197 protein-coding genes, 1 pseudogene and 1 riboswitch (2 of these 199 only partly in view) are annotated in these 227594 nt (G+C 69.0%); of the genes and pseudogenes, 91 read left to right on the top strand and 107 right to left on the bottom strand.

Features of this window, described 5'->3' with window-relative positions:
* The 6 genes from BLV92_RS19305 to BLV92_RS19280 all read left to right on the top strand — a co-directional run.
* Positions 1-178: the end of a cysteine hydrolase family protein gene (locus tag BLV92_RS19305; RefSeq protein ID WP_244283852.1), read on the top strand. 635 nt of this gene lie to the left of the window's left edge; the window shows 178 of its 813 coding nt (coding positions 636-813); its start codon lies beyond the left edge, outside the window; the stop codon is at positions 176-178.
* 2 nt (positions 179-180) lie between these two features.
* Positions 181-1353 (top strand): amidase, encoded by a 1173-nt coding sequence (locus BLV92_RS19300; protein WP_090547904.1) that lies wholly within the window; start codon positions 181-183, stop codon positions 1351-1353.
* 11 nt (positions 1354-1364) lie between these two features.
* Positions 1365-1571 carry a DUF4089 domain-containing protein gene (locus BLV92_RS19295; RefSeq protein WP_090547902.1) on the top strand — a complete coding sequence of 69 codons (207 nt, stop codon included), beginning with the start codon at positions 1365-1367 and terminating at the stop codon, positions 1569-1571.
* Complete coding sequence (locus BLV92_RS19290; protein WP_090547900.1) at positions 1568-2986, top strand: AtzE family amidohydrolase; 1419 nt, start codon at positions 1568-1570, stop codon at positions 2984-2986. The genes BLV92_RS19295 and BLV92_RS19290 overlap by 4 nt, the downstream gene beginning before the upstream one ends.
* Positions 2983-3366, top strand: a complete 384-nt coding sequence (hpxZ, locus tag BLV92_RS19285) for an oxalurate catabolism protein HpxZ (RefSeq protein WP_090547899.1) — start codon at positions 2983-2985, stop codon at positions 3364-3366. Before BLV92_RS19290 ends, hpxZ begins: the two co-directional genes overlap by 4 nt.
* A 201-nt stretch (positions 3367-3567) precedes the next feature.
* The gene (locus BLV92_RS19280) at positions 3568-4017 is read left to right on the top strand and encodes a CBS domain-containing protein (RefSeq protein WP_090547896.1); all 450 of its coding nucleotides are present in this window, start codon (positions 3568-3570) and stop codon (positions 4015-4017) included.
* Between the two features lie 55 nt (positions 4018-4072).
* On the opposite strand, the gene BLV92_RS19275 is transcribed toward BLV92_RS19280, so the two are convergent.
* Positions 4073-4897 carry an NAD(P)H-dependent oxidoreductase gene (locus tag BLV92_RS19275; RefSeq protein ID WP_090547895.1) on the bottom strand — a complete coding sequence of 275 codons (825 nt, stop codon included), beginning with the start codon at positions 4895-4897 and terminating at the stop codon, positions 4073-4075.
* Between the two features lie 86 nt (positions 4898-4983).
* Between BLV92_RS19275 and BLV92_RS19270 the strand changes: the two genes are divergently transcribed.
* Entirely contained in the window at positions 4984-5877 is an 894-nt protein-coding gene (locus tag BLV92_RS19270) for a LysR family transcriptional regulator (RefSeq protein ID WP_090547893.1), read from the top strand.
* A 35-nt stretch (positions 5878-5912) separates the two neighbouring features.
* On the opposite strand, the gene BLV92_RS19265 is transcribed toward BLV92_RS19270, so the two are convergent.
* Positions 5913-6401 carry a CPBP family glutamic-type intramembrane protease gene (locus BLV92_RS19265; protein ID WP_090547891.1) on the bottom strand — a complete coding sequence of 163 codons (489 nt, stop codon included), beginning with the start codon at positions 6399-6401 and terminating at the stop codon, positions 5913-5915.
* 87 nt (positions 6402-6488) lie between these two features.
* On the bottom strand, positions 6489-8051 hold the full coding sequence (locus BLV92_RS19260; protein WP_090547889.1) for a methyl-accepting chemotaxis protein: 1563 nt from the start codon (positions 8049-8051) through the stop codon (positions 6489-6491).
* Positions 8052-8498: 447 nt separating this feature from the next.
* Here BLV92_RS19260 and BLV92_RS19255 point away from each other — a divergent pair, with 447 nt between their 5' ends.
* Positions 8499-9452, top strand: coding sequence for an IclR family transcriptional regulator (locus BLV92_RS19255; RefSeq protein WP_090547888.1), 954 nt, complete (start codon positions 8499-8501; stop codon positions 9450-9452).
* Positions 9453-9536: 84 nt separating this feature from the next.
* On the opposite strand, the gene BLV92_RS19250 is transcribed toward BLV92_RS19255, so the two are convergent.
* Complete coding sequence (locus BLV92_RS19250) at positions 9537-10610, bottom strand: porin (protein WP_090547885.1); 1074 nt, start codon at positions 10608-10610, stop codon at positions 9537-9539.
* Between the two features lie 437 nt (positions 10611-11047).
* On the opposite strand from BLV92_RS19250, the gene BLV92_RS19245 reads away from it, so the two are divergent.
* The 14 genes from BLV92_RS19245 (at position 11048) to BLV92_RS19180 (ending at position 24480) form a co-directional block, all read left to right on the top strand.
* On the top strand, positions 11048-11362 hold the full coding sequence (locus tag BLV92_RS19245; RefSeq protein WP_090547884.1) for a non-heme iron oxygenase ferredoxin subunit: 315 nt from the start codon (positions 11048-11050) through the stop codon (positions 11360-11362).
* Positions 11359-11676, top strand: coding sequence for a recombinase-like helix-turn-helix domain-containing protein (locus BLV92_RS19240; protein WP_090547882.1), 318 nt, complete (start codon positions 11359-11361; stop codon positions 11674-11676). The genes BLV92_RS19245 and BLV92_RS19240 overlap by 4 nt, the downstream gene beginning before the upstream one ends.
* 93 nt (positions 11677-11769) lie before the next feature.
* Positions 11770-12858, top strand: a complete 1089-nt coding sequence (locus BLV92_RS19235) for an aromatic ring-hydroxylating dioxygenase subunit alpha (RefSeq protein ID WP_090547881.1) — start codon at positions 11770-11772, stop codon at positions 12856-12858.
* Complete coding sequence (locus tag BLV92_RS19230; RefSeq protein WP_090547879.1) at positions 12851-13618, top strand: SDR family oxidoreductase; 768 nt, start codon at positions 12851-12853, stop codon at positions 13616-13618. Before BLV92_RS19235 ends, BLV92_RS19230 begins: the two co-directional genes overlap by 8 nt.
* 26 nt (positions 13619-13644) lie before the next feature.
* Positions 13645-14172 (top strand): cupin domain-containing protein, encoded by a 528-nt coding sequence (locus BLV92_RS19225; RefSeq protein ID WP_090547878.1) that lies wholly within the window; start codon positions 13645-13647, stop codon positions 14170-14172.
* A 35-nt stretch (positions 14173-14207) separates the two neighbouring features.
* Positions 14208-15125: an alpha/beta fold hydrolase gene (locus BLV92_RS19220; protein ID WP_090547876.1), complete on the top strand. Its 918-nt coding sequence runs from the start codon at positions 14208-14210 to the stop codon at positions 15123-15125.
* The gene (locus BLV92_RS19215) at positions 15122-15982 is read left to right on the top strand and encodes an IclR family transcriptional regulator (RefSeq protein WP_090547875.1); all 861 of its coding nucleotides are present in this window, start codon (positions 15122-15124) and stop codon (positions 15980-15982) included. Before BLV92_RS19220 ends, BLV92_RS19215 begins: the two co-directional genes overlap by 4 nt.
* Positions 15982-16791: an SDR family oxidoreductase gene (locus tag BLV92_RS19210; RefSeq protein ID WP_090547873.1), complete on the top strand. Its 810-nt coding sequence runs from the start codon at positions 15982-15984 to the stop codon at positions 16789-16791. The genes BLV92_RS19215 and BLV92_RS19210 overlap by 1 nt, the downstream gene beginning before the upstream one ends.
* Positions 16784-18442 (top strand): thiamine pyrophosphate-binding protein, encoded by a 1659-nt coding sequence (locus BLV92_RS19205; RefSeq protein ID WP_090547872.1) that lies wholly within the window; start codon positions 16784-16786, stop codon positions 18440-18442. Before BLV92_RS19210 ends, BLV92_RS19205 begins: the two co-directional genes overlap by 8 nt.
* Complete coding sequence (locus BLV92_RS19200) at positions 18435-19262, top strand: aspartate dehydrogenase (protein WP_090547870.1); 828 nt, start codon at positions 18435-18437, stop codon at positions 19260-19262. The genes BLV92_RS19205 and BLV92_RS19200 overlap by 8 nt, the downstream gene beginning before the upstream one ends.
* Positions 19263-19317: 55 nt before the next feature.
* Positions 19318-20811 carry an aldehyde dehydrogenase gene (locus BLV92_RS19195; RefSeq protein WP_090547868.1) on the top strand — a complete coding sequence of 498 codons (1494 nt, stop codon included), beginning with the start codon at positions 19318-19320 and terminating at the stop codon, positions 20809-20811.
* Between the two features lie 25 nt (positions 20812-20836).
* Positions 20837-21799 carry a VOC family protein gene (locus BLV92_RS19190; protein ID WP_090547866.1) on the top strand — a complete coding sequence of 321 codons (963 nt, stop codon included), beginning with the start codon at positions 20837-20839 and terminating at the stop codon, positions 21797-21799.
* Positions 21796-23043: an NAD(P)/FAD-dependent oxidoreductase gene (locus BLV92_RS19185; protein WP_090547865.1), complete on the top strand. Its 1248-nt coding sequence runs from the start codon at positions 21796-21798 to the stop codon at positions 23041-23043. Before BLV92_RS19190 ends, BLV92_RS19185 begins: the two co-directional genes overlap by 4 nt.
* Positions 23044-23076: 33 nt before the next feature.
* A complete protein-coding gene (locus tag BLV92_RS19180; protein ID WP_090547863.1) occupies positions 23077-24480 on the top strand; it encodes an MFS transporter in 1404 nt (467 codons plus the stop codon).
* Between the two features lie 76 nt (positions 24481-24556).
* Here the strand turns inward: BLV92_RS19180 and BLV92_RS19175 are convergent, their stop codons facing one another.
* The 3 genes from BLV92_RS19175 to BLV92_RS19165 form a co-directional block, all read right to left on the bottom strand.
* Complete coding sequence (locus tag BLV92_RS19175) at positions 24557-25681, bottom strand: porin (protein WP_090547862.1); 1125 nt, start codon at positions 25679-25681, stop codon at positions 24557-24559.
* A gap of 123 nt (positions 25682-25804) precedes the next feature.
* Positions 25805-27004, bottom strand: coding sequence for a M20 aminoacylase family protein (locus BLV92_RS19170; protein ID WP_244283851.1), 1200 nt, complete (start codon positions 27002-27004; stop codon positions 25805-25807).
* A 14-nt stretch (positions 27005-27018) separates the two neighbouring features.
* Complete coding sequence (locus BLV92_RS19165) at positions 27019-28341, bottom strand: MFS transporter (protein WP_090547859.1); 1323 nt, start codon at positions 28339-28341, stop codon at positions 27019-27021.
* A 172-nt stretch (positions 28342-28513) separates the two neighbouring features.
* Here BLV92_RS19165 and BLV92_RS19160 point away from each other — a divergent pair, with 172 nt between their 5' ends.
* Both BLV92_RS19160 and BLV92_RS19155 read left to right on the top strand, forming a co-directional pair.
* Entirely contained in the window at positions 28514-29467 is a 954-nt protein-coding gene (locus tag BLV92_RS19160; protein WP_167627120.1) for a LysR family transcriptional regulator, read from the top strand.
* A gap of 77 nt (positions 29468-29544) precedes the next feature.
* A riboswitch (glycine riboswitch) is annotated at positions 29545-29635 on the top strand.
* Positions 29636-29805: 170 nt separating this feature from the next.
* Positions 29806-31029, top strand: a complete 1224-nt coding sequence (locus BLV92_RS19155) for a D-amino acid dehydrogenase (protein WP_090547856.1) — start codon at positions 29806-29808, stop codon at positions 31027-31029.
* A gap of 30 nt (positions 31030-31059) precedes the next feature.
* Here BLV92_RS19155 and BLV92_RS19150 read toward each other — a convergent pair whose 3' ends face one another.
* Positions 31060-31995 (bottom strand): LysR substrate-binding domain-containing protein, encoded by a 936-nt coding sequence (locus tag BLV92_RS19150; protein WP_090551211.1) that lies wholly within the window; start codon positions 31993-31995, stop codon positions 31060-31062.
* Between the two features lie 338 nt (positions 31996-32333).
* Here BLV92_RS19150 and BLV92_RS19145 point away from each other — a divergent pair, with 338 nt between their 5' ends.
* The 3 genes from BLV92_RS19145 to BLV92_RS19135 all read left to right on the top strand — a co-directional run bounded on the left by BLV92_RS19145 (position 32334) and on the right by BLV92_RS19135 (position 36535).
* Entirely contained in the window at positions 32334-33641 is a 1308-nt protein-coding gene (locus BLV92_RS19145; protein WP_090547854.1) for an MFS transporter, read from the top strand.
* A gap of 92 nt (positions 33642-33733) precedes the next feature.
* Positions 33734-35203: an amidase gene (locus BLV92_RS19140; protein ID WP_090547853.1), complete on the top strand. Its 1470-nt coding sequence runs from the start codon at positions 33734-33736 to the stop codon at positions 35201-35203.
* A gap of 132 nt (positions 35204-35335) precedes the next feature.
* On the top strand, positions 35336-36535 hold the full coding sequence (locus BLV92_RS19135; protein WP_090551208.1) for a porin: 1200 nt from the start codon (positions 35336-35338) through the stop codon (positions 36533-36535).
* A 10-nt stretch (positions 36536-36545) separates the two neighbouring features.
* Here BLV92_RS19135 and BLV92_RS19130 read toward each other — a convergent pair whose 3' ends face one another.
* Together BLV92_RS19130 and dinB are read right to left on the bottom strand one after the other, a co-directional pair.
* Positions 36546-38018: an MFS transporter gene (locus BLV92_RS19130; RefSeq protein WP_090547851.1), complete on the bottom strand. Its 1473-nt coding sequence runs from the start codon at positions 38016-38018 to the stop codon at positions 36546-36548.
* A gap of 122 nt (positions 38019-38140) precedes the next feature.
* Complete coding sequence (dinB, locus tag BLV92_RS19125) at positions 38141-39334, bottom strand: DNA polymerase IV (RefSeq protein WP_090547850.1); 1194 nt, start codon at positions 39332-39334, stop codon at positions 38141-38143.
* 503 nt (positions 39335-39837) lie between these two features.
* On the opposite strand from dinB, the gene BLV92_RS19120 reads away from it, so the two are divergent.
* The 4 genes from BLV92_RS19120 to BLV92_RS19105 all read left to right on the top strand — a co-directional run bounded on the left by BLV92_RS19120 (position 39838) and on the right by BLV92_RS19105 (position 45359).
* Positions 39838-41472 (top strand): L-lactate permease, encoded by a 1635-nt coding sequence (locus BLV92_RS19120; RefSeq protein ID WP_090547848.1) that lies wholly within the window; start codon positions 39838-39840, stop codon positions 41470-41472.
* A 12-nt stretch (positions 41473-41484) separates the two neighbouring features.
* On the top strand, positions 41485-41703 hold the full coding sequence (locus tag BLV92_RS19115; protein WP_090547846.1) for an EmrB/QacA subfamily drug resistance transporter: 219 nt from the start codon (positions 41485-41487) through the stop codon (positions 41701-41703).
* 100 nt (positions 41704-41803) lie between these two features.
* Positions 41804-43465, top strand: a complete 1662-nt coding sequence (ggt, locus tag BLV92_RS19110; protein WP_090547845.1) for a gamma-glutamyltransferase — start codon at positions 41804-41806, stop codon at positions 43463-43465.
* 94 nt (positions 43466-43559) lie between these two features.
* Positions 43560-45359, top strand: coding sequence for an SLC13 family permease (locus BLV92_RS19105; RefSeq protein ID WP_243843792.1), 1800 nt, complete (start codon positions 43560-43562; stop codon positions 45357-45359).
* Between the two features lie 24 nt (positions 45360-45383).
* Here the strand turns inward: BLV92_RS19105 and BLV92_RS19100 are convergent, their stop codons facing one another.
* The 10 genes from BLV92_RS19100 to bcsB all read right to left on the bottom strand — a co-directional run bounded on the left by BLV92_RS19100 (position 45384) and on the right by bcsB (position 62219).
* On the bottom strand, positions 45384-47171 hold the full coding sequence (locus BLV92_RS19100; RefSeq protein ID WP_090547842.1) for a GGDEF domain-containing protein: 1788 nt from the start codon (positions 47169-47171) through the stop codon (positions 45384-45386).
* Between the two features lie 111 nt (positions 47172-47282).
* Positions 47283-47477, bottom strand: a complete 195-nt coding sequence (locus BLV92_RS19095) for a hypothetical protein (protein WP_090547840.1) — start codon at positions 47475-47477, stop codon at positions 47283-47285.
* Entirely contained in the window at positions 47477-49060 is a 1584-nt protein-coding gene (gene bcsG, locus BLV92_RS19090; RefSeq protein WP_090547839.1) for a cellulose biosynthesis protein BcsG, read from the bottom strand. Before bcsG ends, BLV92_RS19095 begins: the two co-directional genes overlap by 1 nt.
* 37 nt (positions 49061-49097) lie before the next feature.
* Positions 49098-51668 (bottom strand): UDP-forming cellulose synthase catalytic subunit, encoded by a 2571-nt coding sequence (gene bcsA / locus BLV92_RS19085; RefSeq protein WP_244283849.1) that lies wholly within the window; start codon positions 51666-51668, stop codon positions 49098-49100.
* Entirely contained in the window at positions 51665-52459 is a 795-nt protein-coding gene (bcsQ, locus tag BLV92_RS19080) for a cellulose biosynthesis protein BcsQ (protein ID WP_090547835.1), read from the bottom strand. The genes bcsA and bcsQ overlap by 4 nt, the downstream gene beginning before the upstream one ends.
* A complete protein-coding gene (locus BLV92_RS19075; RefSeq protein WP_090547833.1) occupies positions 52456-52668 on the bottom strand; it encodes a hypothetical protein in 213 nt (70 codons plus the stop codon). Before BLV92_RS19075 ends, bcsQ begins: the two co-directional genes overlap by 4 nt.
* A 6-nt stretch (positions 52669-52674) precedes the next feature.
* Positions 52675-54531 carry a cellulose biosynthesis protein BcsE gene (gene bcsE / locus BLV92_RS19070; RefSeq protein ID WP_090547831.1) on the bottom strand — a complete coding sequence of 619 codons (1857 nt, stop codon included), beginning with the start codon at positions 54529-54531 and terminating at the stop codon, positions 52675-52677.
* Between the two features lie 103 nt (positions 54532-54634).
* Positions 54635-58579, bottom strand: coding sequence for a cellulose synthase subunit BcsC-related outer membrane protein (locus tag BLV92_RS19065; protein WP_090551205.1), 3945 nt, complete (start codon positions 58577-58579; stop codon positions 54635-54637).
* Positions 58561-59880, bottom strand: coding sequence for a cellulose synthase complex periplasmic endoglucanase BcsZ (gene bcsZ, locus BLV92_RS19060; RefSeq protein WP_090547829.1), 1320 nt, complete (start codon positions 59878-59880; stop codon positions 58561-58563). Before bcsZ ends, BLV92_RS19065 begins: the two co-directional genes overlap by 19 nt.
* Before the next feature lie 2 nt (positions 59881-59882).
* Positions 59883-62219: a cellulose biosynthesis cyclic di-GMP-binding regulatory protein BcsB gene (gene bcsB / locus BLV92_RS19055; protein WP_090547828.1), complete on the bottom strand. Its 2337-nt coding sequence runs from the start codon at positions 62217-62219 to the stop codon at positions 59883-59885.
* A gap of 410 nt (positions 62220-62629) precedes the next feature.
* Here bcsB and BLV92_RS19050 point away from each other — a divergent pair, with 410 nt between their 5' ends.
* Positions 62630-64675, top strand: coding sequence for an EAL domain-containing protein (locus BLV92_RS19050; RefSeq protein WP_143040699.1), 2046 nt, complete (start codon positions 62630-62632; stop codon positions 64673-64675).
* Positions 64676-64714: 39 nt separating this feature from the next.
* Here BLV92_RS19050 and BLV92_RS19045 read toward each other — a convergent pair whose 3' ends face one another.
* On the bottom strand, positions 64715-64993 hold the full coding sequence (locus tag BLV92_RS19045) for a hypothetical protein (protein WP_090547825.1): 279 nt from the start codon (positions 64991-64993) through the stop codon (positions 64715-64717).
* Between the two features lie 228 nt (positions 64994-65221).
* On the opposite strand from BLV92_RS19045, the gene BLV92_RS19040 reads away from it, so the two are divergent.
* Positions 65222-66850, top strand: coding sequence for an EAL domain-containing protein (locus BLV92_RS19040; RefSeq protein WP_166676558.1), 1629 nt, complete (start codon positions 65222-65224; stop codon positions 66848-66850).
* A gap of 244 nt (positions 66851-67094) precedes the next feature.
* Here the strand turns inward: BLV92_RS19040 and gntR are convergent, their stop codons facing one another.
* Positions 67095-68174, bottom strand: coding sequence for an HTH-type transcriptional regulator GntR (gntR, locus tag BLV92_RS19035; protein WP_090547822.1), 1080 nt, complete (start codon positions 68172-68174; stop codon positions 67095-67097).
* Positions 68175-68343: 169 nt separating this feature from the next.
* On the opposite strand from gntR, the gene BLV92_RS19030 reads away from it, so the two are divergent.
* A complete protein-coding gene (locus tag BLV92_RS19030) occupies positions 68344-69651 on the top strand; it encodes an ABC transporter substrate-binding protein (protein WP_090547820.1) in 1308 nt (435 codons plus the stop codon).
* Between the two features lie 283 nt (positions 69652-69934).
* Positions 69935-70285, top strand: a complete 351-nt coding sequence (locus BLV92_RS19025) for a winged helix-turn-helix transcriptional regulator (RefSeq protein WP_090547819.1) — start codon at positions 69935-69937, stop codon at positions 70283-70285.
* Here the strand turns inward: BLV92_RS19025 and BLV92_RS19020 are convergent.
* The gene (locus tag BLV92_RS19020) at positions 70282-71259 is read right to left on the bottom strand and encodes an AraC family transcriptional regulator (RefSeq protein WP_090547817.1); all 978 of its coding nucleotides are present in this window, start codon (positions 71257-71259) and stop codon (positions 70282-70284) included. The two genes, BLV92_RS19025 and BLV92_RS19020, sit on opposite strands and share 4 nt — an antisense overlap.
* Positions 71260-71408: 149 nt before the next feature.
* Here BLV92_RS19020 and BLV92_RS19015 point away from each other — a divergent pair, with 149 nt between their 5' ends.
* On the top strand, positions 71409-72254 hold the full coding sequence (locus BLV92_RS19015) for an SDR family oxidoreductase (protein ID WP_090547816.1): 846 nt from the start codon (positions 71409-71411) through the stop codon (positions 72252-72254).
* Positions 72255-72429: 175 nt separating this feature from the next.
* Here BLV92_RS19015 and hmuQ read toward each other — a convergent pair whose 3' ends face one another.
* The 4 genes from hmuQ to BLV92_RS18995 all read right to left on the bottom strand — a co-directional run bounded on the left by hmuQ (position 72430) and on the right by BLV92_RS18995 (position 76509).
* Positions 72430-72744, bottom strand: coding sequence for a heme-degrading protein HmuQ (hmuQ, locus tag BLV92_RS19010; RefSeq protein WP_090547814.1), 315 nt, complete (start codon positions 72742-72744; stop codon positions 72430-72432).
* Positions 72745-72896: 152 nt separating this feature from the next.
* The gene (locus BLV92_RS19005) at positions 72897-74045 is read right to left on the bottom strand and encodes a porin (protein WP_090551203.1); all 1149 of its coding nucleotides are present in this window, start codon (positions 74043-74045) and stop codon (positions 72897-72899) included.
* Between the two features lie 218 nt (positions 74046-74263).
* Positions 74264-74431: a hypothetical protein gene (locus BLV92_RS32145; RefSeq protein WP_167627119.1), complete on the bottom strand. Its 168-nt coding sequence runs from the start codon at positions 74429-74431 to the stop codon at positions 74264-74266.
* Positions 74432-74787: 356 nt separating this feature from the next.
* Positions 74788-76509, bottom strand: coding sequence for a sensor domain-containing diguanylate cyclase (locus tag BLV92_RS18995; protein ID WP_208862125.1), 1722 nt, complete (start codon positions 76507-76509; stop codon positions 74788-74790).
* Positions 76510-76848: 339 nt separating this feature from the next.
* Between BLV92_RS18995 and BLV92_RS18990 the strand changes: the two genes are divergently transcribed.
* Positions 76849-77214 (top strand): RcnB family protein, encoded by a 366-nt coding sequence (locus tag BLV92_RS18990; RefSeq protein WP_090547810.1) that lies wholly within the window; start codon positions 76849-76851, stop codon positions 77212-77214.
* Positions 77215-77427: 213 nt separating this feature from the next.
* Here the strand turns inward: BLV92_RS18990 and BLV92_RS18985 are convergent, their stop codons facing one another.
* The 3 genes from BLV92_RS18985 to BLV92_RS18975 all read right to left on the bottom strand — a co-directional run bounded on the left by BLV92_RS18985 (position 77428) and on the right by BLV92_RS18975 (position 79025).
* Positions 77428-77625 (bottom strand): ribbon-helix-helix protein, CopG family, encoded by a 198-nt coding sequence (locus BLV92_RS18985; protein WP_090547808.1) that lies wholly within the window; start codon positions 77623-77625, stop codon positions 77428-77430.
* A 109-nt stretch (positions 77626-77734) separates the two neighbouring features.
* A complete protein-coding gene (locus BLV92_RS18980; RefSeq protein ID WP_243843789.1) occupies positions 77735-78508 on the bottom strand; it encodes a fused MFS/spermidine synthase in 774 nt (257 codons plus the stop codon).
* A gap of 70 nt (positions 78509-78578) precedes the next feature.
* Positions 78579-79025, bottom strand: coding sequence for a hypothetical protein (locus BLV92_RS18975; protein WP_090547807.1), 447 nt, complete (start codon positions 79023-79025; stop codon positions 78579-78581).
* A 503-nt stretch (positions 79026-79528) separates the two neighbouring features.
* On the opposite strand from BLV92_RS18975, the gene hyfB reads away from it, so the two are divergent.
* Genes hyfB through BLV92_RS18945 form a run of 6 tightly spaced genes read left to right on the top strand, consistent with a single transcriptional unit; the run spans position 79529 to position 86663 of the window.
* The gene (gene hyfB, locus BLV92_RS18970; protein WP_090547805.1) at positions 79529-81538 is read left to right on the top strand and encodes a hydrogenase 4 subunit B; all 2010 of its coding nucleotides are present in this window, start codon (positions 79529-79531) and stop codon (positions 81536-81538) included.
* Positions 81535-82485: a respiratory chain complex I subunit 1 family protein gene (locus tag BLV92_RS18965; protein ID WP_090547804.1), complete on the top strand. Its 951-nt coding sequence runs from the start codon at positions 81535-81537 to the stop codon at positions 82483-82485. Before hyfB ends, BLV92_RS18965 begins: the two co-directional genes overlap by 4 nt.
* Positions 82486-83145 carry a formate hydrogenlyase gene (locus BLV92_RS18960; RefSeq protein ID WP_090547802.1) on the top strand — a complete coding sequence of 220 codons (660 nt, stop codon included), beginning with the start codon at positions 82486-82488 and terminating at the stop codon, positions 83143-83145.
* The gene (locus BLV92_RS18955) at positions 83138-84601 is read left to right on the top strand and encodes a hydrogenase 4 subunit F (RefSeq protein WP_090547801.1); all 1464 of its coding nucleotides are present in this window, start codon (positions 83138-83140) and stop codon (positions 84599-84601) included. Before BLV92_RS18960 ends, BLV92_RS18955 begins: the two co-directional genes overlap by 8 nt.
* A complete protein-coding gene (locus BLV92_RS18950; RefSeq protein ID WP_090551198.1) occupies positions 84601-86148 on the top strand; it encodes a hydrogenase large subunit in 1548 nt (515 codons plus the stop codon). Before BLV92_RS18955 ends, BLV92_RS18950 begins: the two co-directional genes overlap by 1 nt.
* Positions 86148-86663: an NADH-quinone oxidoreductase subunit B family protein gene (locus BLV92_RS18945; RefSeq protein WP_090547799.1), complete on the top strand. Its 516-nt coding sequence runs from the start codon at positions 86148-86150 to the stop codon at positions 86661-86663. Before BLV92_RS18950 ends, BLV92_RS18945 begins: the two co-directional genes overlap by 1 nt.
* Positions 86664-86749: 86 nt before the next feature.
* Here the strand turns inward: BLV92_RS18945 and BLV92_RS18940 are convergent, their stop codons facing one another.
* Entirely contained in the window at positions 86750-87904 is a 1155-nt protein-coding gene (locus tag BLV92_RS18940) for a branched-chain amino acid ABC transporter substrate-binding protein (RefSeq protein WP_090547798.1), read from the bottom strand.
* Positions 87905-88201: 297 nt separating this feature from the next.
* Here BLV92_RS18940 and BLV92_RS18935 point away from each other — a divergent pair, with 297 nt between their 5' ends.
* The 3 genes from BLV92_RS18935 to BLV92_RS18925 all read left to right on the top strand — a co-directional run bounded on the left by BLV92_RS18935 (position 88202) and on the right by BLV92_RS18925 (position 91743).
* A complete protein-coding gene (locus tag BLV92_RS18935; protein ID WP_090547796.1) occupies positions 88202-89287 on the top strand; it encodes a GlxA family transcriptional regulator in 1086 nt (361 codons plus the stop codon).
* 165 nt (positions 89288-89452) lie between these two features.
* Complete coding sequence (locus BLV92_RS18930) at positions 89453-90700, top strand: D-amino acid dehydrogenase (RefSeq protein ID WP_090551195.1); 1248 nt, start codon at positions 89453-89455, stop codon at positions 90698-90700.
* Between the two features lie 50 nt (positions 90701-90750).
* The gene (locus BLV92_RS18925; protein WP_090547795.1) at positions 90751-91743 is read left to right on the top strand and encodes an asparaginase; all 993 of its coding nucleotides are present in this window, start codon (positions 90751-90753) and stop codon (positions 91741-91743) included.
* Positions 91744-91779: 36 nt separating this feature from the next.
* On the opposite strand, the gene BLV92_RS18920 is transcribed toward BLV92_RS18925, so the two are convergent.
* Complete coding sequence (locus BLV92_RS18920) at positions 91780-93186, bottom strand: aminotransferase class I/II-fold pyridoxal phosphate-dependent enzyme (protein WP_090547793.1); 1407 nt, start codon at positions 93184-93186, stop codon at positions 91780-91782.
* Between the two features lie 275 nt (positions 93187-93461).
* Between BLV92_RS18920 and BLV92_RS18915 the strand changes: the two genes are divergently transcribed.
* The 8 genes from BLV92_RS18915 (at position 93462) to BLV92_RS18880 (ending at position 102982) form a co-directional block, all read left to right on the top strand.
* On the top strand, positions 93462-93878 hold the full coding sequence (locus BLV92_RS18915; protein ID WP_090547792.1) for an OsmC family protein: 417 nt from the start codon (positions 93462-93464) through the stop codon (positions 93876-93878).
* Positions 93879-93914: 36 nt separating this feature from the next.
* Complete coding sequence (locus tag BLV92_RS18910) at positions 93915-95216, top strand: NtaA/DmoA family FMN-dependent monooxygenase (protein ID WP_090547790.1); 1302 nt, start codon at positions 93915-93917, stop codon at positions 95214-95216.
* A gap of 77 nt (positions 95217-95293) precedes the next feature.
* Positions 95294-96562, top strand: a complete 1269-nt coding sequence (locus BLV92_RS18905) for an MFS transporter (protein WP_090547789.1) — start codon at positions 95294-95296, stop codon at positions 96560-96562.
* Between the two features lie 76 nt (positions 96563-96638).
* Entirely contained in the window at positions 96639-97817 is a 1179-nt protein-coding gene (locus BLV92_RS18900) for an LLM class flavin-dependent oxidoreductase (RefSeq protein ID WP_090547787.1), read from the top strand.
* Between the two features lie 100 nt (positions 97818-97917).
* A complete protein-coding gene (locus BLV92_RS18895) occupies positions 97918-98997 on the top strand; it encodes a porin (RefSeq protein WP_090547785.1) in 1080 nt (359 codons plus the stop codon).
* A 21-nt stretch (positions 98998-99018) separates the two neighbouring features.
* Positions 99019-99891 (top strand): aspartate dehydrogenase, encoded by an 873-nt coding sequence (locus tag BLV92_RS18890; RefSeq protein ID WP_090547784.1) that lies wholly within the window; start codon positions 99019-99021, stop codon positions 99889-99891.
* Between the two features lie 249 nt (positions 99892-100140).
* Positions 100141-101130, top strand: a complete 990-nt coding sequence (locus BLV92_RS18885) for a porin (RefSeq protein ID WP_090551193.1) — start codon at positions 100141-100143, stop codon at positions 101128-101130.
* Positions 101131-101395: 265 nt separating this feature from the next.
* On the top strand, positions 101396-102982 hold the full coding sequence (locus BLV92_RS18880; protein ID WP_090547782.1) for a phospholipase D family protein: 1587 nt from the start codon (positions 101396-101398) through the stop codon (positions 102980-102982).
* A gap of 83 nt (positions 102983-103065) precedes the next feature.
* Here the strand turns inward: BLV92_RS18880 and BLV92_RS18875 are convergent, their stop codons facing one another.
* From BLV92_RS18875 to BLV92_RS18855, 5 genes are all read right to left on the bottom strand, one after another.
* Positions 103066-105207: an NHL repeat-containing protein gene (locus BLV92_RS18875; RefSeq protein ID WP_090551190.1), complete on the bottom strand. Its 2142-nt coding sequence runs from the start codon at positions 105205-105207 to the stop codon at positions 103066-103068.
* A gap of 211 nt (positions 105208-105418) precedes the next feature.
* Positions 105419-106417 carry an aliphatic sulfonate ABC transporter substrate-binding protein gene (locus BLV92_RS18870; protein ID WP_090547781.1) on the bottom strand — a complete coding sequence of 333 codons (999 nt, stop codon included), beginning with the start codon at positions 106415-106417 and terminating at the stop codon, positions 105419-105421.
* A 133-nt stretch (positions 106418-106550) separates the two neighbouring features.
* Entirely contained in the window at positions 106551-107648 is a 1098-nt protein-coding gene (locus BLV92_RS18865; protein ID WP_090547779.1) for an LLM class flavin-dependent oxidoreductase, read from the bottom strand.
* Between the two features lie 37 nt (positions 107649-107685).
* The gene (locus BLV92_RS18860; protein ID WP_090547777.1) at positions 107686-108888 is read right to left on the bottom strand and encodes an acyl-CoA dehydrogenase family protein; all 1203 of its coding nucleotides are present in this window, start codon (positions 108886-108888) and stop codon (positions 107686-107688) included.
* 31 nt (positions 108889-108919) lie between these two features.
* The gene (locus BLV92_RS18855) at positions 108920-109852 is read right to left on the bottom strand and encodes an ABC transporter substrate-binding protein (RefSeq protein ID WP_090547775.1); all 933 of its coding nucleotides are present in this window, start codon (positions 109850-109852) and stop codon (positions 108920-108922) included.
* Between the two features lie 220 nt (positions 109853-110072).
* Between BLV92_RS18855 and BLV92_RS18850 the strand changes: the two genes are divergently transcribed.
* Positions 110073-110984 carry a LysR family transcriptional regulator gene (locus tag BLV92_RS18850; RefSeq protein WP_090547774.1) on the top strand — a complete coding sequence of 304 codons (912 nt, stop codon included), beginning with the start codon at positions 110073-110075 and terminating at the stop codon, positions 110982-110984.
* Positions 110985-111038: 54 nt separating this feature from the next.
* On the opposite strand, the gene BLV92_RS18845 is transcribed toward BLV92_RS18850, so the two are convergent.
* The 4 genes from BLV92_RS18845 to BLV92_RS18830 are packed head-to-tail and all read right to left on the bottom strand — an operon-like array spanning position 111039 to position 115173.
* The gene (locus BLV92_RS18845; protein WP_090547772.1) at positions 111039-112655 is read right to left on the bottom strand and encodes a rhodanese-related sulfurtransferase; all 1617 of its coding nucleotides are present in this window, start codon (positions 112653-112655) and stop codon (positions 111039-111041) included.
* Entirely contained in the window at positions 112652-113245 is a 594-nt protein-coding gene (locus BLV92_RS18840) for a cysteine dioxygenase family protein (RefSeq protein ID WP_090547770.1), read from the bottom strand. The genes BLV92_RS18845 and BLV92_RS18840 overlap by 4 nt, the downstream gene beginning before the upstream one ends.
* Positions 113245-114057: a class II aldolase/adducin family protein gene (locus BLV92_RS18835; protein ID WP_090547769.1), complete on the bottom strand. Its 813-nt coding sequence runs from the start codon at positions 114055-114057 to the stop codon at positions 113245-113247. Before BLV92_RS18835 ends, BLV92_RS18840 begins: the two co-directional genes overlap by 1 nt.
* A gap of 39 nt (positions 114058-114096) precedes the next feature.
* Positions 114097-115173 carry an LLM class flavin-dependent oxidoreductase gene (locus BLV92_RS18830; protein WP_090547767.1) on the bottom strand — a complete coding sequence of 359 codons (1077 nt, stop codon included), beginning with the start codon at positions 115171-115173 and terminating at the stop codon, positions 114097-114099.
* 193 nt (positions 115174-115366) lie between these two features.
* Here BLV92_RS18830 and BLV92_RS18825 point away from each other — a divergent pair, with 193 nt between their 5' ends.
* The 4 genes from BLV92_RS18825 to cqsA all read left to right on the top strand — a co-directional run bounded on the left by BLV92_RS18825 (position 115367) and on the right by cqsA (position 120387).
* Positions 115367-115642, top strand: coding sequence for a hypothetical protein (locus tag BLV92_RS18825; protein ID WP_090547766.1), 276 nt, complete (start codon positions 115367-115369; stop codon positions 115640-115642).
* Between the two features lie 114 nt (positions 115643-115756).
* Complete coding sequence (locus BLV92_RS18820) at positions 115757-117205, top strand: flavin-containing monooxygenase (protein ID WP_090547764.1); 1449 nt, start codon at positions 115757-115759, stop codon at positions 117203-117205.
* Positions 117206-117567: 362 nt separating this feature from the next.
* Positions 117568-118683, top strand: coding sequence for a GGDEF domain-containing protein (locus BLV92_RS18815; RefSeq protein ID WP_244283848.1), 1116 nt, complete (start codon positions 117568-117570; stop codon positions 118681-118683).
* A gap of 417 nt (positions 118684-119100) precedes the next feature.
* Complete coding sequence (gene cqsA / locus BLV92_RS18810; RefSeq protein WP_090547761.1) at positions 119101-120387, top strand: alpha-hydroxyketone-type quorum-sensing autoinducer synthase; 1287 nt, start codon at positions 119101-119103, stop codon at positions 120385-120387.
* Positions 120388-120412: 25 nt separating this feature from the next.
* Here cqsA and BLV92_RS18805 read toward each other — a convergent pair whose 3' ends face one another.
* Positions 120413-121441 (bottom strand): response regulator, encoded by a 1029-nt coding sequence (locus BLV92_RS18805; protein ID WP_090547760.1) that lies wholly within the window; start codon positions 121439-121441, stop codon positions 120413-120415.
* A complete protein-coding gene (locus BLV92_RS18800) occupies positions 121438-122781 on the bottom strand; it encodes a sensor histidine kinase (protein WP_244283847.1) in 1344 nt (447 codons plus the stop codon). The genes BLV92_RS18805 and BLV92_RS18800 overlap by 4 nt, the downstream gene beginning before the upstream one ends.
* A gap of 348 nt (positions 122782-123129) precedes the next feature.
* On the opposite strand from BLV92_RS18800, the gene BLV92_RS18795 reads away from it, so the two are divergent.
* The gene (locus tag BLV92_RS18795) at positions 123130-124053 is read left to right on the top strand and encodes a LysR substrate-binding domain-containing protein (protein WP_090547758.1); all 924 of its coding nucleotides are present in this window, start codon (positions 123130-123132) and stop codon (positions 124051-124053) included.
* Positions 124054-124172: 119 nt separating this feature from the next.
* Positions 124173-125438, top strand: a complete 1266-nt coding sequence (locus BLV92_RS18790; RefSeq protein ID WP_090551185.1) for an MFS transporter — start codon at positions 124173-124175, stop codon at positions 125436-125438.
* 103 nt (positions 125439-125541) lie between these two features.
* Here the strand turns inward: BLV92_RS18790 and BLV92_RS18785 are convergent, their stop codons facing one another.
* Together BLV92_RS18785 and BLV92_RS18780 are read right to left on the bottom strand one after the other, a co-directional pair.
* Complete coding sequence (locus tag BLV92_RS18785; RefSeq protein WP_090547756.1) at positions 125542-126372, bottom strand: alpha/beta fold hydrolase; 831 nt, start codon at positions 126370-126372, stop codon at positions 125542-125544.
* A gap of 258 nt (positions 126373-126630) precedes the next feature.
* Positions 126631-126939 (bottom strand): EthD family reductase, encoded by a 309-nt coding sequence (locus tag BLV92_RS18780; protein WP_090547754.1) that lies wholly within the window; start codon positions 126937-126939, stop codon positions 126631-126633.
* A gap of 196 nt (positions 126940-127135) precedes the next feature.
* Here BLV92_RS18780 and BLV92_RS18775 point away from each other — a divergent pair, with 196 nt between their 5' ends.
* Positions 127136-128023, top strand: coding sequence for a TauD/TfdA dioxygenase family protein (locus BLV92_RS18775; protein ID WP_090547753.1), 888 nt, complete (start codon positions 127136-127138; stop codon positions 128021-128023).
* Positions 128024-128243: 220 nt separating this feature from the next.
* Positions 128244-129467, top strand: a complete 1224-nt coding sequence (locus BLV92_RS18770; protein ID WP_090547751.1) for an L-dopachrome tautomerase-related protein — start codon at positions 128244-128246, stop codon at positions 129465-129467.
* 133 nt (positions 129468-129600) lie between these two features.
* Here the strand turns inward: BLV92_RS18770 and BLV92_RS18765 are convergent, their stop codons facing one another.
* The 5 genes from BLV92_RS18765 to BLV92_RS18745 form a co-directional block, all read right to left on the bottom strand.
* Positions 129601-130503 (bottom strand): ketopantoate reductase family protein, encoded by a 903-nt coding sequence (locus BLV92_RS18765; RefSeq protein ID WP_090547750.1) that lies wholly within the window; start codon positions 130501-130503, stop codon positions 129601-129603.
* Between the two features lie 189 nt (positions 130504-130692).
* Positions 130693-131550, bottom strand: a complete 858-nt coding sequence (locus tag BLV92_RS18760) for an NADPH-dependent oxidoreductase (RefSeq protein WP_090547748.1) — start codon at positions 131548-131550, stop codon at positions 130693-130695.
* 120 nt (positions 131551-131670) lie between these two features.
* Positions 131671-132630, bottom strand: a complete 960-nt coding sequence (locus tag BLV92_RS18755; RefSeq protein ID WP_090547747.1) for an aliphatic sulfonate ABC transporter substrate-binding protein — start codon at positions 132628-132630, stop codon at positions 131671-131673.
* Positions 132631-132764: 134 nt separating this feature from the next.
* On the bottom strand, positions 132765-133826 hold the full coding sequence (locus BLV92_RS18750) for an LLM class flavin-dependent oxidoreductase (RefSeq protein WP_090551182.1): 1062 nt from the start codon (positions 133824-133826) through the stop codon (positions 132765-132767).
* Between the two features lie 282 nt (positions 133827-134108).
* Positions 134109-134966 (bottom strand): oxidoreductase, encoded by an 858-nt coding sequence (locus BLV92_RS18745; RefSeq protein WP_090547745.1) that lies wholly within the window; start codon positions 134964-134966, stop codon positions 134109-134111.
* 937 nt (positions 134967-135903) lie between these two features.
* On the opposite strand from BLV92_RS18745, the pseudogene BLV92_RS33105 reads away from it, so the two are divergent.
* Positions 135904-136020: pseudogene (locus tag BLV92_RS33105) on the top strand (ESPR domain-containing protein); the annotation flags it as partial.
* 465 nt (positions 136021-136485) lie between these two features.
* Here BLV92_RS33105 and BLV92_RS32625 read toward each other — a convergent pair.
* Positions 136486-136785, bottom strand: coding sequence for a hypothetical protein (locus BLV92_RS32625; protein ID WP_243843786.1), 300 nt, complete (start codon positions 136783-136785; stop codon positions 136486-136488).
* A 270-nt stretch (positions 136786-137055) separates the two neighbouring features.
* Between BLV92_RS32625 and BLV92_RS32140 the strand changes: the two genes are divergently transcribed.
* The gene (locus BLV92_RS32140) at positions 137056-148080 is read left to right on the top strand and encodes an autotransporter-associated beta strand repeat-containing protein (protein ID WP_244283846.1); all 11025 of its coding nucleotides are present in this window, start codon (positions 137056-137058) and stop codon (positions 148078-148080) included.
* Between the two features lie 344 nt (positions 148081-148424).
* On the opposite strand, the gene BLV92_RS18650 is transcribed toward BLV92_RS32140, so the two are convergent.
* The 6 genes from BLV92_RS18650 to pqqA (BLV92_RS18625) all read right to left on the bottom strand — a co-directional run bounded on the left by BLV92_RS18650 (position 148425) and on the right by pqqA (BLV92_RS18625) (position 151979).
* Positions 148425-148727: a hypothetical protein gene (locus BLV92_RS18650; protein WP_090547743.1), complete on the bottom strand. Its 303-nt coding sequence runs from the start codon at positions 148725-148727 to the stop codon at positions 148425-148427.
* Positions 148724-148966, bottom strand: coding sequence for a hypothetical protein (locus tag BLV92_RS18645; RefSeq protein WP_090547742.1), 243 nt, complete (start codon positions 148964-148966; stop codon positions 148724-148726). Before BLV92_RS18645 ends, BLV92_RS18650 begins: the two co-directional genes overlap by 4 nt.
* Positions 148963-149274: a type VI secretion system tube protein TssD gene (gene tssD, locus BLV92_RS18640; protein ID WP_244283845.1), complete on the bottom strand. Its 312-nt coding sequence runs from the start codon at positions 149272-149274 to the stop codon at positions 148963-148965. Before tssD ends, BLV92_RS18645 begins: the two co-directional genes overlap by 4 nt.
* Positions 149275-149642: 368 nt before the next feature.
* Positions 149643-150275, bottom strand: a complete 633-nt coding sequence (locus tag BLV92_RS18635; protein ID WP_090551169.1) for a hypothetical protein — start codon at positions 150273-150275, stop codon at positions 149643-149645.
* Between the two features lie 18 nt (positions 150276-150293).
* Positions 150294-151688, bottom strand: a complete 1395-nt coding sequence (locus tag BLV92_RS18630; protein WP_090547740.1) for a selenium-binding family protein — start codon at positions 151686-151688, stop codon at positions 150294-150296.
* Positions 151689-151904: 216 nt separating this feature from the next.
* Entirely contained in the window at positions 151905-151979 is a 75-nt protein-coding gene (gene pqqA, locus BLV92_RS18625; RefSeq protein ID WP_090551166.1) for a pyrroloquinoline quinone precursor peptide PqqA, read from the bottom strand.
* 488 nt (positions 151980-152467) lie between these two features.
* Here pqqA (BLV92_RS18625) and BLV92_RS18620 point away from each other — a divergent pair, with 488 nt between their 5' ends.
* Genes BLV92_RS18620 through BLV92_RS18610 form a run of 3 tightly spaced genes read left to right on the top strand, consistent with a single transcriptional unit; the run spans position 152468 to position 155474 of the window.
* Positions 152468-154150: a pyrroloquinoline quinone-dependent dehydrogenase gene (locus BLV92_RS18620; protein WP_243843817.1), complete on the top strand. Its 1683-nt coding sequence runs from the start codon at positions 152468-152470 to the stop codon at positions 154148-154150.
* Positions 154147-154755: a c-type cytochrome gene (locus BLV92_RS18615; protein WP_090547737.1), complete on the top strand. Its 609-nt coding sequence runs from the start codon at positions 154147-154149 to the stop codon at positions 154753-154755. The genes BLV92_RS18620 and BLV92_RS18615 overlap by 4 nt, the downstream gene beginning before the upstream one ends.
* Positions 154756-154805: 50 nt before the next feature.
* Positions 154806-155474, top strand: a complete 669-nt coding sequence (locus BLV92_RS18610; protein ID WP_090547735.1) for an ankyrin repeat domain-containing protein — start codon at positions 154806-154808, stop codon at positions 155472-155474.
* A gap of 16 nt (positions 155475-155490) precedes the next feature.
* Here BLV92_RS18610 and BLV92_RS18605 read toward each other — a convergent pair whose 3' ends face one another.
* Genes BLV92_RS18605 through BLV92_RS18595 form a run of 3 tightly spaced genes read right to left on the bottom strand, consistent with a single transcriptional unit; the run spans position 155491 to position 157553 of the window.
* Complete coding sequence (locus BLV92_RS18605) at positions 155491-155928, bottom strand: ExbD/TolR family protein (protein WP_090547734.1); 438 nt, start codon at positions 155926-155928, stop codon at positions 155491-155493.
* Complete coding sequence (locus BLV92_RS18600) at positions 155919-156734, bottom strand: MotA/TolQ/ExbB proton channel family protein (RefSeq protein ID WP_090547732.1); 816 nt, start codon at positions 156732-156734, stop codon at positions 155919-155921. Before BLV92_RS18600 ends, BLV92_RS18605 begins: the two co-directional genes overlap by 10 nt.
* 36 nt (positions 156735-156770) lie before the next feature.
* Positions 156771-157553, bottom strand: coding sequence for an energy transducer TonB (locus BLV92_RS18595; RefSeq protein WP_167627117.1), 783 nt, complete (start codon positions 157551-157553; stop codon positions 156771-156773).
* A gap of 189 nt (positions 157554-157742) precedes the next feature.
* On the opposite strand from BLV92_RS18595, the gene BLV92_RS18590 reads away from it, so the two are divergent.
* Complete coding sequence (locus BLV92_RS18590) at positions 157743-158873, top strand: YVTN family beta-propeller repeat protein (protein ID WP_090547729.1); 1131 nt, start codon at positions 157743-157745, stop codon at positions 158871-158873.
* A 300-nt stretch (positions 158874-159173) separates the two neighbouring features.
* A complete protein-coding gene (locus BLV92_RS18585) occupies positions 159174-159647 on the top strand; it encodes a hypothetical protein (RefSeq protein ID WP_090547728.1) in 474 nt (157 codons plus the stop codon).
* A 67-nt stretch (positions 159648-159714) separates the two neighbouring features.
* Here BLV92_RS18585 and BLV92_RS18580 read toward each other — a convergent pair whose 3' ends face one another.
* On the bottom strand, positions 159715-162060 hold the full coding sequence (locus BLV92_RS18580; RefSeq protein ID WP_090547726.1) for a TonB-dependent receptor: 2346 nt from the start codon (positions 162058-162060) through the stop codon (positions 159715-159717).
* A gap of 246 nt (positions 162061-162306) precedes the next feature.
* Here BLV92_RS18580 and BLV92_RS18575 point away from each other — a divergent pair, with 246 nt between their 5' ends.
* Positions 162307-163350 carry a histidine kinase gene (locus tag BLV92_RS18575; RefSeq protein ID WP_090547725.1) on the top strand — a complete coding sequence of 348 codons (1044 nt, stop codon included), beginning with the start codon at positions 162307-162309 and terminating at the stop codon, positions 163348-163350.
* Here the strand turns inward: BLV92_RS18575 and BLV92_RS18570 are convergent.
* The 12 genes from BLV92_RS18570 to BLV92_RS18515 all read right to left on the bottom strand — a co-directional run bounded on the left by BLV92_RS18570 (position 163314) and on the right by BLV92_RS18515 (position 175373).
* Complete coding sequence (locus BLV92_RS18570) at positions 163314-163982, bottom strand: response regulator (protein ID WP_373681811.1); 669 nt, start codon at positions 163980-163982, stop codon at positions 163314-163316. The genes BLV92_RS18575 and BLV92_RS18570 overlap by 37 nt on opposite strands.
* Entirely contained in the window at positions 163979-165169 is a 1191-nt protein-coding gene (pqqE, locus tag BLV92_RS18565; protein ID WP_090547723.1) for a pyrroloquinoline quinone biosynthesis protein PqqE, read from the bottom strand. Before pqqE ends, BLV92_RS18570 begins: the two co-directional genes overlap by 4 nt.
* A 6-nt stretch (positions 165170-165175) precedes the next feature.
* The gene (gene pqqD, locus BLV92_RS18560) at positions 165176-165463 is read right to left on the bottom strand and encodes a pyrroloquinoline quinone biosynthesis peptide chaperone PqqD (protein WP_090547721.1); all 288 of its coding nucleotides are present in this window, start codon (positions 165461-165463) and stop codon (positions 165176-165178) included.
* Positions 165460-166200, bottom strand: a complete 741-nt coding sequence (pqqC, locus tag BLV92_RS18555) for a pyrroloquinoline-quinone synthase PqqC (RefSeq protein ID WP_090547720.1) — start codon at positions 166198-166200, stop codon at positions 165460-165462. Before pqqC ends, pqqD begins: the two co-directional genes overlap by 4 nt.
* A 112-nt stretch (positions 166201-166312) precedes the next feature.
* Positions 166313-167233 carry a pyrroloquinoline quinone biosynthesis protein PqqB gene (gene pqqB / locus BLV92_RS18550; protein ID WP_090547718.1) on the bottom strand — a complete coding sequence of 307 codons (921 nt, stop codon included), beginning with the start codon at positions 167231-167233 and terminating at the stop codon, positions 166313-166315.
* The gene (locus BLV92_RS18545; protein WP_090551161.1) at positions 167230-168198 is read right to left on the bottom strand and encodes an alpha/beta fold hydrolase; all 969 of its coding nucleotides are present in this window, start codon (positions 168196-168198) and stop codon (positions 167230-167232) included. Before BLV92_RS18545 ends, pqqB begins: the two co-directional genes overlap by 4 nt.
* Before the next feature lie 305 nt (positions 168199-168503).
* A complete protein-coding gene (locus BLV92_RS18540) occupies positions 168504-169070 on the bottom strand; it encodes a cytochrome b (RefSeq protein ID WP_090547717.1) in 567 nt (188 codons plus the stop codon).
* A gap of 167 nt (positions 169071-169237) precedes the next feature.
* The gene (locus BLV92_RS18535; RefSeq protein WP_090547715.1) at positions 169238-170068 is read right to left on the bottom strand and encodes a formylmethanofuran dehydrogenase subunit C; all 831 of its coding nucleotides are present in this window, start codon (positions 170066-170068) and stop codon (positions 169238-169240) included.
* Positions 170065-171036: a formylmethanofuran--tetrahydromethanopterin N-formyltransferase gene (fhcD, locus tag BLV92_RS18530; RefSeq protein ID WP_090547713.1), complete on the bottom strand. Its 972-nt coding sequence runs from the start codon at positions 171034-171036 to the stop codon at positions 170065-170067. The genes BLV92_RS18535 and fhcD overlap by 4 nt, the downstream gene beginning before the upstream one ends.
* On the bottom strand, positions 171033-172760 hold the full coding sequence (locus tag BLV92_RS18525) for a formylmethanofuran dehydrogenase subunit A (protein WP_090547712.1): 1728 nt from the start codon (positions 172758-172760) through the stop codon (positions 171033-171035). The genes fhcD and BLV92_RS18525 overlap by 4 nt, the downstream gene beginning before the upstream one ends.
* Positions 172757-174187 carry a molybdopterin-binding domain-containing protein gene (locus tag BLV92_RS18520; RefSeq protein ID WP_090547710.1) on the bottom strand — a complete coding sequence of 477 codons (1431 nt, stop codon included), beginning with the start codon at positions 174185-174187 and terminating at the stop codon, positions 172757-172759. The genes BLV92_RS18525 and BLV92_RS18520 overlap by 4 nt, the downstream gene beginning before the upstream one ends.
* A 352-nt stretch (positions 174188-174539) precedes the next feature.
* On the bottom strand, positions 174540-175373 hold the full coding sequence (locus tag BLV92_RS18515) for a HisA/HisF-related TIM barrel protein (protein ID WP_090547708.1): 834 nt from the start codon (positions 175371-175373) through the stop codon (positions 174540-174542).
* Between the two features lie 14 nt (positions 175374-175387).
* On the opposite strand from BLV92_RS18515, the gene BLV92_RS18510 reads away from it, so the two are divergent.
* The 3 genes from BLV92_RS18510 to BLV92_RS18500 all read left to right on the top strand — a co-directional run bounded on the left by BLV92_RS18510 (position 175388) and on the right by BLV92_RS18500 (position 178285).
* Positions 175388-176458, top strand: a complete 1071-nt coding sequence (locus BLV92_RS18510) for an ATP-grasp domain-containing protein (protein WP_090547707.1) — start codon at positions 175388-175390, stop codon at positions 176456-176458.
* A 14-nt stretch (positions 176459-176472) separates the two neighbouring features.
* Positions 176473-177561 (top strand): hydantoinase/oxoprolinase family protein, encoded by a 1089-nt coding sequence (locus BLV92_RS18505; RefSeq protein WP_244283935.1) that lies wholly within the window; start codon positions 176473-176475, stop codon positions 177559-177561.
* 106 nt (positions 177562-177667) lie between these two features.
* Complete coding sequence (locus tag BLV92_RS18500) at positions 177668-178285, top strand: amino acid kinase family protein (protein WP_090547704.1); 618 nt, start codon at positions 177668-177670, stop codon at positions 178283-178285.
* Between the two features lie 33 nt (positions 178286-178318).
* Here the strand turns inward: BLV92_RS18500 and BLV92_RS18495 are convergent, their stop codons facing one another.
* The 3 genes from BLV92_RS18495 to pqqA (BLV92_RS18485) form a co-directional block, all read right to left on the bottom strand.
* Positions 178319-179074, bottom strand: coding sequence for a (5-formylfuran-3-yl)methyl phosphate synthase (locus tag BLV92_RS18495; RefSeq protein WP_090547702.1), 756 nt, complete (start codon positions 179072-179074; stop codon positions 178319-178321).
* Positions 179071-179688 (bottom strand): DUF447 domain-containing protein, encoded by a 618-nt coding sequence (locus tag BLV92_RS18490; RefSeq protein WP_090547701.1) that lies wholly within the window; start codon positions 179686-179688, stop codon positions 179071-179073. The genes BLV92_RS18495 and BLV92_RS18490 overlap by 4 nt, the downstream gene beginning before the upstream one ends.
* A 113-nt stretch (positions 179689-179801) precedes the next feature.
* The gene (gene pqqA, locus BLV92_RS18485) at positions 179802-179876 is read right to left on the bottom strand and encodes a pyrroloquinoline quinone precursor peptide PqqA (RefSeq protein ID WP_013342881.1); all 75 of its coding nucleotides are present in this window, start codon (positions 179874-179876) and stop codon (positions 179802-179804) included.
* A gap of 476 nt (positions 179877-180352) precedes the next feature.
* On the opposite strand from pqqA (BLV92_RS18485), the gene BLV92_RS18480 reads away from it, so the two are divergent.
* The 8 genes from BLV92_RS18480 (at position 180353) to BLV92_RS18445 (ending at position 189199) form a co-directional block, all read left to right on the top strand.
* Entirely contained in the window at positions 180353-181861 is a 1509-nt protein-coding gene (locus BLV92_RS18480) for a form I ribulose bisphosphate carboxylase large subunit (protein ID WP_090547699.1), read from the top strand.
* Between the two features lie 80 nt (positions 181862-181941).
* Entirely contained in the window at positions 181942-182370 is a 429-nt protein-coding gene (locus tag BLV92_RS18475; RefSeq protein ID WP_090551158.1) for a ribulose bisphosphate carboxylase small subunit, read from the top strand.
* Between the two features lie 25 nt (positions 182371-182395).
* On the top strand, positions 182396-183409 hold the full coding sequence (gene cbbX, locus BLV92_RS18470; protein ID WP_090547698.1) for a CbbX protein: 1014 nt from the start codon (positions 182396-182398) through the stop codon (positions 183407-183409).
* Positions 183410-183419: 10 nt separating this feature from the next.
* Positions 183420-184514, top strand: a complete 1095-nt coding sequence (locus BLV92_RS18465; RefSeq protein WP_090547696.1) for a class 1 fructose-bisphosphatase — start codon at positions 183420-183422, stop codon at positions 184512-184514.
* A 46-nt stretch (positions 184515-184560) separates the two neighbouring features.
* Positions 184561-185433, top strand: coding sequence for a phosphoribulokinase (locus BLV92_RS18460; protein ID WP_090547694.1), 873 nt, complete (start codon positions 184561-184563; stop codon positions 185431-185433).
* A 119-nt stretch (positions 185434-185552) separates the two neighbouring features.
* Complete coding sequence (gene tkt, locus BLV92_RS18455; RefSeq protein ID WP_090551156.1) at positions 185553-187559, top strand: transketolase; 2007 nt, start codon at positions 185553-185555, stop codon at positions 187557-187559.
* A gap of 45 nt (positions 187560-187604) precedes the next feature.
* Entirely contained in the window at positions 187605-188642 is a 1038-nt protein-coding gene (gene fba, locus BLV92_RS18450; RefSeq protein ID WP_090551153.1) for a class II fructose-bisphosphate aldolase, read from the top strand.
* Between the two features lie 11 nt (positions 188643-188653).
* Positions 188654-189199, top strand: coding sequence for a thioredoxin family protein (locus BLV92_RS18445; RefSeq protein WP_090547693.1), 546 nt, complete (start codon positions 188654-188656; stop codon positions 189197-189199).
* 35 nt (positions 189200-189234) lie between these two features.
* On the opposite strand, the gene BLV92_RS18440 is transcribed toward BLV92_RS18445, so the two are convergent.
* From BLV92_RS18440 to BLV92_RS18420, 5 genes are all read right to left on the bottom strand, one after another.
* Entirely contained in the window at positions 189235-190575 is a 1341-nt protein-coding gene (locus BLV92_RS18440; RefSeq protein WP_090547691.1) for a type II toxin-antitoxin system HipA family toxin, read from the bottom strand.
* Entirely contained in the window at positions 190569-191027 is a 459-nt protein-coding gene (locus BLV92_RS18435) for a helix-turn-helix transcriptional regulator (protein ID WP_090547690.1), read from the bottom strand. Before BLV92_RS18435 ends, BLV92_RS18440 begins: the two co-directional genes overlap by 7 nt.
* Before the next feature lie 221 nt (positions 191028-191248).
* Positions 191249-192637, bottom strand: a complete 1389-nt coding sequence (locus tag BLV92_RS18430) for a DUF6513 domain-containing protein (RefSeq protein ID WP_090547688.1) — start codon at positions 192635-192637, stop codon at positions 191249-191251.
* Complete coding sequence (locus tag BLV92_RS18425; protein ID WP_090547687.1) at positions 192616-193212, bottom strand: flavoprotein; 597 nt, start codon at positions 193210-193212, stop codon at positions 192616-192618. Before BLV92_RS18425 ends, BLV92_RS18430 begins: the two co-directional genes overlap by 22 nt.
* The gene (locus tag BLV92_RS18420) at positions 193209-195263 is read right to left on the bottom strand and encodes a sigma-54-dependent Fis family transcriptional regulator (protein ID WP_090547685.1); all 2055 of its coding nucleotides are present in this window, start codon (positions 195261-195263) and stop codon (positions 193209-193211) included. Before BLV92_RS18420 ends, BLV92_RS18425 begins: the two co-directional genes overlap by 4 nt.
* A 348-nt stretch (positions 195264-195611) precedes the next feature.
* Here BLV92_RS18420 and BLV92_RS18415 point away from each other — a divergent pair, with 348 nt between their 5' ends.
* Positions 195612-196124, top strand: coding sequence for a dihydroneopterin aldolase (locus BLV92_RS18415; protein WP_090547684.1), 513 nt, complete (start codon positions 195612-195614; stop codon positions 196122-196124).
* A gap of 105 nt (positions 196125-196229) precedes the next feature.
* On the opposite strand, the gene BLV92_RS18410 is transcribed toward BLV92_RS18415, so the two are convergent.
* From BLV92_RS18410 to BLV92_RS18370, 9 genes are all read right to left on the bottom strand, one after another.
* Complete coding sequence (locus BLV92_RS18410) at positions 196230-196637, bottom strand: hypothetical protein (protein WP_090547682.1); 408 nt, start codon at positions 196635-196637, stop codon at positions 196230-196232.
* 130 nt (positions 196638-196767) lie between these two features.
* Complete coding sequence (fae, locus tag BLV92_RS18405) at positions 196768-197277, bottom strand: formaldehyde-activating enzyme (RefSeq protein ID WP_090547680.1); 510 nt, start codon at positions 197275-197277, stop codon at positions 196768-196770.
* Between the two features lie 90 nt (positions 197278-197367).
* Positions 197368-198327 (bottom strand): triphosphoribosyl-dephospho-CoA synthase, encoded by a 960-nt coding sequence (locus tag BLV92_RS18400; protein ID WP_090547679.1) that lies wholly within the window; start codon positions 198325-198327, stop codon positions 197368-197370.
* A gap of 4 nt (positions 198328-198331) precedes the next feature.
* Entirely contained in the window at positions 198332-199315 is a 984-nt protein-coding gene (locus BLV92_RS18395; RefSeq protein WP_090547677.1) for an ATP-grasp domain-containing protein, read from the bottom strand.
* On the bottom strand, positions 199312-200343 hold the full coding sequence (gene mch / locus BLV92_RS18390) for a methenyltetrahydromethanopterin cyclohydrolase (protein WP_090547675.1): 1032 nt from the start codon (positions 200341-200343) through the stop codon (positions 199312-199314). Before mch ends, BLV92_RS18395 begins: the two co-directional genes overlap by 4 nt.
* Positions 200327-201544: an ATP-grasp domain-containing protein gene (locus BLV92_RS18385; RefSeq protein WP_090547673.1), complete on the bottom strand. Its 1218-nt coding sequence runs from the start codon at positions 201542-201544 to the stop codon at positions 200327-200329. Before BLV92_RS18385 ends, mch begins: the two co-directional genes overlap by 17 nt.
* Positions 201545-201572: 28 nt before the next feature.
* Complete coding sequence (locus tag BLV92_RS18380) at positions 201573-202499, bottom strand: NAD(P)-dependent methylenetetrahydromethanopterin dehydrogenase (protein ID WP_090547671.1); 927 nt, start codon at positions 202497-202499, stop codon at positions 201573-201575.
* A 103-nt stretch (positions 202500-202602) separates the two neighbouring features.
* Complete coding sequence (locus BLV92_RS18375; RefSeq protein WP_090547669.1) at positions 202603-203640, bottom strand: beta-ribofuranosylaminobenzene 5'-phosphate synthase family protein; 1038 nt, start codon at positions 203638-203640, stop codon at positions 202603-202605.
* A gap of 400 nt (positions 203641-204040) precedes the next feature.
* Complete coding sequence (locus tag BLV92_RS18370; protein WP_090547668.1) at positions 204041-204433, bottom strand: 4a-hydroxytetrahydrobiopterin dehydratase; 393 nt, start codon at positions 204431-204433, stop codon at positions 204041-204043.
* A 564-nt stretch (positions 204434-204997) separates the two neighbouring features.
* Here BLV92_RS18370 and BLV92_RS18365 point away from each other — a divergent pair.
* From BLV92_RS18365 to BLV92_RS18340, 6 genes are all read left to right on the top strand, one after another.
* On the top strand, positions 204998-206809 hold the full coding sequence (locus BLV92_RS18365) for a methanol/ethanol family PQQ-dependent dehydrogenase (protein WP_090547666.1): 1812 nt from the start codon (positions 204998-205000) through the stop codon (positions 206807-206809).
* 181 nt (positions 206810-206990) lie between these two features.
* Positions 206991-207413, top strand: coding sequence for a c-type cytochrome (locus BLV92_RS18360; RefSeq protein ID WP_090547664.1), 423 nt, complete (start codon positions 206991-206993; stop codon positions 207411-207413).
* A 40-nt stretch (positions 207414-207453) separates the two neighbouring features.
* A complete protein-coding gene (locus BLV92_RS18355; RefSeq protein ID WP_090547662.1) occupies positions 207454-208362 on the top strand; it encodes a quinoprotein dehydrogenase-associated putative ABC transporter substrate-binding protein in 909 nt (302 codons plus the stop codon).
* Complete coding sequence (locus BLV92_RS18350) at positions 208359-209138, top strand: hypothetical protein (RefSeq protein ID WP_243842373.1); 780 nt, start codon at positions 208359-208361, stop codon at positions 209136-209138. Before BLV92_RS18355 ends, BLV92_RS18350 begins: the two co-directional genes overlap by 4 nt.
* A 66-nt stretch (positions 209139-209204) precedes the next feature.
* Positions 209205-209510, top strand: coding sequence for a carboxymuconolactone decarboxylase family protein (locus BLV92_RS18345; protein ID WP_373681815.1), 306 nt, complete (start codon positions 209205-209207; stop codon positions 209508-209510).
* Positions 209511-209608: 98 nt separating this feature from the next.
* Positions 209609-210574, top strand: a complete 966-nt coding sequence (locus BLV92_RS18340) for a LysR family transcriptional regulator (protein ID WP_090547661.1) — start codon at positions 209609-209611, stop codon at positions 210572-210574.
* Here the strand turns inward: BLV92_RS18340 and BLV92_RS18335 are convergent.
* From BLV92_RS18335 to BLV92_RS18310, 6 genes are all read right to left on the bottom strand, one after another.
* Positions 210508-211527, bottom strand: a complete 1020-nt coding sequence (locus BLV92_RS18335) for a VWA domain-containing protein (RefSeq protein ID WP_177197933.1) — start codon at positions 211525-211527, stop codon at positions 210508-210510. The genes BLV92_RS18340 and BLV92_RS18335 overlap by 67 nt on opposite strands.
* On the bottom strand, positions 211524-212090 hold the full coding sequence (locus tag BLV92_RS18330; protein WP_090547659.1) for a hypothetical protein: 567 nt from the start codon (positions 212088-212090) through the stop codon (positions 211524-211526). The genes BLV92_RS18335 and BLV92_RS18330 overlap by 4 nt, the downstream gene beginning before the upstream one ends.
* Positions 212087-213073, bottom strand: coding sequence for a vWA domain-containing protein (locus BLV92_RS18325; RefSeq protein ID WP_090547658.1), 987 nt, complete (start codon positions 213071-213073; stop codon positions 212087-212089). The genes BLV92_RS18330 and BLV92_RS18325 overlap by 4 nt, the downstream gene beginning before the upstream one ends.
* Complete coding sequence (locus BLV92_RS18320) at positions 213070-214053, bottom strand: hypothetical protein (protein WP_090547657.1); 984 nt, start codon at positions 214051-214053, stop codon at positions 213070-213072. The genes BLV92_RS18325 and BLV92_RS18320 overlap by 4 nt, the downstream gene beginning before the upstream one ends.
* A 197-nt stretch (positions 214054-214250) precedes the next feature.
* On the bottom strand, positions 214251-215117 hold the full coding sequence (locus tag BLV92_RS18315; protein WP_090547656.1) for a DUF58 domain-containing protein: 867 nt from the start codon (positions 215115-215117) through the stop codon (positions 214251-214253).
* A 22-nt stretch (positions 215118-215139) separates the two neighbouring features.
* Entirely contained in the window at positions 215140-216159 is a 1020-nt protein-coding gene (locus tag BLV92_RS18310) for an AAA family ATPase (RefSeq protein WP_090547654.1), read from the bottom strand.
* A 389-nt stretch (positions 216160-216548) separates the two neighbouring features.
* Here BLV92_RS18310 and BLV92_RS18305 point away from each other — a divergent pair, with 389 nt between their 5' ends.
* Positions 216549-216863 carry a DUF4148 domain-containing protein gene (locus BLV92_RS18305; protein WP_090547653.1) on the top strand — a complete coding sequence of 105 codons (315 nt, stop codon included), beginning with the start codon at positions 216549-216551 and terminating at the stop codon, positions 216861-216863.
* Positions 216864-216994: 131 nt separating this feature from the next.
* Here BLV92_RS18305 and BLV92_RS18300 read toward each other — a convergent pair whose 3' ends face one another.
* Positions 216995-217567 carry a TetR/AcrR family transcriptional regulator gene (locus tag BLV92_RS18300; RefSeq protein WP_090547651.1) on the bottom strand — a complete coding sequence of 191 codons (573 nt, stop codon included), beginning with the start codon at positions 217565-217567 and terminating at the stop codon, positions 216995-216997.
* Positions 217568-217695: 128 nt separating this feature from the next.
* Between BLV92_RS18300 and BLV92_RS18295 the strand changes: the two genes are divergently transcribed.
* Positions 217696-218484: an SDR family NAD(P)-dependent oxidoreductase gene (locus BLV92_RS18295; protein ID WP_090547650.1), complete on the top strand. Its 789-nt coding sequence runs from the start codon at positions 217696-217698 to the stop codon at positions 218482-218484.
* 26 nt (positions 218485-218510) lie between these two features.
* On the opposite strand, the gene BLV92_RS18290 is transcribed toward BLV92_RS18295, so the two are convergent.
* The 10 genes from BLV92_RS18290 to BLV92_RS18245 form a co-directional block, all read right to left on the bottom strand.
* The gene (locus tag BLV92_RS18290) at positions 218511-219161 is read right to left on the bottom strand and encodes a glycosyltransferase family 2 protein (protein ID WP_090547648.1); all 651 of its coding nucleotides are present in this window, start codon (positions 219159-219161) and stop codon (positions 218511-218513) included.
* The gene (locus tag BLV92_RS18285; RefSeq protein ID WP_090547646.1) at positions 219158-219778 is read right to left on the bottom strand and encodes an SAM-dependent methyltransferase; all 621 of its coding nucleotides are present in this window, start codon (positions 219776-219778) and stop codon (positions 219158-219160) included. The genes BLV92_RS18290 and BLV92_RS18285 overlap by 4 nt, the downstream gene beginning before the upstream one ends.
* Entirely contained in the window at positions 219766-220830 is a 1065-nt protein-coding gene (locus BLV92_RS18280; protein WP_090547644.1) for an acyl-CoA dehydrogenase family protein, read from the bottom strand. The genes BLV92_RS18285 and BLV92_RS18280 overlap by 13 nt, the downstream gene beginning before the upstream one ends.
* Before the next feature lie 303 nt (positions 220831-221133).
* A complete protein-coding gene (locus BLV92_RS18275; RefSeq protein ID WP_090547642.1) occupies positions 221134-222591 on the bottom strand; it encodes an efflux transporter outer membrane subunit in 1458 nt (485 codons plus the stop codon).
* Positions 222588-223571, bottom strand: coding sequence for an efflux RND transporter periplasmic adaptor subunit (locus BLV92_RS18270; protein ID WP_090547640.1), 984 nt, complete (start codon positions 223569-223571; stop codon positions 222588-222590). Before BLV92_RS18270 ends, BLV92_RS18275 begins: the two co-directional genes overlap by 4 nt.
* Positions 223568-223777, bottom strand: a complete 210-nt coding sequence (locus BLV92_RS18265) for a DUF1656 domain-containing protein (protein ID WP_090547638.1) — start codon at positions 223775-223777, stop codon at positions 223568-223570. The genes BLV92_RS18270 and BLV92_RS18265 overlap by 4 nt, the downstream gene beginning before the upstream one ends.
* 52 nt (positions 223778-223829) lie before the next feature.
* The gene (locus tag BLV92_RS18260; protein ID WP_090547637.1) at positions 223830-225956 is read right to left on the bottom strand and encodes an FUSC family protein; all 2127 of its coding nucleotides are present in this window, start codon (positions 225954-225956) and stop codon (positions 223830-223832) included.
* Between the two features lie 9 nt (positions 225957-225965).
* Positions 225966-226430 carry a MarR family winged helix-turn-helix transcriptional regulator gene (locus tag BLV92_RS18255; RefSeq protein WP_090547635.1) on the bottom strand — a complete coding sequence of 155 codons (465 nt, stop codon included), beginning with the start codon at positions 226428-226430 and terminating at the stop codon, positions 225966-225968.
* A gap of 153 nt (positions 226431-226583) precedes the next feature.
* Positions 226584-227285: an HAD family hydrolase gene (locus BLV92_RS18250; protein WP_090547634.1), complete on the bottom strand. Its 702-nt coding sequence runs from the start codon at positions 227283-227285 to the stop codon at positions 226584-226586.
* Positions 227286-227407: 122 nt separating this feature from the next.
* Positions 227408-227594: the end of an alkaline phosphatase family protein gene (locus BLV92_RS18245; protein WP_090547632.1), read on the bottom strand. The gene runs 1937 nt beyond the window's last position; the window shows 187 of its 2124 coding nt (coding positions 1938-2124); the start codon falls outside the window, past its right edge; the stop codon is at positions 227408-227410.

Here is a 227594-nt window from a genome sequence, read left to right as displayed (position 1 = left end):
GCTGACCGACGCGAACTTCCTCGGCTACGGCTGCGTGATGCTGACCGACTGCTGCGCGACGTCGTCGCCGGATTTCTGCACCGAGGCGACCGTGTGGAACGTGAAGAAATGCTTCGGCTTCGTCGCGGACTCGCTGCAACTGGCGGGCGCGCTCGAAGCCGGCGGCGCGGGAGCATGACGATGGACGCCTTCGTTCCCGGCCCGCGTCTGCGCATCGCGGCGACCGGCAGCGGGCCGCTCGACGGCCTGCGCTTCGCGGTGAAGGACCTGATCGACACGGCGGGCGTCGTGACGGGCGGCGGCAATCCGGACTGGCTCGCGACGCACGAACCGGCCGCGCGGCACGCGCCGTGCGTCGCGGCGCTGCTCGCGGCGGGCGCGTCGGTGGACGGCCGCACGATCACCGACGAACTCGCGTACAGCCTCGAAGGCGCGAACGATCACTACGGCACGCCCGCGAATCCGCGCTGGCCGCATGCGCTGCCGGGCGGATCGTCGAGCGGGTCCGCGAGCGCCGTTGCGAGCGGCGCGGTCGATTTCGCGCTCGGCACCGACACCGGCGGTTCGGTGCGCGTGCCGGCCGCGTTCTGCGGACTGTGGGGCATCCGGCCGACGCACGACGCGGTCAGCATCGACGGCGTGCTGCCGTTCGCACCGTGCTTCGATACGGTCGGCTGGTTCGCGCGGTCCGGCGAGATGCTCGCGCGCGTCGCCGACGTGCTGCTCGCGGATCAGGCGCAGACGCCGGTGCCGGCGCGGATCGTGCGCTGCGCGGAAGCGTTCGCCGCGCGCGCCGCGAACGAACCCGACGACGCGGCGCGGCTCGACGAGCGCGCGCAGCGCATCGGCGCGACCGATGCGATCGCCGTGTTCGACGGCGATGCGGCCGGCTGGCTGCACACGTATCAGCAGTTGCAGGACGATGCGATCCGCGCGTCGCTCGGCGCATGGATCGCGGTCACGTCGCCGCGTTTCGGCGCGTCGATCGCGTCGCGTTTCGCGCGGCTCGCGACGCTCGACGACGCGCAGGTCGCGCGGGCGCGCGCGCGGCGCATCGACATCGCACGCCATCTCGACGCGCTGGTTGCCGGCGCGGTGATCGCGCTGCCGACCGTGCCGCGCGCGCTGCTCGACCGCGCCGCGCCGGCCGCGCAGCTCGACGCGTTTTACCGCGACGCGCTGACGATGGACAGCATCGCCGCGCTCGCGGGTCTGCCGCAGGTGACGGTGCCGCTCGCGGACGATCTCGACCGGCCGCTCGCGTTGTCGCTGATCGGCCCGCGCGGCAGCGACCGCGCGCTGATCGCGCTCGCGCGCCGGCTGTCCGGTTCGGCGTCTTCTTCGATCGAATGAAAGGAATCCCCATGTCCGACGATCATGCTTCGCCGCACGATTCGGCCGCATTGGCCGCGTATGTCGACGCCGCGTTGACGCTTCACGTTCCCGGCCTCGCGCCGGACGCCGCCGCGCGCGTGCACGAACAGTTCGCGCGGGTCGCGGCGATTGCCGCGCCGGTGCTCGCGTTTGCGCTGCACGCGGACGACGAGCCCGCCCCGGTGTACCGGCCATGACCGCGCGCCGTTTTCCTTCCGGCGCGCTCGACCTCGCCCGTGCGTATGCACAACACGCGTTCAGCGCGCGCGAACTGGTCGAACACACGCTCGCGCGAATCGCGGCCGACGACGGCCGCATCAACGCGTTCACGACGGTCACCGCCGAACGCGCGCTCGCGGAGGCCGCGTCGCTCGACGCGCGGCGCGCGAGCGGCGCACCGCTGCCGCCGCTCGCGGGCGTGCCGTTCGCGGCGAAGAACCTGTTCGACATCGAACAGGTGACGACGACGGCCGGCTCGCGCGTGCTCGCGGACGATCCGCCGGCGCAGGCCGATGCGTTCCTCGTGCGGCGTCTGCGCGAGCAGGGCGCGATCCTGATCGGCGCGCTGAACATGGACGAGTTCGCGTATGGCTTCACGACCGAGAACCATCACGCGGGGCCGTGCCGCAATCCGCACGATACGACGCGCACCGCCGGCGGATCGTCGGGCGGCAGCGCGGCGGCGGTCGCGGCGGACTTCGTGCCGCTCGCGCTCGGCTCCGACACGAACGGTTCGGTGCGCGTGCCCGCGTCGTGCTGCGGCGTGTTCGGCGTGAAGCCGACGTACGGGCGGCTGTCGCGTTCGGGCACGTTCCCGTTCGTCGCGAGCCTCGATCATCTCGGCGCGTTCGCGCGCAGCGTCGACGATCTCGCGGCCGTGTACGACGCGTTGCAGGGCCGCGATCCGGACGACCCGGCGCAGACGCCGCGCGAAGCGGAGCCGGTCGGCGCAGGCCGGATTGCGGCACTGCGCGTCGCGCGGCTCGGCGGTTATTTCGACGAACACGCGGGCGATGACGCGCGCGGCGTCGCGCTCGAAGCGGCGAATGCGCTCGGCGCGCGCGAGACCGTCGAATACCCGGACGCGGCGGTCGCGCGCGGCGCGGCGTTCCTGATTACCGCCTCCGAAGGCGGCCAGTTGCATCTGCCGACGCTGCGCACGCGCTACGACGACCACGAGCCGTTGTCGCGCGACCGGCTGATCGCAGGCGCGCTGCTGCCGGCCGCGTGGCTGCTGCACGCGCAGCGCGCACGGGCCGTGCTGCGGCGGCGCGTGCTCGAACTGTTCGAACGTCACGACGTGCTGATCGCGCCGGCGACGCCGGTGGTCGCGCCGCCGATCGGCGCGGCGTGGATGGACGTGAACGGCCAGCGTCTGCCGGTGCGCCCGAACCTCGGGCTGCTCACGCAGCCGGTGTCGTGCCTCGGGCTGCCGGTCGTCGCGGTGCCGCTGCGGACCGCTTCCGGTTTGCCGCTCGCGGTGCAGTTGATCGCCGCGCCATGGCGCGAGGATCTTGCGTTCGAAGCAGCGCGGCGGCTCGAAGCGGCGGGGCTGGCTTACGTACCTGCGTTTTCCGGCGCGACGCCGCCGGTCGAAGGAGCCGAACGATGATGGAGGTGAACCGCCCGGATGTGCTGGCCGAAGTGAACGCGGCGTTCGACGCCTACGAACAGGCGCTCGTGACGAACGACGTCGCGATGCTCGACATGCTGTTCCTCGATTCGCCGGATACGCTGCGCTACGGCGCGACCGAGAACCTGTACGGTTACGACGCGATTCGCGCGTTCCGCGCCGCGCGTCCGTCGAAGGGGCTCGCGCGGACCGTGACCGCGCGCGTCGTGACGACGTACGGCACGTCGTTCGCGGTCGCGAACATCGAGTTTCGCCGCGACGGCGATGCGCGCATCGGCCGGCAGAGCCAGACGTGGCTGAAGACCGACGCGGGCTGGCGGGTGGTCGCCGCGCACGTGAGCTGGATGGAGACGAAGTAGCCGCGCGCGCCGTTTCTTCGCGACACGGTTCGATGTCATACTGTGCGGCGTTCGCCGCCGATGTCTGGATGCACAGCGTCGGCACGACTGACAGGACGGCTCCGGGACGGGGACGACGGGCGACGAAGGCGCGGGCCGGCGCGGCGCGCGTCGAGCGTCGGCCGACGCCCGGAGCGGCACACGATTCGAGCGGAGCGGAGAGTGAAAGTAGAAGATGTGATGACGAAACGGCTCGTCACCGTCGGGTTCGACGACAGCCTGACGACGGTGAAGGAGATTTTCGAAGAAGCCGGGTTTCACCACTTGCTGGTCGTCGACGAGGGCGAGTTGCAGGGCGTCGTGTCGGACCGCGACATGCTGCGCGCGCTGAGTCCGTTCATCGGCAGCAACGTCGAGACCGCGCGCGATGCGGGCACGCTGAACCGGCGCGTGCATCAGGTGATGTCGCGCCGGCCGTGGACGCTGCGCCCGGACGCGGACCTGGCCGATGCGATCCGGCTGTTCCTCGATCATCCGATCTCGTGCATTCCGGTCGTCAACGACGAGAACCGGCCGGTCGGCATCGTCAGTTGGCGCGACATCCTGAAGACGCTGGTCCCGAACGACGGCGAGACGCCGCCGGCCGCGGACGGAGCGTCCGACGCGGCGTGATCGCCGCGCGCGGCGTGCGTGATGTGGGCCGCTGAGGAAGCCGGCCCCTTAGCGGCTATAGCCGGTTGTGCTCCGCGTCCCTGTCGGCGCGTTCATCGCGCGAGCCCTTGACGTGCGCGGCGAAGCCCGCTTGACCCGGCGCGACGTCGGCTTTTAGCGTGAGCGCCGGAATTTCATAGTCGCCGCCGTTCTGCGGACGGAACGCGATCGGCGGCGTCGTCGCCAGCGTGTCGAGGCGCTGCCCGAGCGCGTCGCGGATGCGTGCATAGCGCGCTTCGTCGATCCGGCTCGTCCGGTACACGACGAACGGCGGCAGCACGTCGAAGCCGGGGTAATACAGGATGCCGTGCTGGATCGGGAACAGCAGGTCGTCGATCGGCCCGTTGATGCCGCGCGCGCCGTAATGCGATTCCCAGCCGCCCGCCGTGACCATCAGCATCGCGCGCTTGCCGGCCAGCGAACCCTCGCCGTAGCGGTCGCCCCAGCGCGCGTCCGAATGCTCGCCGACGCCGTACGCGAAGCCGCATGCGTACACGCGCTCGACCCAGCCCTTCAGGATCGCGGGCATCGAAAACCACCACAGCGGAAACTGCAGGATCACCGCATCGGCCCAGCGCAGCTTGCCCTGCTCCAGTGCGATGTCCGCGCTCTGCGTGCCGTTCTCGAACGCGCGCCTCGATTCGGCCGACACGTCGAAACGCGCGCCGCGCACGGGCTCCGTGCTGTCGTTCGCATCGACCGTCGCCTTCCATTGCATCGCATACAGGTCCGATACCCGGACCTCGTGTCCCGCCTGCTGCAAACGCCCGATCGCGAAGTCCCGCAGCGCGCCGTTCAGCGACTGCGGTTCCGGATGCGCGTAGACGATGAGCACCTTCATCTGTCGAATCTCCGTGGCCGAAAGCGGTCAGCATAGGTTCGCGTCGGGTATATTGGAAATGAATTTCCAGAATTTCAGGTATTGCAATGATTAATCTCGGACGGCTCGACCTGAACCTGCTGCTGACGCTCGACGTGCTGCTGGCGGAGCACAACGTGACGCGCGCCGCGCAGCGGCTGAACCTGTCGCAGCCGACGGTCAGCGTGCAGCTCGCGCGGCTGCGCGAGATTTTCGGCGATCCGCTGCTGCTGCCGGGGCCGCGCGGCATGCGGCCGACCGCGCGCGCGGACGAACTGCGCGAGCCGCTGCGCCGCGCGCTCGATGCGCTGGAGCAGGCGGTGTCTCCGTCGCAGGCATTCGAGCCGTCGGCCGCGACGCACACGTGGCGCGTCGCCGCGACCGACTACGGCGAATCGACGATCGTGCTGCCCGCGTTGAACGCACTGCGCGATGCGGCGCCCGGCGCGCGGCTCGCGGTGGTCGAGATGGTGCCGTCGCGGATCGCGAAGCAGGCGGAGCAGGGCGGCATCGACCTCGTGTTCCATACGGGAGAAGGCTCGCCGGCCGGGCTGCATCGGCGCGTGCTGTTCACCGAGCGTTATGTGCTGGCCGGACGCGCCGGGCATCCGCGCCTGAAGCGCCGGCCGACGCTCGCGCAGTTCTGCGCGCTCGATCACGTGATCGTGTCGCCGGACGGCGCGGGTTTTTACGGCGTGACCGACGAGGCGCTCGCGGAACGGGGCGTGACGCGGCGTGTCGTGCTGTCCGTGCCGCACTTCCTGTTCGTGCTGTCGGTCGTCGCGAGCACCGATCTCGTCGCGATGGTGCCGTCGCGGCTCGCGCTCAATCATGCGGCGCTGCGCGTGGTCGAGCCGCCGGTCGAGGTGCCGGGCTACGAGATGGCGATGCTGTGGCACGAACGCGTGCATCGCGATCCCGCGCATAAATGGCTGCGCGGGTTGATCGCGGATTCGGTGTGAGCGGAGCGGCGCGTCGGCGTCGAACGGCTACCCGCTCACGCGACGAAGATGAAATACAGCGCGGCGATGCCGTTGTGCATCGCATGGACCGACGCGGTCAGCACGAACGGCCGGCCGCCGCGTTCGTCCTCGATCACGAACACGGCCGCGAGCACGAGTCCGACCCATGCCATCATCAGCATGTAGAACAGGCTGTACGTATGCGCGATGCCGAACAGCGCCGCCGAGGCGAACATCGCGACGCCGGCGCGGCAGCCGAACCGGCGCAGCAGCCGGATGCACGCCCATTGAGTCAGCGCGGTCTCGACGAGCGGCGCGACGATCACGCCGACCAGCAACATTGCGGCGATGCCTTTCTTTTCGAGTTGCGGGCCGCCGGCCGCGAAGTGCGGATCGACCAGCGCGACGAGCGACGCGGGAATGACCGTCGCATACGTGAGCAGCAGCGCAACGGCCATCAGCGGCAGCGGCGCGAGCGCGTTCGCGCGGGCCTTGAGCGACAGGGAGTGCTGGCGCGGCGTCATGCGTGTTGAGCGTCCGGAAATGTCGTCGCATCATTCTCGACGATTGCGGGCCGCGTGCAAACCGCGCTGCTGAATTCAACCCGCTGTTCAGCCCACCGCGAGTGCCGTGTGCCCGACCTTGAACGCGGCGGTCAGCGCGCTCAGCGACTGCGCCTGCTTGGCCAGCGACGTCGCGGCGGCCGCGCTTTCCTCGACGAGCGCCGCGTTCTGCTGCGTGACCTCGTCCATTTGCGTGACCGCGAGCCCGACCTGTTCGATGCCCTGGCGCTGTTCGCGCGACGCGTTAGCGATCTCGCCGACGATCGTCGCGACCCGCGCGATCGCCGCCTCGATTTCGTGCATCGCGCCGCCGGCCTCGGTGACGAGCCCCGCGCCGCTTTCGACGCGGCCGGTCGATTCCGCGATCAGCGCGCCGATCTCCTTCGCGGCCGACGCCGAGCGCTGCGCGAGGCTGCGCACCTCGCCGGCGACGACCGCGAAGCCGCGCCCTTCGTCGCCGGCGCGCGCGGCCTCGACTGCCGCGTTCAGCGCCAGGATGTTGGTCTGGAATGCGATGCTTTCGATCGCGCCGATGATGTCCGTCATTTTCGACGAGCCCGCATGGATCGCGCGCATCGTGTCGACCATCCGGCTCACCGCGTCGCGTCCGCGCGCGGCCACGTCCGACGCGCCGTGCGCGAGTTCGCTCGCCTGCTGCGCGTTGGTCGCGTTGACCTGCACGGTCGCGATCAACTGCTGCATTGCGGACGCGGTTTCTTCGAGCGCCGCCGCCTGTTCCTCGGTGCGCTGCGACAGGTCGAGATTGCCGGCCGCGATCTGCTGCGTCGTGGTCGCCATCGCGTGCGAGCCGCTGTGCACCGTCTGCACGGTTGCGCGCAGACGGTCCTGCATCGCGGCCAGGCTGTGCAGCAGCATTCCCATTTCGTCGTCGTTGCGGACGGCCACGCGCGTCGTCAGGTCACCGGCGGCGATCGCATCGAACTGGCCCATCGCGTCGCGCAGCGGCGTCATGATCGCGCGGCGCAGCGAACGCCAGCTAAGGAACGCGACGACCAGTGCGAGCGCGATGCTCGCCGCGCAGGTCGCGAGCAGCGCATGGAACAGCGCGGCCGAATGATCGTTGGACGAACGCGCCTGCTGATCCAGGTAACGTTCGACGGCGCTCTGGCTCGCGTTCATCGCGGTGTACAGCGCGATCAGATGCTGCGCGCGGGTCTCGTCCATCCAGCCGGTGTCGCCCGCGCGGATCGCTTCGATCAGGCGGTCGATGCCGTCGCGGAACACCGCGCTCCGCTTCGCGTCGAGGTCGTCGGTCAGCGCCTGCAATTCGGGCGTTTTCGGCAGCCCGCGAAACTCGGCCCACCAGCGGTCGGATTCGGCGAACAGGCTCTTCGCGCGGTCCAGCTGCATGCCGAGCTGCGGCGAATGCGGATTCGCCATCGCCCAGTCGAGCCCGAAGCGCGCGCGCGACATCGCGGTGCCGGACTTGCCGAGCGCGACCGCCGACGCGAAGTGCACCGCATACGCGTCGTGCTGCGCGCGGTTCGTTTCGGCCATGCCGAAGATGCCGATGGCGCCCGTCGCCAGCAGCAGGACGCCGAGCGTCGCAATCGTGATCGCGATCCGCAGGTTGATCGTCAGGGTTTTCATGGTCTCAGGAAGGCCGCCCGCCTTGGTGTTGTTGTTCCATACATAAAACGACGTATCGTGTATGGAAAGTATAACGGCGTAAATGCGTGAAAAGTTAATGGTTGTGCGCGGGCGCGGCTGCGAGAAATTCGCGGCGAGGGAGGGGAGGAGAGCGCAACGCCGCCGCGTGCCCTTGCTTGACCCGCGGCGCGAGCGTCGCGCGTTCGGCCTGCCGCGTGCAAGGCATCTTCTGCATCAGCGAGCGGATCGGGTGGCGGACAGTGTGCGGCGACACGCTGGTCTGCGCGCATGGCGATCGTCGTGTGGAAGGGGCGCATGGCGGTTATGCAGTGGTTGTCGCGGCAACGGCAGCGGAGCGGCGAGCGTTGAATGATCGGCGGGCGGGACCCGGCGACGCTTCGCGCTATCATGCTGACCTGTAACCGATCAGTCAGACGATAGCCGGCAATGGCAAAAGACAAGAAAACAGGCACCGGGCGAGGGACCGCCCCGCCGCGCGGCGAAACGCTGCCCGACGACGACACCGCTGCATCCGCTGCCGCGGACCCGGCCGACGCGCTCGAAGAAGGCGGCGCGTCGTCCACCTATCTGGTGCCGGGCCTCGAACGCGGGTTGCGCATCCTCGCGGAATTCTCCGCGCGCGAACCCGTGCTCGGCGCGCCGGAACTGTCGAAGCGCATCGGCATTCCACGCACGACCACGTTCCGCCTGTTGCAGACGCTCGAAGCCCTCGGTTTCCTCGAACGCGCGAACGGCGACCGGCATTTCCGGCTCGGCGTCGCGGTGCTGCGGCTCGGCTTCGAATACCTGAGTTCGCTCGAACTCACCGACTTCGGCACGCCGGTGCTCGAACGGCTGCGCGACGCGACCGGCCTCAGCACGCATCTGCTGATCCGCGACGAGCGTGACGTCGTGTTCGTCGCGAAGGCGCAGACGCACGATCCGATGTTCAGTTCGGTGAAGGTGCACGTCGGCACGCGCCTGCCCGCTCATGCAACGGTGCATGGCCAGGTGCTGATGGGCGACATGACGCTCGCGGACCTGAAGGCGCTGTATGCGGGGCAGCCGCTCGAACGCTTCACCGACCGCACGCCGGACACCGTCGAGGACCTGTATGCGCGCGTGCGCGAAAGCGCGGCGCAGGGGTATGCGATCAGCGAGGCGTCGTTCGAGCGGGGCATTTCGGTGGTCAGCGCGCCGGTGCGCGACCAGTCCGGCAGGATCGTCGCCGCGATCACGGCGACGGTGCCGCGCTCCGATATCGGCGACGACGAACGCGTGCCGCTGATCGCCGCCGTCTGCGGCGCGGCGATCGACCTGTCGGCGCGGCTCAACTATCGCCCGCACGCCGACGACCCGACCGCCGCGCACGCGCGCAACAAGCCGGTCGCCGCGGGCTGAAGCGCGGTCTTCCTCTTCGTTCGACGTAGCGGCGGCCATGCACGTGGAGCGTGACCGCCGCGCGCTACGTCAGTCACATCATCATCAGAACGAGTGATGGATGCCGGTCAGCACGATCGTCTGATTGCGCCCGCTCGACACGCCCGCCGTGAAGAACGCCGCCTGCGCATCCGAGTTCGCGTGCTGGTACAGCGCGTTCACGTACACCTGCGTCGATTTCGACAGCGCGTAGATGTCGCCGATCATGAACTGCGTCCAGCGGCGGCCGGACAGCGTCGAGGTCGCCGCGCCGCCGACCACGCTGTTGGCCGGCGTGAACTGGTAGTTCGCGCCCGCGTCGTAGCTCTGGAACGTGTCCGAGTAGCCATTCGACTGCAGCTTCGTGCGCGTATAGAGGCCGTGCACGAGCAGATTGCCGAACTGGTACGACGCGCCCGCGCCCATGTTCTCGACCTTGTCCGCGATGTACGTCGCGCCCGGCTGGCCCTGGAACGTGTTGATGCCGGTCGTCGAGATCGACACCGACCGGTCGTGCTCGTTCGACCACGTCGCGCCGGCCTTGAGCGGCCCGTTCGCATAGCTGACCGCGAAACCCATCGTGCGGCCGGTCGAGAAGTTCGTCGTGTTGCCGAAGCCCATCATCGCGCCGAACGACAGCCCGTACCAGCTCGGTGACTTGTACTTCATCGAGTTGTCGTACGGCGCCACGCCGGTATCGGCCAGCTGGTCGATGTTGCCGGGATGGAACGCATACCAGCTTGCGCCCAGATACGCGGTGCTCAACGGGCCGAGCACGTCGAACGCGAACGGCGTCTGATGGCCGAGCGTCAGCGTGCCGAACTGGTCGGAACTCAGGCCGACGTACGCCTGGCGGTTGAACAGCGTGTTCGCTTTCGCGAGCGCGCCAGTGTTCGTGTAGAAGCCGTTTTCGAGCTGGAACACCGCTTTCAGGCCGCCGCCCAGATCCTCGACGCCCTTCAGGCCCCAGCGGTCCGGCTGCATGTTGCCCTGTTCCAGCATCCACTTCGAACTGCCGCCGACGTTGCTGATGTAGGCGACACCCGCGTCGAGGCTCCCGTATAACGTGACACTGCTTTGTGCCCATGCGCCCGACGTGGCGCAGATCCCGGCGAGGCCGGCGGCGATGACGTGTTTCAACTCTGGACTCCTGATCGTGTGACAAGTGGCCCGCCGGCTGCGCAGGCTCCCCAACCTTTCTTTTACGGCTGTCGCGCGTCGTGCTGCTTGCATCGATCGCCCGTTGCCGTTATGTTCCATATATGGGCAGTTGTGCTGCCTATGGAAAGTATAGAGACTCACGATGCGCGTCAAAAAGTTTTTTTCGTTGGCCGCGAAACGTGCATCGAAGCCGGGTTAGTTCGGTTTGACCGGCTCGAAAGCCTTATGAAATGGGCGTTTGGTGAATTGGAGGGAATCCGGCCGCAACGTCGATCTGTCGCTTTCACGCTGCATGCCAGGTGTTTACCCCAGTGGGCTCGTATTTATTTTTTTCCAACGAAAAACGGCTCCTATAATAACCATACATAAACCAATGTTCCTTATATGGAACGAAGGTGATCGGGAGAAGGTGAGAAATGGCTGAAGAATGGCGCTGCGCCGGTCATGCCGGCGACCTGTCCGAAGACGCGCCGATCGAGTTCAAGCTCGACGGCGCCGAGATCGGCATCTATCGGGTGGGCGACGAGATCTATGCGCTCGAAAACGTCTGCCCTCATGCGTACGCGCTGCTGACGCAGGGCTTCATCGACGGCGACACCGTCGAATGTCCGCTGCACGAAGCCGTGTTTCATATTCCGACCGGCAAGTGCCTGAAAGAGCCCGGCGGCCGCGACCTGAAGCAGTACGCGGTGCGCCTCGCCGGCGAGGAAATCCAGATCAAGGTCGAATGACCGAGCGAGAGGTGACCGTGAATTTCAATCCGTATCTGAAGCCGTGGCTCGCGCCGCAACCGAACAACGTCGCCGGCAAGGGCGTAATCGAGAAGCCGGGCGACGTCGGGAACATGATCTGGCAGACGCGCAAGGCCGAGCCGACGCAATACGAAAACGACTTCGGCGACGCGCTCGAAAAGGTGTTCGACGCGGGCGCGGTGGAGCTGGGCGAAGTGGTCGACGGTCTGAACCGCATCGGCTTTCGCACGCCCGAAGGCTCGCCGTGGAACGCGGAGCGTCTCGCCGCCGAGTTCCGTCTGTTATCCGAATGAACTGACCGGCGCGCGCGTAACGCGCCGGCCCGCGTTGGCGGGCGGCCCGCGCGAAGAACCCGTCTCCCCGAATACGTACCCGGAGTCTGTTCAATGACATCCCCCACACCCGAAACCGCCGGCGCGGCCGATCCGATCCGGACTTACCTCGACCGCGGCCTGCGCAACTACTGGTATCCGGTCGCGCCGAGCTGGCAGGTCAGCAACGCGCCGATCGGCATCACGCGCCTCGGCGACCAGATCGTGCTGTGGCGCGATCAGCAAGGTCATGTACACGCGCTCGAAGACCGCTGCCCGCATCGCGGCGCGCGTCTGTCGCTCGGCTGGAATCTCGGCGACCGCGTCGCGTGCTGGTATCACGGCATCGAAGTGGACGGCGGCGGCACCGTGAAGAACGTGCCGGCCGTGGCCGCGTGTCCGCTCGAAGGGCAGAAGTGCGTGAAGTCGTACCCGGTCGAGGAACGCGCGGGCGCGATCTTCCTGTGGTTCGGCGACGACGCGCACAAGGAGCCGGCGCCGCTCGTGCTGCCCGAGGAACTGGCGAGCGATGAATACTCGCATTTCCTCTGCATGTCGAACTGGAAGTGCAATTACCAGTACGCGATCGACAACGTCATGGACCCGATGCACGGCGCGTATCTGCACGCGACGTCGCATTCGATGGCCGAAGGCGACAAGCAGGCCGACATGCGCGTGCGCAAGACCGACACCGGCCTCGTATTCGAAAAGACCGGCCAGCGCGACGTGAACTTCGACTGGGTCGAACTCGGTGAAACCGGCTGCCTGTGGATGCGTCTCGCGATTCCGTACCGCAGGAAGTTCGGTCCGGGCGGCAACTTCGGGATCATCGGCTTCGCGGTGCCGGTCGACGGCGACCACTGCCAGGTCTATTTCTGGCGCACCCGCAAGGTCACGGGCTGGCAGCGCGACGCATGGCGCTTCCTGTACCGCAACCGCCTCGAAGGGCTGCACTGGGCGGTGCTCGAACAGGACCGCTACGTCCTCGAAAGCATGGCGCCGAACGCGCGCGATCACGAGTTCCTGTATCAGCACGACGTCGGCATGACGCGCGTGCGCCGGATGTTGCGCCAGCGCGCGCAGCAGCATTTCGCGGACCTCGATGCGTGGCGCGCGCAGCAGGACGCGGCCGCACAGCCCGCCGCGGAGCAGCGCCATGCGTGAGGTCGCCACGGTCGCCCTGAACGGTCGGCGCGTGGTCGTGACCGGCGGCGCGCGCGGGCTCGGCGCGTCGTTCGTCGCGGCGCTCGCGGAAGCGGGCGCGCGCGTCGTGTTCGGCGACCTGCTGCACGACGACGGCGAGGCGCTTGCGAATTCGCTGCGCGCGGCGGGCCACGACGTGTCGTACCGGCCGCTCGATCTCGCGCAGCCGGCCAGCGTGGCGTCGTTTGTCGATGCGGCAGCGGCCGCGCTCGGCGGCCTCGACGGCCTCGTCAACAACGCGGCGATCACGAACTCGGGCGGCCAGTCCGCGACCGAGCTGACCCCCGCGACGTGGGACGCGGTGATGACCGTGAACGTGCGCGGCACGTGGCTCGCGAGCACGGCGGCGCTGCCGCATCTGCGCGAGTCGGGCCGTGGCGCGATCGTGAACATCGCGTCGGACACCGCCCTGTGGGGCGCGCCGAAGCTGCTCGCGTACGTCGCGAGCAAGGGCGCGATGATCGCGATGACGCATTCGCTCGCGCGCGAGTTCGGCGAGCACGGCGTGACGGTCAACGCGATCGCGCCGGGGCTGACCGAAGTGGAAGCGACCGCGTACGTGCCGCAGGCGCGTCACGACTACTACCGCGAAGGGCGCGCGCTGCAACGCGCGCAGGTGCCGGCCGACGTGACCGGACCCGTGTTGTTCCTGCTTTCCGATGCCGCCCGTTTCGTGACCGGGCAACTGCTGCCGGTGAACGGCGGTTTTGTGATGAATTGATTCAGTCCAATCGAAAGGAGAAATCGATGGCCGATGCAGATATCGAGCGCAAGTCGTGGGACCAGCCCGCGGACGCCAGCTTCAAGCAGTGGATGGAAAGCCGCGTCGCGCGTCTGTCGACGCGCCGCTACGACTGGGACGCGCTGAAGTTCCAGGCGGACTACGACCCGAAGTATCGCCGCGCGCAGATGCGCTACGTCGGCACCGGCGGCACCGGCGTCGCGAAGGATGTGAACACCGTGCCGGCCGGCGGCTTCACGTTCTCGACGATGGTGATTCCGGCCGGCAACGTCGGCCCGAGCCACATCCATAGGGATGTCGAAGAAATCTTCTTCGTGCTGCGCGGCAAGATGAAGGTGATCTGCGAGCGCGACGGCGAGACGTGGGAAGCGGTGCTCGGCGAACGCGACCTGATCTCGGTGCCGCCCGGCGTGTACCGCACGGAGATCAACATCGGCGAAGAGGACGCGCTGATGTGCGTGATGCTCGGCTCGCCGAAGCCGATCACGCCGACCTATCCGCCGGATTCGCCGCTCGCGAATCTCAAGCGCTGATTCGCGCGATGAAAAACGCACCCGTCGACGCAGCCATGCTTTCTTCCGCCGCCACTCCCGATGCCGTCGCCGCTTCGCTCGAAGCGCGGCTCGCGTGTTTTCCCGCGCGCCGCGTCGAAGTGGGCGCGCGCGCGGTCGGGTATCGCGAAGCTGCCGGCGCGAAGGACGAAGCCGGGCTGCCGCTCGTGCTGCTGCACGGCATCGGCTCCGGCGCGGCGTCGTGGGTGCAGCAACTCGAAACGCTCGGCGCGGCGCGCCGCGTGCTCGCATGGGATGCGCCGGGCTACGGCGAATCGACGCCGGTTGCCGCCGGGTCGCCGCTGGCTTCGGACTATGCGGACGTGCTGCGCGCGTGGCTCGATGCGCTCGACGTCGAGCGTTGCGTGCTGGTCGGCCATTCGCTCGGCGCGATTGTCGCGGGCGCGTTCGCGGCGGCCAACGCGGCGCGCGTCGCCGGCCTGCTGCTGATCTCGCCGGCGGGCGGTTACGGCGCGGCGTCGCCGGATGTGCGCGCATCGAAGCGCGACGCGCGCCTCGCGATGCTCGCGGACCTGGGTCCTGCCGGGCTGGCCGAAAAGCGCAGCGCGAACATGCTGTCCGCGCACGCGGGCGACGCGGCGCGCGCATGGGTGCGCTGGAACATGGCGCGCATCGTGCCGGCCGGTTACGCGCAGGCGACGCATCTGCTCGCGAACGCGGACCTCGCAACCGATCTCGCGGCGTTCGACGGCCGCGTCGCGGTGGCGGTCGGCGAACAGGACAGCATCACGCCGCCCGCCGCGTGCGAGCGGCTTGCGGATGCGGCGCGCACGCCGCTGCGGATCGTGCCGCGCGCGGGCCACGCGGGTTACGTCGAAGCGCCCGCCGCCTACGACGCATTGATCGGCGCGTTCTTCCTCGACGTCGAACAGCAGCGGGAAAACAGCGTGAAGAACAACGGAGTTCCTGAATGACCCCAGACATTGCAGACCGTCCGCACGACGCGGACGACGACCGGAGCGACGCGGGTTATCGCGTGCCCGGTCTCGAACGCGGTCTGCGCATCCTGACCGAGTTCTCGCCGCGCGAGCCGATGCTCGGCGCGCCCGAACTGTCGCGGCGGCTCGGCATTCCGCGCACGACGGTGTTCCGTCTGCTGCAAACGCTCGAAGCGCTCGGTTTCCTCGAACGCGCGGACGGCGACCGCAACTACCGGCTCGGCGTCGCGGTGCTGCGGCTCGGCTTCGAATACCTGAGTTCGCTCGAACTGACCGACCTCGGCCTGCCGGTGATCGAATCGCTGCGCGACGACACGGGCCTCACGAGCCACATCGTGATCCGCGACGGCCGCGACGTGGTGTTCGTCGCGAAGGCGCAGAGCCATGCGCCGATCTTCAGTTCGGTGAAGGTGAACGTCGGCACGCGGCTGCCCGCGCACGCGACCACCCATGGCCAGGTGCTGATGGGCGACTTCACGCTCGAAGAACTGCGCGGGCTGTATCCGGAGCCGAAGCTCGAACGCTTCACGCAGCACACGCCGGAAACCGTCGAGGCGCTGTACGAGCGCGTGCGCGAGGACGCGGAGCGCGGCTTCGCGATCAGCGAGTCGTCGTTCGAGCGCGGCATTTCGGTCGTGTCCGCGCCGGTGCGCAACGACACGGGCCGCATCGCGGCGGTCATCACGACGACGATTCCGCGCTCCGCGATCGACGCGTCGCTGCTCGACAGCGGCCTCGTCGGCAAGGTGCGGCGCGCGGCCGACGAACTGTCGAAGCGTCTCAACTACCGGCCGCCCGCGCGCAGCCCGTACATGAAGGCATTGGGGATCTGATGATTCGAATCGACTTGACCGGGCAGGTCGCGGTGGTGACGGGCGGTTCGTCCGGCATCGGGCTCGCGACCGCCGAACTCTTTTTACGCGCGGGCGCATCGGTCGCGATCTGCGGCCGCGACCGCGAGCGTCTCGCGCGCGCCGAACAGGGCCTGCGCGAACGCCACGCGGATGCGCCGCTCTTCGCGATGCCGTGCGACGTGCTCGACGCGGACGCGGTGAACGCGTTCGCGCAGCAGGTGCAGCAGCGCTTCGGCCGCACCGACATGCTGGTGAACAACGCGGGCCAGGGCCGCGTGTCCACGTTCGCGGACACGACCGACGACGCGTGGCGCGACGAACTGGACCTGAAGTACTTCAGCATCATCCGCCCGACCCGCGCGTTCCTGCCGATGCTGCGCGAGGCGGCCGCGGCCGGCGGCAACGCGTCGATCGTCTGCGTGAATTCGCTGCTCGCGTTGCAGCCGGAGCCGCACATGGTCGCGACGTCGTCCGCGCGCGCGGGCGTGCTGAGTCTCGTCAAGTCGCTCGCGGGCGAGTTCGCGCCGGAGCGCATCCGCGTGAACTCGATCCTGATCGGCCTCGTCGAGTCCGGCCAGTGGCGTCGCCGCTACGAAGCGGGCGCGCAGCCGGGCCAGAGCTGGGAAGACTGGACCGCCGAACTCGCGCGCAAGAAACACATTCCGCTTGGCCGCCTCGGTCGTCCCGACGAAGCAGCACAGGCGCTCTTTTATCTGGCCACGGCCCTGTCGTCCTATACGACGGGCAGTCACATCGATGTTTCCGGAGGCGTTGCACGACATGTCTAAACAAACCACCGTCGGGGAGCTGATTGCTGCCTTTCTCGAACAATGCGGCGTGCGGACGGCGTTCGGCGTGATCTCGATTCACAACATGCCGATCCTCGACGCGATCGGCCGGCGCGGCAACATCCGCTACGTCGGCGCGCGCGGCGAAGCCGGCGCGGTCAACATGGCGGACGGCCTCGCGCGCGTGTCGGGCGGGCTCGGCGTCGCGTTCACGAGCACCGGCACCGCCGCGGGCAACGCGGCCGGCGCGATGGTCGAGGCGCTGACCGCCGGCACCGCGCTGCTGCACGTGACCGGGCAGATCGAAACCGACTATCTGGACCAGGACCTCGCGTATATCCACGAAGCGCCGGACCAGTTGACGATGCTGTCGTCGATCTCGAAGGCCGCGTTCCGCGTGCGTTCGGTGGATACGGCGCTCGCGACCGTGCGCGAAGCGGTGCGCGTCGCGCTGACCGCGCCGAGCGGTCCGGTCAGCGTCGAGATTCCGATCGACATCCAGGCCGCGCTGACCGACTGGCCGCACGACATGGCCGCGCCGCACGTCACGACGCTCACGCACGACGAAACGCGCGTCGCGCAACTGGCCGACGCGCTCGCGAGCGCGAAGCGTCCGCTGCTGTGGCTCGGCGGCGGCACGCGCCACGCGACCCAGGCCGTCGAGCGGCTGGTGGCGCTGGGCTTCGGCGTGGTGACTAGCGTGCAAGGCCGCGGCGTGCTGCCAGAGGACCATCCGGCGACGCTCGGCGCGTTCAACGTGCATCCGGCCGTCGAGGGCTTCTATCGCACCTGCGACGCGATGCTGGTGGTCGGCTCGCGGCTGCGCGGCAACGAAACGCTGAAGTACAAGCTCGCGCTGCCGCAGCCGCTGTATCGCGTCGATGCGGACGCGCTCGCGGACAACCGAGGCTATCGCAACGAGCTGTTCGTGCACGGCGACGCGGCGGCGGTGCTCGACGCGCTCGCGACGCGTCTCGAAGGCCGCCTGAAAGTGGACCCGGCGTTTGCCGGCGACCTGGCGGCCGCGCGCGAAACGGCGGTCGCGGACACCGCGAAGGGGCTCGGCCCGTACCGGCAGCTGGTCGAGTCGCTGCAACGCGCGGTCGGCCGCGACTACAACTGGGTGCGCGACGTGACGATCTCGAACAGCACGTGGGGCAACCGGCTGCTGAAGATCTTCACGCCGCGCGCGGGCGTGCATGCGCTCGGCGGCGGCATCGGCCAGGGGATGCAGATGGCGATCGGCGCGGCGCTCGCGGGCGCGGCCGCGAAGACCGTGTGCCTCGTCGGCGACGGCGGCCTGATGGTGAACGTCGGCGAACTCGCGACCGCGGTGCAGGAAAACGCGAACGTGATGATCGTGCTGATGAACGACAAGTGCTACGGCGTGATCCGCAACATCCAGGACGCGCAGTACGGCGGCCGCCGTTATTACGTCGATCTGCACCAGCCGGACTTCGCGCAGTTCTGCGCGAGCCTCGGCCTCGCGCACTACCGGCTGTCGTCGCTCGATCAGGCCGACGCCATCATCCGCGAAGGGCTCGCGAAGAACGGCCCGGTGCTGGTCGAAGTGGACATGACCGCCGTCGGCAGCTTCGCGACCGCGTTCGCGGGGCCGCCGGTCAAGAAAGAGGAGCCGCAACATGCGTGACGCCCATCGTCCGTACGTGGCCGGCATCGACGTCGCGATGATCGGCTTCGGCGCGATCGGCCAGGCCGTCTATCGCGCGGTCGCCGCCGATCCGCACGTGCACGTGTCGCACGTGATCGTGCCCGAGCATCACGCGGCGTCGGTGCGCGGCGCGGTCGGGCCGTCGGTCGAGGTCGTGTCGTCGGTCGATGCGCTGTCGACGCGCCCGCAGTTCGCGCTCGAATGCGCGGGCCACGCGGCGCTGGTCGATCACGTGGTGCCGCTGCTGAAGGCCGGCACCGACTGCGCGGTCGCGTCGATCGGCGCGCTGTCCGATCTCGGCCTGCTCGACCGGCTGTCGGTCGCGGCGGACGAGGGCGACGCGACGCTGACGCTGCTGTCCGGCGCGATCGGCGGCATCGACGCGCTGTCCGCCGCGAAACTCGGCGGCCTCGACGAAGTGCTGTACACGGGCCGCAAGCCGCCGGTCGGCTGGCTCGGCACGCCGGCCGAGGACGTGTGCGACCTGCGCGCGCTCGATGTCGAGCGCGTGATCTTCGAGGGCAGCGCGCGCGACGCGGCGCGGCTCTATCCGAAGAACGCGAACGTCGCGGCGACGATCGCGCTCGCGGGCCTCGGCCTCGACCAGACGTCGGTGCGCCTGATCGCCGATCCGGCGGTCACGCGCAACGTGCACCGGATCGTCGCGCGCGGCGCGTTCGGCGAGATGTCGCTGGAGATGTGCGGCAAGCCGCTGCCCGACAACCCGAAGACGTCGGCATTGACTGCCTATAGCGCGATTCGTGCGCTGCGCAACCGCGCGGCGCGCTGTGTGATTTGACGCGACCCGCACGCGCGCAGCGATGCGGCGCGACTGGTCCGATGGAGCTTGTGACATGACCCCTTTCGATTCCCGTCTCGTGCCGGACGGCGACATCTTCGTCGGCGGCGAATGGCGTCGCGGCCGCGCGGCGACCTATGCGAGCGTGTACCCGGCGGACCAGTCGGTGAACATGGAAATTTCGACTGCGAACGCGGACGACGCGAACGACGCCGTCGAAGCGGCCGACGCCGCGTGGCGCCGCGCGGACTGGGCGGGGCTGAAGCCGCATCAGCGCGCGCTCGTGCTGTACCGGATCGCCGACCTGATTACCGCGCGCCACGAGGCGCTCGCGCAACTGCAACGCCGCGACAACGGCAAGCCGATCGGCGAGACGCGCGTGCTGGTCGCGAGCGCGGCGAACACGTTCCGCTATTTCGCCGCGTGCCTCGAAACGCTCGACGAAGAACTGACGCCGTCGCGCGGCGACTACCTGACGATGAGCGTGCACGAGCCGATTGGCGTCGTCGCGGCGATCACGCCGTGGAATTCGCCGATCGCCTCCGACGCGCAGAAACTCGCGCCCGCGCTCGCGGCCGGCAACGCGGTCGTGCTGAAGCCGGCCGAAGTGACGCCGCTCGTGTCGCTCGCGCTCGCGCGCATTTGCGAGGAAGCGGGCGTGCCGAAGGGCGTCGTCAGCGTGCTGCCCGGCAAGGGCTCGGTGATCGGCGACGCGCTGGTGCGCCATCCGCGCGTGCGCAAGGTGTCGTTCACCGGCGGCACCGACGTGGGCCGCGGCATCGCGCGGATCGCGGCCGAGAAGCTGATGCCCGTGTCGCTCGAACTGGGCGGCAAGTCGCCGACCATCGTGTTCGACGACGCGGACCTCGACCATGCGGTGAACGGCGTGCTGTACGGCATCTTCAGTTCGTCGGGCGAGGCGTGCATCGCGGGCTCGCGGCTGTTCGTGCAGCGTTCGCTCTATGACGAATTCATGCGCCGGCTGGCCGACGGCGCGCGCCGGCTGCGCGTCGGCGACCCGACGCGCGACGACACGCAGATGGGGCCGCTCATCAGCGGCAAGCATCGCGAGTCGGTCGAGCGTTACGTCGCGCTCGGGCTCGAAGAGGGCGGCCGGCTGCTGTGCGGCGGCGAGCGCCCGACCGGCGACGGCCGCGAAAACGGCTTCTTTTATCTGCCGACGATCCTCGAAGGACTGGCGAACGGCGCGCGCATCTGCCAGGAGGAAATCTTCGGGCCGGTGCTGGTCGCGATGCCGTTCGACGACGAGGCGTCGCTGATCGCGCAGGCGAACGACAGCGTGTTCGGCCTCGCGGCCGGCATCTGGACGCGCGACTACAAGCGCGCGTGGCGCGTGGCCCGCGCGCTCGAAGCGGGCACCGTATGGATCAACACGTACAAGCTGTTTTCGATCTCGACGCCGTTCTCCGGCTGGAAGGACAGCGGGATCGGCCGCGAGAAGGGCCGCCTCGGCATCCGCGAGTACATGCAGCAGAAGAGCCTCTACTGGGGCTTGAACGACGCCCCGCTGCCGTGGGCGAATGTCTGACGGCGGCGCACAGGAGAAAGAGGCCATGACGATACTCGGCATTGAACAGATCACGTATGGCGTGGCGGACCTCGGCGAATGCCGGCGGTTCTTCGCGGACTGGGGCTTGAAGGAAGTCGCGCACGACGAAACGCGCGCGCGTTTCGAGACGCTGAACGGCTGCACGGTGCTCGTCGTCGATGCGAACGACGCGTCGCTGCCGCCCCCGTTCGAGGACGGGCCGACGCTGCGCGAAGTCACGTGGGGCGTCGCGACGCGCGCCGAACTGGACGCGCTGCGCGGCCGTCTCGCGGACCAGCCGGGTTATTACGCGACCGACGACGCAATCGGCTGCATCGATCCGGCCGGGATGGCGATCCGCGTCGAGGTCACGCGCCGCCGCGCGCTGGACCTGCACGGCTCGCCGTCGAACGTGTGGGGGCAGACGCTGCGCGTCGATCAGCCGTCGCCGGTGTACGAGCGCGCGGAGCCGGTCGAGGTCGGGCACGTGGTGTTCTTCACGAACCGCCTCGCGGAGCAGGAGCGGTTCTATCACGAGCGGCTCGGCTTCGAGACGTCGGACCGTTATCCGGGGCGCGGCGCGTTCATGCGCTGCGCGCCGCACGGCGGCCACCACGACATCTTCCTGCTCGCGCTGCCGGATGGAAAGCGCGGCCTCAACCACGTCGCGTTCACCGTGCGCGACATTCACGAAGTGTTCGGCGGCGGGCTGCACATCAGCCGCTGCGGCTGGGCCACGCAACTCGGGCCGGGCCGGCATCCGGTGTCGTCCGCGTACTTCTGGTACTTCCGGAACCCGGCCGGCGGGCTGATCGAATACTACGCGGACGAGGACGTGCTGACGCCCGACTGGCAGCCGCGCGAATTCGAACCCGGCCCGACCGTCTTCGCGGAATGGGCGATCGACGGCGGCCTCGACGGCAACACGCGGCGGCAGAAGAATGCTCAGGCTCCCGAAGGAAAGTTCATGACGGAGCGTAAGTCGTGAGCGCGCCGCAGGCATCGGCGTCCGTTGCCGCGCCGCGCACCGTCGTCGTGATCGGCGGCGGCCAGGCGGCCGGCTGGGTCGTGAAGACGCTGCGCAAGGAAGGCTTCGACGGCCGCCTCGTGATGATCGCGGACGAAGCCCATCTGCCGTACGAGCGCCCGCCGCTGTCGAAGGCGGTGCTCGCGGGCGAAGCGGATATCGACACGGTGCGGATCGTGAAGCCCGACGAATTCGCGGGCCTTGATGTCGAAGCGTGGCAACCGGACTGCGCGACGTCGATCGACCGCGCGGCGCGCATCGTGCGCACGCGCTCGGGCCGCGAGGTCGAATACGACCGGCTGGTGATCGCGACCGGCGGCGCGGCGCGCCGCTTGCCGGATGCGCTTGTCAGAACGCGGCACGTCACCTGTCTGCGCACGCTCGACGAAGCCGTGGCGCTCGGCGAGAGGCTGCGCGGCAGCCGCCGCGTGCTCGTGATCGGCGGCGGCTGGATCGGCCTCGAAGTCGCGGCGACCGCGCGCAAGCTCGGCGTCGAAGCGACCGTGGTCGAAGGCGCGCCGCGACTGTGCGCGCGTTCGCTGCCGCCGGTCGTGTCGCAGTTCCTGCTCGACCTGCATCGTTCGCACGGCGTGGACGTGCGCGTCGGCGCGGCGCTCGCGTCGATCGAGGACCACCCGGACGACCCGCAACGCGTGCGCGCGACGCTCGCGGACGGCTCCGTGCTCGACGCGGACTTCGCGGTCGCCGGCATCGGCCTCGCGCCGCACACGGCGCTCGCCGAGGCGGCGGGGCTGCCGGTCGCGGACGGCATCGTCGTCGACGAATACGGCGCGACGGCCGACCCGAACGTGTTCGCGTGCGGCGACGTCGCGAACCATCCGAACGCGTGGCTCGGCCGCCGCGTGCGGCTCGAATCGTGGGCGAACGCGCAGAACCAGGCGATCGCGGCCGCGAAGGCGCTGCTCGGCAAGGCCGAGCCGTATGCGGACATTCCATGGTTCTGGTCCGATCAGTACGACGTGAACCTCCAGATCCTCGGCGACCTGCCGACGGATGCGGACCTCGCGGTGCGCGGCAGTCTCGCCGATAAACGCGCGACGCTGTTCTGCGTGAAGGACGGCGCGCTGCGCGGCGCGATCGCGATCAACGCCGCGCGCGACCTGAAGCTCGCGCGCAAATGGATGCAGCAGGGGCGGCCGGTCGATCTCGCGACACTGACCGACGCCAGCAAGGCTCTCGCGTAACTCCCCCCCTTTTTGACGGCAGAGACACCAGGCATGAGAACCATCGACAACATCATCGAACATCGAGGCGGGGCGGGTGTCAGCGGACCTGTCACCCGGGGCTCCATCATCGCGCGGCTCGAACGGATGCCGACCAACGCGATGCAGATTCGCGCGCGCGTGCTGATCGGGCTCGCGACGTTCTTCGACGGCTTCGACGTGATCGCGATCGCGGCGACGCTGCCGATCCTGATCCAGAAGTGGCATTTGACGCCGTGGGAAATCGGCTTCCTGATCGCCTCGGGATCGGTCGGCCAGTTGTTCGGCGCGTTCCTGTTCCCGTGGCTCGCGGAGCGTCATGGCCGCGTGCGCGCGATTGCGTGGAGTTCGGGGATCATCGGCGTGACGAGCATTCTGTGCGGGTTCGCGCCGACCTTCGCGGCGTTCGCCGCGCTGCGCGTCGTGCAGGGTTTCGGTCTCGGCGGCGAACTGCCGGTCGCGGCCACGTACATCAACGAGATCAGCCGCGCGCATGGGCGAGGCCGCTTCGTGCTGCTGTACGAGATCGTGTTCCCGATCGGGCTGCTCGCGTCGAACGCGCTCGGCGCGTGGGTCGTGCCGCGTTTCGGCTGGGAGGCGATGTACTTCATCGGCGGGCTGCCGCTGGTGCTGTTCTTCGTGCTGCGCCGTCTCGTGCCGGAATCGCCGCGCTGGCTCGCGGAACGCGAGCGCCTCGGCGACGCCGACAACGCGATGACCGTGTTCGAGCGTTCCGCGAAGGGGCCGCTCGCGCCGGTCGCGCACGCGGCGGAATTCGACGAACTGGCGAACCGCCATCCGAAGCGCCGGATGAAGGACCTGTTCGGCCCCGCGTATCTGAAGCGCACGCTCGCGGTCGCGATGCTGTGGATCACCTGCGGCTTCATCCAGTACGGGCTGTCCACGTGGCTGCCGACGATCTATCGCACCCTCTATCACGCACCGCTGCAACTCGCGCTGAACCTCGCGGTGGCCGCGTCGGTGCTCGGCGTCGTCGGGTCGCTCGTATGCGCGCTGCTGGTGGACAAGGTCGGGCGCAAGCCGATCATCAACGTGTCGTTCGTGCTGTGTGCCGTGTCGCTCGCGCTGGCCGGCGTGTGCCATGCGATGTCGGTGTACGTGGTCGCGACGTTCAGCGCGTTCGCGCTCGGCTTCCTCGCGAGCGGTTTCATCACGGCTTACGTGTACACGCCGGAACTGTATCCGACCAGCATCCGCGCGCTCGGCTGCGGCGTCGGCGGCGCATGGCTGAAAGTGGCCGCGATCTTCGCGCCGGCGATCGTCTCGAAGACGATGGTCGGCGGCAATCTCGACGTCGCGTTCTACATCCTCGCGGCGGTGCCGTTCGCGGCGGCGATCGTCGTGCATTTCCTCGGCATCGAGACGAAGGGGAAGGTGCTGGAACAGCTCGAAGCTTGATCCGTTCTGGTCTCGGACTGAAAAAAGGCGTGCCGTGCGGCACGCCTTTTTTTCGCCCGCTTGCCGCCGGGCGCGATCAGAAGTTGTGATACACGCCGAGCGCGAAGTCCGTCACCGACGCGCCCTTCGCGGGCAGCGGCCCGCTGCCGTACAGGTCGTTCGTCATCTGCGAGTTCGCCGCGTTCTTGATGACCGACACGCGCGCATACAGCGCGGTGCGCTTCGACAGGAAATAGTCGTCGCCGATCTGGAGGCCGACCGCATGGTTCGCGGTCTGCGTGACGTCGCGATAGACGAGCGAGCCGCGGAACATGTGCGCGCCGAAGCGCGCGAGCGAGCCGAGCGAATACTCGCGCGCGACGAAGTCCTGCGCATAGCGCGGGTCGAACAGCTGCCACGACGCGGACACCGCATAACGGCCCATGTCGTAGATCATCGCCGCGCCGAACGAGTCGGTGCGCGTCGTGGTGTCGGTGCACGCGCCGGCCGACGGATCGCACCACGTCTGGTTGAACGATGCCGACACATAGAGCGGTCCGTTCGCATAGGTGAGCGCGCCGCCGCGGTTCTGCGCGGCCGGCCCTTCGGACTGGTCGCCCTTGAATGCGTACAGCAATTGCGCGGTGAAACCCGCGAGGCTCGGGCTCGTATAGACGGCCGCGTTGCTCACGCGCGCCTCGACCGTCGAGGCGCCACGGCCGAGGTCGGACACGCTGCCGAAGTAGGTCCACGGCGACAGCTTCGACACGCCGAAGAACGGATCGACGAACAGTTGCAGCCCGACGCCGAACTGCTTGCCGAGGTCGATTCCGCCCCAGTCCTTCGACGCGATGCCGACATACGCGGCGCGGTTGAACATCGTGTTCGGCGCGCCGAACGTGCCGTCGTTCGCGTTGAAGCCGTTTTCGAGCCGGAAATGGACGGACAGCCGGGGCGTCAGTTCCTCGCGGCCGTAGATGCCGATTTTCGACGTCCACGCGCCGCCGCTCAACAGGCGCGTCGCGGTCTGCCCGCCGGCGTTGTAGTGGTCGATGTATTCGTCGACCGTGCCGTAGATCGACACCAGATTGCCGGACACCGAGCCATAACCCGGACCGAACGCCGGCATCAGCGAAGAGAACACCGAATCCGCATGGCAAAGGCTGGGCGCGAGCGCAAGCAGCCCGGCCGCAGCGGCTGCAGCCTTGATCGTCTTTTTCATCGTGTGTGTAGTGGTAGGCGCCGTTGGGCGGCGCTCGATTCGAGTGGAAGGGGACAACGACTGCGGGGAGCCGCAGCGGCTACGCCCGGCCGGACGCGCGCTGCGAGCGGTGAACGGCGGTGATTACTTCAAATACGTTTCGACGAGCCGGACCCAGTAGCTCGCGCCGAGGCTGATGATCCGGTCGTTGAAGTCGTAGTTCGGGTTGTGGCACATGCAGCCGCCCCACTGGCCGACGCCGTTGCCGAGCATCACGTAACAGCCCGGCACCGACTGCGCCATCCATGCGAAGTCCTCGCTGCCCATCACGCCGCGCGTGTCGGTCAGCACGTGGTCGTCGCCGACGAGCGCCGCCGCGACGCCGCGCGCGAGCGCGGTCGGCCCTTCCGCGTTCAGCACGACCGGCACCAGATGCGTGTAGTCGATCGACGCCTCGACGCCGAACGTCTGCGCCTGCGACGCGACGATCTCGCGCACGCGCGTCTCGATCCGCTCGCGGACCTCGGGGGTCGTCGAGCGCATGTTCAGCAGCAGTTGCGCGCGCTCCGGAATCACGTTGTGCGTCGCGCCCGCCTGGATGCCGCCGACGCTGACCACGCCGACGTCGCGCGCCGCGAGATTGCGCGACACGATCGTCTGCAACGCCATCACGATCGCGCTTGCGGCGACGATCGGGTCGCGCGTCAGCTCGGGCATCGCGCCGTGGCCGCCGACCCCCTTCAGCGTGACGGTCGCGACGTCGGATGCGGCCGTCACGCTGCCTTCCTTCACGACGAACTGGCCGACCGGCACGCCGGGCGCGTTGTGCAGCGCGTACACCGCGTCGCACGGAAAGCGTTCGAACAGGCCGTCCTCGATCATCCGGCGCGCGCCGCTCAGGTTTTCCTCGTCGGGCTGGAAGATCAGGTTCAGCGTGCCGTCGAACGACGCATGGCGCGCGAGATGCTTCGCGGCCGCGAGCAGGATCGCCGTGTGGCCGTCGTGGCCGCACGCGTGCATCCGGCCCGGCACGCGGCTCGCATACGGCAGGTCGGTCGTCTCGACGATCGGCAGCGCGTCCATGTCCGCGCGGATGCCGATCGCGCGGGCGCCGCCGCCGCGCTTCAGGCGTCCGACGACGCCATGGCCGCCGATGCCGGTATGCACGTCGTAACCCCAGTCGCGCAGCAGGCCGGCGACGAACGTTGCGGTGTCGGCGACGTCCGCGCCGAGTTCCGGGTTCGCGTGGATGCGGCGGCGGATGTCGATGAACGTGTCCTGTTCGGCGACCACTTCCGGCACGAGCCGGTCTTCGTGGAAGCCTTTTTCGAGCACGAACGGCATGGATGACTCTCCTTTCATTGGCCAGGGTGAAGCGTTGCGGGGGAGGCGGCGCGCTGTTCGCGCAGCGCGAGCAGCGCGCACAGCGAGATCGCGCTGCACGCGACCATGTACCAGGCGGGCGACATCGGATTGCCGGTCGCGCTGATGAGCCACGTGACGATGAACTGCGCGAAGCCGCCGAAGATCGACACGCCGACGCTATAGACGACGCTGAGGCCGGTGGCGCGCACGCGCTTCGGGAACGCTTCGAGGATCAGCAGGAAACCCGGTCCGGCGATGATCGCGAGGCACGACACGAGCAGCGCGACGATCGCGAGCGCGACGCCGAGATTCGCGGTGTGGTTGAGCAGCCAGAACGCGGGGAACACCAGCAGTCCGCCCGTCAGCGTGGCGCCGAACACGACCGGCTTGCGGCGCTTCAGCCGGTCCGCGAGCAGCCCGGACAGCGGCGCGACGACGAAGAGCGTCGCGCCCGACACGCAGCCCGAGAGGAACGCGGTCGCCGACGGCATGTGCAGCACCTTGATGAGATAGGTCGGCATGTAGAACACCGCGATGTACATCGTCGCGGTGCTGCCGACGATCATCAGGATGCCGGTCAGCAGTTCACGCCGGTGCGAGCGCAGCGCCTCGCTGAACGCGCTGGTTTCGCGCGCCTCGTCGGTGTGCGTCTCGTGCAGCGAGCGGCGGATGTACAGCCCGACCGGACCGATCAGCAGTCCGCACAGGAACGGCACGCGCCAGCCCCAGCTTTCGAGCGCGGCCGGCGTCAGCAGATGCGCCAGCGCGAAGCCGCTCAAGGCGCCGGCGAGCGCGGCCGCGCCCTGGCTCGCGACCTGCCAGCTCACGAGGAAACCGCGCGTCGTCGCGACGCCGGACTCCATCAGCAGCGTCGTCGACGCGCCGATCTCGCCGCCGGCCGAGAAGCCTTGCAGCAGCCGCCCGGCGACCACCAGCACCGGCGCGAGCACGCCGATCGACGCATACGGCGGCGCGAGCCCGATCAGCGCGGTGCCGGCGGCCATCACGACGATCGTCAGCGTCATCGCGGCCTTGCGGCCCGCGCGGTCCGCGTAGTTGCCGATCACGACGCCGCCGATCGGCCGCACCACGAAGCCGATGCCGAACGTCGCGACCGCCATCAGCAGCGAGCCGAACGGCGAATGCGACGGAAAGAACTGCTTGCCGATGATCACAGCGAAGAAGCTGTAGATCGTGAAGTCGAACATCTCCAGCCCGTTGCCGAGCGACGTCGCCGCGATGAGCATGAAGCGCGACGCGTGACCGCCGCGCGCGGGGACCGACGACCCGATGGCCGGGTTGTGCAGATTTGCCATGACTGCTCCGTTCGTGAAGTCTCACGCCGCCGGGGCGACGACGTGTCCGAACAGTAAGAGCGCCAATTTCACGGAACAAATCGTTTGTTTTTATTCCAATAACTTTTTTTTATCCCGCAGAATCGTGGCCGGGCGCGACGCATGGCACCCGCATTATGGAGCGGATCGGGCAATGAAGTTTCACCAGCTGAAGGCGTTGATCGCGGTGGCCGAGGGCGGCAGCATCCACGAGGCGTCGCGCGACCTGCACGTGACCCAGCCGGCGATCAGCAAGGCGCTCGCGGATCTCGAAGCGGAACTCGGCGCGCCGCTGCTGGTGCGCTCCGCGAAGGGCGCGCAGCTCACGCACTACGGGCAGAGCCTGATTCGCCACGCGCGCGCGATCGACCAGGAACTGCGCCACGCGCACGAGGACATCGCGACGCTGCTGGGGGTCGCGCGCGGCACCGTCAGCGTCGGCGTGACGCCGGTGACGGCGACCGGCCCGTTCGCGGAGGCGCTGCGCCGCTTCATGCTCGCGCATCCGCAGGTCACCGTGAACGTGCGCGAGATGCGGCCCACGCTGATCCACGAAGGGCTGGCGGACGGCACCGTCGATTTCGGCCTCGTGTCGCGGATCGGGCCGCCGGTCGAGCCGCGTTTTCACTGGGAGGAGCTTTACACGGTGCCGACCACGCTCGCGGTGCGCACCGGGCATCCGTTGCGCGGGCCGAAGTCGCTCGCGGTGCTCGCGGAATCCGGCTGGCTGAGCTGGGACGCGCTCGACGACGCGTCCAGCCTCGTCGGCTCGCTGTTCAGCAGCCACGGCGTAGAGCCGCCGAAGAGCGTGCTGCGCTGCACGTCCACCGTGCTGTACGTCGAGATGGCGACGACCACGGACCTCATCAGCCTGTGGTCCGAACTGCCGTTCCACATTCCCGAGTACAACGCGAAGCTGCGCCGCCTCGCGCTCAAGGAGCCGCTGCCGGACATGACGGTCGGGCTCGTGTGCCGCGACCTGAAGCTCGCGACGTCGGTCGCGTCGACGTTCATCGACTTGATCCGCGAATGCAGCGCGAACATCGGCGGACTGTACCGGCGCGCGGGCGCGGTGCCGCGTTTGCGCGGCGCGGGTCCCTCGCGGTGACGACGCCTGACCGTTGCATTCGCGTCGCCGGGGATTGCCAAACGCTTTTTGCGCCGGTATGGTTCGCGGTGTTCCACGAACGCAGCAGGGGAGAGACCGTCGCAACGTGACGGCGCCGACGGAGCAACCGCCCCGGAAACTCTCAGGCAAAAGGACCGTGCTGCCGGAACATCTGGAGAGCGGCGCGCGACGCGCGCCCACCGAAGGGGAGCGGGACGCCGCGCGCGAAACCATGCGCGGCGCGAACGCGAAACTCTCAGGTACATGGACAGATGGGGCATCGGCGCCGGCCGTCACCACGGCGCGGCCGGCGATGCTCAACACCACTGGACCATGTCATGCCACGAATCGCCATTCTCGGCGCCGGGATCACCGGCGTCACCACTGCGTACGCGCTCGTTCAGCGCGGTTATCGCGTCACCGTGTTCGAACGCCACCGTTATGCGGCGATGGAAACGTCGTTTGCGAACGGCGGCCAGCTATCGGCGAGCAACGCCGAAGTGTGGAACAGCCGCGCGACCGTGCTGAAGGGGCTGCGCTGGATGTTCACGCGCGACGCGCCGCTGCTGATGAACCCGCGGCCCGGCTGGCACAAATACTCGTGGATCGGCGAGTTCCTGCGGCAGATTCCGCACTATCGCTCGAACACGATCGAGACGGTGCGGCTCGCCATCGCCGCGCGCGAGCACCTGTTCGGGATTGCCGAGCGCGAGCGGATCGACTTCGACCTGGAGCGGCGCGGCATCCTGCATTTTTATGCGACGCGCGGCGAATTCGAGTCGGCGCTGAAGGTCAACGAACTGCTGCGCGACGGCGGTCTCGACCGAAGTCCGGTCACGCCCGACGAGATCCGCGCGCTGGAGCCCGCGCTGCAAGGCCGGTTTCATGGCGGTTTTTATACGCCGTCCGATTCGACCGGCGACATCCACAAGTTCACGCGCGGCCTCGCGCGCGCGTGTGAAGCGCATGGCGTGACGTTCCGCTACGACACGTCGGTGGAATCGATCGGCGCCGACGCGGACGGCCGGCCGCTGATCGTCGCCCAATGCGGCGGCGAGCGCGATGCGGATGCGTTCGACGGCGTCGTCGTTTGCGCGGGCGTCGGCAGCCGCGCGTTCGCCGCGATGGTCGGCGACCACGTGAACGTCTATCCGGTGAAGGGTTATTCGATCACCGTGTCGCTCGACGACGCGGCGAGCCGCGAGGCCGCGCCATGGGTGAGCCTGCTCGACGACAGCGCGAAGATCGTTACGAGCCGGCTCGGCGCGGACCGCTTCCGCGTGGCCGGCACCGCCGAACTGAACGGCTTCAATCGCGACATCCGCGCGGATCGCGTCGAACCGCTCGTGAACTGGACGCGCCGTCATTTCCCGGGCATGTCGACCGCGCGCGTGGTGCCGTGGGCGGGGTTGCGGCCGATGCTGCCCAGCATGTTGCCGAAGGTCGGACGCGGCAGGCGGCGCGGCGTGTTTTATAACACCGGGCATGGGCATCTCGGGTGGACGTTGTCCGCCGCGACGGCGGAGAGTGTGGCGGAGGTGGTCGCGGGCGCGGGGGTTTAGGGCTTGTTTTGCCGGGCGCGCCGGCTGCCGCTAGCGCGCGGCGGCGACGTGCGGTTCCGTGAAGTCGAACGGCGGCGCGGATGCGACGGCATCCGCAAAGCAGTCGATCAGGTAATCGCACGCGGCGGTGTTCAGCGCGTCGCGCCGCGAAATGATGCCGACCGCGACGCGCGGCAGCGGCTCTCGCACCGGCACCGCGACGACGCGCTCGCGAAACCAGTCGGATTCGAGAAAGCTCTTCGGGCAGCACGACAGCAGATCGCTGCCGTACGACAGCGCGAAGCTCGCGCTGAACGAACTGCATTCGACGACGACGCGCGGCGCGCCGAACCCGCGTTCGAGGAAGTAGTCCTGCAACACGCGCCCGATGCTCTCGGGCGTCGTGTTCAGCATCCAGTCCGCGTCCTGAAGGTCTTCGATGGACTGCGCGTCCGCAAGCGGATGCCCCCTTCTCGCGGACACGATCAGCTCCGCTTCGAGCAGCCGGCGAAACTGGAATTCGCCCGCGACCTTCGTTTCGTCGACGATCGCGATCGCGAAGTCGAGCGTGCCGTCGCGCAGGCCCGCGAGCGCCGAACTGAGGAACCCTTCCTGCACCGCGAGCCGCGTGTTCGCCATCCGCAGCCGGAACGTGTGGATCGCGCGCGCAAGGTACTTCAGCGACACGAGCGGCGTGACCGCGCACGACACCGCGCCGCCGTCGAGGCCGGCCAGCTGGAGCACGTCTTCGCGGGCATGCTGCATTTCCGCGAGAATCAGCTTCGCGCGCGCGTAGATCGCGTGGCCGAAACTCGTGAGTTGCGCGCCGCGCGCGCTGCGCACGACGAGCGGCACGCCGAGGTCCTGTTCGAGTTCGCGGATCGCCTTCGTCAGCGCCGGCTGCGACAGGTACACCGTGCGCGCGGCGGCGCGCAGGCTGCCGTGCTCCGCGATCGCGACGAGCGCGCGTAGCTGGTGATGTTTCAAGGACGTGGCCGGCGAGAGGATGGAACGGAAGACCCGCGCGCAACGCGCGGGAAGCGTGACGACATGCGGCCGATCGTACACCGCGAGAAAAAATTCCGGCAATGAGGCGTCGTCCGGATGCGCGTCGCGACCGGTATCGGTTTTGTACCGGTTCGGTCTCCGTGGGATGTCCGCTTCGATAACCCGCCGTTATCACGATAAGAAAAAGCAAATCGGCGCGGCGTTTTTGTCTCCCTAGACTGGGCCTGTCGTCACGATCGTCAGGCTCTCGAAGCCGGCGAAGCCGCGCACGCCCCCCCGTTTTCAACGAACGATTCACTTCCGACAGGATGCCGCCCATGAAGTCACCGTCACTCGCGTCCGCGGCCAGCCGCTCTCGCGCCTCGCGCAGTTCGCCGCTCCCGACGCGCGGCCTCATCGTCGCGACGACGATCGGCAACGGCTTCGAGTTCTTCGATCTGACCGTCTACAGCTTCTTCGCCGTGCTGCTCGGCAAGCTGTTTTTTCCGCTCGCGTCCACCCAGCAGCAACTGCTGCTGTCGGTCGGCACGTTCGGCGTCGGTTTCGTCGCGCGGCCGCTCGGCGGCGTCCTGTTCGGCGTGCTCGCGGACCGGTTCGGCCGCGTGGCCGCGATGAACGTCACGCTGCTGACGATGGCGGCCGGCACCGGGCTGATCGGCGTGACGCCGACCTACGCGCAGATCGGCATCGCCGCGCCGCTGATCGTGCTCGCGGCGCGGCTGCTGCAAGGGTTTTCCGCCGGCGGCGAAGTCGGCGTCGCGACCGCGCTGCTGGCGGAGCGGGCGGAGCCGGAGCGGCGCGGTTTCGTCACGAGCTGGCAGTTCGCGAGCCAGGGCGCGGCGGCGCTCGCGGGGTCGCTGGTCGGCTTCCTGCTGTCGCATTTTCTCGATCGCGCGGCGCTCGAAAGCTGGGGCTGGCGCGTGCCGTTTCTCGCGGGCGTGCTGATCGCGCCGCTCGGGCTGTATCTGCGCGCGCGCATCGGCGAGGAGCCGGCCGCGGGCGGTGACCGCGCGCCAGGCGGCGTGCTGCGCACCGTGTTCCGCCGCGACGGACGGCTGGTGCTGCTCGCGTTCCTGCTCGTGATCGGCGGCACGTCCGCGCATTTCATCGTGCTGTACTACATGTCCACCTATGCGATCAAGGTGCTGCATCTGCCGATGGATAGCGCGCTGTGGTGCGGCATTCTCGCGGGTGCGGTAATGCTCGTGATGTCGCCGCTCGGCGGCGCGTGGTCCGATCGCTTCGGCCGCAAGCGCGTGACGTTCATATCGCGCGCGCTGCTCACGCTGTCGATCCTGCCGGGTTTTTACCTGATCGGGCATGTGCCGGGCGTCGCGACGCTGTACGCGGTGGTCTGCGTGCTCGCCGCGCTGCATTCGATCAATGCGGGCGCGAACGGCACGCTGCTGCCGGAGATGTTTCCGCGCAGCACCCGCGCAACCGGGCTGTCGATCGCGTATGCGGCGGGCGTGTCGATCTTCGGCGGCTTCGCGCAGTTCATCGTCACGTGGCTGATCGCGGTGACCGGCGACCCGGTCGCGCCCGCATGGTACGTGATCGCGTGCGGCGTGCTTTCGCTTTTCGCGCTCGCGTTCGTCACGGACCGCACGCGCGACGCCATCTGAACGCGGGCCATGCACATGAGCCGGGCTCCGGGCCGGACCTGAGAGATCGATTTGCACTACAACGTTGAATGAAACAGGAACGAGAGGTTGCCATGTCAGACCGCGTTTTTCCCGCATCGGCCGCTTCGAAGCCGGCCGTATCCGATGGGCTGTGCGATGCGTCCGCGCTCACGCTGCTGGAGATGCAGCGCCGCCGCGAAGTCAGCGCGGCCGAGATTCTCGACGCGCATCTGCGCCGCATCCACGAGGTCAATCCGCAGGTGAACGCGCTCGTCACGCTGGCCGACGAGGCGGCGCTGCGCCGTCGCGCGGACGACATCGACAGCCAGTGGGCGTGCGGCGTGTGGCAGGGCGCGCTGCATGGGCTGCCGGTGTCGCAGAAGGACCTGACTGCGACGCGCGGCGTGCGCACGACCTTCGGCTCGAAGCTCTTCGAGCAGCACGTGCCGGCGCACGACGCGCTGATCGTGCGCCGCTGCGATGCGGCCGGCGCGCTGATGATCGGCAAGTCGAACACGCCGGAATTCGGCTCGGGCTCGCATACGTTCAACGAAGTGTTCGGCGCGACGCGCAATCCGTGGGACCTGGACAAGTCCGCGGGCGGCAGCAGCGGCGGCGCGGCCGCGTCGGTCGCGTGCGGGATGAATCCGCTCGCGTGCGGCAGCGACATGGGCGGCTCGCTGCGCAATCCGGCCGCGTGGAACGGCATCGTGGGGCTGCGTCCGTCGCCGGGCCGCGTGCCGCGCGCGCCCGACGCGAACGGCTGGGCGACGCTCGGCGTGGACGGTCCGATGGCCCGCAACGTCGCCGACGCCGCGCTGCTGCTCGGCGCGATCGCCGGGCCGTGCGGCGAGACGCCGACCGAGATCGCGGAGCCGGGCGCGCTGTTCGCCGGTTCGCTGCAGCGCGATTTTCGCGGCACGCGGGTCGCGTTTTCGTCGCGGCTCGCGGGCATCGCGGTGGACCCGGAGATCGAGCGCGCGGTGCACGCGCAGGCGCGCGTGTTCGACGCGCTCGGCTGCGAAGTGGTGTTCGCGGACCCCGACCTCGCGGACGCGGAGCACGTGTTCCGGATCGAGCGCGCGTGGATGATCGGCTCGCTCGTGCAGCGCCTCGGCGACGACGCGCAGGCGCAGCTGAAGCCGGAGATTCACGACGAATGCCGGCTGTTCCGTTCGCTGAGCGCGGCGGACCTCGGCACGATGTTCGAGCGCAAGACCGCGCTGTTCCAGACGATGCGCCGCTTCATGGCCGAGCATCCGTTCTACGTGCTGCCCGCGACGCAGATGCTGCCGTTCGACGCCGATCTGCGCTGGCCGGCGTCGTTCATGGGCGAAGCGTACACGACGTACATCGACTGGATGCGGATCTGCTGGTATCTGTCGTCCACCGAATCGCCGGTGCTCGCGGTGCCGTGCGGTTTCAGCGAGTCCGGGCTGCCGATCGGCATGCAGATCGCCGGCCGCTATCGCGACGACTGGGGCGTGCTGCAACTCGGCCACGCGTACGAAACGGCGGCCGCGCACCGGATGCCGCGTCCGCCCGTCATCGGCGGCGTCTAGCCGCCGTCCTTTCCCGCAGCACTGAACGCGCGCCGGCCCGGCAACGGGCCGGCCCGTCAGGCAACGCGTGCAGGCCCGCGGGGACGCGGTTTGCCCGCGTTCCGCGCAATCTCAACCTGGGTGTCGGACAACATGAATAAAACGCTTCTCGCTGTCGTCGCGGCCGGGGTGCCCGCGATCGCTTCCGCACAAAGTTCGGTCACGCTGTACGGCATCATCGACGAAGGGATCAGCTACACGAGCAACGTCGCGACCGCGAATCCGGACGGCAGCGTGTCCGGCCACAGCGCGATCCGCCTGATGAGCGGCGTGATGCAGCAGAGCCGCTGGGGCCTGCGCGGCGTCGAGGATCTCGGCGGCGGACTGAAGACGGTGTTCGTGCTCGAAAACGGCTTCGACGCGAGCACCGGCAAGCTCGCGCAGGGCGGCCTGCTGTTCGGCAAGAAGGCGTATGTCGGGCTGTCCGGGCCGTTCGGCGTCGTGACGGTCGGGCGGCAATACGACACGAACGTCGACATCCTCGGACCGTTCGAGGTCGGCGACCAGTGGGGCGGCTACATGGCCGCGCATCCGGGCGATCTCGACAACTTCAACAACACGAACTCGACCAACAACGCGATCAAGTTCACGAGCAACCCGTATCGCGGCTTCACCGTCGCCGCGATGCTCGGCCTCGGCGGCGTCGCCGGCGACTTCGCGCGCAATCGCATCTGGTCGGCGTCGGCGGCTTACGTGAACGGGCCGTTCGCACTCGGCATCGGTTATCTGTCGGTCGCGAATCCGAACACGTCGTTTTTCGGCAGCACCGGCAGTCCCGCGCCGACGCTCGGCGGGATCCCGGGCAGCAACATGGCGTCGCCGGTTTATGCGGGTTTCGCGTCCGCGCGGACGATGACCGTGATCGGCGCGGGCGCGGCGTGGACCGTCGGGGCGGCCACGCTCGGCGCGACGTGGTCGAACACGCGCTTCCGCGATCTTGGCGATGCGGCGTCCGGGCCGAATCCGCAGGGCCTCGCCGGCACCGCGCTGCTGAACAACGCGGAGGTCAACTTCCGCTACCAGTTCACGCCGGCGCTGCTGTGGGGCGCGGCTTACGACTACACGAACGGCGCATCGGTCGGCGGCCGCGACGGCGCGACGTATCACCAGGTCGCGACCGGCGTCGATTACCTGCTGTCGAAACGCACCGACGTCTATCTGATCGGCGTGTACCAGCAGGCGTCCGGCACGGATTCGACCGGCCACGCGGCGGTTGCCGCGATCAACGGGCCGTCGGCTTCCGCGAACGGCAGGCAGGCCGTCGTGCGCGTCGGCATGCGGCACCGGTTCTGATCGCGCCTGTTCAGCGATCGTCGGACACCGCGGACAACGGTGTCGCGACGTGCTCCAGCGGCTTGCGCTCCGCATCGACGCCCCAGATCGCGGCGATCACCGCCGCGCCGATCATCAACGCGGAACCGACCAGGTAACCGGTGAACACTTCGCCGCGCTGATGCGTGTCGATCAGCCGGCCGAAGAACGCCGGCCCCGCGATGCCGCCGAGCGCGGTGCCGAACGCGTAGAACACCGCGATCGCGAGCGCGCGGATTTCGAGCGGGAACGATTCGCTGACGGTCAGATACGCGGAACTGGCCGCCGCCGACGCGAAGAAGAAGATCACCATCCACGACACCGTCTGCGTGGTCACGTCGAGCAGGCCGTGCGCGAACAGATAACCGCTGACGGTCAGCAGGATGCCGGACAGCGCATACGTGGCCGCGATCATGACGCGGCGGCCGATCACGTCGAACAGGCGGCCGAGCACCAGCGGCCCGAGAAAGTTGCCGAGCGCGAACGGCAGCAGATACTGGCCGACGCGGTCGCCCGGCACGCCGTAGAAGTCGGTCAGCACGAGCGCATAGGTGAAGAAGATCGCGTTGTAGAAGAACGCCTGCGCGGTCATCAGCGACAGCCCGACGAACGCGCGGCGGCGATGCACGCCGAACAGCGTGCGGAACACGTCGGCGAGCGGCGTGCGATGCCGTGCGCGCAGGCGCAGCGCGTGCGTTGGCCGGTCGTCGAACGTGTGGCCGGCGTCGCGAAAACGCGTCTCGATCTGCTCGACGATCGCGCGCGCGTCGTCGTGCTCGCCGTGCGTGAGCAGCCAGCGCGGGCTTTCGGGCACCCACGCGCGCATCGGCAGGATCACGAGCGCGAGCGCCGCGCCGATCAGGAAGCATACGCGCCAGCCCCAGTCCGGCGGCAGCAGGCCCGGATCGAGCAGCACCAGCGAGCCGGCCGCGCCGGCGCCCGCGCCGACCCAGAACGTGCCGTTGATGCCGAGGTCGGTCCAGCCGCGCACGCGTGCGGGCGTGAACTCCTGGATGGTCGAGTTGATGGCCGCGTATTCGCCGCCGATGCCCGCGCCGGTCACGAAGCGGAACGCGACGAAGCTAGCGAAGTTCCATGACAGCGCGGTGGCCGCGGTCGCGAGCAGATAGACGGTCAGCGTGATGAAGAACAGCTTGCGGCGTCCGAGCCGGTCGGTGAGCCAGCCGAAACCGAGCGCGCCGAGCACCGCGCCGGCGATGTAGCCGCTGCCGGCAAGCCCGACTTCGGCGTTCGTCAGATGCAGCACGGGGCTCGCCTTCAGCGCGCTCGCCACGGCGCCCGCGAGCGTCACTTCGAGGCCGTCGAGCAGCCACGTGACGCCGAGCGCGACGACGATCAGCACGTGAAAGCGGCCCCATGGCAGGCGGTCGAGGCGCGACGGCAGGTCGGTTTCGACGACGCCGGCGGACGGCGCGGTGTCGGTGGCGGCGGTCGATTGCGGCATCGGCGCTCCGGGAGCGAAGTGAACAAGCGGGTGCGGTAGCAAGGCGCGTACCGCGGTTCGCGGGTTTACGCCTCGCTTATGCAGCGGCCACGCACGCTCAGTAACGCGCGGCGAAAACCGCGTCACGCATGCGGTTCCGACGCATCCTCTGCGGGGTCGCCGCCCGGCGCGGCGAACAGGTCCGGCTGGAACGGCTCGACCGCCGCCGGCTGCGCGCCGGCCAGCGTCAGCGCGCTGACGCGCACGCCGAGCAGCCGCAGCCTGCGTGTCAGCGGCACGCGCTTCAGGCATTCGGTCGCCGCGCGGCGGATCGCGGCGGCGTCGGCGGTTGCCGCCGGAATCGTCAGGTCGCGCGTGACCGTCTCGAACGTGTCGAAGCGCAGCTTGATGCCGACGGTGCGGCCGACATAACCCTTGCGTTGCAGGTCTTCCGCGACGCGCACGCACAGCCGCGTGAACGTCTCGGACAGCAGCGGCCGGTCGTCGCGCGGATGCAGGTCGCGTTCGAAGGTCGTCTCGCGGCTCATCGACTTCGGCTCCGACGACACGACGACCGGCCGGTCGTCGATCCCGTGCGCGACCTCCTTCAGCCATGTCGCGTAGCGCAGCCCGAAATGCGTTTGCAGGAATTCCGGCGCGGCGCGCGCGAGGTCGCCGATCGTGTCGATGCCGAGCGACGTCAGCTTCTCGCTCGCCTTCGGCCCGATCCCGTTGACCTTGCGCGCGGGCAGCGGCCAGATGCGCGATTCGATGTCGGCCGGCGTCAGGATCGTCAGGCCGTCCGGCTTGTCGAGTTCGGAGCCGATCTTCGCGAGCAGCTTGTTTGGCGCGATGCAGATCGAGCAGGTGAGGCCCGTCGCGTCGCGCACCGCCTGCCTGATCGCCGCGCCGACCTCGCGCGGCTCGCCCGGCACGTCGGTCAGGTCGATGTAGATTTCGTCGATGCCGCGGTCCTGGATCTGCGTCGTGAACGTCGCGACCGCCGCCTTGAAGAGCCGCGAATAGTGGCGGTACGAGTCGAAGTCGGTCGGCAGCAGAACCGCGTCCGGTGCGAGCTGCGCGGCCTTCATCATTCCCATCGCGGAGAACACGCCGAACGCGCGCGCCTCGTAGGTGGACGTCGTGACGACGCCGCGTCCCACATAGTCGCGCAGCCGCTGGAAGCGGCGCGTGCCGTCGGGCAGCGTTTCCGGCGTCGCGTTGCGGCCGCCGCCGATCACGACCGGCTGACCGCGCAATTCCGGATAACGCAGCAGCTCGACCGACGCGTAAAACGCGTCCATGTCGAGATGGGCGATGCGGCGGGACTGAAGCATGAATGCGAAGGCGTGCGGGTTGAGGTCGGGCGGCTTGCGTGGGCGGGATCGTCCGCACGCGTAATGGTAACGCGTCGGCGATTTCCGTTCCTGGCGCACGGGTAATGGGGCGCGGGAATTTATTTCGGCATCCAGCAGATTTCATTCCATGTCGGCCACATCGGATCATCGAAATTCGTTCGAATAAGAATGCCGGCTGGGTCGTTCGGGATTGATTGCGCGCGCATCGTCAATGCGAAAAGACTCCCGATCTAGGCCGGCTGGAGGCCGGAATCCGCCATGTTAAATAACATGGTTTTGAATAAAGGTTGAGTGGCAGGTTGAGTAGCGGGTTGAGTAGCGCGAAACAATAAGTGCTAATTCAATCGAATTCCGAATCGGGTGAAATTGCTTTAAGGATTTTCGCCTTGCGGCATTAAAAAAAGAAGCTATGATCCCTTCACCGATCCGGAAAAACAGATCTCCCAGCATAAGACGGCAATCAACTGCATCGAGGGAGCGACATGGGCGAGACAAGCGTTCCGATTGATCTGCTTCATTGGATCCTGGCAACCCTTTCGATCATTGCGTTGCTGGTTTTTCTCGTGCCGCTTCGCTGGCGGGCGCCGGAAGCGGGGCCGGGGGCGATGTTCGTCGCCGGCGTGATTGCGTTATTCGCATTCCGCACGCCGGTCACGACATTGACGGTCGCCAGTGCGAAAGGCGTATGGGACGCGATATTCATTCTCTACGTGATGTGGCCCGCGCTGCTGCTTTATCAGATTACCAAGCAGGCCGGCGGATACGACGCGCTTCGACAGGGCATCTCGCGTTTCAGCCGCAACGAACTGTTCATCATCGTCGGGCTCGGCTGGGTGTTCTCGTCGTTCCTGCAAGGCATCGCCGGTTTCGGCGCGCCGATCGCGGTCGTCGCGCCGCTGCTGCTCGCGATGGGCGTGAGGCCCGTGTATGCGGCGACCATCTCGATCATCGCGCACGCATGGGCGCGCTTCTTCGGCACGCTGGGCGTGGGCTGGCTCGCGACGTTGCAGGTGGCCGACGTGCAGGACGTGACCCGCGCCGCGTTCGAATCGTCGCTGCTGCTGCTCATTCCGACCTACCTCGGCGGTTTGCTGATCGTGTGGCTGTACGGGCGCTGGGCCGCGGTGCGCCACGCGTGGCCGCTGGTGCTGATTCTCGGCACGATCCTCGGCTTCGGCCAGCTGCTGTTCGCATTCCTGAGCCCGGAACTCTCGACGTTCCTCGCCGCCGCCGTCGCGATGGTCGCGCTGTATCCGCTGTCGCGCTGGCGTCGTTTCAGCGAGCCGGTGCCGGTCGACGAGGTTCCGGACCGCCCCGCGATGGACGACACGGCGGTGCGCGCGCAGACGGACGCGGAAGAGCCGGTGATGAGCATCGGCATGGCGTTCCTGCCGTACGTCGTGTTGACGGTGGTGACGCTCGGCATCCTGCTGATCGATCCGCTCAATAACGCGCTGCGGCAATTCCGGATCGGCCTGCCGTTTCCGGAGGTGACGACCGGCTTCGGCGTGACCAATGCTGCGGTCGCACGTTATGCGCCGTTCTCGCCGTTGACCCATCCGGGGACGATGCTGCTGATCGCGTCGGTCGTCGTGTGGATCGTGTATCGCGCGAAGGGGTATTACGGCGCGTGGGGAGCGCGGCATGGCACGGAAAATCTCGGCCGCGCGCTGATCGTGGACGGCGTGCCCGCGTCGGTGCCGGTGATCGCGTTCCTCGTGACGAGCCGCGTGCTCGATCACAGCGGCCAGACCCAGGTGCTCGCGCACGGCATCGCGGACGCGTCGCCGCCGCTCGTGTATGCGGGCATCGCGAGCATGATCGGCGCGCTCGGCGCGTTCATGACGTCGAGCAGCACCGCGTCGAACGTGCTGTTCGGCGGCCTGCAAAGCGACGTCGCGCAACTGCACGCGCTGCCGACCGAGGCGATCGTCGCCGCGCAGGCCGCCGGCAGCGCGTACGGCAACGCGATCGGCCCCGCGAACATCGTGCTCGGCACCAGCATCACCGGCATCAAGGGGCAGGAAGGCGCGGTGATGAGGCTGGCCATACCGTGGACGATCATCGTCGCGATCCTGACCGGGATCGGCACGATCGCTCTTGTGATGCTCGCGTGAGAGGTGACTCGCATGGACAAGCTCGTGGCGGAAACCCTGGCGCTGATCCTGATGTTCGCGGCGTTCCCGCTCACCAGCAAGGGCGCGACGGCCGGCAACATGGTGCTGTTGAGCGTCGGGCTGTTGTGCGTGATCGTCGGCGGCGCGTTGCCGATCGTCACGCGGTTCATGGATCACTCCAACGACAAGGTGCGGGACGCGGGCGTCGAGTTCGACGACCGGGCTTCGTGACCGGGCCGTCGGCGCCGGCCGCCGCGTCGCCGCCGGACATCGCCGGCTTCGGGCGCGCGGCGCGGACGGACGTGATGGACGAACAGCAGGGGATCTCACCATGAGTCATCCGAATGGCCCTCGCACCGGCCGGCCGCCCACGCGCGCGCCGCACGGCATGGTCGCGACGCCGCATTATCTCGCGAGCCAGGCCGGCGTGGAGATGCTTCAGCGCGGCGGCACGGCGGTCGATGCCGCGATCGCCGCGAATGCGGTGCTGTGCGTCGCGTATCCGCACATGGCGGGACTCGGCGGCGACGGCTTCTGGCTGATCGCGGACGGCGCGGGCGAGCGGATTCACGCGATCAACGCGAGCGGACCGGCCGCGCAACTCGCGACGCCCGCGCGCTACCGGACCCGCGCGGGCGCCGATGAAATCGCCGCACGCGGGCCACAAAGCGCGCTGACGGTGCCGGGCGCCATCGACGGCTGGCGTCTCGCGCACGAACGCTTCGGGCGCGTGGCGTGGGCGGACCTGTTCGCGCCCGCGATCGGCTACGCGCGCGACGGCGTGCCGGTCAGCCGCTCGCTCGCGGACTGGACCGCGCAGGACGTGCCGATCCTCACGCGGCATCCGGAGACGGCCGCGATCTTTCTGCCGGGCGGCCGCGTGCCGGCCGACGGCGACCGGCTCGTGCAGGCCGCGCTGGCGCGCTCGCTGCAACAGATCGCCGAGCGCGGCGCGCGCGGCGGCTTCTATGACGGCGACCTGGCCGCGCGCATCTGCGCCGCGATCGGTCCGGCCGGCTCGCCGTTGCAAGCCGGCGACTTTGCCGCGTATCGCGCGGAATGGGTCGAGCCGATCAGCACGACGTATCGCGGCTATACGATCCACGAATTGCCGCCGAACACGCAGGGCTTCACGCCGTTGCAGGTCCTGAACCTCATCGAGGGTTACGACGTCGTCGCGTGGGGCGACGGCAGCGCGGACTACTACCATCATCTGGCCGAGGCGGTGAAGATCGCGTTCGCGGATCGCGAGGAGTGGCTGACCGATCCGCGTTTCGTCGCGATTCCCGTGGACCAGCTGATCTCGAAGGCGTACTGCGACGAGCGCCGCAAGCTGCTGGACCCGGCGCGCGCGATGGACATCGCGACGGTGCCGGCCGGCATCCCCTATACGTACCCGCACGAACGCCGCGCGCCGGACGGCGACACCTGCTACTTCTGCGCGGCCGATCGCGACGGCATGGTCGTGTCGCTGATCCAGTCGATCTATCACGATTTCGGCAGCGCGGTGATCGGCGGCGACACCGGCATCATCATGCAGAATCGCGGCGCGTTTTTCTCGCTGGACGAGCATCACCCGAACTGCCTTCAGCCGGGCAAGCGGACCTTCCATACGCTGATCCCCGCGCTGATGACGCGCGACGGCCGGCCGTGCCTCGCGTTCGGCTCGATGGGCGGCGAGGGGCAGCCGCAGACGCAGGCGGCGATGGTGACGCGGATCGTCGACTTCGGCTACGACGTGCAGCAGGCGATCGAAGCGCCGCGCTGGCTGATGGGGCGCACGTGGGGCACCAGATCGCGCAACCTGTCGCTGGAGGGGCGCATCTCCGACGAAGTCGTGCGCGAGCTGAAGCGCCGCGGCCAGCCGGTCCAGATGGTCACCGACTGGAACGACAACATGGGTCACGCGCACGCGATTCTCGTCGACCGGGAGCAGGGGTTCTACGAGGGCGGCGCCGACCCGCGCGGCGACGGGGCCGCGCTCGGCTACTGATCGTCCGGCTGCGGCGCGCATCGACGAGGACGTGCCCGCGTGATCGCGGGCACGCGGCGGCACCATCGCATGAAGGGCAGAACCAATGAACCCCATGGTCACGACCTTGCTGATCCTCGTCGCCACGATGGCGCTGTTCATCTGGAACAGATGGCCGGCGGCGGTCGTGGCGGTCATGTCGCTGCTCGCGCTGTACCTGACCGGCGTGCTGACGATGCACGAGGCGCTGGGCGGTTTCGGCGACCCGCTGATCGTGTTCATCGCGGCGCTGCTCGGCATCGGCATCGGCCTCGAAACCACCGGCGTCGGCACGTGGGCCGGACAGTGGCTGATCCACCATGCCGGCAAGAGCCGGCTGCGGCTGATCGCGTCGCTGCTGATCCTGTCGGCCGTCACGACCGCGCTGATCGGCATGAACGGCGCGGTCGTCGCGATGCTGCCGATCGCGGTGATCGTCTGCGTGCAGACGCGCATCATGCCTTCGCAACTGATGATGCCGGTGTCGATCGCGTGCCTGACCGGCGCGAAGCTGACGCTGCTCGGCAGCCCGGTGAACGTGATCGCGGCGAGCGCGGCCGACGCGGCCGGCGGCGCGCCGATCCGGTTCTTCGAATGGTCGATCGTCGGCCTGCCGCTCCTCGCCGGGTCGCTCGTCATCATTCTGCTGTTCGGACCGCGGCTGCTGCCGAAGCGCAATTCGGGATCGCTGCCCGCCGATTTCAGCCGGCACGCGCATACGCTCGTCGAGCAATACCGGATCGCGGACGGCGTGCACCGGCTGCGCGTGCGCGCCAGTTCGCCGCTGATCGGCAAGCTGCCCGGCGACATCGACGTGACGCCGTACCCGGGTCTCAGCGTGCTCGGCCTGCTCGACGATCAGGATACGGAACTGATCGGCACGGCCGTAGCCGAAGGCCATCACCTGCTGGTGCGCGGCGACGCGGACAGTGTCGGACGGCTCGCGGGCGACCTGCATCTGGCGATCCGCGAGCCGTTCGCCGAATCGCAGACGATCACGAACGCGCTGTTCAATCGTTCTTCGGGCCTGGCCGAAGTCGTGATCCCGCCGCGTTCGGCGCTCGTCGGGCAGACGGTGTTTCCGGGCATGGCGACGCACGAAGGCGATCTGATCGTGCTCGCCGTGCAGCGCGGCGGCAACGACGTGGCCGGGCCGGCGACGCAGTTGCGGGTGGGCGACCATCTGCTGTTTCGCGGCACGTGGGAAGCATTGGACAAGCATTTCTCCGACCCGCAGATGCTGATGGTCGACGCGCCGCAGATGATCCGCCGGCAGACCGTCGCGTTGAGCCGCGGCGCGCGCGAGGCGATCGTCATCCTGCTCGTGCTGGTGGTGCTGCTCGCGACCAACGCGGTGCCGGCTGCGGTCGCGACGCTGATCTGCGTGACGGCGATGGTGCTGACGCGCGTGATTACGCTGAACCAGCTTTACAGCATCGACTGGAACACCTGCGTGCTGGTCGGCGGGATGATTCCGCTGGCGACGGCGATGTCGAAAACCGGGCTCGCGAACCTGCTGGGCGAATACGTGATTCAGGTGGTGGGCGCGGGCGGTCCGCGCGCGCTGATGGCGGGACTCTTTCTCGTCGCCGCCGCGCTCACGCAGGTGATCTCCAACAACTCGGCCGCGCTGGTGATGGTGCCGATCGCGGTCGCGACGGCGAAGGAACTGGGCGTGTCGGCGACGCCGCTCCTGATCGCCGTCGCGCTCGGCGCGGGCGCGGCTCACCTGACGCCGATGAGCACGCCGGTGAACCTCGTCACGTATGGACCGGGCGCGTACCAGTTCGGCGACTACTGGAAGCTCGGCGCGCTGATCGTGCTGTGGTCGATGACGGTGGTTGTCGTCATTGCGCCGCTGTACTGGTCGTTCTAGCATTGCGGCGCGCGGGAGGGGCTGTCACGTCGCGGCGGGCTCGTCCGCGACGACGCGGTTCCTTCCGTCGGTTTTCGCGCGATACAGCAGCGCGTCCGCGCGCGCGATCAGCGCCGCGATGTCCGGCGCCGCATCGCGCGCGGACACCGCGACGCCGAAACTCGCGGTCATCGTGAACGGCGTGCCGTCGGTCGCGCGCAGCGTGACGTTCGACAGCTTCTCGCGGAACCGCTCGACGGTCTGCAACGCCTCCGCGTAACCCTGGGTGTCGAGCAGCACCGCGAACTCCTCGCCGCCGATGCGCGCGACGATGTCGTCGCGCCGCCACGTCTCGCGGCACAGGTTGCCGATGGTCTTCAGCGCGAGGTCGCCGGTCGGATGCCCGTAGGTGTCGTTGATCCGCTTGAAGTGGTCGATGTCGAAGGCGATCAGCGTGACGAACGATTCGGTGCCGCGCGCGATCGAGCTGAGCACGCGCGCGCGGCCCTCGAACGCGCGGCGGTTCATCAGGCCGGTCAGCGCGTCGGTTTCCGCCATCGTCTTCAGTTCGTCGATCAGCGCGTTGCGCTCCTGTTCGAGCCGCATCCGTTCGCGGCTGTTCGAGCGCAGCACCTGCACCGCGTCGAACAGCGACTGCACGTCGCCGCGATACGCGTGCGACTGCACGGCCGCCGTCAGGTCGCCGCCCGCGATCGCGACGATCGCGCGGGTCGCGTCGTTGAACGGCGCGATCACGTAGCGGCGGAACAGCCAGAACAGCGCGAACTGCAGCGACGCGAGCACGACGCCCGCGACGGCGATCGCGACGCAGCGCGCGAGCATCGCGCTGCGATGGCGCAGCAGCGCCGCCTCCGCGCGCGCGAGCATCTCGTCGCGGAAGTCGACGATCGGGCGCATCGTCGGCACGTAGGTCGCGGCGAACTGCGCGGTGGTCGGCAGCGGCGAACCGGGGCCGCCGGTCAGCGCGCGCACGGTCGCGATGTAGTCGAGGCCGAGCCTGAAGTACTGCTCGTTTACCTGCACGAACGCGCCGCGCGTGAGCGCCGGGTTCGTCGCCGCGAGCGATTCGATCGCGAAGCGCAACTGCTGCATGCGGCCATACGAGCGTTCGACGTTCAACTGCTCGGCCTGGGTCAGCGGCCGGTGCGTCGCGAGCGCGCTCGTGAAGCGCGAGCCGAGCAGCCCGGCCTCGTCGCGCATCGTCGCCGCGAGGCGCGCCATCTGCAGGAAGTCGAGTGCGCCGGTGGTGCTGTCCACGATCGCGAGCTGGCTCGCGTCGATGATGCGGCGGAACTGCCGGACCACGGCGACCATCCGCGCGACCGCGTCGTTCAGCGCGGCGTCGGTGCGCGCGGGGCCGGGCAGCTTCAGCAACCGGTCCACGTCGTTGCGCGCCGACGTCAGGTCGTTGACGAGGCGCGCGAGCCCGAGCCGCTCGCTTTCGCACCAGCCGCACGACGGCGTGTCGAGCCGGGTCCGCAGCCGCGCGATTGCCGCGTCGGTGTCGCGGCGCGCGGCGGCGAGCGGCGCAGGCGCGCCGTCCGGCAGCGCATCGTCGCTGCCGAGCGCGGCGTTCATCGGCCCGCGTTCGGCCGACACCTTCTCCATTGCGACCAGCGTCGCGCGAAACGTGCCGAACGACGCGACCGCGTCGTTCGCGTCGGCGTACGCGTCCCACTCGTACCAGACGAGCGCGGCGGTCAGCACGAGGAACAGGCAGCCGATCAGGATCGCCGCGGCGCTGAAGCGCGGATTGACCGGCGTGGCCGGCGGCGGATGACGCGGCTCCGCGACGGGGGCGTTGGCTCGCATGGGTTCAGCGGACGGTCGGCGGCCGCATGGCAAACATTGCGCGCGAACGGCGGCGTCCGCCGCTCGCCGCGCGTCGCGGCACGCGGCGGCGGCGGATCGACACAGCCGCCGTCATCCGCGCCTGCCGGCGTCGGGATCGACGCCGAGCACCGCCGCGAGCACCGGCCAGCGCCGCGCCGCGTTGCGCCACGCGTCGTCGGCCTGGCGGTCGAAGTAGCGTTTCGGATCGACGCCGTCGACGAAGTTCGCGAGATTGTCGATGTCGTTCGAGCCGGCCGGCTCGCGCTGCGGGGTTCGCTGCGGCATCACTTGCCCTCCACCCAGACGCCGTCCGACGTGTGGATCACGTAGCCGTTCGTCGTCGTCAGCGTGAGCGTCGATTCGTTCTCGCCGACCATCCGCGTTTGCGGCAGGTTCTGCGCGTATTGCGCGAGCGGCGGCGCGTTCGGCGCGAACGGGTTGTTCGCGACGAGGTTCGACAGCAGCTGCGCGAGCGCGAGGAAGCTGGTCGGCGTATCGATGCTGACCGTCGTGTGCGCCGCGCCCGCCGCCGGTTTCGGCATCCCGACCAGCGTGACGCCGACCGGCAGGTGGATGATCCGCGGCGTCGGGATCTCGCGCATCCCGGCGATCTGGTTCGGGTCGCCGCGCAGCGCCGCGCCGTGCTCGGGCACGAACACGAGCACCGCCTTGCGGCCGGACTGCTGCACGAGGTCGGTCAGGCGGTCGATGTCGTTGAGCAGCGTCTTCAGGCGCAGCGGGAACGACTGCAGGCTGTTCATGTTGTTGCCCGGAATCCGGTTGCCGTCGTGCAGCGTCACCGTGTTGTAGTACAGCGCGACCGGCCCGCCGCCGGCCGCGACGCGCTGCTGATACCAGCGCGACAGCACGTCGTAGTCGCCGACCAGCGGCGAGTTGTCGAACTCGCGCATCGCGACCGGCAGTCCGTCGTTCGGCAGCAGCTTCACGCCCGGCACGCCGATCTCGCGCTCGACGATGCCCCGGAAGTCGTCGAACTGGCCGTTGTGGTTCAGCAGCGCCTGCGGCGCGAAACCGAGCTGCGCGAGGTCCGCGAACAGATGGCATTGCGCGGGCGCGGCGCTGTACAGGTCGCGGTGCGATTCCTGCCCGCAGGTCGCGCGCAGCACGCGGATCGCGGCCGGGCCGCTGTAGCTCGCCGCGCCGCTGAAGTTCGTGAACACGTAGTCGAAGCGCGAGAACAGCGGATTGGTGCGCTGGTTCGCGACGTCGAGGTCGTCCCACGACAGCGAGCACACGTGGATCATGATGATGTCGTACTGCGCGTCGGCGGGCGCGGGTTTCGGCGGCGTGAACGCGACCGTGCGCTGGGCCTCGGCGCTCCGGAACGACGTGATCTGGCTGTCGTAGCTGCCGCCGGTGCTGCTCCCGGCCGCGCCGGCGCCCGGATTGCCGCCGGCCGTCGCGACCGTCGCGGACGCGCCCGCGTGCGCCGCGAGCACCCCGAAGCCCTGCCACAGCGGCATCGCGATCAGCGCGATCAGCACGAACGTCGTGATGCGCACCCAGCGGCTGATCAGGAAGTACAGCACCAGCACGAATACGACGACGTACACGGTGGACATCGGCACCACGCGGCCGATCAGTTCGAGCATGTAGCGCGGCGTGAACGAGCCGAGCGCGGGCAGTTGCTCGATCACGCGGCCGATCGGCGGCACGTTCGCCTCGTGATAGAGCAGCGTCACGCCGACGACGACGGCGAGCACGCGCCGCGCGATCCGCGCCCAGCGGTTGCGGATCGGCACGAGCAGCGCGAGCGCGAACAGCAGGTTCATCCACCAGACGGGCTGCAGCTTGCCGACGCTGAACAGGTACAGCTTCGCGGCGAAATACAGGTTCCAGAATCCCATGATGCGCGATGCCTCCGGCCTCGGCGGCCTGTTCGGCCTATTGCGGGCGCGGCTTGCGCCGCGTGAAGAACTGTTCGAGCGCGTCCATGCACGCATCGATCAGGCGCAGATACCCCTGGTAGCCCATCGCGATCACTTCGCGCAGGCCGTGCAGCGGCGCGTCGGCGGCCGGCGTCTCTTCCCAGTTGAGCCATGCGTCCGCGCGGCCGAACGTGCACTGGATCAGCTCGCGTTCGCGCTCGGGCGTCAGTTCGAGCCGCACGCCGAGCCGCCGGTCGCTGACGCGCGCGACGACGCCCGGAAAGTGATGCTCGTTCACGCCGCGCGTCAGGCACACGCCGATCCGCTCGCCGGCCGCGAGCCGCGCGCGCGCGGGCAGGATGAGCCCGAGCCCGCCGACCGAATAGTTCTCGGTCGAGCACGCGAGCGTGCGGCCGTCCGGCAGCAGCAGCGTCGCCGGCACGGACAGCGGAATGCGATGCGACACGCGCACCTGGCGCGCCTCCTGCGCGACGCCGACCGCCGCGCCGAGCACGATCAGGTTGATCGTCCCCCACGCCATGTTCATCAGCACCGTCGCCGGCTCGGCGCTGTGCAGGAACACGATCCGGAACACGCCCGCGAGCATCGCGGCCACGTTGACGCCGAGCAGCACGAGGTACGGCTTCGAGATCGTCCAGTCCAGATAGTCGTCGTAGATCTGGCCGCCTTTCGCCGTCACGTTGAACTTGCCGAGCTTCGGGTTGATGAGCGCCATCGTCGTCGGCAGCACGATGTACCACGCGAGCACCGACTCGTAGACCTCGGCCCAGAACGAATGCCGGTACTGCCCCTGGATGCGCGAGTTCGCGAGGTTCGACAGGAACAGGTAAGGCAGCACGTACGCGAGGATGATGACGGCCTGCGTGTTGATCATGTGCAGCCCGAAGAACAGGTACGCGCCCGGCATCAGCAGGAACACGATGCGCGGGATGCCGTAGAAGAAGTGCAGCATCGCGTTGCTGTAGCAGATGCGCTGGAACAGCGTGAGCCCGCGGCCGGTCCACGGGTTGTCCACCCGGAAGATCTGCGCCATCCCGCGCGCCCAGCGGATGCGCTGGCCGATGTGGCCGGACAGGCTCTCGGTCGCGAGGCCGGCGGCCTGCACGGTGCGCAGGTACGCGGAGTTGTAGCCGCGCCGGTGCAGCCGCAGCGACGTGTGGCAGTCCTCGGTGACGGTCTCGACCGCGATGCCGCCGATCTCCTCCAGCGGCCCGCGCCGGATCACCGCGCACGAGCCGCAGAAGAACGTCGCGTTCCAGAAGTCGTTGCCGTCCTGGATCAACCCGTAGAACAGGCTGCCTTCGTTCGGCACGCGGTGGAACGTGTCGAAGTTGCGCTCGAACGGATCGGGCGAGAAGAAGTGGTGCGGCGTCTGCACGACCGCGCACTTCGGGTCCGCGATGAACTGGCCCATCGTCGTCTGCAAAAACGAGCGCACCGGAATGTGGTCGCAGTCGAAGATCGCGATGAACTCGCCGCTCGTGACCGTCAGCGCGTGATTGATGTTGCCGGCCTTCGCGTGCGTGTGCTCGTCGCGCACGATGTAGCCGACGCCGGCTTCCTCGGCGAACTTGCGGAATTCCTCGCGCGTGCCGTCGTCGAGCAGATAGACGTTCAGCTTGTCGTGCGGCCAGTCGATGCCGGTGGCCGCGTACACGGTCGGCTGCACGACCGACAGCGGCTCGTTGTAGGTGGGGATGTACACGTCCACGGTCGGCCACGTCGACCTGTCCCCGGGAAGCGGATACGGCTTGCGGTTCAGCGGCCACGCGGTCTGCATGTAGCCGAGCAGCAGCACGATCCACGTGTAAAGCTCGGCCGCGAACAGCACGTAGCCGACCACCGCTTCGAGCGGGTCCGGCAGATGCAGCGTCTGGGTGGTGCGCCACCACACGTAGCGGCCCGCCATCAGCATCGACAGCATCACGATCAGCAGCGTCGCGAGGCGGCCCGGCGCGCGGCGCACCAGCAGCACGGTCAGCATCACGAGCGCGAACAGCCGGAACTGCTCGCCGAGCGACATCGGCGTCGTGCAGATCACCACGCCGATCACGAACGCCATCGCGAGGACCACGTGGCGCAGATACGGCACGCGGTCGGCGGCGGCCGCGCCGGTTTCGAGCCGGCGGTTCGTCGCGTCCCAGTCGAACGCGGGCAGGCGGCTCGCGAGCGCGGTCCATGCCCGCCCGGCGACGCGCGCGAGCGGCGTGAACAGGAGGGCGAACCATTTGAACAGCACCGCGTGGCGGCGGCGCGTGCGCTCGCGGCGGCGATGCACCTTGCGCAGATCGGCGGCGAGCCGGCGCCGGCGCACCCGCGTGCGGAAGAAGAGCCGCCAGATCCACACGGACAGCCGCCGGTCGCTGCCGATGCCGAGCTGCGACGCGATGTGCCGGCCGAGGAAGTTGAGCCAGATGAGCGGCACGTCGCGCCGGCCCGCGCGCGGCGGCATGAAGAAGCAGCGCACGAACCACACGCCGCCGCGCGCGTCGGGCGCGACCCCGAGCGATTCGCCGGTCATACGCCGCAGCGCGGTCAGGCCACCGCGCAGGTAGTCGCCGATCATCGCACCTCCTCCGCGCCGTTTGCCCAGCGCGACAGCCATGCAGCGAGTCCGTGCAGGTCGTGCGCGGTGCGCGAGCCGGGCGCGCTCGCGCAGAAGTTCTCGCTGCGCGCGAGCGCCTCCGGTACGCCCGCGTCCGCGTGGATCTGATACGGCAGCATCGCGTTGCCGAGCGTCGCGCGCAGCAGCGCGAGCACGTCGATGTGCAGTTCGCGCGCGGGCATCACCGCGTTCGCGACGTACGCGCACGGCTTGCCCGCGAGCGCCGCGCGAAAGCGCGGCAGCGTCGCGCAGATGGCCGGCGCGGGCGGCAGCACCGCGAGCACCAGGTCGGCGGCGTCGATCGCCTGGCTGGTCTCGATCGACGGCCACGTCGGCGTGTCGATCAGCGCGATCGCGTCGGGCGGCAGCTCCACGCGCGCGAGCAGGCCGCGCAGCCATGCGGGGTCCGCCGCGAGGCGGGTGGATTCGACGCCGTTCGGCGCGCCGGGCGCGTCCGGCGCGGTGCTTGCGGCGCCGGCGTCGCCGATGCCATTCGCGCCGCCCCACGGCACGACCAGCACGTCGTCGTCGCTTTGCAGCGCGGCGTCCGTCGTGTCGGCGCCGTGCAGGTACGACACGAGCCCCGCGCGCGCGGGTTCGCGCAGCCCGAAATGCAGCGCGAGCACGTTGCGCGGATCGCATTCGACCGCGAGCGCCGCGTGCTTTCGTCCGACCAGCAGGCCCGCGAGCGCCGCGGTGAGCGTCGTGCGGCCCGCGCCGCCGACCGTGGACACGACCGCAACCGTTTTCATCGGCTGTCCGCCTTGCCGTAGTGGCGCACGCCGCGGATCACGACGGCGCTCAGTTGCGGCGGCAGCCGGATCGTGTGACGCCGCTCGGGCAGCGTGAAGCGCGGCACGAAGCCCGGCAGGAACCGTTGCAGCCGGAAGCGCCACACGATCCACGCGAACGGCGCGGCCAGGATCACGCCCCAGACGAAATAACCGAAAAAGATCTGCATGTCAGTCTATCCCAGCGCCTTGAACGGCAGCGAAGCCGGTTTCGGGAGCGCGCGCGGCGCGGTCGCGTCGCGCAGCGCGGCGGCTGCCGCTGCCGCCTCGGCCTTGCGCTGCGCGGCGGCCGTGGTGGTCTCGGCGGGCTCCGGCGCCTTGATCGACGGCGTGCGGTTGCGCACGTCGGCGGCGGACGCGGTCGTGAACGGTTCGGTCGTAGCCGGCGCGGCGGCCGTCGCCGTATCGGCCGGCATCGGCGCGGCCGGTTCGTCGGCGGGGCGATGCTGCGCGAGCCAGCTGGTGTAGTCGAGCGGCGGCTCGTCGGTCATCTCGCGCTCCAGCGTGTCGAGCATCGCGTTGATCGAATCGTAGTCGCCGCAGCGCAACTCGCCGCTGAACAGGTCGCCGGCCGGCAGCCGGAACACACGCTGGAACACCGTCGTCACTTCCGCGAGCCGGCACGCGAAGAAGAACGTGTAGATGCTGTCGCCGCATGCGGTGCAGAGGTCGCCCGCGCGGCGCATCTGGCATGCCTGCAACGCGTCGACGTGCGCGACCTCGGCGAGGAGCGGCAGCCGCAGCAGCACGTTCGGCAGATGGATCGCGCGCGCGCGGTCGACCGCCTCGCGCACCAGTTCGATGAAGCGCGGCGTGCTCACGTAGCCCATCTCCGAGCTGTGCAGCACCGCGGACAGCGCGGACATGTAGTCGGCCGGCAGCGGCCGCGAGAACAACTGGCCCTGGATGTCGTCGATCATCCCTTCGACGCGCGAGATCGGCGTGCCGAGCGGAATCACCAGATTCACGCCGAGATTGCGCATTACCGACTCGTAGCGCATCGCGACGTTGTCCTCGCGCACCGCGATCTTCAGCGCCTGGCCGGAGCGGCGGCGCAGCGTGTACACCTGTTCCGCGAGCTTTTCCAGTTGCGTCGCGCCGCCGTAACCGAGCAGCACCGTCGCCGCGACCGCGTGCTCGGCGGCGGCCACGGCCGCGTCGTTGTCGTCGAGCACCTGCCAGTGCGCGGGAATCACGCGCTCGCGCACGACCGCGTCGCGCGAGACCAGCACGCGGTTCTCGTCCGGCGCGAGCAGGCCCGCGGTCGCGGTCGCGCCGGGCGTGTCGCCGGCGACGATCAGCCGGTAGTCGTCCGGCGAGAAGCGCAGCGGCAGCACCACGCTGCTCGCGGCCGCCGCTTCGCGGCCGCGCCAGAACGCGACTTCCCACGTGTACTGGCCGCTTTCCTGCAGCAGTTGCGCGGCGCCCGCGAAACGCGCGTGGAATTCGGTCAGCGCGGGTTCCGGCGCGGCGGCGGCGTCGCCGGACTCGGGGGACGGCACCGCGAGCGTCAGCAGCACGCCGTAGCCGCGCTGCGCGCACCAGCTCGCGAGCTGCGCGCCCTGGCGCGCGAGCGCCTTCGCGTCGTGCCACGCGAAGAACGTGTCCGGGCCTTCGATCAGGAATTCGCTCGCGGGCTCGGCGCACTGCTGTGCGAGCGCGTTCAGCGCCTCGATCAGCACTTCCGCGCCGTCGCGGTCGGGCAGCGGCGCGACCGTGCAGATGTTCGCCTTCGCGTGCACCGCGCCGGGCATGTCGATGTCGACGCCGTTCGCCCGCAGCAGGTCGGCGATCGCGCCGCTGTCGCGCGACGACAGCACGTTGACCGGTCCTTTCAGCGCGGCGGCGGCGGTTTTCCAGAACAGCGCGTCGCGCGCGGGCGACGCGCCGGCATAAACGACGTACACGCGTCCGGACGACAGCGCCGCGAGCGCGGGCGGCAACCCTTCGATGACGAGCGACGGGCGCGCGTGCATGCGGCCGAGCAGCGTCGGACGCGGCGCGCGGTCGGGAGCGCGGTTCGCGGCGTTCATCCCGGCACCCCGGTCAGGAGGAGGCGGCGCGGCCCGGCCGGGTGGCGTGGGACGCGGGCGGCGTGGGGTTCGTGCGGGCAGAGGGCTTGTCGGTCCATGATCGTCAATAGTCCGAATAGCGGCGCACCGGCGTCGGCGGGAACGGCACCGGGCCGTGCTGCGAATTGAAGAAGTAGCGCAGCCACACCATCGCGACGTTCGGCGCGTAGTCGCGCGAGCGGTCGATCTGCAACCGCCCGCCGACGATCCAGTGCGGCGTGATCCGGTATTCGGCCGCCGCGAGCACCGTGTAGCTGAAGCCGCCGCCCGAGCCGCCGCCGCCGAAGAACGGCGAGCCGAGCCGCGCGGCGGACAACTGCTGTTCGGCCGCGTCCTGAAGCGCCGCACTGGTTGGATAGTAGGGCGATTCGTCCTCGCGCGTGAAGGACATCCCGACCGAACCGCCCAGTTCCCACGACAGCTTCCGGTAACGGCCGGTCCAGTCGATCGGGATGCTGACCGACGTATAGCTCTGCGGGCTGTAGTAGCCGCCGTTGCCGAACGTGTAGAAGTGCTCGTTGCGCTGGTACTTCCAGAAGTTGCCGATCAGGCCGGTCGACACGCGCTGGTTCGGGGTCTGGTACACCGGGTAGTCGAAGCCGCCGCGCACCCGGAACTCGCGGTTGTCCTGAACGTTGTCGCCGGTCAGCACGCCGATGCCGACGCTCGCGAACACGCTGCCTTTCCAGACGTCCTGCGCGCCGCGCACGGTGATGCTGTTGCGGACCACGCCGCCCCATTTCTGGCCGGTCACCGGATCGACGCCGCCCGCATACGACACGAGGCTGCTCGTCATCGGCCGCCGCGACGCGTCGAACGACAGCGACGCGTTCGGGAAATCGTGCCGGTACTGGAAGCCGCCGAGCACGCTCGCGATCGGAAAACCGAGCGGCGTGGAGCCGACGTCCGCGCGCCAGCTGTCGTTCGCGCCGCTGAACTCGTAGCCGGCCGCGAGCGCGACGCCGGTCGCGTCCTTGCGCATGGGTCCGAGGCCCGCGTTGCCGAGCGCGGCGATCTTGCCGTACTGGTACGCGTCGTCGAAGCTGCCGCCCGGCAGCGTGCCGGCGTTCAGATACACCGAGTCCGCGTGGAAGAAATAGTGGCCGCTGTAGCCATTCGGAATCCGCACGTACAGCGGCACCTCCGTCGAGTTCAGCCGCGAGATGCCGGCGTCGCCGGTCAGGTTCGACTGCACGACCTCGGTCGCGATCTGCGGCTGGCGGCGGTCGTTCAACTGCTGCATCGCGCGGCCGACCGACGTGAGGCCGTCCACGCCGGGCTGAGCGCCTTCCGCGCGTTCCTGCGCGCCCGCCTCGCGATACAGCGCGGCCGCTTCGTCGTAATGACCGCGCGACTGCTCGATGCGGCCCGACTGCGCGGTCAGGTCCGAGCGCTGCGGATAACGTTCGCGCAACGGATCGACGACGGCCGCCGCGTCGTCCTCGCGACCTTCGGCCGTGAAGCGCCGCGCGATCGACAGCCGGGTGTCGATGTCGTCGTCGGGCGCGTCCTCCAGCACCTCGCGCACCAGCGCGGTCGCCTTCGCGCGCTGGCCCATCCGCTCGTACATCCGCGCGAGCGTGAGGCGCGCTTCGGCGTCGTCGGGCTGCGCCGCGAGCACCTGTTGCGCGTCGCGAATGCCGGCCCGGTAGTTGCCGGCGGTCTCGTCGATGTCGGCCTGCGCGAGCAGCCAGCGGCGGTCCGCGTGCTGGGTGGCCGGCACCGCCGCGAGCGTGCGCCGCGCGCCGCGCACGTCGCCTTCGTCCAGTTGCCGGTCGACCTGGCGCAGCGACAGCCGCAGCGCCTGGTCGTCGAAGCTCGCGCGCTGTTCGTCGGTGACGCCGGGCAGCGTGCGCGACTCCGCGAGCCAGCCGGCCAGCGCGTCGTCGCGATTCGCGGCCGCGAGCAGTTCGCCGTAGCGCAGCCGCACGCCGATCGCCGGATCGTCCGGATGCGCGTCGAGCCAGTTCTTCACGAGCGCGAGCCCATGGTCCGCGTCGCCGAGCGCGATCCATTCCCGGCCGATCGTCGCGAGCATCTGCGGGTCGCCCTGCGCGTCGGCCTCGGCCTGCGTGAGCAGCGCGCGCGCTTCGTCCTCGCGGCCCTGCGCGACCAGCATCCGCGCATCGCGCACCTGGCGCTGCGCGGCGATGTTGCCGGCGAGTTCGCGCATCGACGGCGTGCGCGCGTCCGGCGGAATCTGCGCGATCTGCCCGTTCGCGGCGTCGATGTCGTCGAGCGAATAGTTGAAGTACAGCGCGCTCGCGTAATGCATCTCCGGCGACGGCGCGGTCTTCAGCCCGTCCTCCATCACCGCGCGGCCGAGCGCCGGCAGGCGCAGGCTGCTGTACAGGCGCGCGAGCGAGTAGCGCAGCCACGGGTCGTCCGGCGTCAGGCGCACCGCGTCTTCGAGTTTCGCGAGCGCCGCGCTGTTGTTCTTCTCCGCGATCGACTGCTCGGCCTGCAACGACAGCACCTCGGCGCGCATCTTCGCCAGTTGCGTCTGCGAACCGGCGACGCGCGGCGCGACGCCCGCGATCAGCGGATCGATTTCGGCGTCGCGATGCGTCGCGCGCAGGATCGTCACGAGGTCGCGCAGCGCGTCGATGTCCGGTTTCGGGCCGGTCGCGAGCGGCCGCGCGACCGCCTCGGCCTCGGGCCACTTCTGCTGCGCGATCAGCGCGGCGGTCAGCGCGTGCGCCGCGTACACGTTGGCCGGGTCGAGCTTCAGCGCGTCGCGCGCGAGCGTTTCGCCCTCGGCCGGCTTGCCCTGGCTGTTCGCCGTGTTCGCCTTCGCGATGGTCCCCCACAGCGTCGCGGTCGCGATCAGGCCGCGCCACTTGCCCGCGTCGCCGGGGTCGAGCGCGAGCGCGCGCTCGAACAGCGCGCGCGCTTCGTCGTGGCGGCCCTCGCGCATCCGCGCGAGACCCTGTTCGCCGATCTTTTCGCCCTGTGCGGCGCGCGCGCGGGCCGCGCGCTGCTCGGGCGTCTCGATGGCGGGCGCGCCGCCGCCGCCGCCGCTCTGCGCGAGCCGCGCCGCGGTCTGTTCGTTGATGCCGCTCTTCTCGTACTCGGCGACGACGCTTTGCGCCTGCGGGTCGCCCGGCACTTCCTGCAAATAACGCTTCCACCAGATGTAGTACTGCGGGTCGCCGCGCTGCGCATAGGTGAGCGTGCGGTGCCACAGGTCGAGCGCGGCGGTGCGGTTGCTCTCCGGCTGCTGGTACACGCTGTACAGCAGGGTCAGCCCTTCGACGCGCGTGCGCCAGTTGTCGGTCAGCAGGTCCGCGAGGATCAGTTGCAGGCTCAGGTCGTTCGGGTTCTGGCGGAGGCGCGCGTGCAGGTCGTCGAGCGCGCGCGCGCGGCCGGCCGGCGTGCCGGACAGGATCTTGTAGTAGAAGCCGGCGAGGTCGCCCTGCGGCGCGCCGCGCGGAAAAAGCTGCTGCAGCCGCTGCGCCGCCTCTTCGTTCTTGCCGGCCGTCGACAGCATCCGGATCGTCGCGACGTCGACCTTGCCGGTCGTCGCGACGCGGTACGCGTCCGCGAGATTCTGCGTCGCCGGATGGTTCGGCGCGATCTGGCGCAACTGCTGGAGGATCTTGTTCGCAGCGTCCGGCTGGTTCGACTTCAGTTCGACCTCGCCCAGCAGCGCGAGCGCCTCCGGCTGCTGCGGCGAGATCAGCAGCGCCTTCTGCACGAGGCCGCGCGCCATGTCGGGACGGTTCTTGTCCTCCCACGTGCGCGCGGCGGCGAGCAGTTGCGCGACCTGCGGATTCATCGGCGCGGACGGAGGCGTCGGTGCGGACGGCGCGGGTTTCGCGGCGGCCGCGCCCGGCGTCGGCGAGGCAGCGGGCTTCGGCGCGGGTTGAGCGCCTTGCGCGTACGCGTCGCCGGCCGCTGCGAAACCCACGGCGGCGACGGCGGCGGCCAGCGCGGCCGCGCGTTGCGAAACCCGCGGCGGCCGCTTCGGCGCGAACGCCGCGCGGACGGTCAGCGGAGCGCGGGGCATGAGGACGTCCATGCGGGCACGAGACGGCCGCCCGCGTCGAAGCGATAGAGCCCGTCCTGATAACCGAGCCCGAACAGCGCGAGCACGCTGCTGTAGTAGCCGAGCGGGGCGTCCTTCGCGAGCGAGCGGGTGCGCGCGGCCTGCGCGTTCGCGGCGTCGGCGCGGCCGAGCGCGGCGAGATACGGCGCGACCGCCGCCGAAAAACCCGCGTTGCCCGCGTTCGGGCCGGGCGTCGCCGTCTGCGTGTCGATCCGTTCGGGCGGATAACCGTGCGCGGCCACGTAGTCGGCGAGCGGCACGAACGTGCGCAGCGTCTGCGCGCGCAACGGCTCGGCGGGATCGAGCATCCCGGCCCACAGGTACACGCGGATCGCGTTGTACGCGCTTTCCGCGCGCGTCTGCGCGTCCGGCGCGAAACCGCGGCCCGCGCGGAACTCGACCCAGTCCGGCGAGAAGCCGCGCGGCGCGGTCTCGTTCACGAGCCGCGCGGAGGTGCCGAGCAGCGCCTTCCATTCGGGCTGGTCCGGCAGCGCGCCGGTCATCCCGCGCATCAGTTGCAGCGGCACATAGCTCGGGTTCAGCCGCCATACGCCGGGCGCGGTCTGGAAGCCGGTCGAACCCGGCAGCACGGTGCGGCCGAGGCCCGGCAGCGACGCGGTTTCCTCGCGCACGATGTGGCGCGCGAGCACCGTGCCGAGCGCCGTATAGCGCCGCTCGCGCCACAGGCGTCCCGCTTCGAGCAGCGCATACGCGATCCACAGGTCGGCGTCGCTGGCGGGGTTCTGGTCGAGCACGCCCCACGCGTCGCCCGCGCGCGCGGCGCTCGCGGACGGCGCGGATGCGCTCGCGTTTGCAGAGGCGCTTGCCGGTCCATTCGCCGGAGCGTTCGCCGGAGCGTTCGCCGGAGCGTTGGCTGGCGCGTTCGCCGCCGCCGCGCCGGATGCCGCCTGGCCCGGCGCGCGCCGGCCCCACAGCCACGCGGGCAGATGGGTGGTCAGATCGCCGGCCGCGAGGTTCTTCTCGGTCCAGCCGAGCACCTTGTCGAACGTCGCGCGGTCGTTCGCGACGAGCGCGAAGAAGAGCGCGTAGCTCTGGCCTTCGGAGGTCGTGATCTGGTCCGGCGAACTCGCGTCGATCACGCGGCCGTCGCCGCTCATCGTCGAACGCTTGAACGTCGTCCAGTCCGGCCAGTTGCACGCGCTCGCGGCGGACGCGCTCGCGGACCACGCGGCGAGCGCCGCGAACGCGAACGCGCCGGCCGTCAGCCGCCACGCGGAGCACCACGAACGGGGGGCGCGCATGGTCAGTTTCCGGTGCGCCGCACCGCGAGCCGGGACAGCGCCCAGAACACCGTCAGCGCGACCACGAGCCCCGCGAGTATGCCGGCGATCGCGAGCAGCGCCGGGTAGTGCGAGATGAACACCCAGAACCGCGCATACCACGGCAGGTCGCCGACCAGATAGAGGTCGCCGACGCGCAGGCTGTCGATCTGCCGGTCGCGAAACACGGCGAGGTCGCCGCGCACCTGCGACACGCGGCTGTCGTCCTGTAGCGCGTCGAGCACGCCGCCGAGCTGCGCGGACGACGTCGCGACGACCGCGACCACGCTGCGCCCGCTTTCGAGCGGCGACTCGAAGCCGATCAGCGCGGCGAGCGGCCCGGACGGGGCGATGCTCGCGCGGCCCAGCGGCGTGGTCGGGTTGTCGCGGCTGTCCGCGAGCAGGCCGGTCCACGCGCCGCCGTTGCGCTGGTCGCGCAGGCTCAGTTCGGTGCCGCCGTGGCCGATCAGCATCGGCAGCGACTTGCCCCACTTCGCGAGCAGGTCGCCGGCCGAGCCGGTGCCGATCACGAGCAGGTCGCGCCCGCCCGCCGCCGCGACCTTCGCGGCCGGCACGACGTCGACGCGCAGCGCCGGCAGCCCGGTCCATTCGCCGATGCGGCCGAGCAGCGTCAGCATCGTCGCGAGGTCCTGCGGGTTCGGCGCGTCGGGCATCACGACCGCGGTGTCGGACAGGTCGGCCATCCGCGAGAACGGGTAGCCGCTGGTCGCGAAGTACGACAGGTTCGGCAGCGCGGTGTAGTGCGCGAAGCCGCTGAAGTCGATCGACGAATCGGGATCGACCGACGCGCGCGCGACGTCGGTGGCCGACGACGCGCACAGCCCGGTTTTCTGCGAGTCCATGTGGAACAGGAACTGGAACTGGTTGTTCGCGGCGACGCGGAACACCGGCACGCCGACCTGATCGACGCTGTTCGCCTCGATGCTCGACAGCAGCGGAACGTTGAGCCGGAAACGATCGGACGACGCGCGCTGCGGCCGCAGCCGCTCGGAGCGGACCAACTGGTCGTTGATGCTGACGTTCAGGATCGAGTCGTTGTAGGTGGACGGCGCGGTGTAGCGGTAGTGGACGTCGAGCGGCACGCTCTGGTGAGCCCACGCGTACAGGTCCGGCGGCACCCGCAGGTTCACGCGGATCAGCGGCGGGCTGTAGCCGGACACCTGAAGCTGCTGCGGATCGGTGACGAGTTCGCGGAACTGGATCGGGCGATCGACCGGCGCCCAGTTCGGCGCGTCGTACGGACGGCGCCTCGGCCCGAGATCGACGGACTTGATCGTCGCGAGGTTGCCGGCCATTCCGGCGCGGCCGAGCACGAGCGCCTCGGCCGCGGTCTCCAGCTCCTTCTGGTCGCGGCCGGCGACCACCAGCAGCTTGCGGCCCGACTGCGGCGGCGCGGCCGGGTTGTCGATCACGGCGACCGTCGGCCCCTTGATCTCCGGCAGCGTGACGCCGGGCGGCGTCGCGCCGGGCATCGCGAGCACGACCGCGTGCGAGTCGGCGGGCAGCGCGGTCGCGGCCGTGAAGCGCGCGTGCCGGTAGTCCGCGAGCGAGCCGAACCACGACGCGACGATGCCCGCCGCGCGCAGCGTCTGCGGCTGCGAACTCTGCGGCAGCACGAACGCCAGGTTCAGGAGCCGGTTGTCGTGGCGGTCGAAGAACGGCGCGGGCAGCAGCGCGAGGCTGTCGGGCAGCGCGACGCTCGCGGTCGTCAGCGCGAGCGACGTGGTCGGGCTGATGTCGGTCCACAGCGACGAGTGGTACGGGTCCTCGCACTGGTCCGTCGTGTAGTGCGCGATCATCTGCACGGTGATGCGGTTGTAGTCGACGAACAGGCGCGGGTCGAGGTCGATCGTTCGGGACACCTGCTTGCCGGCGCCGTCCTTGTCGAGCGGCAGCGTCGTGATGAGTTCGCCGTTCAGCAGCACGCGCAGATGCGAAAGCGGAAAGATCAGCGCCGGCGAATACGCGTAGTCGAGTTTCAGCCTCGCGGCGGTCACCACCTCGTCGGTGCGCACGTCGACGCTCATCGCGCCGTTCGGGTCCGGGCCGCGCAGCGGCAGCGGGCCGTAGACGCCCATCTCGTTCAGCGTCAGCACGCGCGTGCGGGTCGGGCCGGACGGCGGCGCGACGGGCGGTTCGGCGGGCAGGGCTTCGGGCGGCGAGCCGGGCGTGGGAGCCGGCGCGGCGGTGGCCGCAGTGGGAGAGGGTGCGCCGGCGGGCGCCGCCTGCGCGGCGAGATTGGCGACGATAAGCAGGCCGGCGACGAACGCGGCCAGACCAGGACGAAACGATACTCGCATCGAAAGCCCTTATGTCTTTTCGCGAGCGCCGGTGCATGTGCACGGACGACCCGCGATACATCGGTTGGCACGACGCGCGCCGCGCAACGGCCACGCGTTTGCACTGCTTGTCGGTTATGCGGGTACAGCGGGGACGTTTGCGGACTTCTCTACGGGTCGGCGGCTGGCGTTGATTGTCTTGATCGTCAGTCGTCTAACCTTTGGCTGTCAGCATATCAAAAAAACAAAACGCAAGATCGTTTCGTTAACCGATGTTTTATGGTGATTCGTTATGCATGCTTTTGCCGTTCCGCGCGCCGGATGCGGTGATACAGTTAGGCGTCGACGCGGACGTCGGCGCTCCGAAAGAAACAGCCCATGCACCACGCATCGGCCACGACCGCACGCACTGACATGCTGGAGGGACCGCGGTGACTTCCCTGATCGAAGCGTTGAGCGCCAGCGCCGGGGCGGCGGTGGAGGACTTCTACGGCAAGCTCTCGCGGCTGCCGAAGTCGCGCGTGATCCTGGAAATGCTGGACGAATCCGAGCTTCAGCATCTGAAATCGCGGCAGATACAGAATCTGCTGTCGCTCGCGGAACCCGGCCTCAAATCGTCCGACCACATCGAAACCGCGCTGCGGGTCGGACGCATTCACGCGATCGTCGGGCTCGACAAGGAAGAACTGGTGCAGAGCCGCGGCATCCTTGCCGCGTCGGTGTACCGGCGCATCGGACAGGACGTCGACAATCGCGCGATGTCGCTGTTCACGCGCCGGCTGAACGACGACCTCACGTGGCAGTTGAAGGCGTATCAGAAGATCGAGGATGCGCAGCAGTCCGCACTGCTCGAAATCACGAAGCTCACGTGGGAGTGCGCGAGTTACGCGGACCTGATCCATGGCGTGATCGAGATCCTGTCGAAACACGAGGAGGTGGCCGCGTGTTCGATCGGGCGTCCTGACGACGACGGCGTGTTCCACTTCGAAGCCGCTGCCGAAGGCAACGTTCAGGAGTATCTGGCCGAACTGCTCGCGTCGCCGGACACCCAGATCGTCGTCGACGCGGACGATCCGAAAGGGCAGGGGCCGGTCGGCCGCGCGTGGCGCAGCGGCCGCATCGAACGCGTGATCAACTACCGGACCCATCCGGAGACCGCGCCGTGGCGGCGGGCGGCGCTGGCCCGCGGGCTGCGCTCGTGCGCGGCGGTGCCGCTGCGCGCGCCCGGCGAATCCCCCGTCGCGGTGCTGCTGCTGCACAGCAAGCTGCCGGGCGGTTTCGTCGGCGTGCATCAGACCGCATTTCTCGACATGCTCCAGACGCTGCTCGGCTGCGCGATCGCGCGGCTCGGCGGCACGCACGGCATCCGCGAGGCGATTCCGATCGGCGACCGCCAGCATCTGGCCGCGCTCGTGCGTTCGGATGCGCTGCTCACGTACTATCAGCCGCTGCTCGACCCGCACAGCGGCGCGGTGACGAAGGTCGAGGGGCTCGCGCGGATCGCGGACGGCGACTCCCTGCTGACGCCCGGCCAGTTCCTGCCCGCGCTCGTGCTCGACGATCTGCTCGCGATGTACGTGCGCGGGCTGGAGCGCGCGCTGGCCGATCGCGCGGCGTGGCTCGCAGACGGACTCGAACTCGGCCTGTCGTTCAATCTGCCGCCCGCCGGCCTGAGCGACATCCGCTATTTCGACGCGACCTGCTCGGCGCTCGAACGCCACGGTTTTCCGCCGACCCAGTTGACGCTCGAAGTGCTGGAAACCGAGGATTTGTCGCTGAGCCACGGCGAGCACGCAATCCTGTCGAGGTTCAAGGCGCTCGGCGTGATGCTCGCGCAGGACGACCTCGGCTCGGGGCACAGCGGGCTTGCGCGTCTGCGGCAGATGCCGTTCGACTGGATCAAGATCGACCGCGACATGGTGAAGATGCACGGCGACGACGCGATCGACGTGCTGCGTTTCGTCTATCAGCTGGTGCGGCTCGGCCACGCGATGGGCAAGCGGGTGGTCGCGGAAGGGATCGAGTCGACGGAACTGCTCGACGCGCTCGCGACGCTCGGCGTCGATCTGGTGCAGGGTTTCGCGGTCGCGAGGCCGATGCCGGCCGCCGAAGTCGTGCCGTGGATGCGCGAGCATGCGCGGCTGCACGGCATGTCGAACGGCGCCGCGCTGCCGCAGCTCGCGAAGCTGCTCGTATGGGAAGAACGCCTGATGCTGAATCTCGACACGCCGAAAACCGCCGAGGCGATCACGCGCGCGGTCGATGCGCTGGCCGGCGACACGCGGCGCGACGACGGCGATGGCTCGCTGGTCCGCTCGCTGATCGATTTCGACGGACTGTTTCCGGACGATCGCAAACGCGAGCGCGTGTTGCACGAGATGATCGACGCGGCGCTGCATGGCGGACCGCACAGCGCCGCGTACGAGTCCGCGCACCGGCGCGTCGTCGCCGCGATCACGAAACCGCGCCGCGCGTGAGCGCGATGCGTCCCGCATCGGCGCGGCGGCGGTCCCGGCTCAACTGCGTTGCGCGGACGCGACCTTCAGGCTCGGCGGCGCGGTGCGCGCGGCCTCGACCTGGTCGTTGCGCAGGTCGGACACCTTCTCGATGCCGCTCTTCAGCACTTCCTCGCAGAACGTGATGCGCGACCGGTAATACGCCGCGTGCATCTGCGCGTCGAGCACCCGCTGCTCGGCCTGGAACAGCGCCATTCGCAACTCGTTGAGCGCGCGTTCCGCATGTTTCTCCGGGGTCGGCGTATGGCGCGACGCCCAGTTCGCTATCCACTGGAGCATGGCGAAGCCCTCCTGTCGTATCGGTTTTTTGCCGCGATGAGACTTGCACGCCGCTGCCCTGCCGGCAGCGGGCTCGACCGTGTTGCCGCGCCAGACTAGCAAAATTCTGTCAGAGGCAGTGTCAAAGAGTGTCAGAGTCTGCGGCGCACGCGGCGCTGCACGGCAATGGCGTCGACCCGACGGGCGCGGTACAGTCGATCCCAACGCATCCACCACGCGGAGGGTGTCTTGCCCGATTCGATCGTGACGACCGGCCGCCCGTGGGCCGACCGCGTGGTGCTGGCGATTGCGGCGCTGGTGCCGCTGGTGCTGTGCGCGGCGCTCAGCTGGCACGAGGCCGGGCGCCGGCAATACCGCGAGGCCGATCTGGCCGCCCGCTTCATCGAAAACCAGGTCGGCTTCATCGTGACCGAGGCGCGGGCGGCCGCGCGCGAACTCGCGCCGCTGACCGGCCAGCCGTGCGCGCAGCTGATGCCCGACCTGATGCGCCGCGCGGCGGTCGTGCCGTACCTGCGCTCGCTGAACGTGATCGAGCACGACCGCATCGCGTGTTCGTCGGCGCTCGGCACGCAGTCGTCGCCGCTCGCGTCGTTCGGCGGCGCGCCCGACCACGCGCCGGAGCGCGCGTGGACCCGGCTCATCACGAGCACGCCGATGGTGCCGCACCGGCCCGCGCTGCTGGTCGGCGAACCCGCGCCCGGCGGACGCACGGTGCTGGCGATCGTCGACGACCGTTATCTGCTCGATCTGCTGCACGCGGTCGCGCCGCCGGACATTTTCCAGCAGGTCGCGCTGCGCGTCGGCGACGGGCTGAGCTTCGGCCAGACGCCGCAGACGTCGGACGGAGGGGCCAGCCGGCTTTTGATCGACAGCCGGGTCGAAATGGCCGGCACGCCGGTGGAACTGCGCATCTACGGGCTGCGCGAGCGCAGGGTTCGCGTGTGGATCGAACTGCTGCAACGGTTCATGCCGTTCGCGCTGCTGCTGTCCGGCGTGCTGGCGTGGCTGGGCGTGCGCGTGCAGAAGAGCCGCGGTTCGCTGCGCGAGCAGTTGCTGGCCGCGATCCGCACGAACCAGTTCCACGTCGAATACCAGCCGCTGTACGGCGTGCCGGAGCGGCGCTGCCACGGGGTCGAGGCGCTGCTGCGCTGGAACCGGCCCGGCATCGGGCCGGTGAGCCCCGACGCGTTCATCGAGGCCGCCGAGGAAACGCACGTGATCGTGCCGCTCACGCTGCATCTGCTGAAGCTGATCGCGCGGGACGTCCGCACGTGGAATACGCCGCCCGGCTTCCATCTCGGGATCAACTTCGCGGCCGAGCACCTGTCGGGCGACCGTTTTCTCGACGACCTGCGGCCGTTCCTCGCCGATATCTCGGTCTGCCGCCTGCAACTGGTGCTGGAGATCACCGAGCGCAGCCTGATGCGGAACACGCAGCAGGCGCGCTACAACCTCGACACGCTGCGCGCGCAGGGCGCGAAGGTCGCGATCGACGACTTCGGCACCGGCTACTGTTCGCTGTCGTATCTGGAGAAGTTTCCGTTCGACCTGATGAAGGTGGATCGCGGCTTCGTGATGACGATCGATCCGCAGCATGGCGAGGCGATCGTGCTCGACGCGATCATCAGCCTCGCGCACCGGCTGAAGGCGCAGGTGGTCGCGGAAGGCGTCGATCAGCCGATCCAGTTCGGGTATCTGCGCGCGCGCGGCGTGTCGTTCATGCAGGGGTATCTGTACGCGAAGCCGATGCCGTCCGACGAGTTCGTCGCGTGGCACGCGGCGTTCGGGCAGCGGCCGTATGCGGGCGGCGACGAAGCGGCGCCCGGCGTGGCCGACAACACGATCGCGACCGGATAGCGCGCGAACGGTCGCGTGAAGCGGCCGTGCGCCTGACCGGACAGGCGGATGAACGCGCGGTTCGCGAGAACTGGATCGGCGCGACCGGCAGCGCATCGACGATGCCGTATAGCGTCTGGAGCGAGTAGTCGAACAACGCTTTCGGCAAGACGGCGCGGGGTTCGGGCGTCGGGCAGCCGGTGCCCCTGTTGCGACGCTCGAACACGATGGCGAATGCTCAGGACAGCCGGATTTTCGCGCTGCCTTATGTGCTCTCTCGCGCCACCAGCTCGAAGCCGAGATCGACGCGGCGGGTGTCGGGCGCGTCGCCGTCGAGGATGCGCAGCAGCAGGCTTGCCGCATCGAAGCCGACCTGGTAGCGCGGCGTCGCGACCGTCGTGATCGACGGCGTCGAGCACGCGGCGAACGGCAGATCGTTGAAACCCGCGATCGCGAGTTCGCGCGGCACCGCGATGCCCGCGCGCTGGCATTCGAACAGCGCGCCGAGCGCGAGGTCGTCGTTGCAGCAGAACACTGCATCGCAGTCCGGTGTGTTCGCGAGCAGTTCCGCGAGCAGCCGCGAACCGAGCGCGACGCTCGACGGCTCCTTCGTCAGCACTTCGACATCGTCGCGCAGACCCGCCGCGCTCAACGCGCGCCGGAAGCCCGCGCGCCGCTGCATCGTGCGCGGATCGAGCTGCGCGGCGATGAAGCCCGGACGCCGGTAGCCGCGTTCGAGCAGGTGCGCGCCGACCGCGAACCCCGCGCTGCGCTGCGAGAACCCGACCGACCATTCGTTCTGCGCGGCGAGATCGAACATGTGCACGAGCGGCACGCCGGCCGCCGCGAGCCGGGTGCGGACCGCGCGCGAGCCGTCGATGCCGGCGACCAGAAAACCGGCCGGCGCGTGCGACAGGTACGCGCCGAGCAGTTCCGCCTGTTGCGCCGGCGCATAACCGGTGTTGCCGATCAGCAGTTGATAACCGGCCGCGCCGATGCAGTCCTGTGCGCCCGCCAGCGTCTCGACGAACACCGCATTCGACAGCGACGGCACCAGCACGCCGATCAGCTTCGAGCGCGCGGACGCGAGCGTGCGCGCGGCCTGGTTCGGGATGTAGCCGAGTTGTTCGATCGCGGCGTCGATGCGTGCGCGCGCATCGGGCAGCACGCGCGACGGGTCTTTCAACGCGCGCGACACCGTCATCGTGCTGACCTGCGCGATCCGCGCGACGTCGGCGAGCGTCACGCGTCCGCCGGACCGCCGGCGCGCGGGTTGCGCGGCGGAAGCCGTGCGCGGGTCGCGTGCGCGCGATGGGGAGGGAGCCTGGGTCGTTTTGCGGGCCATACGCGCAAGTATCGCCGTGTGCGATCGCGATGGAAAGGGCCGGCACGTGCAGGGTTGTTCCTGGTGGGGACGCCGATTTGTTAGCGCTAACATCCACGCACCGGAAATTCGCGTCTGCTGTTCGGCCGCGCGATCCGCCCACGATACGATCCGATACGAGGAGACTACGATGCCCGCCGCCCGCCCCGATTCGCCGACCCGCCGCCGCGCGCCGCTTGCCGCATCGACCTCCGTATCGACCCTGTCGACCGTGCTGGCAGCCGCCGCGCTGTCGTTCGCGACGGCCGCGCACGCGGCGCAGGTCGAGGTGCTGCATTACTGGACGTCGGGCGGCGAGGCGAAGTCCGCGCAGGTGCTGAAGCAGATGCTCGAAAAGAAGGGCGACACGTGGGTCGATTTCGCGGTCGCGGGCGGGGGCGGCGGCAACGCGATGACCGCGCTGAAGACGCGCGTGGTCGCCGGCAATCCGCCGGCTGCCGCGCAGATCAAGGGGCCGGCCATCCACGAGTGGGGCGACGAAGGCGTGCTGATGCCGATCGACGACGTCGCGAAGCAGGACGGCTGGGACCGCGTGCTGCCGCCGGAGATCGCGGCGATCATGAAGTACAACGGGCAATACGTCGGCGCGCCGGTGAACGTGCATCGCGTGAACTGGCTGTGGATCAACGCGGACGCGCTGAAGAAGGTGAACGCGCAACCGCCCGCGACGTGGGACGACTTCTTCAGGGTCGCGGACGCATTGAAGAAGGCCGGCATCACGCCGGTCGCGATCGGCGGGCAGCCGTGGCAGGAGGCGGAGACGTTCGAGACGGTCGCGCTCGGCGTCGGCGGCGCGGCGTTCTACAAGAAGGCGTTCGTGCAGCTCGACGACGCGACGCTGAAGGGGCCGACGATGGTGAAGGCGCTCGAAACGTTCCGCCGGCTGCGCACGTACGCCGACGCGAGCCAGACCGGCCGCGACTGGAACATGGCGACCGCGATGGTGATCAACGGCCAGGCCGCGATGCAGTTCATGGGCGACTGGGCGAAGGGCGAGTTCACGGTCGCGAACAAGGTGCCGGGCAAGGATTATCTGTGCGTGGCCGCGCCGGGCTCGCAGAACGCGTACACGTTCAACGTGGACAGCTTCGTGTTCTTCAAGGTGAAGACGCCGGGCGTGGACAAGGGGCAAAAGGACATGGCCGGCCTGCTGATGAGCCCCGCGTTCCAGCAGACGTTCAACCTGAACAAGGGCTCGATTCCGGTGCGCCAGGATCTCGACCTGTCGAAGTTCGACGCGTGCGCGAAGAAGTCGTCGGCGGACTTCAAGGCGGCGGGCGCGGCTGGCGCGCTGGTGCCGTCGTGGGCGCACGACATGGTCGTGAGCCCGGCCGTCGAAGGCGCGTTCTACGACGTGATCGGCAAATACTGGAGCGACGAAAGCATGACCGCGCAGCAGGCGGCGAACCGGCTCGCGGCCGCGGCGAAGACGCAGTGACGGATTGCGCGGCGCGCGCCCGTTCAACGGCCCCACGCCCGCGTCCTTCAGGTTCTTCGTCCCCATCGCGGTTTCGCCGCGGATGCGCCGGCTCAATTCGTCCAGTGTGCACGGCCTCACGGTGATTCCGCGCGCCGCCGCAGACGGCTGCATGTCCGGCGCGGCGCGGATTGCCGTATGCTTCGGGTCCGGACGGTTCGCCGTGCGCGAGGTCAGGGTCAAGGTCAGGGCCACGACCCGGCGGCGCGGCGTCCGTGCGAACGCACGCTTGGGGAATGCATCGATGACGGAGAGGACTTATACGCCCGCCACCGCGGCCAGCGGGGTGCAGGCGGCGCTGCGGCTGCTCGACGGACGCTGGAAGCTGGAGATCCTGTTTCATCTGTTCGACGGCAAGGTTCAGCGTTTCTCCACGCTGGAGCGGCTGATTCCGGGTATCTCGCAGAAGATGCTCGCGCAGCAGTTGCGGCAGCTCGAAGCCGACGGGCTGATCGTGCGCACCGTGTACAACCAGGTGCCGCCGAAAGTCGAATATCACCTGACCGGATGGGGACAGGCGCTGTGCCCGGCGCTCGACGCGCTGCTTACGTGGGCCGAGCGCAAGGACGCGCCGCCGTCCGCTCCGGATGCCTAACCGCTTCGCTCGATCGGCGCGTACGCGTCGTCCGCCTCCCGCAGCGTTTCCACCGACGCCTGCGCGCGAAACGCCGACGGCGCACAGCCGACGATCCGCTTGAACGCGTTGCTGAACGCGCTTTCCGACCCATAACCGAGCGACCGCGCGAGCACGTTGACCGGCGTGCGTTCGTCGCGCAGCGCGCGCTGCGCGATGCGCATTCTCCAGCCGGCCAGATACGCGAGCGGCGCGACGCCGGCCACCGACTTGAAGTAGGCGGCGAACGTCGCGCGCGACATCGCGCACGCGCTCGCCAGTTCGCCCAGTTGCCATGCGCGGGCCGGCTCGCCGTGCATCAGCCGCAACGCGGGGCCGATGCGCCGGTCGCCGATCGCGCGCAGCCACCCGGCGGGCCACGCGTCGCTGGTGTCGAAGTGCGCGCGCAGGATCTGGATGAACATCAGATGCGCCAGTTGCGCGGACGCCGCATCGGAGCCGGGCAGCGCGCTTTCGCGCTCGCGGACCAGTTGTTCGAGCAGCCAGCGCAGCGGCGCGGCCTGCCGCGACGTGCCGCGCACGTGGATCAGCGGCGGCAGCGCGTCGAGCAGCATCCGGTTGCCTTCCGCGCCGAGCTCGACCTTGCCGCCGATCATGCGGAACGTGTCGTCGTCGTGGGTGATGTCGCCATGGCGGATCACCGCGCCGGCGCTGCGGTCGAGCAGGTCGGCCAGCCCGGCGCGCGGCGCCGCGAGATCGCTGCCGAGCACGTGCGCGCGCGGCGCGCGCAGCAGGAACGTGTCGCCGGCCTCGATGCCGGTCGGCGCGTCGTCGCCGTCGAACAGCAGCGACGCGCGGCCGCGCATGACGCCCCAGAACTTGAGCGTGCCGGTCGGCGGAAAGTCGATGGCCCACGCGCCGCCCGCGATCAGTTCGCCGGAAACGACGGATCGCGCGCGCATCAGGCTCAGGAAGTCGGAAAACGGATCGGCCATGGTGGCTGGATTTTCGCGCAATAAACACCGACTTTCAATTATTCAAAGTCTGCCGGCCGCCGTTTAAGCTGCGTCCACTGTCCGGTTTCGCGCGGCGCGCGGAACGGACGGCCTTCGCAACCGGATGCACTTTGAAAGAGGAATGCAGCATGGCGCAACGCACGTGGCTCATCACCGGCGTCAACCGCGGTTTCGGCCGCCATCTCACCGAACAGTTGCTCGCGCGCGGCGACCGCGTCGCTGGCACGGTCCGCGACCTGCACGCGGCCGACGACCTGCGCGCGGCCGCGCCGCGCGACGCGCTGTGGCTCGCGCAGCTCGACGTCACGGATACGGACGCGGTCCGCCGCGTCGTCGATCGCGCGTTCGCCGAACTCGGAACGATCGACGTGATCGTCAGCAATGCGGGTTACGGGCTCTTCGGCGCGGCCGAGGAACTGACCGACGCGCAGATCCGCCAGCAGATCGACACGAACCTGCTCGGCTCGATCCAGTTCATCCGCGCGGCGCTGCCTCATCTGCGGCGTCAGCAGCGCGGGCGCATCGTCCAGTTCTCGACGGTCGGCGGGCAGGCCGCGTTTGCCGGCGGCTCGCTGTATCACGCGACGAAGTGGGGGATCGAGGGATTCGTCGATGCGCTGGCGCAGGAGGTCGCGGTGTTCGGGATCGGCTGTACGCTGGTCGAGCCGGGCGGCGCGCGCACGGACTTTCGTTATCGCAGTTCGCAACTGTCGCCGAAGCTCGACGCGTACGACGCATCGCCCGCGCGCGCGGTGCACCGGATCGTCGAGGAACGGACCAGTGTGCCGCCCGGCGATCCGGCGAAGATGGCGCGGATCATCATCGACAGCGCGGACCAGGAACCCGCGCCGCGCCGGCTCGCGCTCGGCAGCGACGCATACGGCGCGATGCACCGGCAGTTGAGCGAGCGGCTCGCGGCGCTCGAAGCGCAGAAGGCGCTGGCGTTGTCGACCGATGGTCCGGCGCACGCGTAGCGGGGGGCGTGCGGCGGCGCGCGTTGCGATCGGGGGGCGTCGTGGTCAGTCCGTCGGGCGGCGGCTGTTGTCGCCAGTCGGTCGCGAACCGGCCGACCGATGCGGAGCAGGCGTCGATGGTCGCGTGATCCGCGGCGCGGGCTCCGGTTGACGTCACGCGCGACGGCGGCGCGGATTACTTCACCGTTTGCAGCACCTCGAAGCCCTCGAACTCCGGATGCCCGAGATACAGCGAGCGCGACTCGTGGCCCGCGTTGCGATGCGCGGCGCGGAACGCTTCCGACTGCGTCCAGCCTTCGAACGCGGCGTGGTTCGCCCAGATCGTATGGCTCGCGTAGAGCACGTGATCGTCGCGTTCCGGGCCTTTCAGCAGATGGAATTCGACGAAACCGGGAACCTCGCGCAGATGCGTGTCGCGGGTGGTCCACAGTTCTTCGAACGCGGCTTCCGAACCCCGCGCGACCTTGAAACGGTTCATGGCGATGAACATGCTTGCGGCTCCATTGGCGGAAAGAGGCGGGCGAACCGTGACGCTCATGGTTCGCGGCGGCGTCGGCCAGTATACGCGCTGCCGCTCAAGCCGCCAGGACGACGGACCGGCCGGCGGTCGTCACGCAAGCGCGCGACCGCCGGCCCGCGTCGTCAGAACCGCTGCTGAAGCCCGAGCATCAACCCGAGTTGCGACATGCCCGCGCCCGGCGTCGTTCCCGCGCCGCCCTGGCTCAACGTGTACGCGGCGTGCGCGCTGTTCGACAGCCAGCCGCCCTGCGCATAGACGGACGTGCGCTTCGAAAACTGGTACGTGGTGCGCAGCGCGACCAGCGTGCCGCGCGCGTCCTGCACGCGGTTGATCATCCGGTACACGCCGCCGTCCACCGTCAGCGCGGGCGTCGCGAGCCACGACGCGCTCAGGTAGTACAGATTCGACGTGACGTCCGGCACGGTCGGCAGTTCCGTTTCGACGTGGCGGCCGAGCCAGCCGCCGCCGATCTTCACCGGGCCGAGTTGCGCGTAGCCGTTCGCCTGGATGCGCGAGTCGGTGTCCGCCGAACTCGTCAGCGCAAGCGGCGCGACGCCGTCGAACAGGTTCGCCGCCGCGCCGGGGCCGCCGCGCTGCTGGTCGTACGACGCGACGACGCCGAAGCCGGCCGGCGCATCGTAGCGAAGCATCGCGGACCATTGCCGGCACGCGCGCGCGTCGCCGGGCAGCGAGCCCGCGCACGTGCCCTGGCCCGGCGAGTTGCCGGTGCCGGCCGAGTCGCGGCCGAACGACCACGTCGCGCCCGCGGTCACGCCTTGCCACGTGCCTTTCCATGCGACCGTGTTGTCGCTGCGGCCGTTCGGGATGTAGCTGTCGAACGAGCCGACGCCACCGTAGATGTCCGGCCCGAGCAGGTCGGAGTCCTGGACCGCCCAGAACGCCATCGTGTATTGCCGGCCGAACGACAGCGTGCCGAACGGCCCCTGCAGCCCGACCCACGCCTGGCGGCCGAACAGCCGGCCGCCCTGGCCCATGTCGCCGCCGCGCACGTTGAAGCCGCTTTCGAGCACGAACACGGTCGCGAGGCCGCCGCCGAGGTCTTCCTTGCCGCGCATCCCCCACCGCGACGGCAGCGAGCCGGTGATGCCCGGCATCCTCACGACGCTGTCGCCGTGCGCGTTCGCGTGATTCACGTATTCGATGCCGGTGTCGAGCAGGCCGTACAGCGTTACGCTGCTCTGCGCGAAACTGCCGGTGCTTGCGGTCATGCCGAGGAGCGCCGCGAGCGCGGCGCCGGTGTGCTTGTTCATCGTGTGCTCCAAACCTGGATCGCGCATCGAAGGCGCGGGATTTTGTGGTTGCTGTGTTTTCGCAGCGCGTGCGGCTGCGTTTACCGTCCGGCTGTCAGGCCGGCTGGTTCGTCGGGCGACGAGGTCCGCGTTGCCGCGGGCTCGCGCTTCAGTTCGGGGTGGTCCGCGTCATCGGACGAACGGGAGGCCGTTCGGCGCGCACGGGCGACGGAATGCGTCTATGTGGGGTCCTCGATGCCGTCGCGGTTGTCCGCGTCGAGCGCGCGCGGCGGCCGGAGGTTCGATGCAGGGAGAGCGTGCTGCGAGGTTCCGGGCGGCGCGAAGCGCGCGCGGGCGATCCGTTCGCGTGGCGCGGCGCGGGTGTCGTGATGGGCATCCGCCGGCATGTCGGTCTCCTTGTCCGGCCCGTTCCGCACAGGGCGGGCCGCGTTGTTCGATTGAGGTGTCCGCGTTTATAGCCCGCGTGTCATGCCCTGTAAAATGACGAATTCATCTCGGCTATACGGTTACGGATATACCTGCCAGGACGCGTTCGAGCCGGCGGCGCAATGCCGTGTTTCGTTCCTGATGGTTCGCTGGCCCGTGTTGCAAACAGGCGACTCGGCGTTGCGGAGACCGTCGATTGGGTGTGTGCGCAACTGGAGGATGGCAGCGCGCGTCGCCGCACAGGACGAATGCATGCCGGGACGACGAAGGATGGGATGAAGAACGGCTTGCGGCGGCGCTGCCGCTGTTCTGTTGGCTACTGCGACTCGATCCGGTTGCGCCCGTTCTTCTTCGCGCGATACAGCGCGAGATCGCTGCGTGACAGCGCGGCCCCCGCATCCGCATCGACGCCGGTGATCTCCGTCACGCCGATGCTGACGGTCAGCCGGATGTGGTCGTCGTCGATCACGAGCGGATGGCCGGCGATCTGCAGCCGGATGCGCTGCGCGACCGCGAGCGCGCCTTCGAGATCCACCGACCCGAGCAGCACCGCGAACTCCTCGCCGCCGATGCGGCCCGCGACGTCGTCCGCGCGCAGATGCGAGCGCAGCACGTCCGCGAAGTGGCGCAGCGCCTGGTCGCCGACCGCGTGTCCCCAGTGATCGTTGATCGACTTGAAGTGATCGAGGTCGCACATCATCACGGCCGACGCCGGCGCGCCGTTGCGGCGCAGGCTCGCGAGCCGCGCTTCGAGTTGCGCCATGAAGTGGCGGCGGTTCGGCAGCCGCGTGAGGCTGTCGATCGTCGCGAACTCGTGCAGTTCCGCTTCGATCCGCTTGCGCTCGGTCGCGTCGGTGATGAAGCCGTGCCATAACGTGCTGCCGTCCGCGAGCCGTTGCGGTTTCGCGTCGCCCTGACGCCAGCGCAGCCCCTGCTGGGGCAACTGCACGCGGTATTCGAGGTGCCACGGCGAAAGCCGCTCGGCCGACGTTTGCAGCGACGCGCGATACACCTCGAAGTCGTCCGGATGGATCAGCGCGTCGATGCACGCGGAACTGGTCGCGACCTGGTCGGGCGTCAGCTCGTAGATTTCGGCGATGCCGGCGCTCGCGTACGAGAAGAACGAATGGCCGTCCGGCCGCAGCCGGCACTGGAACACGAGGCCCGGCACCTCGTTGGTCAGGCTCGTGATCAGCGACACCGTTTCGCGCAGCGTCTCGGACATCGCGCGCATCGACGTGACGTCGGTGCTCGTGCCGATCATCCGCAGCGCGTTGCCGGCTTCGTCGCGGCTCACCACCTTGCCGCGGCTGCAGATCCATTTGTAGCTGCCGTCCTTGCAGCGAATGCGGTGCTCGACTTCGTAGTTCGGCGTGAGGCCTTCGAAGTGCGCGTGCATCGTCGCCTTCACGTATGCGACGTCGTCCGGATGCAGCCGCACGTAGCTGTCTTCGATCCGGTCCGACACTTCGTCGTCCGCGTAGCCGAGCATCGCTTTCCAGCCGCTCGAATAGTGGATTTCGCCGGTCACGACGTTGCGGTCCCACACGCCGGTGCCGCTGCCGGCGATCGCGAGCGAAAGCAGCCGTTCGCGGGCGCGCAGTTCGGCGGCCTCCGCGCGCTGCGTCGCGTCGATGGCCGGTTTGGCGGCGAGCGCGGCCGCGACGCGCGCGAAGTCGTCGAGGCTCGCGCGGTCTTCAGCGGTCAGTTCGCGCGGTTCGCGGCCGAGCAGGCACAGGCTGCCGACCGTCTGCCCGTCCGGCGCGCGCAGCGGCCACACGGCGGCGAAGCGGAACGGCAGCGTGGAGGCGGTCGGCAGCAGGTCGCCGACCAGCGCGCGCGCCGCGAGCGTGTCGGTGACGACGAGCGGCTCGCTCGTGTCGCGCGCATCGATCGCGCGGCGCAGTTCGTCGAGCGCGTCGCGCAGCGGCACGTCGATGCCCGCGCCGATCCAGCGTTCGTCCGGCGCGCCCGGCATCACGCACGCGGCGTCGACGCCGAAGTACCGCGCCGCGAGCCGCATCAGGCTGTCCAGCAACGCGTCCGCCGCGGGCACGGCCGGTGCGGCGTGCGATACGGTGTCTGCTGCTTCGGCTGATGTTGGCGGGGCAAGCATACAGGCGCTCAGGACGGGGCGGTCGAGCGGCTAGTATAAACAGAACTTTTTCTGGCTGACGATGGGGTTTCATGACGATCGCACGACATTTACACCCTGATCTGAACGCGGAATCGGCGTTTCCCGCGTCCGTATTGAACACTTCTTGACAATGTCAGCGTTCCGTCACCGCGATGGCGTTGTTATAGTGTCGCGCGGTTAAGACGTATCGCAGGGGCCTGTTCCTTCCTTTTTCACTTCCTGTATGAGAGGCGCTCACAGATGAAATCAAAAGCCATCGCGTCGTTCGTCATCGCTTCGCTGCTCGGCACGTCCGCGGCAGTCGCGTTCGCGCAGCCGCACGGTCCCGACCGTCGCGACTCGCATGGCGGTCCGCAACACCGGCCGACGCCGGTGCACGAGGCCGCGTTCGGCCGGCCGGGCGGTCCGATCCCGCACAACGACTGGCATCGCGGCGAGCGGCTGCCGGCCGAATATCGCGACCGCAACTACGTGGTCGACGACTGGCATGCGCACGGTCTGTCGGCGCCGCCGCGCGGTTATCACTGGGTCGGCGTGAACGGCGACTACGTGCTGGCGGCGGTTGCGACCGGCGTGATCACGAGCATTCTCATGTCCGGTCACTAAGACGGGACGCGTCTGCCGCGTGCGTGCGCGGCAGACGCTCTTTCGTCCGGCATTCGGTATTCAGCCTGGGCTGATGCGGCTCGCGTTCGTCGCGCACGGGTGCCGGACGAAAGAGCGATGGGATTGGATCGAGCAGAGCAGCCTGAGCGGCCAGAAATGCGGTGCGCGCCGTGCGAGAACGCCGGCAGCGCGAGGTCGCCGGTGCGGGGCGCTTCAGGGCGCCTTGCGACGCGCGCGCGTGCCGACGGTGCTTTTGGTCTTGTACGTGACGCCGTGATGTTCGAGGTAGTCGCGAATCAGTTGCCGCACGACCTGCGATGGCGTCAGGTCCTGGGCGGCGCACAGTTCCTCGAACGCTGCTTTTTTAACAGGATCGATCAGAATCGTGAGGCGGGCGCTTTTGGTTTCCATGACGCGTGCGATGAGTCGGATATGTTAATCGGATTATAATACATCGCGCGCGTTGCGGGGCATGATCGGCGTCACGGCGCTCGTCTTGCGTTCTCTGCCTGCGCGCCGTTCAGCAGCGCTCCGCTTCCCGATAGAAATCCCAGTCGAACTGTCTGCCGCGCTCGATGCGCGTCGCGGCCGCGTACAGGTTGATCGGATGCACGTATTGCAGCAGCCGCGCGCGTTCCAGCAGGTCGCCGAACGGCGGCAGCTGTTCGCCGCCTTTCCATGCGAACACGGTCACGTTGTAGTCGCTGCCTTCCGACGGCGCGACCGCGATCGATCGCCCGAACACCCGCGCGAGCGAGCGCAGATAACGATGGAAGTCCGGCTCGTCGGTCACGAGGTTCGCGACCAGCATGCCGTCGTCGCTAAGCCGGCGACGGCACGCTTCATAGAACGCGCGGCTCGCGAGGTTGGCCGGCACGCCGTCCGCGTCGAAACCGTCGATCAGCATCACGTCGGGCCGCTGGTCCCGGCGCGCGACGTAGTCGGCGCCGTCCGCGCAGATCACGCTGAAGCGCGCGTCGTCGCGCGGCAAGTGGAACTGGTCGCGCAGCGCGATCACTTCCGGATTGATCTCGACCGCCGCGATCGTCGTGTTCGGCAGGTGCCGGTAGCAATACTTCGCGAGCGATCCGCCGCCGAGCCCGATCAGCGAAATGCGGCGCGGGCTGGGGCGGAACAGCAGGAAACCCATCATCGTCCGCGTGTAGCCGAGCGCGAGCGCGTCCGGGTCGTGCCGCAGCATCGTGCTCTGCACGCCGCGCGCATCGAAATAGAGCGACACCACCTGATCGTTCTCGACGATCTGCGGCGTATCCAGTTTTTTCTTCTTCGGCATGATCGGTGGGGAGCGTCGCACCTCGGTTGACGCGCGGGGAATGGCTTCGTGGCGGCCGGCGGTCATCCGGTCAGTGCATCGCGCGTTCCGCGATGTCTTCGAGACGGGCGCGCAGCGTGGCTTCCCATGCGGGGCTGTCGAGCGCGATGTCGGCCGAATCGAGCGGCTGCATCTGGCCGTCGAAATGGAACATCCGCAGCGACCGCGGGCCGGGCGGCTTCGCGAAGAACCGGCCGCCGTCGTCGAGCAGCAGGCTCGGCCGGCTTTTGAAGCGCGCGGCGAGCACGGAAGTCGCGTCCTGCACGCGGCGCGCGGACGCCTTCTGATAGACGAACACGACGTTCACGCCGCATTCCTCCAGCCGCGCGCAGACGCCGGCGAACAGATACAGCATCTGGAACCCGCGTTCGCCCGTCTTGCCGACGCAGACGACCGCCAGCCCGTGCGGACCCGCGACGTCCCGCAGCCGCGGGCGCGTATGGTCGTGGGACAGCAGCGGTACGTCGATGTCGATCACTCGGGGGCTCGCTTCAGGCTTCGGGACCGTGGACCGGGTTCGGTCAGCAGTATCGTGGTTCGTTACCATCAAAGGGTAAGGGTATGGTAACACCATTATCATCAAATGCGCTGAGGCCGCAGAAGGGCCGGCGATATGCGAAGCGCGCCGGCTCATTCCACCATGCAGACTATCAGCGCGAGCGTACGCCTGCACGCGCCGGTCGTCGCCGGTTCGTTGCGCGGACCGCAAAACCCGTGACAAACGTCGTATGCCGCATGCAGCAAAGATGATAACGGTGTTACCATGCCGTGCTAACAAGATGCACTTAACGGTGCCATCTTTTCCCGGATGGGAGAGATCAGGAAAACATGAGACTGTCAGCCGATCACGATCAGGCGGCGCCGGCCACGCGCGCGCCGCGGCACGCGTATGCAGCCCGCCGCCGGGCCGCCGCGCGAAAGTGCAACGGTTACGCCGCCCGCAACGGGCGGGCCGGCTGAACGGATCGGGGACCGCGCCAGATGGAACATTTCCCGGTCATCGACGGCGTGCTGCTGGTGGTTGCCGGCTGGCTCGCGCTCGGCGTGCTTGGTCTCGCCGCGCTGCGCCGCACGCGTGCGGTCGCGCATGCGCTGTTTCCGGCCGGCGCCGCGCTCGGCTTGCTGCTGTGCGCGCTCGGCCTCGCCGGCGTGTTCGCGGGCGAACAGGAAGTCGTGCTGCCGCTCGGCCTGCCGAACCTGCCGATGCATTTCCGGCTCGACAGCCTGTCCGGCTTCTTCCTCGCCGTGCTCGGGATGGTGAGCGCCGGCGTCGGCGCGTTCTCGGCCGGCTACTTCCGCCGTGGCGAGGGTACGCCGCCGGGCCTGTTGTGCTTCGAGTATCACGTGTGCGTCGCGAGTCTCGCGCTCGTGCTGCTCGCGAACGACGCCTACAGCTTCATGGTCGCATGGGAAGTGGTCACGCTGTCCGCGAGTTTCCTCGTGATGACGAACCACCGGATCGCGGAGATCCGCCGCGCGGCCGCGCTGTATTTCCTGATCTCGCACGTCGGCGCGCTCGCGCTGCTGCTGTGTTTCGGCCTGTTGCAGGCGAACACCGGCGACTACACGTTCGCCAATATGCGCGTCCAGCATCTCGACGTGCTGTCCGCATCCGCTGCGTTCCTGCTCGCGCTGTTCGGCTTCGGCGCGAAGGCGGGCATCTTCCCGCTGCACGTATGGCTGCCCGAGGCGCACCCGGCCGCGCCGTCGCCGGTGTCCGCGCTGATGAGCGGCTTCGTGCTGAAGGTCGGCCTGTACGGCGTATTGCGCACGGTGTTCGATCTGCTGCATTTACAGATTGCGTGGTGGGGCGTCGTGCTGCTCGTGCTCGGCCTCTGTTCCGCGCTGCTCGGCGTCGTGTTCAGCGCGATCCAGACTGACATGAAGCGGCTGCTCGCCTATTCGTCGATCGACAACATCGGGCTGATGTTCGTGAGCCTCGGGCTCGCGATCCTGTTCCGCGCCTATGGGATGAGCACGCTCGCCGCGCTGTCGCTGACCGCGCTGCTGTACCAGATCGCGAGTCACGCGGCGTTCAAGACGCTGCTGTTCCTCGGCACCGGCTCGGTGCTGCATGCGACCGGCGAGCGCAACCTCGGCCATCTCGGCGGCCTGATCCGCACGATGAAGTGGACCGCGTGGACCGCGCTGGTCGGCGCGTTCGCGAGCGCGGGGCTGCCGCCGCTCGGCGGCTTCGTGTCGGAGTGGCTGCTGTTGCAGAGCTTCCTGTTCACGCCGCATTTGCCGGACACGTTCCTGAACATGGTCGTGCCGATCATCGCCGCGCTGATCGCGCTGGTCGCCGCGCTCGGCGGCTACACGATGGTCAAGTTCTACGGGATCGTGTTCCTCGGCCAGCCGCGCGAAGCGAAGCTCGCCGACGCGCACGACGCGAGCCCGTGGGAGCGCGTCGGCTTCGTCTGGCTCGTCGTCGTCTGCGTGCTGCTCGGGCTGCTGCCGGTGCAGTTCGTCGCGGTGCTCGACCGCGTGACGCACCTGCTCGCCGGCGCGGGCATCGGCGCGACGGTCGCGCAGCACGGCTGGCTGCTGCTCGCGCCGACGAGCGCCGACCGCGCGAGCTACATGCCCGCGATCTTCCTCGCGTTTTTCGTCGGCTGCTGCGGGCTCGCGTGGGTCGTCGTGCGGCGCTTCTATCACGGCCGGCTGCGCCGCGCGGCGCCGTGGGCCTGCGGCCATCCGTTCGTGACCGCGCGGATGCAGGACACGGCCGAGGGTTTCGGCCAGCCGATCCGCGAAGTGTTCACGCCGCTGTTCCGCATCGAGCGCGAACTGCCGTCGCCGTTCGACGCGCATCCGGTCTATCGCGTGACCGTCACCGACCGCGTGTGGACGCTGCTGTACGAACCGGTCGGGCGCGCGGTGAAGCGTGTCGCCGCGCTCGCGGGTCTGTTGCAGACCGGCCGCATCGCGGTCTATCTGATGTACAGCTTTGTCGTGCTGATCGTGCTTCTGCTGCTGGTGAGACGATGATTACGTGGTCCGGGCTGCTCTCGCAAGGGCTGGAAATTCTCGTCGCGCTCGCGGCCGCGCCGCTGTTGACCGGCTGGATCAACATCTGCCGCGCGCGCTTGCAGAAGCGCCGCGCGCCGAGTCTCTGGCAGCCGTACCGGATGCTGCACAAGCTGTTCAACAAGGAGTCGGTCGTCGCGGAGCACGCGAGCCCGATCTTCCGCGCGGCGCCATACGTCGTGTGGGGCGCGATGACGCTCGCCTGCGCGATCGTGCCGACGTTGTCCACCGACCTGCCGCTGTCGCCGGCCGCCGACGCGATCGCGCTGGTCGGCCTGTTCGCGCTCGCGCGCGTGACGATCTCGCTTGCCGCGATGGACATCGGCACCGCGTTCGGCACGCTCGGCGCGCGGCGCGAAATGCTGGTCGGGTTCCTCGCGGAGCCGGCGCTGCTGATGGTGCTGTTCTCCGCGTCGCTCATCACGCAGTCGACGCTGCTGACCAGCATCGTCGAGACGATCAGTCATAGCGAATTCGCGATCTATCCGAGCCTCGCGTTCGCGGGCATCGCGTTCACGATGGTGTCGCTCGCGGAAAACGCGCGGCTGCCGGTCGACAACCCGACCACGCACCTCGAACTGACGATGATCCACGAAGCGCTGATCCTCGAATACTCGGGCCGCCATCTCGCGCTGATGGAGTGGGCCGCGAGCCTGAAGCTGCTCGCGTATTCGTGCATCGGCCTCGCGCTGTTCGTGCCGTGGGGGATCGCGGAGGCGGGCAATCCGCTCGCGCTGCTGTTCGCGATTCCGGCGCTGTTCGTGAAGCTCGCGATCGGCGGCGCGGCGCTCGCGTTCGTCGAAACCGCGAACGCGAAGATGCGCGTGTTCCGGGTCCCCGAGTTTCTTGCCACCGCGTTCCTGCTCGCGGTGATCGGCATGCTCGTCCACTTCCTGCTGGGGGCGTGAATGCACGGCTTCGCGACGCAGATCATCAACTTCCTCGCGGCGATCCTGCTGCTGCTGTCGTTCGCGATGCTGAGCCAGCGCCGCGTGCTGTCGCTGCTGCATCTGTACACGCTGCAAGGGCTCGCGCTCGTGTCCGCGAACCTCGTGCTCGGTTACGTGACGAGCGACACGCACCTGTACGTGTCCGCGTTCCTCACGCTGGTGCTGAAGGTCGCGCTGATCCCGTGGATTCTGTACAAGGTGGTGCTGCGGCTGAACGTGCGCACCGACGTCGAATCGCTGCTGAACATCCCCGCGACGCTGCTGGTCGGCATCGTGCTCGTGATCGTCGCGTTCAACGTCGCGTCGCCGGTGAGCCAGCTCGCGTCGTCGGTCGCGCGCGGCACGCTCGGCATCGCGCTCGCGTGCGTGCTGCTGTCGTTCATGATGATGATTACGCGCGCGAAGGCGATTCCGCAGGTGATCGGCTTCCTGTCGATGGAAAACGGGCTGTTCTTCGCGGCGGCCGCCGCGACCAACGGGATGCCGATGATCGTCGAACTCGGCATCGGCCTCGACGTGCTGGTCGGCATCCTGATTCTCGGCGTGTTCATGTTCCAGATCCGCGAGCAGTTCGACAGCCTCGACATCCACCACCTCGAAAAACTCAAAGATGACTGACGCCGCGCTGCTGCTGATCGTTTGCGGTTGCCCGCTCGTCGCGGGCGGCGTGCTCGCGCTCGTCGGCCAGCATCGCGGCGCGTCGCGCGTGAACGTCGCGTTCAGCTTCGTCACGTTCGCGGCGACGCTGCTGCTCGCGCAGCGCACCGTCGCGCACGGGCCGGCGTTCATGTTCGACAAGCTGTTCTTCGTCGATCCGCTGAACGTGTTCCTCGTCGCGCTCACCGCGTTCGTCGGCTGGACCACATCGATGTTCTCGCAGCCGTACATGCGCATCGAGCGCGACCGCGGCCGGATGACCCCGGCGCGGATGCGCCTTTATCACAGCATGTATCAGCTGTTCGTGTTCGCGATGCTGCTCGCGCTGCTGACGAACAACATGGGCATCCTGTGGGTCGCGATGGAGGCGGCGACGCTCGCGACCGTGCTGCTGGTCAGCGTCTATCGCACCGCCGCGAGCCTCGAAGCAGCGTGGAAGTATTTCATCCTGTGCGGCGTCGGCATCGCGCAGGCGCTGTTCGGCACGATCCTGCTGTATCTCGCCGCGAGCCGGCATCTGGCGGGCGGCGACGCACTGCTGTGGAGCAGCCTGAACGAAGTGCGCGGCGGCCTCGATCCGACCATCGTGTCGCTTGCGTTCGTGTTCCTGCTGATCGGCTACGGCACGAAGGTCGGCCTCGTGCCGATGCACAACTGGCTGCCGGACGCGCACGCGGAAGGCCCGACGCCGATCTCGGCGGTGCTGTCCGGGCTGCTGCTGAACGTCGCGCTGTACGCGGTGCTGCGCTGCAAGGTGCTCGCGGACGGCGCGTTGCAGAACGGCCTGCCGGGCCGGCTGCTGGTCGGCTTCGGGCTGATCTCGGTGCTCGTCGCGACCTTTTCGCTGTTCCGGCAGAAGGACGTGAAGCGGTTGTTCTCGTATTCGTCGATCGAGCACATGGGGCTGATGACGTTCGCGTTCGGCCTCGGCGGCCCGATCGCGACGTTCGCGGGGCTGCTGCACATGACCGTGCATTCGCTGGTGAAGTCCGCGATCTTCTTCGCGGTCGGCCATGCGGTGCAGAAGACCCATACGCAGGCCATCGACGACATTCGCGGGCTGCTGCGCGTGAGCCCGACGGTCGGCTGGGGAATGATGCTCGGCGCGCTCGCGATCGTCGGGATACCGCCGTTCGGCGTGTTCGCGAGCGAGTTCCTGATCCTGACCACCGCGATGGCGCGCCTGCCGTGGGCGACGCCGCTGCTGCTGCTCGCGCTCGCGGTTGCGTTCGCGGCGATCTTCACGCGCGTGCAGCACATGGTGTTCGGCGACACGACCGCAACGAAGCTCGAACATTCGCCGGCGCTGCTGCCGGTGTTCGTCCATCTCGGGCTCGGGCTGATGCTCGGCCTCTATATTCCGCCGTGGCTTGCGACGTGGTACCGGCAGGCGGCGGCGATGATCGCGGGGGGATGATGCGAAGCGACGCACTCGAACTGGCCGGTGTCGTGCCGCTCGCGGGCGCGGCGGCGCGTTTCGCGGCGGTCGATGCCGATGCGTGGCTGCGCGTCGCGGCGGCCGCGCGCGAAGCGGGCGCGCGGCTCGTATCGCTGTGGGGCGACGAGGCGGCGGCGGGCGCGGTCGGCGGATTCGGTGTATCGGCCGCCTATGCGTTCGACGACGGGCTGCTGTGGGTCCGCGTCGCGGCCGACGCAGAACGCGGTTATCCGGACCTGTCCGCGACCTTTGCATGCGCGACGCGGATGCAGCGCGCGGTTCACGATCTGCTCGGCCTGCACGCGCGCGGCGCGGACGATACGCGGCCGTGGCTGAATCACGGCAACTGGCCGGCCGATTATCATCCGCTGCAAAAGCGCGTGTCCGGCACCGAGCGGTTCGAATCGAACGAGGCCGATTATCCGTTCGTGCAGGTGGCCGGCGACGGCGTGCACGAGATCGCGGTCGGACCGATCCATGCGGGCATCATCGAGCCGGGGCATTTCCGCTTCTCGGTGGTCGGCGAAAAGGTGCTGCGGCTCGAAGAGAGGCTCGGTTATCTGCATCGCGGCATCGAGCGGCTGTTCGAGCGCACGCCGCTGCTGGAAGGCCATCGGCTCGCGGGCCGCATCGCCGGCGACACCACCGTCGCGTTCGCGTGGGCATATTGCATGGCGGTCGAGAGCGCGCGGCGCATCGACGTGCCGCGCCGCGCGTCGTGGCTGCGCGCGCTGCTGCTGGAGCGCGAGCGCGTCGCGAATCATCTCGGCGACCTGGGCGCGCTCGGCAACGACGCGGGTTTCGCATTCGGCCTCGCGCAGTTCTCGCGGCTGAAGGAGGACTGGTTGCGGCTCAACGATCGCGTGTTCGGCCATCGCTACGCGAAGGATGTGATCGTGCCGGGCGGCGTCGCGGTGGACGCCGACGCGGACGCGCTCGCCGCGATCGCGCAACAGTGCGACGCGATCGAAGCGGGCGTGCGCGCGATCCAGCGCGTGTACGACGACCAGTCGGGCTTGCAGGACCGCTTCGCGAATGCGGGCGTATTACGCGCGCCGGTCGTCGAGCACTTCAGCGTATGCGGGCTCGCCGCGCGCGCGAGCGGCCGCGCGATCGACGTGCGCGTCGATTGTCCGTTTGCGCCGTACGACGAACTCGCGGTGCGGCGCGTGCTGGAAACGCGCGGCGACGTCGCCGCGCGCGTCGCGGTGCGTTTCGGGGAAGTCTACGAATCGTTGCGCCTGATCCGCGCGCTCGCGGCCGGCTTGCCCGGCGGCGGCATCGTCGCGCGCGTCGAGGCGGACGGTCCGGCGGCGCGCGGCATCGGCTGGGTCGAAGGCTGGCGCGGCGACGTGCTGGTCGCGCTGGAGACGGGCGAGGGCAACACGATCGCGCGCTGCCATGCGCACGATCCGTCGTGGCAGAACTGGCCCGCGCTCGAACACGCGATCATCGGCAACATCGTTCCGGACTTTCCGCTGATCAACAAGTCGTTCAATCTGAACTACGCGGGACACGACCTGTAATGTGGCAACTTCTGAAGCAGATCGCGACGACCGGCACGCCCGACGAGCCGGCGCCCGCGCCCGCCGACGAATGGCGCGCGGAAGGCGAGCGCATCCAGCAGGAGATCCTCGACGTGCTGGGCCGCGCGCTCACGATCCGGCAGATCGACGCCGGGTCGTGCAACGGCTGCGAACTGGAAATCCATGCGCTGAACAACCCGTACTACAACATCGAGGGGCTGGGCATCCGCTTCGTCGCGAGTCCGCGCCATGCGGACCTGCTGCTGATTACCGGGCCGCTCGCGCTGAACATGCGCGAAGCGGTGAGGCAGGCCTACGACGCGACGCCCGCGCCGAAGCTCGTCGTCGCGGCCGGCGAGTGCGCCTGCACCGGCGGGATCTTTCGCGACGGTTATGCGGTGTGCGGCGGGGTGTCCGATCTGCTGCCGGTCGATGTGTCGATACCGGGGTGTCCGCCGTCGCCGGCCGATCTGCTGCGCGGGATTCTGGCGGCGGTGAGGAATCAACGCAACTGAGCGGCGCAATTGAGCGACGCAGCATGTAGCGGGGCGCGCGACGCGACCCTGCACGGGCCGCGTCGCGACGCATGCAACCGCCGCGTCTACTTCTCGACGACGCTCAACAGCGTCTGCTTGCCGCCGACGTACTTGTACAGCGAGATCACGCCGTGCCGCAGATCGCCCTTCGCGTCGAACTGCGTTTCGCCGAGCACGCCATGATGGTCGGTGGCGGGCATCGCGGCGAGGATCTTGTCCGGCTCGGTCGATTGCGCGCGCTTCATTGCATCGACGATGATGCCGACCGCGTCGTACGCGAACGGCGAATTCAGCACCGGCGCGTAACCGAACCGCTTCTTGTAGCGCTCGACGAACGCGGGGCCGTCCGGCATCTTCAGCAGCGGCGCGCCGGCGATCGAGCAGACCACGTCGTCGGCCGCGTCGCCCGCGAGTTTCGCGAGGTCGTCCGCGCACAGTCCGTCGCCGGCCAGCACCTTCACCGCGATCCCGAGTTGCTTAGCCTGCTTCGCGAACGGGCCGCCGGTGCCGTCGAGGCCGCCGTACATGATCGCGTCCGGCTTCTCGCCCTTGATCTTCGTGAGGATCGCGCGGAAGTCCACGGCCTTGTCGTTGGTCGCGTCGTGCGACAGCACCGTGATGCCGTCCGCCTTCGCCTGCTTCTCGAATTCGACCGCGAGCCCCTGGCCGTAAGCGGTCGAATCGTCGACGATCGCGACCGTGTGGATCTTCATCGTATTCGCCGCGTAGTCGGCGAGCGTCGGGCCTTGCTGCGCATCGGTCGCGACCACGCGATACGCGGTCTTGAAGCCCTGCTGCGTGTACGCGGGGTTGGTCGCGGACGGCGACACCTGCACGATGCCCGCGTCGCTGTAGATCTTCGACGCCGGAATGGTCGAGCCCGACTGCATGTGCCCGACCACCGCCGCGACCTTGTCGTCCACCAGCTTCTGCGCGACCTGGGTGGCCTGGCGCGGGTCGCCCGCGTCGTCCTGCGCGTCGAACACCAGCGTGATCTTCTTGCCGCCGATCGTGAGGCCGGCCTGGTTGATCTCCTCGATCGCGAGGCGCGCGCCGTTTTCGGTGTCCTTGCCGAGATACGACGCCGGCCCGGTGACCGGCGCGGCCTCGCCGATCTTCACCGTGTCGTCCGCGCGGGCGACGCCCGCGTGCGCGGCGGCCAGTGCCGCGAATATGCCGACCGTCGCGAGTTCGCGACCCAACGCAGTGCTCTTGCTCATGCTTCACCCGAAAGTAGTTGTGGTTGACCGGAGCGGGCGGCTGCCGCCGCTGCCGTTGCCGCGTGGAGGGCGCCGGCCGCCGGCCCTCGTGAGGCGGCGGCCGGCGTCCCCGTCGTGCGAGACCGCTCGCGCGCCGCGGGGCGGTGTCGTCCGTTGGCGATGTGAATGTATGCAGCCACAAAGCGCGGGCATTGAACCGATCTGCCGGAAAACAGAAGAATTGCGACAGCGCGGCGGCGCGCGCCGCGCGTTTATCGGCGCCGTATAATCCGCGCACATCCGCTGACGGGGCCGCGCATGCCGACCATCGAAGAATCCACGCTCGCGGCCGGGGCCGCCACGCACGACCTGGTCGAGCAGCTCGACGCGCTGCCGTCGGCGTCGCCCGCGCGCCGCAGCCGCTCCGGCGCGGAACTGAGCGTCGGCATTCTGCTGTGGCCGCGGTTTCCGCTGCTGTCGCTCGCGGGCCTGTGCGACGCGCTGCGCCACGCGGCGGATCGCGGCGACCAGAGCCGCCAGCTGCGCTGCCTGTGGACCGTCGTCGGCGCGCCCGGCGAAGCGGTCGAGGCAAGCTGCGGGATTCCGGTGCCGGTGCAGTCCGCGTTTGCCGACCCGGCGCAGTTCGACTATCTGGTCGTGATCGGCGGGCTGCTGCCGCATCTCGATCACGCGGACCGCCGTTACTGGGACTATCTGCAACAGGCGGCCGGCGCGGGCGTGCCGCTCGTCGGCCTGTGCACCGGCAGCTTCGTGCTGGCGCGCGCGGGACTGATGGACGACCGCGTCGCGTGCGTGCACAGCTTTCATCTGGACGACTATCGACGCCTGTTCCCCGCGCTGCGCGTCGTCACGCACGCGGATTATCTGATCGACGGCGACCGCATCACGTGCGCGGGCGGCATTTCGGTCGTCGAACTGTCCACGCGGCTCATCAGCCTGCACTGCGGCCCCGATCGCGCGTCGAAGGTGATCCACCAGATGACGGTGAGCCGCCAGCGCGGCGGGTCGTTCGTCGAGCGGCGCGCGGCGCTCGGGTATCCGTCGGTCGAGGACGCGACCGTCCGCCATGCGGTGCTGCTGATGGAAGAGAACCTCGAAGCGCCGCTGAACATCGCGGCGATCGCGAAGATGATCGGCACCAGCGTGCGCCATCTCGAACGCACGTTCATGGCCGAGATGAACACGTCGCCGAACGAGTTCTACCGGCGGATGCGGCTGCGCTACGCGCGCTGGATGCTCGTCAACACCACGCGCAAGATCACCGACATCGCCTACGAATGCGGGTTCGCGGATTCCGCGCATTTCATCCGCGTGTTCCGCGAGTCGTACGGCGTGACGCCGGGCAAGCTGCGCGCGTCGCGAGGGGCCGCCGCCGCCGAGTGAGCGCGCCGCCTGTCGCGGTCGTTGTTGTCGCGTTTCTTCTACTTTCCGGCAGAACCATGCAATGGCGGCGCGCGCCGCGCGCGTACAGTCAGCGCGTCGGTTCTGTCGCCCGCGTCGCGGGCGGCGAGCCGCGTGGCGAACCATACGGGAAAGCGGGGCAGCGGGATGCGGATATTGATCGTCGGCGCGGGCGTGATCGGCCTGTCGAGCGCGTATTGCCTGAATCGGGCGGGCCACGACGTGACGGTCGTCGATCGCCACGCGGACGTCGCAGCGGAAACGAGCTTCGGCAACGGCGGCCAGCTGTCGTATAGCTACGTCGCGCCGCTCGCGGGGCCGGGCGTCGTGTCGAAGCTGCCCGGCTGGCTCGTGCGCGGCGATGCGCCGGTGCGCTTCCGGCCGCGGCTCGACGCGCGGCAGTGGCGCTGGTGCATCGCGTTCCTTCGTGCCTGCACGCGCCGGCGCAGCGATCTGACGACGCGTGAACTGCTGTCGCTGTCGTTCCTGAGCCGCACGCTGATGCACGAACTGATCGCCGCCGAACCGCAGCTCGATTTCGACTTCACGCGCTCGGGCAAGCTCGTGCTGCATCGCGACGCCGCCGCGATGCACGGCGCGCTCCGGCAACTCGAATTCCAGCGCACGCTCGGCTGCGAGCAATATGCGCTCGATGCCGACGCGTGCGTCGCGCTCGAACCGGCATTGGCCGACGTGCGTCCGCAACTCGCGGGCGGCATTCATACGCCGGGCGAGGACACCGCCGATTGTCGCCGCTTCTGCGCCGGCCTCGAAGGGCTGCTGCGCGCGCGCGGCGTGCGGTTCGTGATGGAAACCGGGATCGACCGATTGAACGTGTCGGCGGACGGGCATGTGTTCGCGTTGCACGACGGCGCGCCGCTCGACGCGGATCATCTGGTCGTCGCATCGGGCGCGGCGTGCGCGTCGCTGCTGAAGCCGCTCGGCATCCATGTGCCGGTCTATCCGCTGAAGGGCTACAGCCTCACGTTCGACCTGCAGCCGGGCGTGCGCGCGCCTCATGTGAGCGTGACCGATTTCGGCCGTAAGGTCGTGTATGCGCGGCTTGGGTCGCGGTTGCGCGTGGCCGGCATCGCGGACCTCGAAGGCGATTCGCTCGCGCCCGATCCGCGGCGGATCGCGACGCTGCGCGCGGAAACCGCCGCGCTGTTCCCGGACGTCGGCTCGGGCGCGGCGGTCGAGTGGACCGGGCTGCGCCCGGCGACGCCGCGCGGCACGCCGATCGTCGGCCCGACCCGCTTCCGCAACCTGTGGCTGAACGTCGGCCATGGCGCGCTCGGCTTCACGCTCGCGATGGGGGCGGCCGCGCTGCTCGCGGAACGGCTCGCGGGCGGCCGCCATTCGGCGCTGCACGACACGTTCGCGCCGGCCGGCTGAGCGCGCCGCGAACCTCGCGTCAACCCTGAACGAATCGCAATCGAACCCGCATGACAGCAAAGCCCAATCTCGTCGTGATCGGCACCGGCGGCACGATCGCGGGCCGCGGCAACGCGGCGGTCAACACGTCCGCGTACCAGTGCTCGGTGCTCGGCATCGACGAAGTGCTCGCGTCGATCCCGCACGCCGACGCGCTCGCGAACCTGCGCGCGGAGCAGTTGCTGCAAACCGGCTCGGAGAACTTCGGCAACGCGCATCTGCTCGTGATCGGCCGGCGCGTGTCCGCGCTGCTCGCGCAGCCGGACGTCGATGGCGTGGTGATCGCGCACGGCACCGACACGATCGAGGAGACCGCGTATTTCCTGCACCTGACGCTGAAGAGCGCAAAGCCGGTCGTCGTGGTCGGCTCGATGCGGCCGCCGTCCGCGCTGAGTTCCGACGCGGCGCTGAACCTGTACGACGCGCTCGCGGTCGCCGCGGACCCGGCATCGCGCGGGCTCGGCGCGCTGGTCGTCGTGAACGACGAGATTCACACCGCGCGCGACGTCGCGAAGCGCAACAGCTTCAAGCTCGAAGCGTTCGGCTCGCCGTATGGCCCGCTCGGTTACGTGGTGGAAGGCGTGCCGCGTTATTACCGCCGGCCGGCGCGGCCGCATACGCTCGATACGCCGTGGTCGGCCGATGCGCTCGACGCGCTGCCGAAGGTCGACGTCGTGCATGCGTACGGCGCGCTCGACCGCCGCGTGATCGACGCGATCGCGGCGGACGCGCGCGGGCTCATCTACGCGGGGACCGGCAACGGCAACGTGTCGGAATCGCTGATCGGGCCGCTGCGCGACGCGGCGCGCGGCGGGCTGCGGGTGGTGCGCGCGTCGCGCACCGGCAGCGGCGTGGTCGTGCGCAACGGCGCGCAGCCGGACGGCGCGTTCGGCTGGCTCACGGTCGACGATCAGTTGCCGCAGAAGGCCCGCATCCTGCTGATGCTCGCGCTCACGCAGACCGACGATCCGGCCGCGTTGCAGGCGGCGTTCGACCGGTATTGACGGGCGCCGCCGCGCGGCGCGCGTTCGTTCATTCGTTCATTCGTGTCCGAGGATCATCCCGTCCGGCCGCTGCGCGGTCAGCACTTCCGCGAAGCAGTCGGCGATGTGTTCGAGCTCGGCGGGATTGTCCGGCAGCCGCGCGGTGGACACGCGCAGGAATTCGCCGGCCTTCGGCCCGACGTGGCAGCGCCGCCCGCTGCCGACCGAGATGCCGTGCGCGGCCAGCGACACGATCGCCGTTTCCTCGTTCGGCACCGCCACCCACAGGTTCAGACCGTCCGCACCCTGCGCGGTCAACCCGCGATCCTGCAACAGCTTCAGCAGCACTGAGCGCCGGCTCGCGTAACGCTGCCGCGCGCGCGCGACCGCCGCGCTGGTCCGCTCATCGCGAAGCAGCCACGCGAGCGCGCCTTGCAGGATCCGGCTGTTCATCGCCGCGCCGAAGCTGCGCAGCCGCCGCACCTTGTCCACCAGCCGCGACGACCCGCCGATCACGCAGGTGCGCAGATCGATCCCATACGTGTTGCAGTAGCCGCGCACGAGCAGCGTGCGTTCCGGCAGCAGCGCGCCCATGCTCGGCGCGGCCACCTGCGATAGCGGGCCGATGAAGTCGTCCTCGACGATCTGCGTGCCCGGGTGCGGCTCCAGTTCGCGCGCGAGTTCGGACAGCCGGGCCGCGTCGATCGCATGGCCGAGCGGCACCTGCGCGCGCGGCTGATAGACGAACGCGGCCGGCTCGCGCGCGAGCGCCGCGCGCAGCGACGCGGGCGTCGGGCCGCGCTCGTCGCAGTCCACCGCGACCAGTTCGACACCGAGCGTCGCGCAGATGTCGAGCAGCCGCGGGCTGGTCGGCGACTCTATCGCGACCACGCCGCGCTCGCCGGCTGCCGCCTGGATCGCCAGCAGCGTGCCTTCGGTGCCGCTGCCGGCGGTGCTCCACGCGTCTGGCTGGAACGGCCACGTCGGCGCGACCGCCGCGATCAGGCTCGGCACCGCATGTTCCTTCGACGCGCGATGCACGGACGATTCGTCGAGCCCGGCCAGCAGCGCCTGGCGCAGGTCCGGCAGCAGCGCGTAGTCGATCAGCCCCTGCGCGAGATCCCACGATTGCGCGTCCGCCGCGGCCGGGTGCGCGGCGACGCGCGGCCCGAGGTCGGTCACGACAGTGCCGCCGCGCCGGCGCGTCTCGATCAGCCCGAGGTCGCGCAGCCGCGACCATGCGCCGGCGACCGTCGCCGGGCTCACGCCGAGCAGCGGCGCGAGCATCCGCACCGTCGGCAGCCGCGCGCCGGTTTGCAGCCGCCCGGAGCGGATCAGGTCGCGGATGCCGTTGACCAGGTCGCCGCCGCCGTCGGTCTGAACATAACGGGCCAGCCAGTCCGCCTCGGCCAGTTGGCCGGTGTCCGTATCGAGATTATCCGGCGGGGTTTGTCGTTTCGTCATTCATTCGTCCGTTGCTGTTGACGCGCTCCGCGCTGCCTGCCCGCAAGCAGCGCCGGCCCGCCGGGCGGGCGTTTCGCCGGTCTCCAAGGGCGCCAGTCTACGCCAGTTCGGGCGTCAGGTTTCGTTTTGCCGACGGCATTGTCGTCGTACAAGGTCTTGCTGAACATATTTTTATAAGATAAACATATCTGAATATGTTACTGGAACAATTCCGGGGCCGGGTATCTAATCACGGCCACGACACCCTGACGATCCCACTGCAAGGAAGCATTCCCATGAGCGAGCAACGCAGCGCAACCACGACGACCATTGGCGTGACCGGGCGCTATCTGGTGGAAAGCCGCGGCAATCTTTTCGCCTCCGATTCGCCGTCGGCGCGCGACGGCGACACGGCGGCCGTCGAGCCGTCCGAACTGCTGCTGTCCGCACTCGGCGTGTGCGCGCTCGGCAGCGTCGAGAAGGCGGCGCGTGAACTGAACCTGACGGTGAGGCACGCGACGGCAGCCGTCGATTCGGTGCGCGACGCCGACGACCGCACGCGTTTCGCGCGCGTGCACATCGACGTGACGGTGCACGGCGTCACGCAGGACGAGGCGCAGCAACTGATCGACCACTTCACCAGCGGCTGCGTGATCTACAACACGGTGCGGCGCGGCGGCCCGATCTCGGTCGCGGTGACGGCCCGTCCGTAACCCGTTAGCCCTCGACCCGACCGACCCGAAGCAATCATGGCACGCACCCCGTTTCACCTCGCATGGTTCATCTCCCGCGGCTACGGCCCGAAGGCCTGGCGCCTGCCGTGGGGCGGCCCGAACCCGAAGGGCTGGACCTCGCCCGACCTGTTCGTCGACCTGTCGCGCGCGCTGGAGCGCGCGGCGTTCGACTACGTGATGATCGAGGATTCGTCGAACATCCCGTACACGTACCAGAACTCGCACGACACCTATCTGCGCTACGCGGTCGATTCGCCCAAGCTCGATCCTGCCGTGCTCGCGTCGTTCCTGATTCAGGCGACGCAGCGGCTCGGCGTCGTCACGACGCTGTCGACGACCGAATACCATCCGTTCCAGCTCGCGCGCCTCACCAACACGCTCGACCACGTAAGCCGCGGCCGCGCCGGCTGGAATCTCGTGACCGGCAGCAACGACGGCGGCGCGCAGAACTTCGGCCTCGACCGGCAGTATCCGCACGACCAGCGTTACGACATGGCCGACGAATACGTCGACCTGGTCATCAAGCTGTGGGAGTCGTGGGACGCCGACGCGGTCGTGATGGACCAGCAGAACGAGATTTTCGCGGACCCGTCGAAGGTGCGGCCCGTGCATTTCGAGGGCCAGTATTTCCGTTCGCGCGGGCCGCTCGGCGCGCCGCGCTCGCCGCAGGGGCGGCCGGTGATCTGCCAGGCGGGCGGCTCGACGCGCGGCCGGCAGTTCGCGGCGCGCTGGGCGGAAACGGTGATCGGCACCGCGCGCAGCGTCGCGTCGATGAAGGCGTTCCGCGACGATATCCGCGCGAAGGCGCGCGAGGCGGGACGCGATCCGGACACCGTGAAGGTGTTGTTCCTGATCACGCCGATCGTCGACGAGTCGAGCGAGAACGCGGAGATGCGCCGCCGCGCGCAACTGGCGGACGCCGAGAAGCATATCGAAGCGCATCTCGCGTCGCTGTCGCGCACGAGCGGCATCGACTTCTCGCAGTTCGACCTCGACGAGCCGCTGCCGGAACTGAAGTCGAACGGACACCAGACGCTCGTTGCGCAGTACACCGGGCGCACGCTGCGCGAGATCAGCGGCAGCGGCAAGATGCTGTCCGACGTGAACCTCGTCGGCACCGCGCAGGACGTCGCCGCGCGGTTGTCCGAGATCGTCGACGAAGTGGGCGGCGATGGTTTCCTGCTGATGGACCCGGACCTCACGCGCCGCTACATCGCGGAGATCACCGACGGGCTCGTGCCCGAGCTTCAGCGGCTCGGCGTCGTGCGCACGCAGTACGAGCACGAGCGCTTCCGCGACAACCTGCTGGCGTTCTAGTCCGCCACGGCGCTCCGGACCGGAGCGCCGGCTCCTGAACCCCAGTCACCCGAACCGTTTAGTCATCCATAAATATCATGTACGCGAACCAGTCCCTGCGGGAGTCGCCGGCGCCAGCCGGCACGTCGGTCACGCGCGAAGCGTGGATCGTGCTTGCGATCGTCACGACGTTCTGGATCGCGGACGGCTACGACACGTTCGTGCTGCTCGTCACCGGCCGTCCCGCGCTCGCCGAACTGCTGCCGCCCGAGGTGTCGCATCTGTTCGCCCGCTACCTCGGTTATCTCGTGACGATCACGCTCGCGGGCTGGGCCACCGGCGGCGTGCTCGGCGGCGTGATGGGCGACCGGCTCGGCCGCCGCAAGACGATGCTGCTCGGCGTCGCGCTGTACAGCGTCGCGACCACCGCGTCGGCGCTGACTTCCACGTGGCAGTGGCTCGCGCTCGCGCGTTTCCTGACCGGCGTCGGCATCGGCGCGGAGTGGGGCGTCGGCACGTCGCTGCTGCAGGAAATCTGGCCGGAGAAGTGGCGCACGCGCGGCGCGGGGCTGTTGCAGGCGGGTTTTTCGGTCGGCGGGCTGCTGGTGTCGGGGCTGTGGATCGTCGTCGGCTCGACGTTCGGGTTGTCGTGGCGCTGGATGTACCTGTTCGGCATCGTGCCGCTGCTCGTCATCGTCGCCGTGTACCGGCGGATTCCCGAATCGACGCGCTGGACGAAGGCGCGCCACGACGTGAAGCCGTTCGCGCTGTTCGGAGAGCCGCAGGTGCGGCGTCATCTGGTCGGCGCGCTCGTCGTGTCGATCTCGATCACCGGCGGCTGGTGGGCGGTCACGTCGTTCCTGCCGACCTTCGTCGGCAGCCTCGCGCACGATCCGCGCGAGGCGGCGTCGCTCGCCGGCTGGGCCGGCGCGCTGTACAACTTCGGCGAGATCGTCGGCTGCATCGCGATGGGCTTCCTCGCGGAAGCGTGGGGACGTCGGCCGACGACGATCGTCTATCTGCTCGGCTCGCTGCTGATCGTGCCGTTCGTGTTCGTGGGCCTCGGCTCCGCGCGGGCGGTGACGATCGCGCAGCTGGTGTCCGGCTTCTTCACCGGCGGCCTGTACAGCTGGTACGCGATCCATACGCCGGAACTCTTCCCGACCCGCATCCGCGCGACCGCGATCAGCATCGTGTTCTCCGGCGCACGTTATCTCGCGATGGCGGGCGCGATCGTGGCCGGCACGCTGGCCGCCGCGCTCGGCGGTTTCGGCAAGGTCGCGCTGTGGTTCGCGCCGATCTACCTGCTCGGCGTGGTCGCGGTGCTGTTCCTGCCCGAGACGCGCGGCAAGGGGCTGCCGGACTGAACGCGTCCATTCCGTTCGCCGCGTCACGCAGCGCGCCGCGGCTCCCGAATCAACTTACCTGTGTATCGATCGAATCATGTCTACCGAAACCGTTAACCGCGCGACCGGACTGCGCGGCCCGCTCGACGATCCGGACAGCCCGCTGTCGCGCGCGGGCCGCCAGCCGCTGATGCTCGGCCTGTTCCTGCCGACGCAGACCGGCGGCTTTTCGCAGTCCACCTATCCGCGCGGCACCGACTGGTCGTTCGACTACAACCGCGCGCTCGCGCTGCGCGCGGAGTCGCACGGGTTCGACTTCGTGTTCGGTTTGCAGCAGTGGGCGCCGAAGGGCGGCTTCGGCGGCGCCGCGCACTACCGCGAGAATTTTCTCGACCCGTTCATGTCCACCGTCGCGCTGAGCGCGGTGACGACGCGGCTCATCACGATCTCGACCGTCCACATCCTGTACGGCAACTGGCATCCGCTGCATCTCGCGCGGTTCGCGGCGACCGCCGATCATATCTCGGGCGGCAAGTTCGGGCTCAACATCGTGACCGGCTACGACGCGGCCGAGCCGCTGATGTTCGGGATGAAGCGCATCGCGCACGACGAACGTTACGACCGCGCGGACGAATTCGTGTCGGTGATGGAGGCGCTGTGGGACGGCAGCGACAACGTCACGCACGACGGGCGGTTCTATCAGCTCGAAGGCGCCTACGTGTCGCCGCGGCCGCGTTACGGGCGGCCGATCATGGTGTCAGCGAGCGCGTCGCAGGCGGGTTACGAATACGCGGCGAAGCATTCGGACATCGTGTTTACGTCGAGCCCGGCGGGCGCGGTGTTCGAACGCGCGATCGAAGCGATGCCGGACCACGTGCAGCGGATTCGCGCGCCCTATGCAGGCACCGGCCGCTCGCCGAAGGTGATCCTGTTCCCGATGGTGATCTGCAAGCCGACGCGCGAAGAGGCGTTCGCGTATCGCGACGCGATCGTCGCGCATGCCGACTACGAGTCGATCCGCGCGTACACCGCGCGCCACAACGCAGGCGACGCGCAGGGCTGGAAGGAGCACGTGCCGGCCGACCGGATTCTCGGCGGCCACGTGCAGATCGTCGGCGACCCGAACGACGTCGCGGATGCGTTGCAGAATCTGCACGAAGCCGGCGTAGACGGCGTGCAGATCGGCTTCTACGACTACGCGCCGGAACTCGAATTCTTCGCGCAGAACGTGCTGCCGCTCCTCGAAGCGCGGGGCCTGCGCGTGAAGGCCGGCTGAGCGCCGCCGCAAGCCCGCCGCGGCCGCGAGCGTTGGGTTCGCTGCCGCGGCGGGCCGCATCGAACCATTCTCGCACCCATAATAAGAAGGATAACTACAGATGAAAAAATCCGCGATTGCGGCGCTCGTCTGCGCATCGTTCGTTGCCGCCGCTCATGCGCAGGGCAGCGTCACGCTGTATGGCAGCATCGACGAAGGGGTCACGTACAACACGAACGCGAAGGGCAGCGGTTCCGCGCTGGCCGGGCCGGTCGCGGTGCCGGACTTCTTCGGGCTGCGCGGCTCCGAGGACCTCGGCAACCAGTTGAAGGCGGTATTCGCGTTGCAGGACGGGTTCCTGTCGAATACCGGCGCGGGCACGATCGCGAACGAGGCGTTCAGCCACTTCGCGTGGGTCGGGCTGTCGTCGCCGCGCTACGGCGCGCTGACGATGGGCCGCCAGCTCGACCTGACGACCGAGGCGCTGCGGCTCAATTCGAACGGCAGCATCCAGTACACGTTTTATCTGTTTCACCCGGCGAATCTCGACAACATCGGGATCATCGGCGACTCGATCAACAACTCGGTTCGTTATACGACACCGACCGTCGGCGGCTTCACGGCCAGCGCGATCTACGGCTTCGACGACACGACGACGCAGCCGGGCCGCGTGATCAGCACGGACGTGTCGTACCGCAACGGGCCGTTCCGCGCGTCGGCGGTGTACAGCAGCTGGCGGCATCATGCGATCGACGTCGGCTCGAAGCTCGGCTACACGAGTTTTCTCGGCCAGTCGCTGACCGGCGGCGCGGTGTTCAACGCGCGGACGCAGGACATCGGCGGGGTGTCCGCGCTGTATTCGTTCGGGCAGAAGGTCGATCTGCACGGGATGCTGACCCAGGTGAACCTGAGCACCGATACCGGCTCGGGCCGCATGCGCACCGTCGAGGCAGGCGCGGACGTGCATACCAGCGTCGCGAACACGGTGAACGTCGGCGGCCATCTGTCGTGGCTGACCGGCACGCGTTACGCGGAACTCGGCGTCGGCGACATGTATCTGCTGTCGGTGCGCACGACGGTGTATGCGCAGGTCGCGTGGCAGCACGCGAACGGCAACGGCAACGCGGCGATCCCGCTGCTCGTGCCGTCGTCGGGCGCGAACCAGATGGCGTTTCGCGTCGGCATGCATCACTTCTTCTGATCTCTCTTGCAAACGCTCTGGATGACTGACCCGGCAAACGAAAGCGGCCGCAACATGCGACGAAGCGCGCCGTTGCGCGTGACGCTGATCGGTTTCGGCGCGATCGGCTCGACGGTGTTCGACGCGTTCGCCTCGGACCCGGCAGACCCGGCGATCGCGATCGACCAGATCGTCGTGTCGCCGCGCAGCGTCATGGACGTCGCGCGCAAGGTCGGCCCGGCGATCGCGGTCGCGAGCCGCATCGGCGATCTGCCGCGCGTGCCGCAACTCGCCGTCGAATGCGCGGGTCATTGCGCGATCGGCGAGCACGTGATTCCGCTGCTGCGCAGCGGCGTCGAATGCGCGATCGTGTCGATCGGCGCGTTCGCCGACGATGCGCTGCGCGACGCATGCGATGCCGCGGCCGCGCACGGCAACGTGCGTGCGTCGCTGCTGTCAGGCGCGGTCGGCGGGCTGGACGCGCTCGCGGCGGCGGCGGCCGGCGGCCTCGACGACGTGCTGTACGTCGGCCGCAAGCCGGTCGACGCGTGGCGCGGCACGCCGGCCGACGCGGCGGGGATGCTCGATGGCATCCGCGATGCGACGACGATCTTCGACGGCACTGCGCGCGACACCGCGCGCCTCTATCCGAAGAACGCGAACGTCGCGGCCGCCGTGGCGCTCGCGGGCGTCGGCTTCGAGCGGACCCGCGTGCGGCTCCTCGCCGACCCGGCGGCCACGCGCAATACGCATACCGTCCGCGCGCGCGGCGCATTCGGAGCGTTATGCGTCGAGATCGCCGCGAGCCCGTTCGCGCAGAATCCGAAGACGTCCGCGCTGACGGCGTTCAGCGCGATCCGTTTCCTGCGCGAGCGCGCGTCGGGCAGGATGGTGCTGGCCGCAACGGTTTCGTAAGCCGCGGCCCACGCCGGGAAGCCCACGCCAGGAAGCCCACACCCGGCGGCGCGAATGTTCAATCGGCATCGGCCCGGTTCCCTTCGACGGCCGCAAGCCGGTACGATAGGCACGATTTGCCGCCGTCGCCGCAAGACCTCGCGCCTCGCGACGTCGGCAGCCCCTGACCACGATCACCGGGCCTTCATGCACTTCGATACCGTCGCTCCCCGCCGCGCGCGGCCGCTGTCGATCGTCGCGCCGCTCGCCATGCTGCTCGCGCTGTGCACGCCCGCGCGGCCGGCCCATGCGCAAAGCTCGGTCGCGCTGTACGGCGTGATCGACACCAGCATCGAAGTGACGAACCCCGGCTCGACGTGGACGCCGCGGCTGGATTCCGGCGCGTATCGCGGCTCGCGGATCGGCCTGCGCGGTTCCGAGCAGATCGGCCCGGACACGCGCATCCTGTTCGACCTCGAAAACGGCTTCAGTTCGGCGGACGGCACGTTCTCGACCGCCGGCACGCTGTTCAGCCGCCAGGCGTGGATCGGCATCGGCGCGCCGTGGGGCGAACTGCGGATGGGCCGGCAGTATTCGCCGATCTACATTCCGTTCAAGGGGCAACTGGATGCGTTCGGCGCGGGCACGATCGCGTCCGGCCTCAACAACCTGTCGAAGATCACGCCGTACGTGAGCAACGCGATCACGTGGCTGTCGCCGGACATCCACGGCTTCACGTCGACGATCATGGTGTCGCTGCGCGACGGCACGTCGGCCAACGGGCTCGCCGGCCATTTCGAGACGTTCAGCTATCGGCGCGGCGGTTTCAGCGTGCTGTACGCGCACCAGCAGACGAACGACGCGGGCGCGCTGCGCGCGAATCTCGGCGGCCTGTCGTATCGCGTGGGGCAGGTGACCGGTTTCGTTTCGTACTTCAACGGCGACGGCGGCTCGCCGCGTTATCACGACGACGGGCTGGCGGTGTCGGCGCGTTATGCGGTGACGCCGCGCTTTCGCGCGTCGCTCGGCTACACGTACATGCGCGACCGCTCGGGCGGCGACAACGACGCGGACCAGTTCAGCGCCGCGTGCGAATACGACGTGTCGCGCCGGCTGCTGCTGTATGCGAGCGCGGGCATCCTGCGCAATCGCGCGGATGCGGAGTTCACGCTGCGCGGCGTGAACGTCGTCGGGCTGCCGCCCGCGTATCCGGGTGCGCCGGTGCGGGGCGTTCAACTGGGCGCGATCGAGCGGTTCTGAGCGGGGCTTCACGGCCGCCACGGTCGTCGCGACGCGAACCGCATCGCTGTACAGGCGACCGCTTGCCTGCGCATCACGCGCAACCGGCCAGCCGGGCCCGGATACGACGCTGCAATGCAGCGCGCCGCCCGACCGCCGCATGGCGCGTTTCGCGCCGATGCCCGTTTGTTGCCGCGCTCAAGCGCTTTCGGTTACGATGCCCCTCACCCATCGAGTGGCAGGCCGGCCGCCGTTCGCGTCCGCCCGTCCGTCAAGCGGGATTCCCATGCAGCGTCTGCACGAGGTTCGGTTCATCCGTTCGCGGCGCAACGCCCGGCTTGCCGCCGCGTTGCCGCTGATCGCGGCGCTGCTGGCCGGCTGCGCGCTGCCGCCGCGCGACAACCGCACGCAGTCGGTCGCGCTGACGCCCGCCGACGCGCAGTCCACGCCGCTCGCGAAGTCCGTCGCGGACCGGCTCGCGCGGCATCCGGGGCAGAGCGGCATCGACCCGCTCGCGGATGCGCGCGCCGCGTTCGCCGCGCGGATGGACCTCGCGGGCGCCGCGCAGCGCACGCTCGACGTGCAGTACTACATCTGGCGCAACGACCTGACCGGCACGCTGCTGCTCGAAGCGCTGCACGAGGCCGCCGATCGCGGCGTGCGCGTGCGGCTGCTGCTCGACGACAACGGCATCCCGTCGAGCCTCGACAGCACGCTCGCGGCGCTCGACGCGCATCCGGACATCGAGGTGCGGCTGTTCAATCCGTTCGTCGTGCGGCGGCCGAAGATGCTCGGTTTCATCACCGACTTCTCGCGCGCGAACCGGCGGATGCACAACAAGTCGTTCACCGCGGACAGCACCGCGACGATCGTCGGCGGCCGCAACATCGGCGACGAATACTTCGACGCGACCGACGGCGTCGTGTTCGCGGACCTCGACGTGCTCGCCGTCGGTCCGATCGCATCGGACACCGCGCATGACTTCGACCGCTACTGGGCGAGCGCGTCCGCGTATCCGGCGGACCGCATCATCGCGCCGGCCGCGCCCGGCGACCTCGACGTGCTGGCGCGACGCGCGCAGGCGATCCGGACCGACCCGGCGGCGGTCGCGTACATCGACGCGATCCGCAACACGCCCGACGTGCGGCTGCTGCTCGACGGCACGCTGCCGTTCGAATGGGCGCATACGCAGATGGTCAGCGACGACCCGGCGAAGGGGCTCGGTCTCGCGCCGAAGGAATCGAAGATCCTGCCGCAGCTTCAGGCGGTCGTCGGCCGGCCGTCGCGCGAACTCGACCTCGTGTCGCCGTATTTCGTGCCGGCCGAAGACGGCACCGCGTACTTCACCGGCCTCGCGAAGAGCGGCGTGACGGTGCGCGTGCTGACGAACTCGCTCGAAGCGACCGACGTCGCGCCGGTGCATTCGGGTTACGCGCGGCGGCGGCCGGACCTGCTGCGCGCGGGCGTCGAGCTGTACGAGATGAAGCGGCAGCTGGGCGCGCCCGGCAAGCGCGACGAGAAGATCGGCTCGTTCGGCAGTTCCGGTTCGAGCCTGCATGCGAAGACCTTCGCGGTGGACGGCGAACGCGTGTTCGTCGGCTCGCTGAACTTCGATCCGCGCTCCGCGAACCTGAACACCGAACTGGGCTTCGTGATCGACAGCCCGACGCTCGCGAAACGGATCGAGGAGGCGTTCTGGAAGGTCGCGCCGCAACTCGCGTACGAAGTGAAGCTCGACGACAACGGCCGCCTGTACTGGATCGGCCGCAGCGGCGACCAGACGATCCGCTACGACACCGAGCCGAACACGACGTGGACGATGCGCGTCGGCGTGTGGTTCTTCTCGATCCTGCCGATCGAGTGGCTGCTGTGAGGCGATGCCTGAAGCGAAGTCGCGCTTGAATGGCGCTTCGCGAGCGGGCCGCCTCCTGTGAGACCCGCTCGCGAGCGACGCGCTCACTGCCCCGGCGTCCACCGATACATCAGGATCTTCGCGCGCGCGTCGTCCTCGACCAGCACCACGTATTCGCCGGTGTCGCGCTGCGCGGCGCTGATCCCCATGTAGATGTCCACCCAGCCGGACGTGTTGCCGACGCTCGCGCCCGGCGTCATCGCGCCGACGTACTGGCCGTTGCGCGCGTCGTACACGTCGATGCGCTGCGTATAGAGTTCCGCGATGAACACGTAGTTGCCGGCGACCGCGATGCCGACCGTCGTCACCTGCGGGTTGCCCGTCGTATTCCACGGCAGCGACACCGTGTACGTCGGCGTTAGCGTGCCGGCGGACCAGTGATCGTAGCGCGCGAGCACCGGCCCCGCTTCCTTCCAGTGCGTCGAGTCCCACGGGATCGCGGCGGTGAAGCCGGTCACGTACATCGTGTCGCTGGCCGCGTCGTAGACGATCCGCGCGATCCGCGTGAACGGCGCGGGCATCGGGAACATTCGCGCGGACGCATACGTGTATTGCGGATTGCCGTGCGCGTCGAGCCCTTGCAACGGCATTTCGCGGATGCCGGACTTCGGCGTCGCGAGCCACACGTTGCCTGGCGCATCGACCCACCAGTAGCCGTCGCCGACCGTCGAGCCGGTCGACGGATTCGACGTGATCTCGGCGGCGTTCACGCGGCCGTCGCCGTTCGCGTCGCGCCACATCCATTCGCCGTAGGTCGGCTGGCCCTGCGGCCAGTTGCCGGGCAGCGGGTTCTGCGCGAACAGGCCGGCCGGTATCGCGACGTCGCCCTCGGTCGAAGGCGAGAAGCGATACACGTTCAGGTAGTGCGCGTATTCGTCGAGCGTGTAGAGGAACAGCCCGCCGTTGAAGCGGCGCACCATCGGCGAGCCGCGCACGCCGCGCGCCATATGGAAGGCCGGGTCGTCGGGATAATCGAAGCGGTCGAGCGTGAACGCCGCATAACTCCATTCCTTGCCGGCCGATTGCCGGTAGTCGAGCGTGAAGAGCTTCGAGCCGGTGTAGACGTTCGCGGTGGAGGCGGGATCGAAGGCGGCCGCATCGACGAACGTGAGCCCGTACAGCCGCCACATCGACGCGCGCGTGAGGCCGCGATACGCTTCGAGTACCGCGCCTTGGCCGACCAGCGACGAGCCGAACGGCCGCAGCCCCTGGCCGTTCTGCGCGACATACAGGTTGCCGGCCTGATCGAAGCCGATGCCGGTGATGCCGTTGAAGCGCCAGTCGCCCGGCACGCCCTTTACCGTGTGGAAGATGCCGTCGCGCGTGCCGAGCGTCGACGCCAGCTGCGTCTGTCCGCTCGCGGACTTGTTGTACAGCAGGATCAACTGCTGCGCGCCATCGTCCGCGATCGCGAGCTGGCCCGACGGCGCGATCGCGACGTCGGCCGGCATCGTGCCGGCGGGCAGCGCGGGTGCGCCGGGCAGTGCCGCGCCGTTCGGGTCGTAGTGCGCGACCGTCGGGCCGGTGGGGCTTTGCATCCCCTGCACGACCCACAACGTCGAATCGGAGTCGATCGCGATGCGGCCCGGCGACGGCACCGCCCACGACCGCAACTGGCGCATCGTCTGCGCGTCGTACACGACGATCTGGTTGTCGTACGTATCGGCGACGTACAGTTCGGTGTCGGTCGCCGCGAGGCCGCGCACCGCGGCGTCGGCGGCGCTCGGCGCGACCGTCACGCGCAGGAAGCTGTTCTTCGTCACGTTCGCGCTGTTGCCGATGCCGCCCGCGAACGGCGCGCCTTTCGCGACGTTCGAGCGCAACCGCCGCGTCACGCCGAACCACGTGCTGCCGGCCGGCGAATAGTCGCTGCCGCGCAGCGTGTTGTTCTGGTTGCCGATCGACATCGCCGCGTACACGTAGGTGCTGTTCACCGCGATCGCGTCGCCGCCGGCCGCGCCCCAGCCGTGCGTGTTGCCGCCGACCGCGAGCTTGTCGCCGCGCGCGTAGACGCCGATCTCGCTGCCGCTTTCGTCCCACGGCGCGTTCGTGTAGACGGTGCCGTCGGGCGCGACCGCGATCGCCTCGACGTCGAGCTGCATCCACTTGCCGTCGCCGTAACCGAAGCTGTTGCCGATCCAGGACGTCGTGTAGTTGAGCGGGGTCTGCGCGAACGCGCAGGGCATGAGCAACGCGGATGCGGCAGCGGACGCCGCAAGCAGACGGTAAGCGAAATTCACGAAGGGCCTCGTTCAGTGGAGCACGGCGCGCGGCGGCGCCGTCGTTAAAAATGCTCGCACGGACCCTCGGCGAATTTATTCGCTCAATATTCGCGTGGAATAAAGTGGATTATTTTTATGCCGATGAGCTTTCGATTCCGCAAGGCCAGTGCGCGGCTCACGACGCGGGGCCGACCGGTGACGCGCGTTTCGCGTCGAAGTCCCAGCGTTGTGCGTCGCTGGTCTGCACCCGAGCAGGAAGCAGTCCCGCACTGAAGAACGTGTCGGCGATCGTCTGCTGTTCTCCGAAATAACGCGCGGTGACCGCGCGGACCTGATAACTGCGGCGGCCGTTCGCGCGTTCGATGGTCTGCGCATCGAGGCCCCAGATCGGCGCGAGAATCTTCGCGGCGTCCTGCGGATGCGCGCGCACCCATTCGCCTTCCTGCGAAAGCTGCTCGAACACCTTGCGGATCACGTCGGGATGCGCGGCCGCAAAGCGGCTCGACGCGAGGTAATAACGCTGATACGACGCGATCCCGTTGCCGTCCGCGAGAATCCGCACGCCCTGTTCCCGATCGACGGACGCGACATACGGGTCCCACGTGACCCACGCATCGACGCTGCCGCGCTCGAACGCGGCGCGGCCGTCGGCCGGGCTCAGGTAACTGATCTTCACGTCGGCGGGCGCGATGCCGGCCTTCGCCAGCGCGGCGAGCAACAGGTAATGGCTGCCGGCGGCCTTCGTCACTGCAATGCGTTTTCCTTTCAGATCGGCCAGCGTGTGCAGCGGGCCGTCGCCTTTCACGATGATCGCCTGCGCGCCCGGCGACGGCGCTTCCTGCGCGACGTACACGAAATTCGCGTTGGCGGCCTGCGCGAACACCGGCACCGTGTCCGCGACGTCCGCGCTGAAATCGACGGCGTTCGCGTTCAGCGCCTCGGTCAGCGGCAGGCCGCTCGTGAACTCGTTCCACGACACGCGCACGCCGAGCGGCGCGAGCGCCTTTTCGAGCGTGCCTTGCGCTTTCAGCAGCGTAATCAGCGTCGACGACTTCTGATAGCCGATGCGCAGCGCGACCGGCGCGGCGTCCTCGGCGTGCGCCGACACGCCGGCTGCGGCGAGAAGCGAAGCGAGCGCGATGCGCGTGAAGGCCCGTCGGGTCAGGAACGTCATGGGTTGCCTCTGTAGCGTCGGAATGATCGAGGCGGCCATCGTAGCAACCCGTAAGCCGTCGGCTAACTGAAGGTTTCAGCTATCCATCGAAGCGATACGCATAACGTAGCGTTGATGCGGCCGGCGCGGGATGTCACGCCGCGGCGGCGCGCGCGTGGCCGCCGTCGATCGCGTCGCGCACGAGCGGCAGCAGGTCGCGGCCATACGCGAGCGCGTCTTCGAGCGGATCGAAGCCGCGGATCAGGAACGTCGTCACGCCGAGCCGGTGGTATTCGACCAGCGCGTCCGCGACCTGCCGCGGCGTGCCGACGAGCGACGTCGAGTTGCCGGCCGCGCGCGTGAGCGCCGCGATGCCGGTCCACAGCCGCGTATCGACGACGTTGCCTTTTTCGGCCTCCGCAAGCAGCCGCTGCGAACCGACGTTCTTCGGGTCCTTCGGGCGGCGCGTGAAGTTCGGCGACTGTGCGACCACGTCCTTCGCGCGAGCGAGGATCGATTCGGCGCGCGCCCACGCGGCTTCCTCGGTGGACGCGAGGATCGGGCGCAGCGACAGGCTGAAGCGGATGTGCCGCTCGCGGCCGTGTTTCGCGGCGGCCGCGCGGACCTTCGCGATCGTCTCCTTCACCGCCGCGAGCGATTCGCCCCACAACGCGTACACGTCCGCGTGTTTGCCGGCGACCTCGATCGCCGCCTCGGACGAGCCGCCGAAATACACCGGCAGATGCGGCTTTTGCAGCGGGCGCACCTGCGAGCGATGGCCGCTCACGCGATAGAACTCGCCTTCGTGATCGAACGGCGCGTCGCTGGTCCACGCGCGCTTCACGACGTCGAGATATTCGTCGGTGCGGCGATAGCGGTCGTTGTGGCTCAGATAATCGCCGTCGCGCTGCTGCTCGGTATCGTCGCCGCCGGAGATGACGTGCACCGCGACGCGTCCCTCGCTGAAGTGGTCGAGCGTCGCGAATTGCCGTGCGGCAAGTGTCGGCGCGACGAAACCGGGACGATGCGCGAGCAGGATGCCGAGCCGCTTCGTCTGTTGCGCGACGAACGACGCGATCTGGAAGCCGTCCGGCGACGCGCTCGAATGCGCGATCAGCACGCGGTCGAAACCGCCGTATTCGTGCGCGTGCGCGACCGACGCGATGTACGACGGGTTCACCGCCGGTCCGTGCGGCAGATGGATCTCGCTCGATTCCTGATGGCTGACGTAGCCGATGAATTCGACGCTCATCGTCGGGGCTCCTCGTTGTTCGTGAATGGCCGTGCGCTCATCGCGCGGCGTAGGCGGCGTGCCCGAGATTGCCGAGCACGGTGTCGTTCTGCGGGGTATGGATGCGCGCGCACAGCACGTCGCGGTAGTGGCGCTCAAGCGGGTTGTCGCGGCTCAGGCCGGGGTTGCTGCTCGCTTCGAGCGCGAGTTCGACGGCTTCGATCGCGTTGCGGCTGACGAGGTACTTGATCGCCGGCGCTTCGGCCGTCGTCAACTGGCCCGCCGCGCCCGCATCGAGCAGCACGCGGTTGTTCAGCAGCAGCGATTCGATGCGGCCGGCCGTCTGCTGAAAACCGTCGAGGCTCGACAGCGGCGCGTTCAGGCCGGACGGCACGCGCGACGCGGCCCATTGCACGAACCAGTCGCGCGCGGCGCGTGCGACGCCGTCATAGATCGACGGCACCAGCACGTTCATCCACAGCGACGTGGCCGGGTCCATGCCGGTGTTCGGGCCGGGCGGCTGCAGATCGACGGCCTGATCGAACGGCACGCGCACGTTCTCGAAGATCACTTCGTGGCTACCGGTCGCGCGCATCCCGAGATGATTCCACGGCGCGCCGAACCGGATGCCCGGCGTGTCGCGATGGACGAGCCATGTGCCGACGCGCGGCGATGCCTCATCGGTGCGGCCCCACACCGCGAACCAGGTGAGGCCGGGGCTGCCGGTCGAATACAGCTTGCGGCCGTTCAGCGTCCAGTGGCCGCCGTCGCGCGCGCCGACCGTCGCGGGCAGGCCGCCGCGCGACGGCGAGCCGAGTTCCGGCTCGACGCGCAGCGAGTTGATCAGCGCGCCGCGTTCGACCGCGTCTTTCGCGAGCCGCTCTTTCAGATGCGCGGGCCAGTTCGGATTCGCCTGCAAACGCAGGTGATACAGGCACTGCATCACGAGGATCAGCGCGGTGGACGGCTCGCCGCGCGCGACCGCGCGGATCACGTTCAGCGTTTGCGGCAACGTCGCTTCGTGGCCGCCGAGTGCGCGCGGCACCGTCAGCGACAGCAGGCCCGCGCGGCGCAGCCTCGCGAGATTGCCGTGCGGGAAATGCGGGCCGGCGTCGAGTTCGGCCGCGCCCGCCGCGAAGCCGGTTGTCAGCGCGGCGAGCCAGCGTTGCGCGTCGGCGCTGTCGAGGTCGCGCAGCGCGGCGAGGGCTTCGGCGTCGCGTTCGACGTCGTCGAGCGTGTGATCGGGGTGTCGGCGGGTCATCGGGGTATCCGTTTGCGCTGCGTGCGCCGCGTCACTGCGCGGCCTGCGAGAACTGCTTGTCGAAGCTCGGCGTCACGTCGAGCCTCGTTTTGATTACGTCCGCGCGGTGATAGAGGTCGGCGGTCTTTTGCTGCTCCGCGATCAGGCCGTCGTCGATCGGCACCGGATGCAGTTGCGCGCGCTGATAGACGGTCTTCAGCACGTCGGGCGGCAGGCCGGTCACGCGCGACTGGATCGCCGCGACTTCGTCCGGATGCGCGAGCGCCCAGCGCTGGCCCGCGGCGACGCGCTTCAGAAAGTCCGCGATTTCCGCGCGTTTCGCGCGGATCGAGTCGTCGGTCGCCGCTTCGAAGCTGAGGCCCGACGACAGACCGACGCCGTTCGCGATGCTGCGGTCGTGATCGCGCGCTTCCGAGAGCGCGACGTACGGGTCCCACGTGGACCACGCATCGACGGTGCCGGACGCGAGCGCGGCCTTCGCATCGGCCGGCTGCATGTAGTGCCACGACACGTCGGTCAGCTTGATGTTCGCGCGTTCGAGCGTCGCGACCGCGAGGTAGTGGCCGATCGAGCCGCGCGTCGTCGCGATGCGCTTGCCCTTCAGGTCGGCGGCGTTGTGGATCGGCGAATCCTGCGGCACGACGATCGCGAGATCGACCGGCGTCGAGCGCGTCGCGGACACCGCGCGCACCTTCGCGCCGGCCGCATACGCGAAGATCAGCGGCGCGTCGCCGAGACCGCCGATGTCGATCGCGCCGGCATTCAACGCTTCGCCGAGCGGCTGCGCGGCCGGGAAGTTGAACCATTCGATCCGGTACGGCACGTCCTTGAGTTGACCGGATGCTTCGAGCACGCCGCGCGTCTGCAACTGCTGGTCGCCGACCTTCAGCGTCGTTTCGGCGTGGGCCGCGAGGGGCAGGGCGAACAGCGTGGCGTGCAGCAGGCGAAGAAGTGAACGGCGCATGGAGGAAGTCGGTGGTCGCATCGGAACGGACACGATACGGACGGCCCCGTCATAACGCAAACGCATTGTTCTTCGTTGCAAATATGCGGATGGAAAATGCGCGCGCCTCGGGCGAGATGTATCGAATGCGCTTGAAGACACGCGTCCGGTGACGATAAGCTTAGGCATCCGACAAGGCTGCGTGCCGCGTCGTTTTCTTTTGTGGAGTGAAACCAGCCCGATGAAACTCGATGAGATCGAGGCGTTCGTCGCCGTCGTGCAGAGTCCGTCGCTGAGTCACGCGGCGGAGTCGCTGCAACTGACGCAGCCGGCCGTCACGCGGCGCATCCAGAACTTCGAGGAGACGCTCGGCGTCGAACTGTTCGACCGCAATACGCGGCCGCTGAAGGCGACGCCGATGGGTCGCGTCGTCTACGAGCAGTGTCGCGCGATCGTGCGCGAAGTCGATGCGCTGCTGCATCTCGTGACCGACGATGCCTCGCTCGCGGGCGTGCTGCGGATCGGCGTCGCGCAGACCGTCGCGGACGTCGCGCTGCCCGGTGCGTTGCAGGCGCTGCGCAAAGCGCATCCCGATCTGCATGCGCGCGTATCGACCGGGTGGGGCGGGCCGCTGCTGCAAAAGGTCGGGGACGGCGAACTCGACGCCGCGGCGGTGCTGCTGCCGGCCAACCGCGCGTTGCCCGATGCGCTCGCGGGCGCATCGCTTGGCACGCTGAAACTCGCGGTGGTCGCGCGCAAGGGCGCGTTGAAGAAGCGGCCGCATACGCTCGCGGAATGCCAGTCGCTGGGCTGGGTGCTGAACCCGGACGGCTGCGGTTTTCGCGCGGGGTTGCAGCACGCGCTGGCGGGGCAGGGCCATACGCTGAAGCTGAACCTCGAAACGCTCGGCACCGAATTGCAACTCGGGCTCGTTGCGGACGGCGTTGGCCTCGGGCTAGTGCCGTTGCCGCTGTTGCAGGCGAGCCCACATGCGGCGCGGCTCGACGTCGTGCAGGTCAGCGATTTCAGGCCTGAAATCACGGTATGGATCGTGCATCCGCGTGCGCCGGGCCGGATGCAAACCGCGATCTCGGTGCTCGCGGACAGCGTCGCGCAGCAGTTCGACGCGGCAAGACTCGCACGCGCGGCGTAGCCGCGCTGCGATGGACAGCGGCGTTCGCGTCGAAGCTGCGAACGCCGCGTGCGTTCAGATCACGAAGAACCCATGCGTGCCGTCGCGTTCAAGCTGCGCGACGAGGCCGTATTCCCATTCCAGATACGCGTTCATCGCTTCGCGCGCATTGTCGGTGCCTTCATACGGACGCCGGTAGCGGTCGATGCGCGGCGACGCGAGCCGCGTGTCGCCGCTCTCGACCGGCAGTCCCGCGCGGACCCACGCGGCGGTGCCGCCTTCGAGCAGTTGCACCGGCTTGCCGGTCAGCGCGGCGACCTCGGGCGCGGCATACGCGGCGAGCGCGCTGCTGCCGCAGGTGACGACGTAGCGCTTCGCATCGGGCAGCGCGCGCAGGTCGTCGTACGCCGGCGCGAGCCGCGAGCGCAGCACCCAGTGAGCGCCCGGAATGTGCGCCTTCACGTGATTCGCGCTCGTCGTGAAATCGAGCACGACGGTGCCGCTCGCCGGATCGTCGAGCAGCGCGGCGAGCGCGTGCGGTTCGATCGTGTCGGACGGCGGTGCGGCCGGCTTGTCGCCGGGCGACGGGCCGGTTTCGGTCAGGTCGTCGGCCGACGCGTGCTCGACCACATAGGTGTCGACGTTCATCTGCGCGAGCCACGACGCGGTCATGTTCGCGCGCACGCCGTCGTCGTCGAACAGCACGACGCGCGCGCCGCGCACCGGCGCGAACATTTCGGTTTCCTGTACGAGCTGGCCGCCCGGCGCGCCGCGAAAACCCGGCGCGTGTGCGCGTTCGTATTCGGCGGGCGTGCGCACGTCGAAGCGATAGGTCGTGCGCGCCGGATCGGCGGCCCAGCGCGCGGCCTCGGCGAGCGTCGTGCGGCCCACGCCCGCGCGGTCCGCGAGCGTGGCCGCCGCGTGGCGCGACGTGTCGAGCGTGGCCGCGTCGCGGCCCGCGTGCGGGTCGAACTGCCGGCCGCTGCCGTGTTCGAGCGTCTGCCCGGCGAGCGTCCAGCCGATCGTGCCGTTGCGCAGCGCGGCGACCGGGTTCGGCAGCCCCGCGTTCACCAGCGACTGCGTGCCGATGATGCTGCGCGTGCGGCCCGCGCAGTTCACGATCACGCGCGTTGCCGGGTTCGGCGCGAGCGCGCGGGCGCGCAGCACCAGTTCCGCACCGGGCACGCTGATGCTGCCCGGAATGTTCATCGTCTGGTATTCGTCGAAGCGGCGCGCGTCGAGCACGACCACGTCGTCGCCGCTCTTCAGCAGCGCATCGACCGACTCCGCCGACAGCGACGGCGTATGCCGCTGCGCCTCGACGAACTCGCCGAACGCCTTGCTCGGCACGTTCACGTCGCGGAACACTTCGCCGCCCGCGCGTATCCAGCCGTCGAGGCCGTCTTCGAGCAGCGCGACGTCGGTATAGCCGAGCGCGTCGAACCGTTCGGCCGCGCGCGCGGCAAACCCTTCGCCCGCGTCGAGCAGCACGATCGGCACGTCGCGGCGCGGCAGCCGCGCATACGCGTCGAGTTCGATCCGCGCGAGCGGGAAGTTCGCCGCGAAGAGCGGATGGCATTGCGCGTGCGGATCTTCTTCGCGCACGTCGAGCAGCGCGATCTCGCGCTTCGCGAGCAGCGCCGCGCGCACGTCGGCGTAACTGCGCGCCGGAAATGACTTCTTCACTGTCACTGAATGCGTTCCTTGCTGAGGTCCCACAGGTTCGGGATCACGTCGTTCGAATAACCCGAGATGAAATGCTTCGGCGGCGCGTCCGGCGGATACGTCGAGCGATGGACCGCGCCGATGTTCGCGCCGTACACGTGAATGCTGATCGACACGCGGTCGTCGAACGCGTTGCGCACGCGATGGATGTCGCCGATCGTGGGCGACACCGCCTCGACGTCGCCGCGTTCGAGCCGCACGTCGTCGCCATTCTGCCGCAATGCGCCGCCGGCGTCGCGCGCGTACGGCGTCGCGAGTTCCGCGCCGCGCAGCACGCCGATCAAGCCCCATACGGTGTGATCGTGGACCGGCGTGGCCTGGCCCGGCCCCCAGACGAAGCTGACGACCGAGAAGCGCTGCCGCACGTCCGCGTACAGCAGGAATTGCTGGTAGCGCTCGGGCGACGGCTGCGCGAACGCGTCCGGCAGCCAGTCGTCGACGCGCACCAGTTCGCGCAGCGCGGCCGAGCCGCGTTCGATCAGTTCCGCTTCGCGCGGATTCTCATCGACGAGCGCCGCGATGGCGCCGACGAAATCGCGCAGTTTTCGTATCGTCATCAGTCGAGCAGTTCCGGTTCTTCCGCGACGAGCCCTTCGTACAGGCTCTCGAACGAGTACAGCGCGCCGCCGGGGCGGCCGACCTGCGCATGCGTGAGCGCGGCCACGTCGTGCGGGATCGGCTGCGGCTTGCCGGCCGCCTCCGCGAGCAGTTGCGCGTGGCACGCGTTGTCGAGCGCAATGTACCACCATGCGGCGGCCTCGACGGTCGGGCCGGCGGTCAGGATGCCGTGATTCTTCAGGATCACCGCCTTGCGCGGACCGAGCGCGTCGGCAATGCGCGCGCCTTCGCTCGTGTCCAGCACGACGCCCTGGAAGTCGTCGAACAGCGTGTGATCCTCGTAGAACGCGCACGAGTCCTGCGTCAGCGGATCGAGCGTGCGGCCGAGCGTCGACCATGCCTTGCCGTACAGCGAGTGCGTATGCGCGGCCGCGACGATCTCGGGCCGCGCCTCGTGGATCGCCGCGTGAATCGCGAACGCGGCCTGATTCAGCGGGCCTTCGCCGACGACGATCTCGCCGTGGCGGTTCACCAGCAGCAGGTCGGACACGCGGATGCGCCCGAAGTGGCGGCCGAGCGGATTGACCCAGAAGTGGTCGGTCCATTCGGGATCGCGCGCGGTGATGTGGCCGGCGAGGCCCTGCGAGAAGCCGTAGCGCGCGAACAGCCGGAACGCGCCGGCGAGCCGTTCCTGGCGGTGGCGGCGTTCTTCCGCGAGCGAACGCGCGGGGGCGTCGTCGTCGAACCAGAACTTGCGGACGGGCTCGCTGCGGAACGCGAGCGTCGGGGCGTCGGAGAGGGCGGTGCTCATGGGGTCGGCGGTCCTTGTCGTATCGTGGGGGCGTGCGCGTCAGGCGGCGCGGCGCGCACGCGCGGTCAGCGCGCGCGTCGCGGGGATCAGTTCGCGGCCGTAGTCGAGCGCGTCTTCGAGCGGATCGAAGCCGCGGATCAGGAACGTCGTCACGCCGAGGTCGTAATAGTCGGCCAGCGTCTGCGCGACCTGTTCCGGCGTGCCGACGAGCGCGGTCGTGTTCGAGCGGCCGCCGGTTTCCTTCGCGATCGCGGTCCACAGCCGTTCGTCCGCGCGCACGCCGTCGCCGGCCGCCGCGAGCAGGCGGCGCGCGCCCTCGCTTTCCTGCGGTCCGCCGCGCGCGAAACCCTGTTCGACGCGCAGCCGCCGCGTCTCTTCGAGGATGTGTTCCGCGCGTTCCCACGCAGCCTGCTCGGTCGCGGCGAGGATCGGCCGGAACGACACCGAGAAGCGCACGTCGCGGCCATGCTTCGCGGCCTCGGCGCGCACGCGCGCAATCAGTTCGGCCACCTGCTGTTTCGATTCGCCCCACAGCGCATAGACGTCCGCGTGTTTGCCCGCGACGTCGAGCGCGGCCGCCGACGCGCCGCCGAAATACACCGGCACGTGCGGGTTCTGTTTCGGCTTCACTTCGGAAAAACCCTGCTCGAAGCGGTAGAAGCGGCCTTCGTGATCGAACGGACGGTCCTCGGTCCACAGGCGGCGCAGCAGATGCAGGTATTCGTCGGTGCGCGCGTAGCGTTCGTCGTGGTCCAGATAGTCGCCGTCGCGACGCTGCTCGGCGTCGCTGCCGCCCGAGATGAAGTGGACCGCGAGGCGGCCGCCGGAGAACTGGTCGAGCGTCGCGATCTGGCGCGCGGCGAGCGTCGGCGCGACGAAGCCCGGACGGTGCGCGAGCATGAAGTGCACGCGCGACGTGACGCTTGCCGCGTACGCGATCGTCATTGCTGCGTCCGGGCTCGTCGAACTGTGCGGCACGAGGATGCGGTCGAAGCCCGCGTTCTCGTGCGCCTGCGCGAATGACCGCACATAGTCGGTGTCGATTGCCGGCCCTTGCGGCAGATGGGTTTCGGATACCTTGCGCTGCTGGATCATGCCGATGAATTCGACGCTCACGTTGGCTCCTCGCGGGTGGATTCGGATCGGGAGAGGCTATCACCGCGTTATGCAGCGTTTAAATAGTAAATTCAGATAAAGATATCGGCCGCGCATGCGATCGCGGCGGGATTGCATTGCACGATTGCTTCGTTGCGCGCGGGGGATGCGCTCACTAGATTCGACGCAGAACCGCTCGAAACGGAGGTGTGTGATGTCGATACTGGCGTCGTTATCGCGGAGGGTCGTCGCGCGGCCGCTGGCGTTCCTGCATCCGCGGACGCAGGCCGCCGGGGCCGGCGGCAGCGCATCCGATGAGCGCGGTTCGCAGGACGCGCAACGCGCTGCGCGCGACCAGGACGGCGAAAGCCGCACGGAGGCGCAGGCCGAGCGGCTCGAACGGATCGCCGTTTATGCGCGCGCGGGCTACTTCAACATGGGCTACACGTTCGACATGTTCCCGTTCGTCGGCGACCTGCCGCCGGAATGAGCGCGCGCCGCGCGCATCGATAAGCAAAGCGGAATTTGTTGGTTGGCCGCCGCGCGACGCGGCGCGGATACTGCGTCGCGATCCTTCCAACCCGAATGCGAAGAACGAGCCGCCATGAACTCTGCGACGAATCCGGACCAGCATGCCCTCGACACCCTGCGCCTGATCGGCCCCGCGCCCGACAACTGGGTGCCGGACCGGCCCGGCATCGATCACAACGTGTTCATCGTCGGCGGCGGGCAGACCGGCGCGGCGTTCTCGTTCGCGCTGCGCCGCGCGGGCATCGGCCGCGTGAGCGCGATCGACGCGGCGCCGGACGAAGCGCGCGCCGGCGTCTGGCTGAACCGCGCGCGGATGAACCGGCTGCGCACGCCGAAGTCGCTGCCGGGGCCGGAAGCGGGGCTGCCGGGCCTGAGTTTTCAGGCGTGGCACGAGGCGCGCTTCGGCGCGGAAGCGTACGCGCAGTTCGACCGCATCCCGCGCACGCTATGGGCCGGTTATCTCGCGTGGTATCGGCGCGTGCTCGACATTCCGGTGCGCTACGGCACGACGCTCGCGCGGATCGAGCCGGCCGGCGATCATTTCCGCCTGCATCTGACGATCCGCGACGAAGGCGGTGAGCGTAGCGTCGTCGAGACCGCGCGCAAGATCGTGCTCGCGAACGGCGTGGCCGGCAACGGACGGCCGAACCTGCCGGCCGTGCTCGCGGCGCTGCCGCGCGAGCGTCTCGCGCACACGTCCGACGCGATCGACTTCGCGGCGCTGCGCGGCAAGTCGGTCGCGGTGGTCGGCGGCGCGGCGTCCGCGTTCGACGCGGCCGCGACCGCGCTCGAAGCGGGCGCGGCGGACGTGCATCTATTCGTGCGCCGCGCGTCGCTGCCGGCGGTGCCGGTTACGCGAGCGCGCGCGTATCCGGGCGCATACGACAACTACTTCGAACTGCCCGATTCGATCCGCTGGGCGCAGGCGCTGCGCTTCCGGCGCTCGGGTTCGACGCCGCCCGCGGATGCGGTCGATCGCGTGACCGCGTTCGACAACTTCCATCTGCATGCCGGCGTGCAGTGGGACAGCGCGCACGCGGCCGGCGACAAGGTGGAGGCGCGTGTCGCGGGCGAGCCGTTCGCGTTCGACTTCGTGATCGCCGGCACCGGTTACGCGATCGACGTCGCCGCGCGCCCCGAACTCGCGGATTTCGCCGCGCGCGTGCTGCTGTGGCGCGACCGCTACCAGCCGCCGGCCGGCGACGAGGACGACGCGCTCGGCGCGCATCCGTATCTCGGCGCGGCGCTCGAATACGTGGAGAAGCGGCCCGGCGACGCGCCGTATCTGCGCGACATCCACGTGTACAACCCGGCCGGGTTCGTCAGCTTCGGGCTGCCGGTCGGCGACGTGCCGAGCATGAAGCGCGATATCCCGGCGGTGGTCCGGCGCATCAGCCGCGACCTGTTTCTCGCGGACCTCGACGCGCACGAAGCGCGGATGCGCGCGGACGTGCCCGCCGATTTCGATGCGTCGTCGTACGCGCACCGGCTGTGGGACGGGGAGCGGGTCGACGCCGCGTGATCCGTCGATCGTGACGGTTGTTACGACCGTGCGACGGATGCGGACGCGATGCGCGTGCCGCGCCGCAGCAAACGCATCGCGACCTTTCACGAGTCGTTTCGCGCGCAACGCAACCCATCGCATGCAGCCGCAACGGGGCTGAGCGGCCGCTCCATTGCCGCCGGTCGCCCGCCGCCCTGTAACCGCCATTGTTAAACTTTTCGCCCGCCGCGCCGTTAACCTGCGTGGTCCCCGGATCACGCACGCAGTCACGCGGCCGCCGCGCCCGCGCCGTGCGTCCGGTTTGATACGGCCCATGGGGCCTCGCGGCGCGAATGCTAAATCCAGTCAGTATCCTTATCGTAACGATGCTTTCGAGCATCATGAGCGTGGCGATCCTCGGGTCGCTGCTGCCGGCCCGCATCCCGGGCGTGCGCCGCTGGATGGGCGCGAATGCGCTCGCGGTCGTCGGGCTCGTGCTGTTCTCGCTTCAGCGCGCCGCGCCCGCGCTGCTGTCGATTCTCGCCGCGAACGGCATCTTCGCGATCTCGATCGTGCTGGTGCTCGAAGGCTGCCGGCAGTTCTTCGGGCGGCGGCCGTCGCTGCGCGCCGCTTACGCGGGCTGCGCGGCCGTGCTCGCCGGCATCGCGTACTGGACCTGGGTCAAGACGGACATCAACGCGCGGATCGTGCTCGTGTCCGCGTTTCATGCGTGGATCTACGTGGCGATCGGCTGGACCGCATGGCGCGGCCATCCGCCCGGCCGCCCCGCATACAGCTACCGGTTCGTGACGATCGCGTCGTGGCTCGGCGCGCTCGGCCATGCGTCGCGCGGGGTCGTCTACGCGAGCGGCTGGGAAGCGCAGGCCGCGCTGCTGCAGGCGACCCCGCTCAACACCGCGTTCCTCGCGCTCGGCATTCTGGCGCCGTCCGCGCTGACGATCGGCATGGTGATGCTCGCGCACGACCGGCTCGCGGAACGGCTCGAACGCTTCGCGAATTTCGACGAGCTGACCGGCGCGCTGACGCGCCGCGCGTTCGTCGCGCGCGCCGAGGCGCTGCTCGACAGCGCGCGCCGGCACGAGACGCGGCTGTCGATCGCGATCATCGACATCGACCACTTCAAGACGATCAACGACCGCTACGGCCACGCGGCCGGCGACCGCGTGCTTGCGCGCTTCGGGCGGCTGATGACGGTCAGCGTGCGCGAGTCCGACCTGTTCGGGCGGCTCGGCGGCGAAGAATTCGCGCTGCTGTTTCCGGGCATCGCGCGCGACGACGCGCTCGCGCGCGTGGACGCCATACGCGTGAAGTCGCGCTTCGACCGCCGCTCGCATCCGACCGACGATCCGGACCTGCCGGATCGCAGCGTGACGTTCAGCGCGGGCGTCGACGAGTATCGCAGCGGCGATACGCTCGCGGACCTGATGGGCCGGGCGGACGCCGCGCTGTATTCGGCGAAGACGTCGGGGCGCGACCGCGTGGTGATCGCTGCGTGACGATTTGGGCGGCGCGATGGGTTTGAATCGCGTGCCAGAATGCTTCGGAATCCCTGGGTGAAGGCGCGGCGGCCCGGTTCCGCCGCCCACGTTCGACCGCAAGGACGGCAAGCGCGCTCTGCGCTTTCGTTGCCACCCGCAACCGTTTTATCCGTCGATCCACCCCGCGCGTGTTAGCGCTACCCCGAGCGCGAGCGTCATGACGAATCCGTGACGCTCCGTCCCCGTTCGGCCCGTAAAACAAGAGCTATTCTCACGATCGGCTCCGGCCGCTGCGCGCAACGTCGCGCAGATTTATGCATCACGCATCATCTGCCGTTTACGTGCAGGCAATTTATGGCTTTATCGCGGTAAAGGCTCACTATAGAGAGGCGTCGCCTGCGGGGGGCGACCATCACCCATCATAAGGAGCCTGAAGTGAGCAACCTCATCAACCTGAAAAACGCACGAGTCCAGAACGCGCCGCTGCCGGGTTTTCTGGCTTCACGTGTGGCACGCTACTACGAAGAACGGGTCCAGAAAAGCTGGTCCGGCGGTCACATCATGAAAGGGCGCGTGCCGGGGGCGGACGCGCTGCATCTGTCGAGCAACGACTATCTGTCGATCGCGCGGCATCCGGAAATCGTCGACGCGATGGCGCGCTGCATCCGCTCGGAAGGCAACGGCCTCTTGATGTCCGGCGTGTTCCTGCACGGCGACGATTGTCCGCAACTGCATCTCGAAGACCGGCTCGCGTCTTACATGCACGCGGACGCGGGCGTGTTGTGCCAGTCCGGTTTCGCGGCGAACACCGGGCTGATCCAGTCGATCGCGTCGGCGCAGACGCCGGTGTACGTCGACATGATGGCGCACATGTCGCTGTGGGAAGGCGTGCGCAGCGCCGGCGCGCAGGCGGTCAGTTTCTTCCACAACGACGTCGATCATCTCGAACAGCGGATCCAGCGTTTCGGGCCGGGCATCGTGATCGTCGATTCGGTGTACAGCACGAACGGCAGCGTGTGTCCGCTGACCGCCGTCGCCGACGTGTGCGCGGAACACGACTGCGTGCTGGTCGTCGATGAATCGCATTCGCTCGGCACGCACGGTCCGAACGGCGCGGGGCTCGTCGTCGAACTGGGGCTGACCGACCGCGTGCATTTCCGCACCGCGAGTCTCGCGAAGGCGTTCGCGGGCCGCGCCGGTTTCGTCACCTGCTCGCGCGAATTCCACGAGTATTTCAAGTGCGAATCGCTGCCGGCGATCTTCAGTTCGACGCTGCTGCCGCACGAGGTGATGGGCCTCGCGGCGACGCTCGACGTGATCGAGCGCGACGACTGGCGGCGCAGCGCCGTCGCGTCGAACGCGCGTTACCTGCGCGAGCGGCTCACCGACCTCGGCTACAACCTGAACGACAGCCAGAGCCAGATCATCGCGCTCGAAGCCGGACCGGAGCCGCAGACGATCGTGCTGCGCGACGCGCTCGAAACGCGCGGCATCTTCGGCTCGGTGTTCTGCGCGCCGGCGACCGCGCAGAACCGCTCGCTGGTGCGGCTGTCGATCAACGCGGCGCTGACGGCCGACGAACTGGAACGGATTGTCGAAGTGTGCGACGAGATTCGCGACGAGGTGGAACTGGACAAGTGGCCGTCCACGCGCCGCAACGCCAACCGCAAGCCGGCCCGCGTGCGCGCGCTTCAGTCCGCGCCGGTCGCGGTGGCCGCCTGACGGCGCGCGGGCGGCGTGCGTGGCGTCAGCGGGAACGCCACGCCGCCTGGATTTCCTCGTCGAGCCGTTGCAGATAACGGTCGTAAGGGACGATGTGGTCCAGCGCGAAGCCGGCCGGCTTGCGCACGATCGAATAGACGTAACGGCGCTCGCCGTCGAACACCGATGCCGGATGCATATACGGCTGCCACTGCACGCATTGCGCCGGGTAATAACCCTCGGTGCGCCAGAAATACGGGAGACTGCGGTGGCTGTCGAGTTCCGCGAGAAAGTCGGCGGGCGCGCGCTGCTCGACGGCGATCTCGCGCACGCCGCGCAGCGATTCGTCGGTGTGGATGATCATCAGGTACGGCGTGCCGGCGCTGTCGAACATCAGCAGCCCGTTCGGCTGATACGACAGATAGTGCTCGACGATGCCCAATGAATCGAAAATACCGTTCACGTGCGCGGCGAGCGCACGATCCTTCAGGAATCCGTATTCGGACACCGCGAGTCCGTCGAGGATCGTGCGGCACGCCTTGTCGAAATACGCATTCTGCATGTCCTCGACCGCGCGGTTCAGCGCATCCACTGCGTCGGTGTCGTGCTTGCGGATGAAACGGTCGATCAGCCCTTCGTTGAAGCTCTTCACTGCGACGTGCTCGTCCGCCTTGCCGGTCAGGATGATCTTACGGATCGACGGGTTCTCGATGCGGCGGCAGAACTCGACGCCGTTCAGTTCCGGCATGTCGTAATCGACGACGACGACCGACGTCGATTCGAAGCGTTCCGCGTTGTGCACCTGGCTGCGGATCGCATCGACGCTCATCGCGATCACCTGATGCGCATCGTTTTCCTCGGTGCGGTCGCGATACGGCGCGAGCAGCGGCTCCGCGCCCGGGTCGGACGCCGCCGACGGTTCGTTCAGGAACTGCAGCGCCTTCGCCGGCGAGCTGAACAGCCGGAACGCGAGCTGCGGGTCCAGCTGCAGGCTCAGATTCGACAGGAATGCTGCGCTGTCATCGACGAACGCGACCGTGGTCGGAAACGAAAACGGCTTGATGTCTATCGTCATGGCGGCGGGAATGTCAGAACGAACTCGGTGTATTGGCCCTTCGCCGAAGAGCAGGTGATGGTCCCCCCCATCGCATGCATGACATCGTGGCAGAAGGCCAGCCCGATTCCTGCTCCGAGCGACACGTCATCGGTGGTGGTGGATGAAGTATAAAAGCGCGTAAAGATGTGCGGCAATACTTCGGGCGAAATGCCGGTTCCCGTGTCGCGAAAAATCAGCCGGTTGGCGCGCGTGCCGGTTTCCGTGTGGATCGTGATCGCCGCATGCTCGATGCTGCCCATATGCCGAAACGCATTTTTCAGCAGATTGAACAGTACGTGCACCATCAGCATTTCCGAGCCGACGAACATGAAATCCGCTGCGAGCGCACACGATACGCGGCGGCGCTCGCCTTCGCGAAACGGATAGCGGTCGAGCGCGCTCTCCACGCAATGCGCGATCGAGCAGGGCGTGTTGTGCTGCGCGTTGCCGCCGCTGAAGCGCGCGGTCGCGAGCAGCATGTCGATGATCGCGTTCGAATGCAGCGCCTCCTGCTCGATGCGCGACACGACGCCCTGCATCGAATGCAGGTGCGCGATGCGTATTTTCGGCACCGGCAAACGGTTGCGCTGCGCGAGGTCGTAGCTTTCGAGCAGCAGCGGCAGATAACGCGTGAGCCCGGCCGCGCCGACGCGGATCGCGACGAGCGGCGTGCGCAGTTCGTGCGCGACGCTGCCCGCGGTCGCGAGCATCGCGCGTTCCTGTTCGACCCGTATGCGTTCCTGATCGTAATTCGCGATCGCGCCGATCGCGATCGCAAACGAGAAGATCGCCAGATGCGTCAGATAGTTCGCGCCGAGCGTGGCCGGGTCGGCGCTCAGGAAATAGACGAGCACCGCGAGGCCGATGCCGGTCACGAACTGAAGCACGAGCATCAGCCAGTCGAGCAGCAGCACCATCACGAACACCGCGATCAGCGCGCTTTCGACCCACACCTCGGAGCCGTTGTTCTTCATCAGCATGAACGTGAAGAAGAACGGCAGCGCATACAGGCTTGACAGGTACCAGTACCATGGCAGCCATTTTTTCGCGAACGCGGGCCAGCGGTCGAAGAACAGGATCGGCACGAACAGCGCCGCGCCGATCAGGCGCAGTGTCAGATTCTCGTAGGGCTGTGGGAATAGATCGCGCCAAACGTAGTAGTACAGCGGAAAACCGACGATTGCGATCGCGGCGAGCGGGCGCATCCGCCGTTTCACGTATTGCAGGTTGCGCAGCGCGGGCTCGAACGCGTGCGCGATGCGCGGGCGCATCGATGCGTACGCGCGGATGATCCATTGAGATGTTTTCGATGCGCTCATGTGGTCCGAATCGTTCAGCCGTTGATGCCGGTCCGCGGCGGCCCGCTGCGGACCGCTACGATGCGCGCCGCGTGCGCCGCCGTCGCGGACCCCCGCGTCCGCGCGTCGCGTCCGGCGCGGTCCGGCACCGACAGCATGGCAGACGATATCATCATTGCCGCGCCGGAACGCGAAGCGGCCGGGCGGGCGGCGTTCGCAGCGTGGGCCTGTTCATGCCCGAGCGCGCGGCGGCGGTTCGCCTATGCTGTGCGCATCGGTATGCATGCGAGGCGGCGCGCGAGAGGTTCCGCATGTACCGCTTCATATCCCGTTCGACGCACCCCACGCCACCCGACAGAGAAGCCCCACATGCCGCTTCGCCTTCCGCCGCTGTCCGCGCTGCGCTTCTTCGAGGCCGCCGCACGGCTGCGCAGCTTCAAGCTCGCCGCCGCCGAACTGAACGTGACGCCGAGCGCGGTCAGCCACGGGATCGTCGCGCTCGAACAGTCGCTCGGCGTCGATCTGTTCGTGCGCGAGCCGCGCGGCCTGTCGTTGACGCCGGAGGGCGAACTGTATCTGCCGTACGTCGCGGAGGCGTTCGCGCTGATCGCGATCGGCACGCAGCGGCTGCCGGACCGGCGCGCGCACCGCACGATCTCGGTCAGCTGCGCGCCGACGCTCGCGTCGCGCTGGCTGCTGCCGGCGCTGTCCGCGTTCCGCGCGCGCTGGCCGAACCTCGGTGTCAGCGTGGACACCTCGCAGCGACAGGTCGCGTTTCCGGTCGACGGCTTCGACTTCGCGATCCGCCTGAGCCGCGGCCCGGTGGCCGGCGCGGCCTGGACGCGGCTGTTCGGCGAGTCCCTGGTGCCGGTCGGCAGCCCCGCGTATCTCGATACGCTGCGCGCTGACGACGGCCGGATCGACCTGCGCCGCGCGACGCTGATCCATGTCGACTCCGCGAGCGAGGACTGGCCGGCGTGGCTCGATGCGGCGGGGCCGGCGGCGGCGGACGGCATCGTCACTGCGGGCGGGCTGCGCTTCGACACGATCCAGCTTGCGTTCGAGGCGGCCGCGATGGGACTCGGCGTTGCGATCGGCCGCCGTCCTCTTGCGGACCGCGATCTCGCGGCGCGCGTGCTCGTCGCGGCGAGCGACCGGGTCGTCGCCGCGCAGACCGCGTACTGGCTCGTGTGCGCGGAAGGCGCGGAGGACCGGCCGGACCTTGCCGTGTTCCGCCAGTGGCTGCTCGACGAGGCGCGCACGCTCACGCGCGCCGCGCCGCTGTCCGCGTGAGCGCCCGCATGAGCGCCCGCGCCGCGCACGGTTGAATCGCATTCACCCGTACGCGAAATCTTTTCGTTTGTCGGGCCGGACGCGTCCTTGCGAACATGCGCGCAAGGAGGATGCACACGATGTCCACAACAGACAGCCGCCATGCGGCCGCGGTCCGGCCGCACCCGTTGCTCGCGATTGCCGCGGGCGCGGTGATCCTGAGCGCCGCGATGGGCGCGCGGCAGACGTTCGGGCTTTTCATCGGGCCGTTTTCGTTCGATCGCGGCATGCCGGTCACGCTGATCGCGTTCGCGATCGCGCTTCACAACCTCGTGTGGGGATTCGCGCAGCCGTTCGCGGGCGCGGCCGCGGATCGCCACGGACCGGCGCCGGTCGTCGCGTTCGGCGCGGCCACGTTCGCGGCCGGGCTCGCGCTCGCGGCGGTCGCGCCGAACGGCTTCGCGCTGGTGATCGGGATGGGCGTGCTGGTCGGCATCGGCATCAGTTGCACGAGCTTCGGCGTCGTGCTGACCGCCGTCGGCCGCGACGCGGGCGCGGACCGGCGCAGCATGGCGATGGGGCTCGCGAGCGCGGGCGGCTCGGCGGGCCAGGTGCTGATGGTGCCGTTCGCGCAGATCGTCCGCGAGTGGGGCGGCGTATCGATGTCGCTGTTCGCGCTCGCGTTTTTGATGCTGCTTGCGGCGCCGTTCGGGTTGATGCTTTCGCGTGGGCGGGACGTGGGTGCGTCGCACGCGCCATCTGGCGGCGGCCGTGCAGCGCCTTCGCTGCGCGACGCGCTCGCGCAGGCGGCCGCGCATCGCGGCTACCGGCTGCTGACGCTCGGGTTTTTCACGTGCGGTTTCCAGCTCGCGTTCATCGCGACGCATCTGCCGGGTTATCTGTTCCTGTGCCACATGCCGATGGGCCTCGGCGCGACCGCGCTCGCATTGATCGGCCTGTTCAACATGGCGGGCAGCTGGGCGTGCGGCTGGCTCGGCGGACGCTACCCGCAACAGCGGGTGCTCGGCTGGCTGTACGTGGTGCGCGGCGTGACGATCGGCGCGTTTTTCCTGCTGCCGAAATCGACGCTGTCGGTCGTCGTGTTCGCCGCGCTGATGGGGCTTACGTGGCTCGGCACGGTGCCGCTGACGAGCGGACTCGTCGCGAAGGTGTTCGGGATGCGCCACCTCGGCACGCTGTTCGGCGTGTGCTTCCTGAGCCATCAGCTCGGGTCGTTTCTCGGCGCATGGCTCGGCGGTTATGTGTTCGACGTGACCGGCTCGTATTCGCTGATCTGGGGCGCGACGGCGGTGGCGGGGCTCGTCGCGGCGCTGCTGCATTTCGCGATCGACGATACGGCGGCGGGGGAGGCGGGGGACCTGGCTGGGGCGGTGTCGGCGAGGTGAGGGCGGGCTGTATCGACGGGGCGGGTTTATCGCCGCGTTGCCGGGATAGGTCGCGCGGCGGCGTCGTTTCGACAACGCCGCCGTGCGCTTCCTTTCATCGTCGTTATGCCGTCGACGTATGCGCCTGCTGGTCGTGTACGAACCCGACGATCGCGTCGTTCAACGCCTCCGGCGCGTCGCGATGCGGCGAATGTCCGCCGCGCGCGAGCGGATGAATGCGCGCATGGCGCACCGGCGTGCCGATCGTGTCGATCTGCGCCATCGTCCCGTAGTGGTCGTCGTGCGCCTGTACCGCGAGCAGCGGACAGCGGATCGTCCGCAGCGTCTCAACGATGTTCCATTGCCGGAAGTCCGGGTTCAGCCAGATGTCGCTCCAGCCGTAGAACGCGGAATCGACGTCGTCGTGATAACGCGCGAGCTTCGCGCGCAGGTCGCCGCTTTCGTATGCGGCTTTCGTTGCCGCGATGTTTTCGACGGCGACGTCCTCGACGAACACGTGCGGCGCGATGACGACCGCGCCGGCCAGCGCGCGCGGAAACGCGGCCGCGTACAGCAGCGCGATCGAGCCGCCGTCGCTGTGCCCGATCAGCCACATGCGCTCGCGCGCGCCCGCGTCGATGCCGAGCGCGTCGAACAGCGCCGGCATCACGTCGCGCGCCTGCTGCGACAGGAAATCGGCGGGCCACTTCACGTCGTGCGGGCGCGGCGTCGAGCGCCCGTAACCGGGCCGCGACCACACGAGGCCGCGCATGCCGAGCCGCTCGCACAGCGAGCGCGGCCAGTCCCTCCACATCGCGATCGACCCCAGCCCTTCGTGCAGGAACACCGCGAGCGGCGCGTCGGCGCGCGCCGCGTCGATCCAGCGGTATTCGAGGCGCAGCGCGCCGCGCGTCGCGGTGGCGGGCAGGTCGGCAAACTGGGTGTCGGTGCTCATGTCGTGGACTGTTCCTTCGGTAGCTTCTATAGATGCTCGCGCAGCCGGAAATGCTGGATCTTGCCGGTCGCTGTCTTCGGCCGGTCGTCGATGGACAGCATCTCGCGCGGTTGCCTGCGCGACCGGCGGCGGGACCATGAACTCCTGGATGAGCGTCCGACCGCGAGGACGCGGAGAAGCGATGCGACCGCCGCTTTGGCGGTCCCCCGAAGAGGCTCTTCTCCGCGCCGCGCGTCAAGCATCACGCGCGGTCACGCGTTACGCGTCCTTCGTATCGAATATCAGCAGTTCCGCGCCCGCCTGCGCGAAGTTCGCGAGATCGCCGGCCGCCGCGCGGCCTTCCGGCGAGCCAAGCCCCGCCTTCAACGCGTCAACCGAATCGAAGCCGAGGATCGCGACCAGATGCCATGGCGACTCGCCCTGCGGCGTCGAGACCGGCCCGGTGCTGATCTCATAGCGCGTCAGGCCGGGAATCTTCTTCGCGAGCGGCGCGTGGGTCGACGCGTAGTGCGCGTCGAACGCCGCGGGGTTGGACGGCTTCTTGTACAGCACGACGAGCTTGGCCATGTTCGTGTCTCCGGGGTTATCGTGTCGTGACGGGGGGTGCTCGCGTGCATTCTACGCGCGCCGGCCAGATAAGCATTTCAGTTTTCGTTTGTTGATCGCGGCCGCGTGTGCGGCTAGATTTGCGGTTCGTCCGCGATCGCATGGATTGTTTCGATCGCGCGGACCCGCCATCCGTCTTGCCGAAGGACCGTCATCCGTGAACACCGCCTCCGCCGCGCCCGCGCGCTCGCAGCAGTCAATCGAAATCCGTCCGTTCGACGCGCCGGTCGGCGCGGAAGTGCTCGGCCTCGACCTGTCGCAGCCGCTGCCCGCCGACGACTTTGCGCGCATCCACCGCGCGCATCTCGACCATCACGTGCTGGTGTTCCGCGACCAGCGGATCACGCCGGACGAGCAGATCGCGTTCAGTCGCCGCTTCGGTCCGTTGCAGATCCACGTGCTGCATCAGTTTCAGCTGGCGGGCCATCCGGAGATCCTGATCGTGTCGAACGTGGTCGAGAACGGCAAGCCGATCGGCCTCGGCGACGCGGGCCACTTCTGGCATTCGGACCTGTCGTACAAGGAGCGGCCGAGCCTCGGTTCGCTGCTGCACGCGCAGGAACTGCCGTCCGAAGGCGGCGACACGCTGTTCGCGAACATGCACCTCGCATGGGACACGCTGCCCGACGAACTGAAGCGCAAGGTCGAAGGGCTGCGCGCCGAGCATACGTATCTCGCGAAGTATGCGGAACTGCAACGGCGCAGCCCGTGGCGGCCGAATCTGTCGCAGGAGCAACTGGACCAGGTGAAGCCGGTCGTGCAGCCGGTCGTGCGCACGCATCCGGAGACGGGGCGCAAGGCGCTGTTCGTCAGCGAGCACTTCACGACGCGCATCGTCGGGCTGCCGCAGGACGAAAGCGATGCGCTGCTCCAGCAACTGTTCGACCACAGCACGCGCGCGGAGCACGTGTACCGGCATGTGTGGCAGCCGCACGACCTCGTGTTCTGGGACAACCGCTCGCTGATGCACCTCGCGGCCGGCACGCCGGACCATCTGCGCCGTAAGATGTATCGCACGACGATCGAGGGCGACGAGCCGTTCTGACGACCGCTTTCGCCGCGCCGTCGACGAGGGTTTCGGCGCGCTGACGATTCCCTGCTTTTTGCTTGCGCGGCGCGCGGGTTGATCCCGCGCGCCGCGTTTCATTTTGGCCTTGCGGCCCTGCGCCGGGAACCTCCTGCCCGTTCCGGATGCCCGATGCTGATGGGCGGGCAGCGAATTTGCCGGGTCTGCCCGATCATTCGAACGAGTCCCGGGAGACGGTATGACAGCAGCGCATTTATGCCGGGCGGGCCGCCGGCAGGTCGTCGCCGCGCTCGGCGCGACGCTTCTTGCACCATGGATCGCGGCTGTCGCGCAGGCGGCACAGGCCGCGTCGGCGGCGGCCAGCGCGTTTGCATCGGGCGCCGCGCCTGCCGGCGGCAAGCCGCGCCTCGAAACCGTCGCGACGTTCGACGACGACTTCCGGCTCGTCGGCATCGGCGTATCGCGCACCGGCCGCGTGTTTGCGACCGCGCCCGCATCGATCAAGCGGTCGCGCTACAGCATGGTCGAAGTCGATCTGCGGACCGGCGCGCTGCTGCCGTTCCCGGACAGCGCCTGGAATACGTACCGGGCCGACCGGCCGGGCGACCAGCAATGGATCTCGGTGCAGGCGCTGTGGGTGGACGAACGCGACCGGCTATGGGCGCTCGATTCGTCGCTACCGTCGGTCGATCAGCGCACGCAGCCGCCCAGGCTGGTCGAGTTCGACATTCCGAGCGGCAAGCTGCTGCGCGTGTACACGTTCGAAGGCGTCGCGACGCCGAAGGACTCGCTGAACGACGTGCGGATCGACCTGAAGCATGGCTACGCGTTCATCAGCAACGCGGGCAATCAGGGCGGCGTGGTCGTCACGCGGCTGAGCGACGGCAAGTCGCGCCTCGTGCTCGCCGGCGACCGGTCGAGCGTGTCCGATCCCGACCAGCACCTGAGGTTCGGCGACCGCATCGCGCGCAAGCCGGACGGCGGCGTGCTCGTGCTGCAAACCGACGGCATCGCGCTGTCGCCGGAGCGCGACTGGCTGTACTACCGGCCGCTGACGGACCACCACTACTGGCGCATTCCGGTCGATGCGCTGATCGACGAGTCGTTGTCCGCCACCGCGCTCGCGCAGCGCAAGCAGTATCTTGGCGACTACGCGCTGACCGGCGGCCTGCTGATGGGCGGCGACGGCGTGCTGTACGGCGGCGACCTCGAACACCGGACGGTGGTCGCGTTGACGCCGGTCGTGCGCGACGGCAAGCCGGCGCTCGTACAGCGCACGCTCGTCGACGAGCCGAAGCAGGTGTCGTGGGCGGACGGCTTCGCGTTGCAGAACGATTACCTGTATTTCGCGGATTCGCATCTGCACGAGGTGAACTTCTCGAACGGTTATCCGCGCGAAGGGAAGTTCACGATCTTCCGCGTGGCGCTGCCGAAGCAGCCGGCGGGGTTGTTCGCCGGATGAGTGAAGTCGCGGCGCGCGATCCGCGTCGCGCGCAAGTGGTGCAAGCGGCGAGAGCGGCGAGAGCGGTGCGACCGACGCCGGCGCGGCGGGCGGATCATGCCGGGTGCGCCCGACACGCCGGCTGCGCGCGAAATCAGCTAGCCGGCTGCGTTTTGCTTTCGAGCAGCTTCACGAGCGTATGCAGCATCCGGTTCGCGGGCGTTGGCACGCCGAGCGTCTCGCCGCGCCGCGCGACGTAGCCGTTCAGATGGTCGATCTCGCTGCGCTTGCCGCGCGCGAGGTCCTGCGCGGTGGACGAGAACTGGCCCGGCATCGTTTCCGCGATCCGCTTCACTGCCGCATCGACGTCGCCGGGCAGCGTGACGCCGTCCGCGTGCGCGACCGCCACGCATTCGGCGACCACGTCGCGCATCGACGCGGTCGCGCCTTCGACCTGCACCAGCTTGCCGTAAGGCAGTTGCGAGATCGCGGACAGCGCGTTGTACGCGCAGTTCAGGATCAGCTTCGTCCACAGCGCGCCGCGCACGTTCGCGGAGATTTCGGTCGGCACGCCGGCTTCGATCAGCGCGGCCGCGACCGTTTCGCTCGCGTTCGACGGCTCGATCACCAGTTCGCCGCGCCCGTGGTGGCGCACGTGGCCGGGGCCGGCCATCTCGGCCGCGACGTAGACGACCGTCGCCGCGACTGCCTGCGGCAGCGCCGCGCGCAGCCGTTCCGCGTTGTCGACGCCATTTTGCAGCGACAGCACGAGCGCATCCGGCGCGAGATGCGGCTTCAGCGCGGCGGCCGCGCTGTCGGTGTCGGTCGATTTCACGCAGAACAGCACGAGCTGCGCGCCCGCGACGGCGGCGGCCCCGGTGCTCGCCTCGACGCGCACGTGGCAGTCGTCGCCCTGGAGTTCGAGATGCAGCCCGTTGCGCCGGATGGCGTCCACGTGCTGCGGACGGCCGATCAGCACGACGTCGTGTCCCGCGCGCGCGAGCATCCCGCCGTAATAGCAGCCCACCGCGCCCGCGCCCATTACCGCGACTTTCATGAAGAGATTCCCGTGACGATTCGTTCGAAGAGCGGTTCGCGTGCGCGGTCCGGCCGGCGCGACGCGCATCGCGTCCACGCGGAAAATAGCACGGCGCGGCGGAGATGGGCAGCGCCGGCATCGGCCGCAATGAAAGCGGGCCGCCGCGGCGGCCCTCGATTCACGCTTCCCGAAGAGAAAATCCTAACGTCAGCGCAGTTCGAAACCGAGCGCGTTCAGCGCGTCGCGCAGACGGTCGCGGCCGTGCAGCGACTCGCGGCTGCGCCAGCGGCCGAGCGAGCGCGCGACCCAGCCGGCGTCGTCGAGGCCCTGCGAGGTCTGGAACGCGGCGAACACGTCGTCGTAGCCGCCGATGCCCTGCTGCTGCGAAGCCGCGTCGTACTGCTCGCGATGCAGCACGACCTGCTGCGGCAGACGCGGCTTCACCGCCGCGCGCTTCGTTTCGTCCTCGTAGCCGACGCACAGGCCGAACAGCGGCATCACGCGCGGCGGCAGCCCGAGTTCGGCGGCGACTTCCTCCGGACGATTGCGGATCGCGCCGATATAGACGGTGGACAGGCCGAGCGATTCGGCCGCGACGACCGCGTTCTGCGCGGCGAGCGCCGTGTCGATCGCGCTGACGAGGAACGTTTCCAGGTAATGCACGCCTTCGAGCGGCGCGCCGGCCCGCGCGGCGACGCGTTCGAGCCGCGACAGGTCCGCAAGCCACACGAGGAAGAGCGGCGTTTCGCGCACGTGCGACTGGTTCGCCGCGAACGCCGACAGCCGCGCCTTGCGCGCCGGGTTCTCGACCGCGACGACGCTCCACGTTTGCAGATTCGACGACGTGGCCGCCGACTGCGCGGCCGCGACCAGGGTTTCGAGCGTGCCGGCCGGCAGCGGCCGGTTCGCGTAGGCGCGTACCGAGCGATGCGCGAGCAGCGTGTCGAGCGTCGCGTTCCATGCGGGCAGCGCGGTGTTCCAGTGGGTGCCGTAGCGCGCGTTCAGCGCGGCTTCGGCGGAAGTCGCCGCGTCGGCGGCGGGTTGGGGCGTGGTGACGTCGGACATGCGTTCTCCGTGGCGGGACTCGATGGCTTCGCGCGGCGCGGGGCAGGGCTGCGGCTCGTGCCGTGCGTCGCGCGTTCGGCCGCTATGTTAGCCGTACCCGGGAAAACGCGGGCAAACGCGTCAGACCAGCACGTGCGGATACACGAAGCGCGCCACGTCCACGCGCTCCTTCACGAGCCCGAGCGCATGGAACGTATCGACGATGTCCTGCTGCTCCTTCACGATGTCCGGCGTGACCGCGACCGTCGTGTAGTGGCGGCGCTCCGTGGACAGCCTCAGCACGTCGGGCTTCACGCCGAGCTGCGGCGCGAGCAGGTCGGCGGTTTCCTGCGGATGCGACTGCGTCCACGCATTCGTTTTCTTCAGCTCCTGGAACAGCACGCGGATCACGTCCGGGTTGTCGTTCACGAACGACGGGCGCGCGAGATGGAACGTGCGGTTGTTCGACAGGCCGGTGCCGTCGCGCAGGATGCGCGGCGCGGTCGCGATCTGCTGGCTCGCGAGGAACGGGTCCCACAGGCCGGCCGCATCCACGTTCTTCGACAGGTACGTCGCGCTCACGTCGGCCGCGCTCGTCAGATAGACCGGCTGGATGTCGCCGTATTGCAGCCCCGCTTCGTTCAGCGCGCGCACCAGCAGATACTGCACGTTCCAGCCGCGCCCGATCGCCACTTTTTTGCCCTTCAGGTCGCGGATCGAGCGGAGCGGCGAATCGGCCGGCACGAAGATGCCGATGCCCTTCGGGTACGGCTGCTCCGCGCCGAGATACACCGCGTTGACGCCGGCTGCGTTCGCGAACGCGGACGGCGTGTCCGCCGCGTGGCCGAAGTCGAGCGCGCCCGCGTTCAACGCTTCGGTCAACTGCGGACCGGCCGCGAACTCCGCCCAGTGGACGGACCAGCCGAGCGGCTGCAACGCGCGCTCCAGATTGCCGGTGCCTTTCAGGATGTTCAGCGTGTTGAACTTCTGATAGCCGATGCGCAGCGTGCGCGCGTCGGCGGCGCGTGCCGCGGGCAGCGTCGCCGCGCCGAGCGCCGCGACCGAAACGTTGCGAAGGAACCTGCGTCTGCTGGATTGCATGGGAGTCCGATAGCGAAGAGGGAGGCGATACGGTGCGACGATTGTAGGATGCAGTCCGCATCGCCCGTTCCAACAAATTCGCATATCCAACTGAAAGCCGGCGCGTTGGTTCGCGCCGGCGGTCCGTTCGCCGTTTATTCGGCCAGCAGCTTGCGCACGCGCGGAATCACGTGCTCCGCGAATGCGCGCATGTCCGCCTCGAACGGCTGGAACTGCAGCATGAAGAGTTCGATGCCGACCCGGTGGAACGCGGCGATCCGTCGAGCGACGGTGTCGTAGCTGCCGACTAGCCCCGCCGCGGTGCCGCCGTTCGAGCCGACGCGCGGCGACTGCGCGAAGGTCTGGAACATCACCGCGTTCGGATCGATGTTGACCTTCTGGCGCTCGCGCAGCGGCTTGTCCTGTGCGGCGAGCGCGAACAGGTGCGCGAGATGCGCGTCCGCTTCGCCGTCCGTCTCGCGCGCGATCACGAACGCGGACAGCCCGAAGCGCAGCGGCGGCTGACCCGCGGGCCGCGCGCGCGAGCCGACGTCCGCGAGCAGCTTCTCGACGTCCTCGATCGGCTGGCCGTTGACGAACCACACGTCGCCCTTGTCCGCGACGAGCTGGCGGGCCGGCTCCGACTCGCCGCCGACGTAGATACGCGGACGCGCGCGGAACGGATCGGCGGGCCGCAGCGCGTAATCGTCGATCTGGAAGTGCTCGCCGTGAAAGCGGGTGGTCTGACCGCGCAGCAGCGAATCGACGACCGTGATCCATTCGCGCCCGTACGCGTAACGCGCGTCGTGCTCCGCGAAGCCGATGCCCGCGCGTTCGAGTTCGGGGCGGTTCCACGCGTTCACGAGATTGATCGCGAAGCGGCCGCCGCTGATGTGCTCGATCTGCTGCGCCATCTTCGCGAGCACGACCGGGTGGTACAGATACGGCTTGATCGCCGCGATGATCTCGATGCGGTCGGTCAGCGCGGCGAGCGCGGCCGACGCGGTCCACGCTTCGAGCTGATCGAGCTGCGGATCGTGCGGATTGATCGTGTGCTGCGCGACGAGCACCGAGTCGTAGCCGAGACGTTCGGCTTCGAGCACGAGCGCCTTGTTGCGCGCCCACGATGCGTCGTACGGCTCGGCGGGGTCTTGCAGCGCGGCGCGGCTGCCATGAACGAGCGCCCAGACGCCGAAACGGGGAGAGTTGGCCGGCATGAACGGTCCTGCATAAAGCGGAGCTTGAAAGAGCCGGTCATGATGCATCAGCCGCGCGGCCGCGCGATCCAATTTCTCCAGCTAACGATTTGCCGATATGGAATTTGCGGCTGTGCGGACGCCGTGCTTTCGGTGTCATAAGGTTCGTGAAAGGGGGGCGTCTGTGCGTTTCGCGTGTGACTGCTGCCGATCGACAGCCGGCGGAAACGAACCGGCGTCGGGCGCTCGATCCCGTGGTCCGATCGCACGGGAATCGAGCCGGCCGTCACGGGGATATTCTGTTCACTCGGGGAAATCGGCGCTGATGGTGGTCGCTTCCCATGCGGCGATCTCGGCTTGCAGCGTGTCCAGTTTCGCCTTCACGCGCTCCAGTCCATTGCTGCCGAGAATCAGATGGCCCGGCGGGTTGGGCGACTGCACGGCGGCGATGATCGCCAGCGCTGCGCGCGCCGGATCGCCCGGCTGCTTGCCGCTGCCGGCCGAGATCGCGGCGCGGCGTTTGCCGGCGCCCGCCGCATAGGCTTCGATCGGGTTTTTGGCCTGCTTCAGCGAACGTCCTGCCCAATCGGTCCGGAACGGTCCGGGTTCGACCGCCGTCACCTTGATGCCCAGCTCGGCCGTCTCGGCGGCCAACGCTTCGCTCAGGCCTTCCACCGCGAACTTGGTGGCGGCGTAGTAGCCGCTTCCCGGATTGCCGATCAGGCCGCCGACCGACGTGATGTTGACGATGTGCCCCGCGCGCTGTGCGCGCATCGTCGGCAGCACGGCCTTGATGGTATCGGCCACGCCGAAGAAGTTGACCTCGAACATCGCGCGCACGTCCTGATCGTCGCCTTCCTCGATGGCGCCCAGATAGCCATAACCGGCATTGTTGACCAGCACGTCGATGCGGCCGAACCGTTGCAGGGTTTCTTCGACCGCGTGTTGGATCTGCGCGGGCTGGGTGACGTCGAGTGCGAGTACCAGTGCGCGGTCGCCGTAGCGTTCGACGAATTCCGCGAGGGAGCCGGGTTGACGGGCGGTGACGACGGCGCGCCAGCCTTTATCGAGGACGGCAAGCGCGAGTTCCCGGCCGAATCCGGTCGAACAGCCGGTAATGAACCAGACGGGGGAGGACGATGCGGTGTGAGCGGATGGCATGAGGTTCCTTTTGACGGGGACGCGCGGCAGTTGCGCCACACAATGGGGAGCGGGGGAAAAAGTATCGCACGTCGAGGCTTGCCGCGTGGTCGGTACTGCAAATCGGGAGTGGCAGCGATTCAGGCCCGAACGATCGGACTGGCAACTCGTATCCGGCAAGCCGGGCGGTCCTGTCTGGCGCTGGCGGAACCGGTCGAATCGTTGACGGGGACCATCAACGAAAGCGGACGGCGCTTGAGAGTAAGTAAAGCGACCGCGAAATGTCGGGCAACGTTCGGTTGAGCGCCAGGCGTGTCTGCACGTTGCGAACGGGAATTACCAGGTAATCCGGAACACCCGTCAAGGTCGAGGATGGTCGCGGTGCTTAACGGCCATCGGATCGCGCTGACCTTGTTGTGAAACGCGGAGCCATGCGAGGGCATTAACGAGGCCTGGTGCTCGATGATCCGCGTGCTGAATCGCATATTCGACGGCCAGGAAAACGGCACGCCTGACTTCGCGTCATTGCCGGATTCGTCGTGCTTCGTACCGTTGGCGCCCGTTCGCCTTCTCTTTGCGGACCACGGGTTGCGCACTCGCCAGCATTCGCGCACGGGCCAGGAGAAAAGACAAACCGGTACTTGAGGACTGCCAGTATTGTCAATGTCGCAGGGGACTCCTTCGCAAGCGGCCGCGAACACCAAACGTTTGCGTGCGGGATTACCCTGGTCATTCAAGTTTTTTCAGTTAATTTCCGTTAACAATTTGCTTGATACTGCCTAACGCTTCGAGTCGCGTCATTCGATTTTCGTTAGGTCCGGAACCTGCCGGAAACCTGCCCGATTCCCTGTACGCCGAGAAACACCGCGTGCCCGGTGAGTGAGCGATCGTTCGGCATGCAATTCAAAAAGTGCGAATCACCGCCGGCCGAAAATAAATCAATCAAGAGAAACGATAAATGAATCACGCATACCGCGTTATCTGGAACGCGACGACGGGGATCTGGCAGGTTGTGTCGGAACTAGCCAAAGGCAGAGGCAAGTCAAAAAGCAATGCCGTCGTGCTCACCTTGGCGGTGGGACTGGCCATGCCGGTGGCACGGGCCGACGATAACCTGCTGGTGGGAGCCGGTGGAGCTGGAGCACCGGGCAACGCTGGCCCGGGCGGGGGCGGGGGCGGGGGCGGGGGTGGTATTGGCGGCGGCGGAGGAGGAGGAGGCTCTGGCCTTGAAAATACCGATCCGAACAGTGGTAGCGGCGCCGGTGGCGGGGGAGCCATAACCGGTGGTGGCGGCGCTGGCGGCGCTGACGGTGGTAACGGCGGCGGCGGCGGCGGCGGCGGTGGCGGAGCAGGCTTCAGCTGGGACGATGACTCGGGCGCAGGCGGCAGCGGCGGTGGCGGCGGCGGATCTGGCGGAAGCGGCTTCACTGGGGGCGGCGGTGGCGCCATCGGTGGCGCTGGCGGTGGTGCTGGCGCCAGCAACGGTGCAGCCGTTGTGGATATCAACGGGAACAGTCCGGGGACCGCAAGCTCAGGCACGTTATCCGTTTCGCAAACCTATGGTTACGTCGGTGTTGGCGGCGGCGGCGGCGGCGGCGGCGACACTGCTGCGGGTGCATCTGGATCCGCTGGCATACTGACGGTTAATGGTGCCCAATTGACTGTCAACGACTCCGTGCTCATCGGTGGCGGTGGGGGAGGCGGTGGAGGTGCCTCCGGCGGACGCAATGGTGGGAATGGTGGCAATGGCACACTGAATCTCGTCAATAGCGCAAGCATGACGGTTTTCGGCACGCTCCTTGTCGGTGGAAGCGGCGGCGGCGGCGGCGGTGGTGGTCATGGTGGTGGTGGGCTTTACGAAACTGGGGGCAACGGCGGTAGTGGTACTGTCAGCGTCAGCGTTGACAGTTCAATCAACATCGGCAACTCGGGCAATCTGGTTCTCGGTGGGGCGGCTGGTACTGCCGGAGGTCCCGCTTCCGGTCTCGGCCAGGGCGGTAGCGGCGGTGCCGGCGTCCTTGACCTGTCTGGGACGCTGAATTTCGGTAGCGGCGCAATCTTCACCATCAACAGCAACGGCACGCTGAACGTCGGCGACGCGGCGGCGAGCGTGACGGGAATTACGTCGATCGCCAGCAACGGTGCGATCAATTTCATGCAGGGCAGCGGCAGTCTCAGCTTTACGCAGCAGATCACCGGCACCGGCAGTGTGACGCAAAGCGGTGCCGGGACGACGACGCTCTCCGGCGCGAGCACCTACTCGGGCGGCACCCACCTCAACGCCGGCGAGATCGTCGTCGGCAACAACGCGGCGCTCGGCACCGGCACGCTGACGGTCGGCGGCAACGCGACGCTCGACAGCAGCGCGCCCGGCCTGAACATCGCGAACCCGGTTGTGGTCAGTTCGGGCGACACGCTGACGCTCGGCGGCGGCAACACGATGGCGATCGGCGGCACGATCTCGGGCGCGGGCGGCCTCGTCAAGAGCGGCTTGGCGACCGTGACACTCGCGGGAGTGAATGCGTATGTCGGCGGCACCCAACTCAACGCGGGCGCGATCGTCGTTGGCAGCAATGGGGCACTCGGTACGGGAACGCTGACGGTCGGCGGCAACGCGACGCTCGACAGCAGCGCGGCCGTCACGATTGCGAACCAGATCACGGTCGGTACAGGCGACGCACTGACGCTCGGCGGCGGCAATGCGATGAGCCTTATCAGCGCGATCTCAGGCGCGGGCGGCCTCGCCAAGAACGGCGCGGCCACCGTCACGCTCTCGGGTGCGAATAGCTATGCCGGCGGGACGACGATCAACGCGGGTACGCTCGCGCTGGGCGCGGGCGGCTCGCTCGCACCGGCAAGCAGCGTCAATCTCTCGGGAGCAGGCACTGGTTTCGACATCAGCGCGTCGGGCGCAAACCAGACGATCGGCGCGCTGGCAGGCGTGGCCGGCACGGCGGTGTCGCTCGGCGCGCGCACGCTGACATTGAACGACGCGACCAGCCAGACCTTCGGCGGCACGATCGGAGGCACCGGTGGGATCGTCAAGCAGGGCGTCGGCATCGAGACACTGACTGGCGCGAATACCTACACGGGCGGCACGACCGTCAGTGCCGGCACGCTGGCACTCGGCGCGGGCGGCTCGCTCGCGGCGACGGGCAGTGTCGCACTCGGCGCAACGGGCGCGGGCTTCGACATCAGCGCATCGGGTGCGAGCCAGACGATCGGCGCGCTGATCGGTGCGGCCGGCACGACGGTCAGTCTCGGCGGCAACGACCTTACGTTCGGCGACGGGGCCGGCCGCGCCTTCGGCGGCGCGATTACCGGCACGGGCGGCATCGTCAAGCAGGGAGCGGGCACCGAGACGCTGTCCGGCGCGAATACCTATACCGGCACCACGACGATTAACGCCGGCACGCTCGCGCTTGGCGCGGGCGGCTCGCTCGCGACGACGGGCAATATCATGCTGGCCGTAACGGGCGTGGGCTTCGACATCAGCGCATCGGGTGCGAGCCAGACGATCGGTGCACTGATCGGTGTGTCCGGCACGACGGTCAGTCTCGGCGGCAACGACCTCACGTTCGGCGACGGGGCCGGCCGCGCCTTCGGTGGCGCGATCGGCGGCACGGGCGGGATCGTGAAGCAGGGCGCCGGCACCGAGACGCTGACGGGTACGAACACCTTCACGGGTGGCACGACGGTCGAAGGCGGCACGCTCGCGATCGGCGCGGGCGGCTCGCTCGCGTCCACCGGCAGCGTGAATCTCGCGAATGCCGGCGCGACCCTCAACCTCGCTGGCGCGACCACGCCGCAGACGGTTGGCGGCCTGTCGGGCGCAGCCGGCTCGACGGTCAACCTCGGCGGCAACAGCCTCACGTTGAGTGATTCGGGTAACGAAACGTTCGGTGGCGCGATCACCGGTTCGGGCGGCATCGTCAAGCAGGGAGCGGGTACCGAAACGCTGTCCGGCGCGAATACCTATACCGGCACCACGACGATTAACGCCGGCACGCTCGCGCTTGGCGCGGGCGGCTCGCTCGCAACGACCGGCAATGTCGATCTCGGCGCAGCGGGTGCGATTTTCGACATCAGCGGCGCCGGCGCGGCGCAGACCATCGGCAGTCTTTCCGGCGCGGCTGGTTCGATGCTCGATCTCGGCGGCAACGGACTCACGTTCGGCGACGCGAGCAGCCATACCTTCGGCGGTGCGATCGAAGGCACGGGCGGCCTCGTCAAACAGGGCGCGGGCACGGAGACGCTGACGGGTGCGAATACCTTTACCGGCGGTGCAACCATTAATGCCGGCACGCTCTCAATCGGCGCGGGCGGTTCGCTGTCAGGGACCGGCACCGTCGATCTCGCGAACGCGGGGACGGCGCTCGACCTCAACGGCGCGACCACCGCGCAGACGATCGGCGCGCTCGCGGGCGCGGCTGGTACCGCAGTATTGCTCGGTGCGAATACGTTGACGATGGGCGACGCGGGCAATCAGACCTTCAGCGGTGCGATCGTGGGCACGGGCGGCCTCGTCAAACAGGGTGCCGGCACCGAGACGCTGACCGGCGCGAACACCTTTACGGGCGGCACGACCGTCAATGCCGGCACGCTCGCGCTGGGCGCGGGCGGCTCGCTTGCGACGACGGGCAGTGTCGCGCTCGGTGCAACGGGCGCGGGCTTCGACATCAGCGCGTCGGGCGCGGACCAGGCGATCCGCGCACTGTCCGGCGTGGCTGGTACGACGGTCAGTCTCGGCGGCAACGACCTCACGTTTGGCGACGGGAACACCCATACCTTCGGCGGCGCGATCGGCGGCACGGGCGCGGTCGTCAAGCAGGGCAGCGGCACCGAAACGCTGACCGGCACGAACACTTACACCGGTGGCACGACGATTAACGCGGGCACGCTCGCGCTCGGCGCGGGCGGCTCGCTCGCGTCCACCGGCAGCGTGAATCTCGCGAACGCGGGCGCGACCCTCAGCCTCACGGGCGCGACCACGCCGCAGACGATCGGCGGGCTGTCAGGCGCAGCCGGCTCGATGGTCGACCTCGGCGGCAACGACCTCACGTTCGGCAACCTGGGCAATCAGAACTTCGGCGGCGTGATCGAAGGCACGGGTGGGATCGTCAAGCAGGGCAGCGGCACCGCGGCGCTGACCGCCGCGAACACCTTCACCGGCAGCGCGACGGTTGATGCCGGCACGCTCGCGATCAGCACGGGCGGCAGCCTCGCGGCCGCAACCGACGTGAACCTCGCGAACACGGGCGCGAGCTTCGACATCAGCGGCGCCGGCGCGGCGCAGACCATCGGCGGCCTGTCCGGCGTGGCCGGCTCGACGGTCAAGCTCGGCGGCAACAGTCTCACGTTGGGTGATTCGGGTAACGAAACGTTCGGCGGCGCGATTACCGGCACGGGCGGCATCGTCAAGCAGGGGGCGGGCACCGAGACGCTGTCCGGCGCGAATACCTATACCGGCACCACGACGATTAACGCCGGCACGCTCGCGCTTGGCGCGGGCGGCTCGCTGTCGGCGACCGGTACTGTCGATCTCGTGAACGCAGGGACGACACTCGACCTCCGCGGCGCGACCACTGCGCAGACACTCGGCGCGCTCGCGGGCGCAGCCGGCACGGCGGTGTCGCTCGGCGCGAATACGCTGACGATGGGCGACGCGAACGACCATACCTTCGGCGGCGCGATCACCGGCACGGGCGGCATCGTCAAGCAGGGCACGGGCACCGAGACGCTGACCGGTGCGAACACCTTCACCGGCGGTACGACGGTCGATGCCGGCACGATCGCGATCGGCACGGGCGGTTCGCTGTCGGGGACCGGCACCGTCGATCTCGCGAACGTGGGAACGGCCCTCGACCTCAGTGGCGCAACCACCGCGCAGGCGATCGGCGCGCTCGCGGGCGCGGCCGGCACGGTGGTGGTGCTCGGCGCGAATACGCTGACGATGGGCGACGCGAACGACCAGACCTTCGGTGGCACGATCGCGGGCACGGGCGGCATCGTCAAGCAGGGGACGGGCACCGAGACGCTGTCCGGCACGAATACCTTCACGGGCGGCACAACGGTCAATGCCGGCACGCTCGCGCTCGGCGCGGGCGGCTCGCTCGCGGCGATGGGCAATATCACGCTGGCCGCAACGGGCGCGGGCTTCGACATCAGCGCATCGGGCGCGAACCAGACCATCGGCGCGCTGTCCGGTGCGGCTGGCACGACCGTCAATCTTGGTGCGCACGCGCTGACGTTCGGCGACGGAGACAACGCGAGCTTTGGCGGCACGATCGAAGGCACCGGCGGGATCGTCAAGCAGGGCGCTGGTGTCGCAACGCTGACGGGTACGAACACCTATTCCGGCGGCACGACCATCACGAACGGCACGCTGCAGATCGGCAACGGCGGCACGACCGGCTCGCTTGCGGGCGACGTGACGGATAACGGCACGCTCGCATTCGATCGCACGAACGACGTCAGCTTCAGCGGCAAGGTGTCGGGCGCGGGTTTGCTCGCGCAGAACGGCACCGGCACGCTCAAGCTGACCGGCGCGAACACCTACTCGGGCGGCACGACGATCGCGAACGGCACGCTGCAGATCGGCGACGGCGGCACGACCGGCTCGATTACCGGCGACGTGACGGATGACGGCACGCTCGCGTTCAATCACACGAACGACGTCGGCTTCAGCGGCAAGGTGTCGGGCGCGGGCTCGCTCGCGCAGAACGGCACCGGCACGCTCACGCTGAGCAACACAAACACCTACTCCGGCGGCACGACGGTGAACGCGGGCACGCTCGCGCTCACGAACAACCAGGCGGCCGGCACCGGCGTGATCACGCTCGAAGACGGCACGACGCTCTCGCTCGCCAGTGGACTGGACGTCGCCAACCGCCTCGTGATCGACGGCGCGACGATCCTGTCGGTGACCAGCGGCACGGCCACCGAGAGCGGTGCGATCAGCGGAACGGGCAGCTATACGATCGGCGGCGCGGGCGTGCTGCTGCTCACGGGCGACAACTCGAACTTCACGGGGACAATCGAGATTGCGGGCGTGACGCTCGGCCTCGGCAACGACAACGTGTTCGGTGGCGCAAGCGTCGCGGTGACGGGCGACTCGGTCCTCGACTATGCGAATGGCGTAACGATTGGCAATGCGATCGGCGTGTCGGATAACGCGACGCTCGCCGCGGACGTCGCCGCAGGCGACAGCGCCACGCAGTCCGGCGTGCTGTCCGGCGCGGGCGCGCTGGAGAAGCGCGACGCGGGCATGCTGACGCTGACCGGCGTGAACACCTACACGGGCGCGACGACGATCGCGGACGGCACGCTCGCGCTCACGGGCAGCGGCAGCATCGCGCGGTCGAGCGGCCTGACCGATAACGGCACGTTCGATATCGCCGGCACGACCGCCGGCGCTTCGGTTGCAAGCCTCGCGGGCAGCGGCACGGTCGACCTCGGCGCGCAACTGCTCACGCTGACCGATGCGGGCGATGTTTTCAGGGGGGTGATTGGCGGCGCGGGTGGGATGACGGTGAGTGGCGGGACGCAGACGTTGAGTGGGACGAACACCTATACGGGCGTGACGTCGATCGGCAGCGGCAGCACGCTGGCCCTGACCGGCACCGGCAGCATCGCGCAATCCAGCGGCGTGACCGACAACGGCACGTTCGATATTTCCGGCACGACGAGCGGCGCTTCGGTCGCCAGCCTCGCGGGCAATGGCGCAGTCGACCTCGGCGTGCAGTCGCTCACGCTGACCGACGCGAGCAGCACATTCAGCGGAGCCATTGGCGGCACGGGCGGCGTGACGGTGAGCGCAGGGACGCAGACGCTGTCGGGTGCGAACGGCTACACCGGCGCGACAACGGTCGGCAACGGCGGCACCCTGGCGCTGGCTGGCAGCGGCAGCATCGCGCAGTCCAGCGGCGTGACCGACGACGGCACGCTCGATATCTCCCGGACGACGGACGGCGCAGCGATCACGAGCCTCGCCGGCAGCGGCGCGGTCAGCCTGGGCGCGCAGTCGCTCACGCTGACGAACGCGAACGGCGCGTTCAGCGGAGCGATCGGCGGCGCCGGCGGCGTGACGTTGAGCGGCGGGACGCAGACGCTGTCCGGAACCAACGCGTATACCGGCGCGACGACGATCAACAGTGGCACGACGCTTGCCCTGTCGGGGGCGGGCAGCATCGCGGATTCAAGCGATGTGGCCACCAGCGGCACGTTCGATATTTCCGGCACCACGCAGGGTGCGTCGATCACGAGCCTGTCGGGCAACGGCAGCGTGAACCTCGGCAACCAGACCCTGACGCTGACCGACGCGAGCGGCACGTTCGGCGGCACGATCGCCGGCACCGGCGGCGTGACGCTGCAGGGCGGGATCGAAACGCTCACCGGCGTCAGCACCTACACCGGCACCACGACGATCGACAGCGGCGCGACGCTGGTGCTGTCCAACGCGGGCAACATCATGCTCGCGAACGTGGTCGACAATGGCTCGTTGCAGATCGAAGGCGCGATCACGTCGCTGTCGGGCAGCGGCAGCGTGACGGTGGGCAGCCAGGGTCTCACCTTGTCGGGCGGCAGCTTCGATGGCCGGATTCTCGGTGACGGCGGGCTGACGGTCTCGGGCGGCACCGTAACATTGTCGGGCGCGAACGCGTACACCGGCGCGACGACCATCGCGGCAGACGGTTCGCTTGCGCTGACGGGCAGCGGGTCGGTGGCGGCGTCGTCCGGCGTGACGGACAACGGCACGTTCGACATTGCGGGCACGACAGCCGGCGCGTCGGTCACGAGCCTCGCGGGCAACGGCGGCGTGAATCTCGGCAGCGAGACGCTGACGCTCTCCGCTGCGAACGGCACGTTCGGCGGTGCGATTGCCGGTACCGGCGGCCTCGTGCTCGCGGGCGGCGCGGAAACGCTGTCGGGGACGAACACCTACACGGGCGCGACGACGATCGGCAGCGGCACGACGCTGACACTGTCGGGTACGGGCAGCATCGCGGATTCGGGCGGCGTCGCCAATAGCGGTACGTTCGATATCTCCAGTACGACGAACGGCGCATCGATCGCGAGCCTCGCGGGCGCCGGCGCAGTCAACCTCGGCACGCAGTCGCTCACGCTGACCGATGCGAACGGTATGTTCAGCGGAGCCATCGGCGGCACGGGCAGCGTGACGGTGAACGGCGGCACCGAAACATTGAGCGGCGCGAACGGCTATACCGGCGCGACGACGATCGGCAACGGCAGTACGCTGGTCCTGGCCGGTGCCGGCAGCATCGCGCAGTCCCGCGGCCTGACCGACAACGGCACCTTCGATATTTCGGGCACGACAGCCGGCGCTTCGGTCGCGAGCCTCGCAGGCAGCGGCGCGGTCGCACTCGGTGCGCAATCACTCACGCTGACCGACGCGGGCGGTGTATTCAACGGGGTCATTGATGGCACGGGCGGCGTGACGTTGAGCAGCGGCACGCAGACGCTGTCGGGGACGAGCACCTACACGGGCGCGACGACGATCGGCAGCGGCGCGGCGCTCGCCCTGTCGGGTACCGGCAGCATCGCACCGTCGAGCGGCGTGACCGATAACGGTACGTTCAACATTGGCAGCGCGACGAACGGCGCATCGATCGCGAGCCTCACGGGCAACGGCGCGGTCAACCTCGGTACCCAATCGCTCACGCTGACCCATGCAAGCGGCACGTTCAGCGGGACCGTCGGCGGCACGGGCAACGTCACGGTGAACGGCGGCACCGAAACGTTGAGCGGCGCGAACGGCTATACCGGCGCGACGACGATCGGCAGCGGCGGCACGCTGACCCTGGCTGGCGCGGGCAGCATCGCGCAGTCCAGCGGCGTGACGAACAATGGCACGCTGGACCTCTCCGGCACGACAGCCGGCGCATCCATCACGAAGCTGTCCGGCTCTGGCGCGGTGGACCTCGGCGCCCGGACGCTCACGCTGACCGGCGCGAGCGGCACGTTCAGCGGAGCCATCGGCGGCACCGGCGGCGTGACGTTGAGCGGCGGCACCGAAACGTTGAGCGGCGCGAACGGCTACACCGGCGCGACGACGATCGGCAGCGGCGCGACGCTCGCGCTGTCGGGCAGCGGTAGCATCGCGGATTCGAGCGGCATCGCCGACAGCGGTACGCTCGACATTTCCGGCACGACCGCCGGCACGTCGATCGCGAGCCTGTCCGGCAACGGCAGCGTGAACCTCGGCGACCAGACCCTGACGCTGACCGACGCGAGCGGGACGTTCGGCGGCGCGATCGCGGGCACCGGCGGGCTGACGCTGCAGGGCGGCACCGAAACGCTCACCGGCATCAGCACCTACACCGGCGCTACGACGATCGACAGCGGCGCGACGCTGGTGCTGTCCAACGCGGGCAACATCATCCTCGCGAACGTGGTGGACAACGGCTCGCTGCAGATCGAAGGCGCGATCACGTCGCTGTCGGGCAGCGGCAGCGTGACGGTGGGCAGCCAGGGGCTCACCTTGTCGGGCGGCAGCTTCGGCGGCCAGATCCTCGGTGCTGGCGGCCTGACGGTTTCCACGGGCAATGAAATCCTCTCGGGCACGAACGGGTACACCGGCGCGACAGCCATCGCGGCAGGCGGCACCCTGACGCTGACCGGCAACGGGTCGGTGGCCGCGTCTTCAGGCGTGACGGACAACGGCACGTTCGACATTGCCGGCACGGCGGCCGGCGCGTCGGTTACGAGCCTGACGGGCAACGGCAGCGTGAACCTCGGCGGCCAGACGCTGACGCTGACCCAGGCGGGGGACACGTTCAGCGGCACGATCGGTGGCACCGGCGGCCTTGCCGTCACCGCGGGCGCCGAGGCGTTGTCGGGCACGAACACTTACACCGGCGCAACGAACGTTGCCGGCGGGTCGACGCTTGCGCTGGCTGGCTCGGGCAGCATCGCCAGGTCGAGCGGTGTGGCTGACAACGGCGTGCTGGATATCTCCGGCACGACCGCTGGCGCGTCGATCGCGAGCCTGTCCGGGGGCGGCGCCGTGAATCTCGGCGCAAAGGATCTCACGCTCACGAACGGCGCCGGCACGTTCGCCGGCGGGATCGGCGGCGCGGGTGCTGTGACGCTGGCCGGCGGCACACAGACCCTCAGCGGCGCGAATACCTACACCGGCGCGACGACGATCAGCGGCGGCACGCTGGCGTTGTCGGGCGCGGGCGGCATCGCGCAGTCCAGCGGCGTGACCGACAACGGCACGCTCGACCTCTCCGCGACGAGCGGCGGCGCGTCGATCCAGGCGCTGTCGGGCAGTGGCACCGTCAACCTCGGCAGCCAGACGCTGACCTTGACCCACGCGAGCGGCGCGTTCAGCGGGACCATCGGCGGCAGCGGTGGCGTGGGGGTGAACGGCGGCACACAGACGCTGTCCGGCGCGAACACCTATACCGGCGGCACGACGATCGCGAACGGCGCATCGCTCGCGCTGTCTGGCGCGGGCAGCGTCGCGCAGTCGAGCGGCTTGACGGTCAACGGCACGTTCGACATCTCGGCCACGACGACCGGCGCATCGATCCGCAACGTCGCGGGCAACGGCGCGGTGAGCCTCGGCAGCCGCACGCTGACGCTGTCCGACGCGGGCGGCAGCTTCGGCGGCGCATTCTCCGGTTCTGGCCGGCTGGTCAAGCAGGGCACCGGCACGCTGATCGTGACCGGCAACAGCGCGGCGTTTACCGGCACGACCGAAGTGGCCGGCGGCGAGTTCGAGGTCGGCGACATCGACAACCCGCAGGCGGTGCTCGGCGGCAACGCGGCGGTCGACGCGGGCGGCACGCTGCGCGGCCACGGCACCATCGGCGGCGACGTCGCGAACGACGGCATCGTCGCGCCGGGCGGCTCGATCGGCACGCTGACGATCGGCGGCAACTACACGCAGTCGTCGAATGCAACGCTGTCGATCGAGGTCAGCCCGACTGCCGCATCGTCGCTGAAGGTCAACGGCAGCGCGACGCTGAATGGCGTGCTCGCGATCACCTACGATCCGGGCACCTACACCGCGAAGTCGTACACGCTGGTGTCGGCGACGGACGGCGTGAGCGGCGCGTTCAGCCGCACCGACAGCACCGGCGCGTCGAACCTGGGCTCGCTCACGCCCACGGTTTCCTACGGCGCGAACGACGTCGAACTGAAGCTGTCGGGGGCATCGACCGATCCGGTCGTGGTCGCGCCGACGAACACCAGCATCTACACGGCGCTGGGCACGGCCGCCGTGCTCGGCGCGCAGGCCCAGGGCTCGGCGCTGCTCGACCGGGTTGGCGGCGTGTCCAACGCGACCGGTTCCACGCCGACCGGCTGGATCACCGCGACCGGCAGCCAGACGAAGGTGGGCGGCACCGGCGGCAGCCCCGGATTCCAGTCGAACCGCTACGGCTTCCTCGCCGGTCTCGAACGCCAATACGGCGATTCCACCGCGGGTCTCGCGCTCGGCTACGATCACGCGGATATCGACGAATCCGTGACCGGCGATTCCGGCTCGACCGACACGCTGCGCGCGGCGCTGTACGGCGGCCGCGCGTTCGGACCGGTGAACGTGGGCGCGACGCTCGGCGCGGGTCTCGACTTCCTGTCGCAGAAGCGGCCGTTCGGCGCGGACAAGGCCGAAGGCGATCACATGGGACAGGAGTTCAACGTGGGCGGCCAGGCGAGTCTGCCGATGACGTTCGGCAGCGTGACGGTGACGCCGCGCATCGGACTGCGTTATGCGTATTTCCATGCGAACGGCTTCGGTGAGAGCGGCGCGGGCGGACAGGACCTGAACGTCGGCACGGACAACGTGCGCAGCCTTCAACCGTATGTGGGGGTGACGCTGGACCGTGCGTTCGGCGACGCGCTGAAGCCGGTGAACGTGCAGGTGCGGCTGTCGTATGCGCATGAACTGCTGGACGCGAACCGGGCGGTGAGCGTGGCCTCGCAGGACGGCACGCAGTTCACCGCGCCGGGGACGAGCCTGCCGCGCGGGTATCTGACGGTAGGCGCCGGGGTGACGATGCATCCGGCGAAGCACCTGTCGGTGTCGGTGAGCTATGACGGGATCGTCAACACCACGCATGCGTCGGCGCAGCAGGGGAGTCTGCATGTCGGGTATCAGTTCTGAGGGGCGGGGGTAGCCGGCCCAGTCCTGCCGCCCGCTCATCGGACGCGGCGGCAGGGTAGCGGCCGCGCGCAATCCCGGCGTGCATCCCGACTTCTTTCGCATTTCCGCGGCCGCGTCACCGGTCGCTGTCGGGCGAGAAGTCGATCCACGCCAACTCGATGCGTAACGCGATACGAGCGTCGCGGCGGATTTTCCGGGGGGACGACGCGCGGGTCGGCGAACGGGCTGCGACGCATGCTGGACTGCCTGCCGTGCTTGCACGCCACGCTCACGGGTTACGCCGGCAAGCGGCATGGTTCGCGTTTGTGGAAGCCACGTCGCCCGATAAAAGACGGCGTACGGTTCTACCCGTTCGCACGACGCTTCGCAAGATATCGGCGCATGGCGACGTTGCCCACCACCACGATAGCGCCGACGATCACAACGGAGATAGTCAGGTACAGCAGGAACGCTAGCATCGCCATGTCGTCGGCGTTGTCCATGTCCTGCTTGCAGGTCATGCGCAGAATGAAGCTGAGGAACATCTGAACCGAATAGGGCAGGTTCATCGACAGCAGGTCGAACAGGCTGACCAGTGCGAGTGCTCCGACAAGCGTAATGACTGCGTTCACCGCCGCGACGAGCGCCCCGAGGAGAAGCCGCTTCATCGGACCATGACCTTGCCATATGCGTTGAACGTCTCGCCGGGAATCGGGATAGAAGGCTTGCGCGAGCGGATGTGCCGCTCCAGCCGGGCGAAGTCCAGCGGATTGACGACGGTGATGCACCCCTTGCTCAATCCCTGCGATACGCGTCTATCGATCCGATGCCTGAACATTGAAGACGCGATGTTCTCCGTCTGTTCAGGTCGAGCGTGCAAAGTATCGGTGCCATGCACCTTCCTCACCAGACCATGTTCCAGCCGTCCTTGCAGATCAGATTGCCGTCGGGATAGGACCACTGCATCTCCTCGTACATCAGTTCGACGATCTCGAAGTGGTTTCGGTGCGCAGACGGCTGTTCCTTGATATTCAGCACTCGTGGGACGACCGACATTATCTTTACGTTGCGCATGAGCGTGTTGAAATATTCTTCTTCTCTCCCGGCTTCGCTGGTGCGATGCCACTTCACTTCGGCGGACCAGAGCGTCATTGCGCGCGACACGGCCATGTACAGAATGGGAGACGACTTATCGACCTCCTTTTCGATCGTCAATGGCTGATGCGAGCGCGCCCCCAATCGGCCGTACCAGACTCGATCCGGCTATCGGCGTGCCATCGGGGTCGGTGAGCCAGAAATGCAGAGGAACGGCCATGTTGGACCTCCCCTGGAAATGGAGGCAATCCAAGGACACGGCGCTGTTTTTTCCTTCGACGTCGATCAAGCGCCGTTAATTCGGCAGGCGATGGAGACGGGAAGGTCAGGACCGCGTGACAGTTCGAGAAGGTGGTGCGAGCGAGGCGCCTGCGCACTGTCAGGCTCCGACGTCGATGGACTCGCCTGGCGCAGTTGACAGCGATGAAGAATGGGCCGGCCGTGGAGTCGACAAATCGACCAGCGCAAACGCCGGCGTTCGAGTCCCCTCAACCCGTCGCAATCATCAACGCCCCGGTCGCCGCCAGCGCGCCGCGCCACAGCCAGTCGAAGTTGACCCACCCGCGCCTTAACAACCCAAGCCCGACATATTCATAAGCGACGAGCGCGATCGCCGCGCTGGTCACGAACGTCGTGACCGTGTGAAGCGCGGCGAACTGCAACGACACGCCCAGCACGTTCGACGCACCGCCGCCTCCGCACAGCGGCAGCATCGCGGGCATCAGCATCAGCCCCGCGCCGTGCAGCGTCGCCATCGCGGCCGACCACGCGGCCAGCCCCGCGAAGCTCGCGGTCATCCCGATGCGCACGCGATGCCGATGTCCGTACAGATGCTGATACACGGCCCAGCCGATCAGCAGCGCGCCGAGCAGCCAGTGCAGCCACGCGCGCGGCAGCGACGCGCCGAGCATCGCGGTCGAACTCGTGAACAGCAGGATCGACGCCGCATGGCCGAGCGCGAGCGGCGGCAGCGCCATCAGCAGCGCCGTGCGGCTGCCGCGCTGCAAGCCGAGCGCGGTCGCGAACAGCCACCCCATCGCCGGATTCGCGCCATGAAAAAGGCCGCTGCCGACGACGGCCGCCCACGTGGCCGCCGATCCCGCGTCGAAGAGTCCGTCCATCATCCGTGTCCGTTGCGGTTACGGATAGCAGTACGAGTCCGACGAGCAGTCGCCGCCTTCGAGCCGGATCTGATGCGGACGATGCGTGTCCGGCCATTCGACGAAGAAGTCGCCGTCGAGCGCAAGGCCGCCGCCGGGCGCGGCATCGAGTTTCACCATCCAGCCTTTCACGCCGTCCGGATAGAACTGTTCGTCGATCACGCCGTACAGCGAGTTCGTGAAGTACACGCGGCTGCCGTCGCGGCTTACCTCGACCATCTGCGGGCCGCCGTTCAGCGGTCTGCCACTCGCCTTCGGATGCGTTGCGCGCGAAACGATCCCGCCGATCCGAACGGTGCCGGTCAGGCGCGGATGTTCGGGATCGGACACGTCGTACTGGCGTAGATCGCCGGTGCCCCAGCACGACACGTACAGGAAGCGGTCGTCGAGCGACAGCGCGATGTCGGTGACGAGCGGCGGCACCGCGCTGAAGCCCTTCAGCAGCGGCGGCAGCAGGTCGGGGTCGGCGGGTTCGGCCGGAATCTCGATGATCTTGCGCGCGGCCCACTGGTCGCCGTCGAGGTACCACTGCCAGATCGACGACGACAGGTCTTTCAGGCTGATCACCGAATTCACGAAACCGTAGGGGCGTGTCGGGTTGTGCGCGGGCCGCAGTTCGAATACGAGCTGGTTCTCCGCGCCGAAGTCGAGCGTCTGTTTGTGCCTGCGCGTGTGCAGATCCCAGAAGTGCAACTGGTGTCCGTACTGGCCGCCGAGCAGCACTTCAGGGACGAGGCCGTTCTCGAACGTCGCGGGCAGGCCCCATTCGCTCGTGACGACCGTGTCATAGCCGAGATGCCACCAGCCGTCATACGCGAGTTGCTGCGGCCCGCGGTCGATTTCCCACTGCCCGCGAATGTCGAACGTTTCGTGGTCCATCAGGAAGATGCCGCCGGGCGCGTCGCCTTCGGCGTTCGCGAGCGACACCACGTAGATGCCCTCGGGACCGCAATGAACGGTATGCGGCCGCGTGTAACCCGCCTGTTCCGCGACGTCCCGCGGCTCGTGCACGCGCACGATCTGCGGATGGCGCGGATCGGGCTTCGTGTCGACGATGTGGATGCGCGACGAGCGCAGTCCCGGCACGACGAGGTAACGCCGCTCGGAATGCGGATGCGGCGCGTTCGGACACAGGCATGAACTGCATGCGTTCCAGCCGAAGTGATGCAGTTCGTCGCCGAGGTTCGGCATCGCGACGCGGTTCACGATGCGGCCGAAGTCCGGCGAGCCGGGATCGAGATCGACGACGTCGAGCGCATCGGGCACGCTGCGCGTCGGGTCGAAGCTGGCGACGTAGGCCAGCGTTTCCTTCGGTGCGTCGCCGGCCATGCGGGCCGACGGATAGAAGGTGGGATCCGGTTTCCATGTCGCCATTGCAAGTCTCCTCCAACGGTGAACCCCTATCATGCATCAGCCGCGAACGCGTTGCGCGTCGGCGTTGCATATTCATGCCGGTGGAAAGCTTTGCGGATTCAGGCCGATGGAGACGTGCGAGGGGGGAGATAAGCGGTCCGTACGGAATCCGATTGAATCGGCGGTGCGGACCGTCAGGGAAGAAAACGGCGGCACGGAAGGCCGCCGCGCGCCACCTTAGCGGTTGGCGATGTACATCGTGATTTCAAAGCCGAAACGCAAGTCGGTGAATTGGGGTTTCGTCCATTGCATGGTGCAGTCTCCTTCGGATGAATGGGCCGCGCATCGCGGATTGGCGGAGGCGGTTCGGCATGGGTCGCGGCAGTCGCGGCGCACGCCGGCCGGTCTGGAAATGATGCGCTTAAATGCCTGCTGCGTAAACGCGATAGCACGACGATCGGGGTAAACCTGCAAGCGAAACGTCCACGAATTACTGCATCGCGTGCTGGAAAAGCGGTAAGAACTGACATACGCTTGATGACGCCCCACGGCGCTCGCCGCGCGGGTCTCGTCCTCCCGATACGGCTGTTCATCGCAAGAAAGCAAAGAAGCAGTCGCTGTTCCTGAACATCGTGACCGTTCGCGCGCCTTGTTTCGCGCGGCCGGCGCACGTCCGTATCGAGAGCAGTCGCGCATTCATCGGAGGAATGCGCAACGCAGCAGGAAGCAGAAAAAACGAGGAGACGTCCATGCGCCCGTTCGGCAGCCGGCTGTCCGCTTGCGTCTGTTTGTTCGTTTCGATGTGGGTCGCGTCCCCCGGCTTTGGCGCCGACGAGGTGCAGGGCGGCGCGACCACCGCGGCCGCGCCCGTGCCGTCCGCGTTCACGCCGGTATCGCAGCAGCAGCTGGACGCCGCCGCCGGCGATAGCGCGAACTGGCTGCATCCGAACGGCTCGTACACGCAGACCCGCTTCTACCCCGGCACGCAGATCAACGCGGGCAACGTCGCGCGGCTGAGGCCGGCGTTCATCTTCCAGACCGCGGTGAACGAATCGATGGAGACGGCGCCCATCGTCAAGGACGGCGTCATGTTCCTGACGACGTCGTTCAATCACGTGTACGCGATCGACGCGACGACGGGCAAGGAATACTGGCACTACCGGCACAAGATGGGGCCGATCACGACGTTCTGCTGCGGGCCGAACAATCGCGGCGTCGCGATCGAGGGCGATCGGCTGTTCATGGGGACGCTCGACGCGAAGCTCGTTGCGCTCGATGCGAAAACCGGCAACGTGCTGTGGCAGACCGACATCGCCGATCCGGAAGAGGGTTATTCGGAAACGATGGCGCCGGCGGTGGTCGAAGGCAAGGTGCTGATCGGCACGAACGGCGGCGAGTACGGGATACGCGGCTTCGTGAAGGCGTTCGATGCGGCGACCGGCAAGCTGCTGTGGACCTTCTACACGATTCCGGACTCGGGCCAGGAAGGCGTCTGGGCGACGAAGGACCCGACCGGCCGCGACCTGAAACGCGACATCGACGCGGAGAAGCAGCAGTTGTCGAGCAAGGGCGGCGACTTCTACAAGACGCTCGGCGGCGGCATGTGGATGACCCCGGCGATCGACCGGCAGACGCGCACGGTGATCTTCGCGGTCGGCAATCCGTCGCCGGACCTGTACGGCTCGATTCGTCCGGGGGACAACCTGTACACCGATTCGCTCGTCGCGATCGATCTCGACACCGGCAAGTACAAGTGGCATTACCAGTACGTGCCGCACGACGTCTGGGACCTCGACGCGGTGAGCCCGCCGATCCTCGTGAACGTGCGCGACGCGCGCGGCCAGATGGTGCCGGCCGTGTTGCAGGCGGGCAAGACGGGACATGTGTATGTGCACGACCGGCGCACCGGCGAACTGATCCGCTTCTCGGAAGCGATGATTCCGCAGGAGAACATGTGGGCGCTGCCGACCGCGACCGGCGCGCGGATGCTGCCGGGCGCGAACGGCGGCGTCGAATGGTCGCCGATGGCGTTCGATCCGAAGACGCGCCTCGCGTATGCGGCGAACCTGCATCAGCCGATGACGTATCAGGTGGAGGAAGCCGCGTATCCGGGCGGCAGCAAGCTGTGGCTCGGCGGCGCGTTCAAGACGATTCCGTCCGAGGAGCAGTGGGGGCGTCTCGTCGCGGTGAACGTCGATACCGGCAAGATCGCGTGGGCGTACAAGACCGATCAGCCGCTGATCGGCGGCGTGCTCGCGACGGCAGGCGGGCTCGTGTTCAACGGCGAGGGCAACGGCCTGTTCCGCGCGTTCGACGCGGCCACCGGCAAGAAGCTGTGGGAGTTCCAGTGCGGCGCGGGCGTGAACGCGCCGGCGGTGTCGTACACGGTGCACGGCAAGCAGTACGTTGCGGTGGCGGCGGGCGGCAACACGCAGCTCGACTTCAAGCGCGGCAACTCGGTCGTCGTGTTCGCGCTGCAATGACGGGCCGTGCGAAGCGAAGCGTCGGCGCATGGCGCACGGCGGCTCGGCTCCTGTGCCTCTGCGTGGCGCTCGCGCATACGAACGCACGCGCGGACGCAACTGCGGGCGAAGCGAAGGCGCAGGTGTGCGCCGCGTGCCACGGGCCGATGGGCAACTCGGCAAATTCCGACTACCCGGTGCTCGCCGGCCAGAGCGCGCGTTATATCTATCTCGAACTGAAGGACTTCAAGGAGGGCCGCCGCAGCGATCCGCGCATGTCGCCGATGGCGGCGAACCTGTCGCGCGACGACATGCTCGATCTCGCCGCGTACTTCGCCGCGCAGAAACCGACGCCGATCGCGTTCAGCGCGGACCCCGCGAAAATCGAGGCCGGCCGTCGCAAGGCGGCCGAGGTGCTGTGCACGATGTGCCACCTCGGCGGCTTCGGCGGGCAGAACGAGATACCGCGCGTCGCCGGGCAGTACGACCAGTACATCGTGAAGCAGTTGAAGGACTTTCGCGACCGCCGCCGCACGAACGACGCGGGCAACATGACGAGCGTGACGAAAGGGCTGTCCGACGAGGACATCGAGAACCTCGCGGCGTATATCGCGAACCTGCAATGAGCGCGCAGCGAGCCTGCGATGACGACGGCGAGGCACACAGGAGACGCACCATGAACGGAACGGCTGGCTCGTCAGCGCAAGCGGTGGTCGTTGCGTTCGTCGCCTTGTTCGCCGCCGTGCTGCCCCTGCCTTCGCTCGCGGCGGCCGACGACGCATCGCTGAACCAGCAGTTGCTGATGGCCGCGCGCGCCGGCGACGAAGCGGGCGTGCGCGGCGCGCTCGAAGCGGGCGCGGCCGTCGATTCGCGCAACCGGATCGGCGACACCGCGTTGATTACCGCGTGCAAGCGCGGCTCGCTGCCGATGGCCCAGGCGCTGATCGAGCGCGGCGCGAACGTGCGGCAGGCGGATGTCGCCGGCGTCACGCCGCTGATGGCGGCGGCATACGACGGCGCGGACGCGATCGTCGCGCTGCTGCTCGCGCACGGCGCTGACCTGTCGGCGACGGACCGCGTCGGCAAGACCGCGATGGAATATGCGGCGGGCGAAGGGCAGACGGCGGTCGTGCTGCGGCTCGTCGATGCGGGGCTCGACGTGAATCGCCGCTATAGAAACGACCTGACCGCGCTGATGTGGACGGCCGGCTACGACCGCGACGACACCGCGAAGGCGCTGCTCGCACGCGGCGCGAATCCGTCGCTGCGCGACAACCGCGGGATGACGGCCGCCGACATCGCCGCGCAGACGCATTCGATGCACGTCGCGACGCTGCTGCGTTGAAGCGCGGCGGCGTCATTCAGCGCACCGGTCGCGGACGCGGCTCGGTGACGAAACCGAGTTGTGCGATGCCCGCTGCCTGCGCGGCCGACATCACGTCCGCGACGCGTTCGTAGCGGACGTTGCGATCCGCGTGCACGCGCAGTTCCGGCTGCGGATGCATAGCCGCGGCGGCCGCGAGTTTCGCATCGAGGTCGTCCATCGTCACGCGCTCGCCGTTCCACAGCACCACGCCGTTCGCGTCGATCGCGACGTCCGCGTGCGGCGCGACGATCCGCTCCGGCTGGCTCGCGACGCGCGGCAGATCGATCTTCAGCGCGTGCTGCAACGCCGGGATCGTCACGAGGAACACGATCAGCAGCACCAGCATCACGTCGACGAGCGGCGTCATGTTGATCTCGCTCATCAGCGCGTCGTCGCCCGGCAGTTCGTCGCCGGAAGGGCCGGTCATTGCCATTCGAACGCTCCTCCCGCGCCGCCGCGCGGGCCGCCTTCGCCGTTCGCGTCTTCATCGGCATTCTCGCGCGCGCTGTCCTGCTCGCGTTGCGCGACGACGCGCATGCTCGCGCCGCCCTTCGACGGCAACTGCGCGCCGGTCACGAGATACGCATGCAGGTCGTGCGCGAAGCGGTTCAGCTTCAGCACGACGCCCCGGTTCATCCGCGTCAGCGCGTTGTAGCCGAGCACCGCCGGGATCGCGACGAACAGGCCGAACGCGGTCATGATCAGCGATTCGCCGACCGGGCCGGCGACGTGATCGATCGACGTCTGCCCGGTCTCGCCGATCACGAGCAGCGCGTGATAGATGCCCCATACGGTGCCGAACAGCCCGACGAACGGCGCGGTGCTGCCGATCGACGCGAGCACCGCGAGGCCGCCCTGCATCCGCGCGATCCATTCGTCGAGCGTGTTCTTCAACTGGCGCGTGATCCAGTCGGACATGCCGATCCGTTCGTGCAGTTGAGGATGCGCGGCGCCGTGATGCTCGACCGCCTCGCGGCCCGCCAGCGCCAGCGCGAGCAGCGGGTTCTGCTCCGGCGCCGGCGCGGCCGCGCCGAGCTGCGCGATGCCGGCGTCGAACGACGCCGCTTGCCAGAACGGCGCCGCGCCGACCTCGACGATGCGCGAAAGCATCGCGATGCGCCACAGCTTCACGATGATGACGGCCCACGACAGCACCGACATCGCGAGCAACGCCACGAGGATGCCGCGCGTGACCGCGTCCCCCTGTTCCCATACGTTCGACAGACCATAGTGCTGCATCGCTGACGCTCCCGGGGCCGCGCGCGGCCGCATCGATCAGTTGCCGAGTCCGAACACGAACGGCTGCGCGTACGCGACGCGCACCGGCACGCCGGCCTCTTTCCATGGACGGCACGCGCTGCCGTGCAGCGCGCCGAGCGCGGCGTCGTCGAGCCGCGCGGAGCCGCTGCTCTGCTGGATGCGCGCGCTCTCGACGCGGCCGTCCACGCCGACGACGAAGCGCACGACCGCCGTGCCGCTTTCGCCGCGCCGCCGTGCTGCTTCAGGATAGTCCGGCTGCGCGATGTTGCAGTCAACATGCGAAACCTCTTTGGGCGCGGCGGTCGCGATGGACGGGGCGGACGGCTGCGCGGCCTGGGCTGCTGGCGCGGTCGTGGCCGGCGTGGGCGTGTCGTGAGCGACCGCTCCGACCGCTCCGACGGCTGCGGGCGGCGCGGGTTGCGTGGCGGCCGACGGCGGAACCGGCAGCGTGGGCGCGGGCATCTCGCGATGCGCGGCCGGCGGCTTCGCGCGCAGTTTCGGCGTGACGGCCGGCTTCGGTTGCACTGGCGTCAGGGCGGGCCGCGCGGCGGCCTCGCGCGGCGGAACCTGGGCGGGCGTGGCCGCTGGCGCAAGCGGCGCGACAGGCGCTGCGCTCAGCAGCCGCGCGACGATCGTGCGCGGCGGCTCGGGCGGCGGCATCGGACGCTCGCGCGAGCGCAGCATCCACACCGCGAGCGCCGCATGCAGCGCGAGCACGACCGTGAACGCGACCGCGAATTCGCGCCGCGCCGTAACCTTCGCGCTGGAGCCGAAATGAAACGCCGTTGCCTGTCGCATTGCCGCCGCCGTGGCGCGCCGCCATCCTGTTGACCGGATACCGCGATTGTCCTCCGCCGTCGCGGGCGTGACGCGGCGGCCGGCGAATTCGGGAGCTTTTCCCGGCCCGTTGCGTTGCCAAACGCTCGTGCGATCGGCTAAGTTGGCGCCATACCTCGAAGTGAACGACATGGATGGAGGACAGACATCATGCAGCAGAAACGACTGCGGTTCCCCCGGCCGCTGCGGCCCGTTGCGCTCGCCGTCGCGTGCGCGCTGGCCGCCGGGACCGCGCTGGCCGCCGCCGCGCCGCCGAACGCGTATGTGACGAGCGAAAAGGCCGGCGTCGGCGTGATCGACCTCGACCAGATGAGCCTCACAAAGACGTTCCCGGTCGGCGCGGACGGCCCGCGCGGCCTGAGCCTCACCGCCGACGGCAAGCTGTTGCTGGTCGCGAACAAGAACACGGGAGACCTCGCCGCGATCGACACCGCGACCGGCGACGTCGTGCAGCGCGTGAAGATCGGCAAGAACCCCGAATACGTGCGCGTGCATCGCGGTTTTGCCTACGTGACCTATGAGCCCGGCGAGAATGGGCCGCCGCCGGGCGCGGGCGGCAAGCCCGACGCGGGCAGGCCGGATGCGGGAAAACCCGACGAACACGCGGGCGGCGGCAAGCCCGGCGCGGACGACGACGCGAATGAGCCGCCCGCCGAAATCGCGATCGTCGATCTGAAGACGTGGCGCGTCGTGCATTCGGTGACGAGCGGCCACGAGACCGAAGGCGTCGAGTTCTCGCGCGACGGCAACGAGATGCTGGTGACGAACGAGGGCGACGACACGGTGTCGGTTTATCACGCGCGCACCGGCGCGCCGATCCGCACCGTGAAGCTCGCGGCGGGCGGACGGCCGCGCGGCATCCGGCTGTCGCCGGACGGCAGCGTCTACGTGGTGACGCTCGAATCGTTGAGCAAGTTCGTCGTGCTCGACGCGCACGACCTGAAGGTGCTGAAGACCGTCGATACGAAGCTCGGGCCGTATGGCATCGCGTACGGGCCGGACGGCAAGCGGCTGTTCGTCGCCGCCGCGCGCGACAAGGCGTTGCAGGTGTTCGACGCGAAGACCTATGAACACGTCGCGGACGTGCCGGTCGGGCAGCGTTGCTGGCACTTCAGCTTCACGCCGGACGGCTCGAAGCTGCTCGTTGCGTGCGGCCGTTCCGATGCGGTGTACGTGCTCGATGCGCGGAGTTATCAGCCGCTGAAGCAGATCGGCGATCTGCCGCTCGCGTGGGGCATCGTCACGTGGCCGGCGAGCGACGGGTCGATCGTGTCGCATTGAGCGCCGCATTCACGACGCGGCGTCGCATGACGGAGCAAAGCCCCGGCTGAAACCGGGGCTTTTTCGTTTGCCCGCAGCGTGCGATGAGTGCGGCCGCGCGGCCGCATTCGTCATTCGTCAGCGCAATGCGCGGCTCCCGGCTTTGTCGAGCGGGGACGGCACGCATCGAAGAACGGGGACAGTCACCGGAAGGCGGACAAGGCGAGGATTGTGGCGCATGGTGCTCGGCAATGCGTCTTGAATGTCCGCGTCTTTACACTACCCTTAACGTAGCTCGCGTGTCCGTCGGTGGAGCGACCCATGAGTTACGACGAAGACTGGAACCGGGGCAGGCAAGGCCTGCTGCCCAATGGAAGAGACAACGAAGCGTATCGGGAGGGCCTGCGCGCCCGCGAGGCCTGGATGCGCGAGACGACGAGCAGCCCGCTCGTGCCTCACTACGGCGGGGCCGCGCCGCGCGAGGTGCAGCCGCAGCCGCATGCGCCGTTCACGTTGTCGGGCAGCGCGCGATCGGGGGCGATGCTGTTCGTCGTCGGTTACGCGCTGTATGCGCTGACCGCGCTCCATCTCTCGTGGCCCGTGCTGGGCGCGCGCGCGTTGCTCGCTGCGTTCGCGGGACTGCTCGCCGGCGTGTTCTTCTTCGCGGCGGTCCATATCGTCAAGTTCGCGGTGAAGGCGCTCGTCATCGTATGCGCGATCGCGCTGATTCTTCAGTTCTTCGGCATGTCCGCGCCGATGGCGTGGCTGCTGCGGACGTTCGATTCGCTGTTCTAGCCTGCGGACCGGAACGCGGCGGCGCACACGCGCACCGCGCCTGGGTCATGCCGCCGCGTCCACCGGACTACTTCCACGCATACCTCAACCCGACCCACGCCCCGCGCGGCGCACCCACGCCGACGAACTGCTCGTTGGCCGGATTGGTCCCGTCGAACGTCCGACCCGGCCCGGTGAAGAAGTTCTCGCCGAGCACGCCGAAGCTCGCATAACGCTTGTTCAGCAGGTTCGTCACGAGCGCGAACACCTGCAACTGCTTCGTCACGTTCCACGTCGTGTCGAGATCGACGAGGAAGTACCCGGGGATCTTGCCGTTCGAGTCCTGGTTGTTCTCGTCGCCGCGCGCGAAGATGCTGCCGCGCCACGTCAGGTTCGCGCCGAAGTTCAGTGCCGACAGCGGCGTGTAGTCGAGCCGCAGCTTCACCGTGTTCGCGGGGATGCCCGGAATGCGGTCGCCGGAATGCACGGTGATGTTGCCGTTCCCGTCCGAGCTTGAATTGCTCGGGCTGCTCTCGGTCCACGTCGACTGATACGTCGCGTCGACGTAGCTGTAGTTCGCGCCGACGCCGACCGGCCCCCACTGCGTATGCCCGCCGAGTTCGAAGCCCTGGCGGCGGGTCTTGCCGACGTTCTGGAAAAAGCCCTGATTCGCGGTCACCGCGCTGCTGATGAACTGGATGTCGTCGGACAGCGTCGTGCGGAACGCGGCGACGCTCCACGTCGTCGCCGAGCCGACCCGGCCGCGCGCGCCGACCTCGAACGTTTTCGACACCACCGGCTTCAGCGCCGGGTCGGACAGGAAGTCGTTCGGCAGCGAGCACGGCGCGCTCGGGTCCGCGCACGCGAGTTCGATCGCGGTCGGCGAGCGCATCCCCTCGTTGTACGTCGCATACGCGGTGAAACCCGGCACTGGGTTCCAGTTGACGCCGAACGCGGGGTTGAAGCGCGAGAACGTATGGCGCGCGTTCAGCCCCGGCTGCTCGCCGGTCTGATCCGCGATGTTCGCGCGCGCCCAGTTGTAACGGCCGGAAAACGTCGCGGACCACTGGTCGGTGATCGACAGCGTGTCGCTCACGTAGAGCCCGTAGTTCGCGTTGCGCGTCTTCGCGTCGGTTTCGAGGTCGTAGTCGCCGATGCCGATCGTCGCGCGCGACGGCGTGAAGAACGCGTCCTGCGACGACTCCTGATAACGCGTGTTCGCGAAATCGGCGGCGGCGCCCGCGACGAGCTGGTTCTTCATCCCCAGCACCTTGCCGAGCAGCGTCAGTTGCAGGCTCGCGCCGTAGCTGTCGGTCGTCACGTCCGAGCGTTCGTTGGTGCCTTGCGGCGAGTCGTCGTCGTCCGGGTCGAAGTCGCCGTTGGTGTTGCTGCTGATGTTCGTGTTGTCGAAGTGGCGGTAGTACACGTTGCCGCTCAGTTCGACGTTGTCGTTGAAGTAGTGGTCGCCGTTCAGCGTCACGTACGCGGCGCTGTTCTTGTTCTGGTCCGGGAACGTGTACGCCTGGCGGCGGTTGTCGAGGAACGAGCGCGGGATCGTCTGCGAGCCTTGCAGGTCGTTGTCCGCGCCGCCGGCGGACAGCGACAGCGTCGTGTCCGCATCCTTGTAGCGCAGCTTGCCGAAGCCCTGGCGCACGCGGCTCGAATTGTGGTCGGCCCAGCCGTTGTCGTTCGTGAGGTTGCCGGTCGCGTAGTAGTCGAGGTTCTGGCCGATCGTGCCGCCCTGTTCCAGTTGCGCGGTCTTGCGTCCCCACGAGCCGCCGCTGATCTCGGCCGAGCCGCCGGGGTTGTCGCGGCCGTTCTTCGTCGTGATCGCGAGCGCGCCGCCGAGCGTGTTCAGCCCATAGGTCGGGTTCGAGCCGGGGATCAGCTGGATCGTGTCGATCGCCTGCTGCGGAATCAGGTCCCAGTTCACGACGTCGCCGAACGGCTCGTTGATCCGCACGCCGTCCATGAACACCGACAGCCCCTGCGGCGTGCCGAGCAGCGGCGACGCGGTGAAGCCGCGATAGTTGACGTCCACCTGGTACGGGTTGCCCTGCGCCTCGTTGATCGCGACGCTCTGCACGTTCTTCTCGAAGAAGTCGGTCAGCGTCGAGTGGTGCTGGCGGTCGATGTCCGCGCCGCGCACGGTCTGCACGTTGGCCGGCACCTGGGTGAGCGGCGTGCCGATGCCGAGGAGCGGCGTCGTGCCGATCACGACGATCGGCGCAAGCTGGCGCTCGGGTCCGGCCGGCGCGGCGGTGTTCGCGGCGGTCCCGGCCGCGGGCGTGACCGCGACGGCGGACGCCGCCTCGGGCGCGGCCTGCGCCCACACGGCGGGCGGCGCGCCCGCGAGCGCGGTGCCGAAGAACAGGGTGAGGCCGGCGCGCCGACGAAAGCGCGGCCATGACGGGAGGAGGTCAGGTCTGCACATGGTTGTCTCTCTTGTCTCGCCCATGGTTTTCGTCCATGGATCTCGCCCATATGCCGGCGCGGGAGGAAAGCGGCCGGGCTGTCTTTGTTTCTCGCGGGCCGCGCCGGCAGTCGCGCGCGGTTGACAGGAGCTTTACACACGGTTTGCGGAACGGCTTGGGAGAATTTCCCGAAGTGACAGGGAACGTTTCCCAAAGCGGGGTCAATGCCGCGTTCGCGATGCGCGCGCGGTTAGAATGCGCTCGTGATGCCACGCGAAAACGCCCCCCGTTCCGCTTCGAGCCGGCCGCCGTCATCGACGGTGTGGCGCGACCTTGCATGCGTGGTCGTCGTGACGGCGATCGTCGCGGCGCTGTGCGTGAGCTTCGACGTGAGCGAACTCGCATACCGCTGGACGCGCCGCGCGGAACGTTTTCAACTGGACGAACTGCCCGCGACGCTGCTGATGCTCGCGCTCGGCCTCGCGTGGTTTGCGTGGCGGCGCTGGCGCGAACTGCAACGCGAACTGGTGCGCCGCCACGCGCTCGAAAAAGAGGCCGAACGGCTGCTCGACGACAACCGGCGTCTGGTCGTCCAGGCGAACGATGCGCAGGAGCGCGAGCGCCGCCATCTCGCGCGCGAGCTTCACGACGAACTGGGCCAGTACCTGAACGCGATCTCGCTCGACGGCGCGCGCATTCGCGACCTGTCGGCGCAACGGGATGCCGAGACGCACCGGCTCGCGCTGAACGTCGTGTCGAGCGCGACGCACGTGTACCGGCAGATCGGCACGATGATCCGCCGGCTGCGGCCGACCGGCCTCGACGAGCTTGGGCTCGCGACCGCGATCGAGCATTGCGTGGACGGCTGGCGCGAGCGGCTGCCGGACGCGACGTTCTCGCTCGCGATCGAAGGCGACTTCGGCGGCCTGAGCGACCGCCTGAACATCACGCTATACCGGCTCGTGCAGGAAGGGCTGACGAACGTGTCGAAGTTCGCGCGCGCATCGCGCGTCGAAATCTACCTGGTGCGCGCGCCGCGCGACGCGGTGGACGGCCGGGACGAACCGGAAATGCGCGAGGAAACGCGGGACGCGGGCGGCGTCGACGAGATCGTCGTCACGATGGCCGACGACGGCCCCGGCGTCGATCTGGCCGCGCCGCGCGCGGGCCTCGGGCTGATCGGGATGCGCGAGCGCGTCGAGGCGCTCGGCGGCGAATTCCGGATCGCGAGCGAGCCGGGCAACGGCTTCATGTTCTGCGCGCGGGTGCCCGCTCACGCGGGGCTGGCGGAACCGGTCGCCGTGAACTGAAGGCCGAGGCGGCTCGCCATCCGCGCGAGTTGCACGCCGTTGTCCGCGCCGAACTTCTGGCGGATCGCGGACTGATGATTCGCGACGGTCTTCTGGCTCACGCCGAGTTTCTCCGCGATGCTCGGCAGCGTATACCCCTGCACCAGCAGCCTCAGCACCTCGAACTCGCGCGCGGACAGTTGACGCCCCGGCGGCCCCTCATGGAACGCGTGGCGCATGGCGAGTGCCTGCGTGACGTCGGGGCTCAGATAACGGACCCGCCGCGCGACCGCGCGCACCGCTTCGACCAGCACGTCCGGCGCGCTCGCTTTCGTCACGTAGCCGAGCGCGCCCGCGTCGAGCGCGCGGCGCACGAAGATCGCCTCCTCGTGCACGCTGAACATCAGCACGCGCGCGTCCGGCTCGCGCGCGAGCATCCGCCGCATCGCCTCGATGCCGCTCGCGCCGGGCAGCGACAGGTCCATCACGACGACGTCCGGCGGCTGCGCGCAGAAGCGCTGGTACGCGTGCGCGGCGTCGGCGGCCTCGCCGCTCACGCACATGTCCGGTTCGAGGTCGAGCAGCCGCCGGTAGCCTTCGCGCACGACCGCATGGTCGTCGACGAGCAGCACGGAAATGCCGGTGTGCATCATTGCGGGCCTCCCTTGCCGGAAGCGAAGCGGCGCGAGTTCGCGTCGTTGCGGAACACGATCGGCTGCTCGCGCACATCGGCGGCCGCCGCCGCGCGGCGCACGACATCGACTACCTGTTCGTGCAGCGGAGACAGGTCGCAGACCGGGTCGGTGTTCGCCGCGTCGCCGGTCAGCAGATACGCCTGGCAGCGGCAGCCGCCGAAGTCGCGCGTGCGCTCGCCGCAACTGCGGCACGGCTCCTTCATCCATGCGTAGCCGCGAAAGCGGTTGAACGCGTCGCTGTCGTACCAGATGTCGCGCACCGGCGTGTCCTTCACGTTCGGGAACGTGAGGCCCGGCAGGCTGCGCGCGGTATGGCACGGCAGCGCGGCGCCGTCCGGCGCGACGCCGAGGAACACCGAGCCCCAGCCGTTCATGCACGCCTTCGGCCGGTTCTCGAAGTAGTCCGGCACGACGAAGAAAATGCGGCACTGGTTGCCGTGCGTGCGGCGATAACGTTCGACGACGGCTTCCGCGTGCTCCAGTTGCTCGCGCGTCGGCAGCAGCTGGTCGCGGTTCGCGTGCGCCCAGCCGTAGTACTGCGTGTTCGCGAGTTCCAGATATTCCGCGCCGAGCGCGAGCGCCATGTCGATGATCTTCTCGACGTGCGGAAGGTTGTACCGATGCAGCACGCAGTTCAGCACCATCGGGAAGCCGTGCCGCTTGATCGAGTCCGCGACGCGCTTCTTCAGGTCGAACGTGCGCGTGCTGCTGAGGAAGTCGTTCAGTTCCTGCGTCGAGTCCTGGAACGACAGCTGGATGTGATCGAGACCGGCTTCCTTCAGCGCGCCGAGCCGCGCGTCGGTGAGGCCGACGCCGGACGTGATGAGGTTGGTGTAGAAGCCGAGCCGATGGCCTTCGTCCACCAGTTGTTCGAGGTCGTCGCGCAACAGCGGCTCTCCGCCGGAAAAACCCAGTTGCACCGCGCCGATCGCGCGCGCTTCGCGCAGCACCTTCACCCATTGCGCGGTGTCGAGTTCGTCGCGATGCGCCGTGTAATCCACGGGGTTGTAGCAGAACACGCAATGCAGCGGGCAGCGGTACGTCAGTTCGGCGAGCAGCCACAGCGGCGGCGCGACCTGCGGCGCGCCGGACGCGCCGGCGGCCGGCTGAGCCTGCGGGGAAACGGGTGTCGAGAGATCGGTCATCGTGTGCTACTCCAGCCAGCCGCGCCGGTGCGCTTCGGCAAGGAACGCCTCGACGTCGGGCGCGAGTGCGGTCGCGTTGAACGCCTGCTCCAGATCCGCGACGAGCGCGGCGACGTCGCGCGTGCCGTCGCAACGCTTCAGGATTTCGGCGGCGCTCTGGTTCAGCTTCACCATCCCTTCCGGATACAGCAGCACGAACGCCTCCTGCGCCGGCTCCCATTGCATGCGGAACAGCGTGCGGAGTTTCGGATGGCCGGACGCGCCGGCGGACGGGTCTCGTTGCGTGTCGTTCATTCCGGGAACGCCTTTTCGATCGCGTCGAGCATCGACCACAGGATGTCGAGCTTGAACTGCAGGATTTCGAGCGCGCGTTCCTGCTGCGCGCGCGTCGTGAAGTAGTCGAGCGTCACTTCGAGGCCGTGCTCGACGTCGCGCTGCGCGAGCGGTATCCGCGAGCGGAAGTACGCGAGCCCGTCCGGCTCGATCCACGGATAATGCTGCGGCCACGTCGCGAGCCGGTCCTTGTGGATCTGCGGCGCGAACATCTCGGTCAGCGACGAGCACACCGCCTCCTGCCACGGCGCGCGGCGCGCGAAGTTCACATAGGCATCGACCGCGAAGCGCACGCCCGGCGCGACGTGCTGCAACGACCACAGTTCGTCGCGGTCGATGCCGACCGCGTCGCCGAGCCGCGCCCACGTTTCGATGCCGCCTTCGTCGCCGCCGTGGCCGTCGTGGTCGAGAATGCGCGCGACCCAGCGGCGGCGCGTGGTCCGGTCCGGGCAGTTCGACATCACGGCCGCGTCCTTCAGCGGGATGTTGATCTGGTAGTAGAAGCGGTTCGCGACCCAGCCGCGGATCTGCGCGGGCGAGCAGCCGCCGCTGTTCAGCTTCACGTTGAACGGATGATGGATGTGGTAGCCCGCGCCCTTCGCGCGCAGCCGCGCCTCGAATGCGTCGCGCGTCCACGCGGGTTCGTCGTTCGTGTTCGCGCGTACCGGGGCGGTGCCAAACGTGTCCTTCGCGTTCATCTTCTCTCCTGCGTGAATGGTGCTGCGTTCGTTGCCGGGCTCTCCGTCGCTTGTGCGTTCTTCGTGTTCCTGCGTATTGTTCGTTTCGGTCGTCGGTTCGTCGGCCGCCGCGTCAAAGCTCGAACGTCATGCCGTCGCTCGCGACCTCGATCCCGTGTTCTGCCAGCACGCGCCGTTCCGGCCCGTCCTCGACGAGGATCGGGTTCGTGTTGTTTATGTGGATCAGCACCTTGCGGATCTTGCGCGGCCCGAGCGAATCGAGCACCTCGATCATGCCGCCCGGCCCCGACTGCGGCAGGTGGCCCATGTCGGCGGCGGTCTTGTTCGACAGCCCCAGCCGGATCATCTCGTCGCCGGTCCACAGGGTTCCATCCACGAGCAGAAGATCCGCTTCGCGCATCGCGTCGAGCACGTGCGGCTCGATCGCGCCGAGGCCCGGCGCGTAGAACGCGCGGCGGCCGCTGCGCGGGTTCGTGATCGTCAGGCCGAGGTTGTCGCCGCGCGCGGGCGCATGGCGGTGCGGCGAGTACGGCGGCGCCTTGCTCGACAGCGGCAGCGCGTCGATCTGCACGCCGGGTAGTTCGGCGAGCGACAGCGGCGCGCCGTCGAGTGCGATGCGCCGATGCTCGACGCCGCAGTAGTGCGACAGGATCGGCGCGACCGGAAAACCGGTGGACAGGTCGTCCCACACCGCATCGGTCGCGTACAGCGGCAGCGGCGTGTCGCGCTCGCGCAGCATCAGCAGGCCGGTCACGTGGTCGATCTGCGCGTCGATCACGAGCGCCGCCGCGATGCCGGTGTCGCGCGTGCGCCGCGCCGGTTGCAGTTCGGGATTCGCGGCGATCTGCGCGAGCAGGTCCGGCGACGCGTTTACGAGCAGCCAGTCCTCGCCGTTCGCGCTGACCGCGATCGACGACTGCGTGCGCCGTCTCGCGTTCAGCGTGCCGCGCCGCACGCCGTCGCAGTTGCGGCAGTTGCAGTTCCACTGCGGGAAACCGCCGCCCGCCGACGAGCCGAGTACCTTGATCTTCATTGGCCGCGAGCCTCCGTGACGAACATCGTTGCGAGCGAGCGCATCAACGGCTTGCGCAGGCGCGGATCGGTTGCGAGATGGCCTGCGTTCGCGATGTATTCGACGCGCGCGGACGGCACCGAACGCGCGAGACGGCCGAGATTCGCGGGCGGGCAGACCGGATCGCGGCGGCCGTGCAGCGCGACGAGCGGCACGCCGGCCGCCGCCGCGCGGCGCGCGAGCGTGAGAAGCCGTGGCTCGCCCAGCCAGCAGCGGTGACGCAGATAAAACGCCTGTACGCGGTATTTGCCGGCGAGTTTGTCGGCGCGGCGGCGCGACGTGCGGGTCGTCCGGCCGCCGGCGCGGCCGGGGCGTGCGGACGCGAGCACCGCGTTTTCATAGTCGCGCCATGCGAGCGCGACCGCGCGTTGCGTCGCGCCGTTCGCGCCGCGTTGCAGCGCGGCCTGGCAGCGCGACAGCAGCGCGGCGGGGCGTGTACCGGTTTCACAGCCGGCCGCGCGGCGCAGCCGCAGCCATTCGCGCGGCGCGCGCCGCCGCGACGCGACGAACAGGCCGCTGACCTCGCGCGCGGACGTCAGGAACAGGCCGCGCAGCACGACGCCGGTGACCGCTTCCGGGTGCCGGCCCGCATAAGCGAGCGCGAGCGACGCGCCCCACGAACCGCCGAGCACGCCCCAGCGCGCGATGCCGAGATGCCGGCGCACGGTCTCGATGTCGTCGATCAGCCGAGCAGTGTCGTTGCGGCGCACGCTGCCGTGCGGACGCGAAACGCCCGCGCCGCGCTGGTCGATCAGCACGACGCGCACGCGCGCGAGATCGAACAGCCGCGCGGTCGATGGCTGACTGCCGCTGCCGGGGCCGCCGTGCAGCGCGACGACCGGCACGCCGTCCGCCGCGCCGGCGACCGCGTAGGCGATCCGATGGCCGTCGCGCGTGCGCAGCAGCGAGAAGCGCGGCGCGGTCATGCGATGCGGATGTTGCGACGGCGTGGCGATGGCGGGTTGCGTCGGAGCCTCCTGTTCATGCGATTGCGATTGCGATCGAACGTCGGGCGGCGATGCTGCACCATGACGCGATTGGTTCATCGAGGGTTGCGTGAAATCCGTTGCCGGCGACGGGCGGTCCTGCGGCGATCCCACTGACGCTACGCTACGCGATCCGTCGATCGTCGCCGCGTTCGCCGCCGCACGATGCGCGCGCCGCGACGACGCGTGCGCAGTGCCGCGCGCCCCGCGTCTCCGTTCGATGCCGGCCACGGCGTCGCGCGCGCTCATCGCCACATCCTCGCGAGCAGGTTGTCCCGGTCGATCAGCTGATGCTTCAGCGCGCCGAGCAGATGCAGTACGATCAGCGCGATCATCACCCACGCGATGAACTCGTGCAGCCCGAAGAACAGTTCGCGCAGATGCGCGTCGTCCCAGCCCCACTGCGGCAGCGGAATGCCCCAGAAGCGCGTGCCGTACCGGTTGAACGACGAGCCGAGATAACCGGTGACCGGCATCGCGACCATTCCCACGTATAAAAGACCCTGCGTAGTGCGCGCGGCGGCGCGTTGCCACGGCCGCATCGGCGGCAGAGGCGGCGCACTGCGGGCCGCCCGGGCCGCGATGCGGATCAGCACCAGCAGGAAAACCGTGAGCCCGAGCGATTTGTGCAGGTTCAGCAGCACCGACTTCAGCGGCAGTCCGCGCGGCAGCCCGACCATGTAGAGACCGAGCGCGAGCAGCGCGACGATGCCGAGCGCGACCAGCCAGTGCAGCGCGATCTGCAGCGGCGTGTAGCGGGCCGGATGCGGCGCGCCCGCCTGCGATGCCGGCGGGGCGTGCAGGGTCGTCATGCTGTCTCCTTTGTCGACCGGGGTTGGCCGCTACGATGGCGTCTGCTCCGGTCCCATCCAAAGCCGTTAGTCAGTCATGCTTCTGACGAGCACCACTCCAAGCATAATGCGTATTCGCGGGGCCGGCGCGGCACTGCCGCGCGCGGCTCCGGGCGCGGCCCGTGGCATCAGCCGGCGATCAGGATCTCGCCGCGGCCGTCCACCGCGAGATCGCCGGTCAGCCGCGCGCGCGGCGGCGTGCGCCACGACGAGAACGGTTCGATTTCATCCGCGAGGCTGCGCGCGAGCAGCGCCCAGAACACCTCGAAGCCGCGTCCGCCTTCGCTGAACGTCGGCGGCAGCGACGCCGGCTCGCGCGCGAGCAGCAGCGTGCCGCGCCGCATCCCATAGGCATAATGCGGGCCGGGCGCGCCGGCGATCCCGACTGTGCCGGCGACGAGCCGCGCCGCCGCGAACGGGCCCGCGTCGCCGCCGACCAGCACGAGGCCGCGCCGCATCCGGTCCGCGAGCCGCGCGCCCGCATGGCCGCGGATCGTCAGCGTGCCGCCGGCCATGCCTTCCATGTCGCCGGGCAGCGCGCCGGCCGCGAAGTCGCCGCAGTTTCCGGCCACGTTGAGCCGGCCGCCGCGCATCTCGCAGCCGGCGAAGCCGCCCGCGTCGCCCTCGATCGCGAGCGTGCCGCCGGTCATTCGCAGTCCCGCGTAGTCGCCAGCCGCGCCGCGCACGATCAGCCGGCCCGTCTCCATTCGCGCGCCGATGCGGTCGAGCCATGCGCCCGCGGCTTCGATCGCGAGCGTCGGGCCTGCTTCGCTACCGGCCGCCGCATCGGTGCGCGATACGTCGAACAGGTCGCCGACCCTGTACGCATCGTTGCCGGCCGGCAGCGTCAGCCGCTCGACATCCGCGACCGCCAGGCCCGCGAGCGCGGCGGGCAGCAGCGCGGACGCATCGACGCGGGATTCGGGGGTGGTCCTGGCTCGCAGCGTGGTCGTGCTCATGCGCGCGCTCCACCCAGTTCCGCCGCCAGCGCATGCAGATGAAAGTGATACGGCCCGAGCTTGCCGCCGTAGTTCCCGGCCGAGATCCGCAGCACGCCGGCCGCGCGGCCCAGACGCGTCGCCGCGTCGATGCCGGCCTTCATCGCGGCCGCGACATCGGCCTCGGTCAGTCCGTCGATCACGATCTCCAGCACCGAACCGACCTCGCTCGTCAGTTCGCTCTTCGGTGACAGGCCGACGAGCGTTGGGCAGAACGCGTCGTTCGTCGATGCGCTCGCGCCCGCGTATTTCGATCCGACCTTCGAGCCGGAGCGCACGACGCCGCCCGGAAACGGCATCGCGACGTTCGGCAGCCGGCGCATCGCCGCGACCGCCGCTTCGGCCGCGACGAGTGCCGCATCGAGGTCGCGCGCGAGCAGCAGCAGGTTGCCGCCGCCGACCGCCTTCACGGTCTGCGCGGTGTCCTCGCAGACGAACTCGCCGTCCATCACCGGCACGCGCCAATAACGCGTGGGTCCGTTCCCGGTATCGATCATCTTCGCGATCTGCCAGCCGTCGCCGAAGAAACGCAGCCCGCTGCCGAGCGGCGCGGCATCCGAAAGCGGCGCGGCGCTCGCCGCCGGATCGATGCCGCCGTACACCGCCGTGGTCGGGCACGTCAGCACGCACTGGCCGACGCGCCGGCCGATCTGCTTCGCGAGTTCCTTCGACGACACCGCGAACAGCAGCACCGCCACGCCCGGCCGGCCGTCCGGCGTGTCGTTCGGCGCCAGCATGCGTTCGATGCCCGCCTCGCAGCCGCAGCCGATCACCGACGTCGCGAAGCCGGTCAGCGACACCGCCGCCTCGCGCGCCCACGCGGCGGTGCGCGCGGTGATGACGAGCCGCGTCGCCTTCATCGGGAACGCTTCCGCGAACGTCGCGTCGATCGCGGTGCCGTTGATCGTCAGGGGCGTGGGGTCGCTCATCGTGACGGCGCTGGGTCGGAAGGGGAGGACGCGCCGAAGCAGGCGACCGGCAGCAGCCGGCCGCCGCGGCAGCATTCGCACAGTTCGTCGTGGCCGATGCCCGCGTGCGCGAAGTTCGTCGCGAGGTTTTTTTCGCTGTATGCGCGCAGCGTCTTTTCGATGCCGGGGTCGAACTCCGGCGACACGAAGTGGATGCCGCCCGTCGGCGTCGCGACCAGCGTGCCGTCGCGCGCGACCAGTTCGCCGTCCTTGAACACGTAGGCGGGCGACGTGAACATCCGCTCGCGGTCTGGGTCGTCGCGATACACGGCGATGTCCGCCGCCGCGCCCGCGCCGAGGTGGCCGCGATCGGCCAGCCCGAGCAGGCGCGCCGGCCCGGCGCGCGTGATGATCGCGATCTCGTACAGCGAGAACTCGCGCTTCAATTCGGGCAGCGAACTCGCGACCGGCGCGTCCGGATGCAGCTTCGCCAGTTGCTCGTCGCGGAACGACTTGTCCATCAGCAGGCGGATCAGATGCGGATAACTCGTGAACGGGCCGCCGTTCGGATGGTCGGTCGTCATCGACACGCGCCACGGGTCGTCGATCAGCAGGAAGATTTCGAGGCCGATGATCCATTGCAGCGCGTTCACGAAACTCTGCTCGCGGTAGCGGAACGGCACCACGCCGCAGCCGGCGTCGCATTCGATGTCGCCGAGCACCCACTTGTGCGGCCGCGCGAGCGGCGCGTTGCGGAACTGCATCATCGTGTCGCCGGACGCGGTGACAGTCTGTCCGAAGATGATCTGCCCGACGTCGATCGTCACGTTGCTGCGCGCGTTCACGGCCTCCGCGATGCGCCGCGCGCCGGACGAGAACTTGCGCGGGCCTTCGTCGCCGTAGCTGTGGAACTGGATGTGCGTCAGGTGGATCGGCAGGCCTTCGGCCGCGTCCATCGTCGCGATCGTCGAGTCCTGGTTGCCCGGCACGCCGAGGTTGCTCGCATGCACGTGCAGCGGATGCGGGATGCGCAGCTCGGTCAGCGCGCGCGTGAGCGTTTGCAGCACGTCGCGCGGCGTGATTCCGTAGTGGACGTGCGGCTCGTCGACGTTCAGCGCGCGCTGGTTGAACTTGAACGCGGAGATGCCGCCCGGATTCACGACCTTCACGCCGAGCGCCTTGCTCGCGTGGATGGTCCAGCCGACGTAGTCGCGCAGTTGCTCGAAGTTGTCGCGCGCGGCGAGCATCCGCAGGAACAGTTCGTCGTTGCCGAGCATCACGTACGCGCCGTGGTCGATGATCGGCGTGTCGCCCATCTCCAGATGCGTGTGGCGTGCGTTCGACGGCATCATCGCCGGCTCGAACGCGGCCGTGTAGCCCATCTCCGCATAGCGGTAGCCGGTCGCGAGCGTGCCGGGCGTGCAGACGCCGCACGACGGCAGCCGCAGATAACGGCCGTTCGCGTCCTGCGCGGCTTCGTACGATGCGGCGCGCAGCGGGTCGTCGCGATGGTCTTCGGGCAGCAGTAGGCGCGACAGGTTGGTCTTGCCGCCGCCGATGTGCGAATGCAGGTCGATGCCGCCGGCCATCACGATCATGCCGGTCGCGTCGTACTCGCGGTCGGCGGGTTCGTTCGCCGGCGCATCGACGATGCGGCCGTCGCGGAACGCGACGTCGCGGCGTTCGCCGTCGATGCGGTTCGCCGGATCGTAGACGAGGCCGCCTTTCAGCCGGATCAGGCTCATGCGGACGCTCCGGCGTGCGGCGCGGCGCCGGAAGCGACGGCGAGCGGGATCGCTGCGATGCCGTTTGAAGCCGACGCGTTTGAACCGCCGGCCAGCGCGGCGACGCGCTCCGCGAGCTTCGCGACGACGTCATTGACGCCGGGCAGCGGCAGCCCGCGCGCGGCGGCGAGCGGCAGCACCACTGGACCATCGACGCGGAACAGATGCCCGCCCGCGTCGATGCCCGGCGTCGCGACCGGGATGAACACCGTCGATGCGCCGCGCGCGGCGAGCTGGGCGGCCAGCGCCGGATGCCCGAGCACGATCGCCGGGACGGCCGGAGCGAGCGCGGCCGGCAGCGGTTCCGCGCCGAAGCTCGCGATCCACAGCAGCAGATCGGTCTCGCCGCGTTCCAGCAGTTGCGCGGTGCGATACCGATACGGGTCGTGATCGAGCGGCGGTTCGCCCGCGAGCCGCGCCGGTTTCGCGATGCGCGTGCGCAGCGGCATCCCGGACAGCCAGGTGAGCGTCTGGTTGACCGTCGCCGCGCCGTCACCGCCGCCGAGCGCGAGTGCGCCGCCGCGCGTCGTGCGGTTCACCGCCTTTACGATCCGGCTCAACGCTTCGATCAGCAGCGCGGTATGGTCGCCGGGCAGCGCAGCCGGTTCGTACACGAACGCGGTGTAACGCGCGCCGGCGATCCGCTCGACCAGCGCGGCGAGCGTCGCGGTGTCGTCGCCGCTGCGCTGCGCCGCGCCGCTGCGGCTCTCGACCCGCGCGGACCAGCGCGCGAGCGTGTCGTACGGATCGGCATCGGCCAGCAGCGTTTCGACCGTCACGTCCGCGCTGCGGCTCGCATAGGCGGTCGCGGCGGGGTCCGCGTCGCAGCCGACGAACACGATCCGGCGCGCGAAACCGCCGTCGCCGGGTTGACCGAGTGCGCGTTCGTAAAAGCGCGGCTGCCGTTCGGCCGGCCGGCATGCGAACACGACGATGAGGTCCGCGCGCGTGCGGATTTCGGAGAGCGTCGTAAACAGCGCGCCGCGATCCTGCTGCGCGAGGATCGCGGGGGCGAGCGTTTCGCCATGCAGATGATCGAGCGCCGCGCCGCACGCGGCCGCGAGCGGGTACAACGCGCGCGCGCCGGCGACGTCGGTCGCGAGGCCGCCGAACAGCGGGCTATGCGCGCGGGCGAGCCGTTGTGCGGCGCGGTCGAGCGCGTCGGCGGCCGAGACCGGCGCGCCGTCGATCGACGCGCTGCATTGCGCGTCCGTGCCGCTGTAGCCGGCCAGCGCGTGCGCGAGTTTCGGGCAGCGCGCGTCCGGGGCGTCGAGCGTGCCGTCGGCATACGCGCGGATCGTCACGTCGTCGCATAGCAGCGCGCAGAACGGGCAGACCCAGTTCGACGATACGTCGGCCGCCGATCCATGTGGGGGTGTCGAGGACATGCGGCGTGTTCAGCAAGGTCCGTGCCGATGCAAACCGGTGTTCCGGGCCGGGTCGCGCGGCGCGCTACGGGGCCCGAGCGCGCGGCAGGAATGCGTGCACGCCGCGCGCGGGACTGGTGCGGAACGGCACCGAGGGCGCCGCGCGCCGCGCGTTGCGGGCCGCACAGGTTGTGCGCGGCGCCGGAGCAAAGTGTCACCTCGCGGGGACGCGCGGCGCTGCAAGCGCCTTGAAGGGCTGCGCCGTGTCGCGCGCGCCGATTGGCATGGAACTTGTGAGCACGCGCTACCGTGGTCAGCGACAACAGGCGCGGCTTGCGCGCCGTTCGCGAGCGGGCATGGCGGACCTTAGACCTCAGGGCTGCGCGGCGGCCGGTTCGTCGAGGCGCCGGTCGTGCAGCGCCGACGCGACGAGCCATGCATGCGCGCCGCTCTGGCGGGCGAGCCGCAGGTCGTCGCGGTCGCGGATGCCGCCCGCGCCGATCAACTGCGTGCCGCGCGGCGCGCGTTCGCGCAGTTGCGCGAGCGTCGCGACATCGGGGCCGGCGTAGCTGCCCACGTGGTCGAGCGTCATCGAGATCACGCGTTGCGGCCATTGCGCGGGGTCGTCGTCGCGGGCCAGCGCGTCGGCGGCGAGCAGCCGGCCCGCGCGGCGGTCGAGCGACAGGATCGGCGCGAAACCCGCGTGTCCGGCTTCGCGCAGCGCGGTGGGGTCGGTCAGCGACTCGGTGCCGAACACGGGGACGATGCGCGTGCGCAGCCGCGCGGCGTCGGAAGCGGATGAAGAGGCGGGTGAAGAAGCGGGTGAAGAAGCGGATGAAGCGGGCTGAATGATGGCGGGGGTGTCCACAGCGGACGACGAAGCGGGGAGCGCGCGCGCGATCGCATCGAAGTAAGCGAGCATCGCTGCGTGGCTCGCGAAACCCGCGTCGATCCAGATCGCGACGCCGGGCAGCGCGGCCAGCAGCGCGGCGAGCGTCGCCGCATGCGCGCCGCGTTGCAGGATCGCGCCGAGGTCGGCGACGTACAGCGTCTGCGCGCCGCTCGCGGCGACGAGCGCGCGGCCGATCGCGACCGGCTCGCTCGTCGCCGCGAGCGACGAACGGATCGGCCGGTAGCTGTCGCGTTCGCCGCGCACCGCGCGCACCGCGTGGCCGTCGAGCAGATCGATAACGGGTATGAGCTGCATGGAGAACCATTCCTTTGACCAGGATCTTCGTCTATGAGTATCTCACCGGCGGCGGCACCGACCCGGCGCAGTCCGCGGCCACGAGCCTCGCGGACCTGAGTGCGCTGATCGTCGAGGGCCGCGTGATGCGCGACGCGCTCGCCGCCGATCTGCACGCGCTCGGCGACGGCGTCGAGGTGAGCGTCGCGCGCTCGCGCTTCGAGGCGCCGGACCCCGCGCGCCGCGAGTGCGTCGCGCGCGACGGCGAAACGATGACCGCGTTCGTCGCGCGCGCTGCGCGCGAGCACGATTATGCGTGGATCGTCGCGCCCGAGTGCGACGGACTGCTGATGCGGATGCACGACGCGGTCGGCTCCGCGCGCTGGCTCGGCTGCACGAAGGAGGCGATCCGCGTCGCGTCGAGCAAGAGCGCCACCGCCGCGCTGCTGGCCGCGCACGGGATCGACGCGACGCCTTCCGTCGAGCCGGGCGACGCGCCCGCGGACCGCGCGGGCCGCTGGGTCGTGAAGCCCGACGACGGCGCGGGCGGCCTCGATACGTTCGTGTTCGACCGTTTCGACCACGCGTGCGGCGAGTACGATGCGCGCGCGGCGGACGGGCGTAATCCGGTGTTGCAGCGCTGGGTCGACGGCGAGCCGCTCAGCCTGTCGCTCGCCTGCGGCGACGGCGGCGCGACGCTGCTCAGCGTCAATCGCCAGCGGATCGGCTTGAGCGTTGCCGACCCGGCCGCGTTTCGGCCGGCCGTGGTCGAATTCGATGGCGTGGACGTCGCGCAGATTCCGCTCGCGAGCGCCCAGGGCCGCGCGCTCGACGGCCTTGCGCAGCGCGTCGCCGCGGTGCTGCCAGGGCTGCGCGGGTTCGTCGGCATCGATCTCGTGTGGCATCCGCAGCGCGGGCCGGTCGTCGTCGAGATCAATCCGCGCGTGACGGTCGCGTATGCGGGGATGTCGGCCGCGCTCGGGCATAACGTGGCGAGCCGGTTGCTGCGAATGGTCGGCGCGCGCGTGGACGGACTCGACGCCGGATGCACGGCGGGTTGCACGGCCGGTTGCACGGCGGGTTGCACTGCGGGAGCGTCGTCGTGAACGCGCGCGTGGAACTGCCGGCGCGCGCGGCATCCGTTGCGGTGGATGGGCGGCCGGTGTTCGGCTGGGACGTCGGCGGCGCGCATGTGAAGGTGTCGATGCTCGGCGACCGGGGCAACGTGGCCGACGTCGCGCAATGGGCCTGTCCGCTGTGGCAGGGGCTCGATTTTCTCGATCGCACCCTCGACCTCGTGTTCGAACGCTGGCCGCGCGCGCGCGAAACCGACGCCGTGCACGCGGTTACGATGACCGGCGAGATGGTCGATCTGTTCGAGGACCGCGCGCACGGCGTCGATGCGATCGCGCGCGCGCTCGCGGCGCGGCTGCGCGGACCGCTGCGCTTTTATGCGGGCGACGCCGGCTGGCTCGATGCGGACGCGTGCCGCGATGGCTGGCAACGCGTCGCGTCCGCGAACTGGCTCGCGACCGCGCATTGCGTCGCGTCGCGGCTCGCCGACGCGGTGCTGATCGACATCGGCAGCACGACGACGGACCTCGTGCCGGTCGAGCAGGCGCGCGTCGTCGCGACAGGGCATACCGACGCCGCGCGGCTCGCGAGCGGCGAACTCGTTTATCACGGTGTCGTGCGCACGCCGCTGTGCGGGCTCGCGCATCGGGTCGTTTTCGACGGCGTCGAGACGAACGTGATGAACGAATGGTTCGCGACGACAGCCGACGTGTACCGGCTGACCGGCGAACTCGATCCCGTGCACGACCTGTATCCAGCGGCCGACAACGGGCCGAAGACGCTGCTGGCGAGCCGCGCGCGGCTCGCGCGGATGATCGGCCGCGATGCCCATGAAGCGGACGTGCAGGCATGGCTCGAATTCGCGCGACGCTGGCGCGCGGTGCAACGGGATACGCTCGCGGCGAATCTCGCGAGCGTGACCGGCGCGCATCCGCGGCTGGCGGATGCGCCGCTGGTCGGCGCGGGGTGCGGGCGGTTTCTGGTGGAGGCGCTGGCGCGCGAGACGCGGCGCGACTATGTGGACTTCGGCGAACTGGCCGGCGTGCCGGCGCAATGCGCGTCGTGGGCCGCGACATGCGCGCCGGGCGTTGCGGTCGCGTTGCTCGCGGCGCGCGACGCGGCGGCGTTCGCGTGATGCGCGGTCATGCGGGCAGAGCGCCGCCCGGTCGATGCGAACCGAAGCGGGCCGCCGAACGATACAGGCAGCAGAACGGGGCTAACCGGAAGCGAGGAACACGGACATGTGGGTGGTCAAGATCGGGGGAAGCCTGAGTCACGATCCGTCGCTGCGGTTGTGGCTGACGGAGTTGCGCGAGGTTGGCGGCGGGCGGGTCGTGATCGTGCCGGGCGGCGGCGATTTCGCGGATCGCGTGCGGCAATACCAGAGCGAGTGGCAGTTCGACGACCTCGCCGCGCACAACATGTGTCTGCTGGCGATGACGCAGTACGGGCTGATGATGCAGGGCGTGCTGCCGGATCTGGTGATCGCGTCGAGCGAGGCGAAGGTTCGCCGCGCGCTGCGCGACGGCCGTGTCGCGGTCTGGGTGCCGACCGCGCTGATGCGCGACACGCCGGACGCGATGAGCAACTGGGACACGACGTCGGACAGCCTCGCCGCGTGGCTGTCGACGATGCTGAACGCGGAACGGCTGATGGTCGTGAAGTCCTGCCCGATCGATCCGGACGAGCCGCTGGAGACGTTCGCGCAGAACGGCGTGGTGGACCGGCGTTTCTTCGATTACGTGCGGGACGCGAATTATGTGGTCGAACTGATCGGGAAGGACAACGTCGAGTTGATGCGCGACCGGCTGTTGAACGAGCCGGTGACGCAGGGGTTTGTCGCGCGGGGCGGGGTGTGATCGAACGACGGCGCGCCGCCCCGTCGATGCGCTTCAGGAAGCCGGCCGCGCCGCGCCGCCGTCGCGCTGTGCGGACGGATTGAGCGGCGCAGCCGCGATCCCGGCGCTGCGCGCCCGATGCAGCGCTTCCACCCACTGCGCGACCCTCCGCGGATCGAGCCGCGATCCGCGCCCATCCGCGCACACCGCGCCCCTGAAGCCCGCGAAATCCGGCGCGAGCGCGCGCACCGAATCGAGTTGCGCCCATCCGAGCGACCCGGCAAGTCCGGTCATCGCGCCGCGTCTGCCGATCTCGCGCATCCAGCGCGCGAGCGTCGCGTCGTCCACGTGATCGAACAGCGTGCGCCCGTCCTTGCCGAGCGTATCGAACATCACGCCGACGAAACCGAGCGATGCGGCGTGCGAAACCATCCCGTCGTCCGCGCCCGCGTCGCACAGCAGCACCGGCACCACCGACGCCGGCAGCCCCGCGAGCAGATCGAGGCACGCGCGCGCCGACGGCCCCTGCGTGACGCCGACCTTCACGTAATCGACGCCCGCGTCGCTGACGGCCTGCACGCGTTCCGCGATGGCATCGAGCGCGTCGGACGGCAGGTCGCCGATCGTCGCGCTGATCGGCTTCACCGGAAAACGCGCGCGGACCTCGCGCGCGATCCGCGCGATCTCGGCCACCGGCAGGCCGCCCAGCGCGCCGTCGCGCGGCTCCTTCAGGTCGATCAGTTCCGCGCCGGCGCCGGCGGCGTCGAGCGCTTCGTCGTGCGAACGCACGCTCACGAGCAAGGCAGTCATCGGGTTTCTCCGGAGGTCGGGTGCAGCATGTCGGGGTGCGCGTCGGGTTCAGCGTTCGCCGCCGCGCGGTGCCGGGCGATCGCGTCGAGCAGCCATTCCCATGCGACGCGCTCGACGTCGCCGGCGGTCTTGTCGATTGCGATCTGGAGATAAGCGATCTCCGCATCGACCTTGGCGGCGGGCAGCATGAACAGGCGACTCACGAGGATCGCCCCTTCGACGACCGCCGTCTGCGCGCGGTTGAAGCCGGTAAACGGCGCATGCGTTTCCTGATGCACGCGGCGCATCTTCAGCACCGGCCGCTGCGGGTCGTCGCGGAATTCGTCGAGTTCGAGTTCGTCGTGCGCGAGCGGCGACGCGAGCCGGATGCCGGCGACGCGCGTCGCGCGCACGGTCGGCCAGTCGGTCGCGCTGCGCGTCACGCAGCCGGCGAAAATGCGCACGTCGGTCGTGTAGTTGACGACCGCGACACGCGTCGAAACGATGTTGTCGAGCGTCGCGGACGGCCGGAACGGCGCGAGGATCACGTGCTCGCCTTCGCGCCGCACGCCCATCGGCGCGATGTGGGGCCGGCCGTCAGGTGCGGCCGTGGTGACGATCGTTTCGTGGATCATGGTGGGAACGCATGTCGCACGGCGCCACGGGCCGGCGGTGTCAGTCAGGCCGCAGCGAGGCTGCGGGAACCGCGCTAACCGCAACAGGGCCGCGCAACGCGGCCCGTGCGGGGCTAGCGCGTTGCGATATACATCGTGATTTCAAAACCAAAACGCATATCGGTGTAGCTCGGTGTCGTCCATTGCATCACTACGTCCCTCCATTCTGGCTGTCACACATGAACCCGTCGCGCGGCGGAATGCCGACGCATCGCGGGCATCGACGTTCACGCAATCTTCATGCCGGAGCCGGCATGGCAGCCGCGAACCGCATGCCGTTGCGACGCGAATGGCGAACGACGCGCAATGGCCGGGCTGAGCGATCGTTATCGAGCCGCTGCTTAGGCCCCAGGCCGCGACTGTCACCGAATCGCAGCAAAGTGTTGCATCGCGTTCGGGCAGGGGTGCCGGTGTCACCGTTTTCATTCGGGAGCCTTTCGTTTGCGCGGATCAACGGATCTCATGTCCACCTCGCGTTGGATAACGCATCGCTTAACGCTGGCGAATGAATTCGTGAATTTTCATGTGCGCGCGGGTTGCCTACATTGCAGCACAGGTTCACGCGACACGCATCGCCGCTTCATCATCGGCCGGACGATGCGCTCGCACACTTCGAGGACGAGCGATGAACGACTTCAGCAAGGCGGCGATCGACACGGCGCGCGACGCGCACCGCACACGCAACGCGGGCGATCCGCGCGAACGCTACGCGGCGGGCGTGATGAAGTACCGCGAGATGGGTTACTGGCAGCCCGACTACACGCCGAAGGACACCGACGTGATCGCGCTGTTCCGCATCACGCCGCAGCCGGGCGTCGAGCCGGAGGAAGCGGCGGCGGCGGTGGCCGGCGAATCGTCGACCGCGACGTGGACGGTCGTGTGGACCGACCGGCTCACCGCGTGCGACATGTATCGCGCGAAGGCGTATCGGGTCGAGCCGGTGCCGGCGTCGAACGCGGCCGAGCCGCAGTTCTTCGCGTACATCGCATATGACCTCGATCTGTTCGAGGAAGGCTCGGTCGCGAACCTGACCGCGTCGATCATCGGCAACGTGTTCGGCTTCAAGCCGCTCAAGGCGCTGCGTCTCGAAGACATGCGCATTCCGGTCGCGTACCTGAAGACCTTTCAGGGACCGCCGACCGGCATCGTCGTCGAGCGCGAACGGCTCGACAAATACGGCCGACCGCTCCTCGGCGCGACCGTGAAGCCGAAGCTCGGCCTGTCCGGCAAGAACTATGGGCGCGTGGTCTACGAAGGGCTGAAGGGCGGCCTCGACTTCATGAAGGACGACGAGAACATCAACTCGCAGGCGTTCATGCACTGGCGCGACCGCTTCCTGTTCGCGACGGAGGCGGTGAACCGCGCGCAGGCCGAGACCGGCGAGGTGAAGGGCCACTATCTGAACGTGACCGCCGCGACGATGGAGGACATGTACGAGCGCGCGGAGTTCGCGAAGGAACTCGGCTCGTGCATCGTGATGATCGACCTCGTGATCGGCTGGACCGCGATCCAGTCGATGTCGAAGTGGGCACGCCGCAACGACATGGTGCTGCATCTGCATCGCGCGGGACACGGCACCTACACGCGGCAGCGCAGCCACGGCATCTCGTTCCGGGTGATCGCGAAGTGGCTGCGGATGGCCGGCGTCGATCACGCGCATGCGGGTACGGCGGTCGGCAAGCTCGAAGGCGATCCGCTCGTGGTGCAGGGTTATTACAACGTGTGCCGCGAGATGCGCAACGACGTGGATCTCGCGCGCGGCATCTTCTTCGAGCAGCCGTGGGCCGGCTTGCGCAAGGTGATGCCGGTGGCTTCGGGCGGCATCCACGCGGGACAGATGCATCAACTGCTCGACCTGTTCGGCGACGACGCCGTGCTGCAATTCGGCGGCGGCACGATCGGGCATCCGTCCGGCATCCAGGCGGGCGCGCAGGCGAACCGCGTCGCGCTCGAAGCGATGGTGAAGGCGCGCAACGAAGGGCGCGACATCGCGAACGAGGGGCCGGACATTCTCGAAGCGGCCGCCCGCTGGTGCACGCCGCTGAAGCAGGCGCTCGACACGTGGAAGGACGTGACGTTCAACTACGCATCCACCGACACGCCCGACTATGCGGTCACGCCGGCCGTCGCGTGAGCGCGCCGCTGGCCCGATCCATGCAACGGTGCGACTTCGTGTTGTTTCGCGCCGTTTTCCCGCACACCGAGAGGTTCATCATGCGAATCACCCAGGGGACGTTTTCCTTCCTGCCGGACCTGACCGACGCAGAGATCGGCCAGCAGATCGACTACGCGCTGCGCCAGGGCTGGGCGTGCTCGGTCGAATACACGGACGACCCGCATCCGCGCAACACGTACTGGGAAATGTGGGGGCTGCCGATGTTCGACCTGCGCGACGCGGCCGGCGTGTTGCAGGAAGTGCGCGCGTGCCGCGCCGCGTATCCGCGGCACTACGTGAAGGTGAACGCGTTCGATTCGGAGCGCGGGATGGAGACGATGCGGCTGTCGTTCATCGTGAACCGTCCGGATCACGAGCCGGGTTTCCAGTTGACTCGCTTCGACGCCGAACAGCGCGTGCAGCGTTACGGGTTGTCCGGTTACGCGGCGCGCGAGCCGGCCGGCTCGCGTTACGCGCCGAAGTCTTGATACCACGACGCGACGGAGACCCTCGATGAGCGCCGCCTGCGAAACGCTGCCGCCGGTCGATCGCGAAGCGCCGCGCGCGCCGGCTGCGGACGATGCCCGAACCGCGCCGGTCGATCTCGCGGCGCTGTATCGCGAGTCCGGCATCGGCGGCGTGCTCGACGAACTGGACCGCGATCTGGTCGGCCTCGCACCGGTCAAGACGCGCATCCGCGAGATCGCCGCGCATCTGCTGATCGAGCGGGCGCGCGCGTCGCTCGGCCTCGCGGCCGGCGCGCCGACGCTGCATATGTGCTTCTCCGGCAACCCCGGCACCGGCAAGACGACGGTCGCGCTCCGGATGGCCGAGGTGCTGCACCGGCTCGGTTATCTGCGGCGCAATCATCTGGTGTCGGTCACGCGCGACGATCTCGTCGGCCAGTACATCGGCCACACCGCGCCGAAAACGCGCGAGGTCATCAAGCGCGCGATGGGCGGCGTGCTGTTCATCGACGAAGCGTATTACCTGTATCGCCCGGACAACGAGCGCGACTACGGGCAGGAGTCGATCGAGATCCTGCTGCAGACGATGGAGAACCAGCGCGACGACCTCGTCGTGATCCTCGCGGGTTACGAGGACCGGATGGAGACGTTTTTCCAGAGCAATCCCGGCTTCCGGTCGCGGATCGCGCATCACCTGGCGTTTCCCGATTACGGCGAAGCGGAACTGCTCGACATCGCGCAGCGGATGCTCGCGTCGATGCACTACCGCTTCGATGCGGCGTCGCGCGCCGCGTTCGCCGACTATCTCGCGCGGCGCACGCGGCGGCCCGACTTTGCAAACGCGCGCTCGGTGCGCAACGCGCTGGACCGCGCGCGGCTGCGCCAGGCGAACCGGCTGTTCGTGTCGTCGCTCGCGGGCGGCCCGCCGCTCGACGAGGCGGCGCTCACGCTGATCGCGGCGTCGGACATCCGCGCGAGCCGCGTGTTCGCCGCCGCCCCCGACGATGGAAACGGGCGCGCCGGCGGCGCGCCGCCCGAACCGGTCACGAAGACTGCCTGAGGAGATCGCCATGCAGGACGGACGCACCACGCTCTCGAAGTTCCTGATCGACACGCTCGACCGCCGGCCGTCGCCGCACGCGGGCGCGGGGCTGTCCGCGCTGCTGATCGACGTCGCCGCCGCGATCAAGCAGATTTCGTCGGCGCTCACGCGCGGCGCGCTCGGCGGCCACTACGGGTCCGCGCAGACGTTCAACACGAACGGCGACGAACAGAAGAAGCTGGACGTCGTGACCAACGAGATCTTCGTGCAGCACTGCGAGTGGGACGGGCTGCTCGCGGCGATGGTGTCCGAGGAAATGGACGACGTGCATCCGGTTCCCGACAAATACGCGCGCGGCGACTACCTGCTCGCGTTCGATCCGCTCGACGGCTCGTCGAACATCGACGTGAACGGCGTCGTCGGGTCGATCTTCTCGGTGCTGCGGCGTCCCGACGGCATGGCCGAACCGTGCGGCGAGGCCGCGTTCCTGCGGCCGGGCCACGTGCAGGTCGCGGCGGGCTACGCGATCTACGGGCCGTCGACGATGCTCGTGCTGTCGGTCGGCAACGGCACGCACGCGTTCACGCTGGAGCGCGACGTCGGCAACTTCGTGCTCACGCACACCGACATCCGGATTCCGGACGACACCTGCGAGTTCGCAATCAACGCGTCGAACGAACGCTTCTGGGAGCCGCCGGTGCGCCGTTACGTGCAGGAATGCAAGGACGGCCGCATCGGCTGCCGCGAGCGCGACTTCAACATGCGGTGGATCGCGTCGATGGTCGCCGAGGTGCATCGCATCCTGATGCGCGGCGGCGTGTTCATGTATCCGCGCGACTTCCGCACGTCCGGCCTCGAAGGGCGGCTGCGGCTGCTTTACGAGGCGAACCCGATGAGCTTTCTCGTCGAGCAGGCGGGCGGGCTGTCGATCACCGGCCGCGAGCGCGTGCTCGATGTCGTGCCGCGCGCGCTGCACTGCCGCGTGCCGGTGATCCTCGGCTCGCGCAACGAGGTCGAGCGCATCGGCCGTTATCACCGCGAGCACGAGCGCGGCGAGGACAAGCCGTACACGTCGCCGCTCTTCAACGAACGCTCGCTGTTCCTGCCGGAAGCGTCGGCCTGACACGCGCGGGCGTCGCGGTTACAACAAACATCAGGGAGACACAGCCATGTCGGTAAAGCACCCGATCGTCGCGGTGACCGGCTCCAGCGGCGCCGGCACCACGACCGTGATGAAGAGCTTCACGCACATCTTCAGGCGCGAGAAGATTCGCGCGCAGGTCGTCGAGGGCGACGCGTTCCATCGCTACGACCGCAACGGCATGCGCGACGCGATGCAGCAGCGCGAACGCGACGGCGTCGCGAACTTCAGCCACTTCGGCCCGGATGCGAACCTGCTCGAAGAACTGGAGTCGCTGTTCGCGAGTTATGCGAAGAGCGGCGCGGGCCGCATCCGTCACTACGTGCATGACTCAGGCGAGGCCGCGCAGTACGGGCAGGACGCCGGCACGTTCACGCCGTGGGAGGACGTCGCGGCCGATTCGGACCTGCTGTTCTACGAAGGGCTGCACGGCGCGGCCGTCGCGGGCGGCATCGACATCGCGCAGCACGCGGATCTGCTGGTCGGCGTCGTGCCGATCATCAACCTCGAATGGATCCAGAAGCTGCATCGCGACCAGACGATGCGCGGCTACTCGCACGAGGCGGTCGTCGATACGATCCTGCGGCGGATGCCCGACTACGTGAACTACATCTGCCCGCAGTTCTCGCGCACCCACGTGAATTTCCAGCGCGTGCCGACCGTCGATACGTCGAACCCGTTCACGGCGCGCGAGATTCCGCAGCCGGACGAGAGTTTCGTCGTGATCCGCTTCGCGCGGCCGAAGGGGATCGACTTCCCGTACCTGCTGACGATGCTGCACGACTCGTTCATGTCGCGGCCGAACGTGATCGTCGTGCCGGGCGGCAAGATGGGCCTCGCGATGCAGCTGATCTTCACGCCGATGATCCTGCAACTGATGGACCGCCGCGCGCGCGCGTGACGAGCTTCGGCGCGCCAGCGCCGGCCGACAACGATTCGATACGGAGACACGACACGATGAAGCTCGATGCCGAAACGTCCGCCAGCGGCGACGATACCGAAACGGCCGGCGCGCGGCAGATGGCCGACGCGTTGCGGATGCTCGCGATCGACGCGGTCGAACGCGCGAACTCGGGTCATCCGGGGATGCCGCTCGGCATGGCGGAAATCGCGGTGGCGCTGTGGTCGCGGCACCTGAAGCACAATCCGGCCGATCCGCAATGGGCCGACCGCGACCGCTTCGTGCTGTCGAACGGGCATGGCTCGATGCTGCTGTATGCCCTGCTGCATCTGACCGGCTACGACCTGCCGCTCGACGAACTGAAGCGCTTCAGGCAACTGCACAGCCGCACGCCGGGGCATCCGGAAGTGGGCGTGACGCCGGGCGTCGAGACGACGACCGGCCCGCTCGGCCAGGGGCTCGCGAACGCGGTCGGGATGGCGCTCGCGGAGGCGCTGCTCGCGCGCGAGTTCAACCGGCCCGGCCATACGATCGTCGATCACCGCACGTATGTGTTCGTCGGCGACGGCTGCCTGATGGAAGGCATTTCGCACGAGGCGGCTTCACTCGCGGGGACGCTGCGGCTGAACAAGCTCGCCGTGCTGTACGACGACAACGGCATCTCGATCGACGGCGCGGTGGAAGGCTGGTTCGCGGACGACACGCCCGCGCGTTTCGAGGCGTATGGCTGGCACGTGCAGCGCGGCGTGGACGGCCACGACGTCGATGCGGTCGAGCGCGCGCTGGCCCGCGCGAAGGATGCGGAGCGGCCCGCGCTGATCTGCTGCCGCACGGTGATCGGGCGCGGCTCGCCGGCGAAGGCGGGCACGCACGACGTGCACGGCGCGCCGCTCGGCGAGCACGAAGTCGCGGCGACGCGGCGCGCGCTCGACTGGCCGTATCCGCCGTTCGTCGTGCCGACCGGCGTGCGCAACGCATGGGACGCGCGCTCGCGCGGCGCGGCCGCGCAGGCCGACTGGACCGCGCGTTTCGACGCGTATCGCACGCAGTATCCGGACGAAGCAGCGGAGTTCGAGCGCCGCATGCGCGGCGCGCTGCCTGCGCAATGGCGCGATGCGGTCCGCGCGACCGTGCACGACGCGAATGCGCGCGCGCAGTCGATCGCGACGCGCAAGGCGTCGCAACTGACGCTCGACGCGTATGCACAGGTGCTGCCGGAACTGCTCGGCGGCTCCGCGGATCTGACCGGCTCGAACCTGACCGCATGGAGCGGCGCGGCGGACGTGCAGGCGGACGGCGCGGGCGTGTCCGGCGGCAACTACGTGCACTACGGCGTGCGCGAGTTCGGGATGAGCGCGATGCTGAACGGCATCGCATTGCATCGCGGTTTCGTGCCGTTCGGCGGCACCTTCCTGACGTTCTCCGACTATGCGCGCAACGCGGTGCGGATGGCCGCGCTGATGAAAACGCGCTCGATCTTCGTGTACACGCACGATTCGATCGGCCTAGGCGAGGACGGTCCGACGCATCAGCCGATCGAGCACGCGGCGAGCCTGCGGCTGATTCCGGGCCTCGACGTGTGGCGGCCGTGCGATGCCGTCGAAACCGCGCACGCATGGGCCGCCGCGATCGGGCGCGGCGGCCCGACCTGCCTGCTGCTGAGCCGCCATAACCTGCCGTTCGCCGCGCGCGACGACGCGCAGATCGAAGCGATCACGCGCGGCGGTTACGTGCTGCGCGACTGGCTCGACGGCGCGCTGCGCAGGGTCGTGCGCAGGGTGGTGCTGATCGCGACCGGTTCCGAGGTGGCGCTCGCGCTGGACGCGATCGATCTGCTCGCGACCGCGGGCATCGCGGCGCGCGTCGTGTCGATGCCTTCGACGTCGGTGTTCGAGCGGCAGCCGCGCGACTGGCGCGACGCAGTGCTGCCGCCGGACGTGCCGCGCGTCGCGGTGGAGGCCGGCGTGACGAGCGGATGGAGACAGTACGTCGGGCTCGACGGCGGCGTGGTCGGGATCGACACGTTCGGCGAGTCCGCGCCCGCCGCGCAGCTTGCCGCGCATCTGAACCTGACCGCGCAGGCGGTCGCCGATGCCGCGCGCCGCGTCGTGCTGCGGGTCGACTGAACGGTTTTCGATCGACTTGTCTTGACCTACCGGATGGAGGATGTGATGCCCCTCATCGCCTTGCGACAGTTGCTGGATCACGCGGCCGAGAACGGCTACGGCGTGCCGGCGTTCAACGTGAACAACATGGAGCAGATCCACGCGATCATGCAGGCCGCCGACGCGACGAAGAGTCCGGTGATCCTGCAGGCGTCGGCCGGCGCGCGCAAATACGCGGGCGAGCCGTATCTGCGGCACCTCGTGCTCGCGGCGCTCGAAGCGCATCCGGACATCCCGGTCGTGCTGCACCAGGACCACGGCGCGAGCCCGGCCGTGTGCCAGCAGGCGATCCGGTCCGGCTTTTCGTCGGTGATGATGGACGGCTCGCTGCTGCCGGACCAGAAGACGCCGGCCGCGTACGACTACAACGTCGAGGTGAGCCGGCGCGTCGTCGATGCCGCGCATGCGGTCGGCGTGTCGGTCGAAGGCGAACTCGGCTGCCTCGGGTCGCTCGAAACCGGCGAGGCGGGGGAGGAGGACGGCGTCGGCGCGTCGGGCGCGCTGTCGCGCGACGAACTGCTGACCGATCCCGAACAGGCCCACGCGTTCGTCGATGCGACCGGCGTCGATGCGCTCGCGATCGCGATCGGCACGTCGCACGGCGCGTACAAGTTCAGCCGGCCGCCGACCGGCGACATTCTCGCGATCGACCGGATCGCGCAGATTCACGCACGCATCCCGGACGTGCATCTGGTGATGCACGGGTCGTCGTCGGTGCCGCAGGAATGGCTCGACGTGATCCGCGAGTTCGGCGGCGAGATGCCGGACACCTATGGCGTGCCGGTCGACGAGATCCGGCGCGGGATTGCGAACGGCGTGCGCAAGGTGAATATCGACACCGACATCCGGCTCGCGATGACCGGCGCGATGCGGCGCTCGCTCGCGCAGGCGCGCGGCGAGTTCGATCCGCGCGCGGCGCTGAAGGCGGCCACCGCCGCGGCGCGCGACCTGTGCGCGGCGCGCTTCGATGCGTTCGGCTGCGCGGGCGCGGCCGAGCGGATCCGGCCGCTGCCGCTCGACGCGATGGCGCGTCGTTATCACTGAGCGGGGCGGCGATGGCCACCGAAGCGCCGCCGGGCGAACTGGGCATGGCCGCGCCGCCGTTCGCGCTGCGCGCGACGGACGGCCGGACCTATACGCTCGCGGACGTGCGCGGCGCGCGCGGCGTGGTGATCGCGTTCATCTGCAATCACTGTCCGTACGTGAAGGCGGTGCTGCCGGCGATGGTGCGCGATGCGCTCGCGTTGCGTTCGTTCGGGATCGGGTTCGTCGGGATCAACGCGAACGATGCGGTCGAGTATCCGGACGATTCGTTCGACGCGATGGTCGCGCTCGCGGAGGACGCGGAACTGCCGTTCTTCTATCTGCACGACGACACGCAGGAGGTCGCGCGGGCCTATGGCGCGGTTTGCACGCCGGAGTTTTTCGGGTTCGACGCGAGGTTGCGGCTGCGGTATCGCGGGCGGCTCGATGCTTCGCGCAGGAGCGCGGTTGCTGGCGCGCGGCGCGAACTGTTCGATGCGATGCGCGAGGTTGCGTTGACCGGGGCCGCGAGCGGGGAGCAGATGCCGGCGTTGGGGTGTTCGATCAAGTGGAAGTGATCGGGGTGTTGGTTCGTCGCTTTTGACCGCACCGTTCAGCGCGGCAGCTTGCGGCTGAGACGCCGCATGCCGCTGAACACGGCGTCGGCGACGTCCTGCGGGAAGCCGCGCGGCAATGCGGCGGCGACGGCGTCGATGACGGCTCCGGTCGATCGCGCCGCGCGCACGAGCATTTCCTCGACTTCGTCCGCGGCGAAACCGACCCGGCTGCCCTGGGCGATCCAGTGGCGCGGCAGGATTTCCTCGACGTGGTAGTGCAGGTTCTTGCCGCGCACGGACATCGCGAGCCTCACGTCCTGGCGCGGAATATGGTTCGCGCCGCGCCCGACGATCGGATGCACGGAGAGGATGTCGTACAGCGGCGTGGCGACGTACCGGTGATGGCTGCGATGCGCGATGCTGAAGTTCTTCGCGTGCCCGTCGGTTGCGGCGAGGAGCCAGAAGACGATCTGCGCGAAGAAGAAGTTCCGGCGATCGAGGTCTGCCGTTGCGGATCTCGACAGGATTTCCATGATCTTCTCGATGCCCGGTCCGCCGTCGGTCTGATATTTCGCCCGTGCCGGCGTACCGGTCGCCTGGCACATGTCCTCCTGGGGCAGGCGCATGATCCACCGGCCGTCGCTCGACAGCCGCCGGTCGAATCGTTCGACCACCAGCACCTTCTGGTCTTCGAACACCGCCATGTCGCAATGCGCCACAGGCAGCCCGTAGGCCGCGACGATCTGGGCGCACAGCCATTCGTTTTCGACGGACGTGCGCATGTCCGCCTGCCGGCCGCCGACGAGGCCGAGCGGCAGCTTCAGGATGTGCGTGGTCGGCGTGCTGCCGGTCGGCAGCAGCCACTGGCCTTTGTGCCGCAACAGCGCGGTTTTTTCCTGGGCGCCGGCGATCGACAGGCGCAAGTCTTCGCTGCGGACCGGTTGGCCGGGCGCGGCTCCCGTGGTCGTGTCGCGGAGCAGGCGGGCCACAGCCGCTTCGTCGAGCGGCAGCCCGTGGATCGTCTCCAGGTCGGTGGGTTGCTCGCTGGGCGCAAGCAACTGGATCGCACCCACGCAGTCGCGGCCGAGCGCGGTGAGCAGATCGTACGGCGACGTGCCGGGCGTCTTGTAGCGCGCGGCGATCCGCCTGCGGATGTCCGCGCTGTCGGGGAGCAGGTTGTCGAAATAATCCGCTACGACCTGCCCGTTGTGGGGCAGGTTGCCGGGCAGGAAGGGGAGCGACAGCGAAAGCGGGCGACCCTGCTCGTCGTCGACCCACTCCGGCCAGTACGACAGTACGTCGTTGCCGCGCCTGACTTCCCAATAGCCGACCGGCAGGCCGTTCATCCACAGGTTGAGCCGGCGGTGACGCGGAGCTTGCCCGATGCGGATTACCATGGCTCGCGCTTCGAAACGACGGGCCTGGGCGCGCGGTTTGAATTTCGCCGGGCCGGCTTGCGCTTCGTCGTGGCGGGGCGCTGTTCCGGCGCGGCTGCGTCGGGCCTGGCTTTTTTGCGCGCGGTCGCGGCGGCTACGTTTGCGGCTGAGGTTTGCCGTACACGCTTCGCCGCGGAAGCCGAGGTTTTGTCGCCGGAAGCCGCAGTGGTCGTTTGGCGCGGCCTGGTGGAAGCAGGGTCCGAGGTCGCGAGCGTCATCTGGACATCGAGCACCGACAGCACCCGCAGAAAGCGCGCGAGACTTACTGTCTGCGGGTTCGTTTCGAGGCGCGCATAGGTTTGCTGCGTGATCCCGAGACGGGCCGCCAGGTCGGCCTGGGTCAGGCCGGCCGCCCGCCGGAAGGCCTTGAGCGTGGGCGCAAGCTGGTCGACGGTCTTGATGGGATAACTCATCGCGGAGTTCCGGAGGGGGCTGGAAAACAGATTATAGGCTGTTTTTGGCAAATACAGCCTATAAGGTGTATTCAGCCTGGAAAAACAGCCTATAGGCTGTAAATTGAAAATACAGCTTATAGGCTGTTAAAGTGCGGTGCGGTGCGCTTCACGGCGCATGCCGGGACGGACGCGCCAACCAGCCATTGCCGGGAAAGAAGGTCAGCCGGACCTTCCCGTATTCACCCCTCGTTCTTCCTCTTCGTACTCCCGACTCCGCACCACTGCCCGAGATCCTCGACCTCCCGATCGACCGCACATCCCCAATCCAGCGGCTGATCCTGGTCGAATCGCTTCCCGAGCCGCCACGCGATCTCCGCGCGCGCCAGTTGCACGCCCATATAAAACGCGTGCCCGCCATCGTGTTCGAGCTTCAGTTGAGGATAGAAGGCGAACGGATCGTCGTTGCGCCAGTGCCCGTCGCGGTTATAGACATGCACGCCGTCTTCGGCAACCTGGACGCGAAAATTCGGATCGCGCACCTGCTGCGCGAACTCGTCGATCTCGGCGGAACCATACGGAAACGGCCGTTTCGCATGCACGGTCGCGAGATCCTGCGTGATTCCCTTCGGCAGCACCTGGGCCTCGCTCGCCGCGAACATCATCCGCCGCGCGACGTCCGCCTCGCGCACCGCGCGCCGCGCATGCAGGCTCACCGACGTCGTCAGCACGGCGCGCACGCGTAGTTCCGCCGCGATGCCGAACAGCACCGCGTTGATGCCGGTCGTGTCCGCCTCGGTCAGCTCGGTCACGTTGCCGACGCCCATCATGATTTCGATCTGCGGATACCGCTCGCGCAGCCGCACGTAACGCGCAATCGATGCCGCCAGCCCGAACGGCGCCGGGTCCAGGATCGGGTCCGCGAGAAACGCGCGGCCGCGCGCCGTCAGCCTGTCGATCGCCGTATCGAGCGACGCGGCATCCGCCGGCTCGCGCGCGACGACGATCGGCGTCGCCGGCACTTCGTCCGCGATCCACAGCGTATCGACGTTCAGGCTCATCAGATAATCGGCGCCCGCGCGGCCGCCGCGCAGCAGTTCGTCGGTGCGCATCGAATCGACGCTCACGCGGTAGCCTTCGCGCTTGAGCATCGCAACGGCGTCTTCGAGATGCGGGAACGGCGTCTCCGGCAGGCAGCCGACGTCGATCACGTCCGCGCCCTGCGCGACGTAGTGCGCGGCGCGCGCGAGCATGCCGTCGAGGTCGAGGCGCGGCGCATCGACGATCTCCGCGAAAATCTCCGTCTCGTAGCGCGACAGGTCGAACGGCCGCGCCGCGCGGCCGAAGAACTGCGGCAGATCCTTCACCTCGTCGGGGCCGCGCTCGACCGGCACGCCGTAGTGCGCGGTCAGCGCGGCAAGGTCGCCGCGGCAGCGGCCCGGCACGATCATTCTTTGGGCGGCGAGAGGCGTGGCTACGCGGCGGCGGATCATGTCGGCGGTCATCAGCGCGGCCACCTGTAGCCCGATTTCGCGGATCTCCCAGCTGAACGGCGTCGGCGCCATGCTGTCCAGCACCCGTGCGAGGCTCTTTTCGGCGAGGCGTCCGGTCAGGAAGACGATGTGTTCCATGCGAGGTCGAGTGTCGCGAGTCGTGCGTCGAGGGCCGTCTTCAGCTCGTCGAGCGTGCGCGCGAGCGTCGTGTGCTCGAACCGCGCGAGCCGTTCGACGTGCTCCAGATCGACCCGGCGCGGGCGCAGCTCGACCCATTCGTCCGGGCTTTGCGTGACGACGGTCGGTTCGGTGTCGCAAGCAAAGACGATGCCGGGAATGCACTGCTTGCCGGCCTGCGCGTACATGTTGGTCGGCAGCGTGTCCGACAGGCCGAGCGCGCATTTCGCGACGGTGTTGCTGGTTGCCGGCGCGATCACGACGGTGTGATACATCCCGTGATACAGCATCCCGACCGGCACGCTGCTCGCGCTGTTGTCGCGCACCACCTTGAAGTGCTGGCGCAGGCGAGGAAGCTCCCAGCCGTACAGAGGCAGCACCTCCTCGGCGGCGGACGACAAAAACAGATCGGTGCGCGGCAGTTGCAGCGCGAGCGCGAGCGATTCTTCGAGCAGATGGCCGGAGCCGGTCACGCACCACGCGAAGCGCGCGTCCGGCTTGAAGTCGGCGAGCGAACGCGCGGGCGTGCCGGTCATGCGTCGCCGTCCGGCGCGAGGCCGTCGTGCGACAGCCGGATGTGCAGGCGGTGCATCTTCCGGTACAGCGTGTTGCGGCTGATGCCGAGCACCTTCGCGACGTTGCTGACGTTCCAGCGATGCTCGTCGAGCAGCCCGAGCACGGTCGTCCGCTCGTTCAACTGGATCGCGTTCAGCGCGGAGATGTCGGCATCGTCCGCGAGATGCGGCGTTTCCGCATGCATCGCGGTCGCCGTGGTGACGGTCGGCTGCGCGCCCTGGGTGATTTCCGGCGGCAGATGCGAGCAGCGGATCGGCTCGCCATCGCACAGCGCGATCGCCATCTGCAGCACATGGCGCAACTGGCGGATGTTGCCGGGCCACGCGTAGTTCAGCAGCGCGTGCGTCGCTTCGTCGGTCAGGTCGGGCGGGTCGCCGCCGGTCTCGCTGTCGAGCAGATGCTGGATCAGCGGCAGCTTGTCCGCGCGCTCCGCGAGCGGCGGCAGTGTCAGTTCGATGCCCTTCAGCCGGTAGTACAGGTCCTCGCGGAACAGTCCGCCCTGCACGAGTTCGAGCAGGTTGCGGTGGCTCGCGCTGATGAGCTGGAAATCGACCTTCGTCGTCGTCTCCGCGCCGAGCGGCGTCACCTCGCGCTCCTCGATCACGCGCAGCAGCCGCGCCTGCAACGCGAGCGGCATGTCGCCGATCTCGTCGAGGAACAGCGTGCCGTTGTTCGCCTGCAGGATCTTGCCGCGCCGTCCTTCGCGCTGCGCGCCGGTGAATGCGCCCGCGCGATAACCGAACAGCTCGCTCTCGATCAGGTTTTCCGGCAGCGACGCGCAGTTCACCGGCACGAACGTCCCGCCCGAATTCGGGCTGATGCCGTGCAGCGCCTGCGCGAACACTTCCTTGCCGGTGCCGGTCGGGCCGCGCAGCACGATCGGGATCTTTCGCTGGATCACGCGCGCCGCCAGTTGAATCTGCGACGCCATCCGCGGATCGCCGAATTCCAGATGCGCGATGCGATCGAGCCGGCCGCGGGTTTCGCGGCGATCCGGCGTGGCGGCGGTGGTAGTCGCGGCACCCGCGCCGCCGCCGCGAGCGGCCGGCGGGGCGACGACGATCGGGTTTGCGTGCTTCGTGCCGTTCTGCGGCGTCTGCGCGACGAGGAAAAAGCGGTTGCTCGCGTTCGCGCTGTACACGGTGACCGGATGGAACGAGCCGCGGATGCTGCGCGCGATCATGTCTTCGAGCGACGCATTGAACGCCTCCTCGATGCGCTTGCCGCGCAGTTCCGCGAGCGAGCGGAAGCCTAGCTGGAACAGCGCGCTGCGGTTCGCGGCGAGCACGGTGCTGTCGTCGCCGACCGCGAGCTTGCCGCCGTGCAGCGTGCCGACGAATTCAGGACGACTGTGAAAGTGGATCATGTTCGCGTGCCGGTAGCGCGCGTCGATCAGCCGGTTCTCGATCATCTGCCGCGACATGCCGACGAGCACCAGCGAATGCTGCTGCAACAGCTTCGAGCGGCTCGTCACGTCGAGCACGCCGGCGATCTCGCCGCGATCGTCGAAGATCGGCGCGGCGGAGCAGGTGAGCGACGTATAACGCGGATAGAAGTGCTCGTGCTGGCGCACCGCGATGCAGTCGCGTTCCGCGAGGCACGTACCCATGCCGTTCGTGCCGGCCTCGCGCTCGCTCCATACTGCGCCGATGCGAAAGCCGTCGGCGGCGACGGTCTCCGCGAACGGCACCGACGCGACCTGATGCACGATCACGCCTTCGGCATCGACCAGCACGACCGCGAGTTCCGGGTCGGCGAGCTGCTGATACAGCGTGGTCATTTCGAGCTTCGAGCACGCGATCAGGTCGGACAGCGCCTCGCGGCGCGCGGCCAGTTCGCGCTCGGTCAGCACCGGCGGCACGACGAAGCGCGACGGGTCGAGGTGGAACTCGTTCACGCAGCGCGTCCACGACTGCGTGACGGAATCACTGGTGGGATGCAGCGCCAGTTGATGGTTGACGACGTTCAGCACTTGACGCGCGTGCGCATGAATCTCTGCGAGCGACGACATGAGGCTTGTCTCCTGGCGTCGGGCTTCGATGCAGCGGGCATCGCCGAAACCGGCTTCGCCCTGCGAATGAATCGCTGCATCGCGTGAATGACCGGCCGACGCGACGTTTGATGGACCGTGTTCGATCGTCTTTTAAATGGACTGCGCAAAAAACTGTACGCTCGATGCGTGTTCTGTTCAATAGCCACTGTCCCTGGCTCGCGAACGCGCCCGCTTCTTGCTTTTCGGGCTGGAAGCGCGCGTTCGCCGCCGTGGCGGACGCACTCGTTGCAGGGCTGGCGCAGTCTGTCCCGTGCCGTTGCGCGGCCCATCCCGACCACCCCGAGCCGCAGCGCGGCGGAGCCCGACATGAATCTGATCGATACCGTTCGACTTTCCCGCGCGTCCGGCGTCGCCGCGTCCGCGCTGCCGTTCGCATTCGCCGCGCCGCACGCGGCGCCCGCCAGCATGGACATCGTGTTTATCGAGAACTTTCGCGGCCGGACCATCATCGGCATCGACGACGACGAACTGCACACGCCGCAGCCGGTGACGATGAACCTCGCGATCGGCGTGCCGTCGCTGCGCGCATGCCATACGGACCGCATCGAGGACACGGTCAATTATGCGGCGGTCCGGGATGCGCTGCACGCGCTGCTCGCGACGCATGGCGTGAAGCTGCTGGAGGCGCTGGCCGAGGCGGTCGCGCAGCAACTGATCGACGGGTTCGGCGCGCACTGGGTTCGCGTGCAGGTCGCGAAACCCGCGCGTTTCGACGACGTCGATGCGGTCGGCGTCGTGATCGAGCGCCGGCGCGATCCGGTTCGGGCTGCGTATGAAGGTGGGTATGCGTCGCTCGGAGAGGGGCTGATTCCGGATTGACGGCCGCTGCGCCACCAGCGCGCAGACGCATGCGGCGCGGCCCGTCGAACGATGGGTCGCGCCGCATGCGTGCTGCACACGCCCGTGAACGGGCGGGCTCGGCGCCTACTTAGCCGCCGCCGTCGTCTGCTTGCCGATCCCGCAGGAACGGTACGCGTCCGCCTGCAGCGCGAGATACTTCTTCGTCTGTGCGCGGGCGCGGTCCATGCGGAATTCGGCGCCGCCTTCGCCGCCCATCGACGCGTACTTCGAGAACGTCGACTGCTCGACGAAATCGTTATACGGCAGTGCAACAGCCATCTTGTCGATCACGCACGAGCACTTGTACACGTTGACGAAATCGTGGCCGTTGTCGTCCATGCAGCTCAGCACATACTCGACGCGCACCTGGGTCGGATAATCATGACCGCCCTGCGCGGCTCCATCGTCGCCGCCGGTGTCGCCGGCAGCGAGCGCGAGCGGTGCGGCTGCGATGCAGCAGCCGGCGATCAGCGTTCGCCATGCGTTGGTCATACGTTGCCTCTCTCGACTCCCTCTGCTTTCGCGACGGAGCGCGGCCCGTGGTGGGCGCCGCGTCCGCCGTGCATTTCCCGCACCGCGAGGTGTGGACCTTGCATCAATGTTTCGACGTCTTGCCGCGTCGTCAGTTCGCCGCGAACGGGTGCGCGACGCTCGCCTTCTTCGCGACGACTTCCGCCGCGCTCGGCTCGCCGGCCACCGCACGCTGGATCGCCTCGCGCGTCGCATCGTAGTTGAATTTCTGGATCTTCTTGTCGTCGTCCGCCTGCCAGTGGATGAACACGCCGACGCAGATGAACAGGTCGTCCGCCTCGTCCTTCGGAATCGTGCCGTCCTCGACGCTGTCCGCGACCGCGAGCGCGACGCCGTGCTGCGCGGGGCCGAACATCTGCACCGCCTGTTTCGCTCCCTTGATCGTGACCTTGTTGAACATCACCGTGTTCGGCTTCGTCAGCAGATTCGGCGCGACGACGGCGAGCAGCGACGTGAAGCCGTCCTTGTTGTTCGTGAGCGCGTTGCAGAACGCGGTTTCCGCCGCGGAACCTCGCGGACCGATCAGCAGGTCGATGTGGGCGACTTCGTTGCCGTCGCCGACGAGCGACTCTCCTACCAGGACGCGATTGATCTTGGCCATGCTGCTCCTCCTGTTGAGTGACTGGAACTGCCGGTTAGCGCGCGCGGGACGGTGTCCGCGCCTGCTGGGACTGAAGTACGGTGGTTGCAACTAACACGTTCCATGCCAGTTGCGGTCCGGTTCGGCGCGCTCGCCGGCGGGCGCGGGCGGCGCGAGCGCCGGCAATCCGCACAGCGCGGCGACGAACAGCGTCGCGACGGTCAGGTCCGCGCTGGTGCCGGGGTTCACGGCGCGCGCCTTCAGATGCGCGTCCCATGCGTCGAGCGCGGCGGCCTCGATCGCGTGATGCTGCGCGAGCGCGTGGCGCAGCCGCATGTGATGTTCGAGTGCCGCGAGCGTGACACTCTGCGCCAGCGCGAGGCCGTGCTTGCGCACTATGTGCGAGTCGGGCCAGCCGCCGAGGAACGCGAGATATGCGTTCAGCGTCGCGAGCGACGGACGGTGCGCGGGCGCTTCGCGCACCGCCGCGAGCCCCGCGCCGAACACGTCGGCGAAGCCGTTCGCATACTGCCGCGCGATGCTGTCGCGCTCGGCGGCGAGCGCCATCGCTTGGCGCAGGCTGACGGTCGGCGTGGCATGGACCGACTGCTCGGGCGGGTCGCCGAGGCCGCCCGGATTCGCGAGCGCGATCGCGCGGTACGCGGCGCGGGCGTCGTCGACATCGAGTTGCGCGAGCACCTTTTCTGCTGCGGCGCGCCATGCGGCGGCCGCGAGCGGCGCTGCGCCGTCGTCGCCGGGGTCGATGCGATCGAGGGCGGCCGCAAGCGGCGCGATCAGCAGCACGATGCCGAGGTTCGTGTTGCAGCCCGCGACTTCGTGCGTGCGCGACACCGCGTCGAGTATCCGCGCGCCGACTTTCGCGCCAGGCGCGAACAGCGCGTCGACGGCGGCGTCCGCGCTCGCGACGAACTGCGCGGCGGTCATCCCGTGACCGGCGCTCGCGATGCTGACGTTGCCGGGCTTTGCGGTTTCGACGTCGAGGCGGCATGCGTCGAGAAACGCGGCGCGCGCGCGGCCGATCAGCGTGGAGACAGGCGGACGGGCGGCCATCGCGCTACCGCAGCGCGGCAATGGCGGCCGCGTTCCCGGGCAACGCCGGCAGCCCCATCCGGCGCGACAGCAGATCGTCGGCGAGCGCGCCCGCGATGTCGAACGGCGTCACCGATTGCAGCCCGCGCCACGCGGCGACGCCGTTCACTTCGAGCACCAGCGGCCGCGCGGCGTCGTCCGGATTCGGGATCAGATCGACGCCCGCATAGTCGAGGCCGAGCGCGCGCGCCGCGGCGATCGCGCTCTGTGCGAGCGCGTCGTCCAGTTCGGCCGGCTCGCACGATGCGCCCTGCGCGAAGTTGTGGATCCAGCGCCGGCCGCCGACGCGCCGCATCGCGGCAAGCGCGCGACCGCCGATCACGAGCACGCGCCAGTCGAAACCCGGCTTGGCGCCCTCGACGTAACGCTGCAGATACGCGACGCGCCGATAGTCGCCGCCGAGCGGCGGCAACGGCGTCAGCGTGCCGGCCCGCGCGCCGCGTCCGGGGTTCGCGCCGAGCCGCCGCAGTCCTTTGCCCTGCGAACCGAATAGCGGCTTGATGACGACGCGGCGTCCGGCCGCCGCCTCGCGCATCAGCACGCGCTGCGCGAACGCGGCCGATTCGGCGGCCCACGTCGCGGGCGTCGGGACGCCGTGGCGGTGCAGCAGGAAACTCGTCATCGACTTGTCGACGCTGCGCTCGATCGCGCGCGCGTCGTTGTAGACCGGCACGCCGAGTTCGCGCAGCGCGTGCAGGATGCCGAGCCGCAGCGTCACCTGCTCGAACGTGCCGCCCGCGATCCCGCGCACGAACACCGCATCGGGCAGCGTCTGGCCGAAACCCGGCAGCACGATGCCGTGCGGGCCGCTCGTCGTGTCGATCCGGCAGTCCGCGAGATCGAAGCAGCGCGCGCTCGCGCCGCGTTCGCGCAGCGCGCGGCGCAGGCGGCCCGTATGCCAGCCGGTCGCATCGGTCGCGATGCCGATGCGCAGCCCGTCGTCGCTCATGGCGCGCTCCATTGTTCGCGCAGCAGGTCGGCGTCGAGGCGGCCGCCGTGCCACGTCCTGCCGCTTTCGAGGCTGCTCGCCCACACTTCGGCCGGCGCGAACAGCGCGGGGTCGATCTGGTAGAAGTCGAAGTTGAACGCACGGAAGATGTCCGCGAACGGCCTGCCGTAGTCGCGCGAATTCGACGACGGCAGTTCGGTGGCGATCCGTTTCGCGGCCGCGTCGGTGCGCACGGTCAACTGCACGCGGCCGCCGTACAGGATCGCGTCGTTCGTGCGGCCCATCGCTTCGATGCCGTCCGGCGCGGGCGGCGGCAGCGGCGCGCTGCCTGCCGCCTCGACCACTTCGTCGAGCGCGATGCCGAGCACGTGCACCTTGTGCAGCGCCACTTCGACCACGCGCGCGACGACCTGCACCGTGCCCGCGACAGACTGTGTCGGCGTGACGATCAGCGTCAGCGCGTCCGCCGCCAGGCCGCAGTCGTGCAGCACCTTGTCGATCACGACCTGCGGCGGCAGACGGTCCACTTCGAGTACCAGCGCGCCGCGCGCGTGGCGGTCGCGATAGCCGAGTTCCGCGTAGAGCGGCTCCTTCACCGCGAGCGCGCGCGCCGGCCCGGAGCCGAGCGAAAAGAACTTCTTGCCGCCGGTCTGCTCCTTCGTCGCCGCGAGGCTCCAGCCCGCGTACTGGCTGCCGAGGCACGCGATCACCGGCCACGACGTGCGCACGTCGATCGCGAACGGCCACGCCGGTTCGGGCTCGCTCGCGGAACGCACCGAGACGTGGCCGAGGCCGCCCATGCAGATGCGCGCGACCAGCAGGCCCGCTTCGAGGCTGCCGGCCGCTGCGACGCCCGCATCGACGATCGTCGTGCCGGCGTCGGTGCGCGCGAGCGCGACGCGCAGCAGCGCGGCGTCCGCGCAAAGTTGCGCGACGAGCGGTTCCGCGAGCGCGTTGACGCCTGGCAGCGAAGGATCGAACGACGGCGGCGGGGCGGACTCGTTGGGCAAGTTACTCGGCGAAGACATGGGCAGGCTCGTGGCAGAGGGACAGACGTTGAAGGACGCGCTCGCGCGCCGCGTCGAGCGCGCCGCGCAGCGCGGTCAGCTCGGGCGCGCGCGCGACCAGCGTGCAGACCGGGTCGCCGGTCGCGACGCGCGTGCCGGGCATCGGCACGTCCGCGCAGCCGGGGTCGTGCGCGCACGCGTCGCTGAATGCGGCGCCGACCGCGAACGGGCACGGCGAGAACAGCACTTCCTGCGCGACGCGCGCGCGCGCGTCGGCCGCGCGCGGCGAAGGCGGCGGCAGCGCGCCGCGCACGCATGCCTCGACGTGGCACGCGAGCAGGCCGCGCGGCCACGCGTGAGGCCATGCGTTGTCGTAGATCGCGAGCGTCGATGACGGCCGTGCGTTCACTTCGAGCAATTCGAACGAACCGTCGTCCTGGCCGAGCAGAAAGTCGAAACTGTTGATGCCGACGAGGCCGGTCCGCGCAACGATCGCGCGGATCGCGTCGGCGATGCGTTCAGCGGTGCGCGGCGGCGGATCGAGCGGCCCGATCGCGCCGGTATGGATGAACGGCATGTCGCCGTACGCGCACGACGTCTGCTCCGAAAAGCCGATCACGCGCGCGTCGCCGCGTGCGGCGACGAACAGCGCGGACATCGCGAGGCCGGGGCGGCGCTGCTGGAAGTAGCCTTTGCCGTCCGTGAGCGTCTCGCCGCTCGCGAGCACGCGCGCCGCTTCGCGCACGTGCACGCCGCCGCAGCCGTCCGCGAGTTTGTACAGCCAGCCGTCGGGCGCGGATGGCGGCGTGTCGCTGACCGGCGGATGCGCAATGCCGAGTTCGTCCAGCAGCGCGAAGAAGCGGCGCGGCTCGCGCACCGCCGCGCTCGCGGCCGCCTCGTTGCCGAGGTACGGCGGCAGCCCGCGCATCGACGCGAGGTCCGCGACGAACGGTTCGACGCCGCCGACGCCGATCCAGCCGATCAGCTTCGGCAGCCGCGCGACGCGCGTCAACGCTTCGATCAGCCGTTCGCGGTCGATCGACAGCCCCGCGTCGCCGATGTCGAACCAGCACTGCGATGCGTCGCGCGTGTCGCGGTCGCCGAAGCGGTCGAGCGCGGCGACGCGCCAGCCCGCGCGCCGCGCGGACTGCGCGAACAGCCGGGCCGACAGGCCGGCGATCGCGACGAACGGCGCGCCGGCGGCTTGCGTGCGCGCAACCATGATTCGGCTGGCCTCCGTGCGCGGCGCGTCAGCCGAGCGACGCGGCGACTTCGCGCGCCTCGTCGAACGCCTGCTGGAAGCCGAGATAAACCGGCCGCGCGCTGGTGCGCATCCGCACGAACAGCCGATGCTCGACCTGATACTTGACGTTGCCGATCGCGAGCGCGCCGATGCCGATCGTGCCCGGATCGGGGCCGTCGCCGAGCGGTTCGCCGTCGTTCATCACGTTCACGCCGGCGATCCCCTCGGGCGGCACCGCGTTCACGTCGGCCGCGATCAGCAGATGCCGCGCATGTGCGAGGTCGTCCGGACCGACCACCTGCACGCCGGCGACGGCGGCCGCGATCACGATCTCCGCGTCCGCGAGCGCGCGGCGCAGCGCGTCCGACGTGTCGGTGCCGATGCCGGTCGTCACGATGTCGAAGCGCCGGTTGATCTCGTCGCTGACGCGCTTCGCGTGGGACGCGTCGCGATGGCTCGCGATCGACACGTCCGCGCCGAGCGTCGCGGCCATCGCGGCCGCGATGCGCCCGACCGCGCCGGTGCCGCCGAGGATCAACACGCGTTTGCCGCCGGGCTCCATGCCGTGCGCACGTTTCAGATGCCGCTCGACCAGCGCGACCAGCGCGGCCGCGGTCGTGTACGAGCCGCTCGGGTCCGCGAACACCGACACCTCGAACGGCGGCACCATTGCACGGCGCGCGGTTTCGAGCATGTCGGCGGCGAGCATCACGTCGCGCCCGCCGATGAAGATGCCGGTGCGCGACACGCCTTTCGGGCCGCGCGAGAAGATCGCGTCCTGGGTGAGATTCGTGACCATCGACGCGTCCACGTTGCAGTACGGCACGATCACGTTATAACCCGCGTCGGCGGCCATGTTTACGTCGAACGGGCTCATCTGCGCGGTGGCCGTCAGCATGTGCAGGATATAGGGCCTTTCGGTGGCTTCGGACATGGTCTCGGACTCTCGCATCAAAGGGGATCGGAGGCGGCGCGTGCGGCGGCGTTGCGGCGACCGCGGCCCGTGCAGCCTTGCGGTCGGGCGGGGCGGCGGCGCGTCATGCGACGCCTGCGCGGCGCGGCCGGGCGGCGAAGGCGTCGATCGTCGCGCCGCGGTTGCGCGCGGCGACCACCGCGCATTCGACGTGCGGCCTGCCGCGTGTCGCGTCGCGCGCGGCCGCGAGTGCGCGTACCGCGTCCGGCTCGCTTGCGACGATCGCGAAGCCGGTCGGCCCCCACGACGTCTGCCCGATGCCGGCCGGCTGCTGCGCGGCGACCGCGCGGATCGCGAGTTCGACATCGGGACTCGTGAACACGCCGCCCTGCACCGGCGCGAAGTATTCGCCGATGATCTGCTGCATCTCGGTCAGTCCGCGCGCGAATGGCGCGAAGTCGCCATCGGCGACGGCCGGCAGGATTCGCATCAGCACCAGGTGGCATAGATGCGCGGCGAGCGCCTGCGGGAACGGCGCGAGCGCCGCGAGGCCGCGCCGCTCGTCCGGGCCGGACAGGCCGGAGCGCGACGTGTCGCTGACCAGCAGCACGCGCCACGCATCGGGGAACGGCAGCCGAGACAGCAGCGGCGCGAGCGACGGCGGGCCGCCCGGCGCGGACGCACTCGACGGCCCGCCGTCGAGCAGCAGGCCGCCGACGTCGAAGCCGTGCACGCCGATGCCGGAGCGCGCGCCGCGCCCGAGCAGCGCCGCGAGTTCGGTCGTCGTGGCCGGCACGCCCGCGATCCGCGCGAACGCGCTGCCGACCGCGAGCGCGAGCTGCGTGCCGGAGCCGAGGCCCGAATGCGCGCGCACCGTATGCAGCACGTCGAGCGCGACCGGCGGTCCGCCCCACGTTGCGTGCAGCGTGTGCAGCCAGCGCGCGACGCGTTCGCGGTCCGCGTCGCCGAGTGCGCCGTCGATGCGCTCGACATCCGCGCGGCGCGCGACGAGCCGCGTGCCGGGGCCGTCGACGAACAGGCCGAGGCTGCCGAACGCACGGCCGAGCGTCGCGTTCGGGTCGAGAAAGCCGAGGTGCAGGCGTGCGGGGGCATCGACCGTCACGGCGGCCTGCGGCGGGAAGCGGCGGAACTGGAGCGGCATGCGGGATCCTCGTTCGGGCTCGGCCGCGCATCAGAAGCAGGACGCGTACCAGCGGCCGGCGACGTGCGCGCGGCGCGATCCTCGTCACGTTACCGCTTGCGCGGATCGCGTGTCGGTGCACAGCGTCGCGCGCGGCCGGTCGTCGGGCGTTGTGCCGCGCGGGGCGCAGTGTGTCACCGCGTGGTCCGGATGGTGCGTCGCGGGTGGAACGACGCGAATCTCATCCGTCGTGCTGCCCCGCTTCGATAAGCGCCAGGAAGGACGCGTAACGAGCATTTGCTGCGCCGCGTGCGCCGTCCAGACGATGCAGGTCGGATGCCTGAGTCGATTGCAATGGCCGATGCAGGGTCTGCGAGCAGGGGGACAACGATGCGATGCGTTCCCGCATCGCAGCATCGCGTCATGCCGCGGGCTTCGTATCGTCGTCGTACTTGATATAGCGGAACCGCTGATCGGACGGTGTGCCTTCCAGCGGCCCGCCTTCGCGTCCGGGTTGCCACTGGATTACTGCTTCGATCTTCGTCGCGAGCGCGAAGTCCTTGTCGGTGATCCCTTTCGCGCTATGCGTCTTGAGTTTGACGATCACGAATGCGTAGGACACCGTCAGGTCAGGGTGATGCCACGCGGCCTCCGCGAGATGGCCGATCGTGTTCACCACCATCAGCGTGCCTTTCCAGCCTTCGGTGCGATAACGCCGCCTGAGCCAGCCGTCGTCCAGATACCAGTGTTGCAGTGCACCGGTCAGCCGCGCGCCGATCTCGTCGTCCGTATACACCTTGTCAGCCTGGGTCATCGCCGTACTCCTCGCGCGCGTCGCGCGCCGTCGAACCTCGCCTCGCAACAAACGATGCGCCGCCCGTGCGCGAGGCACGCGTCGGGCAGCGCGATTCATGCGGCTCGTTGCCGGGTCGCGGAGATCGTGGATCGCCGCGCATGCGTCGCGCGGCCGGCGGTGCAAGCGGTGCAGGCCGATGCGATACGCGGCTGCGCATGCCCGTCACGCGCGGCCGTGCGGCGATGCTTCGCGGTTTTGACACAGTATGTATCGCCGCTGAACGGGCTGCACGCAACCGGCTCGTGGTCGGGCCAGCGCGCCGCCCGGTGCCGCCGGTCGTCAAGCGTTGACGGCGAGGCCGGTCGGCGCGCACCGCGGCTCGCGAGCCGCGCGAGATGCATGTTCGCACAACGGAGCAAAAGAAGGTCGGCATGGATTATGCGTTTGCCGTTCACCGCCACGAAGCCCGGCGTCGACCGGGCGAGGGCGTTGATCGTTACCTGCATTCGTGAAGGCGCGTCGGAAGCACAAGGTAGCGCGGGTCATTCGTGAGTTGAACGGCAGGACAATTCTGGAGGAGACATGAACTTACGCAACCTGTTTCTCGGGCTCGCGGTCGTCGCGTCCGCAGCCCTTGGCTCGATCGCCGCGCAGGCCGATCCGCAACTCGACGGGCTCATCAAGAATCCCGCCAACTGGGCGGCGCAGGCGGGCGATTACGCGAATCATCGCTACAGCACGCTCAAGCAGATCAACGAGAACAACGTGGGCAAACTGCAGGTCGCGTGGACGATGTCCACCGGCGTGCTGCGCGGCCACGAAGGCTCGCCGCTCGTGATCGGCGACACGATGTACATCCACTCGCCGTTCCCGAACAAGGTCATCGCGATCAACCTGAAGGACCAGACTTTCCTGTGGCAGTACCAGCCGAAGCAGGACGACCAGGTGGTGTCGGTGATGTGCTGCGACACGGTCAATCGCGGGCTCGCGTACGGCGACGGCAAGATCTTCCTGCAGCAGGCCGACACGACGCTCGTCGCGCTGAACGCGAAGACCGGCGACGTCGTATGGAGCGCGAAGAACGGCAACCCGAAGGCCGGCGAAACCAACACCAACGCGCCGCACGTGTTCGGCGACAAGGTGCTGACCGGCATCTCGGGCGGCGAGTTCGGCGTGCGCGGCCGTCTGATCGCCTACGACATCAAGACCGGCAAGCCGGCCTGGACCGCGTACAGCACGGGTCCGGACAAGGAAATGCTGATGAACCCGGACAAGACGATGACGTGGGCGGACGGCAAGATGGTGCCGGTCGGCGCGGACTCGTCGCTGAAGTCGTGGAAGGGCGACCAGTGGAAGCTCGGCGGCGGCACCACGTGGGGCTGGTATGCGTGGGACCCGAAGCTGAATCTCATCTACTACGGGACCGGCAATCCGGGTACGTGGAACCCGACGCAGCGTCCCGGCGACAACAAGTGGTCGCTGTCGATCTTCGCGCGCGACCTGAACACCGGCGAGGCGAAGTGGGTGTACCAGATGACGCCGCACGACGAGTGGGACTATGACGGCGTGAACGAAATGATCCTGTCCGACCTGACGGTCAACGGCAAGAAGGTGCCGGCAATCGTTCACTTCGACCGCAACGGCTTCAGCTACACGCTGAACCGCGAGACGGGCGAACTGCTGGTCGCGCAGAAGTACGACCCGGCGGTGAACTGGGCCGACCACGTCGACCTGAAGAGCGGCCTGCCGATCCGCAACGCCGCGTATTCGACGCAGGCCGCGGGCTCCGATCACAACGTGAAGGGCATCTGCCCGGCCGCGCTCGGCTCGAAGGACCAGCAGCCGGCCGCGTTCGATCCGAAGACGAGCCTGTTCCTCGTGCCGACCAATCACGTCTGCATGGACTACGAGCCGTTCGACGTCGATTACGTGTCCGGCCAGCCGTACGTCGGCGCGACGCTCGAAATGTACCCGGGTCCGAACGAGAAGGGCGCGATGGGCAACTTCATCGCGTGGGACGCGAGCAAGGGCAAGATCGTCTGGTCGAAGCCGGAGCGTTTCTCGGTGTGGTCCGGCGCGCTCGCGACGGCCGGCAACATCGCGTTCTACGGCACGCTCGAAGGTTACCTGAAGGCGGTGCGCATCAGCGACGGCAAGGAGCTGTGGCGCTTCAAGACCCCGTCCGGGATCATCGGCAACGTGTTCACGTACGAGTATCAGGGCAAGCAGTACGTCGGCGTCTATTCGGGCATCGGCGGCTGGGCTGGCATCGGGATGGCGGCGGGCCTCCAGAAGTCGGAAGAAGGGCTCGGCGCGGTCGGCGGCTATCGCGAGCTGGCGAAGTACACGGCGCTGGGCGGCACGCTGTTCGTGTTCGCTCTGCCGAGTTCGTGATGTGACGGGACGATGCGCTGGGCCGCGCGCCGGCCCAGCGCATCGCGTGGGCGCGCGGGCGGTCTTGGCAGCGGACCGCCGGCGCGGGCCTGAAACCGCAGCGAAGCACAGTACCGAAGTGAAGCAGCGAAGCGCATTACCTCTGGCGCATGACGGCGCGATCATCGAAGGAGACAGACGCATGAAAGGCAGAACCCTCTTGTTGCTGGCGGGCATTTCCGCGGCGGCATTCGCCGGACTCACGGCGGCACAGGCGGACAATGCGCCGGCGACGCCCCCGGCCTACAAGGTCGTGGGCGGCAACAAGGTCGACGGCAATACGCTGCAAGGCTGGAAAACGTGGCGCGCGCTCGACTGCGAGCGTTGCCATGGCGCGCAGCAGCAGGGGCTCGTGGGGCCGTCGCTGGTGGACGCGTTCAAGACGCTCGACCCGAACGAGTTTCATCGCACGGTGTTCGGCGGACGCGTGGACAAGGGCATGCCGGACTTCAGTTCGAGCCAGATGATGCAGAAGAACTGGCAGTACCTGTATGCGTATCTGAAGGGCCGCTCGGACGGGCAGATCAAGCCGGGCGACCTGAAGCCGATCGACGATGCGAAGTGAGCGTGGTGCGATGACCCGGCGACTCTTCTGGAGTTGGACGATGCGTAACAGACAATCCGTATTCAGGCTGGCGGCGCTGTGCGCCGCGTTGAGCTGCGCGTCGCTCGCGAGCGGCGCGGCCCGCGCGGACGGCCCGGCGCTGCCGAACAACGACGGCGCCGACGGCGTGCTGCGCGTGTGCGCGGACCCGCACAACATGCCGCTGTCGAACGACAAGGGCGAAGGCTACGAGAACCGGATCGCGAGCCAGATGGCGCACGACTTCGGCTACAAGCTCGAATACACGTATTTTCCGCAGCGGATGGGCTTCGTGCGCCATACGCTGCGCGAGAAGGACGAGGGCTCGGACCGCTACAAGTGCGACCTCGTCATCGGCGTGCCGAAGGGTTACGACATGACGGCGACCACGCGGCCGTATCTGCGCTCGACGTATGCGATGGTGTTCGCGAAGAAACCCGAACTCGCGGGCGTGAACTCGCCGGACGACCTGCTGAAGCTGCCGCCCGACGTGCTGCACAAGCTGCGCTTCGGCATCTTCACGCAGACGCCGGCGGTGGACTGGCTGCTCGCGCACGGGTTGATCGACCAGGCGCAGTCGTACCAGGTGCAGAGCGGCGACCCGCAGGCATACCCCGGCGAAATGATCGAGCACGATCTCGACCAGGGCAACGTCGATGTGGTGTTCGTGTGGGGGCCGATCGCCGGCTACTTCGCGAGCCGCGAGGGCGACAAGGTGAAGCTCGTGCCGTTCGGGGCCACGCCCGGCATCCGCTTCGACTATCAGATCTCGATGGGCGTGCGGCACGGCGAGCAGGCGTGGCACGACAAGGTGGACAGCTGGATCGGCGCGAACGGCAGCACCATCGACAGCATCCTGACGAGCTACCAGGTGCCGCTGCTGAAGCCGATCGACTCGAATCAGGGCAAGCCGGCAGGCGGCGATCAATGAGCGGCGCGCACGCGGCGACGCGGCGCGCGGTGCTGGCTGTCGCGGCGGCGGCCGCGCTCGCGGCTGCCTTCGCGCCGCCCGCGCGGGGCGCGGTGCCGGACGCCGCAGCGGGGGCGTCGGTATCCGATGCGATCACGCCGGCCGAGCAGTTGATCTTCACCGCCGATCACATGCAGGGCGTCACGCCGCAGACCGAACTCGACTATTCGATGGTCCGCTCCGGCGAGCCGAAACGCGATACGGACATGGTGCGCGTGCTCGTGCTGAGCCCGGGCAACACGAAGAGCGACGCCCAGGTGTCGGACCGCGGCGGCGCGGTGAACCTGCCGAACGACGGGCTGCCGTGCAATCCGGTCATCATCTATTTCCTTGAACGCGACATCGCGGAGATGGAGCAGTTGACCGGCGGCCAGCGGCGTTATTTCCAGCGGCGGCTGCGGCTCGCGCTCGCGGCGGGGCCGCAGATCTCGACCGTGACGAGCGAGATCGGCGGCAAGCCGGTCGCCGCGCGGCGCATCGTCGTGCAGCCTTATCTGCACGATCCGAACGCGGAACGCTTCGAACGCTACACCGGCAAACGCTATACGTTCTTGCTCGCGGACGGGGTGCCGGGCCACGTCGCGATGATCCGCACCGAGGTGCCGGGCGCGAACGGCGACTTCGCGCATCCAGTGGAGACCGAGACGCTGAGCTTCCAGTCCGTGGTGCGCAAGCTGCCGGGCAAACCGGGCGCGCCCGCCGCGAAACCGCAGGACGCGCCGCGCGCGTCGCGCTGAACGCGCGGCCGCTACCCAAGGAACGACGACATGCTGATCGACACGCACGACTACACGCCAAAACTGATGGACGCCGTCGGCAAGCTGGGCGAAGCCGCGCCCGCGCTGCTCGAAGGTTATGCGGCGCTCGATGGCGCGGCCGCGCGCGGCGGCGTGCTCGATGCGAAGACGCGCGAGTTGATCGCGCTCGCGGTGGCCGTCACGACGCGCTGCGACGGCTGCATCGCGGTGCATTCGGCGGCCGCGCAGAAAGCGGGTGCGAGCCGCGAGGAAGTTGCGGAGGCGCTGGCGGTCGCGATCGCATTAAACGCGGGCGCGGCGCTCGTTTATTCGGCGCGCGCGCTCGACGCGTTCGGCCAGCAGACCGGCTGACCGGCCGACGCCCGGGCCGGCGGCGTTCCCCTGTCTCCTTCGCCGCGCGCGACCGGTGCATCGCGCGCGGCGGCTTTTTTCCCGCGCCGGACGTCGCCGTGAACTTCATACGCACGCTGACGCTGCGGCAGTTGCAGATATTTTCGGTCGCCGCGCGGCATATGAGTTTTGCGCGCGCGGCGGACGAACTGCATCTGACGCAGCCCGCCATCTCGATGCAGATCCGTCAGCTCGAAGACGCGGCGGGCTTGCCGCTGTTCGAGCGGATCGGGCGGCGGCTCGCGCTGACCGAGGCCGGCGAGAAGCTCACGCATCACGCGAGCCGCATTCTCGGCGAGATCAAGGACGCCGAGGACACGATGACGTCGCTGAAGCAGGCGGACAGCGGCTCGATCGCGGTCGGCATCGTCAGCTCCGCGACGTGCTTCGCGCCGAAACTGCTCGCGCGTTATTCGCAGCAGTATCCGCGCGTCGACGTGCACTTTCTCGTCGGCAATCGCGAGATGCTGTTGCGGCTGCTGCAGGACAACGCGATCGACCTCGCGATCATGGGGCGGCCGCCGCCCGAACTCGACACGATCGCGGAACCGCTCGCGCGCCATCCGCACGTGTTGATCGCGCCGGTCGAGCATCCGCTCGCGAACGCGCGGCGCTTCGATCTTCAGGAACTGCGCGCTGAAACGTTTCTTTTGCGGGAGCCGGGCTCCGGCACGCGGATCGCGGCCGAGGACATGTTCCGCCAGCACCTGTTCACGCCCGCGAAAATCGTCACGCTCGGCAGCAATGAAACGATCAAGCAGGCGGTGATGGCGGGGATGGGCGTGAGCCTGATTTCGCTGCATACGCTGCTGCTCGAACTGCGTACCAACGAGATCGCGCTGCTCGACGTGAACGGCACGCCGGTCGAGCGCACATGGCAGATCGTGCATATGCGCGCGAAACAGCTATCGCCGACCGGCACCGTGTTTCGCCGCTTTCTGCTCGAACACGCCGCGCCTTACCTCGAACGCGAGTACGGCGTGTTCGCTCCGCCGGCCGTTGTGCCGCGCGGCGCTGGACGCTGAAACGGCCGCCTGAATGCGCGTGCCGCGGTTCGCCACGCCGCGCGTTCGGGCAGATAACGCCACACGAGCAGCAGCAACGCGATGCACGCGGGCAGCGCCCGCACGTCGACCGGCACCGGCTCGCGATGGCCGAAGCGCGGATCGGTCAGCGCGTCGCCTAGCGACGCCGCGTCGGTCAGCCGCCGGTACGAGAAGCCGACCCGCGCGGCGGTCGCCGCGAGATACGGGCCGCGCAGCGACGACAGTTCCTCGTGGCTCTCGCCGGCGGCCGGCTCGCCCGGCACCCGCGGCACCTGGATCACGTCGTCCGCGCGCCAGAAGCCGATGCGGTTGCCGTTCGCATCGGACTTCGGCATCGGCACCGGCTCGGTGCCGCCGACGCCGATCAGCCAGCCTTTGACGACGTGGCCCTCGGTCCACGGCCGCTGGTTCGACGGCAGCAGCGGCGGCGCTTCCTGGCCGTCGGTGAAGAACAGCACCGCGACGCCGGGGCCGGCCTGGCGCGCGGTCCGCACCGCCGACCAGACGCCCCCTTCGGCGATGCGGCTCCAGTTGGTCCAGCGCATCCGGCCGTCGATCGCCGCGAGCGACGACAGCAGCGCGTCGTAGTTCGCGCAGACCTCGATGGGCGGCAGCAGCAACAGCGTGCGCTCGCCGGCGAACACGCTCCAGCCGACCTTCGATCCGCACGGCAGGCGGCCGAGCGCATCGCGCATCGACGCCTTCGCGAACCCGAGCCGGCTTGCGGGCGCGCCGTCGAGCGACACGTCGTCGGTATCCATGCTCTGCGTGACGTCGAACGTCGCGATATAGCTGAACGTGTCGCGCGGCAGGTGAAGCGGCGGCATCCACAACGCGGCCGCGATGAACGGCAGCGCCGCCGCGACCGACCAGCGCCGCGCGGCGGCGAACGCGCGCGCGACCGGCGTTTGATTCGTCGAGGGCAGGTTCACGGCAGGTCCTGACTTTCGGCGCCGCGCAGCCGCACGTCGTTCGAATGCTTCACGTCGGCCGGGCCTGGGCCGCCCTGCAACTCGGGGGCGAGCCGCAGCGCGCGTTCGAGGTTGTAGCGTGCGTCCCAGTCGTCCGGCGTGGCGCGCAGCAGCGTGCGATAACGCGTCTTCGCGTCGGCGATCATCGTCAGCGAGCGCAGTTCCACCGCGCCGCCATCGACGGAGCCTTCGCGCAGGCTCATGCCGGCCGCGTCGTAGAGCGCCGCGCGCGCGACCGGGTCCGCGAGGTCCGGCGACGCGGCGACCAGCGCGTCGTACAGCGTGGCAGCCTGCGCGGTGTGGCCGGCCTTCGCGAGCATCACCGCCTGCGCGAGCCGCAACGGCGGCGAGGCCGGGGCGGTGTCGCGCGCGGATGCGGACTGTGGCGCGCGGCCGCCAAGCACCCGCGCGATCTCCGCATCGAGCGAGCGCGCCTCGATGAGCCGTATCCCCTGCCACGCGGCGACACCCGCGCAGCCTAGCGCGAGCACGCCGAACAGCAGATGCATCGATCTGCGCTTCATTGCCAGCTCCTCACCTGCGCGAGTCGCGCGAGCACCAGCAGCAGCGCGGCCGCGAACGCGATCGCATAACACGCGCGGCTCGCGTCCTGGCGCGGCAACTGCTCGACGAACGACACCGGGAAATGCTGCTGCCGGCTGATCTCGGCCATCGCGTCGGCCATCGCATCGGCGTCGCCGGCCTGGAACAAACGATACGGCGTGTGCAGCGACAGGAAAAAGCGATGCAGTTGCGCCTCGGCGGACATCGAGCCGGTGGCCGGCGTCGTCGCGTTCAGGTTCGGGCTCAGCGGGCCGCTGCGCAGATACACGAAGTACAGCGCGATCCGGTTGCGCACGAGTCCTTCCGCGATGCGCGCACGCGCGTCGTCGTCGAGCGTCGCGCCGCCGTCGGAGACGAGCACGATCGCGCGGCGTGCGAGTTGCGGCCGGCCGTCGAACTGCGCGATCGCGGCGATCAGTCCGCGATCGAGCTGCGTGTCGGGCAGGCCGCGGCCGATCCGCGTCGCGTCGAGCGCGTCGGCCACTGCGCCGTGATTGCCGGTGAGCGGCATCGACACGAGCGGGCTGATGCCGAACATCATCAGCGCGAAGCGGTCGTTCGGGCGTTCTTCGATGAAGCGCGTCAGCGAGCGGCGCGCGACGGTGTTCTTCGCTTCGTTCTGCGCGTAGATGCTGGTGCGGTTGATCGGCTCGTCCATGCTCGCACTGCGGTCCATCAGGATCAGGATCTCCGCGCCGCTGCCGGTGCGCAGCAATTGCAGATGCGAGCGGCCCGGGCCGGCGAGGCCGAGCACGATCGCGGCGATGGCGAGCGCGCCGCACGCGCGCAGCAGCCGCGCGGCGATGCGGCCCGCGCGGTCGTCCGGCAACAGCGCGACGGCGGCGAACGGCAGCGTGTCGCCGCGCCGGCGCAGCAGCGGCAGCAACGCGAGCGGCAGCAGCACGAGCAGCCACGGGTGCGCGAAGTCGAATGCGAGATTCATCGCTGATGCCGCCTTTCCGCGAGATACAGCGCGTGCGCAAGCTGTTTCAGCGGATACGGCGCGATCGGGTCGGCGGTCGCGAAAAAGCGCGCGACCGATTGCCGGTAGAACTGTTCGAGTGGTGCGCGCAGCGGTTCGAGCCATGGCGCGTGCGCGAGCAGCGCGGCGATAGAGCCGTGCTGCACGACGCGGCCCGCGGTTTCGTCGAGCGCGCGATGCAGCCGGCGCCACGCGGCCGGATCGTCCGCGTTCGCCGGCTGAAGGTCGCGCCACGCGCGCGCGAACGGCAGCCGCGCGGACTCGCGGCGGTTGCGCCACCCCCACCATGCGGCCCACGCGATCAGCACGAGCGCGAGCGCGCCGAGCGACAGGCCGAGACGCCGTTCGATCTGCGTGATCGGCGCGCGCGGCGGCAGACGGTCCGGGCGCATCGGCTGGAGATCGCCGGAACCCGACACGGCATCCGGCGTCAGCGGGCCGATGCTGACCGGCCACGCGTCGATGCGCAGCGGCGGGCCGCTGCGCAGGTTCAGCGTCAGCGCGGGCAGTTCGATCGTCGTCAGCGTTTGCGGCGCATTCGTGACCTGGTAGTCGAGCACGAGCCAGCGGTGACGGTCCGCGCCGGTTTCCATGCGCGAGGGGCGGCGTTCGAGCCAGATGCCGACGCGGCCCGACGACGGCAGCGCGGTGGGGGGAATGTCGCCGGTTGCGTCGTCGATGCGGACGCGCTGGGTCAGCACGTCGCCGAGCACGTAGCCGAATGCGCGGGGTTCGATCGTGGGGGCTGCGGCGGCGAATGCGCATGAGGAGGACGCGACGGCCAGGGCGAAGGTCGCGGCCTTGACGAACGATCGGGTTTGCGTGCGTGATTCGATGGCGTCGTGCGGCTCGAAACGCCGCGGATCGTTCTGCTCGTCGACGCGCGCTGCCCCTGGATTGGCGGATTCTTCAGCGCGGGTGTGCTGGGCATCGCGCGACATTGGCCCCACGCTTGCGCGGTGCGTATTCGTTTGACGCGACTGCACTGTGTTGTGCGGTTCAACAGTGCGCGACGGCAACGTCGCGTGGTCGTCGAAGCGGATAGCCGGCGTAGCGTGCATCGCAGGCCGCACATTCGCTTCGCCCCTTTTCGCAACCTGCGAAACGCAGGAGACCGCCGCCCCGTCGCCGCACGGTTTCATGCCGCGATCTCCTCGAAGTATTGCGTGAGCCGGTCCGCATCGAACCCGCCGTTCATCCAGAACGGCCGGATGCCGCGCTGGCCGAACGCGCGCACGAGCGTCGCGCGCCGCTGCGCCACGCGCTCGCGCCAGGATGCACGCGTCCGTTCGCGCAGCCACAGCGTACGCGGCGCACCGGTCTCCGCATCGTGCACGCGCAGCAGCGCGCCCGAAGCAGGCGGCTCGACCTCCGCATCGTCCCACACGACCATCGGCACCACGCAGGCGTTCACGAGCAGATCGAGCGCAGCCGGCAGCCCGTCGAGCGGCCAGTGAAAGTCGGACACGACGAACACCAGCCCCGCTTCGCCCGCGATACGGCCGAACGTGCGCGCCAGTCCGTCGATGCCGGACCCCGGCTCGCGTTGCGGCGGCTCGCAACGCAGCAGCGCGGCCGCCATCGCGTCGCCGGTCGCACGGCCGTAGCGCGCGGGCAGATACAGGTCGTCGCGCGGCGCGTCGTCGAACGCGAGCATGCCGACGCGATCGCCGGCGCGAAACGCGCTATAACCGAGCGCCGCGGCGAACTCCGCGGCGCTCGCCAGCTTGGTGCGCCGCGAGCCGAAGTGCATCGACGCCGATACGTCGATCAGCAGATGCACCGGCACCGCGACGCGTTGCAGGTTCAGCCGCACGAGCCATTCGCGCGGCACCGAGCGCAGGCTCGCGCGCAGATCGACGCGGCGCGGATCGGGATGATCGAAGAGCCGCGCATGCAGCGCGAACGCCTGGCCGACGCCGAAGCTCGTGCCCGGATGCGAGCCGGGACGAAAGCCGCCCGCGCGTCCGGGCAGGCGGTAGTGGAATTCGCGTAGCACGTCCATCGTAGGGGTCACGTTTCGCGTATCACGGTACCGCGACTTTCGCGACGATCTGCGCGATCAGCGAATCGGCCAGTTCGGCGCGCCGCAGTTCGTACACAGGCGAGAAGAACACGCGATGCCCGAGCGCGGGCAGCAGCACCGCATGGATGTCGTCGGGCAGCAGATGCGTGCGCTCCGCGAGCCACGCGACGACGCGCGCCGCGCGCACCAGCGCGCTGATGCCGCGCGGACTCGCGCCGGCGACGATCAGCCGGTCCATGTCGACGTTGTCGAGTTCGATGCCGAACGCGCGCGGCGTTTCGGTCGCGCGCCAGATGTCGAGCACGTAGCGGGTAATCGTATCGCTCGCGGTTACACTTCGCTGGATCGCGACGCCGACGTCGTTCAACTGCTGCCATTGCACGATGCCGGGCGTGATGCGTTGCAGCAGCGTATCGGGATCGTGATACGCGGGATCGAACACGACCGCGCGGCGCACGTCGTCATCGGCGGGTGTCGGCATGTTCAGTTCGAACAGGAAGCGGTCGCGCGCGGCCGACGCGAGTTCGAACGTCTCTTCCTTTTCGACCTTGTTGCGATCGGCGAACACCGTCATCGACGGAAAGCGGTATTCGCGATCGAACGCGGACACCGACCGCTCGGCCATCGCGCGCAGCAGCAGCGACTGCACCTGCGGACGCGCGCGATTGATCTCGTTGAAGAAGAACGTCGTGAGACTTTCGCCGTGGCGCAGCAGCGGGCCGGGCTCGATATGCGGGCGGCCTTCCGCGTCCACGTACGTGTGATAGACGAGGTCGCCGGGCATCAGGTCGATGGTCCCTTCGACCCGCGCGAAGTCGCCGCCGACCGCGCGCGCGAATGCGCGCAGCACGGTCGTCTTGCCGACGCCGACGCCGCCTTCCAGCAGCACGTGCCCGCGGGCGAACAGCGCGATGTTGATGAGCCGGACGACCGTCTGCTGGCCGATCACGCTCTTCGTGACTTCTTCTTCGAGCCGCAATGCATCGCGGCGCCAGTCTTGCAGCCGTTCGTCGGCGCTCATGGGTCGGTGTCTCCGTGCCGCTGCGCGGTCCGTGTTGTTGTCGAAACGTCGTCGAAACCCGGAGCGATTCGCGTGCACGTTCCGTGCCGGAAACAGGGATTAACCGTGATAGTCAGGCCGAGCGCGACCCTACGGCGAATGAGGTTATAACGCGAGGGTCAGCGGTCGGACGAGAGTGTCACCCCGCAGACACACATTGTGTCAGCCATGCGAAGCAGCGTTGCATGGACGTTTTGCACCGTGGGCGTGCATATGCAGCGATTGTCTATCTGAGGAAAACAGTGATTTCGCGCTGCGAGCATTTATCCGGGTTCGCGGAGTCTCTAGACTCCTGTTCAACGGTTGCAGGCGGGCGCCTGCGATCCGGCAAATTTTCGGAGGTGCTCATCATGAAGTCGCTTATCAAGGCTGTTGCGGTTGCCGCTGTGCTCGTCGTGCCGGCGGTTTCGTTCGCTCAATCCAATCAACCGCTGACCCGCGCCGAAGTGCGCAACCAGCTGATCCAGCTGGAAAAGGCCGGTTATCGTCCGAACCTGAACGACCCGCATTATCCGGACGACATTCAGGCCGCGCAGGCCCGCGTGCAGCAGAACGGCGCCGAAGCCACCGGTTATGGCCCGGTCGCGGCCGGCTCATCGCAAAGCGGCGGCGGTCACGACGGCGCGGCGACCAGCTATTCGCCGCCGATCTACAACGCGCGTTAAGCCGCGTTCGATCGAACGGATCAAGCGATAAAGCCCGGAGGCCGCGCATAACGCGCGGCCTCCGGGCTTTTTTCGTGCTTCAGAACGGTTCGTTATGCAGTCGATTGCGATCGTCTATCGCAGCGATAGCATCACCGCGATTTCATTTTTTCATCGGGTGCATTGCGCTCGCCGATCCATGAGCGTGTCGCTTCTAGCACCTCGTCGGACAGCGCCGGGTCGTCGACGAGGCGCGCGAGGATCACCGCGCCGACCATCGCGGACCAACTGCCTATCGCGGCTTTTCGCGCCTGGGCTGCCTGCAGGCCGGGAATACCCCGGCTCAGACGCTCGATCTGTTGCCGCAGTCCGTTCGCCATCGCCGCGCGCGCGTCGGGCGACTGGCGCACCGTTTCCGCGCCGAGCGCGGCAGTCGGGCAGCCGCCCGCGAGGTTGTCCCGGTGCGACGGCGACAGATAGTTCGCCGCATAACGCGCAACATCCGTTTCTGCGGCCGCGCCCTGCGCGTACACGTGCGCGAGCGTTTGCGCGATCAGGTCGTCCTTCGACCTGAAATAGCCATAAAAACCGCCATGCGTGAGGCCAGCGGCCTTCATCACGTCGGCGACCGTCACCGCGTCGAAGCCGCGTTCGCGGAACAGACGGCTCGCGGCGGCCAGAATCTTCTGCCGGTTTTCGGCAACCTGCTCGCGACTCACCCTCATCGTGGCTCCCGTTTTTCATCGTCAACGCTTGACATGATACATGACGGGCATCATGATAATTTAAACATGATGACTGTCATGTTTAGAAGAATGCAATCGACCCGATCGAAAATCACTGGAGAAACTCGATGGCTGCTCAACCTGCTGTGCTGATTACCGGTGCGTCCACGGGGATCGGCGCGGTGTATGCCGACCGCTTCGCGAAGCGCGGGCACGACCTCGTGCTGGTCGCGCGCGACCGCGCGCGTCTGGAGGAACTCGCGAAGCGCCTGCGCGCGGACTATCGCGTGAAGGTGGACATCGTTCGCGCGGACCTCACCAATCGCGACGACCTCGCGCAGGTCGAAGCGCGGCTGCGCGACGACGCAAGCATCGGCGTGCTGGTGAACAACGCGGGTTCGACGGCGGCCGGCACGTTCGTCGAGCAGGGCGTCGAGAATGTCGCGCGGGTCATCGACCTGAACGCGACCGCGCTCGCGCGGCTCGCGGCGGCGGTCGCGCCGCGCTTCGTCCGGGAAGGCCGCGGCTCGATCGTCAACATCGGCTCGGTGGTCGGGCTCGCACCGGAATTCGGCATGACCGTTTATGGCGCGACGAAGGCATTCGTGCAGTTCCTGTCGCAAGGACTGCATCTCGAACTCGGGCCGAAGGGCGTTTATGTGCAGGCGGTGCTGCCGTCCGCGACGCGCACCGAAATCTGGGACCACGCGGGCCGCGACGTGAACTCGCTGGCGGCGGTGATGGAGGTCGGCGATCTGGTCGATGCGGCGCTGGTCGGTTACGACCGTCGCGAGACGATCACGATTCCGCCGCTGCCGGATGCCGCGCAATGGGCCGCGTACGACAGCGCGCGCGCGGCGATGGTGCCGAATTTCCTGCAGGCGCTGCCGGCCGGGCGGTATCGCAACGTGAAGTGACTTGAGCGTCGGCGCGCGGGCGCGTTTCAGCCCATCCGCGCGAGCGTGTCCGCGAAGCCGCCGCGCACGCGCGCGATCCGCCGCGCACTGGTGACGACGCGCGGCCGCGCGCTCCACGCGACGCGCACGCCGGCCGCGAGCAGCGCGCAGACGAGCGCGACGTCCTCCGCGCATTCGAGCGGCTCGAAGCCGCCCGCGAGCCGGTACGCGGCCGCGCTGACGCCGAGGTTTGCGCCGTGCACGTGCCGGTGGCCGTCCGCATCGACATACGCGCGGGCGAACGCGTCGCGCGTTTGCGGCGGATGCGCGGACCAGTCGTCGATGTCGACCGGCCCGCATACCGCGTCCGCGCCGAGCGCCAGTTGCTCGCTCAACCAGTCGGGCGCAACCATGCTGTCCGCGTCGGTGAACGCGAGCCAGCGTGCGCCGCGATCGAGCAGATGTGCAGTGCCTCTGGCGCGCGCGATGCCGACGTTGCGCGCATCGACGGCGATCGTATCGACGTCGAACGCCGCGCAGATCGCGTCGCTGCCGTCGCTGCACGCGTCGAGCACGACGACGATCCGCGCGATCTCGCCGCTGTGCGCATGATGGCGTGCGGTCGCCGTACACGCGGCGCGCAGGCAGCGAGCGAGCAGGTCGGCTTCGTTGTGCGCGGGAATCACGATGCCGATCATGCGTCGTGCTCCGGTGGTGGGAGGGGGGGCGTATCGGTTTCGCGGGTCCACACGTCGAGCAGGAAGTCGCGATCCTCGATGCGGGTGTGCCTGTGCAGCGCGTCGCGCGCATCGAATCGCGCATGGACGTCGGCCGGATCGAGCATCCACGCCTCGCCGCCGTGTCGCCAGTGACAGCACAGCAGCGTGCCGCCCGCTTCGAGCGATGCGCATCCGAGGTCGGCCAGCGTCGCGCATTGCTCGCGGCTCAGGTAGTACGCGAATTCGCTGATGACGATCAGATCGAAGCGGCCCGCCGGCCAGTCGTCCGGCATCGCGCGGCGCTCGACGCTGACGTGCGCGAAACGCGCGACGCGGCGTTGCGCGAGAGCGAGCGCGGTCGGCGCGAAGTCGGCGCTCAACAGGCGCTCGCAGCGCGGCGCAAGGTGCGCGGACAACTCGCCGTTCGCGCATCCGGGTTCGAACGCCGAGCGGTAACGCGCATGCGGCAGCGCGGCAAGCACGAGGTCGCGCTTGCGGCGCTCGTACCAGCTGTCACGATAGCGCCAGGGGTCGTCGTCGGCCGCGAACTTCGCGTCGAAGTAGCGCGCGCGTGCGGCGGTGGTCAGAGAGACCATGCTTCGCGCTCCGTTGCGGCGTCGGCCGCGAGCGCGCCGCCGAGCGTCGCGAGGTCGTGCTCCGCGTGGCTCTGGCGCACGAACACCGGCAGGTCGGCGGCCATCCGCGCGAACCGGCGGTCGCGGCAGAACGGCGCCGCGCCGAGGCCGCGGGCCGTCGCATGCAGCACCGCTTCGACGGCGGTCTCGACCGCCGCGCGGACCCGCAAGGCGGGCGCCAGCGCATCCGATGTCGGCGCGCGGTCGATCTGCTCAGCGGTCTCGCGCAACAGCGCGCGGGCGGCCGATAACGCGGCATCGGCCGCGCCGAGATGCGCGCGCAGATGCGGATCGTCGCGCCGCGTGGCCGCGTGCGCGAGGCGGGTCGCGAGCGCGGCCGCCGCGCCGTACCAGCAGGCGGCGATGCCGGCCGCGCCGAACCAGAACCCCGCGCGTTCCAGATACGCATTCGGACGGCCGACGAGCCGCGCGGCCGCGTCATCGAAATGCACTTCGACGCTGCCGGTCGCGTGCATGCCGACCGCGTGCCAGCCGCGCGTGACGACTTCGACGCCCGGCTGCGCGAGTTCGACCGCCCCGAGCCACGGCCGGCCGTCGTCGCCGGTGCAGGTGACGAGCGCGTCCGTGGCGAACGCCGCGCCCGAGCACCACGCCTTCACGCCGGTCAGCCGCGCGAGTTCGCCGTCGCGCCGGACGATCCGCACGACCGCATCCGGCATCTGCGCCGCCCATACGGCCCACACGGTGCCGCGTCCCGGCTGCGCGGCGCCGAGTTCCGCGAGGATCGCGGCGGCGTCCGCGTGCGCTTCGTAGATTTTCACCAGTGACAGGTCGCGCGCGGCGATCGCCGCGAGCATGCGCCAGCGCAGCAGCGTCTGCCCGTCGCCCGGTTGCGGCAGCGTCGGCAGCGAGCGCGTGAGCGTGCGGCTCGCCGGGCCGATCGTGTCGCTGCCGACCGGCACGTCGAGCGTGTCGAGCAGGCGTTCGACGTAGCGCAGCGGATCGTCGTCGGCAGCGGCGGGGCGGGGAATGGCGGGCAGGTCGGGCTTCATCGTGCGGCGCTCGAAGGGGCGACGCCGACGGTTCAGCAAGCCGCGTGCCGCGGACGCGGTGGGAGGCGGGGTGAGGTGGAAAGCGGGAATGCAGGGGCGCTGCGAACTACGCGCTGGAAGCGGGCGGCAACGGGATTGACAGGAGGCGCGACGAAGGAGGCGCGTCCTGTCATTCGCGTCGGGCGATGTTGGCTGAAAGCGCAACGCCGGATTTCCACGCAGTGGGGCCGGCAGAAGGCTTGAATCCGGCATTGAAGGCCGTGGTCCGGTCGAACGCGAACCACGACGAAACCTCACACCCGCTTACTCCTCCTTCTCCCATCCCCCGCCCAGCGACTGGAACAACCGCACCTGATCGAGCGCGACCTGGCCTTCCGCCGCCGCGACCTGCGCATGCACCGAGGTCAGCGTGCGCGTCGCGTCGAGGTCCGAGATGAACGACTCGCGCCCGGCCGCGTAAAGCCGGTGCGTTTCATCGGCCGACACGCGCGCCGACTCGTACGCGGTCCGCAGCGATTCCGCGCGCTGATAGTCGGCCGCATAGGTCGCGAGGCTCGTCTGCGTTTCGCGCAGCGCGTTCAGCACGACGCCGTCGAAGTGCGCGAGCGCGCCGCCCGTCGCCGCCTCGGTTTCGCGCACGCGCGCGCGCTGCCCGTTGGCCGGGAACGTCCAGCTAATCAGCGGACCGAACGCCCAGCGGTTCGTCTCCGGCGAGAGCAGGTCGCCGAGAATGCCGGTCGATCCGGTCGACGCGCCGATCGAGATCGACGGATACATCTCGCCAACGGCGACGCCGATCCGCGCGGTCGACGCCGCCAGTTGCCGTTCCGCCTCGCGCACGTCGGGGCGGCGCTTCAGCAGCGTCGCGCCGTCGCCGACCGGAATCGGCTGGTTCAGCCTCGGCAGACGCTCGCACGCGAGCGCGCCCGGCGGCAGGTCGGCGGGCGAGCGCGCGAGCAGCATCGCCAGTTGATACTGCGCGATGCGGCGGCGGGACACGAAACGCGGGATGTCGGCGGCGAGCGTCTGCACCTGCGTGACGCCGCGCGTGACGTCCGGCTGGTTGCCGCGCCCGGCGTCGCGCAGCCGCTTGGACAGATCGACGCGTTCGCGTTGCAGCTTCAGCGAGTCCTGCGCGATCGCGAGTTCCTCGGCCGCCGAGCACGATTCGACGTACGCGCGCACGACGTCCGCGACGACCGCGATCCGCGCGAGGTCGCCGGCCGCCTCGACCGCGTCGCTGTCGGCGCGCGCGGCCTCGACGCCGCGCCGCAGCTTGCCGAACAGATCGACTTCGTACGAGATGCTGATGCCGACGTTGCCTTCGTTCTCGACCGGCAGCTTGCTGAACAGCAGATACTGCTCGGCCGATTCCTGCGCGCGCTCGAACGCGGCGGTCGCGCCGCCGGAGAAACCGCCCTGCGCGTCGGCGACCGCGAGCGCCGCGCGCGAGCGCGCGAGGTTCGCCGCCGCGACCCGCAGGTCGGTGTTCGACTTCAGCGCGTCCTCGACCAATTGGTCCAGCACCGGGTCGTCGTACAGACGCCACCAGTTCGACGGTACCGGGTCCTGCGAAACCGGCGCGCCGGCGCTGTCGAGCGGCGCGTTCGCCAGCGGCGCGTTGACGAGCGCGTTATCCGGCAGCTTGTAGTTCGGCCCGACCGTCATGCACGCGGCGAGCACGAGCGTCAGCGGCGCGAGCGCGAAAAGCCGTCCGCGCGAGTCGTGCGACGACCGGCGCGGCGCGCGGCGCGCGCTCATTGCGACGCTCCGGAAGCGGCTGGCGCGGGCAGGGCGGCAGACGCGGCGGACGGTGCCGACGCCCCAGCCGCATCGCTTGCCCCTGCGCCGGCCGCGCCGCGTTTCGCGGACACGTCGCCGGCACGCACCGCGACCGTCGCGGTGCGGCCCGCGATCATCCGGAAGTCGTCCGGCACCTCGTCGAGCGCGACGCGCACCGGAATGCGCTGCGCGAGCCGCACCCAGCTGAACGCCGGGTTCACGTTCGGCAGCAGGTTCGGGCTCTGCGTGCGGTCGCGGTCCTCGATCGCGGCGACGATGCTCTGCACGTGGCCGCGCAGCGGACGCCGCTCGCCCATCACCGAGATGTCGACCGGCTGGCCGATGTGGATGCCGTGCAGCTTGGTTTCCTCGAAGTAGCCGTCGACGCGGAACGAATGCATGTCCACCACCGACAGCACCGCGCGCCCCGACGTCACGAACTCGCCGACGCGCGGCGCGCGGTCGTTCAGGTAGCCGTCGACCGGGCTCACGATCGTCGTGCGCTGCAGGTTCAGGCGCGCGGTGTCGACCTGCACCTGCGCGTCGTCGAGCGCCGCTTCGCCCTGTTCGACGCGCGTGCGGCTTTCTTCGAGCGTTTCGCTCGCCACGAGGTTGCCGAGCGCGATGTTGCGCGCGTATTCGCGGCGCGCCTGCGCGAGCGTCGCGCGGCGCTGCTCGACGTTCGCCTGCGCGAGCCGCAGCGCGAGCGTGTAGCGCGCCTGGTCGATCACGAACAGCACCTGGCCGCGCTTCACTTCCTGGTTGTCGATCACCTCGACCGACGTGATGAGGCCGGACACGTCCGGCGCGACCTGGATCACGTCGGCGCGCACGTGGCCGTCGCGCGTCCACGGCGAGAACATGTAGTAATCGACCAGGCGCCACAGCACGACGGCGGCGATCGCGACGACGATCAGCGTGAGCAGGATCTGCCCAGCGGAAAACCAGGTTTTTTTCACGTTACGAGACGGTGTGAAACGACGACGATGACACCCAGCACCAGAACGTAGATGCCGAGATCGAAAATGGAACGATGCCAGACCAGCCGGTAAAAGCCGATCCGCGTGAGCACCGTGCGGATCACGATGTTGACCAGATACGCGATCAGCATCAGCAGCAGCACCGAAGGCACGAATACGCCGAGTATGTCGATTTCGCCGATCATGACGGTCTGCGGCCGGAACCGGCAACGAATACGGAAACGGAAAGCAGGCGCGTCATGCCTGCGCCTCGCTAGCGGGTTGCGGCGGCTGGCCGGCCGCCGCGGGGAAGAGCGACAGCCGCAGCCCGACGAGCGCGTGCCGCGTCTCGCGCAGCCAGCGTTGCGACGCACGCAGCGCGGTGCTCGCGGCCGGGCCTTCGGCGTTCACCGCGCGCGTCGTCGCGGCGGCGTGCGACGTCACGCGGCCGAGCGCGTCGTCGATCGTCGCCATCAACGCGGGCGGCACCGGCTGGCGCGCGCGGCGGTCCGCGCAGCCCGCGTAATAGCGGCTGACGCCGGCGAGCACGCCGTCGATCGTCGCCGGCAGTTCGCCGGTGAGCCGGTGCCGCGAGCGGCGCAGGTCGAGCGCGTTCAGCGCGATCCGCAGATCGCGGAAGCTCTCGATCGACGGATGCCGGTGGTCGTCCGACGCCGCGAGCCGCGGAATCAGCTGCATCAGCCGGTCGAGCATCCGCGACGCGAGGTTGCGCTGGTCCGCGATCGGCTGCGTCGACGCGGTCAGCGCGACGTCCGCCCAACTGGAGCGCAGCAGGCGCGCGGCGGCCAGCTCCGCGCCGAACGGGCGCGTCACGCGGGTCCAGAGGAACGCGAACAGCAGCCCCACGACGCCCGCGATGTTGCTGTTCAGGAACACGAGGAAGTCCGCGTCGTAAGCGCCCTGAATGCTGATGAACGTCGCCGTGTTCACCGCGACCAGCATCGTCACGAGGTTGAACTGCGGGCGCGGTATCAGCGTGCCGACGAGGATGAACGGCCCCGCGAACATCACGACCAGCATCGTGAAGTCGTGCACGCGCGGCAGCACGACGAACAGGTACAGCCCCGCGATCACCACGGCCACGGCCGTCGCGACGAAGAAGCGGAACACCTGCGGCGCGGGTTCGTCGAGCGACGCGAAGAAGCAGCACGCGACCGCCGCGAGCGTGACCGCGCCCGCGCCGTCGTGCCAGCCCGAACTGATCCACAGCCCGCACGCGACGATGATCGCGCCGACCGCCGACGCGGTCGAAAACGCCATGATCCCGCGATCGAAATAACGCTCGGTGCCGCCGAGCCGCCAGTGCCGGAAGCGCGGCCGCCACGTTGCCGATTCCTGCGAGATGCTCGCGCGCAGCGCGCGGCAGTCCTGCCAGATGTCGATCATCTGGCCGAGCCGCCACAACGCGTTCGACAGCAGCGCGCCCTGCCACGACGCGAGCGCGTCGCCGCCCGGCTGCAGCGCCGCGATCCGCGCGTGCAGCGCATCGACGGCCGCGTTGCTCGCCTGCGCGTCGCTGTCCGGCGCGTGCGTGAGCGGCGCGCCGAACCATTGCGCGGTGTCCGCGAGCAATTCGTCGAGGCCGGGCGGGCGCACCTTCAGGTCGCGCATCAGCGCGATCATCGGGTCCGCGAGCGACGACATGATCGGCAGGAACAGCATCATCCGGCCGCGCAGCGCCTCCGCGCGTTCGAGAATCTGCGGGTGCGTGTGGTCGTAGCTCAACTGGCTCAACAGGAACTCCAGCCCGTTGACCGTCGCCGCGAGCCGCTGCCGGCACGCGGAGATCGCCGCGCCGGCGATGTGGCCGGACAGCGTCTCGCGGCCGTAGAACGCGGCGTCGCGGAACCATGCGTCGGTGCGCTCGATCAGCGTCGGCGCGAGCCGGCTCGGCAGCACGGCGCTGCCGACGACGCTCGCGCAGACGATGCCGAGAACGATCTCCTCGGTCCGCGCGATCGCGACGTCGAACACCGTGGCCGGATCGGTGACGGTGGGCAGCGCGATCAGCGGCATCGTGTAGCCGGCGAGCATGAACACGTAGCTGCGGGCGGTGCGGTCCGAGATCGCGAGATACAGCAGCGTGCCGGTCCACGTCGCGACGACGATGCTGAACAGCAGCGGCATCTCGACGAACGGCGGCACCAGCAGGATCGCGCCCGCTGCGCCGAGCGCGGTGCCGAGCGCGCGGTACAGCGCCTTCGAGCGGGTCGCGCCGACGAACGGGTTCGACACGATGTACACGCTAGCCATCGCCCAGTACGGGCGCGGCAGCTCGAACAGCAGGCCGAGATACAGCGCGAGCATCGCGGCGGCAAACGTTTTGACCGAGAACAGCCAGTCGCGGGCGGAGGGGTAGACCATGACGCGGGGCTAGTTCGTGGGGTGGCGCGGGTTGCCGTCGGGCGACAGCGCGGCGTTGAACGCGTTCAGCACGCGCAGCGTCGTTTCGAGATCGGCGCGGCTCACGTCCTTCAGCACGCGGGCGCGCAGCGCGCGCAGGTCGTCCTCCATCCGTTCGGTGACGTGGCGGCCTTCGTCGGTGAGGGAGATCGTTTTCGCGCGGCGATCGTCGGGGTCTTCGTCGCGGCGCACGAGGCCTGCCGCGCACAACTGGTCGAGCAGCCGCACGAGCGACGGCCCCTCGATGCCGACGTGTTCAGCGAGCGCGACCTGGCGCACCGCCTCGCCGAGCCGGCCCGCGGTCAGCAGCGGCGTGGAGCACGCTTCGGACACGTTGTACGCGGACAGCACGTCATGACTCGTGCGCCGCCACTTGCGGGCGGCCAGGACGAGCGTGCTGCTGACAGCGAGACGCAGGGTGTGCAGGCTGGACATCGGCGGGATGATACCCTAAAAATTCGATAGCAAACGAACTTTCCGGCATGGCCGTACCACGCGGCGGGCGGGGCCGGTTTTCCTTTCCAGACCTTTCAGCGTTTCGACGCGGCGCGCGTTTCGCGCCCGGTGCTGCAATGAGGTTGTTTCCGGTCACGCATCCGGTGCGGACGCACCGGACCATTGCGCGAGCAACGCCGGCAACCCGGCCATGTCCGCGAACACGCGCGCGACGCCGGCGTCGCGCAGCGCGCCGGCGCTGCTGTGACCCGGCTCGTCGGGACTGTAGCCGAATACCGTTGCGCCTGCCGCGAGACCGGCCAGCGCGCCGGTCACCGAATCCTCGACGACCGCGCAGCGCGCCGGCTCGACGCCGAGACCCGCGGCGGCGGCGAGGTACACGTCCGGATGCGGCTTGCTGCGCGGCATCTCGTGGCCGCTGAAGATGCGGCCCGCGAAGCAGTCGAGCAGACCGACCTTGCGCAGTTGCAGTTCGACCTTGCGGCGGTCCGCGCCGGACGCGACCGCGATCCGGCCGCCGAACGCGTCGTGCACCGCGCGCACCGCGTCGCCCGCGCCGGGAATCTCGACGAGATCGCGTTCGAGCGCCTCGTTGCGGCGCGCGCGGAACTGCGTAAGCCAATCGTCGGTGAGCGCGAAACCCGTGTTCGCCTCGATCAGCGCGGCCTCGTCCTTCACCGCCTTGCCGACGAAGAGGCGCATCGCCTCCTCCGGCGCGATCGACCAGCCCAGTTCGCCGAGCATCTCCGACAGCACCTGATGCGTGATCAGTTCGGAATCGACGAGCACGCCGTCGCAGTCGAAAAGGATGGCGTCGAACGGGGCAGTCGGCATGGCGGAGCGGCGTGGGAGCGTGAAAGCGGTGGCGGGGATGGTTCCGGATGATAATCGGATAGCGGCGGGCGCGGCGAGAGCGGCGAGAGGCCGGCCGCCTTGCGGTTGTTGTCCGCCGTCGCCTAACGCCGCCGCGCCGCCAGCCGCTCTATCTGCACCACGTCGATTCCGTGCTTCACTTTCAGCTTCGCGTCGGTCATGAAGATCGCCGCGTCGATGCCGGTCTGCACGCCGCGATATGCGTCGAGCCAGCGCGCCTTGTCCGGCTGCGTGGTCCGGTTCAGCACCTTCAGCAGCGCGACCTGCATG

Origin of the sequence: Paraburkholderia caballeronis, from assembly GCF_900104845.1 — a bacterium.
Taxonomy (GTDB): domain Bacteria; phylum Pseudomonadota; class Gammaproteobacteria; order Burkholderiales; family Burkholderiaceae; genus Paraburkholderia; species Paraburkholderia caballeronis.
This window is presented reverse-complemented; position numbering and strand designations above follow the sequence as displayed.

What these genes read in the sequence shown, in the direction of transcription:
- BLV92_RS19300 (WP_090547904.1), top strand. Translation starts at nt 181, where the DNA reads ATGGACGCCTTCGTTCCCGGCCCGCGTCTGCGCATCGCGGCGACCGGC.
- BLV92_RS19295 (WP_090547902.1), top strand. Translation starts at nt 1,365, where the DNA reads ATGTCCGACGATCATGCTTCGCCGCACGATTCGGCCGCATTGGCCGCG.
- BLV92_RS19290 (WP_090547900.1), top strand. Translation starts at nt 1,568, where the DNA reads ATGACCGCGCGCCGTTTTCCTTCCGGCGCGCTCGACCTCGCCCGTGCG.
- hpxZ (WP_090547899.1), top strand. Translation starts at nt 2,983, where the DNA reads ATGATGGAGGTGAACCGCCCGGATGTGCTGGCCGAAGTGAACGCGGCG.
- BLV92_RS19275 (WP_090547895.1), bottom strand. Translation starts at nt 4,897, where the DNA reads ATGAAGGTGCTCATCGTCTACGCGCATCCGGAACCGCAGTCGCTGAAC.
- BLV92_RS19270 (WP_090547893.1), top strand. Translation starts at nt 4,984, where the DNA reads ATGATTAATCTCGGACGGCTCGACCTGAACCTGCTGCTGACGCTCGAC.
- BLV92_RS19265 (WP_090547891.1), bottom strand. Translation starts at nt 6,401, where the DNA reads ATGACGCCGCGCCAGCACTCCCTGTCGCTCAAGGCCCGCGCGAACGCG.
- BLV92_RS19260 (WP_090547889.1), bottom strand. Translation starts at nt 8,051, where the DNA reads ATGAAAACCCTGACGATCAACCTGCGGATCGCGATCACGATTGCGACG.
- BLV92_RS19255 (WP_090547888.1), top strand. Translation starts at nt 8,499, where the DNA reads ATGGCAAAAGACAAGAAAACAGGCACCGGGCGAGGGACCGCCCCGCCG.
- BLV92_RS19245 (WP_090547884.1), top strand. Translation starts at nt 11,048, where the DNA reads ATGGCTGAAGAATGGCGCTGCGCCGGTCATGCCGGCGACCTGTCCGAA.
- BLV92_RS19240 (WP_090547882.1), top strand. Translation starts at nt 11,359, where the DNA reads ATGACCGAGCGAGAGGTGACCGTGAATTTCAATCCGTATCTGAAGCCG.
- BLV92_RS19235 (WP_090547881.1), top strand. Translation starts at nt 11,770, where the DNA reads ATGACATCCCCCACACCCGAAACCGCCGGCGCGGCCGATCCGATCCGG.
- BLV92_RS19230 (WP_090547879.1), top strand. Translation starts at nt 12,851, where the DNA reads ATGCGTGAGGTCGCCACGGTCGCCCTGAACGGTCGGCGCGTGGTCGTG.
- BLV92_RS19225 (WP_090547878.1), top strand. Translation starts at nt 13,645, where the DNA reads ATGGCCGATGCAGATATCGAGCGCAAGTCGTGGGACCAGCCCGCGGAC.
- BLV92_RS19220 (WP_090547876.1), top strand. Translation starts at nt 14,208, where the DNA reads ATGCTTTCTTCCGCCGCCACTCCCGATGCCGTCGCCGCTTCGCTCGAA.
- BLV92_RS19215 (WP_090547875.1), top strand. Translation starts at nt 15,122, where the DNA reads ATGACCCCAGACATTGCAGACCGTCCGCACGACGCGGACGACGACCGG.
- BLV92_RS19210 (WP_090547873.1), top strand. Translation starts at nt 15,982, where the DNA reads ATGATTCGAATCGACTTGACCGGGCAGGTCGCGGTGGTGACGGGCGGT.
- BLV92_RS19205 (WP_090547872.1), top strand. Translation starts at nt 16,784, where the DNA reads ATGTCTAAACAAACCACCGTCGGGGAGCTGATTGCTGCCTTTCTCGAA.
- BLV92_RS19200 (WP_090547870.1), top strand. Translation starts at nt 18,435, where the DNA reads ATGCGTGACGCCCATCGTCCGTACGTGGCCGGCATCGACGTCGCGATG.
- BLV92_RS19195 (WP_090547868.1), top strand. Translation starts at nt 19,318, where the DNA reads ATGACCCCTTTCGATTCCCGTCTCGTGCCGGACGGCGACATCTTCGTC.
- BLV92_RS19190 (WP_090547866.1), top strand. Translation starts at nt 20,837, where the DNA reads ATGACGATACTCGGCATTGAACAGATCACGTATGGCGTGGCGGACCTC.
- BLV92_RS19180 (WP_090547863.1), top strand. Translation starts at nt 23,077, where the DNA reads ATGAGAACCATCGACAACATCATCGAACATCGAGGCGGGGCGGGTGTC.
- BLV92_RS19175 (WP_090547862.1), bottom strand. Translation starts at nt 25,681, where the DNA reads ATGAAAAAGACGATCAAGGCTGCAGCCGCTGCGGCCGGGCTGCTTGCG.
- BLV92_RS19170 (WP_244283851.1), bottom strand. Translation starts at nt 27,004, where the DNA reads ATGCCGTTCGTGCTCGAAAAAGGCTTCCACGAAGACCGGCTCGTGCCG.
- BLV92_RS19165 (WP_090547859.1), bottom strand. Translation starts at nt 28,341, where the DNA reads ATGGCAAATCTGCACAACCCGGCCATCGGGTCGTCGGTCCCCGCGCGC.
- BLV92_RS19160 (WP_167627120.1), top strand. Translation starts at nt 28,514, where the DNA reads ATGAAGTTTCACCAGCTGAAGGCGTTGATCGCGGTGGCCGAGGGCGGC.
- BLV92_RS19155 (WP_090547856.1), top strand. Translation starts at nt 29,806, where the DNA reads ATGCCACGAATCGCCATTCTCGGCGCCGGGATCACCGGCGTCACCACT.
- BLV92_RS19145 (WP_090547854.1), top strand. Translation starts at nt 32,334, where the DNA reads ATGAAGTCACCGTCACTCGCGTCCGCGGCCAGCCGCTCTCGCGCCTCG.
- BLV92_RS19140 (WP_090547853.1), top strand. Translation starts at nt 33,734, where the DNA reads ATGTCAGACCGCGTTTTTCCCGCATCGGCCGCTTCGAAGCCGGCCGTA.
- BLV92_RS19135 (WP_090551208.1), top strand. Translation starts at nt 35,336, where the DNA reads ATGAATAAAACGCTTCTCGCTGTCGTCGCGGCCGGGGTGCCCGCGATC.
- BLV92_RS19130 (WP_090547851.1), bottom strand. Translation starts at nt 38,018, where the DNA reads ATGCCGCAATCGACCGCCGCCACCGACACCGCGCCGTCCGCCGGCGTC.
- dinB (WP_090547850.1), bottom strand. Translation starts at nt 39,334, where the DNA reads ATGCTTCAGTCCCGCCGCATCGCCCATCTCGACATGGACGCGTTTTAC.
- BLV92_RS19120 (WP_090547848.1), top strand. Translation starts at nt 39,838, where the DNA reads ATGGGCGAGACAAGCGTTCCGATTGATCTGCTTCATTGGATCCTGGCA.
- BLV92_RS19115 (WP_090547846.1), top strand. Translation starts at nt 41,485, where the DNA reads ATGGACAAGCTCGTGGCGGAAACCCTGGCGCTGATCCTGATGTTCGCG.
- ggt (WP_090547845.1), top strand. Translation starts at nt 41,804, where the DNA reads ATGAGTCATCCGAATGGCCCTCGCACCGGCCGGCCGCCCACGCGCGCG.
- BLV92_RS19105 (WP_243843792.1), top strand. Translation starts at nt 43,560, where the DNA reads ATGGTCACGACCTTGCTGATCCTCGTCGCCACGATGGCGCTGTTCATC.
- BLV92_RS19100 (WP_090547842.1), bottom strand. Translation starts at nt 47,171, where the DNA reads ATGCGAGCCAACGCCCCCGTCGCGGAGCCGCGTCATCCGCCGCCGGCC.
- BLV92_RS19095 (WP_090547840.1), bottom strand. Translation starts at nt 47,477, where the DNA reads ATGCCGCAGCGAACCCCGCAGCGCGAGCCGGCCGGCTCGAACGACATC.
- bcsG (WP_090547839.1), bottom strand. Translation starts at nt 49,060, where the DNA reads ATGGGATTCTGGAACCTGTATTTCGCCGCGAAGCTGTACCTGTTCAGC.
- bcsA (WP_244283849.1), bottom strand. Translation starts at nt 51,668, where the DNA reads ATGATCGGCGACTACCTGCGCGGTGGCCTGACCGCGCTGCGGCGTATG.
- bcsQ (WP_090547835.1), bottom strand. Translation starts at nt 52,459, where the DNA reads ATGAAAACGGTTGCGGTCGTGTCCACGGTCGGCGGCGCGGGCCGCACG.
- BLV92_RS19075 (WP_090547833.1), bottom strand. Translation starts at nt 52,668, where the DNA reads ATGCAGATCTTTTTCGGTTATTTCGTCTGGGGCGTGATCCTGGCCGCG.
- bcsE (WP_090547831.1), bottom strand. Translation starts at nt 54,531, where the DNA reads ATGAACGCCGCGAACCGCGCTCCCGACCGCGCGCCGCGTCCGACGCTG.
- BLV92_RS19065 (WP_090551205.1), bottom strand. Translation starts at nt 58,579, where the DNA reads ATGCCCCGCGCTCCGCTGACCGTCCGCGCGGCGTTCGCGCCGAAGCGG.
- bcsZ (WP_090547829.1), bottom strand. Translation starts at nt 59,880, where the DNA reads ATGCGCGCCCCCCGTTCGTGGTGCTCCGCGTGGCGGCTGACGGCCGGC.
- bcsB (WP_090547828.1), bottom strand. Translation starts at nt 62,219, where the DNA reads ATGCGAGTATCGTTTCGTCCTGGTCTGGCCGCGTTCGTCGCCGGCCTG.
- BLV92_RS19045 (WP_090547825.1), bottom strand. Translation starts at nt 64,993, where the DNA reads ATGCTCCAGTGGATAGCGAACTGGGCGTCGCGCCATACGCCGACCCCG.
- gntR (WP_090547822.1), bottom strand. Translation starts at nt 68,174, where the DNA reads ATGGCCCGCAAAACGACCCAGGCTCCCTCCCCATCGCGCGCACGCGAC.
- BLV92_RS19030 (WP_090547820.1), top strand. Translation starts at nt 68,344, where the DNA reads ATGCCCGCCGCCCGCCCCGATTCGCCGACCCGCCGCCGCGCGCCGCTT.
- BLV92_RS19025 (WP_090547819.1), top strand. Translation starts at nt 69,935, where the DNA reads ATGACGGAGAGGACTTATACGCCCGCCACCGCGGCCAGCGGGGTGCAG.
- BLV92_RS19020 (WP_090547817.1), bottom strand. Translation starts at nt 71,259, where the DNA reads ATGGCCGATCCGTTTTCCGACTTCCTGAGCCTGATGCGCGCGCGATCC.
- BLV92_RS19015 (WP_090547816.1), top strand. Translation starts at nt 71,409, where the DNA reads ATGGCGCAACGCACGTGGCTCATCACCGGCGTCAACCGCGGTTTCGGC.
- hmuQ (WP_090547814.1), bottom strand. Translation starts at nt 72,744, where the DNA reads ATGTTCATCGCCATGAACCGTTTCAAGGTCGCGCGGGGTTCGGAAGCC.
- BLV92_RS19005 (WP_090551203.1), bottom strand. Translation starts at nt 74,045, where the DNA reads ATGAACAAGCACACCGGCGCCGCGCTCGCGGCGCTCCTCGGCATGACC.
- BLV92_RS32145 (WP_167627119.1), bottom strand. Translation starts at nt 74,431, where the DNA reads ATGCCGGCGGATGCCCATCACGACACCCGCGCCGCGCCACGCGAACGG.
- BLV92_RS18990 (WP_090547810.1), top strand. Translation starts at nt 76,849, where the DNA reads ATGAAATCAAAAGCCATCGCGTCGTTCGTCATCGCTTCGCTGCTCGGC.
- BLV92_RS18985 (WP_090547808.1), bottom strand. Translation starts at nt 77,625, where the DNA reads ATGGAAACCAAAAGCGCCCGCCTCACGATTCTGATCGATCCTGTTAAA.
- BLV92_RS18980 (WP_243843789.1), bottom strand. Translation starts at nt 78,508, where the DNA reads ATGCCGAAGAAGAAAAAACTGGATACGCCGCAGATCGTCGAGAACGAT.
- hyfB (WP_090547805.1), top strand. Translation starts at nt 79,529, where the DNA reads ATGGAACATTTCCCGGTCATCGACGGCGTGCTGCTGGTGGTTGCCGGC.
- BLV92_RS18965 (WP_090547804.1), top strand. Translation starts at nt 81,535, where the DNA reads ATGATTACGTGGTCCGGGCTGCTCTCGCAAGGGCTGGAAATTCTCGTC.
- BLV92_RS18960 (WP_090547802.1), top strand. Translation starts at nt 82,486, where the DNA reads ATGCACGGCTTCGCGACGCAGATCATCAACTTCCTCGCGGCGATCCTG.
- BLV92_RS18955 (WP_090547801.1), top strand. Translation starts at nt 83,138, where the DNA reads ATGACTGACGCCGCGCTGCTGCTGATCGTTTGCGGTTGCCCGCTCGTC.
- BLV92_RS18950 (WP_090551198.1), top strand. Translation starts at nt 84,601, where the DNA reads ATGCGAAGCGACGCACTCGAACTGGCCGGTGTCGTGCCGCTCGCGGGC.
- BLV92_RS18945 (WP_090547799.1), top strand. Translation starts at nt 86,148, where the DNA reads ATGTGGCAACTTCTGAAGCAGATCGCGACGACCGGCACGCCCGACGAG.
- BLV92_RS18940 (WP_090547798.1), bottom strand. Translation starts at nt 87,904, where the DNA reads ATGAGCAAGAGCACTGCGTTGGGTCGCGAACTCGCGACGGTCGGCATA.
- BLV92_RS18935 (WP_090547796.1), top strand. Translation starts at nt 88,202, where the DNA reads ATGCCGACCATCGAAGAATCCACGCTCGCGGCCGGGGCCGCCACGCAC.
- BLV92_RS18930 (WP_090551195.1), top strand. Translation starts at nt 89,453, where the DNA reads ATGCGGATATTGATCGTCGGCGCGGGCGTGATCGGCCTGTCGAGCGCG.
- BLV92_RS18925 (WP_090547795.1), top strand. Translation starts at nt 90,751, where the DNA reads ATGACAGCAAAGCCCAATCTCGTCGTGATCGGCACCGGCGGCACGATC.
- BLV92_RS18920 (WP_090547793.1), bottom strand. Translation starts at nt 93,186, where the DNA reads ATGACGAAACGACAAACCCCGCCGGATAATCTCGATACGGACACCGGC.
- BLV92_RS18915 (WP_090547792.1), top strand. Translation starts at nt 93,462, where the DNA reads ATGAGCGAGCAACGCAGCGCAACCACGACGACCATTGGCGTGACCGGG.
- BLV92_RS18910 (WP_090547790.1), top strand. Translation starts at nt 93,915, where the DNA reads ATGGCACGCACCCCGTTTCACCTCGCATGGTTCATCTCCCGCGGCTAC.
- BLV92_RS18905 (WP_090547789.1), top strand. Translation starts at nt 95,294, where the DNA reads ATGTACGCGAACCAGTCCCTGCGGGAGTCGCCGGCGCCAGCCGGCACG.
- BLV92_RS18900 (WP_090547787.1), top strand. Translation starts at nt 96,639, where the DNA reads ATGTCTACCGAAACCGTTAACCGCGCGACCGGACTGCGCGGCCCGCTC.
- BLV92_RS18895 (WP_090547785.1), top strand. Translation starts at nt 97,918, where the DNA reads ATGAAAAAATCCGCGATTGCGGCGCTCGTCTGCGCATCGTTCGTTGCC.
- BLV92_RS18890 (WP_090547784.1), top strand. Translation starts at nt 99,019, where the DNA reads ATGACTGACCCGGCAAACGAAAGCGGCCGCAACATGCGACGAAGCGCG.
- BLV92_RS18885 (WP_090551193.1), top strand. Translation starts at nt 100,141, where the DNA reads ATGCTGCTCGCGCTGTGCACGCCCGCGCGGCCGGCCCATGCGCAAAGC.
- BLV92_RS18880 (WP_090547782.1), top strand. Translation starts at nt 101,396, where the DNA reads ATGCAGCGTCTGCACGAGGTTCGGTTCATCCGTTCGCGGCGCAACGCC.
- BLV92_RS18875 (WP_090551190.1), bottom strand. Translation starts at nt 105,207, where the DNA reads ATGCCCTGCGCGTTCGCGCAGACCCCGCTCAACTACACGACGTCCTGG.
- BLV92_RS18870 (WP_090547781.1), bottom strand. Translation starts at nt 106,417, where the DNA reads ATGACGTTCCTGACCCGACGGGCCTTCACGCGCATCGCGCTCGCTTCG.
- BLV92_RS18865 (WP_090547779.1), bottom strand. Translation starts at nt 107,648, where the DNA reads ATGAGCGTCGAATTCATCGGCTACGTCAGCCATCAGGAATCGAGCGAG.
- BLV92_RS18860 (WP_090547777.1), bottom strand. Translation starts at nt 108,888, where the DNA reads ATGACCCGCCGACACCCCGATCACACGCTCGACGACGTCGAACGCGAC.
- BLV92_RS18855 (WP_090547775.1), bottom strand. Translation starts at nt 109,852, where the DNA reads ATGCGCCGTTCACTTCTTCGCCTGCTGCACGCCACGCTGTTCGCCCTG.
- BLV92_RS18850 (WP_090547774.1), top strand. Translation starts at nt 110,073, where the DNA reads ATGAAACTCGATGAGATCGAGGCGTTCGTCGCCGTCGTGCAGAGTCCG.
- BLV92_RS18840 (WP_090547770.1), bottom strand. Translation starts at nt 113,245, where the DNA reads ATGACGATACGAAAACTGCGCGATTTCGTCGGCGCCATCGCGGCGCTC.
- BLV92_RS18835 (WP_090547769.1), bottom strand. Translation starts at nt 114,057, where the DNA reads ATGAGCACCGCCCTCTCCGACGCCCCGACGCTCGCGTTCCGCAGCGAG.
- BLV92_RS18825 (WP_090547766.1), top strand. Translation starts at nt 115,367, where the DNA reads ATGTCGATACTGGCGTCGTTATCGCGGAGGGTCGTCGCGCGGCCGCTG.
- BLV92_RS18820 (WP_090547764.1), top strand. Translation starts at nt 115,757, where the DNA reads ATGAACTCTGCGACGAATCCGGACCAGCATGCCCTCGACACCCTGCGC.
- BLV92_RS18815 (WP_244283848.1), top strand. Translation starts at nt 117,568, where the DNA reads ATGAGCGTGGCGATCCTCGGGTCGCTGCTGCCGGCCCGCATCCCGGGC.
- BLV92_RS18805 (WP_090547760.1), bottom strand. Translation starts at nt 121,441, where the DNA reads ATGACGATAGACATCAAGCCGTTTTCGTTTCCGACCACGGTCGCGTTC.
- BLV92_RS18800 (WP_244283847.1), bottom strand. Translation starts at nt 122,781, where the DNA reads ATGAGCGCATCGAAAACATCTCAATGGATCATCCGCGCGTACGCATCG.
- BLV92_RS18795 (WP_090547758.1), top strand. Translation starts at nt 123,130, where the DNA reads ATGCCGCTTCGCCTTCCGCCGCTGTCCGCGCTGCGCTTCTTCGAGGCC.
- BLV92_RS18790 (WP_090551185.1), top strand. Translation starts at nt 124,173, where the DNA reads ATGTCCACAACAGACAGCCGCCATGCGGCCGCGGTCCGGCCGCACCCG.
- BLV92_RS18785 (WP_090547756.1), bottom strand. Translation starts at nt 126,372, where the DNA reads ATGAGCACCGACACCCAGTTTGCCGACCTGCCCGCCACCGCGACGCGC.
- BLV92_RS18780 (WP_090547754.1), bottom strand. Translation starts at nt 126,939, where the DNA reads ATGGCCAAGCTCGTCGTGCTGTACAAGAAGCCGTCCAACCCCGCGGCG.
- BLV92_RS18770 (WP_090547751.1), top strand. Translation starts at nt 128,244, where the DNA reads ATGACAGCAGCGCATTTATGCCGGGCGGGCCGCCGGCAGGTCGTCGCC.
- BLV92_RS18765 (WP_090547750.1), bottom strand. Translation starts at nt 130,503, where the DNA reads ATGAAAGTCGCGGTAATGGGCGCGGGCGCGGTGGGCTGCTATTACGGC.
- BLV92_RS18760 (WP_090547748.1), bottom strand. Translation starts at nt 131,550, where the DNA reads ATGTCCGACGTCACCACGCCCCAACCCGCCGCCGACGCGGCGACTTCC.
- BLV92_RS18755 (WP_090547747.1), bottom strand. Translation starts at nt 132,630, where the DNA reads ATGCAATCCAGCAGACGCAGGTTCCTTCGCAACGTTTCGGTCGCGGCG.
- BLV92_RS18750 (WP_090551182.1), bottom strand. Translation starts at nt 133,826, where the DNA reads ATGCCGGCCAACTCTCCCCGTTTCGGCGTCTGGGCGCTCGTTCATGGC.
- BLV92_RS18745 (WP_090547745.1), bottom strand. Translation starts at nt 134,966, where the DNA reads ATGCCATCCGCTCACACCGCATCGTCCTCCCCCGTCTGGTTCATTACC.
- BLV92_RS32625 (WP_243843786.1), bottom strand. Translation starts at nt 136,785, where the DNA reads ATGACCACCACCGCCGCCGCCGCCGCCGCTTCCACCGACAAGGAGCGT.
- BLV92_RS18650 (WP_090547743.1), bottom strand. Translation starts at nt 148,727, where the DNA reads ATGAAGCGGCTTCTCCTCGGGGCGCTCGTCGCGGCGGTGAACGCAGTC.
- BLV92_RS18635 (WP_090551169.1), bottom strand. Translation starts at nt 150,275, where the DNA reads ATGGACGGACTCTTCGACGCGGGATCGGCGGCCACGTGGGCGGCCGTC.
- BLV92_RS18630 (WP_090547740.1), bottom strand. Translation starts at nt 151,688, where the DNA reads ATGGCGACATGGAAACCGGATCCCACCTTCTATCCGTCGGCCCGCATG.
- BLV92_RS18620 (WP_243843817.1), top strand. Translation starts at nt 152,468, where the DNA reads ATGTGGGTCGCGTCCCCCGGCTTTGGCGCCGACGAGGTGCAGGGCGGC.
- BLV92_RS18615 (WP_090547737.1), top strand. Translation starts at nt 154,147, where the DNA reads ATGACGGGCCGTGCGAAGCGAAGCGTCGGCGCATGGCGCACGGCGGCT.
- BLV92_RS18610 (WP_090547735.1), top strand. Translation starts at nt 154,806, where the DNA reads ATGAACGGAACGGCTGGCTCGTCAGCGCAAGCGGTGGTCGTTGCGTTC.
- BLV92_RS18605 (WP_090547734.1), bottom strand. Translation starts at nt 155,928, where the DNA reads ATGGCAATGACCGGCCCTTCCGGCGACGAACTGCCGGGCGACGACGCG.
- BLV92_RS18600 (WP_090547732.1), bottom strand. Translation starts at nt 156,734, where the DNA reads ATGCAGCACTATGGTCTGTCGAACGTATGGGAACAGGGGGACGCGGTC.
- BLV92_RS18595 (WP_167627117.1), bottom strand. Translation starts at nt 157,553, where the DNA reads ATGCGACAGGCAACGGCGTTTCATTTCGGCTCCAGCGCGAAGGTTACG.
- BLV92_RS18590 (WP_090547729.1), top strand. Translation starts at nt 157,743, where the DNA reads ATGCAGCAGAAACGACTGCGGTTCCCCCGGCCGCTGCGGCCCGTTGCG.
- BLV92_RS18585 (WP_090547728.1), top strand. Translation starts at nt 159,174, where the DNA reads ATGAGTTACGACGAAGACTGGAACCGGGGCAGGCAAGGCCTGCTGCCC.
- BLV92_RS18580 (WP_090547726.1), bottom strand. Translation starts at nt 162,060, where the DNA reads ATGTGCAGACCTGACCTCCTCCCGTCATGGCCGCGCTTTCGTCGGCGC.
- BLV92_RS18575 (WP_090547725.1), top strand. Translation starts at nt 162,307, where the DNA reads ATGCCACGCGAAAACGCCCCCCGTTCCGCTTCGAGCCGGCCGCCGTCA.
- BLV92_RS18570 (WP_373681811.1), bottom strand. Translation starts at nt 163,982, where the DNA reads ATGATGCACACCGGCATTTCCGTGCTGCTCGTCGACGACCATGCGGTC.
- pqqE (WP_090547723.1), bottom strand. Translation starts at nt 165,169, where the DNA reads ATGACCGATCTCTCGACACCCGTTTCCCCGCAGGCTCAGCCGGCCGCC.
- pqqD (WP_090547721.1), bottom strand. Translation starts at nt 165,463, where the DNA reads ATGAACGACACGCAACGAGACCCGTCCGCCGGCGCGTCCGGCCATCCG.
- pqqC (WP_090547720.1), bottom strand. Translation starts at nt 166,200, where the DNA reads ATGAACGCGAAGGACACGTTTGGCACCGCCCCGGTACGCGCGAACACG.
- pqqB (WP_090547718.1), bottom strand. Translation starts at nt 167,233, where the DNA reads ATGAAGATCAAGGTACTCGGCTCGTCGGCGGGCGGCGGTTTCCCGCAG.
- BLV92_RS18545 (WP_090551161.1), bottom strand. Translation starts at nt 168,198, where the DNA reads ATGACCGCGCCGCGCTTCTCGCTGCTGCGCACGCGCGACGGCCATCGG.
- BLV92_RS18540 (WP_090547717.1), bottom strand. Translation starts at nt 169,070, where the DNA reads ATGACGACCCTGCACGCCCCGCCGGCATCGCAGGCGGGCGCGCCGCAT.
- BLV92_RS18535 (WP_090547715.1), bottom strand. Translation starts at nt 170,068, where the DNA reads ATGAGCACGACCACGCTGCGAGCCAGGACCACCCCCGAATCCCGCGTC.
- fhcD (WP_090547713.1), bottom strand. Translation starts at nt 171,036, where the DNA reads ATGAGCGACCCCACGCCCCTGACGATCAACGGCACCGCGATCGACGCG.
- BLV92_RS18525 (WP_090547712.1), bottom strand. Translation starts at nt 172,760, where the DNA reads ATGAGCCTGATCCGGCTGAAAGGCGGCCTCGTCTACGATCCGGCGAAC.
- BLV92_RS18520 (WP_090547710.1), bottom strand. Translation starts at nt 174,187, where the DNA reads ATGTCCTCGACACCCCCACATGGATCGGCGGCCGACGTATCGTCGAAC.
- BLV92_RS18515 (WP_090547708.1), bottom strand. Translation starts at nt 175,373, where the DNA reads ATGCAGCTCATACCCGTTATCGATCTGCTCGACGGCCACGCGGTGCGC.
- BLV92_RS18500 (WP_090547704.1), top strand. Translation starts at nt 177,668, where the DNA reads ATGTGGGTGGTCAAGATCGGGGGAAGCCTGAGTCACGATCCGTCGCTG.
- BLV92_RS18495 (WP_090547702.1), bottom strand. Translation starts at nt 179,074, where the DNA reads ATGACTGCCTTGCTCGTGAGCGTGCGTTCGCACGACGAAGCGCTCGAC.
- BLV92_RS18490 (WP_090547701.1), bottom strand. Translation starts at nt 179,688, where the DNA reads ATGATCCACGAAACGATCGTCACCACGGCCGCACCTGACGGCCGGCCC.
- BLV92_RS18480 (WP_090547699.1), top strand. Translation starts at nt 180,353, where the DNA reads ATGAACGACTTCAGCAAGGCGGCGATCGACACGGCGCGCGACGCGCAC.
- BLV92_RS18475 (WP_090551158.1), top strand. Translation starts at nt 181,942, where the DNA reads ATGCGAATCACCCAGGGGACGTTTTCCTTCCTGCCGGACCTGACCGAC.
- cbbX (WP_090547698.1), top strand. Translation starts at nt 182,396, where the DNA reads ATGAGCGCCGCCTGCGAAACGCTGCCGCCGGTCGATCGCGAAGCGCCG.
- BLV92_RS18465 (WP_090547696.1), top strand. Translation starts at nt 183,420, where the DNA reads ATGCAGGACGGACGCACCACGCTCTCGAAGTTCCTGATCGACACGCTC.
- BLV92_RS18460 (WP_090547694.1), top strand. Translation starts at nt 184,561, where the DNA reads ATGTCGGTAAAGCACCCGATCGTCGCGGTGACCGGCTCCAGCGGCGCC.
- tkt (WP_090551156.1), top strand. Translation starts at nt 185,553, where the DNA reads ATGGCCGACGCGTTGCGGATGCTCGCGATCGACGCGGTCGAACGCGCG.
- fba (WP_090551153.1), top strand. Translation starts at nt 187,605, where the DNA reads ATGCCCCTCATCGCCTTGCGACAGTTGCTGGATCACGCGGCCGAGAAC.
- BLV92_RS18445 (WP_090547693.1), top strand. Translation starts at nt 188,654, where the DNA reads ATGGCCACCGAAGCGCCGCCGGGCGAACTGGGCATGGCCGCGCCGCCG.
- BLV92_RS18440 (WP_090547691.1), bottom strand. Translation starts at nt 190,575, where the DNA reads ATGGTAATCCGCATCGGGCAAGCTCCGCGTCACCGCCGGCTCAACCTG.
- BLV92_RS18435 (WP_090547690.1), bottom strand. Translation starts at nt 191,027, where the DNA reads ATGAGTTATCCCATCAAGACCGTCGACCAGCTTGCGCCCACGCTCAAG.
- BLV92_RS18430 (WP_090547688.1), bottom strand. Translation starts at nt 192,637, where the DNA reads ATGGAACACATCGTCTTCCTGACCGGACGCCTCGCCGAAAAGAGCCTC.
- BLV92_RS18425 (WP_090547687.1), bottom strand. Translation starts at nt 193,212, where the DNA reads ATGACCGGCACGCCCGCGCGTTCGCTCGCCGACTTCAAGCCGGACGCG.
- BLV92_RS18420 (WP_090547685.1), bottom strand. Translation starts at nt 195,263, where the DNA reads ATGTCGTCGCTCGCAGAGATTCATGCGCACGCGCGTCAAGTGCTGAAC.
- BLV92_RS18415 (WP_090547684.1), top strand. Translation starts at nt 195,612, where the DNA reads ATGAATCTGATCGATACCGTTCGACTTTCCCGCGCGTCCGGCGTCGCC.
- BLV92_RS18410 (WP_090547682.1), bottom strand. Translation starts at nt 196,637, where the DNA reads ATGACCAACGCATGGCGAACGCTGATCGCCGGCTGCTGCATCGCAGCC.
- fae (WP_090547680.1), bottom strand. Translation starts at nt 197,277, where the DNA reads ATGGCCAAGATCAATCGCGTCCTGGTAGGAGAGTCGCTCGTCGGCGAC.
- BLV92_RS18400 (WP_090547679.1), bottom strand. Translation starts at nt 198,327, where the DNA reads ATGGCCGCCCGTCCGCCTGTCTCCACGCTGATCGGCCGCGCGCGCGCC.
- BLV92_RS18395 (WP_090547677.1), bottom strand. Translation starts at nt 199,315, where the DNA reads ATGAGCGACGACGGGCTGCGCATCGGCATCGCGACCGATGCGACCGGC.
- mch (WP_090547675.1), bottom strand. Translation starts at nt 200,343, where the DNA reads ATGTCTTCGCCGAGTAACTTGCCCAACGAGTCCGCCCCGCCGCCGTCG.
- BLV92_RS18385 (WP_090547673.1), bottom strand. Translation starts at nt 201,544, where the DNA reads ATGGTTGCGCGCACGCAAGCCGCCGGCGCGCCGTTCGTCGCGATCGCC.
- BLV92_RS18380 (WP_090547671.1), bottom strand. Translation starts at nt 202,499, where the DNA reads ATGTCCGAAGCCACCGAAAGGCCCTATATCCTGCACATGCTGACGGCC.
- BLV92_RS18375 (WP_090547669.1), bottom strand. Translation starts at nt 203,640, where the DNA reads ATGCCGCTCCAGTTCCGCCGCTTCCCGCCGCAGGCCGCCGTGACGGTC.
- BLV92_RS18370 (WP_090547668.1), bottom strand. Translation starts at nt 204,433, where the DNA reads ATGACCCAGGCTGACAAGGTGTATACGGACGACGAGATCGGCGCGCGG.
- BLV92_RS18365 (WP_090547666.1), top strand. Translation starts at nt 204,998, where the DNA reads ATGAACTTACGCAACCTGTTTCTCGGGCTCGCGGTCGTCGCGTCCGCA.
- BLV92_RS18360 (WP_090547664.1), top strand. Translation starts at nt 206,991, where the DNA reads ATGAAAGGCAGAACCCTCTTGTTGCTGGCGGGCATTTCCGCGGCGGCA.
- BLV92_RS18355 (WP_090547662.1), top strand. Translation starts at nt 207,454, where the DNA reads ATGCGTAACAGACAATCCGTATTCAGGCTGGCGGCGCTGTGCGCCGCG.
- BLV92_RS18350 (WP_243842373.1), top strand. Translation starts at nt 208,359, where the DNA reads ATGAGCGGCGCGCACGCGGCGACGCGGCGCGCGGTGCTGGCTGTCGCG.
- BLV92_RS18345 (WP_373681815.1), top strand. Translation starts at nt 209,205, where the DNA reads ATGGACGCCGTCGGCAAGCTGGGCGAAGCCGCGCCCGCGCTGCTCGAA.
- BLV92_RS18330 (WP_090547659.1), bottom strand. Translation starts at nt 212,090, where the DNA reads ATGAAGCGCAGATCGATGCATCTGCTGTTCGGCGTGCTCGCGCTAGGC.
- BLV92_RS18325 (WP_090547658.1), bottom strand. Translation starts at nt 213,073, where the DNA reads ATGAATCTCGCATTCGACTTCGCGCACCCGTGGCTGCTCGTGCTGCTG.
- BLV92_RS18320 (WP_090547657.1), bottom strand. Translation starts at nt 214,053, where the DNA reads ATGTCGCGCGATGCCCAGCACACCCGCGCTGAAGAATCCGCCAATCCA.
- BLV92_RS18315 (WP_090547656.1), bottom strand. Translation starts at nt 215,117, where the DNA reads ATGGACGTGCTACGCGAATTCCACTACCGCCTGCCCGGACGCGCGGGC.
- BLV92_RS18310 (WP_090547654.1), bottom strand. Translation starts at nt 216,159, where the DNA reads ATGAGCGCCGACGAACGGCTGCAAGACTGGCGCCGCGATGCATTGCGG.
- BLV92_RS18305 (WP_090547653.1), top strand. Translation starts at nt 216,549, where the DNA reads ATGAAGTCGCTTATCAAGGCTGTTGCGGTTGCCGCTGTGCTCGTCGTG.
- BLV92_RS18300 (WP_090547651.1), bottom strand. Translation starts at nt 217,567, where the DNA reads ATGAGGGTGAGTCGCGAGCAGGTTGCCGAAAACCGGCAGAAGATTCTG.
- BLV92_RS18295 (WP_090547650.1), top strand. Translation starts at nt 217,696, where the DNA reads ATGGCTGCTCAACCTGCTGTGCTGATTACCGGTGCGTCCACGGGGATC.
- BLV92_RS18290 (WP_090547648.1), bottom strand. Translation starts at nt 219,161, where the DNA reads ATGATCGGCATCGTGATTCCCGCGCACAACGAAGCCGACCTGCTCGCT.
- BLV92_RS18285 (WP_090547646.1), bottom strand. Translation starts at nt 219,778, where the DNA reads ATGGTCTCTCTGACCACCGCCGCACGCGCGCGCTACTTCGACGCGAAG.
- BLV92_RS18280 (WP_090547644.1), bottom strand. Translation starts at nt 220,830, where the DNA reads ATGAAGCCCGACCTGCCCGCCATTCCCCGCCCCGCCGCTGCCGACGAC.
- BLV92_RS18275 (WP_090547642.1), bottom strand. Translation starts at nt 222,591, where the DNA reads ATGAGCGCGCGCCGCGCGCCGCGCCGGTCGTCGCACGACTCGCGCGGA.
- BLV92_RS18265 (WP_090547638.1), bottom strand. Translation starts at nt 223,777, where the DNA reads ATGATCGGCGAAATCGACATACTCGGCGTATTCGTGCCTTCGGTGCTG.
- BLV92_RS18260 (WP_090547637.1), bottom strand. Translation starts at nt 225,956, where the DNA reads ATGGTCTACCCCTCCGCCCGCGACTGGCTGTTCTCGGTCAAAACGTTT.
- BLV92_RS18255 (WP_090547635.1), bottom strand. Translation starts at nt 226,430, where the DNA reads ATGTCCAGCCTGCACACCCTGCGTCTCGCTGTCAGCAGCACGCTCGTC.
- BLV92_RS18250 (WP_090547634.1), bottom strand. Translation starts at nt 227,285, where the DNA reads ATGCCGACTGCCCCGTTCGACGCCATCCTTTTCGACTGCGACGGCGTG.